Source organism: Streptomyces sp. NPDC002513 (genome assembly GCF_053595355.1).
In genome coordinates, this window is the sequence record NZ_JBSFXK010000005.1 from 1 (window position 1) to 195,663 (window position 195,663).

Here is a 195,663-nt window from a genome sequence, read left to right on the forward strand (position 1 = left end):
CACCAACTCCGGCGTAAAGGTCCGCGACAGCAGCCCCATCCGTGTCCGCTCGGGGTATGTCTCACCAGCTATGTGCCCACTCGCCACAAGATCAGAACCCTACCCGACCAAGATCACACTACGGAAGCGACGTTGGGCCCGCACCAGGCTCGGTCACCAAGGCCCGCGCGCGGCTCGGTATCTCTCAACGGCCGCATGAAAAGCGACGTTTGTGTTGTCTTCACGGCGCACGGAACACCCGGTGCGCTGTGAGGAATGACCCGGTGCACAGGTGGACCGTACAACGACGCGCACCAGGCTTAGCGTTACGGCGCAACGATGGGAAGATACTCATCCGAGGGGGTCGTGCAAACGTGTCTCCAATGGTTGTCGGCGAACTGGTTTTTCAGACCGGAGATGACGCCGCAGAGCTTGTCGTCCGTGGAGCGGAATTCATAGCCGCAGCCGCCACCGCCGGGCATGCCCACTCCGCCCAGGCGTGCGCATGACGACGACGCCCGCGTTCGCGCCCACCGCCCTCGTCGGCCGGGACGCCGTACTCGACACCGTCGACACCCTCGTGGGCGGACTCGACCATGGATCCTCGGACCTCGTCGTGGTCACCGGGCCCGTCGGCGTCGGACGCAGCGCGGTACTCGACTGGGCCGTCACCCGCGCCCGTGCCGCCGGTCTGACCGTCGGCGTCGCCCGCTGCAACCCCTGCGAGTCCCGCATCCCCCACGCCGCCGTCACCCAGTTGATGTCTTCCCTCGGGTCACCCGCCTGGATCTCCTCGTTCGCCGCCGGACTCGACCGCGGTACCCACCTCACCACCGCCGTCGCCGGGATGTGCGACGCCCTTCTCGCCGAGTCCTCCGACCGGCCCGTCCTGCTCGCCGTGGACGACGTCCACCTCGCCGACCCCGACTCGCTGCGCTGGCTCGTCGAACTCGGCAGGCGCATCCACCATGGCTCGATCCTCGCTCTCGTCACCTCGCCCGTACCCATCCGCCAGGTCTTGGCGCCCACCGGCGTCCTCGACCGCGCGCAACCCTGCCCGGCCCAGACGACGTTACGGCTCGAACCCCTCCCACCGGACGAGGCGCACCGCCTCCTGGAGCAGCGCGCGGGCCGCCCCCTCCCCCCGTCCGTGCGCGCCGTGTCCGCTCTCGCCGACGGAGCCCCGGCCGTCCTGTGCGCCGTCGCCGACCACATCGCGACGCTCGACAGGCCCCTGACCACGGACGCCATCCCACCACTCATCGCCACCGCCCGCGCGGCCTGGTCGCAGCACGCCCTCGCCACCACACAGGGCCTGTCCGACAACGCCGTCTGCCTGCTGCGCGCCCTGGCCGCCGTCGGCACCGTCCTCGACCCCGCCGGCATCGCCACCGTGACCGGACTGTCCGCCACCGACCACGCCGAGGCCCTGGACACGCTGCGCGGCTGCGGCCTGCTCGCCGACAGCGACCCGCCCCGGCTGCGCCACGCCTCCTTCGCCGACGACGTCCTCGCCGGCATGACCCGCACCGCACGCGATGTCCTCCAACTGAAGGCCGCCGCACTGCGCAGCGGCCACCGCGTTCGCATCGGCACCATCGCCGACATGCTCGGCGCCGTGATCGGCCTGGTCCGCCCCTGGGCAGCAGCCGCCGAGGCCAACCCCGCGGTCCGGCGCGACGGCACCGCGGCCGACCTCACCACCACCGCCCTGCGGCACGCCCTGCGCGAGCCGATGACCGTCGCCGAACGCGCCGGACTGCTCACCCGCCTCGCCACCATCGAGGCCGTCACCACCCCCCAGGCCAGCGACGGGCGGCTGCGCCAGGTCATGCTCCGATACGCCCGGCCGGAGACCTGGCCCGCCGTCCTGCACGCCGCCGACCTCCTGCTGTGCCGCGGCGACGCCGAGAGCACCCGTCTGACCATCGCCGACGTCCACCAAGGAGCACTGGCGACCATCCCCGACGCGCAACTTGACGCCCTGCGCGCCCTTGCCCGGCTCGCCGAGGACGAGAAGAGCGGCCCGCCCCTCGTCGCCCCACCCCCGGCCGGCACCGAACACCCCGGTCACCCCGCCCAGGCGGCCGTCCTCGCCTGGACCGCCGCCGTCCGGGCCGACCACCGCGACCACGCCCTCACCCTGGCCCGCGCCGCCCTCGAACGGCCCGCCGCGATCCCGCTGATGTGCCGCATCGCCGCTGCCCGCGCCCTGCTGTGTGCCGACGACATCAGTGGCGGCCGTGCCGCGCTCGCCGCCGTCATCACCGACGCCGGGCGTGTCGACGCCCGCGCCGCCGCTGCGCGGGCGCTGCTCAGCCGCGCCGAGGTCACCGTCCGGCAGGGCCGCCCCGGCGACGCCCTGGGCGACCTCGTCGCTGCCGCCGCCACTCTCCCGCCCGCCTCCTGGCACCCGCTGCTGCTGCCCCGGCTCACCGGCGCCCGGATTCTCGCCCTGATCCGGTGCGGACGCCTCGACGAGGCCCGGCGCGCCGCCGCCGACACCGAATACCACGGCGTCTCTTCCGCCTTCTTGCTCTACGCACAGGCCGAACTGGCCCTCGTCCACGGGGACGCCGCCCACGCGCTGCTGCTGCTGGAGGAGAGCGGCCGGCTGCTGGAGTCGAAGGGCTGGCGCAACCCGCTGCTCGTCCCCTGGCGCGGCACCGCCGCCGTCGCCCACCACCTCCTCGGCGCCTCCGTGACCGCCACCGCGCTGATCGCCGAGGAGGACCGGATCGCCGAAGCCTGGGGCACCCCCGCCACCTGCGCCGCCGTACGGGCGCGTACGCACGACACCTTCGCCCGCTACGGCGTCGGCCTGCCCGCCGTCCCCGCACCCCGCACCGCCGAACCCATGGGCACCGGCAGCGGCGAACAGGCCCTGACCGCCGCCGAACGCGACCTCGCCGACTTGGTGCTCGCGGGCCTCGCCAACCGGGACATCGCCGCCCGGCTCGGCCTGTCCACCCGGACCATCGAACTGCGCCTGACCGGGATCTACCGCAAGCTCGCCATCAAGGGCCGCGCCGCCCTCGCCGCGCGACTGCGCGCGGCACACGAGGTCGGCTGACACGTGTTACTGGAACGCGAACAGGAACTGACCACCCTCGCCGAAGCCGTCGCACGGGCCCGGTCCGGTGCCGGTGGCCTCGTCCTCATCGACGGCCGCGCCGGCACGGGCACCACCGCACTGCTGGGCCGGCTGGCCGACCTCGCCGCCGACTCCGGCGCACTCGTGCTGCGCGGCGCCGGAACACCCAGCGAGCGCTCCGTGCAGTTCGGCGTCGTACGACAGCTGTTCCTGCCGCTGATCGCCGACCGCGCCGACCGCACACCGCGCTTCGCCGCCGGCCTCACGGCCCGTCCCGAGGACGGCACCGCGGCGGACATCGCACCCGCCGCCCTCGCCGAGACACTGCACGGACTGCACATCCTGCTCGCCGAAGTCGGCGCCGAGCGCCCCGTGCTGCTCACCGTCGACGACGTCAGCTGGGCCGACCGGCTCTCCCTGCACGCCATCGCCCACCTCGCCGCCCGCCTGGACGGACTGCCGGTCCTGCTGGGCCTCGTCCGCAAGGACGGCCTCGCCGCACGCGACCCGGTCGTCAGCGGGATCGCCGCCATGGCCACCCACCGGGTCCGCGCCCGCAACCTGTCACGCCCCGCCACCGCCCGCATGGTCGCCGCCCGCCTCGGCCCGTACTGCCCCGAGGACTTCGCGCACACCTGCCACGACATCACCGGCGGACGGCCCAAGGACGTCAAAGTGCTGTGCGACCGCGCCCGCCTCAGGCGCCTGGGCGCACCCCTCTGGCACACCGCAGAACTGCGCGAACTCGGCGAGTCCCTGTTCCGCGAACGGCTGCTGTCACTGCTGCGCCGCGAACCCGACGTGGAGGCGTACGCACAGGCGACCGCCGTCCTCGGCGAGCGGGCCACCGACGAACTCGTGGTCCGGCTCGCCGGCCTCAGCGCCGACCGCTGCGAACATGTCCGCGACATCCTTGCCCACGTCCGGCCCGACGCGTACGACGGCGACCCCGCGACCCTCGTGCGCGCGAACGCGGTGCTCATCCTGGGCGCCCTGTCCGAAGAGGACAACTCCCGGCTGCACCGCGAGGCATCCGTGCTGCTCGACGAGTGCGGCGCCGGACCCGAGTACGTGGTCGCACCCCTGCTCCACGTCGACCGGCTCGATGCCTCCTGGGAGATCCACCAACTGCGCGCCGCCGCTGCCGCCGCCCGCGACCGCGGCGCCCCCCAGGATGCCGCGCGCTATCTCCGCCGGGCCCTCGCCGACGTACCGGCCGCCAGCCATGTCCGCGCCGAACTCCTCTACGAACTCGGCCTGACCGAATCCGAATCCGAGTCCGGCGCCGGCCCGGCCGGCCGCCACCTCATCCAGGCCGCCCACCTGATGCCGGGCCTCCGTCGCCGCGCTGAGATCATTTCCAGCGCCCCCCTGCACATCGTCGGCAGCGACCCCCAACTCGCCGACCTGGTCCGCGAGACGGCCGCCGGACTCGGCACCCCGCGCGAGGGAGACCAGCGTGGCCGGCACCTGGTGATGCTGCTGGAGGCCCGCGACCGCTACGCCGGACTCGGCGACCCCCGGCTGATCGCCTCGGCCCCCCGCCGCCTGCGCGAACTGGGCGAACCGCACGGCGAGCCCAGCGCCGCCGAGCAGGAATTGCGTACGGTCCTGGTGTACGCGGCGGCCATGGGCGGACAGCTCCCGCACCACGAGGTGCGGCGCATGGCCCGGCAGATTCTCGAACGCGAACCCGCGCACGCTGCGCTCCCCGGCCCCGCCCTGGACATGCTTCCCCAGGTCTTCTACACCGTTGACGCGCCCGAGGACGGGGAGCCCTGGCTCGACGCCGTACACCTGCTCGCCAAGCGCGAGGGAACCCCTGCCCTCCGGGCGCGGGCCGAGGCGCAGCGCGGACTGCTCCTGCTCGCCCGGGGCGAGATCGCCCGGGCTCGCGAGTGCGGCCTGCGCGCCGACGCCCTCGTCCCCCACGCCCCACCCGAGCAGCGGCTGCACCCCGGCCGCACTCTCGGCCTGGTCGCCCTGGAGACGGCCGACGCGGACCTCGCCGCGCAGGCCAACAGGACTCTGGGGGTCTTCACCGACCAGCGACTGGCCGCCCTGGGCCGGGCCATGCGCGCCGTACGCGCCGAATCACAGGGAGACCTGCGAGCGGCACTCACCCTCTACCTCGACTCCGGCGGAGCGCTGGAACGATCCGGCTGGCACAACCCCGCGATGGCCGACTGGCAACTGCGCGCCGCCCAGCTCCAGCAGCGTCTCGGCCGCACCGCCGAGGCGCTCACCCTGGTCGAACAGTGCCATGAACGCGCCCGGGCCTGGGGCGCGCCCACCATCCTGGCCCGGGTCCTGCGCCTGCTCGGCACCCTTACCGAGGGGCCCCGCGGCATCGCCCTTCTGCGCGAGGCCGCGGCAACGCTGGAAACGCGGGGCAATCGCTTTGAATACGCGCAGGCCCTCATTGCCCTGGGCCGACGCCTCCAGGAAACATCCCACCGCGACGGCGGCCGCGTCCTGAACCAGGGCAGACGTCTGGCCGCCGAATTACAGGACAGCTCCCTCTCCGGGAACTCCGGGAAAACCGAACGCCCTGCCAGGGCTGTCCTGGCCGGCCTCACACGATCCGAGAAGGACGTCGCGGAACGGGCCGCCGCGGGATTGACGAACCGTGAGATCGCCACCGAACTGGGCACCTCCGTGCGCTCCGTGGAAAAACATCTCACGGGTGCCTATCGAAAATTCGGGATCACCGGACGGGACGAGTTGATCCAGGTGCTGGGGATGGATTCCTCGGGCCTGTTGCCCCGCCCCTGAAGCAGGGCTTCACCCTGCTGTTGAACGACCCGGTCGTGACGGCTGGGTCGTTTTGTGGTTCCGTATTGTTTCCCAAGCGTTTCAGGGTCGGTGGCCGTGGCCCGCCGGGCCCGGTTCGCCGGTCGTTCCGCGTGTTGCCACAGCTCATGCCTGAGCTGCCCCTACGTGCAGTGCCTCCGCTCGGAGCGGGTTGTCGCCGGAGGCATATGACAGAAGGCTCTTGCCCCCTCGGAATTACCGGGGTTGCGGTCCCGCAAGGGTACCGAACCATCGACTGCGGGAACCACAGTCTTAGGTGCAAAGGTCGTGGTCGCAGCCTTCCCAGCCTTGACTGGACTTTCGGTGGATGACATTGTCGTTGACGAGATAACACTCCACTCGAACAAAATGCCGCTGCTTTTCATTTTCTCCGAAAGAGAGTGGCCCACCCCCCATGAACATCACCGGCCTCGACTCCGCAGCGAAGCTCCCCCACGTGATTCAGAGCTGGGACTCGGAATCATATCGAGAAAGCTACTGGGCGCTTTTTGAGCAGTCCTTCATGTGTATGGCAAATCTGGATCTGGAATTCAGAATACTGGAAGCCAACCAGCCATTCGCCCGGCGGTTCGGCTGGGCTCCACAGCCGGGCACGGGACAGAGTTTCTGCGAGTTCCTGCACCCCAGTGTGGAGGGAAAACTCAAGAATGAGTTGATCCGCCTGGCGGACGGCCAGAGCCCCCGGTTCGCCGACCACTTGGTCGCTCTGGACGCGGAGGACGCCGTCTTCATCGGTGAGGTGACCGGAATCGCCGTCCGCAGCGGCGCCGGCCGCGTCGACCGCATCCTCGTGCTCGTCGACCCGCAGGAGTCCGGGACCGGACCGCAGATCGTCAGCGCCCGCCGCAAGCTGTTCAGCCCCATGCACGCCCGGATCCTGGAGGGCGTGGCCGCCGGCGAGTCCACGGTCCAGCTCGCCGCCAAGCTCTTCCTCAGCCGAGGCGGCGTCGAGTACCACGTCTCCTCACTGCTGCGGAAGATGAAGGTCACCAACCGCCCCGCGCTGATATCGAAGAGCTACTCCATGGGAGTTTTCGGCGTGGGCCAGTGGCCGCCCAGGGTCCGCGCGGAGTTCGTGTCCGAGTGATGCTTCCGGTCGCGCCTGCCAGCGCGACCGGAAGCGCCCGGACCACCTCCGCAAGACAGGTCTGAGACCCGCCCGCAAGGCCGCGAAGAGCGCGATCCGCTCAGGACAGCGCCGCGCGGGCGGCGTCGAGTTCCTTCTGGATCTCGGCGTTGACGGCGCTCTGGTGATCCGCGAGGAAGAAGTGCCCGCCCGGAAAAGCCTGAAGGCGGAACGCCCCGGCAGTGTGTTTCTGCCACGCCGACGCCTCCTCCGGCGAGGTGCGCGGGTCGGCGTCACCCGTCAGGACCGTGATCGCACAGCGCACCCGGCGCCCCTCCTGGCACCGGTACGTCTCGATGGCCCGGTAGTCGCCCCGGATCGCGGGCAGCGCCATCCGCAGCAATTCGTCGTCGCCGAACACGGCGGAGTCAGTGCCGTTCAGCAGCCGCAACTCGGCGACCACACCCTCGTCGTCGCGACGGTGCACCTGCTCGTCACGGACACTGGACGGTGCCCGCCGACCGGAGGCGATCACGGTCCGCGGCGGGTTCGCGCCCAGCGCCTCCAGCCGCACCGCCACCTCGAAGGCCAGCACGGCACCCATGCTGTGCCCGAAGAACACCGTGGGCTTCTCGCTCAGCCCCTGAAGCTCCTCGCACAGCCGGTCGGCCAGCTCGCCGATGTCCTCGACGCACGGCTCCCTGCGCCGGTCCTGACGCCCCGGATACTGAAGCGCCACGACATCGGCGTCCGGCGTGAAACGTGTCGAGACCGGATGGAAGAAGCTGGCCGAACCCCCCGCGTGCGGAAAGCACACCAGCCGCACGTCGCTGTCGGCGGAGGGGTGATACCGGCGGATCCAGTCCGTGGTGGCGTCGTCGGCGATATGCGACATGACATCCCTTCCCTGAGCATGCGTCGGTCTGACGGCGGGGCGGCCAGCGTCACGTGCCACCCGCCGTCACGATCCCAGTGAAGACCACCCGGCACCCGCAAATCACTAAATTCTCCCGGCCTTTGGCTCTTTGGCCCTCCCGGAGACCCCCCACGGGATCAGCAGGGCTCTCCCGACACCCCCACGAGGACGGCCGGAATCCGCCGAAGCCCAGAGATCTGCGGGTCTCCCCAGCACCGCCGATCTACAGTGACGGGACCGGTACTGTCGGTTTCCGTCGAATCAGCTGACCTGTGAGGTACTTGCGAACCATGGCGACCGAAACGTTTGAGTTCCAGGTGGAGGCACGTCAGTTGCTCCACCTGATGATCCACTCCATCTACTCGAACAAGGATGTCTTCCTGCGGGAGCTGGTCTCCAACGCGTCGGACGCGCTGGACAAGCTGCGTCTGGCCGCCCTGCGGGACGACGCCGCGGGCGCCGATGTCTCCGACCTGCACATCGAGATCGACATCGACCAGGACGCCCGTACCCTCACCGTGCGGGACAACGGCATCGGGATGTCGTACGACGAGGTCGCCCAGCTCATCGGCACCATCGCCCACTCGGGCACCGCCGCGTTCCTGAAGAAACTGCGCGAGGCGCAGGACGGCGCCGGCGCCGACGGGCTCATCGGCCAGTTCGGCGTGGGCTTCTACTCGTCCTTCATGGTCGCCGACGAGGTCACCCTGCTCACCCGCCGCGCCGGTGAGACGACGGGCACCCGCTGGACGTCACGCGGCGAGGGCACGTACACCCTGGAGGCCGTCGACGAGGCTCCGCAGGGCACCTCCGTCACCCTTCACCTCAAACCGGCCGATCCCGAGGACCAGCTGCACGACTTCACCGCCCCCTGGAAGATCCGGGAAACCGTCAAGCGCTACTCGGACTTCATCACCTGGCCGATCCGCCTGGCCCCCGGGAAGCCCGAGGGCGGGGAAACCGCCGAGCCCGAGCCCGAGACACTGAACTCGATGAAGGCGCTGTGGGCCCGCCCCCGCGGCGAGGTGTCGGACGACGAGTACCACGAGCTGTACAAGCACATCAGCCACGACTGGCGCGACCCCCTGGAGACCGTCCGCCTCGTGGCCGAGGGCACCTTCGAGTACCAGGCACTCCTCTACATCCCCTCCCACGCCCCGCACGACCTGTTCACCCAGGGCCACCAGCGCGGCGTCCAGCTCTACGTCAAGCGCGTCTTCATCATGGACGACTGCGAGGAACTGCTCCCGCCCTACCTCCGCTTCGTCAAGGGCGTGGTGGACGCCCTGGACCTCTCCCTGAACGTCTCCCGGGAGATCCTTCAGCAGGACCGTCACATCCTGATGATGCAGCGCCGTCTGACGAAGAAGATCCTGTCCACGGTGAAGGACATGATGTCGTCGGCCCCCGACCGCTACGCCACGTTCTGGCGGGAGTTCGGCGCGGTCTTCAAGGAGGGCCTGATCACCGACTCCGCCAACCGCGACGCCATCCTGACCGCCGCTTCCTTCGCGACGTCCCGCGACGCCGATGAGCCGACGACCCTCAAGGCATACGCGGAGCGGATGAAGGAGGGCCAGAACGCCATCTTCTACATGACCGGCGACTCGCGCCCCGCCATCGAGAACTCCCCCCACATGGAGGCGTTCCGGGCCAAGGGCATCGAGGTGCTCCTGCTCACCGACCCGGTCGACGAGGTGTGGGTCGACATGGTGGGGGAGTACGACGGAAAGACGCTCCGCTCGGTCGCCAAGGGCGAGATCGACCTCGACGCGACCGAGGACGACGAGTCGGCCGACGCCGAGAAGGAGAAGCGGAGTGAGGAGTACGCCGCTCTGCTCGCCTGGATGTCACGGCAACTGGCCGAGGAGGTCAAGGACGTACGGCTCTCCTCCCGCCTCACCGTCTCCCCGGCCTGCGTGGTCTCCGACACGGACGGTCCGACCCCCGCCCTGGAGAACCTGTACAGGTCGATGGGCCAGGAGGTCCCGAAGACCAAGCGCATCCTCGAACTCAACCCCGGGCACCCGCTGGTGAGCTCCCTCAACGCGGCCCACGGCCGAGACGAGGACGCCTCAGCCCTGACCGAGGTCGCCGAACTCCTCTACAGCCTGGCCGTCCTGGCGGAAGGCGGCCAGCCGGCCGAGCCGTCCCGTTTCGTGAAACTGGTGGCGGACCGCCTCGAACGAACCCTGTAGCACCGCTCTCGAAGCCCGGCCCCACGGCCGGGCTTCGAGACCGTTCGCCTCCTCAGCCACGGGCCAACTGCGCTCCTATGGAGTCCGCAGCGCGTACGGCAAGGGCCACACTGAACAGCGTCGGATTGCTGGCGGTGGAGGTCGGGATCACGCCGTTGCCACCCACATAGAGGTTCTCAAAACCCCACACCCGGGAGTACGTGTCGCACACCGAGGTGCCGTCGTCCACCGGACCCATCCGAGTGGAGCCCTGGTAGTGCTTGGAACTGCCGGACGGGTACAGGGTCGGCTCGTTACCGGGCAGGAACGGACCCAGGGCGGCCGCGACGGACTCCTGATCCCGCACCGCCAGAGCGATCTGCTCGCGGTCACGGCTCGTCAGGGAGTGGTGAATGGTCATCTTCGGCATGCCGTAGGCGTCGACCTCGGTGTCGGAGAACTCGACCCGGTCGTCGGGCTGGATCTCCTTCGCGCAGTACCAGTTCATACCGGCGAACAGCGCGGGATCGAGCCCCTCGACCGACGAAGTGTCAACTGTCATGACCTGGCCGTGACGCGGCCGACCCGGATCGGTGAAGGGCACCCAAAACCGGCCGGTCTGCAGATCGCGGATTTCAGTGAACCGAGACGAGTCCCGTACCGCCCCGACGGTCGGCCCGTTCTCGGCCTGCACGGAGCTTACGATCTTGGGCTGGTCGTTGAGATACCGGCCGAGGGCGCGTGGGCGGATTCCGGAAGCCCACAGCAGTTGGGGGGTACGCAGCGCGTCCGCTGCCACTGCCACGGTCCTTGCCCGTACGGTGCGGACGATACCGGTAGGCAGGTGCTCCAATACTGCGCCGGTGGCCCGGCCCCGTTTGAACAGCACACGGCGGCAGATGGTCTCGGCTGCGATGCGGAAGCCGCCGTCTCCACCATCGCGCTGCGCTTCGGTGAAGTCAGCGAAAACAGAGTCGTCGGTGGGCAGCCCCCGAAGAATGATGTCTGTGCCGCCCCACAGCGGCACCTTTCCGGGCCGGGGGACGCAGGACAGGGGCATCGGCTCAACGGCACGACCCGCGGGGTATTCAGCGTCGAAGAGATCGCTCAAGGTCTGCTCCACGAATCGTCCCCCCTCCGTTGGATCGAATGCCTTCTGCGTCACGTTGAGAAGGTCCTCGGCGACCTCGAGTGAAGTCTCGAACTCCTCGTCAGCGAGGAACGGGACGCGCTCGCTGTCCAGTGGACGGGGGGTGGCGCACGCCCAGTGCACGCCCATGCCACCCACATTGCTGGACATCACTGCGGCCGGCATCCCCTCCTGCTCCGAGTCTTGGTCGCACCGCGGTCTGACCAGGTGCGTGCCGCGATCGGCGTACTTCTTCACCAGAGCCTGCTCTTCACACGGCCCTGTCTCGGGATCGCGTCCCTGGGATTCGGCCTGTGCGTCACGCCGCTTCTGCGGAGGGAGGTTGGTCACGTGCAGACCCACCTGCGGGGTCAGGCGCGGGCCCAGCTCCACCATGAGTACGCGGGCCGACGGCACCGTCTCGTAGACCTGGCGTGCGATCGCCGCCCCGACCGGGCCGCTGCCGACGACGAGCAGGTCGACGCTCTGCGGAAATTCGGATCGGTTCACGGTTTGTACTCCTCGTTCTTGGGTGAGGGAGCGGGACGGTGGACTCGCTCGCCGTGCCACCGAGTTCACCGAGCCCGCGGCCGCACCACGTCGCACCCTGTGCCTGTGCCGCGTCCTGGACGACCGCCGGCCCCCGCGGCTCGGCGAATGCGGTAATCGCGGGAATATCAGCGACATGGCCGTCGATGTGCACCAGGATGATCGCGTGAGCCCGCTCTGTGGGCCGCTACTGAATTCAGTTCGATACGGCTACCCGGGATCCATGGCCGTCCAGTCGGATTCGATTGAATAGAAATTTAGCCACACCGTCGCGATTTCCATAGTTGCTCCGTTCCATCGGTCGGTAATCGGATTGTGTGCGCTGTGTTGTATCGGCTCTGCGGCGTGAGAGCAGTGGCCGGCAACTCGGTAAGCCACCGGCGGATGGCACCTCGTCCGCCCACGGCCGGCAGCGGCGTGCCGTCGTGCTCGAAGGCGATCCAGGCGCGCCCGCCGGTGAGGTCGGCCGGCGGCCCCGGTCATGCGGTCGCCGCTCCCGGTCATGCGGTCGTGGGCCCGGGATCTTCGCGGATGCGGGCCCCGATCATTGCGGACGGATGAACTCTCCGGCCGCCCGGGAATAGCGGCCATGTGATCTTCCTTGGTCAGTAGTGACCTGCGCCGGTGGCTCCTGGACCGGCGGGTCCGGCGACAGCGGAGGAGAGTGAGGCAGGACATGCCCAAGGCGTACGCATACACGCGGTTCGGCGGCCCGGAGACCGAGGCCTTCGTCGACGTGGAGCGGCCGAGTCCCGGCCCCGGACAGATTCTCGTCGCGGTGCGCGCGGCGGGTGTGAATCCCGTCGACTGGAAGCTCCGAGCGGGCCTGCGGCGGCCCGGCGACACCGATGAGCCGAGCTTCCCCCGCGTCTTCGGCAGCGAGGTGGCCGGAGTCGTCGAGGAGGCCGGCGAGGGCGTGACCGGTTTCACGGCCGGGGACGCGGTCTTCGGCAGCACGGTGTCCGGCGGATACGCCGAATACGCCCTGCTGCCCGCCGAGGTGACCGCACACCTGCCCGAGGAACTGTCCTTCACGGACGCGGCGGTCCTGCCGGTCGCCGCGGCCACCGCGTACGACGGGATCCGCCAGCTTGACCTGCCCGCCGGTGCGACCCTGCTGGTCACCGGCGTGGGCGGGGGAGTCGGTGTCGCCGCCGCGCAGATCGCCCGCGCCTTCGGGCTGCGCGTGATCGGCACGGCGAGCGTGAGCAAGAAGGACTTCGTGGAGGACCTCGGCGCCGGGTACGTCGCGCCGGGCCCGGATCTGGCCGCGCGGGTGCGCGCCGCCGCCCCGGAGGGGGTGGACGGCGTCTACGACCTCGTCGGCGGTGACGCACTGGAGGAAGCCGCGACCCTGCTGACCGACCGGTCGAAGCTGATCTCCGCCGCGGCGCACCAGGAGGTCGAGCGGCTGGGCGGGGCGCCCGTGAAACGGGTCCGCACCGCCGCCGTGCTCGACGAGGTCGCGCGGCTGGCGGTACGCGGCGACCTGGTCCCCTGGGTCACCCGGACCTTCCCGCTGGAGCGCGCGGCGGAGGCCCTGCGCGCCGTCGAGGAAGGGCACGCCCGGGGCAAGGTCGTCATCGAGGTCGGCGCATGAGTGACAGCCGGCACGTCCTCGACAACCCCGCCCGCGCCTCGCTGACCGGCCCGCACGCCCACTTCGCCGAGCGCCGGGGCCGCGTCCTGCGCTACCCGACGGACGTCTCCCCGTGGGTGGGGCTGCCCGACGATCCCGACGCCGACGACTGGGCCGACCTTGCGGCGCTCGCGGGTCCGGGCGCCGAGGCTCCGCTGCCCGGCTTCCGGGGCGAGCTGCCGGAGGGCTGGGAGATCACCTTCAGCCTGGACGGCGTGCAGCTCGTCGACGACGGCATCCCCGCCGCCCCCGAGCCGGAGGCCGTACGGCTCACCCCGGCCGACGTGCCGGAGATGCTGGACCTGGTCGAGCGCACCCGGCCGGGCCCCTTCCTGCCGCGCACCATCGAACTGGGCACCTACCTGGGCATCCGCCGGGGCGGTGCTCTGATCGCCATGGCCGGTGAGCGGCTGCACCCACCGGGCTGGACCGAGATCAGCGCCGTGTGCACCGATCCCGCCTTCCGCGGCCAGGGACTGGCGACCCGGCTGGTCCTCGCGGTCGCGCACGGCATCCGTGAGCGCGGCGAGACACCGTTCCTGCACACAAGCGCGGGCAACACCAACGCCATCAGGCTCTACGAGTCCCTGGGGTTCAGACTCCGCCGCCGGACGAGGTTTCTCTCGGCGAGGGTGCCGGAGCCCTCGGCGGACGAGCAGACGGTGAGGGTCTGACGACGGTGGGGGATGGATCTGACGACGGTGGAGGTCTGTCACGGTGAAGGTCTGACGACGGGGAGAGTCTGACGGCGCCGTCGGGCGGCCCCGGTGGTGCGGGTCAGCGCCCGGCGGTCGGGGCGGCGTTGTACCGCAGCAGATACGCGGCGAAGCGGCGCAGGTCCTCTTCCGGCCAGCCCGCGAGCCGCTCCCGGAAGGCCTCCCGGCGGCTCTCGGTCACGCGGGCCAGGATCCGTGTGCCCGCCTCCGTCAGATGCAGTACCTGGACCCGGTGGTCGCCCGGATCGAGCCGGCGCTCGATCAGACCGGCTCGCTCCAGCGCGGCCACCTGGCGGCTGACGGTGGACTTGTCCAGCGCGTAGTGGTCGGCCAGATCGGTCGCGCGGCAGCCGCCGCTCTCCTCCAGGTGCCCGAGCAACGTGTAGGAGACCAGCGAGAGTTCCGGGTGCATCCGGCCGGCCGAGGCACGGGCGCGCCGGGCGAACACCGTCAGCTCGCGGTGAATCGTCTCGACGGCGGCGTCGCCCGGATGAGCCGCGTCGGCCGTGGCCGCGCCGGTGTCCCGCTCGGGGACGGCGGTTTCGTCGGACGCCTCGACTGCCTGCACGGGAGCCTCCCTCGGTCTTTCCCGTTGCAGAGTACAACCGGAATGCGGAGGCGGCCTTCGCCGCCCGCCGCGCACCACGGCGCGGGTGTCACCCTTCTGCTGCTAGGGTGACCGTCCTGGCCGCGGATCGTCCCGGCCGGAGGTGGCCGAGGAGGTGAGACCCATTTCTGCTGTGTCGGCTCGGGTGCTCTCCCTCCACGTCAGCGCGGATCACCGCCGCTAGGTGACCGCGAGAGCGCCCTTCGGTCAACCGAAAGGCTTCTCGGCTTCATGCTCTCCATGTCGCGTTCCCGCGCCATTACCGCTCTGCGCTCCGCCGGCTGTGTCTTCGCCGAGGACGAGGCGGAGTTGATCCTCGCAACCGCCCGCACGCCCGAGGAGGCCGCCGCCATGGTCGGCCGGCGGGTGGCGGGCCTGCCCCTCGAACAGGTCGTGGGCTGGGCGGAGTTCCACGGACTGCGCATCACCGTGGAACCGGGCGTCTTCGTGCCGCGCCGCCGCACCGAGTTCCTGGTCCGGCAGGCCCTCGCCGTCGGTCAGGACGCCCGTGTCGTCGTGGACCTGTGCTGTGGCTCCGGAGCGGTCGGCGCCGCGCTCGCCGCCGCGCTCGACGGAGCGGAACTGCATTCCGCCGATATCGAGCCGGCCGCGGTCCGCTGCGCCCGCGGCAATGTCGCCGCGTACGGCGGCCGGGTGCACGAGGGCGACCTGTTCGCCGCGCTCCCGGACGACCTGCGCGGCCGTATCGACATCCTGGCCGCGAACGTGCCCTATGTGCCCACGCACGAGGTGGCGCTGCTGCCGTCCGAGGCCCGGGACCACGAGCCCCTGGTCGCCCTCGACGGGGGCTCGGACGGCCTGGACGTCCTGCGCCGGGTCGCCGCGGAGGCGGGCCGCTGGCTGGCCCCCGGCGGCTCTCTGCTCGTGGAGACGAGCGAACACCAGGTCCCCCCGGCCGAGGAGGCGTTCACCCGCGGGGGGCTGCGGACCCGGCTCGAGGTCTGCGACGAGCTGTACGCCAACGTCTTGATCGGGACCAGAGTGTCCTGACCTGGACCAGAGCGTTCTGATCGGCGCCGGGCAGCGAACGGAACCGAACCGTTCACCGGTCCGAGGGCCGCGTACGGGCGGTCGGCGGCCCCATTGTGCAACTAGTTGCACAATGGGGCCGTTCTCGTCTACAACAGAGCCACGACACGCCGGACGGAGGGCCCGATGAGCCGCTACCCCCATCTGCTGACCCCGCTCGACCTGGGCTTCACCACCCTGCCCAACCGAGTGCTCATGGGCTCGATGCACGTGGGCCTGGAGGAGGCGGAACGCGGCTTCGAGCGGATGGCCGCCTTCTACGCCGCCCGGGCGCGCGGCGGGGCCGGGCTCATCGTCACCGGCGGCATCGCGCCCAACGACGCCGGACGCCCGTACGAGGGCGGTGCCAAGCTCACCACCGAGGCGGAGGCCGAGCAGCACCGCGTCATCACCGAGGCCGTGCATGAGGCGGGCGGGCGCATCGCCCTGCAGATCCTTCACTTCGGCCGGTACGCCTACCACCGCGACCTCGTCGCGCCCAGCGCGCTGCAGGCCCCGATCAGCCCGTTCGTCCCGCACGCGCTCACCGACGCCGAGGTCGAGCGGACCATCGACGACTACGCGCGTGCCGCCCGCCTGGCCCGCCGGGCCGGCTACGACGGTGTGGAGATCATGGGGTCCGAGGGCTACCTCATCAACGAGTTCGTCGCGGCACGGACCAACCGGCGCGAGGACCGCTGGGGCGGCTCGTACGAGAACCGGATGCGCTTCCCCGTGGAGATCGTGCGCCGTGTCCGCGAGGCCGCCGGCGAGGACTTCATCATCATCTACCGGCTGTCCATGCTCGACCTGGTCCCGGGCGGCTCCTCCCTCGACGAGGTCATCACGCTCGCGCAGGCGGTCGAGGCCGCCGGGGCGACCCTCATCAACACCGGTATCGGCTGGCACGAGGCCCGCATCCCGACCATCGCCACCTCCGTGCCGCGCGGCGCGTACGCGTGGGTGACGAAGAAGGTCATGGGCGCCGTCTCGGTCCCCCTCGTGACCACCAACCGCATCAACACCCCCGAAACCGCCGAGCAGTTGCTCGCCGAGGGATACGCCGACATGGTGTCCCTGGCCCGCCCGATGCTCGCCGACCCCGACTTCGTGGCCAAGGCCGCGCAGGGGCGCCCCGAGGCCATCAACACCTGCATCGGCTGCAACCAGGCCTGTCTCGACCACACCTTCAGCGGGCAGATCACCTCCTGCCTGGTCAACCCGCGCGCCTGCCACGAGACCGAGCTGGTCCTGTCCCCGACCCGGCTGCGCAAGAAGGTCGCCGTGGTCGGCGCCGGTCCCGCCGGCCTCGCCTGTGCCGTCTCGGCCGCCGAACGCGGCCACGACGTCACGCTCTACGACGCGGCGAGCGAGGTCGGCGGCCAGCTCAACGTCGCCCGCAAGGTCCCGGGCAAGCAGGAGTTCGACGAGACGCTGCGCTACTTCCGTACCCAGCTCGGCCTGCACGGCGTGGACGTCCGGCTGAACACCCGCGTCGCCGCCGCGGACCTCGCCGGGTTCGACGAGATCGTCGTCGCGACCGGCGTCACCCCGCGCACCCCCGAGATCCCCGGCATCGACCACCCGCGTGTCCTCGGCTACCTCGACGTCCTGCGGGACGGCGCGCCCGTCGGCGACCGCGTCGCCATCCTCGGCGCGGGCGGCATCGGCTTCGACGTCGCCGAATACCTCACCGACACCGGTGACAAGGCGAGCGAGGACCCGGCGACCTACTTCCGCCACTGGGGCGTGGACATGGACTACCGAGCCCCCGGCGGCCTCGCGGCGCCCGAGCGGCCCGCCGTGCCGCGCACCGTCCACCTCCTGCAGCGCAAGACCTCCAAGGTCGGCGCGGGACTCGGCAAGACCACGGGCTGGATCCACCGCACCGAGCTGAAGCACCGGGGCGTCACCATGGTGCCGGGCGTACGCTACGACCGGATCGACGACGAGGGGCTCCACATCACCGTGGACGGTGAGAGCCGGGTTCTGCAGGCGGACACGATCGTGCTGTGCACGGGCCAGGAGCCGCGCCGCGATCTGTACGAGGAACTGAGGGCCGCGGGCCGGACACCGCACCTGATCGGCGGCGCGGATGTGGCGGCCGAACTGGACGCCAAGCGGGCGATCCAGCAGGGAACGGAGCTGGCCGCGGCGCTTTAGAGCTCCGTGCGCCGCCTTCCTAGGATGGCCTCATGTCACTCCCGCACGCGATCCTGACCGCCCTGCTGGAGAAGCCGTCCTCAGGTCTCGAACTGACCCGTCGGTTCGACAGGTCGATCGGCTACTTCTGGTCGGCGACCCACCAGCAGATCTATCGCGAGCTGGGACGGCTCGAGCACGACGGCCTGATCCGTGCCCTCCCGGCCGAGCAGCCGGCCCGCGGGCAGAAGAAGTCCTACGAGGTTCTGGCCGCCGGCCGCGCCGAACTCGCCCGTTGGGCGGCCACGTCCCAGGACCCCAGGCCGATGCGCGATGTGCTGCTGCTGCGGTTGCGCGCCGCGGCCGTGGTGGGCACCGAGGGCATCGAGACCGACCTGCGTCACCACCTCACCCTGCACCAGCGGCAGTTGGCCGAGTACCAGGAGATCGAGAAGCGCGACTTCGGACGGGGCAGGGACTCGGCGCAGGACCGCATCCAGCACCTCGTGCTGCGGGCCGGCATCGATCTGGAGACCTTCTGGATCCAGTGGCTGACCCACGCCCTGGACGAGTTCGGGACGCTGCCCGCTCCGGAACGCGAGTAGCCGTCCCGGCGGACCCCGTCACGGGCCCGTCGTCACCGTCCGCTCGGGGGAGAAGCCGCCCCAGGTGCCGTCCGGCAGCTTCGCCCGGATCCGCACCCGGTGGGTGACCCCGGCCTCCCGGCCCACGTAGAAGCTGTAGGCCGCCGTCGAGCGCGGCACGGTGCCGCCCCAGACCAGCGACGTGGCCGGCTGCCCGTCCAGATCGATCCCGTACTCCGTGACCACGCCGTCGACCACCGGCGGCACCCAGGACAGATCCAGGTAGTACGCCCCCTCGGCGCGGTGCGTCGTGGCGCGGAACCGGGTCGGTGCGGTGCCCTCGTCGCCGTCCGAGCCGGGCGCGGTGGTGAGCTGGACCGTGTCACTGGGCGGTGAGAGGTTGTCCGCCGCGTCACGGGCCCGGACGGTGAACGAGTAGCGGACGCCCGGCCGCAGCCCGGTCACCACGGCCGCCGTCTGGGCACCGCCCACACTGTGGATCTTCGAGCCGCCTTGGTAGATGTTGTACGACACCACGCCCCGGTCGTCCGTCGACCGCCCCCAGGCCAGCTGGACCGCCCGGCTCCCCACCACCTTGCCGCTGGGCCGCCCCGGCCGGGAAGGTGCCCGTTCGTCGGCGGCGACGGCGGCCGGTGTGGTGGCACGGACCTCGCGGCTGGCCGGACCGAGGCCACCGTCGGTGCCACGGGCCCGTACGGTGAAAACGTATGCCGTCGACGGATCGAGCCGGGTGACGTCCACCATGTGCTCTCCGGCGGGCACCTGAGTCACCTTCCTGGTGCCGCGAAAGACCTCGTACCCGGCGATGCCCCTACCGTCCGGCACACGGTTCCACATGACGTGCACGCTGGTCGCGCTGCCCGCCACGGCGGTCACCCCCAGGGGGGCCGGCGGCAGGCGCCCGCCGCCGTCGGCCGGACGGCCCTGGGCGCAGGACGCCAGAAGCAGGAGTGAACCACAGATCACCGGTATGAGGGCGCGTCGCATGGGCCCCTCCCTCCACGGAGATTGGTCTGTACCTGTATGCCATGGCTGACGTGACGGCATCAAGAGGGGGAACGCTGTTCGCCGCAGTCCGGCCGGGATACGTATGCTGGACCCCGAAGCGGCGTGAACTCGCTTGCCGTCCAGGGCAGTTCGTGCCGACCGGCGCGGTCCGCTGTCGTCGCTGATCCCGCGTCGGCGAGCGCGGCCGGGCGGCCGGGTCCCCGTCCGGTCCCGGCGCTCGGCCGTACCACGAGCGTGTGCTCCATACGGCCCCCTCCGCCGGGCGCGCGCCGGAGAGCGGCACCACGGTGGGATGGTGATCGCCGTCCCCCAGGAGAGGGGCCCTCATCGTGCTCGTCCCGTCACTGAAGCTGGCCGCGGCCGGCGCCGCGCTGCTCATCCCCGCCACGCTTCCCCCCGCCCACCCCCACGAACCCCGGCAGGGCGCCGTCCGCGCCGCAGACCTGCTGGCGAAGACACGCGACTGCCTCCGGATATCCCACGGCCGCTACCGCAGCGACCAGGGAGCCCCGGCCGACATACCCGTCTGCGGCGCACGCGGCGCCGTGTTCTGGACGGCCGACATGGACATCGACTGCGACGGGCGTCCCGGCTACGTCTGCAACTCCCGCACCGACCCGTCCTTCACCCCCGCCACCAGCTACCGGCAGTCCGACGGGCGGTACCCGAGCGCCGAGACCCTGCCCTATCTCGTGGTGCCCGGCGCGAGCGCCATCTGGGACTACCGGGCCTACGGCATCGGCGGCGGTTCCGTCGCCGCCGTCATACACGGGGGCCGCATCGCGTACGCGGTCGTCGCCGACACGGGCCCCACCAGCATCATCGGCGAGGCCTCCTACGCCACCGCCCGGGTTCTCGGCATCAACCCCGACCCGCGCACCGGCGGAACGGACGGCCCGGTCACGTACATCGTCTTCCGCGGTTCCCGCGTGACCCCGCTCGAGAACCACCGGGCGGCCGTGGCCCAAGGGGAGTCACTGGCCCGGAAGTTCCTGGCCGCGAACTGAACCCCGCGGACCAGCGGAAGCGCTCGTGCGGGGCGACTGTGCGGGGGCGGTTGTGCGGGGCGGCTTTGCGGGAGCAGCCGTTCGAGGCGGCCGTGCGGGAGCCGCCGCCAGGGCGCTGCGGCGACGGCTCCCGGGCAATCCGGTCGCGTCACTCCTTCCGGTACGCGTACGCCTCCGTGGCCGCCGCCTCCACCGCCGCCAGATCCGCGCCCGCCGAGGCCGTGACGACCGCGGCGACCGCGCCCTCCACGAAGGGGGCGTCCACCAGCCGGGTGTTCTCCGGGAGTTCGTCGCCCTCCGCCAGCAGCGCCTTCACGGTGAGCACGGCGCTGCCCAGGTCCGCGAGCACGGCGACCCCGGCCCCCCGGTCCACGGCGGCGGCCGCCGCGGCGACCAGCTCGGAACTGGTACCGAGCCCGCCGTCGGCCGTGCCGCCGGCCGGCGCGACGGGCACCGCCGTGGAGCCGCCCGCCAGCCCCTTCGCCAGTTCCGCGACGGACTCGGCGACGGCGGCGCTGTGCGAGACGAGCACGATGCCGACCAGCTTGTCGGGGGTGTCACTCACCTGCGGCCTCCACGAGTGCGGCGATCAGCAGGGCCGAGGACGTGGCACCGGGGTCCTGGTGCCCGATGCTGCGCTCGCCCAGATAACTCGCCCGCCCCTTGCGGGCCAGCAACGGCGTCGTCGCGACAGCGCCCTCCTCGGCCGCGGCCGCGGCCGCCGCGAACGAGGTGGCCAGCGCGTCCACCGCGGGCACCAGGGCGTCGATCATGGTCTTGTCGCCGGGCGCGGCGCCGCCGAGCGCCATGACCCCGTCCACGCCCGCCCGCAGCGCCTGTGCGAACTGCTCCTCGGTGACCTCATCGGAGTCCCCGAGCGCCTTGCCGGCGCGGCGCAGCAGCGTGCCGTACAGCGGACCGGAGGCGCCGCCCACGGTCGAGATCAGCTGTTTGCCGGCGAGCTGGAGGACCTCGCCGGGGGTGCCCGGTGCCTCCTTTTCCAGGACGGCGGCGACCGCGCGGAAGCCGCGTTGCAGATTGCTGCCGTGGTCGGCGTCGCCGATCGGCGAGTCGAGCGCGGTCAGTCGCTCCGCCTCGCGGTCGACGGACACGGCGGTAGCCGTCATCCAACGGCGGAAGAAGTCGGCGTCGAGCACTGGATCTCCTTGCGTGGTACGGGCGTTGACCTCACTCACGGTTTTGCGGCAGCCGTGTGCCGGGGGCTCACCGGCCCCAGCGCAGGGCCGGCGTACTGACCGGCGCGTCCCACAGCCGCAGCAGTTCCTCGTCGATCTGGCACAGGGTGACCGACGCGCCGGCCATGTCGAGCGAGGTGACGTAGTTGCCGACAAGGGTGCGGGCCACGGCGACGCCGCGCTCGGACAGCGCCCGCTGCACCTCGGCGTTGTAGCCGTACAGCTCCAGCAGCGGGGTGGCGCCCATCCCGTTGACCAGGACCAGTACGGGATTGCGCGGCGGCATGTCGTCGAGGATGGCGTCCACGGAGACGTCGGCGATCTCGCGCGCGGTCATCATCGCGCGCCGCTCACGCCCCGGCTCACCGTGGATGCCGATGCCCAATTCCAGTTCGCCCGGCGGGAGATCGAAGGTCGGGCTCCCCTTCGCGGGCGTGGTGACGGCGCTGAGGGCGATACCGAAGCTGCGCGCGTTCTCGTTGACCTGCCGGGCGATGGACTGCACACGCTCCAGCGGCTGCCCCTCCTCCGCCGCCGCCCCCGCGATCTTCTCCACGAACAGGGTGGCACCGGTGCCGCGCCGGCCCGCCGTGAAGAGGCTGTCGGTCACGGCGACGTCATCGTTGACCAGCACCTTCGCGATCTGGACGCCCTCGTCCTCGGCCAGCTCGGCGGCCATGTCGAAGTTGAGCACGTCACCGGTGTAGTTCTTGATGATGAACAGCACGCCGGCGCCGCTGTCCACGGCCGCCGCGGCGCGCGTCATCTGATCGGGCACCGGGGAGGTGAACACCTCGCCGGGACACGCGGCCGAGAGCATGCCCGGGCCCACGAAACCGCCGTGCAGCGGCTCGTGCCCCGAGCCGCCGCCGGAGACCAGCGCGACCTTCCCCGCGACCGGGGCGTCCCGCCGTACGATCACCCGGTTCTCCACGTCGATGGTCAGTTCGGGATGCGCGGCCGCCATGCCCCGCAGCGCGTCCGAGACCACCGTCTCCGGAACGTTGATCAGCATCTTCATGGGAGCCTCCTGACGTGCCTGGCGGTCTTCGGCCTCGGTGGCCGTGAGCGCTGAGCGGTGAGCCACTGTCGGCAGTATCCGTGTTCGAGGGGCGCTGGTCACGTGCGTCGATATTCTCGGGCGTGTACGGGGGTTGGGGGCCGCACGGTGGCAGGCCGGACCCGCACACTCCGCGTCGCCTCGCGGCAAAGCCCGGTCGGGTCCGGACCGAGGGCGTCGACGGATCGGTGGCGGGCCGGGCCCGAGTTGCCTAGCGTTGCAGGCGTAGATGTCTCCAGCTGGAGGGACTTGTGATGACCGTGCCCCGGATTCTGATAGTCGGCGGCGGATTCGCCGGGATGGAGACCGCACGCAAACTGGAGCGCATCCTCAAACCCGCCGAGGCCACGCTCAGGCTTGTCACGCCCTACGACCACCAGCTCTATCTGCCGCTGCTCCCGCACGTCGCGGCCGGCATCCTCACCCCGCAGTCCGTCGCGGTCAGCCTGCGGCGGCTGCTGCGCCGCACCGTCATCGTCCCCGGCGGCGCCGTCGGCGTCGACCCGGCCGCCAAGGCCGTCGTGGTGCGGAAGATCAACGGTGAGACGACCGTCGAGCACTACGACTATCTGGTGCTGACACCGGGCAGCGTGACGCGGCAGTTCGACATCCCCGGAGTCGAGGAGCACGCGGTGGGCATGAAGACGCTCGCCGAGGCGGCCTGGCTCCGCGACCACGTCATCTCCCAGCTCGACCTGGCCGCCGCGAGCTCCGACCGGTCCGAGCGCGAGTCCCGGCTGCGGTTCGTGGTCGTGGGCGGCGGCTACGCCGGTACCGAGACCGCCGCGTATCTGCACCACCTCACCACCGCCGCCGTCCGGCGCTACCCGGGCCTCGACCCGGCGCTCATCAAGTGGCATCTCATCGACGTCGCGCCCAAGCTCATGCCGGAACTCGGCGACCGGCTGGGCGCACGGGCCCTCACCCTCCTCAAGCGGCGCGGCCTCGACATCTCCCTCGGGGTCTCCGTCGCCAAGGCCACGCGCGACACCGTCACCTTCACCGACGGCCGCACCCTGCCGTGCCGCACCCTGATCTGGACCGCGGGGGTGGCGGCCAGCCCGCTGATCGCCACAGTGGACACCGAGACCAACCGCGGCCGGCTGGTCGTCCGCCCCGACCTGAGCGTGCCGGGCCTGGACGGCGTCTTCGCCCTGGGGGACGCCGCCGCGGTGCCCGACCTGTACAAGGGGGCCGACGCGGTCTGCCCGCCGACCGCCCAGCACGCGATGCGCCAGGGCTGGGCCGCCGCGAAGAACGTGGCGGCGGCGCTGCACGGCACACCGCTCACCCCCTACCGCCACCGGGACATGGGTCTCGTCGTCGACCTCGGCGGCTTCCAGGCCGTCTCCAAGCCGCTCGGCGTGGAGCTGACCGGACCGCCCGCGGAGTTCGTCGCGCGCGGCTACCATCTCGCCGCCCTGCGCACGGTTCCGGCCCGCATGCGCACCATGACCAACTGGACGCTCAACGCGCTGACGGGTTACGACTTCGTCCGCACCGGTCTTCAGGCCGGCCGCCCCGCCACGCTCGCGGACTTCGAGCGCTCCGACGTCTACCTCGCGCCGGACGCGATCACTTCCCACACGGCGCCGGGGCCGACGGGCTGAGCACCGGGGCCGACCGCCGCCCGGTGGTCACTCCGTCAGGGGCGAATGCCCAGGCTGGCTCGGCTTCTTCGACGAGGCGGCGCAGGCGGGCGTTTTGTGGGCGGCACCGTTGCGGCGTACGGGGATCGGGCCGCGTTCGATCGTTGCGCGTCGACCGGCCGGTCGTTCTTGCCTTGCCTCCGGCCGGTCTCGCGGCTTGGCCGGAGTCAGGGCAGCCGGCTGAGGGCCTGCTGGAAGGCGGCTGCGTGCTTGGCCTCGTCGGCGGCGGTGTCGCGGAAGTAGCGGGCGGCGTCGGTGTCGCCGACGGCGGTGGCCCGCTCGGCGAACCCCGGGTACAGGTTGGTGGCCTCGTGGTGCTCCCCGGTGACGGCCTTGCGCAGGTTCTCCTTCGTGGTACCCACGTGCCCGGCCAGGACCGCTTCTCCGGCGAAGTGTTCCTGCAGCTCGACCCCGGCCGTGCCCTCGAACAGGCGGGCCAGGGCGGGGTTGCCGGACTGCCGGGCGCGGGCGGCGAAGAGCATGTAGTTGGCGTGGGCGAGCCCCTCACCGTGCATCGCGGTGTCGAGGTTGGCCTTGGTGCGGGCGGCCTTCACCTTCGGCAGCCCTGCGGACACCGGCACCAAGTCGGCCTTCGGCGGCGCCGGAATGGTGCCGTGGCCGGTGGTCACGACGCTCAGCGCGGTGCGGTAGGCGTCGCGATGGCGGCCCTCGTCCGCGGCGATCTCGGAGAACAGGTTGGCGGCCTCGAGGTCTCCGTCCGCGCGTGCCTGGTCGGCGAAGCGGCGGTACATGACCTGATGCTCGTAGGTTTCGCCGTCGATGGCCCGGCGCAGGTTGGCCGCGTCCGTTCCGACCACGCCGGCCAGGGCGGCCGCCTCGCGCAGGTGCTCGTTCATCTCGGTCTGCGCTGTGGTCCGGAAGAGCTTGCCCACGGCCGGGTGGCCCTCGCGGTCGGCCTGGGCGGCGTAGAGGTTGTAGGAGGCGTAGGCGAACCCCTCGCCCTTCATCGTGGCCGCGAGGTCTGAGAGCGTCTGCGGGACCGGAGTCCGGACGGCGGTGTACGCGGCCCGGTGCTGATCGGCCGGCCCTGCCAGGGCCACGGCCGTGGCAGCCTGCGAGGCTGCCGTCAGCGCGCACAGACCGACCAGGAGCCTACGTATCGAGTGGCGGGACATGACGTCCTCCTTCGGGGCACTTGGGGTGCGAGCTCCTTCGGGGCGCTGTGGGTGCGGGCGCCCTCTCCTCAGGGGACTCGCACACGTACACCCCCGCCCCTTCACGTAATCCTTTCGAGTGAATACACACAGTGATTGCCCGCCTCGTCGGTCGACGTGGTGGACGACCCGTGCACCCTCCTGGAAGGCCACGCGGCGCTACCCTGGCCCGGTGGACGCCCCAGACGCGGTCGATCCGGGGCTCTTCGGCCCCCGCTCGGTGACCTGGCAGATGCACGGCGACCCCATGATGTGGGTCGCCGGTGTCCGCGCGCTCTATCTCCAGGCGCTGTATCCGCGGGCCGTACGCGGGGTACTGCAGAACTCCGACTTCCGCAGCGACGCCTGGGGCCGGCTGCTGCGTACCGCCCGTTTCGTGGGCACGCGGACCTACGGCACCGCCGAGGCCGCCGAGCGGGCGGCCGCCCGCGTGCGCAGGATCCACCGCCTGCTCCGGGTGACGGATCCCGACACGGGCGAGCGCTACGGCGTGGACGAACCGGAGCTGCTGCTGTGGGTGCACTGTGCCGAGATCGACTCCTACCTCCAGGTCCTGCGGCGCTCGGGCTTCCGGCTCACCGACGCTCAGGCCGACCGGTACATCCGTGAGAACCGGGTCGCCGCGGCCCTCGTAGGGCTCGACCCGGACCACGTCCCGGGTGACCAGGCCGCACTGGCCGACTACTTCGCCAAGACGCGGTCCCGGCTCGCCGCCGGAACCGAGGCGCGCGAGGTGGACGACTTTCTGCGCCGGCCGCCGGTCCACCCGGCGCTTCTCCCGGCGCGCGCCCTGCTGTGGCGGCGCGTGGCGAACCTCGCGTATGCCGCCCTGCCCCCGTACGCCCACGCGTTGTACGGCCGGCCGGCTCCGGGACCCGCGGCGGTGACCCGGCGCCTGTGTGTCACCGGCACGGTGTTGCGCTGTGTCCCCGCCCGGCTGCGCTGGCAGCTGCCGCCCCAGCACATCCTCCGGGCGATGGCCAGACTCGGCCCCGGCGCGCGTCCCGCACCGTACAAAGTCGGCGGATGACGGGGCCGCCTCCGCGCGGCCCGGCTCTGGCCGGGCCGGATCATGGCGTGCTACCAAGAGACATGCCTGCACATGAGGGACACGAGGGACACGAGAGCTACGACGCCGTGATCGTCGGCGGGGGGCACAACGGGCTGGTCGCCGCCGCCTATCTCGCCCGGGCCGGGCGTTCCGTACTGGTGCTCGAACGGCTGGACCGCACAGGGGGCGCCGCCGTGTCCACCCGGCCGTTCGCCGGGGTCGACGCGCGGCTGTCGCGCTACTCGTACCTGGTCAGCCTGCTGCCGCGGAAGGTCGTCCGGGATCTGGGCCTGGACTTCCGGGTGCGCGGGCGCACCGTGTCCTCGTACACCCCCGTCGAACGCGGCGGGCGCCCCACCGGCCTCCTCGTCGGCGGCGGCGAGCGGCGCACCCGGCAGGCGTTCGCCCGGCTCACCGGATCCGACCGGGAGTACGAGGCCTGGCAGCGCTTCTACGGGATGACCGGGCACGTCGCCGAACGGGTGTTCCCCACGCTCACCGAGCCGCTGCCCACCCGGGACGAACTGCGCCGCCGCATCGACGACGAGGAGGCGTGGCAGGCGCTGTTCGAGGAGCCGATCGGCGTCGCCGTCGAGCGGACCTTCGCCGACGACCTGGTCCGCGGGGTCGTGCTGACCGACGCGCTCATCGGCACCTTCGCCGACGCCCACGATGTCTCGCTGCGGCAGAACCGCTGCTTCGTCTACCACGTGATCGGCGGCGGTACGGGCGCCTGGGATGTCCCGGTCGGCGGCATGGGCGCGCTGACCGACGCGCTGGCGGCGGCCGCGCGGGCCGCCGGCGCGGTGATCGCCACCGGGCACGAGGTGGTGGGCATCGAGAGCGACGGGCGCACCGCGGACGTCGCGTTCCGCACCGCGGACGGCGACGGCACCGTCTCCGCCCGGCACGTCCTGGTGAACGCCTCGCCGCAGGAGCTGGCCCGGCTCACCGGCGACACCCCGCCCGCCCCGGCGGAGGGCGCCCAGCTCAAGGTGAACATGCTGCTCAAGCGGCTGCCCGCGCTGCGCGACCCCGGGGTCGATCCGCGCGAGGCCTTCTCGGGGACCTTTCACATCGCCGAGGGATACGAGCAACTGGCCACCGCGCACACGCAGGCGGCCGCGGGCACGCTGCCCGCCGCGCCGCCCTCGGAGATCTACTGCCACTCGCTCACCGACCCGACGATCCTCGGCCCCGGCCTCGTCGAGCGGGGTTACCAGACCCTCACCCTCTTCGGCCTGCACACCCCCGCGCGGCTCTTCGAACGCGACAACGACGGCGTACGGGAGGAGTTGCTGAAGTCCACGCTGGCCCAACTGGACGCCCACCTCGCCGAGCCGCTGGAGGACTGTCTGGCCACGGACGCGGACGGGCGCCCCTGCATCGAGGCGAAGACGCCGCTCGACCTGGAACGGGATCTGCGGCTGCCCGGCGGCAACATCTTCCACCGGGAGCTGGCCTGGCCCTACGCACAGGAGGGCACGGGACGCTGGGGCGTGGAGACCCGTCATGCCAACGTCCTGCTGTGCGGCGCGGGCGCGGTGCGCGGTGGCGGGGTGAGCGGGGTGCCGGGGCACAACGCGGCCATGGCGGTTCTCGAAGACCCGGGGAACGCCGCACGGGGATAGGCGCGCCGCGCGGCGCAATCGCGCCGGGGCGGACGGTCACCTTATCTGACGGGGCATCAGGAATACTCTTCCTTCCTCCCGGTGGCTGCGGCATCCTGCGCCCATGCAGACGGAGCTGAGCAAGGGAGGGCCGCACCCGTCCGCTGTGAGGCCGGGGTCAGGCCTCGGGGTCCGCGACGATGCGCCAGTGACCGACCTCCTGGTAGTCCGAGTCGTGGACGGCCGCGCCGTCGCCGGGTTTCAGGGCGTAGTGGCCGAGGTTGCCGCCCCAGTACCGGAGGATGCGTCCCAGCTCGCGTGCGGCATCCTCCGTGGACCACCCGTCGGCCATGTCGACTTCGAGAAGAAACCTCACGCGCGTCGCCTTTCCCTCATGGATGTGTTCGGCCCGGGTCACCGGGCGCGACCTGCGGTATCAATTGTTTCATTCAAGTGCCCTTGGAGACTTTGACGTCCCTCACCGCTGGTCGCCCCTGCCGGATGCCGGAAAAGTCTCAACCGGGGACGAGGGCATAGGCTGAGTGCGTTCGGCGGCCGACGGCAGGGGAGCGGACGTGGGGGACCGGCTGCGGGTCAGCGATCTGGCGCGGACGGCGGGGATCTCGGTCCAGCAGGTCCGCACCTATCCGCGGCCCTGCACGCCTATCTGTGCTTTCTCGCAGTCACCCCCTGACCGCCCGCGACAGGATTGACCCGCCGCGTGTACCGCCAGGAGGATCGCGCCACAGGCAAGGGCGGACGAAGGGGTGGTTCATGACGGCGGGACGAAGCGTCACGGTCGACGGCACACTGCGGCGCAGCGCCCGGCGCACCCCGGAGCGGGTCGCGATCCGGTACGACGACCGGTCGTGGACCTACGCCGAACTCGACGACGCCGTCTCCCGTGCCGCCCGCCTCCTGCGCGAGAGCGGACCGGTCCCCGGCGACCGGGTCGGCGCCTACGGCCGCAACTCCGACGCGTATCTGATCGGCTTCCTGGCCTGTGCCCGCGCCGGACTGGTGCATGTGCCGGTCAACCACAACCTCACCGGCGACGACCTCGCCTACCTCGTCGAGCAGTCCGGCTGCGCACTCGTCCTCGCCGATCCGGACCTCGCCGGGAACCTTCCCGAGGGCGTACGCGTACGGCCGCTGCGGGGCGCGGACGACTCCCTGCTCGCCCGCCTCGCGGCGACCGAGCCGTGGGACGGCGCGGAACCGCGCGGCGAGGACCTGGTGCAACTGCTGTACACATCCGGTACGACCGCGCTGCCCAAGGGCGCGATGATGACGCACCGGGCGCTGGTGCACGAGTACCTCAGTGCGATCACCGCACTCGACCTCAGCGCGGGCGACCGGCCCGTGCACGCGCTGCCGCTCTACCACTCGGCGCAGATGCACGTCTTCCTGCTGCCGTATCTCGCCGTCGGCGCGACCAGCGTCATCCTGGACGCGCCCGACGGCGACCGGCTCTTCGATCTGATCGAGACGGGCGGCGCGGACAGTCTGTTCGCGCCGCCCACCGTGTGGATCGCCCTCGCGGGCCGCGCGGACTTCGCCACGCGCGACCTGAGCGGGCTGCGCAAGGCCTACTACGGCGCCTCGATCATGCCCGTGCCCGTCCTGGAGCGCCTCAAGGAGCGGCTGCCGAATCTCGCGTTCTACAACTGTTTCGGACAGAGCGAGATCGGCCCGCTGGCCATGGTCCTCGGGCCTCATGAGCACAAGGGGCGCCTGGACTCCTGCGGGCGCCCCGTGCTGTTCGTGGAGGCGAAGCTGGTCGACGAGTCCGGCACGGACGTGCCCGACGGGGAGCGGGGCGAGATCGTCTACCGGTCACCGCAGTTGTGCGAGGGGTACTGGGACAAGCCCGAGGAGAGTGCCGAGGCCTTCCGCGACGGCTGGTTCCACTCGGGCGATCTCGCCGTGCGGGACACGGACGGCTATTTCACGATCGTCGACCGGGTCAAGGACGTCATCAACTCCGGTGGCGTGCTGGTCGCCTCGCGGCAGGTCGAGGACGCGCTGTACACCCACGAGCGGGTCGCCGAGGTCGCGGTGATCGGCCTGCCCGACCAGCGGTGGATCGAGGCGGTCACCGCGGTCGTCGTGGCGCGCGGGGAGGTGACCGAGAGCGAACTCCTCGCGCACGCACGCGAGAAGCTCGCCCGCTTCAAGGTCCCCAAGCGGGTGCTGTTCGTGGACGAGCTGCCCCGCAACGCGAGCGGGAAGATCCTCAAGCGGGCGCTGCGGGACCGCTTCGCCCGGCCCTGAGGCGGATCAGCGCCGTCGCAGATCCACGATCCGCCGGATCTTGCCCATCGACCGCTCCAGCGACTCCGGTTCGACGATCTCCACACCGACGGAGACGCCGACCCCCTCCTTCACGGCCGCGGCGATGGTGAGCGCCGCCGCGCTGCGCTGGTCGGGAGTGGCGCCGGCCCGGGCCTCGACCCGCACCGTCAGCGCGTCGAGACGTCCCTCGCAAGTGAGCCGGAGCTGGAAGTGCGGTGCCACCCCGGGGGTGCGCAGCACGATCTCCTCGATCTGGGTGGGGAAGAGGTTGACCCCGCGCAGGATCACCAAGTCGTCGCTGCGGCCGGTGATCTTCTCGATCCGCCGGAAGGTCCGGGCGGTGCCCGGCAGCAGCCGGGTCAGGTCCCGGGTCCGGTAGCGGATGACGGGCATGGCCTCCTTGGTGAGGGAGGTGAACACCAGCTCGCCCTCCGCACCGTCGGGCAGCACCTCGCCGGTGAGGGGATCGACGATCTCGGGGTAGAAGTGGTCCTCCCACACATGCAGGCCGTCCTTGGTCTCGACGCACTCCTGTGCCACGCCCGGTCCGATCACCTCCGACAGCCCGTAGATGTCGACGGCGTCGATCGCGAACCGCTCCTCGATCTCGCGCCGCATCTCCTCGGTCCACGGCTCGGCGCCGAAGATCCCGACGCGCAGGGAGGTGGTGCGCGGGTCGACGCCCTGGCGCTCGAACTCGTCGAGGAGGGTCAGCATGTACGACGGGGTCACCATGATGACGTCCGGCCTGAGGTCCTGGATGAGCCGCACCTGCCGGGCCGTCATGCCGCCGGAGGCCGGGATCACCGTACAGCCGAGGCGTTCGGCGCCGTAGTGGGCGCCGAGGCCGCCGGTGAACAGGCCGTAGCCGTAGGCCACGTGCACGGTGTCGCCGGGGCGTCCGCCCGCCGCGCGGATCGACCGGGCCACCATGTCCGCCCACAGCGACAGGTCGTTGTCGGTGTACCCGACGACGGTGGGGTGCCCGGTGGTGCCGCTGGAGGCGTGGATCCGCCGGATCCGCTCGCGGGGCACGGCGAACATCCCGTACGGGTAGTTCTCCCGCAGATCGGCCTTCACGGTGAACGGGAACCGGGCGAGATCGGTGAGCGTCCGGCAGTCGTCCGGGTGGACCCCCGCCTTGTCGAAGGCGTCCCGGTAGAAGGGCACGTGCGCGTACGCGTGCCGCAGCGAGGCCCGCAACCGCTCCAGCTGCAGGTCCCGCAGTGCCTCCGGATCGAGCCGTTCCCCCGCGTCCAGCAGGTCCTGCGCGTTCGCCATGAGGGCGTCTCCCTCGTCAATCACACCATTCCGGGCGACCGATCATTCGGTCGGATCTTGTGGGGATCAGTAATCCAGCTCATCGGCCCGAAGGCAAGAGGCTGGTCCCCACTTTTCGGCGGCGCTTCCGTGTTCGGCCACGTGCGTGCTCCGGACATGACATTGCGCCCGGGCCCGCCCTGCCGCGAAGATCGGGACATGCCACACTTCGCCGCGTACGACGGGACCCGCCTCGCCTGCCACCTGCGAGGAGAGGGCGAGCCGCCCGTCGTGCTGCCGGGACGGGGGCAGTCGCCAGAGCACCCGAAGATCCCCCCCCCATGGCTCGGCTCGCCACCGGCGTACCGGACCACGTACACGCCGGTCCACCGCATGCGGCACTCGTCGGACGGCGTGTGACGGGTGCCGGGAGGGAATCAGGCGTTCTCGTGCGCGCCGCGGATCAGTTCCCCGAACCGGCCGGGCGTCGCCTCACCCGTGAACTCCTCGCGGGCCCCCGGCTCTTCGAGGGACGCGTATGCGTCGCCGGCCGGGAGCGGCGCGGTCTCGACCGCGGGCGGCCGTCAGGGGCCCGCCAGCGGTGCCAGGCGCGCGGCGGCCCGGGCGCGTGCCGCCTCCAGCACCGCGAGCAGGACCGCCTTGCTGGAGCCGCGGTCGCGTACGTCGCAGAGGATGACCGGCGTCGACGCGTCGAGGTCCAGCGCCGCCCGTACCTCCTCGGCGGTGCAGTCCCGCTGCCCGTCGAAGCAGTTCACCCCCACCGCGAACGGGATCTTCCGTGCCTCGAAGAAGTCGATCGAGGCGAACGAGGCGTCCAGGCGCCGTGTGTCCGCGAGGACGACGGCGGCCAGGGCGCCCGTCGCCAGGTCGTCCCACATGAACCAGAACCGGTCCTGACCGGGCGTACCGAACAGATAGAGCACCAGCTCGGGCGCGATGGTGATCCGGCCGAAGTCCATGGCGACCGTCGTGGACGTCTTGCCCTCCACACCGGACAGGTCGTCGATCCCGAGGCTCGCCTCGGTCATGCGCTCCTCGGTCTCCAGCGGGGGCACCTCGCTCACCGAGCCCACCATGGTCGTCTTGCCCACGCCGAAGCCACCCGCGATCAGGATCTTCAGCGCGGTCGGCATGACCGGCTCAGAGCTGACGGATACCATCCATCACCCTTTCGATGAGTTCCACACTGGGCAGATCGTCCTGACCGGGCGGTGCCTGGACGATGATGAGCGCGGCGTTGAGCAGATCCCCGCAGAGGATCTTCACCACGCTCACCGGAAGGTCCAGATGTGCGGCGATCTCGGCGAGCGCCACCGCGCGGTCCCGGCACAGTTCGAGGATCTCGGCCGACTCCGGCTCCAGATACTCGTCGTCGAACTCATGCGCGGATCGCGAGACGACCAGGGTGATCAGTGTGAAGGTGTGCTGGCTGTGGCGGGTGCGCCCGCCCGTGATGGCGTACGGCCGTAAGTGACGCCCGGCCTCCGCACCGTCGAGCCATCGCGGTTCACGCATCCTGAATATGACTGCCGGACGGGGTCTTGATGCGGGGGGCGGCACTGAGGTACTGGCCGACCTGCTTGACCAGTGTGCCCATCTCGAAGGCCATCATGCCGACATCCACTTCCTCCGTGGCGATCGCGGCCAGCCGGGCCCCGCGGCCCGCGGCGGTGACGAACAGGAACGCCCTCTCCATCTGAATGACCGTCTGCTGGACCTCACCGCCGTGGAAATGGCGCGCCGCACCCCGGGCCAGGCTGTGCATGCCCGATCCCACCGCGGACAGGTGTTCGGCGTCGTCCCGGCGCAGGTCCTTCGACTTGCCGATGAGGAGGCCGTCCCCGGAGAGCACGATGGCACAACGGATCTCCGGGATCCGGTCCACCAAGCCGTCGAGGAGCCAGTCCAGCTGGGGACCGGGTTGTACCTGCTCAGTCATTGCGTAACGTTCCCTCACAGTCGGTGGGCATCGGGATCCCTCGCATCCCCCGGCCGGCCGTCCGGACCGGCCGGCCTGTTCATCTCGGACATCCGGGCCCGCTTCAGCCCTTGCTGAATGGCGATCATCGCGCGCGCCGACGCGTCCGGTGAGATGACGCCGTTGTCCTCCTCGCCCTCGGGCCGGCCATGTGTCTGTGCCGCTTCCCGGCGCAGCTGTTGCGCGAGGCTGGCTCCCCGGGTCCGGTGCGGCAGGACCCGGGGGGTCGTCAGGGGGCGCCCCGCATCGGACACCGGCGCCTGCCCGGCGGCCCCTGCGCCGGGTTCACGGCCGGGCGGCGGTCCGGCCTGCCCGGTCGCCATCGCGGAAGGCCCGGGCGTCACCGTGGAAGGCTCGGACGCCGCTGCGGATGCTCCGGTCGCCATCGCGGAAGACCCGGGCTGCGAGCCGGAAGCCGCCGGATGGCCCGTGGTGTGCGCCCGCGGGCCCGGGGTGTCCCGGTTCGGCCCCCACGGGCCGGGCCCGGACGGCACAGGGTGGTCCGACACGGGTGGCAACAGACCCGCACCTCCGTATCCGGGGAAGCCGCTGTGGTCGGGAAGGCGTGTGTGCGTGAGTGTGTCCCCGCCGGCGTCCACCGCGGCGGCCGCGAACCCGGCGGCCCCCACCGGCGTGCCCGCCGGTGCCTGCTCCTCCGTGGCCGCGGGCACCCTGTCCTCGATGCCCCAGGCGGCCTGCGACCGCTCGGGCTCCAGCGCCTGGCTGGCCGCCGCGGCGGCCGACCTGAGCTGGTCCAGGACCGGCGAATCGAGCTCCTCCAGCAAGGCCGAGGGCAGCAGGACGACGACGAGCGTGCCCCCGTAGACGGAGTCGCGCAGCTCCACCTTGATCTTGTGCCGCTCGGCGAGCCGGGCCACCACGAAGTGACCGAGCCGCGGATCCTCCCCGAGGGACGTCATGTCCAGCTTGGGCGGATGGGCGAGCAACTCGTTGGCGTACGCCATCTTGTCGGGCGGCACACCGAGACCGTGGTCCTCGACATGGATGGCGAGGCCCTTGGCCACCTTCGTCGCGCTCACGGACACCTGGGTGTCCGGCGGGGAGAAGCTCGTGCCGTTCTCGATCAGCTCGGCCAGCAGATGCGTGACGTCCGCGACGGCCCGCCCCGCGAGGGCGACACGCCGGTCCGCGGGCAGGTTCTTCACCTTCACACGGGTGTACTGCTCGGTCTCGGCGACCGCGCTGCGCATCACATCCGTGAGGGACACCGGCGCGGTCATCCGGCGGCTGGGCGGGGAACCGCTGAGGATCACCAGGTTCTCCGCGTGGCGCCGCACACGGGTGGCGAGGTGGTCGACCTTGAAGATGTCCTTCAGCAGGTCGGAGTCCTCGTGCTTGCGCTCCAGGTCGTCCAGGAGCGAGATGAGGCGGTGGATCAGGATCTGGGTGCGCCGGATGAGCTGGGCGAAGACCTTCTCGGTGCCCTCGCGGCCCACGGACTGGCGCCTCGTGGTGTCCGCCGCGACCCGGCCCAGCCGGTCGATGGCGCCGGCCAGCCGCTCCAGCTCGTCCGTGCCGTGGGGGCCCTGCGGGGCGAGCACGGCCGGGTCGACCCGCTCGCCCCGTTCTATTCGGGTGAGCAGTTGGGGCAGCGTGCGGGTCAGCTCCTCGGTCCACGACTGCAGTTCGGAGACCCGGCTCAGCGTGGCGCCCCGGGCGCGCAGCGCCAGCACCGCGCCGCCGGCGAGTGCGGCCAGCGTGGCGGCGGTGCCCAGGAGCAGGCCGAGCAGCAGGTCGTCGGCCCGGCCCGAGGCGTCGTCGGCCAGCCCCTGAAGGGAGTCCGTGCCCAGTGACCCGAGATCACCGAGGACATCGTCGGCGGCGCCCCGCCACGACGAAGACGTCCGCGGCAGCCCGGTGTCCTTCGCCGTGGCCACGGAGTCGCCGACCGTACCCAGCGTGGCCCACCGCGGGCCATCGGTGATCCCGGCATACGCGGCCGCCCCGGCGGGCAGGTCCCGGGCGGTCAGGCCCGCGCCGAACTCCCGCTGAAGCGCCAGATACTCCGCGAACTGGGCGCGCGTCGCCTCGGACATGCGGCCGGAGGGCAGCGCGCCGGACAGCAGGGCGTCCTGACGCGAGAGCATCTCCGTGATCTGCACCACGGAAGCGGTGGCGGCACCCCCGTGCGCCAGCGAGGCGTCGTCGCTGCGTACGGCCGCCGTGACGAGGGAGACGCCCTCGGTGATGGTGCCGGTGAAGTACTGGAAGGCGTCGGCGGCGGAGAGGGTGCGCCCGTCGATCGCCTCGCGACGGTCGGGGAGCGACGCCAGCGCGTCGTCGAGCGCCTGCGCCCGGCGCCGCAGGGTCGCGGTGTCCGGGCTTCCCGCGGCCCGGTAGGCCGCGACAACGGCGTCGGTCTTCTTGCGGGCGATGTCGAGGTCCGTACGGGCGGCGCCGGTACGGCTCGCCTGCCAGCCGGCGGTGCGGCGACGCTCGTTCTGCAGGGCGGCCAGCACGTCCTGGGCCGGCCGGGCGACGGTCGCGTCCTGGTCCGCGTCGGCCTGCAACCGGATGTGCTCGTCGACGAGACCGGCCGCCGTGTAGCCCCACAGTCCGGTGAGACAGACGGCGGGCACGACGAAGGGCAGGACAAACGAGAATCGGAGAGATCTGCGCGGAGCGGACCTGTGGCGTGTCCGCCGGTCGCGGGTGCCTGGCATCTGATTCCTCGTACGGCAGCGAAACACTGGTTCGGTAGGGACGGTGCGAAGCGCCGGGTCTCGCCGGGGGCGGCGACGTGACTCACCGTCACCGAAGTCGGCGATCAGGCTGCACCGTATCAGGATCATGGCTCAGCGTCAGCAGTCCTCCATGTCAACTGTGGACCGAATGAGAGGAGTTGACGGGCGGTCGCGGGGGTGAATTGCCAGCGTTGTCCGGCGGGAGGGCAACCGGATCAGAGCAGAGCGAGAAGCTTGGGTGTATACAGGGCTCCCGCCGTCTCGATTCCGGCCACCATGTCGAAGTAGATGGCCGTCAGTTCGGGGTCCGTCTGCACCGCCCGCAGCAGGGACAGCCGCTGTTCGTGCGGTGTGAGGTGGGCAACGCCGAGCGTCGCTTCATAGCCGGGCATCAGAGCGGCGTCACGGTCCGCGGCGAACTCCGCGAGAGCCGCGTCGAGCTGGGCCGGATCGCCGCCGAGCCGCCCGTCCAGACGGCGTACGAGGGTCTCGGCCTGGAGGAACGCGTCGCTGATCCCCCGCGCGGTGATGGAGTCCTTGTGGTGCCCCGCGTCGCCCACCAGGACCCAGCCTGGCCCGGTCGCCTGGCGGAAGAAGTTCTGCTGGTCGCCGGTGCCGCGCAGCCGCTCCACCGGCTCCTTGTCGCGCAGCCGCTCGTACAGACGGGGGGCGGTGGTGCGGATCTGCTCGCGGTAGGCCCGGTGCGCGTCGGCGCGGACCTCCGCGAACCGGGACTGCGGGAAGTAGGCGAGGACGAGGGTGGCCGCGTCATGGGTCGCCACCGCCGCCACCCAGCTCCCGGGCCTCTCGTGCAGCTCCAGCACGGCCGGCACGTCCTGCCAGTACGTGTAGTAGGCACAGGTCAGCCGGGGATCCTCCACCGTGTACGGCGCCCGTACGAGATGGGCGACGGTGGACCGCATCCCGTCGGCCCCGATGACCAGGCGGGCGCGTTCGGCGAAGGCGCGGCCCCGGTGACGGCCCTCCACCCCGACGACGCGTCCGCTCTCGTCGCGCAGCAGTCCGGTCACCCGGCAGCGGTCGCGCACCTCGACCCCGGCCGCCCCCGCCGCCTCCACCAGGATGGCGTCCAGCACATGGCGCCGCGGCGCGTAGGAGGCCCGCTGCCCCTCCACCCCCCGGGCGCACCCCTCCAGATGGATGTCGGCGACCTCGTAGACCACGCTCTCCAGGGGCGGGCACCCGGACGCCCGCACGGTGTCCAGCAGTCCCCAGCGCGCCAGCGCGGCCACGCCGGGCTGGTGGATGAGGTGGGTGGAGAGCGTGTCGGTGCCGGACGGTGCCTTGTCGAGCAGGAGCACCCGGTACCCCGCTCTGGCGAGCAGCAGGGCGGTGGGCGCACCGGCGCACCGCGCGCCTACCACGATGGCGTCGAACATCTGGGTCGCCTCACAACTGACGTCGGGAAGTGGGGTGGTGTGGTGCCGGGGTCCGGACCCGCACGGGTCAGCGGGAGCGCCCGAGTTCCTCGCGCAGGAGCCGCCGGTCGACCTTGCCGTTGTCGTTCAGCGGGAGGTGGTCGAGGACGGTGATCCGGCGCGGCAGCATGTACGGCGGCAGGCGGTCGCTCAGGGCCGCGTAGAGTCCGTCGGGGTCGCAGCCGGTGGCGCTGACCGCCGCCTGGAGTTCCGGTTCGCCGTCGGGGGCGGGAAGGGCGAGGACGATCGCCTCCCGCACCTGTGGCAGCCGCCGCAACGCCGCCTCGATCTCCCCGAGTTCGATCCGGTGGCCGCGGATCTTCACCTGGTGGTCGGTCCGCCCGAGATGGACGAGGTGCCCGTCGCGCAGGGCGACCCGGTCCCCGGTGCGGTACCAGTGCAGATCGGTGGGCGGCTCGTCGCCCCCGGGGCGGCCGTCGGGGGCCAGGAAGCGGCCCGCGTCGTTCGCCGGGTCGAGGTATCCGGGGAAGCGCAGGGGCCCGCGGACGCACAGTTCGCCGCTGTCTGAGGGCCGTCCGTCCTCGTCGAGCAGGAGCAGGTCGAGCACCGGGTACGCGGTGCCGATGGGAGCGGTCCCGTTCGGGGTGTCGGGCCAGTCGGCCGGGTCGTCGGGAAACCGGTACGCGGTGCAGGAGACGGTGAGTTCGGTGGGACCGTAGAGCACCTCGAGGCGGCTGTCCGGGGCGGCGGCCCGCCACTGCCGGGCCATGTCCAGGGTGAGCGGCTCGCCGCCGAAGACGCTCCACCGCAGCGTGGGCATGCTGCCCGGCTTCAGGGTGCCGAGGCGGGAGGCGAAGGAGATCAGCGAGGGCACCGAGAACCAGTGGGTGAGCCGCAGATTGTTGATCGTCCTCACCGGCGACAGCAACTGGCTGCGCTGGGGCACCACGAGCGTGCCACCGCCGGCCCAGGCGACGAACAGGTCGTGCACGGAGCCGTCGAAGGTCAGTTCGAAGGACTGCGACAGCCGGCTGCCCGGTGCGACGCCGTACCGGGGGGCGACCTGTTCCAGGTAGGCGCAGAGGTTGCGGTGCGGGATCGGTACGCCCTTGGGGGCGCCGGTCGAGCCGGACGTGAAGATGATGTACGCGAGGTCGTCCGGACCGGGCTGCGGGTACGCGGCCTCGGGGGCCGGAGCGGCCGCGAGTGCGGCCAGTTCCGCGGGGCCCACGGTGAGGACGGGCACGCCCGGGTCGGCGTCCCCCGCGTCGGCGTCGGCGAGCACGACCTCCGCCTCGGCGGCCTTCACGATGTCCGCCGTGCGGGCGGAGGGATGCTCGGGGTTGAGGGGGACGACGGCGGCGCCGGTCCGCAGGGCGGCGAGGTAGCCGGCGTACGCGGTCACCGAGCGGCTCGCCAGCAGGCCCACCCGACGCGGGGGGACGCCGCCGGCCGCGTCGACCAGCCGGGCGGCGAGCCGTTCCGCGAGGTCGCGCAGGTCCGCGTAGGTGATCCGGTCCTCGCCCACCTCCAGTGCGACGGCCTTGTCGCCGTAGGCGTCCGCGGAGCGGGCGAACCAGTCGTAGGCGGTCTCCGGCCGGGTCATCGGGCGGCCCCCTCGAGGGCGCGTGTCCACTGGCGCAGTTCGCCCACGGTGCGCAGCCTGCCGAACTCCTCCGGGTCGACCTCCTGGCTGGACCGCTTGGTCAGCTCCACCACGATCCGCAGCCTCGCCAGGGAGTCGATGCCGATGTCGGTGAGGGTGGAGGCGTCGTCGAACCCGGTGCGGGCGTGCTCGCGCAGCACCCAGGCCGCCAGGTCGCCCCCGTCGTCGTGCTGTTCGCCGGGCCAGTACCGCTGGGTCTGCCAGGGGTAGGCGGGCAGCGGCACGAAGCGGCCGCCGTCCCCGAACACCCTGGCCCAGTCCACGTCCTCGCCCCGGCGGTAGCGGCCGGCGACGGCCGTCAGAGGCCTGCCGCCCACTCCGGGAGATCCGCCGAGTGCCGCGGCCAGCTCCTCGTGGCTCGCTCCTATGACCGCCAGCCGATGGGCGTGATGTGACCGGCGGGTGGCCGCGCTGAAGCAGATGTCGCGCACCGGGTACGCGGCACCCGCGCCGTCCGGGGAGAGGTAGTCGGCGTACGACCGGGCGAGCGCCTCCAGGGCGGCGGGGCTCCGCGCCGAGAGTGCGAGAACGTACGGAGTGCGGCGCTCCGGCTCGGCGGGTATGCCGGGTGCCTCGGCGGGGGCGGGCCGGCGGATCACCACGTGTGCGTTGAGCGCCGAGGAGCCCTGCCCGGAGATCCCGGCGACGGCGGGCCGGTCCGTGCGCGGCAGGTCGGTGAGCGCGTCGGGCACCACCAGCGGCAGCTCGTCCCAGGGCACCTGGGGGTTCGGGGTGGTCAGGTGCAGGGTGGCGGGAACCTGGCCGTGCTCCAGGCAGAGCACGGTCTTGACCAGCCCGGCCAGCCCGCCCGCGGCCTCCGCGTGCCCGATGTTCGTCTTGACCGAGCCGACGAGCAGCGGCCGGTCCGCCGGCCGCCCGTCGCCCAGCACCCGGCCCAGCGCGGTCAGTTCGAGGGGGTCGAGCGCGGGCGACCCGGAGCCGTGCGCCTCGACGAAGTCGACGTCCGAGGGGGCGATCCCGGCGTCCTCGTACGCCCAGCGGAGCACGTCGATCTGGCCCTGGAGGGAGGGGTTGAGCACCGAGTCGCTGGTGCGGCCGTCGTTGCCGACGGCGCTGCCCTGGATGACGGCGCGGATACGGTCCCCGTCGGCCAGCGCGTCCGTCAGGCGCTTGAGGACGACGACCGCCACCGCGTCGCCGGGGGCATGGCCGTCGGCGCTCGCGTCGCCGAACTTGCTGCGCCCGTCGGCGGCCATGCCGCCCGCCTGGCTCATCACCAGCTCCTCGTCCGGGCGCAGTTTGATGTTGACGCCCGCGGCCAGTGCCAGGGGACTTTCGCGGGCCCGCAGGCTCTGCACGGCCTGGTGGACGGCGACCAGCGAGGACGAGCATGCTGTGTCCACGACAATGCTGGGGCCGCGGAGGTCGAAGGCATGGGAGAGCCGGGCAGGCAGCAGTGAGCGGAAGTTGTTCAGCTGCGAGGCGGTGGCGCCCTCCGGGCCCCGGCGCAGGGCCAGCTCCAGATAGTCCGCACGGGCGTTGCCCACGAACACCCCGGCCCGGGTTCCGGCGAGCAGGTCGGGCCGCTGTCCCGCGTCCTCCAGGGCCTCCCAGGCCGTCATCAGCAGCAGCCGCTGCTGCGGGTCGAGTTCCACCGCCTCCGTGGCGGACATTCCGAAGAACTCGGCGTCGAACTCGGCGACCTGGTCCACATAGCCCGCGCGACGGCCCGCTATGCGGCCGGGGCCCGGGGTGGGGGAGTGGAGCGCGTCCACGTCGTAACGCTCAGGCGGTGTCTCGCTGGTGGCGTCGACGCCGTCGGTCAGCAGGTCCCACAGCTCGTCGGGCCCCGAGGCGCCGGGGAGCCGGCAGGCCATGCCGATCACCGCCACCGACCGGGCGTCCACGTCCGACCTGTTCATGACGTCACTCCTTCGATGCTTCGCCACTGTCCCTACGGGATGGCGCAGTTGACCTTTCCGCATGACCGTGCGGGGGCTGACGCGGCGTCACGGCATTGCTGGGCGGCGCCATGGGCACGGCCTCGCGTCCAGCACGCCGTCATACCGCCGGCCCCCGTTTCCGGGCGGAAGAGGGCGGTGAGGCCTTCAGCCCCGGATGTCGTCGTACCGGGTTCGCCCGTCAGTCGGGCGAGTCCCCGGGGAAGGACGGCGGGCCCTCGCCTCCGCGGGGGTGCCCGGCCGCCGAAAGCGGCGTGGATCTTGGCGTGAACTCATGCACGGCGCTCTGGCCGAAACGGCGCCGTCGTGCCCGCTTCCGACGGGCGGCCCGCAGTTCGAACCGTACTTGCCCCACCCTGCTGTGCCCTCTCTCGCAAGTGCATCGCACACACTCATCACACAGGGATCGCATCAGCACGACGCGCCCCACCCGCCCCGTTCACCGGGCGTTCGAACCAAAGTTCGATCATTCGATGGGGCGTTGGATCGGACGCCTCAGCGTCGAAATCCAGCCCACCGCATGATTGTCGTACGCAAAATCGTTTCCGCTCGATTGCCGTTCAAGGATTGGCGGGAAGTGATCGCCCGAGGTTGAAACCTGGAAATATTTGGACAGAATCTGAGATTGGGCCGCTCCGAGGAGCTGAAGAGGCGCCGCGGGTCAGGGCGGTTCGGGGAGCGACGAAGCCAAGTCCCTCGGCATCCAGGACCGTTGGGCGTGAGACAAGCGATACGGAAATTACCGGGAGGGGCGGTCCGCGGAGGCCGGGATTCTGATTTCATCTCCTCTCATGGATCCCCTCTCAACTGACCAGGCGCGGCTCGCGGGCGAGCAGCGTGCGCTGCGACTGCAGGTTCTCGGCCTCAACACCGTCGAGGCGGAGGCCACCTTCGACCGCGTCGCACGACTCGCGGCCAGCTTCACCCAGTCACCGCTGGCCATGGTCAACTTCATCAACGACGAGCGGCAGATGTTCCGCGGCATGTACGTGCCCACCGCCTCGCCCGACGACAAGGTCGACCCGGACGGCGGCGGGATCGCCTTCGACCTGAGCAACCTCTCCCGCGAGGCCCCCGGTGACTACGGTTTCTGCCCCCATGTGGTGGCCCAGGGATCCCAGCTCGCCCTGGACGACGTCTTCGACTACCCGCGGTTCAAGGGCAACGCGCTCGTCAACGACCTGGGCGTGCGCTCGTACCTCGGCACCCCGCTGCGCGACAACACCGGCATGATCCTCGGCACGGTGTGCGTCGCGGACGTCAAACCCCGCTCCTGGGACCGCGGGCTGCGGGAAGGCATGCAGGAGCTGACGGCGACCCTGCTGTCCGACTTCAAGCTGCGCGACAGTCTGCTGGCCCAGCAGCAGGAGCTGTTCGCGGTCTTCGACGGCGCGCCGTTCCCCATCATGCTCACCGAGGGCCCGAACCACCTGCTGCGCTACGCCAACGGCAAGCAGGGCGCGGCCTTCGGCAGGGTCCCGCAGTTCAGCCCGGGCCGCCACGTCCTGCCCGGACTGGAGTCGATCGGTGTCTTCCACGCGATGGACGACGCCTTCCGCACCGGGCGGCCCACCACCCTGTCCCGGGCGTCGGTCACCACGTACGACGATCCGCGTCCGCAGGACTTCGACTTCCTGTGCACACCGGTGCGCACCTCCCCCGGAGCGCCGATCAGCGGCGTCCTCACCGTCGCCATGAACGTCACCGGACAGGCCTATCCGGGCCCCGAGCAGCAGGCCTTCGCGGCCAACGTGCAGGAGCGGTTCGAACGACTGGGCGCGGGCGGTCTGCCGGGTCAGCGGATGGAGAACATCGGCTACCGGCCCTGAGCCCGTCCGCCTGCCGAGGGCCCGGGATTCCAAGTGGCCCCGATGTGGCTGGAGAACCTCGGTTTCGCCGAGGAGGGCGAGGGCCGGAAGCTCACCGGATCGGGGGTGACCGAACTCGACGGGGACCTGCCCGTCCACATGCCCGGTGGGGTCCTCTCCGCGCATCCCATCGGCGCCTCCGGCATGATCCGCTTCGCCGAGGCGGCCCGCCAGGTGCGCCGCCAGGCCGGAGAACACCAGGTGGAGGGCGCCGGCAGGGTGCTCGGACACGCCCTGGGCAGTGGGGTCCAGTTCTTCTCCATGCGGCTGGTCGGCGACCGGCCGCGCACCTGCTGAGGGCATCCGTCCACACGCCCTGTCGGCCGGGGGACACGATCGCTAGGCTGACCGCGGACGACGAACCGGGAGGAGCACGGACGTGGCCGAGAGCATCACCCAGCAGCAGCCGCTCGCGGGCTGGGACAAGCCGGAGCTGGACCTGACCGATGCCGACTGGCACTCCAGCAGCCGTGGGCGCGGAGATGTCCAGATCGCCTTCGTCGAAGGCTTCATCGCCATGCGCAACAGTGGCCGTCCCGAGAGCCCTTCCCTGATCTTCACCCCGGCGGAGTGGGGTGCGTTCGTGTCAGGGGCGCGGGAGGGAGAGTTCGACCTCACCTGAGTCCCGCCGCCGAGGGCAGCCCCGGCCCGGTCCGGAATGTGCGGACACGCGGCCGTGGAAACCGTCCCGGGGCCGCCGTCTGCGCCAGGCTGGCCCCGGAACGATCACAGCTGTGCGCGGGAGGCGAGATTCCATGAGTACCCTGCCGGTCGTCGCGGCCGTCGACGGGTCGGACGACAGCCTGCGCGCCCTGGACTGGGCGCTGACCGCGGCCCGGCTGCGCAAGGCGCCGTTGCGTGTGGTCCACGTACGGCAGTACGCGCCCTGGGCGCAGCCCGACGTGCTGGTGGCAGGCCCCCCGGAGCCGGCCGAGGACCCCGTGCTCGACCAGGCGCGGGCCCTCGTCGAAGGCCGGGCCGAGCGGCCGGTCGTGGAGTACGCGGCCCCCGAGGGCCCGTCGGCCGCGGTCCTGCCCGAACTGGGTTCCGGCGCCCAGTTGATGGTGCTCGGCTCACGTGGCCGCGGGGGCTTCGCCAGCCTGCTGCTCGGCTCCAACAGCCTCGCCACGGCCCGTGACGCCGTCTGCCCGGTGGTCGTCGTACCGCCCCCGGGACGCGAGGCGCACGAGAGCCCGCCCGTCGCACCGGGGCCCCGGGTCGTCGTGGGCCTGCACGTCGACAGTCCCGCGGAGGCCACCCTCGCCTTCGCCTTCGCGGAGGCGGACCGCCGGGACGCCCGGCTGCATGTGATCGCCGTGTACCCGTGGCCCCCGGTGCAGCTCTGGCCGGCGCCCGGTGAACTCATGCCTCCGGCCGTCGACGAGAACGCCGTCGAGGACGAGATCCGGACCCAGGCCGCGGGCTTCCTCTCCCTTCACCGCGAACGGCACCCGCACGTCCCCATCGAGCTGTCGACCCCGCCCGGGGACGCGGCGGGACATCTCGTCGCGGCCTCCAAGGGCGCGGAACTCGTCGCCGTGGGCCGCCACCGCCGCCGCCTCCTCGCGCCCGCCCGCATGATCGGCTCGGTGACCCAGGCGGTCCTGCTGCACGCGGCGAGCCCGGTCGCGGTGATCCCGCCGGCGGCGGACCCCGCCCGCACCGACGGCTGACCGCACGACCCGCTCACCGCACCCCGAGCCGCTGTCGATACATCGAACCACCGACGGCAACGACGGAGATCTTCCGTGAATGCCACGGTTTCTTCGGCATTCACGTCCATCGCCCTTGAATGCCGATGGCTGACCTCGCGATCCGAACGCCGAACGACAGGCGACCCCCTCACCGGTCGCGATGCGCCCCGCGTGAGTGGTCCGGCGGATGACCGGTTCTTCCGCGAGGGCGGACCCAGAGCGCGGCTTTCCGCTCACGTACCATGGCGGCATGTCCTTCCTCCGCCGCCGCAGCGCCACCCCTGCCGGGCCCGACTTCGACGTACTGGCCATGGATCCGGGGGACTGGCCGGGCAATCTCGGTGCCGGTCTGCTCCCTGCCCCCGACGGCAGTTGCCAGGGCGTCTTCCTGCGGTACGACCTGTTCGGCGGCCGTGGCACCGCGATGATCATCGGCAATCTGCCGGAGGGCTCCCCGGCCCGCGACATCGCCGAGGGCGAGGTCCCCTTCGAGGTGGCCCAGCTCCTGCTCGCGCTGGGCAACGACGAGGAGGTCACCGTCGTCGGGACCGAGGACATCCCGGTGATGCAGGGCGACAACCTCCTCATCGTGCGCCGCCTCAAGCTCTCCGAGAGCCGGATCTCCTGCGTCCAGTTCGACCGCAGCGACCACGTCCTCGTGACCATCGCGGCCTGGGACCGCCCGATCACCGACGACCTGTACGCGCTGCTGAAGCCACTTCCCGCGGAGCTGTTCCAGCAGGGCTGACCGACGCGACGCGCGAAGGGCCGGATCTCCAGGTGGCGGATCCGGCCCTTCGGCGTTCGACGGCCGTCGCCCGGCGGCTACGCTCCCGACCGTTCCACCGTCACGTCCGCCGCCCGGACGAACTCCACCCGGTGGCCGAACTGGATCTCGTAGTACAGGTCCTTGCCGACCACGACCCGGTGGGAGTCCGTGGTGAAGGTGACCGCGTAGAAGTACTCGCCCGGCACCCTGTCGCCGATCACATACCTCTGGCCCGCCGGCAGGCGATACGGCAGCGGTGACACCGACTGCGCGGGCACCCCCGCCGGGTACGCCTCCTTCTCCGGGTACGCCCGGCCGTACACCGGGATGTCCGTGAGCCCGGCCCGGGGCGTCACCACGAGACCGGACGCGTTCACCGCGGTCCGCTGCCCCTTCGGATCGCGGAACCAGGCCTTCTGGCCCAGGTACCAGATCGCCGTCCAGTCCCCGTCACGGCCGGCGACCGCGTACCGCTGGCCGGTGGAGACCCGTGAGCCGACGTCGTTCACGTCGACCGTCGAGTCGTTCCCCTCGGGGTACAGCCCGATGTCCCTGATCAGCGGCGACGTGGCGTCCGGCGCGCTGTACAGGCGCACTTCGCTGGAGCCGTGCGCCGCGCACGGCGCGCCCGGGGTGGTGCAGCCCGTGTACGCGGGCTGGTTCGCGGCGTAGTCCGGCAGGATCGTCACCAGGCCGCCCCGGGCACCGGCCGTGGGGTGGAACGGACTGCCGAGCAGCTCGAAGTAGTGCCGCCAGTCCCAGTACGGACCCGGGTCCGTGTGCATGCCCGGGATCGTCGAGGCCGTCGGGCCCGGAACGTTGTCGTGCCCGAGGATGTGCTGCCGGTCCAGCGGGATGCCGTACTTCCCGGCGAGATACCGCACCAGCCGGGCCGACGAACGGTACATCGCCTCCGTGTACCAGGCGTCCGGGGCGGCGAGAAAGCCCTCGTGCTCGATCCCGATCGACGTGGCGTTGACATACCAGTTGCCCGCGTGCCAGGCCACGTCCTTCGCCTTCACATGCTGGGCGATCAACCCGTCCGTGGACCGCACAGTGTAGTTCCAGGACACATACGTGGGGTCCTGGATCAGCTTCAGTACATCATCCCACTGGCTTTCGGTGTCATGGATGACGATGTACCTGATGCGCTGGGACGCCGGCCGGTCGCCCAGGTCGTGGTTGCCGTAGTCGCCGTCGCCGAACTGCTCGTACGGTGCCGGGATCCACCCGCAGGAGACGAGCTCCGGGCACTCGGTCCCGTCGGCACCCGCCGTCCGCAGCCCGGTCCGTCCCAGCTGCGCGGTGTCGGGCGCCAGGTCCGGCCGGGCGGCGAGCGTGAGGCTCTGCCCCGTGTCCGTGGTGCGCCGAGCGCCCGCGCGCAGCACGGAGAATACGTCGTCCGCGTACGCCGCCGCCGTGGCCCGGTCGTCCGCGGAGGAGAACTCGGCCACCGCCCCGTACCAGTCCGCCGGATCGCCGCTGAGCGGCTCGCCCAACCGCTTCTGCGCCGCGGCCAGCAGCGCGGCACCGCCCGCGATGTTCGCGGCCGGGTCCGTGCGCAGCCGGGCGGCCGGGATGCCGGTCAGCGTGGCCGCCCTGAGCAGGGTCGTGAACCGGGCCGGCAGCCCGGCGTCCGCGGGCACCTTCGTCGTCGGCAGCAGCGCGGCGCGGACCTGGTCACCGCGGGCGTCCTCCGCACCCTCACCGTGGTGCGCGGCCCGGGCGATCGCGCTGCGGGCGTCGGTCAGGTGCATCGGGCCGTAACCGCCCACGGCGCTGGGCGCGCCGCCGTGTGTGTCCCAGCGGGACTGCAGATACGAGACGCCGAGGAGCACGTTCTGCGGTACGTGGTAGTCGTCGGCCGCGGCGGCGAACGCACCCCGGAGTCCGGCCGGGGCGCCGGGCCCGGGTGCCGGCGCGGCGCCCAGCAGCGGCAGCAGCAGCGCCGCCGAGGCGGCGGCGCCCGCCGTCCTCAGGGTGCGTCTGTACCAGGCGGGGGAGGGACGGTCGGTGGCGGAACCTCGCAATGCAGCCTCCTGGGACGGTCGAGCGCTCTGGGGCGTGCGGGGGCCGGACGTGCGTCAGTGGTACTGGCTCTCCGACGATCCGTCAATCACCCCCGGACGACGGCGATTTTCCCGACCGGCGGCGGTGGCGAGGAGTTTCCTCACGGTGGTGACGCGGCCTGCGGGGCGTCAGTGGAGTGGACCGGTGCCCCGAAGGGAGCAGCAGACCCGCAAGGAGCGGGAAAGGGCCGGGAACGACGAAGGTCCGCGGTACGCCGCTGTCGCGCACGCACCGCGGACCGCCCTCCCCTTCAGCGAGTGCCGACCGCCGCTCGTACGGCCCGCCGGGCCAACTGGCAGTCGTCGTGCAGCCGCCGCAGCAGCAGCCGCTGCTCCTCGCCGGACGGCACGGCACCCGGGGGGGCCACTCCCGGTGCCGCCGGGGTCGCCTCGTGCATCGAACGCTGCACGGCCGTCTCGTAGGTACGGATCTCCCGGGTCAGGACGAGCATCAGGTTCACCAGGAAGGCATCGCGCGAGGCCGGACCCGCCGACTGAGCGATCTGGCTGATCTGACGCCGCGCCACGGGCGCGTCACCGAGGACCGCCCACAGCGTCGCCAGGTCGTACCCGGGCAGGTACCAGCCCGCGTGCTCCCAGTCCACCAGCACGGGGCCCGTCGGTGAGAGCAGTATGTTCGACAGCAGGGCGTCGCCGTGACAGAACTGGCCCATGCCCTGCCGGCCCGCCGCGTGGGCGATGTCGTGCAGCAGCTTCTGCAGGTCGCCCATGTCCCGGTCGGTGAGCAGTCCCAGCTCATGGAAGCGCGCGATGCGCTCCGGGTAGTCCAGCGGCGCGTCGAACGTACCGGCCGGAGGACGCCATGCGTTCAGCCGGCAGATCGCGCCGAGCGCGGTCCGGATGTCCGCGCGGGGCGGCGCCTCCACGGGATGCCGCTGCAACGCCGCCACCCGGCCCGGCATCCGCTCGATCACCAGGGTGCAGTTGTCCGGGTCCGCCGCGATCAGCCGGGGCACCCGTACGGGCGGCCGGTGCCGGACGAACGACCGGTATGACGCTATCTCGTGCCGGAGACGCTCGGACCAGATGGGTGAGTGGTCCAGTAAGCACTTGGCGACCGCCGTACTGCGCCCGGTCGTGCCGACGAGGAGCACGGACCGCCCGCTTCGGCGCAGCACCTGGACCGGAGCGAACTCCGGGCAGATGCGGTGCACCGAAGCGATCGCCGTGCGCAGCTGCGCGCCTTGGGGGCCGGACAGGTCGATTCTTCCGCTGAGCGGCGGGGCGGCGACGCCCGGAACGCGGCGCGTACGGCCGGCACCGAGCACCGGGGCCGCCGACCTCGCGGGTTCGAGATAGGGGCCGCCGCCCGGGCGGGGGCGCAGCGGCCGGGACGGGGCGGACACGGAGGATGATGCTGCGTACATGGGTGATACAGATCCCTTCGTGTGCCAGAGAATTCCGCCGCCCTGCCCGGCCGTCGCGGGTGCACCCTGGGGAATGTCCCTGCGGCGACCGGGTCGGGGTGGCGCGTTCCTACCTGACACCCGCCACCCCGTGGCACACCATCTGGCGCACCCTGGCGAACCCTGGCGAATAGTCCCCAAGCAACTGACAGCGGGCTACTGTCAACTCAGCCGAGAACCTGGGGGCTTGACGTGAGCGGACAACCCAACACCCGCCTCGCGGACCTGTTCGGCCTGGCCGGCTGGTCCAAGGGCGAACTCGCGAGGATGGTCAACCGGCAGGCGGCGGCCATGGGTCACCCCCAGCTGGCGACCGACACCTCACGGGTGCGGCGTTGGATCGACATGGGAGAGATCCCGCGCGATCCGGTGCCGCGGGTGCTGGAGGAGCTGTTCACCGAGCGACTCGGCCGTGTCGTGACCATCGAGGACCTCGGTCTGGTCAGGCAGGGGCGCGTGGGGAGACGGCGTGACGAGGGGCATGCGCAACACCCCGACGGAGTTCCGTGGGCGCCCGAGCGGACCGCTGCGGTCCTCACCGAATTCACGGGAATGGACCTCATGCTCAACCGACGCGGCTTGGTGAGCGCGGGCGCCGCGCTCACCGCAGGATCCGCACTCAGTAGTGCCATGCACGACTGGCTGCACACCGATCCGGCCCTCGCGGCCGACGCTCCCCGCTACGACGACCCTCTGCACGCCGATCCCGCTGGGTTCGACCGCTACGAGGCCGTCCCCATCGGATCGCAGGAGATCGAGGAACTGGAACGCTCGGTCGAGGTGTTCCGGGCCTGGGACGCGGCCCGCGGCGGCGGGCTGCAGCGCAAGGCTGTCGTGGGACAGCTCAACGAGGTGGGAGGCATGCTCGCCTACCGCCACCCCGACCATCTGCAGCGGCGCCTGTGGGGCGTCGCCGCCAACCTCGCCGTCCTCGCGGGCTGGATGTCGCACGACGTCGGCCTGGAACCCACGGCCCAGAAGTACTTCGTCATCGCCGCCCACGCGGCCCGTGAGGGCGGCGACCGGCCCCGCGCCGGCGAGGCGCTCTCCCGCGCCGCCCGCCAGATGGTGCACCTCGGCCGGCCCGACGACGCGCTCGACCTGATGCAGCTCGCCAAGTCCGGCTCCGGTGACGAGGTGCTGCCGCGCACCCGCGCCATGCTCTGCACCATCGAGGCCTGGGCACAGGCGTCCCTGGGCAAGGGGCAGGCCATGCGGCGCACCCTCGGCGAGGCGGAGGACCTGTTCGTCTCCGACAAGGGGGATGTACCCCCGCCGAGCTGGATGCAGATGTTCGACGAGGCGGATCTGCACGGCATGCAGGCCCTGGCCTACCGCACCCTCGCCGAACACGAGCCGGGCGCGGCCCGGATCGCCCAGCAGCACGCCAAGGAGGCGCTGCAGCTGCGGGAGACGGGCCGGGACCGGTCGAAGATCTTCGACCACATCTCGCTCGCGTCCGCCTGCTTCATCGCCGACGACCCGGAACAGGCCGACCGCTACGCACGCCTGGCCCTGACGTCGATGGGGTCGAACTCCTCCCTGCGTACCTGGGACCGGCTGCGCGAGATGTACCGGCTGACGGGGCAGTACTCCAGCTATCCGAAGATCCAGGACCTGCGCGAGGAGATCAAACAGGCGCTCCCGAAGGGGCTGTCGAGGCCCAGGGGCGGACCCAGCGCACCGGCATGAGGCGGCTTGTGCCGGAACTGACGGCCCGTACGGGTCCGCTGCCCTGGTACGTCGGGACCATGCCCGGGGAACCCGTTCGTCAGGGACCCGTTCGTGACCATCCCGCCCGTCAGGAGAGAACCCTGGCGACGAGCAGGCAGGCGTCGTCCGTGTGCTCGCTCGCGCCGAACTGCTCCACGACGGCTTGTACGCATTCCTCGGCCGTGCGGGCTCCACCGAGGCGCGGAGCCAGATCGAGCAGCGCCCGGACGGCCGCCGTGCCCCGGTGCCGAGGGACCAGCCCGTCGGTGTGCAGGAGCAGCAGGTCGCCTTCCCGAAGCGTCACTTCCGCCTGTCCGTAGGCGGCCGACGAGGGCACCCCGAGCGGCACGCCGTCCGGGCCTGCGAGCACGCGCCCCGTCCCGCCGCGGTAGAGCAGCGGGGCGGGGTGTCCTGCCTGTGCCCAGCTCAGGGTGCGGGTGGCGGGCCGGTAGCGGCAGCAGAGAGCGCTGCCGAGGGCCGGCTGGACGGAGGCGTCGAGCAACTGGTCGAGCCAGCCCAGCATGCGGCCGGGTTCGGTGCCCGCGACGGCCATGCCGCGCAGGGCACCGATCAGTGTCGCGGTGCCGGAGGCCACGGTCACCCCGGGTCCGGTGAGGCCGCCGACGCTGAGCAGGGTGTCCCCGTCGGGCAGTTCCAGCGCGTCGTACCAGTCGCCGCCGATCGGCCGACGCGTGGCGGACGGCAGAGGGCGGGCGGCCAGGTCCAGTGTGCCGGTGCCGGGGCCCTGGCCCGGGCGCCGAAGGGAACCCTGCCAGGGCGGCAGCACGGCCTGCGGCGGCTCGACCGTGAGCCGGTGCTCGGTGTGTGCGCGCCGCCGGTGGCGCTGCAGCGAGTCGCGGGTCTCGTGCACGGTGCGCTGACTGCGGCGCAGTGCGCTGACGTCCCGCAGCACGGCCCACATCGAGGCGGTGCTGCCGTCTGCGTCGAGCACGGGCTCGCCCATTATGTGCACGGTGCGGACCTCGCCGTCGGGGCGGACGATCCGGAACTCCCCGTCGATGGGCTTGCCGTCGATCAGGCAGTCCGTGACCATCGTCGTCAGCAGCGGCCGGTCCTCGTCGTGCACCAGTGAGGGCAACTCGTCGAGGGTCAGCGCGGGGGCCGCGGGGTCGCGGCCGAGGATCCGGTACAGCTCGCCGGACCAACTCGCCTCGTCGGTCAGGAGGTTCCACTCCGCGCTGCCGACCCGGCCGAGCAGCGAGCCCTCCGGGGCCGCGGGCGGGGCCGCCGGGCCGGTGCCTGCGGCGGGCGCGGCCGGGGGGCCGTCCCGTAGCTGCCCCAAGTGCTCGCCCAGATCCGTGAGTTGGTGCAGTGCGAGATCGCACAGGGCGCGCTTCCACCGGTCCTCGGGGTCCGAGCCGTCCTCGGGCGCCTCCTGCCGTACGGCGTCCACCTCTCCGCGCAGTCGCCGAGTCCGCGAGATGAGCGCATCCAGCGTGCCGCGCCGGGGTGGCACGGCGGCTGGGCGGTCCGCGGAGAGATGGGGTGGCATGACGCGCTCCGATGCGGGACGGTTCGACCAAGGGGTACGGAAGGACCGAGACGACTGTTGCACAGCCCGCGACGCTCTGTAAGGGGTTTGGCGACACACGATACGGTGGTGCTTCTGGCATATGCCAGCGGCCTGGTGGGGCGCCGGCGGCAGGCCGTCGGCAGCGGACGTCCTGGCTGTCCAAGTTGCTAGTAACGCAAGGGACTTGAGGGTCCGCTGGGGCGAGTGGGTCATCGTTCGGGTGTGCGTTCCGAGTGCATGGGTGCGACTACGGGGGAAGGCCGCCGCCCGCCCCCGTGCAACCCCGGAAGCGGAGCGAGGTCCACGCTCAGCCGCGATCGCCTCGCCCGGAGCGGCGCACGTCCGGGAGCTCGGGACGGGACGGGTTCAGTAGCGGAGCACGCCGGCGATGCCCCGGGCGTCGGCGAGGGTGCCGTCCGGAACGAAGCGGACCTCGGCGCCGGTGTCCAGGCAGCGCTCGACGATCTCGTCCACGATGTCCTCGCGGGCGTCCAGGTCCCCGCTCTCGGCCGGAACGAGGTGGTCACCGGCGTCGTCCCGGACCGTCACCCGGTAGTTCTCCTCGACGGCGAGCAGCCGGATACGGCCGTCCGACGCGTTCTGCCAGACCTCGTCCACACCGGCGGCGAACGCCTTGCGGCCGCGCGCCGACTCCAGCTCGCGGCTGACCGTCTCGACGTTCTTGCGGCTCTCGGCCTCGATCACCGGCCGTACCGCCTGCCACACGGCGTTGGGGGTGCCGTGCGCGAGGCCGCCGTGCGGAACATGGACCGCCTCCCTGGCGACGCCGCCGGCCTCGTCGAGCACGGACAGGGCCGCCTGCTCGCCGGTGATGTACAGCGGCCGCGGGTCCTGGCGCAGGAGCCGGGCCATGGCGGCGTCGGCCTCGCGCAGGAAATGGCGGGTGCCCTCGTCGCGGAAGGTGCTCGGGGTGTCACCGATCTGCTCCCGGCGCTCGGCGTCGAAGTTCTCCCGGCCCCTGATCAGCGGGAAGCTGCCGGTGCGGGCCTCGGTGACATGACCGGCGCCGCCACTCCACAGCGTCACCCGGTCCGGGGAGACCGCCAGTACCCAGAACGGCCGCTCCGCGACGTGCGCGGCCACCAGGTTGCGGGTGAGGAAGGTGTCGGAGAGCACCACCCGCTCGGGCACCGAACGGGACAGTGCCCACACCTGGTGCTCACCCGGTGCCGCGAAGATCACGAGGCCGTCCTCGGTGTAGGTCAGGTCGACCTCGCCGAGTGCCTGGTCGAGCTGGCTCTCGACGTCGATGCGACGCTCACGCGTGACCGCGGGATCGGACTCCAACTGCTTCTTCGCGTCGGCCAGCGCATTGCGCAGCCGCACACGGTCCTGGGCGTTGTCCGGCTCACGGCGGTGCGTCGGCGCGAGAACCGACACCGCGGGATAGGGCCGTGGCCGGCGCAGTTCCGCGAGGGTCAAGGGACTGAGCGCTTCCATATCAGCACCTTAGGACCGATTCGCGTGTCGGGCATGCGGGGCAATCGGACCACCGGCGTGACCGCCGTGGCATACGGCAGCTTGCGGCTCCGCATGGCTCGGCACGGCTCCTCGCGGCTCCGCGCGGTCTTCCCGGGCCGCTCGGCGGCCACCAGGGGACGGAGCCGCCGCCTCGGTGAGTCCGGCGCCCGGTCGGGTGAGGGGTTGGAAAACTCTTTGCCCATGGCCAGGACCCGATGGCTTCGGCCCGGTACGAAGCCGATCCGCGGGTACGCACGGCGCAAAACCCGGCCGGAACAGTCGGCTGACCGGGGCCCGTCGGGTTGTGGAGGAGTTGACCGTCCCCCGCGCGTGACCCACGCTCGACACATAGCTGCTCAATACATCTGGTTTGCCGGGAGCGGCCGGAGCCCTGAGGAAGTCGCAGGTGAACGGGTTGACCCCGGGAGACAGGACGCGGGAGGTCACATATGTGCGGCATCACCGGCTGGGTCTCCTACGATCGTGACCTGCGGACCGAGGGCACGACGTTGGATGCGATGACGGAGACGATGGCCTGCCGGGGCCCCGACGCCCGCGGCACCTGGACCGAAGGACCCGCGGCCCTCGGCCACCGCCGGCTCGCGATCATCGACCTGCCCGGCGGCCGCCAGCCGATGACCGCCGAGACCCCGGACGGCACGGTCGCGCTCGTCTACTCGGGGGAGGCCTACAACTTCACCGAGCTGCGCCGCGAACTGACCGCGCGGGGCCACCGCTTCACCACCGACTCCGACACCGAGGTGGTCCTGCGCGCCTACGTCGAGTGGGGCGACGCGGTCGCCGAACGCCTCAACGGCATGTACGCCTTCGCCGTATGGGACGGCCGCGTCGACCGCCTCGTGCTGATCCGCGACCGCATGGGCATCAAGCCGCTCTACTACTACCCGACCCCCGACGGCGTCCTCTTCGGCTCGGAACCGAAGGCGATCCTCGCCAACCCGCTGGCACCCGCCCGCGTCCGCCTCGACGGGCTGCGGGAACTGTTCACCATGGTCAAGACGCCCGGGCACGCCATCTGGGACGGCATGCGCGAGGTCGAGCCCGGCACGGTCGTCACCGTCGACCGGCACGGCCTGCGGCGGCGCGTGTACTGGCAGCTCGAGACCCGGCCGCACACCGACGACCGCGCCGCCTCCATCGCCACCGTCCGCTCGCTGCTCGAGGACATCGTGCGCCGCCAACTGGTCGCCGACGTGCCCCGGTGCACCCTGCTGTCGGGGGGGCTCGACTCCTCCGCGATGACCGCCCTGGCCGCACGGCAGTTGGCCGAGCACGGCGAGAAGGTGCGCAGCTTCGCGGTGGACTTCGTCGGGCAGACCGAGCACTTCGTCGCCGACGAACTGCGCCGCACGCCCGACGCGCCGTTCGTGCACGACGTCGCACGCGCCTGCGGCACCGACCACCAGGACATCGTCCTCGACGCGGACGCCCTCGCCGACCTGGACGTGCGCGCCGCGGTCATCCGCGCCCGGGACCTCCCGACGGGTTTCGGCGACATGGACACCTCGCTGCTGCTGCTGTTCCGGGCGATCCGCGAGCACTCCACGGTCGCGCTGTCGGGGGAGTCCGCGGACGAGGTCTTCGGCGGCTACCTCCAGTTCTTCGACGAGGAGGCCCGCGCCGCCGAGACGTTCCCCTGGCTCGTGCCCTCCTCCGTGCGCCTCGGCGGGGACGGGGACATCCTGCGCCCGGACGTGACGAAGGCCCTGAACCTCGACTCGTACATCGCGGACGCGTACCGCACGGCGGTCTCGGGCATCACGCGCCTCGACGGCGAGAGTGACTTCGAGTACCGGATGCGACGGATCTGCCACCTCCATCTGACCCGCTTCGTACGGATCCTGCTCGACCGCAAGGACCGCGCGAGCATGGCGGTCGGCCTGGAGGTGCGGGTGCCGTACTGCGACCACCGTCTCGTGGAGTACGTGTACAACACCCCCTGGTCGCTGAAGTCGTTCGACGGCAGGGAGAAGAGCCTGCTCCGGGAGGCCACCCGGGACCTGCTCCCGCAGACCGTCTACGAACGGACCAAGAGCCCCTACCCGTCCACCCAGGACCCCCGGTACGCGGTCGCCCTCCAGGAACACGCCAAGGCTCTCCTCACCCGCCCCGACCACCGGGTCTTCGACCTGGTCGACCGGGAACGGGTACGGCAGGCCGCCCACCGCGACACGCCGCAGATCACCCAGAACTCGCGCCGCGGCCTCGAACGCACCCTGGACCTCGCACTGTGGCTCGACCTGTACGCGCCCGAGGTGTCCTTGACCTGACGCGGGGCGCCCCGTGGACCGGGCGCGCGGTGAGTCCTGGGGTTCGACACCGGGCCACTCGTTGGGGTGAAAGGAAGATAAGCCATAACTCGGATTGGTTCCTCTGCGTTTTATCGGGTGCGGGCGAGTGCTCGCCACCGTGTCTGGAAGGCAGAGAACGTATGAAACGGGTTACCCGAAATGGTTTGATCGCCGCGGCCGCCGCCTCGGGGGCGCTGGCCGTGGCGCTGCCGGCGCACGCGGACTCCGCGGCGCACGGCACCGACGCGGGTTCGCCCGGACTGATCTCCGGCAACAGCGTTCAGCTGCCTGTGCACGTGCCGGTCAACGTGTGCGGCAACACCGTGAACGTTCTGGGGCTCCTCGACCCGGCCGCGGGCAACGTCTGCGTGAACCGGGACACGGCCCGGAGCGCCCCGCGCCACGGGACCGGGACGGCTCCCGTCGCGGCCTCCGCGTACGGCAGGGCGAAGGACTCGAGCGGCTTGCTCGCCGGCAACGAGGTGCAGGTGCCGGTCCACCTCCCGGTGAACATCAGCGGCAACACGGTGAACGTGGCCGGCCTCGGCAACAAGGCCACCGACACCACGTCCGTCAACTCCTCGCCCGGCCGGCCCCACCACCCCGCCCCGCGGCCGGCCGTGCCACCGCGGGGGCAGACGCCCGCACCGGTCGTGGCCCGCACGGTCCCGCGGCCGACGGCGATGCTCGCCCACACGGGCGCGCAAGCCCCCCTTCCCGCGCTCGCGGGAGGTGCGGTCCTGGTGCTCGGCGGGTCGATCCTCTACCGCCGGTTCCGCGCGGCAGCGACCCGCTGAGCCGACCTCCGCGGCGAGGAGGGCCCTGCCGAACGAGCGGCCCGGCGGGGGCAGATCGTTCTCGGCCACAGGGGGAGCCGACATGGCGTACGACCCCGGGATCGGGAAGGATGCTGCGGGTACGGTGCGGTCCATCCCCGCACCGACCGCCACCCCCTGACGGAACGGAGCGCAACGATGACCTCTGCGGGCCCCGAAGCCCTTGTCGTCACCCGGGCCACGCTCGACGACTGGCCGGTGATCAGCGGCTGGGCGGCGGACGAGGGGTGGAACCCGGGACTGTCCGACGGCCCGGCCTTCTTCGCCCAGGACCCCCGGGGTTTCTTCATCGGACGGCTCGGCGAGGAGCCCGTCTCGGCGGTCTCCGTCGTCACCTACGGCCCCGACTACGCCTTCCTGGGCTGCTACCTCGTACGCCCCGACCTGCGCGGCCGGGGCCTCGGCCTCGCCACCTGGAAGACGGGGCTCGCCCACGCGGGCGGGCGCACGATCGGACTGGACGGTGTCGTCGCCCAACAGGACAACTACCGCCGGTCCGGATTCGAGTTCGCCCACCGCACCATGCGGTTCACCGGGCCCGCCCCCGCCGGGGAGGCGGCGTCCGGAGTGCGCCCCGCCGAGAAGGCGGACCTCGACGCCGTCACCGCGTACGACAGCGACTGCTGCCCGGCCGCCCGGCCACGCTTCCTGGAGCACTGGCTCACCGCCCCCGGCCACCGGGTCCTCGTCCGCGGCGAAGGCGGCCGGCTGACCGGATACGCCGTGCTCCGCCCGGCCCGCGACGCCTTGCGCATCGGCCCCCTGTTCGCCGACACCGCCGAGGACGCCGACGCCCTGTTCGCCGCGCTGAGCGCCGAGGCCGCCGGCCAGGAGATCGCCATCGACGTCCCCGAACCCCACACCGCGGCCGTCGCACTGGCCGAACGCGCCGGCCTCACCCCGTCCTTCGAGACGGCCCGGATGTACACCGGCCCGGTCAGGCCGTTCGCGACCGAGCGCGTGTACGGGGTGACCACGCTGGAACTCGGCTGACCGCTCGGCCACCGGTCCGGCACCGCGGACGAGCCCGTTGCCACGGTGCTCGGGCCGGACGCCGGTGCCGTCGTGCGGGAGGGAGCCCGTAGAAGCCAACCGCCACGGCTCGTACCCCGCAACGGAATTCGGCGCGACGGGAGAGCGTCAGCGCCGCGCCCGTGCCCGGTCCGGGGCCGCGACGCCCAGTGCCGCCAGACCGATCTGGATGAGCCGCTCGATCCAGTCCACGCCCTTGGTGTCCGCCACACCGAACGCGACGGCTGTCCCGGAGCCGACGAAGGCCGCCACGACGCCGACGACGATCGTCCACAGGACGCCGATGTGCCGGCGCCCGGGGACGACGAGCCGTCCCAGGACGCCGATGACGAGCCCGATGACGAGTGCGCTGACAATCCCGAGATCTCCGTCTTCGCCCCTTATCGTGAACGTCTCTGCACTTCCTGCCATGTGCCCGCTGAGCGCGGCAACAGTCCGTTCCGTCTGAACCTCCGGCCAACGTTCAACCTCCGGTCAACGCCGGGTCAATCCTCGCCCCGCCGGAGCGGCATCCATCTGTCCCGCCCCCGAATTGCCATGTACCGTTCAATAGCCGGTCGCGCGGGCGGTGTAGGACAGGACTTCTGCGCGCGCAGAGCGCGGTGATGGTTCTACGCGCGAAGACACACGGCACCCGCACCCCGCTCCGTCCCGAACTTCCCCCGACTCTGCCCAACTCTCCCCCACGGAGGTCCGCCGGATGCTCGGACTCGCCAGGTACCGCCACAGACTCACCACGGCCCTCGCCGTGTTCGGCCTGCTCACCACGGGCGCCGCCGTTCAGGCGGCCACGGCCGCCACACCGGCCCACGCCGCCACGCCGCATCGCGTCCTGTTCGACAACGCGCACGCGGAGACGGCCGGGAACGCCGACTGGATCATCTCCACCAGCCAGCCCGACCCCCTCGGCCAGGACTCCTCCCCGTCCGTCGAGACGGACTGGACCGGCGCCCTCTCGTCCTGGGGCGTCGCCCTGCAGAAGACGGGCGGCTACAGCCTGAAGACGCTGCCCTCGGGCTCCAGCCTCAGCTACGGCGGCTCGTCCTCGACCGACCTGTCGAACTTCGACACGCTCGTCCTGCCCGAACCGAACACGTTGTTCACGACGGCCGAGAAGACCGCCATCATGAACTTCGTCAAGAACGGCGGAGGCCTGTTCATGATCTCCGACCACACCGGCGCCGACCGCAACAACGACGGCTACGACGCGGTCAAGATCCTGAACGACCTGATGACCAACAACAGCGTCGACTCCACCGACCCGTTCGGATTCTCCATCGACTCGCTGAACATCAGCTCCGGCTACCCGGCCGCCATCAGCGACAGCACCGACCCGGTCCTGCACGGTTCCTTCGGCACCGTCACCAAGAGCCTCATCGCCAACGGCACCACCGCCACGCTCAAGCCCTCCGACAACCCCTCCGTCAAGGGCCTGGTCTACCGCAGCGGTTACTCAGGCAACACCGGCGCCTTCTTCCTGACCAGCACCTTCGGCAGTGGCCGCGTCGCCTTCTGGGGCGACAGCTCGCCGATCGACGACGGGACGGGCCAGTCCGGCAACACGCTCTACGACGGCTGGAACGACTCCGGCGCCACCAATGCGGCTCTGGCCCTCAACGCCACGGCATGGCTCACCGGCGGGAGCGGCAGCAGTGGGGGCGGAGGCGGCACCGGCTCCTGCACCCCCGCCCAGCTCCTCGGCAACAACGGCTTCGAGTCCGGCGCCACCACCTGGAGCGCCGGCAGCGGCGTCATCACCAACTCCACCGGCGAGTCGCCGCGCACGGGCTCGTACTACGCCTGGCTGGACGGCTACGGCTCCGCGCACACCGACACCCTGTCCCAGTCGGTGACCATCCCCTCCGGCTGCACCTCCGCCACCCTCGGCTTCGCTCTGCACATCGACACGGCGGAGACCACTACGAGCACGGCGTACGACACCCTGAAGGTCCAGGTCCTCAACAGTTCCGGGACCGTGCTGGGCACCCTGGCGACGTACTCCAACCTCAATGCCGCCGGCGGCTACACCCAGCGCAGCCTCAGCCTCGCGAGCTACGCCGGGCAGACCGTCACCCTCAGGTTCACCGGCACCGAGGGCTCCAGCCTCCAGACGTCGTTCGTCATCGACGACACGGCGCTCAATGTGAGCTGACCTGCTGAAAGGGGTGGGCCCACAGGCCCACCCCCCCTCGGGACGGAGTGGGTGGGCGAGTTGGTCAGGTCGCCGTCGAGCGGCGCGTGAACACCACGTCCCGCGCCGTGCCCAGGGCGGTCGCCAGCGCCCCCAGCAGGACCGCGTCCTCACCCAGCCGGCTCGGCGCGACCTTCGGGCGGAGCGGGGTGAGGGCGCGCAGCGTCTCACGTACGGGGCGCAGCAGCAGATCGACGCTGTGGCCCACCCCGCCGCCGAGCACCACCAGATCGGGGTCGAGGACGGCCGCCGTGGCCGCCACCGTGTGCGCGATGCGCTCGCCCTCCAGCTCCACCGCCCGGGCCGCGGCGGGGTGGCCCTGCCGGGCCGCGTCGAACACCGTCTTCGCCGTGAGCTTTCCGGTCATCCCGAACGCCCGCGCCGACTCGACGACGGCCACGCCCGACACCGCGTCCTCCAGCGTCTTGGGCTTCTGCCGCCCCGGCCACGGCAGGAACCCGATCTCCCCGGCTCCGCCGTGCGCACCGGTGAACAGCCGCCCCTCGCAGACGACCCCCATGCCGAGGCCGGTCCCGATCAGGATGTACGCGAACAGCCGGCTGCCCGCGCCGACGCCGTAGGTGTACTCGCCGAGCGCGGCCAGGTTCGCGTCGTTGTGGACCTCCAGGGGGATGCCCAGTTCCTCGCGCATCCGGTCGAACAGTCCGGCCCGGCCCCAGCCCGGCAGATGGATCGCGTACCGCACCCGGCGCCGCTCCTCGTCGTACACGCCCGGCGTCCCCACCACGGCGTGCGCCACCTCCTCGGGCCGGGCTCCGGAGCCGGTGATCACCTGCCGGGCGGTGCCGACGACCAGGTCGGCCAGCGCGCCCGAGGTGCGGGCCCGGTTGCGCACGTCCGACCGGGCCACCACCTCGCCGGCGAGGTCGGCGACCGCGATCCGCAGCCAGCCGCGGCCGATGTCGATGCCGAGCGCGTACCCGGCGGCCGGGTCCGGCGCGTACAGCACGGCCATCCGGCCGCGCTCGGGCGTGTGCGTACCGGCCTCGCGGACCAGTCCCGCCTGCTCCAGGGCGGCGAGCGCGCTGGAGACCGTCGGCTTCGACAGGCCCGTCTCCCGGGCGAGCTGAGCGCGCGAGGCGGCGCCGGCAGTACGCAGCCGGTCCAGGAGCAACCGCTCGTTGGCGCTGCGCAGCCGTTGGCGGTTCCAGGGGTGTTCCGGCTGTTCCGGTGCGTCGCTGGCGGGCATCGCACCATTCTCACGCATGCGTGACGCCCCTTGACGTATCTAGTAAGACTCCTTAACTATATCGGCTGATCAGCCTCGCCGGGCGAGTCAAGGGGAGCCCAGCGCCGGCCGGATGTCAGACGCCCTTGATCCGCGGGCCGCCCCGCGGCGTCGGCCCGCAGTTCGTACATCCCTCTCCCCGCGTCCCGCTTCAGGAGGTCCCGTGTCCGGTAGTCCGCCACCAGACGGTGGTTTCGTCCGCCGTGTCGGCCTGTTCCAGGCGACCGCGATCAATATGAGCCAGATGTGCGGCATCGGGCCGTTCGTCACCATCCCGCTGATGGTCGCCGCCTTCGGCGGCCCACAGGCGATCATCGGCTTTGTGGCGGGCGCCGTGCTGGCGCTCGCCGACGGGCTGGTCTGGGCCGAGCTGGGCGCGGCGATGCCCGGTTCGGGCGGCAGCTACGTCTATCTGCGCCAGGCCTTCCAGTACCGCACGGGCCGGCTGATGCCGTTCCTGTTCGTGTGGACCGCGATGCTGTTCATCCCGCTGATCATGTCCACCGGTGTGGTGGGCTTCGTGCAGTACCTGGACTATCTGGCCCCGCACCTGAGCCGGACCGGCGGTGACCTGATCGGTCTCGGCGTCATCGCGCTCGTGATCCTGCTGCTGTGGCGGGGCATCGAGAACATCGCCCGCATCACGGCGGTGATGTGGGCCGTGATGATCACCTCCGTCCTCCTGGTGATCATCGCCGCGGCCTCGAACTTCAGCGCCCACCTGGCCTTCACCTACCCGGCGCACGCCTTCGAGCTGACGAGCGGTCACTTCTGGGTCGGCTTCGCGGCGGGCCTGACCATCGGCATCTACGACTACCTGGGGTACAACACCACCGCCTACATGGGCGCGGAGATCAAGGATCCGGGCCGTGTGCTGCCCCGCTCGATCATCTACTCCATCGTCGGCATCATGGCCATCTACCTGCTGCTGCAGATCGGCACGCTCGGCGTCGTCGACTGGCACCGCATGACCGACCCGAACGACATCGCCTCCACGTCGGTGGCGTCGGCGGTGCTGGAGAAGACCTGGGGCGAGGGCGCGGCGGACACGGTCACGGTGCTCATCCTGATCACGGCGTTCGCGTCCGTGTTCACGGGCCTGCTGGGCGGATCCCGGGTGCCGTACGACGCGGCCCGCGACCGGGTCTTCTTCCGCCCCTACGCCAAGCTGCACCCAAGGCACCGCTTCCCCATGCTGGGCCTGGCCACCATGGGCGTGATCACGGCGGTCGGCTTCCTGATCGGCCGTCACACCGACCTGGCCACGCTGATCCAGTTGCTGACCACGGTGATGGTGTTCGTCCAGGCGCTGGCCCAGATCGTCGCCCTGACGGTGCTGCGCAAGCGGCAGCCGGGGCTGCGCCGCCCGTACCGGATGTGGCTGTACCCCGTACCGAGCCTCGTCGCCCTCGTCGGCTGGCTGGTCATCTACGGCTACGCGGACAAGAACTCGCCGGGCCGCCACCCCATCGAATGGTCCCTGGCCTGGCTGGCACTCGGTTGTGTGGCGTTCGTGGTGTGGGCCCGGCTGGAGAAGGTCTGGCCGTTCGGGCCGAAGGAGATCGTGGAGGAGTACCTCGCGGCCCCGGATACGGAACACGCGAACGCTTAAGGCTCCGCGCGGCGGGATCCACGGGCCGGTTCGCTGTCGCGGACCGGCCCGCGGGTGTGTGCTGGGCGGATGTGCTCCCGTGTGTGTGGTGCTCGGTGCCGGGCTGGTACGGCTACGGGCGTGGAGTGCTCTTCGTCGCCATGCCCGCGCACAGCATGCCCAGTACCACGGCGAGGACGCCGATGACGATGCTGTTGACCACGACTCCGGTGTCCGGGGCCGTGCCGACGATCCATGGCGAGATGATCATCCATGTGCCCAGCGCGCACATGGCCCAGCTCATGCCGTACATGCGCTCCGGCAAGACGGTGAAGCCGAGAGCCAGCAGACCGATCGCGATCCCCATGATGAGGTTGTGCGTCACGAGCGGGGGCTGGCTCGTCGTGTAGTGGAGTATCCACGGGGACGCGGCGCAGTACAGACCGAGCAGGAACACCGGTCCGTCCATGAGCGCCACATCGCGGCCGCCCAGCACACGGGCGTAGCGGGCCCGCATCTCGTGGACGTCGGGGTGGGTCGTGATGTCCCCTCGGGTGTGCGAGACGTCAGCCATCACTTGCCTCCTTCGACTTCGCAGGCACGACCGCGTCTGATGCGGTATGCGGTGAAAGGCTGCGTACGCACAGTGTGCTCTTATTTTTTCTTTATGTGTAGATACGGGTGTATCAACTCTCCCGCTCGGCACGCGTGAGTTCGGCCGTGAACTGGGCTCCCGCGAGCAGTGACAGATGGGACATCCACAGCCACACGAGGAAGACGACCACGCCCGCCAGGGACCCGTAGAGCCTGCTGTAGGCGCCGAGCCCGTCGGCGTACGCCGTGAAGCACACGGAGGCGGCCAGCCACAGCCCCGCCGCGAGCACCCCGCCCGGCACCGCGTGACGCAAAATGCGGGCCTGGGGCGGGCCCGTCCGGAAGAGGACCAGCACCAGCAGCGCCACCAGGGCCACCAGGGCGGGCCAGCGCAGCAGGGCCCACACGGTCGCACCCGCATCGCCGAGCCCCGCCCACCGCCCCAGCGCCCGCACCAGCGGACCGCTCAGGACGAGCAGCAGCGCGCTGCCGAACAGCAGGGTCAGCAGCGTCACGGCCGTGAGCAGGATCCGGTGCGCCTTGCGCAGGGCGGGGCGGTTGTCCGCGACACCGTGCTGGTCGTGCAGCGCCCGCCGGAACACCGCCAGATAACTGGAGGCCGACCACAGCGCGCTCGCCCCGCCGCCGACGGCCACCGTCACCGCGGCGGACCGCTCCCCGGCCAGGCGGCGCAGCGTACTGTGCAGAGCCGTCCCGGCCTCGGCCGGCGCCCAGGCCGTGACCCGCATGATCAGTGCGTCCGTGAGATGCGGGCTGACCGCTCCGATCAAGGAGAACGTCATGAGGAACGTGGGCAGCAGGGCGAGGATGGCGTAGTACGTCAAGGCCGCGGCCCAGTCCGACACATCGTCCCGCCACATCGCCACCGGCGTGCGCCGCAAGGCCGTCCACAGCACCGGCCACGACCGGCCGGCCGGGGTGAGCGCGCGCGGGGGAACGGACGGCGCGTCCGGACTGGCCGGCGCGCCGACCCGCCGCAGCCATGGCCATCTCCTGGGGGATACCGAGGCCTGCCCTTCCACCACTGCCCTTCCCGTCCGAGCCGCGACGCGCGCGACCGTGCGTACCACCGCCGGGCCCGGCCGTGCGGCGGAGTCGTGTCTCACCCATTCCCTCACCCGCGAAGGAAAGGCCATGCTGTCACCCGGTCGTAGGAAGCCCGGCTCAGGGGGTCGGCGACTTTCTGCACGTGGGGCCCGCGGTCCGTCGGCTGCCATGGGGCGGCGGCCCACGCGTTCGTCGTGGTGGTCCCGGCGCGCGACGACGACTGACGCACGGTCACCGGGAGCGGGGCGGTCTCTCTCCCGGCGGCGCACCGCGGGGGAGCGTTCCGTTCACCTCCCGTGCCCGTGCCCGCGCCTGAATGCCTCGTACGAATCCTGCGCCGTCTGGGGACGGACGGGGTCGGCCCAGGCGAGTGCGAGGGCCTCGGGGTACCCGATGCCGTCCGAATCAGCGCACCGCCCCGTCCTGCGTGGCGGTGCGAGGCCGTTCTGGGTCTTCCTGTCACGCCGCGGCGAAATCCGCTGGTCCGCGATACGAGACCGCCCGGGATTCCCTTGACTGGCCGAGCCGGCGGCTGCCACGATCGACGGCATGAAGACGCGACTGGACCTCACGCGGCGGCGCCATGTCGACCTCGCGCGTGTCTCCAGCGCCTCCTGTCGCACCGCGGTCTGATCACCCTTCGGTCCAGTTCTCCCGGCGCACGTCCGCGCGTTGGCCCGGTACGTGACCCACGACGCCTCTGACGCCCGTACGGACGCGTGCTCGCTTTCCGCTCCCCGAATCCAGAGCGTCGCCTTCGCGCCGTGGCCGTACCGCAGTTGAGTCCCCGTGCGCTTTCCGCATTCGGCGTTCCGTGATTCCGCAACAGGAGTTCCGCATGTCCCGAGCGTCCGTGAAGTTCGCCTACGGGGTTCCGAACGTCAGCGGCGGGCTGGTCACCGGGGACGGAGAGCAGCGCACCGACCGGAGGTGCGTGCCGCCCCTCGTCGGGGAGCTGGAGGACCGGCTGCCCGTCAGCGACCGTGACCGCGGCGGCGACGGCGATTCCGGCACCGTCACCGGCACTGGAGCGCATCCGTCGCGGCGCACGCCTGACCGGTCCCTGACCCGCCCGCTCCCTCCCTTTTCCCTCCCTTTCCCTCCCTCTTCTTCCTTCCCGAAAGAGGACCGCATGGCCACCGTTCTGTCCGTCTCCGGCAGTCCGTCCGTCTCCTCGCGCACCAACCGCCTGCTGCGTCACCTCGACCAGCGGCTGATCGCACAGGGACACCGGGTGGTGCCGCTCGACGTCCGGACGATCCCCGCCGAGGCCCTGCTCGGCGCGGACTTCCGGCACCCGGCCATCGTCGAGGCGAGGGAACTGTTCGCCCGGGCGGACGGGGTCGTCGTCGGCACCCCCATCTACAAGGCCGCGTACTCCGGCGTCCTCAAGGCGCTGCTCGACCTGCTTCCCCAGTACGCCCTCACCGGCAAGACCGTGTTGCCGCTCGCCACCGGCGGCAGTACCGCGCATGTGCTGGCCATCGACTACGCCCTCCGTCCCGTCCTCAACTCCATGGGCGCGGCGCACATAGTGCAGGGCTGGTTCACCCTCGACAAGGACATCACCGTGCACGAGGACGGCTCCCTCACCGTCGCGCCGGGTGCGAGGGAGGCGCTGACCCAGGTGGTCGACCAGTTCTCGGCCGCCCTCGGACGCACCCCGCTGCTGGCCGCGACGGGCTGAGCGGCGTGCCGGCCCGTCCTACGGTTGACTGGTCTCAACCCTTGACTGGTGCATATCAACGCGGTTGAGTGTGCCTCCGCAACCCCCCACCGCGGCCGCCCCCGCGCCGTGACCGGCCAGACCGGCGCGTGCGCGCAAGGACCGCCCCGCTGCGCCCCTGCCCGGGGGCGGCCGTGTCCGGGTTCTCAGAGCTTCACCCGGCGGCAACCTTTCCTGTCGGCGTCCGACCGCCGGGTCTGCTGTCATGCACCTGACTTTGCGTCGTCGAACGAAGGGCTCTGCCATGCGAACCCCCCACGCCCTGCTCGCCGCGGCCACCGCGCTGGCCGCCGCGGTCGTGGCACCCCCGTCCCACGCGGCCGCCGCGATCCCCGCCGCCGGTGCCTACTACGTGCAGAGCGCCACCACCGGGCTGAACGCGGCCGACAACGGGGGAGGCGTCGAACAGCACAACCCCAAGGGCAACGAGGACCACCAGCAGTGGAACCTCAGAGCCGCCGGCTCCTCGTACGTCCTCGAAAGCACCGACACCACGGGCAGTTGCCTCGGCCGCTCCGGCGACCGGGCCCGCACGGTCGCCTGTACGAGCGCCGACGCGGCCTGGGAGATCACTCCGGCCGGCGGCGACCAGTACACGCTCAAGGCGCCGGGAACCGAGCGCTATCTGACGGTCGCCGCCAAGCCGTCCGGTGCCAACTACCCCGCCGCACTGGCCATCGGCTCCTCGGGCGGCCTCGCCTCCTGGTACCTCACGCCGGTCACGTCCCCCACCGGTCCCATGCCGTCGCCGGACCAGCGCACGCTCGACCAGGTCACCTTCCTCACCGCGCACAACGCGTACGCCAACGGCGTCGACGGCGGTTTCGCCCCGCCCTTCGTGAACCTGGTGCCCAACCAGACCCGCGGCATCGACCAGCAACTCGCCGACGGCGTGCGCGGGTTCATGCTGGACATCCACCAGACACCCGACGGGGCCATTCTCTGCCACGACAGCTGCACCCTGGTCAGCAAGCCGGTCGCCCTGTGGGTGGACCTCCAGCGCATCGTGGACTTCCTCAAGGCGCACCCCGACCAGTTCGTCACCGTCTTCCTGGAGGACTACGTCGACCCGGGCGTCCTGCGCGGCGAACTGGCCCGGGTGAACGGCCTGTCGGATGTGCTCTACCGGCCGGACCAGACCGGTGTGCGGCAGAACGGCTGGCCGAAGATGGCCGATCTGACCGCGGCGGGCCACCGGCTGCTGCTCTTCACCGACCACAGCCGCTCCTCCGACGAGGCCGCCGGACTCACCCGCGACAGCTTCGGCGTGATGTACCAGAAGGACTGGACGGTGGAGAACTACTGGTCCATGGGCTCGGGCATCGGATCCTCCGACTGGTCCTGCTACAGCCGCTGGTACGACGCCAACACCGCCATCCCCCTCACCCGCACCGAACCCGGCTTCCGCCCGCTGTTCGTCATGAACCACTTCCGTGACGCGACGATCGCCGGCACGGCCCAGACCGACAACACCAAGCTCGCCGACCGTGCCCAGCGGTTCTGCCGGCCCGCCGCCCGCAAGAAGCCCAACTACCTCGCGGTCGACCGCTACGACCTCGGGAACCCGGCGTCCGCCGTGAACACCCTGAACACCTACACGTACCCGTAGAGCACTCCTGCGCACATCCGTACAGCGCTTCGCGAAACGCTCCGTAAAAGCGCGTGCGCCGGGCCGGACGGTGTGCGCATGATCCGCGGATGACCTCACAGACGATCACCGCGGACGCCGCGGGTACCTGGAAACTGGGCGACCTGCCCGTCAACCGCATCGGTTTCGGTGCGATGCGGCTGACGGGCAGCGCAGCCTTCCACCTCGGGACGGCGAGCGACCGCGAGCGGTCGATCGCCGTGCTGCGCAAGGCGGTCGAACTCGGTGTCAACCACATCGACACGGCCGCCTTCTACTTCTCGTCGCTGCGCTCCGCGAACGAGCTGATCAACAGTGCGCTGGCGCCCTACGCCGACGACCTCGTCCTCGTCACCAAGGTGGGCCCCCACCGCGACTACTCGGGGGAGTGGGCCACCCCGGCGCGGCCGGACCAACTGCGCGGGCATGTGGAGGAGAACCTGCGCCAGCTCGGCCGCGACCATCTGGACGTGGTCAACCTTCGCCGGATGCGGAGCTGGGACTCGATCGCCGAACACTTCGGCGCGCTGGCCGAACTGCGCGACGCGGGGATGATCCGGTACCTCGGCATCTCGGGCGTCGAGCCCCGCCACCTCGCGGAGGCACAGCAGATCGCGCCGGTGGTGTGCGTACAGAACCAGTACGGGCTCCACGCACCGGACCCGGACGCGGATGAACTTCTGCGGCTCTGCGGTGCGCAGGGCATCGCGTTCGTGCCGTTCTACGCGGTCGCCGGGAACGGCGGCGCGCACGGACCGGCCCACGACGAGGACGACGAGGTCCGCGCCGTCGCGCGGGCGCACGGTGCCACGCCCGCCCAGGTCCGGCTGGCCTGGACGCTCCGCCAGGGCCCCCATGTCCTGGCCATCCCGGGCACCGGTGACCCGAACCACCTCGAGGAGAACGTGGCGGCAGGCGCACTGCGGCTGACGGACGACGACCTCACCCGCCTCGACGCGCTGCGCCGACGGGGGTGAGTGGGTGTGGCTCCCGGTGCCGGGAGCCACACCCACTCCGGAGCGCCACCGGACGGGGCGGACCCGTGGCCACCGCCGGGGACATCCGGATCAGGACGTCGAGGACGACGCCGGATCCGTTGTGCCGGCGAGGGGGTGCGGGGTGAGCCGGGCGGCGGCGTAGGCGGACAGGCTCAGCCAGCACACCGCGAACAGCCAGCCGCCCAGGACGTCGGAGAACCAGTGGACACCCAGGTACACCCGGGTGAGGCCGACGAGTACGCCCCACGTGAGGACGGTCGCCAGGAGTGCCGCTCTGGCCCGTGGGGCGCGGGCCAGAATCGCGAAGGCCAGCAGCCCCGCCGTGATCGCGGCCGTCGTCGTGTGCCCCGAGGGGAACGACCAGCCCGACGCCTGGGTGGCCCAGTCCCGCGTGGCCGGGCGAGGGCGCGCCACCAGTGCCATCACCCCGTACCGCACCGCCTGGCCCGCGGCCAGGCACAGGATCGCGGCGGCCAGGGCCACCAGCCGCCGGCGCCGGGTGCGTCCCGCCAGCAGGCCGGCCAGGGCGGCGAGCAGATACGGGACGACTCCCGTGCCCGTGAACGTCACGGCCCGCGCCACCGCGACCGCCGCATCCGGGCGGTGGCCCACCGACCACGCCAGCAGATCCGCGTCGCCGAACAGCGGGGAGCCATCCCGCCCGGTCACGGCCAGCGCCAGCAGCACGAACGCCGCGAGGGAGCCCACCGCCACCGAACCGGCGAGGTCCGCGGTGTCCGCCCGCTTCACGGCGCTGCCCGCAGGACATCGAGCGCGCGCGGCGGGGCGGTGCGCGATGCTGTACGCATGCTCATGGCCCCCTTTCATAATGGGTGTGCGGGACGGCCCCGGCACCGGACCCGCGAAGACTACAATTCTGTAGACGGTCTACAGAAATGTAGACGACTGCGGGGTGAGGAAGGTTCCATGTCCGAAGCGAGGGACGAGCGTCGCCCGGCGGGCGAACTGGAAGCCAGTGTCATGGCCGCCCTGTGGGCCGCGGACGCTCCCCGGACCCCCGGGGAGGTACAGGTGAGCCTGGGTACCGGTCTCGCCCGTACGACGGTGACGACGATCCTGTCCCGGCTGCATGAGAAGGGCGTCGTCGACCGCAGGCGCCAGGGCCGCGGCTACGCCTACTTCCCCGTCCAGGACGCCCACGGCCTGACCGCCCGGCGGATGCACACCGAACTGGACCGGGACAGCGACCGGCACACCGTGCTGGCCCGCTTCGTCGCCCAGCTCGGCGAGGACGACGAACGCATCCTGCGGGATCTGCTGGAATCCGGTGAGCCGTGACCTTCCTGCTGCTCCTCCCACTCGTGCTGCCGTTCGTGACGGGCCCGCTCGCCCGGCGTGCCCTCCAGCGGCTCGCGCCCGCGACCGCGCTGCGGCTGGTGACCGGCTCCGCGGTCGTCCTCGCGTGCTGCTCCCTGACCGCGCTGGGCGCCTTCGTCCTCACCGGCCTGCTCAAGCTGCCGCTGTTCGCCGTGTTCGGGGAACTGGTCCGCCCACTGCCCACCCCGTCGAACCTGCTCGTCGTGCCGGCGGCCGCGTTCTCCGTGGGCGCGCTCGCCGTGAGTCTGTGGACCGTGTGCCGCACCCTGGCGCGGCAGGCCCGGGCCTTCCGTGCCGCCACCACCGAGGCGGACCGCCGTTCCACCGCCGGCGACCTGTGCGTCATCGACTCCCCGCGCCCGGACGCGTACGCCCTGCCCGGACGTCCGCACCGCGTCGTCGTCACCACCGGGATGCTGCGCAGTCTCAGCGCGGACGAGCGGGAGGTGCTCTTCGCCCACGAGCGGGCCCACAACGCGGCCGGACACCACTACTTCCTCGCCGCCGCCGAACTCGCCGCGCTCTGTCATCCGGGGCTGCGGCCCATGGGCGCGGTCATCCGGCTCGCCGCCGAACGCGCGGCCGACGAGGCCGCCGCCGCGGTGGTCGGGAACCGGCGGCTGACCGCCCAGGCGATCGGCCGGGCCGCGCTCGCCGCCCGGGCCGCCCCCGGCGAGCGGCCGTCCTTCGCCCCCGCGGCGACCGCCGGGCCCGTGCCGCAGCGTGTCGCCGCGCTGCTGGCGGCCCCGCGGGCACCGCACCGGACCGCCCGCTGGATCGCCGCCCTCCTCATCGCCTGCGCCACCGTCTCCGCCTGCGCCTCGGCGGCCGGGATCGTCGGCTTCCATCACGAGGTCGAGGTCGCCCAGGGCGAAGAGCGCTGACCCGCCGGGGCGGGGAGCCTCCCGCCCCGGCGGGACGCGCCCGCCCTCTCCCGTGGCCCCCGGCCGCCGAGCGTTCCGGTCCCGCCGGGAGCGGGGCACCGGCATCGCGCCCCGCCGTCCCCCTTCGGTCCGAGGGCGCGGGTGCGACCGGTGATCGGCCCGTTGCCCGCGCCAAGCCACTTGACGGGATGCCGTACGCTACGTGTTACGTATAACGTCGCACCCCTCCGGAAGGCCCGATGAGACGCGTTGCCCTGGTCACCCTTGTCGTCGACGACTACGACGAGGCGATCCGTTTCTACACCGAGGCCCTGGGGTTCCACCTCGCGGCCGACGAGCCGCGGCCCGACGGCTCCCGGTGGGTCGTCGTCGAGCCCGGCGCCGCGGACCACGGCACCGGCCTGCTCCTCGCCCGGGCCAAGGACGACGCGCAGCGCGGCCGGGTCGGCGACCAGACCGGCGGGCGCGTGGGCTTCTTCCTGCACACGGACGACTTCGCCCGCGACCACGCCCGGATGACCGCCGCCGGCGTGACCTTCCTGGAGGAGCCGCGGCACGAACCGTATGGCGCGGTCGCCGTCTTCCAGGATCTGTACGGCAACCGCTGGGACCTGCTCCAGCCCGCCGAGTGACCCCCTGATTCCGCGAACAACCTGCCGAGGAACCACCGCACATGACCGCCCCGCGCATCGACGCCGCCACCCTTCGCCGCCTCCCCAAGGCCGTGCTGCACGACCACCTCGACGGCGGTCTGCGCCCGGCCACGCTCGTGGAACTCGCGGAGACGGTCGGCCACACCCTGCCCACCACCGACCCGGCGGCCCTCGCCGACTGGTACGTCGAGGCCGCCAACTCCGGTGACCTGGTGCGCTACATAGCCACCTTCGAGCACACCCTCGCCGTGATGCAGACCCGCGAGGGCCTGCTGCGCACCGCCGAGGAGTATGTGCTCGACCTCGCCGAGGACGGCGTCGTCTACGGCGAGGTGCGCTACGCCCCCGAGCTGATGCTCAAGGGCGGCCTCACCCTGTCCGAGGTCGTCGAGACCGTGCAGGAAGGGCTCGCCGTGGGCATGGCGAAAGCCGCGGCCGCGGGCACCCCGGTACGGGTCGGCACCCTGCTGTGCGGCATGCGCATGTTCGACCGCACCCGGGAGATCGCCGAGCTCGCGGTGGCCTTCCGTGACGCCGGAGTCGTCGGGTTCGACATCGCCGGTGCCGAGGACGGTTTCCCGCCCGCCGATCACCTGGCCGCGTTCGAGTATCTGCGCGGCGAGAGTGTCCCGTTCACCATCCACGCCGGTGAGGCGTACGGTCTGCCCAGCATCCACCAGGCCCTCCAGGTGTGCGGCGCCCAGCGCATCGGCCACGGCGTGCGCATCACCGAGGACATCGTCGACGGCAAGCTCGGCCGCCTCGCGAGCTGGGTGCGGGACCGCCGTGTCGCGCTGGAGATGTGCCCGACGTCCAATCTGCAGACCGGCGCCGCCACCTCGATCGCCGAGCACCCGATCACCGCTCTGAAGGACCTGGGCTTCCGGGTCACCCTCAACACCGACAACCGTCTGGTCTCGGGTACGTCGATGACCCGCGAGATGTCCCTGCTGGTCGAGGAGGCGGGCTGGGGCGTCGAGGACCTGCGCGCGGTCACGGTGAACGCCCTCAAGAGCGCGTTCATCCCGTTCGACGAGCGCAATGCCCTCATCCGGGATGTGGTCCTGCCCGGCTACGAGGCCGCGCTCTGAAGCAGCCCTGCCACGTAGGCGGCCTGTCCGACGTGCTGCAGATCGTCGGACAGGACGCTGACCAGCCGTACGCCCAGGCTGACCGGCGGATCCCAGCGCTCGTCCACGATGCGCTCCAGGTCCGTGGCGGCCAGTTGCCGCAGGGCCGTGCGGGTCTGCTCGTGCACGGCGTCGTAGTACCCGGTCAGCAGGTCGCTCGAGTCGACCCGGACCTTGGCGACCTTCGCCGGGCTGTGGCCGTATCCGGTGTCGCGGCGCGGCAGATCGAGCCCGAAGCGCTTCTCCCAGCCCTGTGACAGCCATACCTGGTCGAGGCCGAAGGCGTCGGCCACGTGGTCGTCCTGGACTCGGGTGAGGTGCCAGATCAGCCAGGCGATGGAGTTGGTCTCCGCCGTGGGCCGGGTGTTGAGGTCGTCCGGGCCCAGACCGTCGACGGCCGCATGGACCTCTTCCCGGATGCGGCCGTACGCGTCGATGAGGATGTCCTTCGCATGCATGGGTCCACTTTCGCGCATCCAGCCCGCGGGCGTGCGGCGAACCCGCACAGGGCGCCGGTCAGGCGGCCGGAGACGGTTCCGACGCGTCCGCCGCGAGCAGGCTCATCAGCGCCCGGGCCGCCGGGCTGCTGGCGTCGTGCGCGGGCAGCATCGCGACCGTCTCGTACAGGGCGGTGCCCCGGACAGGGAGCGAGACCAGGGTGGACGCCTCGCGCTTGTGCCCGAAGTGGCGCGGGACGACGGCGACGCCGAGCCCCTCGTGGACCAGCTCCAGCAGACTGTGCACGTCGTTGACCTCCAGCGTCACGGTCCGCTGGACCCCCGCCTCCGCGAACACCGCGTCCGTGGTGCGACGCGGTCCCCAGTCGGGATGGAAGTCGACGAACGCCTCGCCCCCCAGGTCCTTGGGGGTCACCGGGCCGCCCTCCGCCAGCGGATGCGAGGGATGGCACAGCACGGTCATCGGCTCACTGGTCAGCGGGACGGACCGCAGCTGATCGGTGTCCGCCTGGGTGCGCACCGCGAACGCCAGGTCCAGCCGGCCCGCCGCGACCTCCTCGGCCAGGGCGCCCGACCCCGCCTGCCGCAGCCGGATCTCCACATCGGGGTGGCGTCGCCGGAACGCGGCGAGCAGCCGGGCGACGTCCACTCCGGCGATGCACTGCTCGGTGCCCAGCGAGAGCGTGCCGCGCAGCACGCCCTGCACGGCCGCCACCGCCTCGCGGGCCGCGCGCACCTGCGTCAGGATCCGCTCCGCCTCGGCCAACAGGGCACGGCCCGCCTCCGTGAGGGTGACGCTGCGGGTGGTGCGCACGAACAGCGGGGCCTGCAACTCGCGCTCCAGGGCGCGGACCGAGGCCGACAGCCCCGACTGGGACACCATCAGCCGTTCCGCTGCCCGCGTGAAGTGCCGGTCCTCGGCGACCGCGACGAAGTGCTGGAGATGGCGCAATTCCATGATTGAGAAGCGTAGACGCTGAATGCCATCCGATTCCTCTGTTGGACCGCTGCCGGGTGGCCGGGCGAGAGTGGTCCGCGTCGTCAGTTAACGCCCCTCTGGAGTGCACGTTGTACACGGCAGATCCCTCCCGCTACGAGGCCATGCCCTACCGCCGCACCGGACGCAGCGGCCTGAAGCTGCCCGCGCTGTCCCTCGGCCTGTGGCACAACTTCGGCCCCGGCCGCCCGGTGGAGACCCAGCGGCAGATCCTGCGCCGGGCCTTCGACCTCGGCATCACGCACTTCGACCTGGCCAACAACTACGGACCCCCGCCCGGTGCCGCCGAGTCCGCTCTCGGCGACGCCCTGCGGGCGGACTTCGGCCCGTACCGCGACGAGCTGGTCATCTCCACCAAGGCCGGCTACCTCATGTGGCCGGGGCCGTACGGCGAATGGGGCTCGCGCAAGTACCTGCTGTCCTCGCTCGACCAGAGCCTCGAGCGGATGGGCCTGGACCACGTCGACATCTTCTACTCGCACCGCTTCGACCCCGAGACCCCGCTCGAGGAGACGATGGGCGCCCTGCACACGGCGGTGCGGCAGGGCAAGGCGCTCTACGTCGGCGTCTCCAACTACTCGCCGGAGCAGACCCGCGAGGCCGCCCGCATCCTGCGCGAACTGGGCACCCCGCTGCTGATCCACCAGCCGCGCTACTCGATGCTCGACCGCCGCCCCGAGGACGGGCTCCTGGACACCCTCGACGAACTCCAGGCCGGCTCCATCGCCTACTCGCCGCTGGAGCAGGGTCTGCTGACCGCCCGCTATCTCGACGGGATCCCGGAGGACTCCCGGGCCGCGAGCGACAGCCCGTTCCTCAAGGCCGACGAGGTCACCGAGGACCTGGTGCGGCGGCTGCGCGCGCTCGACGACATCGCCACGTCCCGCGGCCAGTCGCTGGCCCAGATGGCCCTGGCCTGGGTGCTGCGCGGCGGCCGGGTGACCTCGGCCCTGGTCGGTGCGAGCAGCCCGCGGCAACTGGAGGACAGCGTCGCGGCGATCCGCAACCTGGACTTCGACGCGGAGGAGCTGGCGCGGATCGACGAGGTGATCAAGCGATAAGGCGCTCGCTGACGTCCCAGAGCCGGGCGGCCGCCTGCGGGGCGACCGCGTAGGGGAGCACGCCGGGGAGCTCCCCTCGGCACGCCAGGCGGCCTCGTCCGCCTCGGTCACCAGCGGGCTGATGTCGCAGTTCTCGCAGGCGACCCCGCCCAGGCCGTCGAGCTGCGGGCCCGTCGGGCACCAGACGCTGGTGGCCGCCCCCTGCGCGAGGGGCTTGAGCTGCCGGGCGGGGTCCCGTACGGGGCGGCCCTCGTCGTTCGTGGCTCCGGCCGCCCGGATCACGTCGTCGGCGAGGTGCTCGGCGAGCCCGGTGTCGATGATGGCGCCGGGGTGCACGGCGAAGGTCCGCACCCCTCCGCCCGGCCGCGCCGGTCCGGCTCGACCGCGAACAGGGCGTTCGTGGTCCGCGACTGACCGTAGGCGGCGAAGGGCTCATGGGGCCGGTGCTCGAAGTGCAGGTCCTCGAAGGCGACGGGGGAGAGGCAGATGCCCCGGGAGGACACCGCGACCACCCGCGCCCCGTCGGCCGCGACCAGCACGGGTCCGTCGGCTACACCTCGCAGAGCGCCTCCAGCAACGCCTTCAGACGCACCGTGGGGGTGGCGCCCGAACGCTACCTGACCCGCGCGCCTGCGCGGTCAGCCGTTCCGGCAGCCGCACGGTCACCGTGTCGCCGGTCTCCTTCCCGAGGGCCGAATACCCCCGCACTCCCTCTCCAACCACCGCGGTGTGCCGGGCAGTCCTTCGGTTGTGGCGCGGCGTGACCTGGCCAAGACTGGGCGAGTAAGGGCAAATTCGACTACGGCGTGCGATACGACTGTGTCGCCGCCGGACGGGTGGTCAACCGTGACGATCTCACCCTTCGGGTCAGGCGACCCCTTCTCCGATCTTTTCAACCGCTTCTTCGGCACGAGCCCGTCGACCTCTCCGCCTGCCGTGCAACGCGTCCCCATCGGACGCCTCCTCAGCGAGTCCGCGCACGAGCTGCTGGCCGCCGCCGGCGGCCGGGCGGCGCAGGACAGGTCCGATCTCGACGCCGTCCATCTGCTGTGGGCCGCCACCCAGGTGCCGTCCGCACGTCAGGTCCTTCAGCAGGCGGGCGTGGATCCGGACCGGCTCGCCGCCGATCTCCAGGCGTCACTGCCCTCAGGGACCGGCAACGGGGAGCCCGCCCTCACTCCGGCGGCCAAGCGCGCCCTGCTCGCGGCCCACGCCCGGTCCCAGGCGACCGACGCCTCCTACATCGGCCCGGAGCACATCCTCGGCGCGCTCCTGGACGACCCGCGCTCCCCGCTCGCGCAGACCCTCAGGGCCGAGGGCGCCTCGCCGGGCGCGCTGAGCGGCGCCACCCGGGAAAGGCGCGCCGCGGGCGGCCACCCCGACACCCCGACGCTGGACGAGTACGGGCGTGACCTCACCGACGAGGCGCGCAGCGGCCGCCTCGACCCCGTGGTCGGCCGGGCCGTCGAGATCGAGCAGACGATCGAGGTCCTCTCCCGGCGCACCAAGAACAACCCCGTCCTCATCGGCGATCCGGGCGTCGGCAAGACGGCGATCGTCGAGGGGCTGGCCCAGCGCATCGTCGCCGGAGAGGTGCCGAAGGTGCTGAAGGACCGCCGGGTGGTGGCCCTCGACATGGCCGGTCTCGTCGCCGGCACCCAGTACCGGGGCCAGTTCGAGGAGCGGCTGAAGAAGGTCATCGACGAGGTCACCGGCGCCAAGAAGGGGATCATCCTCTTCATCGACGAACTGCACCAGGTCGTCGGCGCGGGCGCCACCGGCGAGGGCTCCATGGACGCGGGCAACATCCTCAAGCCGGCACTGGCGCGCGGCGATCTGAGCGTCGTCGGGGCCACGACCCTCGACGAGTACCGCAAGCGCATCGAGAAGGACGCGGCGCTCGAACGTCGCTTCCAGCCGGTGATGGTGCCCGAACCCACGGTCGAGGAGACGATCGAGATCCTGCGCGGGCTGCGCGACTCCTACGAGGCCCACCACCAAGTCCGCTACATGGACGAGGCGTTGGACGCCGCAGCCTCCCTCTCCGACCGCTACATCAGCGACCGGTTCCTGCCCGACAAGGCCATCGACCTCATGGACCAGGCCGGAGCCAGGGTCCAGCTGCGCTCCATGGGCGGCCCCACCGAGACCACCGAGCTGGAGGAGCGCCTCGGCCGGCTGCGGCGGGAGAAGGACGAGGCGGTCAGCACCGAGGACTTCGAACGCGCGAGTGAAGTCAAGCGCCGGATCGCCGAGTTGGAACAGCAGCTCTCGGAGGCCGGCGACGGCGGCGTGGCGACGACACCCCTCGTCACCGTCGACGACATCGCCGAGGTGCTCTCCGCACGCACCGGCATACCGGTCTCCCAGCTGACCGAGACGGAGCGCGAGCGGCTCATGAAGCTGGAGGAGCTGCTGCACGAGCGGGTCATCGGCCAGGACCAGGCGGTCACCGCCGTGGCCCAGGCCGTGCGGCGCGGCCGGGCCGGTATGGGCGACCCCGACCGGCCCACCGGCAGCTTCCTCTTCCTCGGTCCCACCGGCGTCGGCAAGACGGAGCTGGCCAAGGCGCTCGCGGAACTGCTCTTCGGCGACCCCGACCGGATGGTCCGCTTCGACATGAGCGAGTTCCAGGAGAAGCACACCGTCTCCCGGCTCGTCGGCTCCCCGCCCGGCTATGTCGGCTACGAGGAGGCCGGTCAGCTCACCGAGGCGGTGCGCCGCAAACCGTACAGCGTCGTGCTGTTCGACGAGGTGGAGAAGGCCCACCCGGACATCTTCAACCTGCTGCTGCAGGTCCTCGACGACGGACGGCTGACCGACGCCCAGGGGCGCACGGTCGACTTCCGCAACACCGTCGTCATCATGACCAGCAACATCGCCTCCAAGCACATCCTCGACCACCAGGGCGACGTCGAGGAGATCAGGGACGATCTGATGGCGGAGCTCAAGGCGCACTTCCGCCCGGAGTTCCTCAACCGGATCGACGAAGTGATCATTTTCCACGCGCTGGGCCGCGAGGACCTGGTGCAGATCGTCGACCTGCTTCTCGAAGGCACGCGGCGCCGGCTGCACGCGCAGGGCGTTCGACTGGAAGTCCGCGACGCGGCCAAGGAGTGGCTGGCTCACCGTGGCTACCAGCCGGAGTTCGGGGCCCGGCCCCTGCGCCGCACCCTCCAGACGGAACTCGACAACCGGCTGTCGAACATGCTGCTCGACGGCACGCTCAACCCGGGCGACACGGTCGTCGCCGATGTCGCGGAGGACGAACTGGTCCTGAGTCTCAAGGCGAAGGCCGGGGAGGCGAAGGCCACGCCGGCCGAGCCCGGCGGGGAGCCGCCGGCCGGCTCGGAGGGCGCCGGTGAGCAGCCTCCGAGCCGGCCCGGTCCGCTCTCCTAGGCCGCGCCCGCCGGGACGCGGTCGAGGAACCCGTGGACCGTGCGGATGCGTCCGTCGTCGGCCAGGGCGATCACGTCGAAGCCGGCGACGGGCGCCGAGCCGTCCGCGTCGCTCACCAGTTCCCAGGCGAAGCGGGCGATGTCGTGGTGCCCGTCGACCGTGCCGAGGAGCCGGAAGGAGAACCCCGGGAACTGCGCGTGCGCTCCAGCGATCGCGGCCGCGATCTGCTCGTGCCCGCTGACATCGGTCAGCGGATCGGCGTAGGTGCCGTCCGGGCCCCAGGCGGCGGCGACCGCCTTGGCCCGCGCCTGGGGGTCCCGGGCGTTCCACGCCTCGAGGTAGCGGGCGACGGCGGACTCGTGTCGGTGGGTGTCTGCGGACATGGCGGATCAGCCTCCATCGAGGTCGTCAGTGCTGGTCGGACGCCGGCCCCGGGGCGCCATGCCCCGTCGTGAAGCCGACACCACCACCATGCCGGGGTGCCCGGCCGGGGTCGATTACCTCTCGGGTAAGGGCGCCCTGGGCGCGGTTCGGCGACGCGGGTGCCTCTCCCCGGTGGGCCGAGGCGCATCCTTTCGGCCAACGGCAGCCGCGCATATGCCAGGAGACTGGCTGAAATGGCATGGTGACAGAGTGTCAGGAGTGGCGATACTCGAGTGACAGGGTGATGCGGTCCCCATCCCGGAGCGGAGGATGTGCCGCGGCCGCGTCATCCCCGTGCACAGCGCGCGCATGCAAGGCACCACGGGCCAGCCCGGCACCGAGCACCGCACTGGGGGACGATCGTGCACGACGAATTCCTGTGCCATGTCACGGCATACGGTATCTGCGGCGGCCGTCGGGTCGGTGTGCCCCTGGGAACCTATCGTGCGCCCACGCTCGCCCTCGCGCTGTGGTGGATGCGCGACCGGGCCTCCTGGATCGCCGAGCGGCTCGACCCGGATCCGGACAACCCCAGCTTCCCGCCGAACTCCATCGCACCCGTCGCCGACACGGTCCCCGACGTGCCGAGCGTCCTGCGCGCCTGGTGCGGCGACACCCGTCAGCAGGAGCGGGTCGCCGACGAGCTGGCCGCCGGACGGCTGGTCCGCGTCGCCATCAGCGACGACACCACCGAGTACGAACTGCTCGCCGAGTCCGTGGACGCCCTGCGGATGCAACGTCTCGTCCCCGCGCTCTCCACCCCGGCGGCCTGACGGCCCGGCACGGCCCGCCTCCGGTACGGCCCGGCGCCGATGGGTCGCCCCCCGGGGTGGACGGCCAAAGTCGCTCCCCGGTCTCAGTCGTCCCGAGGGCCGGCGGAGCCGCTGTCCGGCGGCGCACCCGCGCTCCGTCGCGGCACCGGCCCGGCTGCCTCCCCCCGCCGGCCGGCCCGCCGGCGCAGACGCCCGGCCGCCGGACCGGCGACGAAACCGGCGACGAAACCGGCGGCGAGACCCCACAGCGCGGCCAGGCCCAGGGCCGTCCACCACTGCGGTGTCAGGAACAGCACACCGGACAGGCCGCCGCCCAGATCGCCGACGCCGAGGAGCGACAGCCCGTAGTGGGCCCGGACCCGGCACACCAGGCAGATCATCAGCACCGCCGACACCAGCGCGACGGCCATGCGCACCGCGTGCCGCCACGGCGGTGTCCCCGCCGGTGAGCGCGCCGCCATCAGGCACGCGGCGGCGAGGATCAGCACGGCGTCCACGACCACGAGCCACCACACCCGGCCGTCGTGCTGGGCGAGCGTGCGCAGATTGAGCGTCGAGACGTCCGGCGTGCGCAACACCTCGTCGAGCAGGTGCGGCACGGGCAGCCCGAACGGTCCGTCCACCCGCCCGTGCCAGGTGGCGCCCAGTCCGATGGTGAGCACCGGCCACACCAGATTGGGCAGACCCAGCAGAAGCACCGCGAGCGTCTGCGCGGGGTGCCCGCGCGTCGCCGCCACCACCAGCGCGATGACGACGCCCAGGGCGACGTACGCGAGGAGCAGGGCCACCACGGCGTACGCGGCGGGACGTACCGACTCCTGACGGCGCAGCAACCGGGCCGGGAGCGGGACCCCGCGCGAGACCAGCAGGGCGATGGCCAACACCCCCGCCAGCCACAGGAGTCCGAACACCGCGGTCTGCGGCACGTCCGTCGTGTAACCGATCCGGGGAGAGACGCCGAACAACTGCCCGATGTCACCGATCGTCCCGCCGCCGAGCGGGACCGGGAAGGTCTGGCGGGCCGCCAGCGCCAGGCCGATCAGTGCCGGCAGCCACAGCGCCGCGATCCGGGCCGCCCAGCCCGCGAGTTCGGGCGCCCCGGCGACGGCCCGGTGCCGCAGCGGACGCAGAAAGCCCGCGGCGATCACCAGCGCCCCCGCGAGCGTCACCGACAGCGGCATCACCGTGAGCCCCGCCCGGGTGCCGGCGAGCGGGCCCGCGTCACCCGCCAGCCGCACGCTGCCGCCGACCGCGACGACGACCACGGCCACGACCGCCCGGGGGAAGCCGTTGTCGGGGATGCCGGTACCGCCCGCCGCCCACAACCCGAGGGCGGCGAGCCCACCCATGACGACGAGTCCGGCCAGCACCGTCCAGGCGGCCTGGAACCAGCCGTGGGGGGCGACCGGCGGGCCGTCGGTGCGGACGGCGGGCCGGTCGGACGAGGTCGGAGCGCTCACGCTGCCACGGTAGGCAGCGCCGGCCCGCTCCGCCTGCCGACCGGGGTCGGCCTCGCTAGTGCTGTGGCCGGAAAGGTTCGCCGGAAGCTCGCGGCGTCCGGTGCTGGGGGTGCCCCCACGCCTTTCAGGCAGTGGGGGAGCATCGCAAGGCGGAGCATCGCCCGCGTACTGGATGTACTCGGGTGATGCGACAACGCGGCGAGGTGCCGTGCCTGGGGGCACCTCCCAGCCGCCAGGCTGGGGGAGCGTCGCGAGCCGGTGAACCTTTCCGGTCGCAGCACTAAGGTCCGCCCGTACCGCGAGCGCGTGGTCCCCGAGCCGGGGGCTGACGGCGTTCCGTCGGTTGTCGGCGTACCGTCGCCACGACCGGTACGGTGTCGCGCCCGGCAGGGAGGCCGACCTCGCCGTGACGGGTCCCTGGTGAGGGTCCCGCCGTCACGGACCGCCCGCAGTCCGTCACCGTGCCTCGGACCCGTTCGCCGGGGGGACTGGAGAACGGATCGCTGGGTACCAGCACTGGTGCGGTGTTCCTCCGACAGGGACGCCGCGCCGTACGCATCAGGCTTTCCGAGAGAGAACCGCATGATGGAGCACCTGGACGGAGCGGTGATACCTCCTGACTTCGACATGCCCGTTGAGCCGCTGCGGCGGGCGGCGCACTACACCGGGGAGCCGCGGTCCATCGCCGAGGCCAGGGCCTTCGGAGAGCTGTTCGTCGACCAGCTCAGGTCCGAGTGGTGCGCCCCGGTCGACCGGCGCGCCGCCGGGGACGTGCTCCTGGTGGTCAGCGAGCTGGTCACCAACGCGCAGCGGCACAGTCGCGGCCCGTACATCCTGGAGCTGGAGGGCACCGACACCGCCGTCACGGTGGCCGTCTACGACAGCAGTGCGGCACTGCCCTACCGCTGGCCCAAGGACCCGGGGCGCGTCGGCGGGCACGGCCTGGAGATCGTCCATGCGCTGGCGGCCCAGGTCACGGCCGAGCGGGTGCCGGTGGGCAAGCGCGTACGGGCGGTCGTGCGGCTGACGCGCTGAGGCGCCGCGCACGCACCTGAACGAGCCTTCCGGGCGCAAAGGGCATTCCGGTTCTGATGGGGTGTCGGGACCGTCTCGGACGCCGAGCGGCCGCCGCTCAGACGGCGTCGACCCGGTTCACATCGTCCACCATGCCGCTGCGCAACTGCTCGATGATGCCCTTGATGAGGCGTGAGACATGCATCTGCGAGCAGCCGAGCCGCGCGCCGATGTCGGCCTGGGTCGCCTCCTCCACGAAGCGCAGATGGATGATCGTGCGGTCCCGTTCGCTGAGCTTCGCCACCAGGGGAGCGAGCGTGTGGAAGTCCTCGACGAGGCGCAGACCCTCGTCCTCCTCGCCGATGAAGTCGGCGAGCACCGTCTCCCCGTCCTGGTCGTTCCCGGTCAGCGTGGCGTCCAGGGACGACGAGGTGTAGCCGTTGGCCGCGATCCGTGCCTCCATGACCTCGTCCTCGGACAGGTTCATCAGCGCGGCCAGCTCGGTGACGGCCGGCTCCCGGTCCAGGCGGGTGGACAGCTCCTCGCGCGCCTTCGCCAGCTCCACCCGCAACTCCTGGAGACGGCGCGGCACATGGACGGCCCATGTGGTGTCGCGGAAGAACCGCTTGATCTCACCGACGATGTAGGGCACCGCGAAGGTGGTGAACTCCACCTCCCGCGCGATCTCGAACCGGTCGATGGCCTTGATGAGGCCGACCATGCCGACCTGGACGATGTCCTCCATGTCGTCGCCGCGGCCCCGGAACCGTCCGGCCGCGAACCGCACCAGTGACATGTTCATCTCGATGAGGGTGTTGCGCGTGTACTGGTACGCGTGTGTGCCCTCGTCCAGCGTGGTCAGGCGCTGGAAGAACTGCCGGGACAGCTCCCGCGCGTCACGGGGAGCCACGGCCTGCGGATTCGTGACGGTCGGCAAGGGCCCCTCACCAGTCCGCGTACGGACGCTGTCGTCGGTGACCGTCGACCAGCTCATGGCGGTGTCCATTACCTCTGCCTCTCCCGCGAAACTCACTCTTGCGCCCCTGCGACGTCGGCCTCTTGGGCGTTGTCCATGCGTGTGTGGGCGCGCCTACCCCGGAGTTGGCATCTCATGTGAGTGTTGTCGCCCTGATGACGTGACATCGGTCGCGCGGCGGCGCCCGTGGGAGACGCGACGGTCTTCCGCCCTTCGGCGGCCGGGGGTTCACCCAGAGCGGAACACCGCCCCCTTCCCGCCGCGCCCGGTGAACCTTTCCGGTCGCAGCACTAGGCTGAGCGGGTGAGCCCTCAGCCGCCGAACGATGCCCGCGTCATCCCGCTCCGCCCGCAGGACGCGCCGCCCCGCACGGGCACAGCGCCCGGCACGCGGTCTCGCACGGGCACAGCGCCCGGCACTCCTCGGCAGCCGGGGCCGGCGCCGCGGACGGCCGCGCCCAAGGAGCCCCTGTGGCGCGACCTCGTCGGGGAGATCCTGCGGCGCGAGCGACTCGCCCAGGAACGTACGCTCAAGGACGTCGCGGAGGCGGCCCGCATCTCGATGCCCTATCTGTCCGAGCTGGAGCGCGGCCGCAAGGAGGCGTCCTCCGAGGTCCTCGCGGCCGCGGCCCGGGCCCTCGGGCTCGGCCTGACCGATCTGCTCTCCCTCGCCCAGGACGAGTTGGCGCGGGGGGCCCGGAGCCGGCCGGGCCGGGGCCGTACGTCGCCGACGGCACGGTTCGGCGGTCGGTACGACGGGTTGTGCCTCGTCGCCTGACCGTCTCGCGGACGTCCGGCTCCCGGCCCGCCCGGGTCACCCGAACGCGCCCCGCCGGCTGAGCACTTCGTCGGCGAGCCCGTAGGCGACGGCCTCCTCCGCGGTGAAGACCTTGTCCCGGTCCATGTCGGCGCGCAGGGTCGCCACCTCGTGGTGCGTGTGCCGGGCGAGGACCTCCTCCACCTGGGAGCGGATGCGCACCATTTCCTTGGCCTTGAGGCTCAGGTCCGCGACCGTTCCCCGCTCTCCGCCGGTCGCGGGCTGGCCGAGCAGCACCCGGGCGTGCCGGAGCACGAACCGCCGGCCGGGGTCGCCGCCGGCCAGCAGCACCGCCGCCGTCGAGGCCGCCTGCCCGACGCAGAAGGTCGAGACGGGGGCCCGCACGAACGTCATCGTGTCGTAGATCGCCATCAGTGAGGTGAACGATCCGCCCGGTGAGTTGATGTAGACGGAGATCTCGTGCTCCGGGTTCGCGGACTCCAGATGGAGGAGCTGCGCGATGACGACGTTGGCGACGCCGTCGTCGATCTCGGTGCCGAGGAAGACGATCCGCTCCGCGAGCAGCCGGCTGAAGACGTCGTAGGACCGCTCGCCCTGCGCGGTCCGCTCCACGACGTAGGGAACCGTGTACGACCCCATGTCACAGCCCCATCCGTCGGCGGGTGGCGGAGGCCGGGCGGACGTCGGCGAGCGACTCCACGACCCGGTCCACCATCCCGTACTGCCGGGCCTGCTCGGCCGTGAACCAGCGGTCGCGGTCGCCGTCCCGCGCGATGGTCTGCTCGCTCTGCCCGGTGTGCTCGGCGGTGATCCGCTCGATGGCCTTCTTGGTGAACTCCAGGTTCTCCGCCTGGATCTCGATGTCCGCCGTGGTGCCGCCGATGCCCGCCGACGGCTGGTGCATCATGATCCGCGCGTTCGGCAGGGCATACCGCTTGCCGCGCGTCCCCACGGTGAGCAGGAACTGGCCCATGCTGGCCGCGAAGCCCATCGCCAGCGTCGACACGTCGTTGGGGATGAGCCGCATGGTGTCGTGGATGGCGAGCCCGGCGGTGACGGACCCGCCGGGGCTGTTGATGTACAGGCCGATGTCGGTGCGCGGGTCCTCCGCCGACAGCAGGAGCAACTGCGCGCACACCCGGTTGGCGGACACCTCGTCGACCTGTGTGCCCAGGAAGACGATGCGCTGGGCGAGCAGTTGTGCGGCGAGGTGGTCGTCGAACCGGCTGGGCGGGGTGTCGCCCTCCTCCGCCCGGGGGGAGAGCGTGGAAAGTGGAGTCATCGGGTCTCCTTGTCGTGGCACGGATGCCGTCGACTCCACTGTCGGCCCCCGGCGACGGACGGATACCGTTTCTCTGCCCGCGGCAGATTCGCCGCGGGCAGAGAAACGGGCTCAGCCCTGCTCGCGCAACTGCCGGAAGAAGGCCCGGACGTCGTCCACCAGCAGGTCCGGCTCCTCCATCGCCGCGAAGTGGCCGCCCCGGTCGAACTCCGTCCAGCGCACGATGTTCTCGGTCCGCTCCGCCCGGTGCCGCAGCGGGACCTGGTTCTCGGCCGGGAACACGGCGAGCCCGGTGGGCGCCTCCGACGGCTCGGCGGGGGCGGCCGCCCGGCCCGAGGCGTGGGCCCGCTCGTAGTAGATCCGGGCGGACGAACCGGCGGTCCCGGTCAGCCAGTACAGCATCACGTTGGTGAGCAGCAGGTCCCGGTCGACGGCCTCCTCCGGCAGTTCCTCGGAGTCCGTCCACTCGCGGAACTTCTCCACGATCCAGGCCAGTTGGCCGACCGGAGAGTCCGTGAGCGCGTAGGCGAGGGTCTCCGGGCGGGTCGACTGCAGGGCCGCGTACCCCGCGCCCTCGCGCTGCCACGCGTCCCAGCGTCGCCAGGAGGTGAGGGTGCGCTCCCGCTCCCCGGCGTCGAGCGCGGCGAGTTCCTCGTCGGTCGGCTCGGTGAGCTGCTGCGCTCCCGGCAGCAGATTGAGGTGGACGCCGATCACCCGGTCGGGGTGGGCGCGGCCCAGCTCACGGGAGATCACCGAGCCCCAGTCGCCGCCCTGCGCGCCGAACCGCTCGTATCCGAGCCGTCGCATCAGCTCGGCCCAGGCGTCGGCGACCCGGCCCGCCTCCCAGCCCTGGTCCCGGGCGGGCCCGGAGAGTCCGAATCCGGGAATGCTCGGTACCACGACGTGGAACGCGTCGGCCGGGTCGCCGCCGTGCGCGGCCGGGTCGGTCAGCGGTCCCACCACGTCGAGGAACTCGACGATGGATCCCGGCCATCCGTGGGTGATGACCAGCGGGGTGGCATCCGGCTCGGGGGAGCGGATGTGGGCGAAGTGAACGTTCGCCCGGTCGATCGTGGTGGTGAACTGCGGCCACTTGTTCAACCGCGCCTCGGCGGCACGCCAGTCGTAGTCGTGGCGCCAGTACCGTACGAGTTCGCGCAGATAGTCGCGGGGAACCCCGTACGCCCAGCCCACGTCCGGCAGTGCGTCGGGCCAGCGGGTGCGGTCGAGGCGGTCGTGCAGGTCGTCGAGGTCGCTCTGCGGGAAGTCGATGCGGAACGGCTTCAGGGACGCTGCGTTCTGGGAGACGGTCACAGCGGCGGATCGTAGCCCGGCCGCCGGGGGACCGCACCCCGATGAGGCGGCCGGGAAAGTGACCCGCTCGCCACCGATGAGTGGGAGGCCGAGGATCGGTCTACCGGGGTGAGGACATCCCATCCGAGGAGGTACCCATGCCCACCGACGGATTCACCACGTGTCTGTGGTTCGACGGCCAGGCCGAGGAAGCGGCCGAATTCTATGTGTCCGTCTTCAAGAACTCCCGGCTCGGCCGCGTAGGCCGCACCACCGACGCCGGCCCCGGTCCGGCCGGCTCCGTCATGGTCGTCGAGTTCGAGGCCAATGGCCAGAAGTTCGTCGCCCTGAACGGCGGCCCGCAGTTCACCTTCAGCGAGGCCGTGTCCTTCCAGATCCTCTGCGACGACCAGGAGGAGGTGGACCACTACTGGAGCCAGCTCACCGAGGGCGGCGGCGAGGCCGGCCCGTGCGGCTGGCTCAAGGACCGGTACGGCCTGTCCTGGCAGGTCGTACCGGCCCGGCTGATCGAGCTGATCAGCGACCCGGACGCGGCGAAGGCGGCCCGCACCACCCAGGTGATGATGACGATGTCCAAACTGGACATCGCGGCTCTGGAGAAGGTGTACGCGGGCGAGTAGCGTCCCGGGCGGAACGGCCCCGGAGTCCTAGCCCGGACACCAGGGAACAAGTAACCAGCCGGTAGTGCTTTCAGGGCCTCGTGACCGCGGTTTTCTTCGGCTGGCGAGGCACGGTCATGGCCTTGTCGAGGTGCCCGTACACCGTGGACCGCCGGACGCCGAACATGTCGGCGATCTGCTGGACGGTCTTCTCCCGCTCGTCGTAGAGCCGTTGGGCGAGCGTGGCCCGGTCCTCGGTGAGCTTGGGCCGGCTCCCGACGACCCGGCCGCGGGCCCGCGCGCAGGCGAGCCCGTCGTTGGTGTTCGCCACGATCAGCTCGCGCTGGAGCTCAGCGAGCACGCTGAGCATGCCGAACATGGCCCTCCCTCCATAGTGGACGTGTCGATGTAACGCGACGCGCGGGAGCGGGCCGAAGCTGCCCGGCGTGCCCAGGAAGCGGCGGAAGCGGAGCGGGAGGCGACGGGAGGTCGCCGGACTGCAGGAGTGGGCGGCGGCCGCGCTCGCGGACCCGTCCGTGGTCGTCCTCGACACGGCTATCCGGGCAGACGCCTGTCTCACCAGCGCAGATCGTTGCGATCGGTCAACCGGCGAACTCACTCGATCGAGCAACCTCACGAGCTTTGCCGATCGGTCTTAATCGAGTGCGGGAGTCCCGGTCCGGGTGATACAAGGTCTGCGTGACTGAGCATCTCTACTTCCCCACCCTGCTGCGGATGATTGACGAGCGGTCCGCTGCGTTCCGCGCCGCCGTCGCCGCGGCCCCCAGCCTCGACGCCGACGTCCCGTCCTGCCCGGGCTGGACGCTGTACGACCTGGCGAACCACCTCAGTGAGGGGGACCGCTTCTGGGGCTACATCGTGCTGAACACCGCGCCGGGCGACGAGCGGCCGAGCAAGGACGGGCTGGCGGCGCCCAGGGAGCGCGAGGCCCTCATAACCTGGCTGGCCGACTCGACGGAGCAGCTGCTTACTGCTCTGCGTGAGGCCGGCCCGGACCGGGGCTGCTGGGCCTGGTGGGAGCCGCTGGCCTCGCCGCACACGGTGGCCGCCGTGGCCCGCCGCCGCGTCCCGGAGTCGCTGATCCACACCTACGACGCCCAGCTGGCCTCCGGTACCCCGCAGGAGCTGCCGACGACCGAGGCGGTCGACGCCATCGAGGAGTTCCTCGCCACCGTCTGCACCGTCACGGTCCCGTGGCCGGGCGAGCCCGCCACCATGGACTACCACGCAGCCGAGGCTGGCTCCTGGCGCCAGACGGTGGACGCCGCCGGTTCCCGCTTCACCCGCCTCACCGCGGCGGAGGCCGCCGAGAGCAAGCCCACCGCCGCCATCTACGGCACGGCGAGCGAGATGGCCCTGCTCATGTACATGCGCATCCCGGCCGGCTCGCTGCGGATGGAGGGCGACGCCGACCTGCTCCAGCAGCTGCAGGACTGGGACTAAGGCTCACTGGAATGCTGACGCGCGATGGCGGTCACGACTCCGCTCCGTGAAAGTGTCTCGCGCAGGACATGGTTGTCGAGGGCCAGCGCCTGGACCTGCTGAGCAAGGATGTCCACCGACCGGCGAAGGCTCTGGATCTCCTCGTGGCGAGCCCGCTTGGCTTCGCGCAGTTCTCCCTGCAGCTCGCGGATCCGCTCGCGCAACGTTGCTGGGACATCCGGACCGCTGGTCCGCTCCTCGACCTTCTGCCGGAACCGTTCGACGACCTCGCCGGCCCGGTAGGCGGTTGCGCGGCTCACCCCCGGCTTCCCGGGCGAGGGATGCGACGGTGAGGCTGCCGTCGCTCCGGATCGGCTCGTCGGCCAGGAGCCGGTCCATCGCGGTCTCCAAGGCCGCGGCGGCGTCCTCGGTGACGCTCATCGCCCCTCCTCCTGCCCGGCTGGGGTACATCTTGATCGCCCGCGCCCGCCACGCGGCCACCAGCTTCTCCGAGCAGTCCGCCAACAGCCCCTCGGGCAGCCCGAGTCTGCGCACGTCGTTCAGCTTGTTGACCTCGGTCAGCAGGGAGTCCAGGCCGACCGCACCCGGGTCACGCTTGAGCAGCGCCAGCAGCCGGGCCACCCCGACCTCACTCAGACGCTCGATGGCCCGCGCGCAGAACGCCCGCTCCCACCGGTTGCGGGCCGCGACCAGCACCTTCTCAATCCGGGTCCGGCCCGGCGGCTCGATACTCCGCGCCCGGCACTCGACCAGCAGGGCCTCCCGCTGCCGGTCCACCACCAACTCGACCGGGCCCACCTCCATGGCCAGCCACGCGGTGAGCTGTTCCTCGTCCTCCAGCGTCGCCGGCCGGAACCCCAGGGCCTCGCGGATCTGCTTCCGGTGACGCTTCGCGCCCGCCAGGTCGTACTTCGTAAGCTCCGCAGCCGGCACCTTCACCAGACCGGCGACGTACTCCACGGCGGGCGGCGGGAACTCCTCGATGAACTCCGGGAACCGGGCCTCGATCTCGAAGAACTTCAGCATCAGGCAGAAGTCAAGCCTCGGCGACCACTGCTGTCGCACACCCGCCCCTTGTCGTCAGCCCTCCGGGCATTCACCCGGACAGCCCTACGAGGCGTCCTGTCACGGGAAACGGCGGAGAAACGAGCCCCGGAACCTACTGGCGGGTTACTTGTTCCCCAGTGTCCGGGCTGGGACTCCGGGGCCGGAACCGGGTGCTCGTCGCCCACCGGCCCGCCGTACCGGAAGGCGAGATCGTCCAGCAGGCACGGCTCGCCGCTGTCGTCGTCCGGTGCCGGGAATGGGGGGAGGGGCCGTCTCCCTGCGGGCGGCGGCCCCTCGGCTGCGGAGACCTGATCACATGTGGACGACGGGGGCACCCTCGGCGGCGGGCTGCCGGGTGCCGCGGCGATAGAGCAGGAACGCGATGACCGCGCCCACGGCGAAGAAGCCCGCCGACCAGCCGAAGGCGGTGGTGTAGCTCTCGATGGTCGCCTGCGCCTGGACCAACTTGCTGGTCGCGTCCTTGCCGGCCAGATAGTCGGTCGCGGCGCTCGCGGCCAGAGTGTTCAGCAGCGCCGTGCCGATGGAACCGCCCACCTGCTGCATCGCGTTGACCGTCGCGGAGGCGACCCCCGCGTCCCCCGCCGCGACCCCGCCGGTGGCGAGCTGCATGGCAGGCGGCATCACCAGGCCGAGACCCACGCCCATCACGACGAGCTGCGGCAGCACCGCGCTCAGGTAGTGCGAGCCGAGCCCGATGCCGGTGAGCCAGGCCATGCCGGCCGTGGCGACGGCGAAGCCGAGCGGGATCACGGTCCTCGGACCGATCCGCGGCAGCAGCACCGTGGTGCCGAGCTGCGCCGTCACCATCAGCGCCCCGACCATCGGCAGGAACGCCACACCGGTCTTCGTCGGGCTGAAACCGAGGTTCAGCTGGAGGTAGTAGGTGAGGAAGAGGAAGACGCCGAACATGCCCGCGCCGGAGATCAGCACCGCGAGATAGGAGGCCGCGCGGTCGCGGTCCAGCAGGACGCGCAGCGGCAGCAGCGGGTGCGCGGCCCGGGTCTGCCACCAGGAGAAGGCCGAGAGCAGCAGACCGCCCGCGACCAGGAAGCCCCAGGTCTGCGGCGAACCCCAGTGGTGGGTCTCGGCGTTCGAGAAGCCGTAGACGAGGGAGAAGAGACCGCCGGCGACCAGGACCGTGCCCGGCACGTCGAGCTTGGAGTTCGCCGCGTCCCGGTGGTTGCCGAGCAGGATCCAGCCGCCCGCGAAGGCGACGACGGCGATGGCCACGTTCACATAGAGCGTCCAGCGCCAGTCGAGCGCGTCGGTCAGCAGCCCGCCCAGCAGCAGGCCGACCGCGCCGCCCGCGCCCGCGATCGCGCCGTACACGCTGAAGGCCCGCGCCCGCTCCCGGGCATCGGTGAACGTGGTGTTGAGCAGCGACAGCGCGGCCGGTGCCAGCAGCGCGCCGAAGACGCCCTGCAGGGCGCGGGCGGTGACCAGCATGCCGAAGCCGGTGGCGGCGCCGCCGAGCGCGGAGGCCGCCGCGAAGCCGACGACCCCGACGAGGAACGCGGGCTTGCGGCCGAACAGGTCCGCGATCCGCCCGCCGAGCAGCAGCAGGGACGCGAACGCCAGCGCGTACGCGGTGACGATCCACTGCCGGTTGGCGTCGGAGAAGCCCAGGTCCGCCTGGGCGGACGGGAGGGCGATGTTCACGATGGTGGCGTCCAGCACCACCATCAGCTGCGCGGTCGCGACGACCGCGAGGATCCACCACCGCTTCGGCGCGGCCGTGGGCGGTGCCTCCACGGCGTCCGTCGGGATGCCGTTCTTCACCGTCTGGGACATGGCGGAACCACTCCAGGGAAAGTCGTTCGGAGGACAGCCTCATAAACGAAACTGTTTCGTACGCATCGCAACGCTAGACCGTTTCTCGCGAAACGGCAACGTTTCGATGGGGTCGGCGCGTCCAAGGTCCGCGTTCTTTCATTCCTTGACGGGAATATAACCATCAGGGCATATTGAGGCTGTGTCCGATGCCTCCTTGTGGTCCGCTCTCGGGGACCCCCACCGACGGGCCATCGTCGCGCTGCTCCTGGAGCGGCCGCGGCCCGTCGGTGAGATCGTCGAGGCGTGCGGTCTCAGCCAGCCGAGCACGTCGAAGCATCTGAAGGTGCTGCGCGACGCGGGCCTGGTGCGCGTACGACAGGACGCGCAGCGCCGGGTGTACGCGCTCGACCCGGCCCCGATCGCCGCACTCGACGCCTGGCTCGCCCCCTACCGCAGGCTGTGGAACAGCAGCCTCGACGCGCTGGGACGGCGCCTCGACGAGACCTCGGACGACCCCGACGAACCCCCCACGAAGGACTGATCAGCATGGCCGCCGATCTCACCGGCACCTACCTCACCCTCGACGACGGCCGCCCCGCCGTCCGCTTCAGCCGGGTCTACGACCACCCGGCCGACCATGTCTGGCGGCTGGTCACCGACCCTGACGAACTCGTCCGGTGGTTCCCCTCCCGCGCCGAGTTCGAGCTGCGCCCCGGCGGCACCGTCCACTTCAGCGGGGACCCCCATATGCCGGAGCCCACGGGCACGGTCCTGGCTGTCGACGCGCCCCGGCACCTCTCCTTCACCTGGGGTGGCGACGAACTGCGCTTCGAGCTGGAGGAGTTGGCGGGCGGACGGACCCGCTTCACCCTCACCAACGTCCTCGGGGAGCGGAACACCGCGGCCCGCAACGGCGCGGGCTGGGAGGTCTGCCTCGCGGCCCTGGACGCCCGGGCCCGCGGCGAGCGCTTCGAAGGCCCGCATGCCGGGCTCACCGCCCCCTGGAAGGAGTACTACGAGCGGTACGTCCAGGCCGGGATCCCCTCGGGCGCGCCCGTTCCCGGCACCGACGTCTGACCGCTCACGCCATCTGACGCCGCACCAGTTCGTGCAGCCGCCCGCCGGTGTCCGCGAGCAGCTCCGCCGGCGGGCCCTGCTGGGCTACCTTCCCGTCCTCCATCACGATGACCCGGTCCGCGTCGAGCACCGTGGACAGCCGGTGGGCGATCACGATCCGGGTGGCGTTCAGGGCACGGGTGGACTCGATGACCGTGCGCTGGGTCTCGTTGTCCAGCGCGCTCGTCGCCTCGTCGAAGAACAGGATGCGCGGGCGGCGGATCAGCGCCTGCGCGATCATCAGCCGCTGGCGCTGTCCGCCGGAGATCGCGCCGCTGCCCTGGACGATGGTGTGCAGGCCCATCGGCATCCGCTTGATGTCCTCGGCCAGCCCCGCCATCTCCGCCGCCGCCATCGCCTCCTCCGGCGTGTACGGCTCGGTGCCGCAGATGACGTCCAGGATCGAACCGGTGAACGGCTGGGCGTGCTGGAGCACCACCCCGCACTGCCGGCGCACCGCCGACTGGTCGAGCGCCGCGAGGTCCTGGCCGTCGTACAGGACGCTGCCCGAGACCGGCTTGTCGAAGCCGATCAGCAGGCGCAGCAGCGTCGACTTCCCGGAGCCGCTCGGGCCCACGATCGCCACGAACTCGCCCGGCTTCACCTCGAAGGACACATCGTCGAGGATCAGGGGGCCGTCGTCGCTGTAGCGGAACGACAGCCGGCGTGCCTCGATCGCGCCGGACAGCACGCCCGGCCGGGTGCTCGCCGTACGCACCTCCGGCATCGTGTCCAGGACCGGCCTGATCTCCTCGAACAGCGGCAGCGCCGCCACCGCCGAGACGAACGCGCCGGTGAGCTGGGTGACCGAGGTCAGCAGCATGGTCACCGAGGTGTTGAAGGTGAGGAAGTCGGCGGCCGACAGGGCGCCTCTGGCCGGGCCCGCGAGCAGGATGAACAGCAGCAGCGAGCACAGCGGCAGATACACCGAGCCCAGCACCGTGGTGAGGTTCTTGATCCGGCCCACCTTCTGCTGGAGTTCACGGCTGCGCGCGAACTCGCCGGCCCAGGCGGCATAGGCGTAGTTCTCGGCCGCCGCGACCCGCAGCTTGGGCAGCCCGCGCAGAGTCTGGAACGCCTGGTTGTTCAGCTTGTTGCCGAGCCGCACCAGCCGCCGCTGCCAGCGCACCTGCCACAGCCCGAGCCCCAGGAAGACGGCGGCGATGACGACGAGCATCGCGATCGCGGCCAGCGCCATGGGCACGCTGTACCACAGCAGCAGCCCCAGGTTCATCACACCGACCGTCACCGACTGGGCGACCACCGGACCGACTCCGGCGAGCAGCCGGCGAATGGCGCTGATGCCCATCGCCGCGCTCGCCAGCTCACCGGTGGAGCGCTCCGCGAAGAACTTCGTCGGCAGCCTCAGCAGGCGGTCCCAGATCGCCGGCTGGAGCGTCGCCTCGATCCGCCCCTCCAGGCGCAGGATGCTCAGGTTCTCCAGCAGCATGAACGCCGCCGCCACCACGCCGGTCACCATCAGGGCGAGGCAGACCTGGACGATCAGCCCCTCCTGTGCCTTCGGCACGAACTCGCCGAGCACCTTGCCGGTGGCGATGGGCACCAGCGCGCCGATGGCGACCGTCACCAGACCGCTGAGCAGCAGGCCCAGTAGATCGCCTCGGGTGCCGTGCACGCTGAAGCGCAACAGCCGCAGCGGGCCGAGCCGCTGCTCGGGCAGCGGACGGTAGAACATCACGGCTCGCTGCTCGAACTCCGCCGCGTTCGCCTTCTCGACGGGGGTCTCGCGGCCCGACGACGGCTGGACGGCGACGTAGCCGCCGCGCCGCCACAGCAGCGCGACCGGCGCTCCCGACAGCGCCCGGTGGCCCACCAGCGGCCCGACGTCGTCGCGCCACCAGCGACCGTCCAGTCGTACGGCCCGGGTGCGGACCCGGGAGGCGAGGGCGATGCGCTCGACCGGATCGAGGCGGTCGCTCTCGGTGCCGCTCCCCGCGGGGTCGGCCAGCGTGATCCCGGCCGCGCGCGCCACCAGCCTGCACGCCGCGTAGGTGGCGTCGGCGTCGGCCGCCGTCGTGCGTCGGGCCGACGGCCTGCCGATCGAGGCGAGCAGGGTGCGGTCGGCCTCGGCGCGGACGGCCTCGCCCGCCTTGATGCCGGCCGCGGTACGGCTCTCGTGGCCGCGCTCCACCTGCTCGATCCACCGGTCGAGGGCGGCGAGGAGCCGGTACTGCTGGTCGACCATCCCCTGCCAGACCGCGGGATCCATCAGCAGATCGGCCGCCGCCTCCGCCCCGTAGAGGGAGCCGTACTGGACGCTGCCCGGCGGCACCTGCATCCAGAACACGTCGTCGTCGGTGATCTCGGCGGCCCGTTCGCTCGCCATCGGCGCCTGGAAGAGGATCGACAGGCCCCGGCCGACGCCCAGGGCGAGCGCGTACTCCAGTGGGCTCGTCGTCGGCGGTACGTACTGCGGGTTGCCGTACGCGTCGTACGACCAGGTCTGGGTGTCGACCTGCTGGTACAGCTCGCGCAACTGGATCCGGCGCACCACGCAGTCCCGCACCGGGCGGGCGACCAGCGTGTGCTGGGGTCCCGCGACCGGGCCGAGCAGCAGCGAGCCCGCCTCGAGGCGGCCGAGGTGGTGCCAATGGCCCTGCGCGGCGGCGTCCACCGCGAACAGGTCCAGCGCGCCGGCCGCGACCAGCCACAGCACCTGAGGACCCTCCAGGTCGAGCCGGCTCAGGCCGGAGCAGTCGACCGGGGACCCCATCCCGCCCAGAGCCCCGAGAACGAGGTCGCCCTCGTGAACCGCCGTCATCTCATCGCTCCCTGACCAGCTCGGCATACGCCCCGCCGGCCGCCACCAGGGCGTCGTGCCGCCCGCGTTCCACGATCGTGCCGTGCTGGAGCACCACGATCTCGTCGCTGTCGCGCACGGTGCTGAGCCGGTGCGCGATCACCACGCAGGCGCAGCCCCGCTTGCGCAGGTTGTCGATCACGGTCTGCTCGGTCTCCGCGTCCAGGGCGCTGGTCACCTCGTCGAGGACCAGGATGCTGGGGTCGCGCACCAGCGCCCGGGCGATCTCCAGGCGTTGGCGCTGCCCCCCGGAGAAGTTCCGTCCGTCCTGCTCGACCCGGCTGCGGATGCCGCCCGGGCGGCGCATCACCACGTCGTACAGGGCCGCGTCCTTCAGCGCCGAGACCACCGCGTCGTCCGGGATCGAGGGATCCCACAGCGCCACGTTGTCGCGGACCGTGCCCTCGAAGAGGAAGACGTCCTGGTCGACGAAGGACACCGAGGCGGCGAGCGCGCCGCGCGGAATGTCCTCCAGGCGCCGCCCGTCGATGCGGATCTCGCCCTCCCACGGGGCGTACAGGCCCGAGATCAGCCGGGACACCGTCGACTTCCCGCTGCCCGAACCGCCGACCAGCGCCACCTGCTGACCCGGGCCGACGGTCAGGCTGAAGCCGTTCAGCAGCGGCTTGTCCAGGGGGCTGTAGCCGAACGTGATCTGCTCCAGTTCGACATGGCCGTGCAGCCGGCGGGTCGACTCGCCGTGACTGGCGCGGCCGTAGAGCGGGTCGGCCTGGAAGTTCTCCACGTCCTTCAGCCGGGCCACGTCCGCAGCGAAGTCCTGGATACGGCCCGCGACCCCGTTGAGCCGGGTGATCGGCGCGGTGAACCGGGTCACCAGGGCCTGGAAGGCGACCAGCAGACCGACCGAGATATGCCCCTCGACCGCCCGCAGTCCGCCGATCCACAGGATCAGCGCGCTGTTGAGCGTGGCGAGCGTCGGCGCGACCACACCCAGCCAGGCGCCCGGCACACCGAGCCGCTGCTGTTCCTCCAGCGTGGTGGCGTGCTGCCCCGCCCACTTGCGGAAGTAGCCGTCCTCGCCGCCGGTCGCCTTCATCGTCTCGATCAACTGCAGCCCGGTGTAGGCGGTGTTGGTGAGCCGGGCGCTGTCCGCCCGCAGTTTCGCGGTGCGCGTCGCCCGCAGCCGTACGACCACCCGCATCGCCACCACGTTGAGCAGCGCCACACCGATGCCGACGAACGTCAGCTGCGGGTCGTACGTGTACAGCAGCACCGCGTAGAGCACGACGACGACCGCGTCCACGCCCGCCGCCGCGAGGTCGCGGGCCAGGGTCTCGGCGACCGCGTCGTTGGACTGCAGGCGCTGCACCAGGTCGGCCGGGCTGCGCTGGGCGAAGAACGTCACCGGCAGGCGCAGCAGATGGCGCAGGAAGCGGGCGCTGGAGAGCGTGGAGGAGATGATCCGGCCGCGCAGCAGGTTCGCCTGCTGCAACCAGGTCAGCACGATCGTGAGCAGCACGCACGCGGCCATCGACGTGAACAGCACGCCCAGCAGCGAGGTCTGCCCGCCGATGAGGAACAGGTCGATGTAGGTCCGGCTGAGCGCGGGCATCGCGGCGCCCACCGCCACCAGGAGCAGGCTCGCGAGGATCGCGGCGGGCATCGTGCCCGAGGTGCCGCGCAGCCGGGCGGGCATGGCGCCCAGGATGCCCGGCCTGCGGCCGCCCCGGGTGAAATCCTCGCCCGGCTCCATCACCAGCGCGACCCCGGTGAAGCTGGTGTCGAAGTCCTCCATCGGCACGAAACGGCGGCCCTTGCCGGGGTCGTTGACGTACACGCCCCGGCGGCCGAAGCGGCGCCCCATGCCGTCGTAGACGACGTAGTGGTTGAACTCCCAGAACAGGATGGCCGGCGCCCGCACCTCGGCGAGCGCGGCCGTGTCCATCTGCATGCCCTTGGCCGTCAGGCCGTAACTGCGGGCCGCCTTCAGGAGGTTGCTGGCGCGCGAGCCGTCGCGGGAGACACCGCAGGCGATGCGCAGCTCCTCCAGCGGGATGTGCCGGCCGTAGTGCCCGAGCACCATGGCCAGGGAGGCGGCGCCGCACTCCACGGCCTCCATCTGCAGCACGGTGGGCGTGCGGACGGACTTCGTCCGGCCTTTGGGCGCGGGGCGCTTGGGCGGCACGGAGCGGCGTCTGCCCCGTACCGGGGGCAGGGTGTCCGAGGGAGCGGTCACGGCAGGAGCCAATCGACGGGACGCTGATCGGCCAGGCGGATCGAACCGGAGGCCAGGGTCATGGAGGTGAGGGCGAACGGGGGGCCGTCCACGGACGACCACCGGTAACCGCTCTTCGTGCCGGAGGACGTGTCGAGCCGCACCAGGACGGCCACCGGGCGGCCCTTCTTGGTGAACTGCTCACCGAGCTGGCTGTCGCCGAGGAACGCGGCGATCTGCTGCGCCGACTGGGGCATGCGGTCCACGGACTTCACATGACCGCGCAGCACTCCGTACTGCTGGGTCGGCACGGACTGGACGGTGAGGTCGACGGAGGCGTTCGCGGGAACGGCGGCGGCGTTCTCGGCGGGCACGTACACCGTCGCGTACAGCGGGTCGGAGGCGTGCGCGACCTTCTCCACCGCGGCGACGTTCGTCCCGGTCTGGATGATCTGGCCGATGGTGGCGCCCAGCGCGGTGACGCGACCCGCGGCGACCGTACGGACCACGGAGTCGCCCTGGCTCGTCCGCACCTTCACCACGGGCGCGTCCGCGGGGAGCTGTTCGCCCTCCTTGGCGAGAACCGCTATGACCTGTCCGGCGACGGGGCTCTGCAGCAGATAACTGCCCTCCCCGTGCGTGAGGATGGCCGACGCGCTGACCGTGGAGGCCACCGAGCCGGTGACGGCCCACACCGACGCGGCGGCCATGGCGACCACCGTCACGCCGAGCACGAGCCAGCCCTGGGGGCGGGCGAAGCGGACCGGAAGGTCCAGCTCCTCCGGCGACTGCAGCTTGGCGAGGGCCTGTTGGCGGAACTGCACGGAACTTTCCCTCACCTGTTCGGAGCGATTTACGGCATCCGAGAGTCCCGGAACCGGGAGACGGTTCCGGGACTCAACGGCACAAGCTGCGATCAGAGGCCGGCGACCAGGCCGGTGACCGGGGCGACGTTCAGGCCGGTGACACCCTCGACGGTGCCGATGGCCGTGCCGACCAGGCCGGAAACCGGGGCAACGCTGTCGACCACGCCGGTGACGGTGCCAACGGCGTTGATCTGCAGGCCACCCGAAACGGCGTCCAGCTCGGCGTCCGAGATCTCGGCGGTCTCAACCTGGGGGGTGGAGTTCATGATGGAACTTCCCTTCATATGGATATTCACAAGGGGAGAGCGGCCCCCCTCTGGGGACAGATGGTCGGCCGCGTCCGCAGGTGCCGGGATCCGTCGCCGGGCCCCATGGGGGCGGCCCCCGCGGTGCAACGGATCAAAGCACGTCGGAGCGCGGCTCTTCCAATCAACCAGCGCCCTCACCAGGGCACTTGGTGTCCCGGCGCGGTGATCCGTGCAGGCGCGCGCACGGTGCGTCGGCGACTTCTTCACATGCCGCGCCGCATCGGAACGCTCGGTCTCTTGCCGCCCGGAAGCCGAATGGGACACTCCTGGTCCAATGGCGCGAGCCCCGGCGCGCACGTGTGCAGATCCGTCGTGCACGGTGGCTCGGTTGCGCAATCGATGTGCAGATTCCCTGAAGCCGGGATTCGGCTCCCCGTGTTGAACCGAACGTCACCAAGCGGCAACGGAACGTGTGTGTACGGAACTTGGTGCGGCCGGTTGCTTGCGGAACCTGCCGTCGGTGCAGGAGCGGCTGAACGCCCCACATGACACGTACGTATCAACAGGCATCCAGGCGCCCCAGTCAGCTGCCGGACGGCGGCAACGCACCCCCGTCCCCAGGAGGTCGAGAGTTGAGTCACAAACGCATACCCAAGCGCAAGGCCGTGATCGCGGCGGGAAGCGTGGCGGCGCTCGGAGCAGCGGCCCTCCTTCTGCCCAACGCCAACGCGTCCCAGACGGATTCGTCAAACGCCGCTCCGAAGACGTTCAAGGCGAACGACGCCTCGGACCTCGCCTCGCAGATCGCCGCTCAGCTCGGCGGTGCCTTCGCGGGCTCGTACTACGACGCCGGCAAGCAGCAGATCGTCATCAACGTGGTCGGCGACAACAGCAACGTCGTCAACACCATCAGAAAGGCCGGCGCGATCCCCAACCAGGTGCACAACAGCACCGTCGCGCTCCAGGCCGCCGCCAAGACGCTCAAGGCGAAGGCCACGATCCCCGGCACCGCGTGGACCGTGGACCCCAGGACCAACAAGATCCGGGTCACCGCCGACAGCACGGTCACCGGCGCCCGGTGGGACACGCTGGAGTCGACGGTCAAGAGCCTCGGCACGGGCACGGCGACCCTCAAGAAGTCCGGCGGCACGTTCAAGACGCTGCTGTCGGGCGGTGACGCCATCTTCGCCCAGGCCAACGGCGGCGGCGTCCGCTGTTCCCTCGGCTTCAACGTCACCACGAGTGACGGCAGCCCGGCCTTCCTGACGGCCGGTCACTGCGGAGTCGCGGCCAAGCAGTGGTCCGACTCCCAGAACGGCCGGCCGATCGCCACCGTCGACCAGGCCACCTTCCCCGGCAACGGCGACTTCTCGCTCGTCACGTACGACGATCCCAACACCCAGGCCCCGAGCGAGGTCAACGCCGGCAACGGGCAGACGGTCCAGATCACCCAGGCCGCGGACGCGGTGGTGGGCCAGCGGGTCTTCCGGATGGGCAGCACCACCGGTCTGCACGACGGAACCGTCACCGGACTCGACGCCACCGTCAACTTCCAGAGCGAGACCGACCCGGCCGGCGTCGACACCGTCACCGGCCTCATCCAGACCGACGTCTGCGCCGAGACCGGTGACAGCGGCGGCTCCCTGTTCACCCAGGACGGCAGCGCGGTCGGCCTCACCTCGGGCGGCAGCGGCGACTGCACCGCGGGCGGCGAGACCTTCTTCCAGCCGGTGACCGCGGCGCTCAAGGCGACCGGCGCCACGCTCGCCGCGGGCGGCGCGGCGGGCTCGGGCGACCAGAGCGGGTCCGGTCAGCAGAGCGCGAGCCCCGGCGACCAGAGCGGGTCCGGTCAGCAGGCGGGCGGCGCGGCCGACGGATCCTCGCTGACGAGCCACTGAGTCACTGAGCCGCAGAGCAACGGAGCTGTAAAGCAACGGAGTTACTGGGTCGCAGATTCGGTAGTTCAGTATGTCTGTGTGCCGGTCCGGCCCTCCGGGGGGAGGGCCGGACCGCTCGGCATCGGCCGAGCACGCCCCCGGACGTTCGAGGCCGCGAAGTCCCCCCGGCCGGGGCGGTGTCCGGACCGGTCACCCCTCGTCGGCGCCCCGCCTCCCGCCGCCCTGTGATAACGACACGCACAAGGAGCTGCGCCGACACACGCAAGGGGGCTGCGCCAAAGTCGCGGAAGCGCTGTAATTGCAGTGTGGGCAGTGAGAGCGCTGCGGGACGCAGAACGAGAACGCGGCGTGCGGAACTTGCCCTCAAGACGCTCACCGCGGACCTCGAACCGCGCGAGCGGCTGCGCCGGGTCCTCGAACAGGCCCTCGCCTTCACGGGGGCGACCCTCGCCGCCGTCTACGCCCCGCACGAGGACGGTGAGGGGCTGCGGCTGACCGAGTCGGTCGGTGTGCCGAGGGCCCTGTACGGGCTGCGCGACGTCCACCCTCTTCCCGCGGGGTCTCCCCTGGCGGACGCCCACCGCTGCGGTGAGCCCCGGTGGCTCGCCCCCGAGGACCTCGGCCGCTGCGCCGACGCGGGCCATCTGCCGGACCCGGACTTCTGGATGGGGGTGCTGCCCCTGCGCGACGGTGGCTGCCTGGCCGCCGTCACCGATCATCCGGACGGCTTCGACGCCGAGGACCGCGAGTGCCTCCAACTCGTCGCCGAGGCCGTCGCGGGCCCCGGGCCGGCCCCCGCCGGTCCGGGCAGACGGGTCGGCAGCTCGTTCAGCCTCGCCTTGGACAGCGGCCGGGTCGAGGTCGACGGCCAGATGCTGGACCTCTTCGGCATCGATCCGGACGAGTTCGACGGCAGGGTCGATACCCTGCTCGCCCGGACCGTGCCGGAGGACGTGCCGGGCCTGATGTCCGTCGTCGAACCCGACCGTCTGTCCGTCGGCGACCGGGAACTGGAGTTCCGGATCCTCCAGCCCTCCGGCGAGCCGAAATGGCTGCGGCTGCGCGGGCGGCTGCTGCCCGGGGAGGGGGACCGGCCGACCCGGCTCGTCGGTGCGGTGGCCGAGGCCTCGAAGCTGCGCCCGGCCGTCAGCGACGTCACCCGCATCCAACGGCTCGCCGCGGCCCTCGCCACGGCCGGTACCGTCCGCGACGTCAGCGCAGCCGTGGTCGCCGCCCTGCGCACACCCCTGGGGGCGGACCGTATCGCCCTGGCCGAGCTGGAGTCCGACCGGCTCGTCGTCACCGTCCTCGACCCGCCCGCACCGGAGGCCTGGCCCGAACTGTGGCGTACCGAATGGCGCACCGAGTGGCCCGACGCTCCCGTACGCGCCATGCCGACCCTCGCCGCCGCGCTGCGGGAGGGCCGGGCGGCGATCTGGCCCGCCGGCACGGACCTGGAGCCCGCGCTCGCCGACGTGGGGCCCGGCGGCCTGGTCGTGCTGCCGCTGCCCGCGGGCGGACAGACGGCCGGCGCCTGCCTCATCGGCTGGGACAGCCCGCACGACTTCACCCCCGACGAACGCGCCCTGCTCACCGCCGCCGCCGGCCTCGCCGGACAGGCGCTCGTGCGCGCCCACGCCTTCGACGCCGAACACGAACTCATCGGCATGCTCCAGCGGGCCCTGCTTCCGCGTCGCCTGCCCCGGCTGCCCGGCGCCGACGCCGTGGCCCGCTATCTGCCCCCCACCGCGGGCCTGGAACTCGGCGGCGACTGGTACGACGTGATCCCGCTGCCCGACAACCACGCCGCCCTCGTCATCGGCGACGTACAGGGCCACAACGCCTCAGCCGCCGCCCTGATGGGCCAGATGCGCACGGCCCTGCGCGCGTACGCCGCCGAGGGCCACCCCCCTGACGTCGTCGTCTCGCACGCCAACCGGCTTCTCCTGGATATGGAGTCCGACCTCTTCGCCACCTGCTGCTACATCGACGTCGACATGGAGGAGGGCACCGCCTGGTGCGTCCGCGCCGGACACATCCCGCCGGTGCTGCGCCATCCGGACGGCAGAACGGAGATCATCGAGGTGGAGGGCGGACCGCCGCTCGGCGTCGTCAGCCAGGCGGACTTCCCGATGACCCCGCTACGGCTGCAGCCCGGCGCGGTCGTCGCCCTCACCACGGACGGGCTGGTGGAGACCGCCGAGACCAGCCTCGAGAACGGCCTCACCCGGCTGGCCCGGGAACTGTCCGCCGCCGATCCCGGGCACCTCGGGCTCGTCGCGGACGCGCTGCTCGCCGAGGCCAACCGCAGCGATGACGTCGCCCTCCTCCTCATCCGCTACGACGGGATGGCGGTGCGCCCGCTGCGCGAGACCTGGTCGGTGTGGCGCGTGCCCGAGGCGGTCCGGCACGCCCGCCGCTTCACCAGGCGCGCCCTGCGTACCTGGGGCGTGGCGCAGGAGGACCTCGACACCGTGCTTCTCGTCACCTCCGAACTGGTCACCAACGCCCTCGTGCACACCGACGGCCCGGTCCGCCTCGACCTCACCCTGCTCAACCGCCGGCTGCGCGTCGCGGTCGCGGACGCCTCGCCGCGTACGCCGGTCAAGCCGACGAGCATCGGCTGGGAGGCCACGGGTGGCCGCGGCATCCTGCTCGTCGAGGCCCTGGCGGGGGCGTGGGGGACGCTCCCGGTGAGCGGTGGCAAGCAGGTGTGGGCGGACCTCTTCCTGGAGCACACGCCGACAGGTTGACGCACAGCGCCGGGCCCTGATCCGGGGTGGCGGCGCGCTCGGCGGATCCGCCGCGGGGCCGGCCGGTGCGGGCCGCCCTCCCGTCCTCGTCGGCCCGCGGTTCCCCGGAGCAGCGAGCGGGCGGGCGGCTTGCGCTGACCGCCTCCGGCACCGCGGCCGTGGAGTACGCGCTGGTCACGAGCGGTGCGACGGCTCCGTCCGCGTCCGTGCTGAGCGCGGGGCGGACGGAGCCGTCGGCGTGGGCGGCGTAGGCGATCAGCGAGCGGAGGGACTCGTCCAGTCCGCCGGGACATGGGCCAGGCGCACCCGCTGCGGGTGGTCGCCGACCGGGACCGAGGCGACCTTCTCGCCGGTCGAGAAGTCGATCGCGGTGACCTGGTCGGCGCCGCTCTCGGAGATGACGCAGTCCTTGCCGTCCCCGCTCACGGTCGCCCAGTAGGGTTTGGCGGCGGTGACGAGCGGGCCCTCCTGGAGGGTCGCGCGGTCGACGACGGTCGCGTAGTCGTCCATCGTGCCCGCGACGCACAGCTTGGTGCCGGACGGGTTCATCGAAATGCCGTGGTGGCGTGAGTCGTTGACCCACGTGGTGCGGTCCTGCTGGTCGCCGGGTTCTTCGGCAGGGTCTTCACCCGGGTGATCTTGTCGGCGGCCACGTCGTACTCCAGGAAGCCGTTGAAGAACGACACCTGGAAGTAGAGCTTGGACTCGTCGGGAGTGAAGACGGCGGGACGTACGGCGTCGGAGAAGTCCTTGAGGCCGATGGCGTCCAGCCGGCTGCGCATGTCGATGACCTTGACCTGCTTGAAGGTGCCGGCGTCCACGACCGTGAGGTGACGGTCGCCCTTGGTCAGTCCCACGCCGGGTCGTCGAGCGAGGTGTTGACGTCGCCGATGGCCATGTTCCAGAGGTACTTGCCGTCCTTGGTGAAGATGTTCTCGTGCGGCTTGTCGCCGGTGGCGAACTCACCCAGTTCCCTGCCCGTTTCGATGTCGAGGACCTGCACCTTGTTGGCGGTGGAGGCGGAGACCGCGACCCGGGTGCCGTCGGGGGAGACCGCCATGTGGTCAGCGCGGTAACCGGCCACCGGAAAGCGCCAGTTGATCCTTCCGGTGGTCAGGTCGATGGACACGACGTCAGCGAAGCTCGGCCGGGAGACGACCATCGACCGGCCGTCCGGCGTGGAGTACATGTCGTCGACGAACTGGTCGTGCCCCTCGCCGACGCTGTTGCGGATGGCCATGAAATAGATCCACTTGATGGGATCGGCGTTGATCTCCGCCAGTCGCTCGGCCTTGTCGGGGATCACGTTGACACGGCCGATCCTCGCGAAGTCGCCGCTCGACCGGATGACGTCGGCGGTGCCGTCCCAGTTGTTGCCCACGAACATCACCTCGCGCAGCGCGGCCGAGGAGTCCTGAGCGGAGGCCGCCGTCGCCGTCCCGCCGGCGGTCAGGGCGAGGGCGGCGGACAGGGCGAGCAGGTACCGGGGTCTGAAGGCAGGCATGGTGGGGGTCCTGTCGTCGATGGGGTGCGGTGAAGGCCGTGAATCCTGGTGCGGGCATGACAATGTGGCGGCGGTGCGGTGCCCGGCGGGGCCGGGCGGTGCGACTCGGCGATGGTGAATACGGCTGCGCGGAGGATGACTTACTGGAAAGTAAGGAGGGGTGGCCCTCTTCACAAGACTCCGTGCGCGACAAATTCGAACGAGAGGCGAATGGACGGGCAAGTGAGGCGAAGGAGTGCGTGACGGGCCGGCTCGGACGGCCCACGGAGCGGTACGAGCCCCGCCTGTGTCCGTTTCCCCCGGGCCGTGCGGCAACGGAGTTCGCCCCTGGCTCGATTTCGCCGGTGCCGAGACGGTCCGAAGGAGAGGCGCACGTGTAGCGCTTGACATTCCGGGAGGTCGGCCGGAGCATCGCGAGTGAGATCGGTGAATGAGTTTTCACTGGGCGAACAAATCGTGGCCGCAGTGGACTTCTCATGCCGTGGTCCACAGACGTACTGCCGTAGCTACGTACCGAAGGAAGCCGCCCATGCCCGTCACCCGTGAACTCGTCATCGGCGGCAAGGACGTGCCCGCCGCGTCCGGCCGTACCACCGCCGACGTCAACCCCTACACCGGCGAGACCTACGCGACCGTCGCCGCTGCGGGGCCGGAAGACGTCACGCGGGCGGTGGACGCCGCGGACGCGGCCTTCGCCGAGTGGGCAGCACTCGCGCCCTTCGCCCGCCGCGCCATCTTCCTCAAGGCGGCCGACCTGCTTCAGTCCCGCGGCGAGCAGGTGGCCGAGATCATGGCGCACGAGGCGGGCGCCACCCGGCCGTGGGCATTGTTCAATGTCTCCCTCGCCGCGAACATCCTGCGCGAGGCGGCGGCCGCGGTCACCGCGCCGCGTGGTGAGGTGCTCAGCGCCCAGGAGGAGGGCGCGCTCGGTCTCGCGGTCCGTGAACCGCTGGGCGTCGTGGCCGCGTTCGCCCCCTGGAACGCGCCGGTGATCCTCGGCGTACGGGCGGTCGCGGCGCCCCTCGCGGCGGGCAACACGGTCGTCGTCAAGCCGAGCGAGGACGCGCCGATCGCCTGCGGGCTGCTGATCGCGGACGTACTGCGCGAGGCCGGGCTGCCGGACGGCGTGCTGAACGTGGTCACCAACGCGCGGGAGGAGGCCGCCGGGGTCGCCGAGGCGCTGATCGCCGACCCGCGGGTCAGGGCGGTGAACTTCACCGGCTCGACCAACGTGGGGCGGATCATCGGCGAGCACGCGGCCCGTCATATCAAGCCCGCGGTCCTGGAGTTGGGCGGCAAGAACGCGGTGATCGTGCTGGACGACGCCGACGTGGACTACGCCGTCGACGCGGCCTGCTTCAGCGTGTTCATGAACGCCGGGCAGATCTGCATGTCCGGTGACCGGATCCTCGTCCACGAGTCGCTCGCGGAAGAGTTCACCCGGAAGTTCGCCGAGAAGGCCGCCTCGCTGCGGGCGGGTGACCCGACGCATCCCGGGACCGTGGTGGGGCCGCTGGTCAACATGGCGGCCGCGCAGCGGGTGGCCGGGCTGGTGAAGGACGCGGTGGCCAAGGGAGCCCAGCTTCTCATCGGCGGCGAGCCCGAGGGCGCGATGTACCCGGCCACCGTGCTCACCGACGTGCCCAAGGACGCCGACCTGTACTACGGCGAGGCCTTCGGCCCGGTCTGTGTGATCGACACCTTCCCCGACGACGACACCGCGGTGTCCCTCGCCAACGACACCGACAACGGCCTGACCTGTGGGATCATCACCGAGAACGCCACCCACGGCCTGGCCGTCGCCCGCCGGGTGCGTACCGGCATCGTGCACATCAACGACCAGTCGGTGGCCGACGAACCGCACGCGCCCTTCGGCGGGGTGAAGGCATCCGGCTACGGCCGCTTCGGCGGCCGGTGGGGCATCGAGGCCTTCTCCAACACTCGCTGGGTCACCCTCGCGGGCCGGCACGCGCACTACCCCTTCTGAGTGGAGGGGGCTTCCGGCGGCGAGGACCGGGCCGCCCGCGCGGAGACCGCGGCGCGGGCGGGGGTGGGCACGCCCCGGGCAGCCGCCCGCGCCCGTGCCGACCGGCGGATCGTCGGGGTGCCGCCGTTGCGTAGGCTTCCGCCCGTGGACCTCGCCACCCCGGCCGAGGACCTCCGGCCGCTCGCGGGACCGGCCGCCGGAGGGCGATTCCACCGCCGACCAGGCCCGTACTGGTGCGTGGCGCGGTGGCCGTCCTACTCGTCGTGCCGCTCGTGCCCTCCGCACAGGTGGTCGAGGCGGCAGACGCCGTGATGCTCCGGGGTGGAGCCGCTCCGTGGGGTGGCGGGTGTCCTCGCGTGCGCCGCGCACTCGGCGCGCTGCGCGCTCTTCACCATCTGCTCGCTGTCGGACGCGGCGTTGGCCAGGCTGGTGCAGCACAGGGCCAGCAGCAGGGCGCCCGCGACGAACGGCAGGGTCCGCCTGGGCGGCGGGGGAGCGAGCAGCGCACGTACGCGCTGCGGCACCGCTCCGCCGGTCGCGGCCAGTGCCATGGGGCGGGACGCGTCGGCGGCGGTTGCGAGGGCGGCTCGTCCGACCGCGCGGGCCACGACCGTACGGCTGCCGATCCGCGCAGCGGCCTCCTCGTCGGCCCAGCGCTCCAGGACGAAGGCGCCCGTCGTCACAAGGGGCCGTAGGAGCGGATTCACGGCTGCCGCGAGCCGCCAGACGGCCTGGAACACGGAGTGCCTGCCCCGCAGATGGGCTCGCTCGTGCGCCAGCAGGGCCTCGCGCTCGCCGTCGCTGAGGCAGCGCAGCATGCCCCGGGACACCACGATCCGCCCCGGCACGCCCGGCAGCGCGAACGCCCGTGGCGCGTCGTCGTCGAGCACGGCCAGTTCCGTGTCGCCGGGCAGCCGGGCGCACTCCCGGCGGGCCCACGCGACATGCCGGGCCTGGCGCACGGCGGCGACGGCCAGTCCCCCGCAGGACGCCGCCAGGGTGAGGGTCGCCGCCAGTGCGGCCGCCGGATACACCGGGTCGGCGGCGCGCAGGGCGGACACCGACCAGCCGCCCTCCTCGGCGACCTCCGGTATCTGGGCGAACCCCGTGAACGCCAGCAGGGCGAGCGAGCCCGTCCAGCCGGCCGCCGTCACCAGCGCCGCGCAGGCCAGGGCCCATGCGGCGGGGCGCGGGGCCAGCCTCCGGACCGGCCGGGGGGCGAGCACCGTGAGGACGGCGGTGACCAGGAACGGTATGTAGACGCTGATCAGCACCGGCTCAGCGCCTCTCGTCGAGGTGTCCGCCGCCCTCGCGCCCGTCGTGCCCCGACAGCAGCCGCTGCAGCAACTGCTCGTCCTCCTGCGACAGTTCGGAGACGAACCGGGTCAGCACCGCCTCACGGTCGGAGCCGTGCTCCAGCAGTGTGTGCATCCGCTCGGCGGTGTGGGACGCCTCGTCGCGGGTCGGCTCGTACGCGTAGCCGCGGCCCTCGCGGTGCCGGACCAGCAGGCCCTTGTCGTGCAGCCGGGTGAGGATCGTCAGGACGGTGGTGTACGCCAGGTCCCCCGGCAGTCGCCCCCGGACCTGCCGCGCGGTGAGCGGTCCGTCGGCCGCCCAGAGGGCGGCGAGCACCCCGCTCTCCAGTTCGCCGCGGGCCCGCCTGCCGGATGCCCCGCCGGCCTCGTCGTTCCTCCGGTCGTGCACCGTTCACCGCACCCTTCGCCGCTCGGCTCCTCAGACTACCCGGCGGTACTACTACTGCATGTAGGAAGTATGCTTCGGGCTTCGAAACGCGAACTACTACATGTTGTAGAGTTCTGCCGCTCCCTTCTGTGCGGAGGACAACCCCATGCCCCAGTCTGCGCTGTTCGGCCCTGCCCGACGAACGGCCCCGATGCCCGCGCTCGCGGGCGCCGCCGGGCGCTCCCGAGCCGTGACGACGCCCCCGGGGCGGGTCACCATCGTCTCCGCGAGCGTCGGAGCCGGTCACGACGGCGCCGCCGCCGAACTGGCCCGCCGCCTGGGGGCGGCCGGATTCGACGTCGACCGGTACGACCTGCTGGACCTGCTGCCCGCCCGGCTCGGCCGGGCCGTGAAGGACGGCTATCACCGGATGCTCGTCCGCGCCCCCTGGGCCTACCAGCGGATCTACGCCAGCACCGAGCGCGCCGGGGGCGGCGGCCCGATGGCGCGCGCCCTCCTGCGTGCCGCCGAGGAGCGGGTGCTGCGCGCCCTGCCTCAGGGCACCGGCGCGGTCGTCTCCACGTATCCGGGCGCCAGCCGGGTGCTGGGCAAGCTGCGTCTCGACGGCCGGCTGACCGCGCCCGTGCTCACGTACCTGACCGACTTCTCGGTGCACCCGCTGTGGGTGGCGGACGGCGTGGACATCCATCTCGCGGCCCATGCGGTGCCCGCCGCGCAGGCCCGGGCCGCCGGCGCCTCGGACGTCCGGGTGTGCGGGCCGGTGGCCGATCCGCGGTTCCGGCCCGGTGGCGTGGGGGAGCGCAGCCGGGCGCGCGAGCGGTTCGGACTGCCGGCGCGCGCGCCCCTGGCGCTGCTGGTCGCCGGTTCCTGGGGCGTCGGCCCCGTCCGGCAGGTGGCCCTGGAACTGCGCGACTGCGGAGCGGCCGTACCGGTCGTCGTCTGCGGCCGCAACGAGGCCCTGGCCGGGCGACTGCGCGCGGACGGCATTCACGCCTACGGCTGGGTCGACGACATGCCCGGGCTGATGCACGCCGCCGATGTCCTCGTCCAGAACGCCGGGGGCCTGACCTCCCTGGAGGCGTTCGCCACGGGCCTGCCCGTCGCGAGCTATCGCTGCATACCCGGCCATGGGCTGACCAACGCCGCGGCCCTGGACGCGGCGGGCGTCGCCGTCTGGATCCGCGACCCGGCCGAACTCAAGCCCGTGCTCACCGATCTGATCGACGGACCGCTCGGGCCGCGCCAGCGTGCGGCGGGCCTCGCGCTCTTCGCCGCCGACCCGGATGGCGGCCCCGCCGCCGAGATTACGCGGGTCCACCGCCCAGGGCTGTCATCCTGGGGTCCGGTCCGCGCGGGCCGGCGGACGCGCCACGGCATCCGCCGGCTCGCCGTCACCACCGCCGCGGCGTGTGCCGTAGGGGCCTGCGCCGTCGGCACGGGCGTCATGACGACGTACGGCGGCCCCGGCCTCAGGTACGCCATCGGACACGGCCTGGACCTGGACGACCTCGCACCGGGCCACGACCCCCGTCCGGGGGGACACCACTCGTGACCGCCGCACGACTCCGACCGGAGGGACTCGACTCGTGACCGCCGCACAGCCCCGACCGGAGGGACTCGACCGGTGACCGCCGCACGCCTGATGCGCGTGGCCGCCCGCGCCGCGCTGCCCGCCCTCGCCGCCGCCCATGTCGCGCCCGTCGTCTCCACCTTCGGACCCCTGCGCAACCGCGTCATGCCCCGGCTGTCCGGCCGTGGCCGGGCCGGCCATGTCGCCCTCACCTTCGACGACGGCCCCGATCCCGTCTCCACCCCGCTGTTCCTGAGGCTGCTCGCCGACCGCGGTGTGTACGCCACCTTCTTCCTGCTCGGCAACCAGGCGCACCGCTCACCCGGCCTGGTCCGCGACATCGCCGCGGCGGGCCACGAGATCGGCATCCACGGCTGGCTGCACCGTCCGCTGCTGCTGCGCGGCCCACGCGCCACCTACGACGACTTCGCCCGCGCCCGGGACACCGTCGGCGCCATCACGGGCCGGCAGCCGCGGCTCTTCCGGCCTCCCTACGGCGTCATGTCGGCCGCCGCGCATCTGGCCGCCCGCCGCCTCGACCTCACCCCGGTGCTGTGGACCTGCTGGGGCGAGGACTGGACCGCCCGCGCCACACCGCGATCCGTGCACCGCACGGTGACGGCCGACCTCGACGGCGGCGGGACCATCCTGCTGCACGACTCCGACTGCACCTCCGCGCCCGGCGCCTGGCGGTCGGCACTGGGCGCGCTGCCGCTGGTCCTCGACACCTGCGAGCAGCGCGGATACGAGGTCGGGCGGTTGGCCGATCATGGATGGCCCCGCCTGCCGGTGGCTTCTACGGCGTAGGACGGCGGCGTAGCGCGGCGGCGTGGGGAGGCGGCGTGGGGAGGCGCCCAATTTACTTGAGTTAGGCAACGATATGGTAAACTCCCGGATATGCCCACCTCACAGCCGCGTTCCGCCCCCGCCTCACCGGAAGTGATCGATATCGAGCGAGCGCTCAGTCGCATCACTTACCTGAGCACGCGCGCCCGGCAGCACGACCGTCTGATGGCGCTGGCGGGTGTGCCGCTGGACCGTGCCGCCGTCGCCCTGCTGCGGCAGATCGCCGACTCCGAGCCGCTGCGCCCGGGCGAGCTGGCCAACCGGCTCGGAGTCGAGGCCTCGCACGTCACCCGGCAGGTGCAGCAGTTGGAGAAGTCGGGCCATGTCAGTCGGGTGCCGGACCCGGACGACCGCCGCGCCCAGCGCATCGAGCTCACCGCCCTGGGGCGGGAGGCCATCGACCGCATCCGCGAGACCGGCGTCCGTGGCATGCAGGCGGCCCTCTCCGCGTGGTCGCCCGAGGAACTTCGGCAGCTCGCCACCCTCTTCCACCGCATGGTCGACGATTTCCTCGCGCACTCCGCCGATGACGAGCCCGCTCAGGAGATCCGCACCACCGCACGCCCCGCATCCTGACCCCGCCCCCCGAGCCCCGCCCCGCGCGTGCGCCGGTCGGCCGTGCACGGTGCGCGCGGACCCCGCGTCGAGCCGATCCCGTATCCCTCGCGCGGAATACGTGCACAAGGGGTTCCCACCACGCAATGATCATGGGTGTGGGCCGCCGTGGCCCGCTCCGGGCGCATCGCGCCCGCACCACCGACGGAAGGCAGCAGCACCATGGCGCAGGAAGTACGCGGCGTGATCGCCCCTGGCAAGAACGAGCCGGTGCGGGTCGAGATGATCGTCGTGCCGGATCCGGGTCCCGGTGAGGCGGTGGTGCGCATCCAGGCGTGCGGTGTCTGCCACACCGACCTGCACTACAAACAGGGCGGCATCAGCGACGACTTCCCGTTCCTGCTCGGCCACGAGGCGGCCGGCGTCGTCGAGTCGGTCGGCGAGGGCGTCACCGACGTCGCCCCCGGCGACTTCGTGATCCTCAACTGGCGGGCGGTGTGCGGCGTGTGCCGTGCCTGTCGGCGCGGCCGCCCCTGGTACTGCTTCGACACGCACAACGCCACGCAGAAGATGACCCTCGCCGCCACCGGCCAGGAACTCTCCCCGGCCCTCGGTATCGGCGCCTTCGCGGAGAAGACGCTGGTCGCGGCCGGACAGTGCACCAAGGTCGACCCGTCCGTCTCCCCGGCCGTGGCGGGCCTGCTGGGCTGCGGTGTGATGGCCGGCATCGGCGCCGCCATCAACACCGGGAACGTCGGACGCGGCGACTCCGTGGCCGTCATCGGCTGCGGCGGCGTGGGCGACGCGGCCATCGCCGGGTCGTATCTCGCGGGCGCGGCGAAGATCATCGCGGTGGACATCGACGACCGCAAGCTCACCACCGCGCGGGAACTGGGCGCGACCCACACCGTCAACTCGCGGCAGACCGACCCCGTCGCGGCGATCCGCGAGCTGACCGGCGGCTTCGGCGCCGACGTCGTCATCGAGGCGGTCGGCCGCCCGGAGACCTACGAGCAGGCCTTCTACGCCCGTGACCTCGCCGGCATCCTCGTCCTCGTAGGCGTTCCCACCCCGGAGATGAAGCTGGAACTGCCGCTCCTCGACGTCTTCGGACGCGGCGGGGCGCTCAAGTCGTCCTGGTACGGGGACTGCCTGCCCTCCCGCGACTTCCCCATGCTGATCGACCTGCACCTGCAAGGGCGCCTCCCGCTCGACAAGTTCGTGACCGAGACCATCGCCCTCGACGAGGTCGAGAAGGCCTTCGAGCGGATGCACCGCGGTGACGTGCTGCGCTCGGTGGTGGTGCTGTGATGACCACCCGCATCGACCACCTGGTCACCTCCGGCGCCTTCTCCCTCGACGGCGGGACGTGGGAGGTCGACAACAACGTCTGGATCGTCGGTGACGACCACGAGGCCATCGTCGTCGACGCCGCCCACGACGCCGACGCCATCGCCGAGGCCGTCGGCGACCGGCGGTTGCGCGCCATCGTGTGCACACACGCCCACAACGACCACATCGACGCCGCCCCCGCCCTCGCCGAGCGCACCGGCGCGATGATCTGGCTCCACCCGGACGATCTGCCGCTGTGGAGGATGACCCACCCGGACCGCCTCCCCGACCGTTGGCTGGACGACGGCCAGGTGATCGAGACGGCCGGCACCGATCTGACCGTGCTGCACACCCCGGGGCACGCCCCCGGCGCGGTCTGCCTCTACGACCCGGGCCTCGGCACGGTCTTCACCGGCGACACCCTCTTCCAGGGCGGCCCCGGGGCCACCGGACGCTCGTTCTCCCACTTCCCGACGATCATCGCGTCGATCCGCGACCGCCTGCTGACCCTCCCGCCCGACACGGTGGTCCGCACAGGACACGGCGAGTCGACGACCATCGGCGCCGAGGCACCCCACCTCGACGAGTGGATCGCGCGCGGCCACTGACCCGACGTCGCGCCGGAACACGGGCGCGAAAAGGCGACAGAAGATGTCCGGCTTCCGCGAAACGATCGACGCACACCACTTCACGACGCGGAGGTCGGACATGGCAAGGCCACTCGAAGGCAAGGTCGCACTGGTCGCAGGAGCGACGCGGGGCGCGGGGCGGGGAATCGCCGTGGAGCTGGGCGCGGCCGGCGCCACGGTCTACGCCACCGGCCGCAGCACCCGCGCGCGACGCTCCGCGTACGACCGGCCCGAAACCATCGAGGACACCGCCGAGCTGGTGACGGCGGCGGGTGGGCACGGCATCGCCGTACCCACCGACCATCTGGTCCCCGCCGAGGTGCGCGCCCTCGTGGAGCGCATCGCGGACGAGCAGGGGCGCCTGGACATCCTCGTGAACGACATCTGGGGCGCCGAGAAACTCTTCGAGTGGGACAGCCCCGTCTGGCAGCACGACCTCGACAAGGGACTGCATCTACTGCGGCTCGCCATCGACACGCACGCCATCACCAGCCATTACGCGCTGCCCTTGATGCTGCGTCACCCCGGCGGCCTGGTCGTCGAGATGACCGACGGAACCGCCGAGTACAACCGCGACACCTACCGGGTCTCGTTCTTCTACGACATCGCCAAGGCGGCGGTGCTGCGCATGGCGTTCGCCCTCGCCCACGAGCTGGGGCCCCGCGGCGCCACCGCGGTCGCCCTCACCCCGGGCTGGCTGCGCTCGGAAATCATGCTCGACGGGTACGGGGTGACGGAGGAGAACTGGCGCGACGCCCTGGAGCGCGAGCCGCACTTCGGTATCTCCGAGAGCCCCTCCTACGTCGGCCGGGCGGTCGCCGCGCTGGCCGCCGACCCCGGGGTGACCCGCTGGAACGGCGCCTCCCTCTCCAGCGGGCAGCTCGCCGGGGTGTACGGCTTCACGGACCGCGACGGCAGCCGCCCGGACGCCTGGCGCTACATCGTCGAGGTCCAGGACGCGGGCAAGCCGGCGGACCCGACGGGATACCGCTGACCGGGCCTCACACGGTGCCGGACAGCCAGGGCCTGACCTGTCTGCGCGCCTCGTGCAGACGGGACTTCAGCGTGCCCAGCGGGACCCCGAGCCGTTCGGCGACCTCCGCGTACTCCAACTGGCAGATGTCCCGGTAGACCAGCGGCGCCACCAGTTGCGGATGCTCGCGCTCCAGCCGCTCCAGGGCCTCCAGCAGGTCGATGCGGGACCCGGCGATCACGCTGGTGCTCCGCGGATCCACGTGCTGGGTCGCGTCGATGGCGCCGGGCTGCTCGACGGCCCGGCGCTTGAGCTCCCGGTACTTCTGCCGCGAGCAGTTGGCGACCACCGTGTACAGCCACGTGCTGAAGCGACTGCGGCCCTGGAACGTGGTGATCTTCCGCGCCACCTGCAACAGCACGTCCTGGGCCGCCTCCTCGGCATCCTCCCGGCACGGCAGGAACCGCCCGCAGCGTCGCAGCACCTCCGGCCGGATCTCGTGGAGCAGCGTGTCCAGGGCCACTCCGTCACCCGCCGCCGCGCGCTGAGCGAGCTCCTCGGAGTCCGCGGCATCCCCCACTGGGAGCTCCCCTCGAAGTTGATGTCCGACCAGGCATGATAGTCCTATGCACTCCCTGGAGCGGATCGACCGCTACCGCCTCGAACGCCGCCTGGGCGGCGGCGCCTTCGGCACCGTCTGGCTCGCCCACGACGACGACCTCGACGCGCTCGTCGCGGTCAAGGTCCTCGCCGAGAACTGGGCCCACCGGCTGGATGTCCGGGAGCGCTTCCTCTCCGAGGCACGCCTGCTGCGCCGAGCCGGCTCCAGCCGGGTCGTCCAGGTGTACGACATTGGTGAACTCCCCGATGGCAGACCCTATTTCGTCATGGAGTACGCCGACGGCGGAACGCTCGCCGACCGCCTCACCGACGGTCCGCTCCCCGTCGCCGAGGCCCTGCGCCTGACCGCCTCCGCCGCCCGCGCCGCGGCCGCCCTGCACAACGCCGGCATCGTGCACCGGGACATCAAGCCGTCCAACATCCTGCTGCGGACGGCGCCCGACGGCTCCACCCGGCTGCTGCTCGCGGACCTCGGCCTGGCCAAGAGCCTGGCGCAGGCCTCCGGACTGACCATGGCCGCGGGTTCCGCCGGGTACGCGCCGCCCGAGCAGACCGAACCCGGTATGGGCATCGACGCCCGCGCCGATGTCTACAGCCTCGGCGCCCTCGGCTACCACCTCACAACCGGTACGGTCCCCGCACCGCCCGGCCGGGTCCAGCCCCCGGACCGGCTCCGCCCCGATCTGCCGCCCGAGGCCCGGCGGGCGTTGCTGCGGGCCATGGAACCCGACCGGGAGCGGCGCTGGCCGACCGCGGAGGCCTTCGCCGACGCCCTCGACCGGCTCGCCGACGACGTCGGGCAGCCCACCCGCGCGCCCTCGGCCCCCGCCGCCAAAGGGCCCCGCCGTCGCCGGGGGACCCTGCTCCTCGCGCTGGCCGCGGTGGCTGTCGCCGGCGGCGCCGCGCTCACCACCACGCTGCTGCTCGACCGGACCGCGCCGGCGGACATCACGGTCAAGGACGCCACCGGACGGATCCAGGCCACCGTGCCCGCGGCCTGGGGCCGCCAGCTGCGGGACGCCGGCTGGAACCCGAGGACGCTGGGCCTGCCGGCCGGACAGGAGCCCGCCCTCGCCGTCGCCGACGACCTCTCCGACTGGCAGGTCCTCGGCAGCCATACCGACGGCGCGTTCATCGGCCTGAGCGCGCACGGGGACCTCGCCGCCAAGGTGCGCGCACTCGTCCACACCGGCTGTCACTACGAGGGCAGCCGTGACTACCACGGCACGGCCTGGCAGGGGCGTATACGCACCTGGACCGACTGCGGCGGCGGCCAGGGCCTCATCGCGGAGACGGCGCTCGCCCCGGCCGACGGCACCGGCGGAACCCAGGTGTACGTACAGGTGCGCGAGGACGGCGGCAGCGACCGCACCGACCGGATCCTGGACTCGCTGCGGGTCACCGGCTGACCGCCCGCGAGGCAGGGCCGCCGGCCACGACACACCACGGGCCGGCCGTCACACACACGACACAGCACGCGACAGGCCATCGTGCGGCAGAGCACACACAGCACCCGCGAACCTTTCCCCGCGAGCGCGCATCGGACAGAAGATGACGGGGCACGCGGCACCGTCGCCACCCGCCCCTCCCGGGCGGCGAGTTTCGAGGAGCATGGACATGGTGACCTTCCGGCGTGACACGACGGGCCCGGACCACGACAGCACAGCCCCCTTCCTGACGGCGCGACACGTGGTGTCGGCGCTGGGCGCGGTCGCCGCGCTGAGCCTGCTCACCGCCTGCGGAGGCCAGCACGGCACGTCCACCACCCCGGAAAAGCTCCCCGGGCAAGCCCAGCCGGCCTCCGGCGACCAGTCGGCCGGCAACACCGCGCCGACGGGCACGAGCGGCGGCACCACCGCCGCCGCCTCCACCGGATCGAGCAGCTCAGGTTCCACGGCCTCGGCGGCCTCCACCGGCAGCGGCACCACGAGCAGCGGCACCACGAGCAGCCGCTGCCACACCTCCGAACTGCGCGCGTCCGTCGGCGCCAACAACCCGGGGGCCGGGCAGGAGAACTTCCCACTCGTCCTGACCAACCGCTCCGGGCGGACCTGCACGGTCGACGGCTACCCGGGTGCCGCTTTCCTCGGCGCCTCGGGCAAGCAGCTCGGCCCCGATCCCCAGCGCAGCGCGGGCGGCCCCGCGCGGATCACACTCGCGCCGGGCCGGAGCGCCTGGGCGGGCCTGTCGTTCTCCAACCCCCAGGTGAGCGGAGCCGCGTCGGCCACGCCCACGGCGATCCTGATCACCCCGCCGGACGAGCGGGACTCCCTGAAGGTGGCGTGGCAGGGCGGCCCGGTACCCGTGTCCGGCAACTCCTCCACCGTGTTCCTGACGGTCTTCCAGGCCGGCACCGGCGCCTGACCCCGCCCTCCGCCCGCCGGCGGCGGGGTCCGCCAGGGGGCCGTCGCGTTTGACACGGACCGGCGACACGCGTCGGACACACGGCCCCCGCGGGGTCCGCGTCGACCTGGTCGTCCCGGGCACGGTCGGGACCACCGCGGGGGAGGGCCGCGAAGCCGACCTCGCCGCCCTCGGCGAGCTGTACCCGCCGGGCCGGGCCGGCGAGCCGGAGGACATCGCGGCGGCCGTCGCCTCCCGGCCTCCCCCCGACGCCGCGTGGATCACGGGCACGACGCTGTGCGTCGACGGCGGTCCGCTCGCCGTGAACACAGGATTCCGGCAGGCGGTACGACCGCGCCCGTGAGCCACGCCCAAGCGGTCACCTCTGTCGCGGTGACGGCCGGGCGTCGCAGCGGTAGAGCAGCGGGAGATGGGCGCCCGAGCCGTACACCGACGACGGCACCTTCACGCAGTGCCTGGTGACCCAGTGCGCGACGGCGGCGGCGTCGGCTGAGAGGGGGGTCTGGTGCCGGCCGGCCTTCTGCGGGTGGCGCAGGGCTACGTAGCGCAGTTCGCCGGAGCCGATCAGCCGCTGCAGCGCCTGCGGGGTGGGGTAGGGCACCTGCCCGCTGAACCCGCCCATCGGCAGCATGGAGGCGTTCGCCGCGAGTATGTAGGCCGAGGCGTCGCTCCAGTCGGGCACCGCCGCAAGGTACTTCGCGCCGTTCCGGTGCGCCTCGAGGTAGGCCAGGAACCGTTCCCGGGCCGGCGTCAGCCGCGACGGACCGCCGCCCCCGGGGCGGCTGGCGGGGCCGACCCGGGCCATGCCGCCGGGCTGGTTGTAGTGCGGGGACAGCGCCGAGGCCGACCACACGGCCGGTATGAGCAGAACCGCGGCGAGCCCGGTGGCGAGCCCGGCCACGGCGATCCGCCGGTGGCCGAGGTGCCTCCTGCCGAGGCCGAGCAGCCCGAGGGACACCACGCCGACGGCGACGGCGGCGGGGCCCTGCCAGCCGATGAAGTGCCGGTAGCACAGCGTCAGGACCGCACACCACAGCACGTTCACGGCGGTCACCACGGGCAGTACCCAGGCACGTCGGCGGCCCTCCTGCCAGGCCCGCCAGGCCCGGACCAGCCCGGCGCCGCTCAGCGCCGACAGGGCCACGGCGACGACGCCCATGTAGTAGGTGTGACCGGTGACGCTGCCGAAACTGAACGCGGCGAAGAAGGTGGCCAGCCACACTCCCCACAGCAGATAGCCGGTCACCGCCCGGTCGGTGCGGGCGGGACGGCGGCGCCACACCACCGCGAGCCCCCACACGAGGCCGAGCGCGGCCAGCGGGTACAGCCACCCCGTCTGCGTCGCCAGTCCCGGACTGAACATCTTCAGCACGCTGTTGCCCATGCCGGGGCCCGTACCGGCCTGGTGCGCGGTCTGGGCGGTGTCGACACTGCCCAGACCGGCCGCGTCGACCCCGACCGAGTGGAACCGGCTCAGGAAGTTGTAGCCCACGACCATGCTGTAGGCGGAGTTGTCCGTCGTCCCGTCTATGTAGGGGCGGAACTGCGCGGGCACGACCGTCGCGACGGCCATCCAGGACAGCGACACGGCCACGGTCACCACGCCGGCCAGGGCGATATGTCCGACCCTGCGCCGCCAGGTCGTGGGCGCCGCCACCAGATAGGTGACGGCCAGGGCCGGCAGCACCGCCCAGGCCTCCAGCATCTTGCACTGGAACGCCACCCCCACCCAGACCCCGGCGAGCAGCAGGGTGCGCAGCCGCGCCCGCTCGACGGCCCGCCAGGTGGCCTCGGCGGCCAGGAGCAGCAGCAGGACGAACGGCGCGTCCTCCACTATCGACCGGCCGAGCCCCACCGTCACCGGCGTGAGCGTCAGGAACGCCGCGGCCAGCAGCCCCGCCGTCACACCGGCCCAGCGGCGTACCAGCAGATGGAGCAGCAGTACGCAGGCCACGCCCTCGATCGCCTGGGGCAGTACCAGCGCCCACGGGTGGAAGCCGAAGACCATCGCCGACGCGGCCTGGGGCCACAGGAACCCGGGCAGCTTGTCGAGGGTGATGGAGTTGCCCGGGTCGAACGAGCCGAAGAAGAAGGCGGTCGGGCTGTCGGTCATGCTGCGCACGGCGCTGGCGTAGAACACGTGGTACACGCTGCGGTTGATGCCCCAGGTGTCGAGCACGGCAGCGAGCGCCAGGAGGGACAACAGGACCGGGACTTCGTACCGTGGCCGGGGCGTTCTCGACCTGCACCGGGGAGGCCGCGCCCCGTCGTGGGTGCGGGTCTCGGCGGTCGTGGCCGCCGTGCCCGGGGTGGGGGGCTCGGTTCCGGGCATGGTCGGCTCGGAATGGGGGCTGAGCATGGATGGGCCTTCCAGGACTCCCGCGGATCTCTTCACCGTCGCGCCGGTCCGGTCCCTACCGCGTGTGAGCGGACCGGCGACCACGAAGAGGGAGTCATGCGCGCTTCCCGTTGCCCGAGGTGTACAGGACCTCGGTAAGAACCCACTCACCAGGGTCCTACCCGGACGGCGCGCAGGCCGGGCGTGCCCGCTCCGTGGAGGGCACGCCCGGTGGCCCGACCGCCGCCCGGCTCAGGAACCGGTGTCGAACAGCGCCGCGAACACGGCGCGGGGCTCGTCGGCGTCGCGGGTGCGCCAGCCCGCCGTGACATGCCCCGCCGCGCCGGCCGGGCAGGCGCCGCCCGGCTCCAGGACGCGTATGACCCGGATGGCCCGCTGCCGGGTGGACGGGGACCCGGTGGTCTCCACGCTCAGACGGGTGTCGTGGGGACCGCTGGTCACCGTCGTGGAGGCGACTGCCGTGGCGAGGGCGGCACCGTCGAAGCGGACGGTGACGGACGGGTCGGGCGTGTGGCTCACGCTCTGCGCCTGGGGTTGGGCACGCCCCTGGAGCAGCGCCAGCAACTCGCCCACCAGCACCGGGTCATGGGTCCCGTCGTAGATCCACCGCCGCCCCAGCACGCCGTGCTCGGACGTCCCGATGAGCCCCTGGTCGGCACCCTCCAGGGGCGCGGCCCGGTAACTGAGCGGCACATGGTACGAGACGGGACGGTCGCCGGACTCGTCGGTGGCCACCATGAACTCGATCCCGACCTCGCCCTCAGGGTCGTCCAGCCGGAACCCGCCGGTCCTGGACAGCACCGGCTCGCCGCCCGAGCCGCGATACCAGGGCTGGTCGGGCAGCCAGGGCGTCAGGAGTTCCAGCTTGGTGGGCACCATGGTGGTGTGGTGGATGATCGCCATGCCCGATGAACGCCCACGGTCCGGCGGTCGGTTCCCGCTCCGGCCACCAGACGCCGGTTCACCAGAGAAACCGCCCGAACGGGTGCCCTGTCGGCATCGGCCGCACCGGGGCACGGCCTCCGTGACCGGACCTCGGGCACGGGAGCCGGCCCGCCCGGGACCGGGCGGACACAGGACCATGCCGGGCGTGCCGCGTCCGCCACACGCCCGGCGGACGGTGGTCGCGGGCCTCACGGCGGGCCGTCACGTAGCGTGGGGAGGGCGCAGGGGGCACCGGCCCCCGCCGCCATCAGTCGAGCGCCGCGGCCCTGCGACTCGCAAGGCCGCGGACCCGGTGCCGGACCGGGCCCACCCTGTCCGCGGGACGACTCCGCGGGCGCCGCCGAGCCGCGGCGGCGACGGGTCGGCCGCCCGGAGAGCCGCGATCCGAGACGAGAGGTGGCCGTGTCGATCGATACACCCGAGTCGGGCGGGGTGGACCCGGACATCAGCGTCGTCGTCATCGTCTACAACGACGCCCCGCGCCTGACGACCGCCGTACGCTCCGTGCTCGGCCAGACGCTGCGCAAGGTGGAAGTGGTCATCGCCGACGACTGCTCCACCGACGGGTCCTACGAGGTGGCGCGGTCGCTGGCCGCCGCCCACCCCGGGCGGGTACGGGCACTGCGGCTGTCGGAGAACAGCGGCGGCTGCGGAGCGCCCCGCAACCAGGGCCTGGCCGTGGCCCGCGGCCGTTATGTCATGTTCCTGGACAGCGACGACACCCTCGAACCCAACGCCTGCCGCAATCTGCTGGAAGCGGCCGAGCGCACCGGCGCCGATTTGGTCTCGGGACTCTGCGTCCGGGTGTACACCGACAGCAGACACGGCAAGCGGGTGCCGTGGTACCCCTGGCTGTACCGGTCCACGCGCACCGTCGAGTCCATCGCCGAACTGCCCGACCTCTTCGTCTTCGACACCCTGTCGACCAACAAGTGCTACCGGCGGGACTTCCTCGTCGAGAACGGGCTCGCGTTTCCGCAGGGCATCCACTACGAGGATCTGCTGTTCACGGCGCAGGCCTACCTCGCGGCCGGGCGGATCACCCTGATCCCCCACACGGTCTACTACTGGAGCGTGACGCAGAAGTCCACGGCCAAGTCGATCAGCAACCGGCGCCACGAGATCAACAACTTCGCCGACCGGCTGGAGATCCACCGCCGGATCGACGCCGTGCTGCGCCGGCGCGGCCTCGACGGGCTGAAACTGCACAAGGACATCAAGTTCCTCAAGCACGACCTCGTCCTCTACCTGCGCGAGCTGCCCTTTCTCGACGACGACTACCGGCACCGCTTCGCCGAACTGGCCCGCGGCTACCTCCAGGACTTCCCGGAGGCGGCGTACGCCCGGCTGGACCCGGTGCACGCCATCTGCGCCTATCTGCTGACGCGGGAGGACTGGGACCATCTGATGCCGGCCGTCGACACCCTGATCAACCCGGGCAAGATCTCCGAGCCGCTCGCCGAGCGTGACGGCCGCGTCTACTGGTGCGACCGGTACCTCGACGACCCCAGGGCCCGCGAGATCATGGACGTCACCGGCCTCGGCCACCACGGCAGACCCCTGGAGCGGATGTTCCTGCGCAACCTGCTGACCGGATACACGGTCCGCGGTGACCTGGTGCTCCTCGACGGCGCGGTGGTCAACCCGCTCCACACCGTCCCCCCGGACGCCCGTCTCACCGCCGAGCTGGAGTTCCGCGCCCGCCGCCGCAGTCTGCAGACGTTCCGCTTCCCGGTGCGGACGGTCCGCCACGAGGGCGACACCCTCGTCTGGCAGGCGTCCGTCCCGCTGTCCGGCCGCTTCCGGCCGCTGGGCGTCATCGACGAGGTGTGGGACGTCCGGCTGCATCTGCGGGCGGACGGCAGACGCACCACGAGCCGGATCACCGCCGGCCGCATCGATCTGGAGAGCGCCGCCCCCATCCCCGTACGCCCCCGCCTCACCCGGCTCCTGGCCGACCGGCTCGAACCACAGGTCTCCGCCCGGGGGCATCTGGCCTTCCGGCTCGTCCAGCACGGCGCGGCGGCCCGGCGCGGCCGCGCCCTGGTGGACCGCCATCTGCACGGCTCCGCCGCGAGGACCCTCAAGGGCGGCTACCGCACGCTCCGGGCCGCCCGGCGGGACCTGGCCTCCGGTGCGCGCAAGGTCCAGATCTACCACCAGATGCTGCGCATGCTTCCGGTCCGCCGGGGCACCGTCGTCTTCGAGAGCCACCTCGGCAAGCAGTACAGCGACAGCCCGCGGGCCCTCTACGAAGAGCTGCGCCGCCGCCGGCTGCCCGTCACCGCCATCTGGTCCTACGCGGGGGAGCGGCCGGTGGGGTTCCCCGAGGACGCCGAACTCGTCCGCCGGTGGTCCTGGCGCTACCTCAGGGCGCTGGCCCAGGCCGAGTTCTGGATCGACAACCAGGGGTTCCCCCTCAGGCTGGCCAAACGCCCGGAGACCACCTACATCCAGACATGGCACGGCTCGGCCCTGAAGAAGATGGGCTTCGACGAGCCCCATCACCGGGTGATGTCCGAGCAGGAACAGCGCGTCTACCAGGAAGCGCTGGACCGCTTCGACCACTTCGTCATCCGCAGCGAGCACGATGTGCGCACCCTCGCCCGGGCCTACCGCATCCCCGAGGCGAAGCTGCTGCGCACCGGCTATCCGCGCAATGACGCCCTGGTACGGGCCGCCCGCGACCCCCGATCGCCCGTCCCCGCAGCCCGCCGGCTCGCCGAACGGCTCGGCATCCCCCGGGAGCGCCGCGTGGTGCTGTACGCGCCCACCTTCCGGCCCCGTCCCGGCGGCGGCGTACGGGACTTCGGACTCCCCTTCGACGCGGAGCGCTTCGCCGAGCGCTTCGGGGACCGGTACACGCTCCTGGTCCGCTCCCACTACCTGAACCGGGTCACCCTTCCCCCGCCGGTCGCGGGCCGCGTGCTCGACGTGTCGGACGAGCCGGACATCACCCCGCTCCTGCTGCTGGCCGACGCCCTCATCACCGACTACTCCTCCGTGATGTTCGACTACGCCCTGCTGCGCCGGCCGCTCGTCTTCTACGCCTACGACTGGCAGGAGTACTCCCGAAACACGCGCGGCACCTATTTCGACCTGCTCGAGGAGGCCCCGGGCCCGGTCGCCCGCACGGAGGACGAACTCCTCGCCGCGGTGGCCGACCTGCCGGCCGTGGGCGCCCAGTACGAGGCCCGGCTGAAGGAGTTCGTGGACAAGTACGGCGAGTACGACCGCGGGGACGCGGCGGCTCGCATCGTGGACCGTTTCTTCGGACCCGCGGGAGAGGCCCGATGACACAGCGTGAGATCTTCTTCGTCGCCAACGAGGTCAACGAGCTCGGGGGCGTGGGCCGCTGGCAGGCCCAGATGGCCCGGCTGTTCGCGGAGCGCGGCCACCGCGTCCGGATCATCGGTATCGCCCCGCCCGAGGTGCCGATGGACCTCGGCACGCATCCGCCGTTCGAGACCATGACCCTGTACGACCGCCGCCCGCCGGTCCGCCGCGGGCCGCGGATTCCGCTCGGCCGCATCGCCCCGGCCGTCCGAGCGGGCGGGGCGGCCAGGCGGGCCGCAGCCCAGCGCCTGTCGCGCGCGTTCCGCGCCGCGGGGCCCGGTGCCATGATCATCGTGACCCAGGTGTGGGCGATGGAGTGGGTGACGCTCGCGGACACCGCCGGGCATCCGGTCATCGGCATGAGTCATGAGTCCTTCGAGGCGTCCCGGCGCTCCTCGCGCTTCGCGCGCGTACGGCGGTACTACAGGGACGTGGACCGGCTGCTGGTCCTCACCCAGGAGGACGCCGACCTGTGGGTGGGGCAGGGCCTCAACAACGTCGGGTTCCTGCCGAACCCGCTGCCGGTGCTGCCGGCCGCCCCCTCGCCGCGCACGGAGAAGGCGGTGGTGAGCATCGGGCGGCTCAGCCATGCCAAGGGCGTTGACCTGCTGCTCGACGTCTGGGCCGAGGCGGCGCCCCGGCAACCCGGCTGGATCCTGCGCATTTACGGCGCGGGCGACCACGAGCCCGCCCTGCGACGGCAGTGCACGGAACTCGGCCTGGACGACTCGGTGGAGTGGGCGGGACAGACCGACGATGTGACGGGGGCGCTCGGCCGGTCGTCCGTGCTCGTGCAGTCCTCCCGGGGCGAGGGCTTTCCGCTGGTCCTCCTGGAAGCGATGGCCTGCGGTGTGCCGTGTGCCGCGTTCGACTCCTCCCCAGGGGTGCGCGAGATCATCCGGGACGGTGAGGACGGCCTGCTGGCCCGGCACGGCAACACCTCCGAACTCGCCCGCCACCTGGTACGGCTGATGGCCGACGAGAACCTGCGCGACACGATGGGAGAGCGGGCACGGCGGAACGTGCGGCGCTTCGCCCCGGAGGCGGTCGTCCGCCGGTGGGAGCAGCTCTTCGACCTCCTGGAGCGGTGAGCGTCACCCCGGCGGCGTCCGGGGTCCGGCGGGGCCGAGGCAGCCCGGGACGTGCGGCCGCCGGACGGCGCGGGACGGCTCCGTGCCGGGGAGTCGGCGGGAATCAGGTGGCAGGGGCGGCTCCCCGAGTTCAGGAAGTGAACGCTGTGGGGTGCGGAGAGCGCTCTCTCGCCGGTGAATGCTTCATTTTTCTGATCCGATGCATCAAGAGTTGCGATCGATGTGCCGCAGTGGCGCCGAAACCCTTGACGCATCCCTCTCTTGAGGTTTAACTCACGTCCTAAATTAAGCCATGAGAGACGTCGGGAGCCGCACGGGCGCTGCCGAAGCCCTCCCCGGCGTTCTCGACTCCCGGAAAGGGACACCAGGAGCCATGCGCAGCATCCGAGCCGCGGCCGTAGGCGCCGTCACCATGTCACTCGCCCTTGCCGCCTCGGCCTGCGGAGGCGGTTCGACGTCGGGCGGCGGGTCGAACGACTCGCCGAAGACGCTCACGTACTGGGCATCGAACCAGGGCGCCAGCATCGAGGTCGACAAGCAGGTCCTCCAGCCGGAGCTCGACAAGTTCGAGAAGCAGACCGGCATCAAGGTGAAACTGGAGGTCGTCCCCTGGTCGGACCTGCTGAACCGGATCCTCACCGCGACCACGTCCGGCCAGGGCCCCGACGTGCTGAACATAGGCAACACCTGGAGCGCCTCCCTGCAGGCCACCGGTGCGCTGCTGCCGTGGGACGCCAAGAACTTCGACAAGATCGGGGGCAAGGCCCGCTTCGTCGACTCCGCGCTCGGCTCCACCGGTGCCCAGGGCAAGGACCCGGCCGCCGTGCCGCTCTACTCGATGGCCTACGCGCTCTACTACAACAAGAAGATCTTCGCTGACGCCGGTATCGCCCAGCCGCCCGCCACCTGGGACGAGTTGGTCGCCGACGGCAAGAAGATCCAGCAGAAGGGCGGGCAGGGCCTCGGCGCCGAGGGCGCCAACGGGGCGGAGAACATCCACCACGTCTTCGTCTTCGGCAAGCAGCACGGCGCCGACTTCTTCACCGCCGACGGCAAGCCCGACTTCACCAACGACGGTGTGGTCGCCGGGGTCAAGCAGTACGTCGACCTGATGGCCAAGGACAAGGTCATCCCGGCCGGCAACGCCGAGTACGCGCAGAACCAGTCCGTGAGCGACTTCGCCAAGGGCAAGACGGCGATGCTGCTGTGGCAGTCCGCGCCCGCCAACCTGAAGGCGCAGGGCATGAGCGAGGACCAGTACGGCATCGCGCCGGTGCCCGTGCAGTCCGGCACCCCCGGAACGGGCGCCCAGGTCGACTCCATGGTGGCCGGCATCAACCTGGCCGTCTTCAAGAACACCCACAACCTGGACGGCGCCACGAAGTTCGTGAAGTTCATGACCAGCGACGAGGAGCAGAAGATCCTCAACAAGGAGTACTCCACCATCCCGCCGGTCGGCTCCGCCCAGACGGACCCCGCCTTCAACACCCCGGCGAACGCCGTCCTGAAGGACACCCTCGCCAAGAGCGCCGTCGCGCTGCCGCAGGTCGCGGACGAGTCCCAGTTCGAGACCACGGTCGGCACCGCCGTCAAGGAGTTGTTCGCCGACGCCGCGGCCGGACGCGCGGTCACCACCGAGTCGGTGAAGGCGAAGCTGCAGAAGGCCCAGCAGCAGATGCCGACGAAGTGAGCACGGACCCCGTCATGACGACCACTGCCACCGCAGCGGCCGACGGACGGACCGTGCCCAAGAACTCCCCCGGTGCGGCGCGGACTTCGCGCCGCACCGGGCGGATCCGGCGCATCGGACTGCCCTACCTGCTGCTTCTGCCCGCCCTGCTCCTCGAACTCCTGGTCCATCTGGTGCCGATGGTGATCGGCATCGTGATGAGCTTCAAGGAGCTCACCCAGTTCTACATCCGCGACTGGGGCACCGCCCCCTGGTCCGGCCTCGACAACTACCGCGTCTCGGTGGACTTCAGCGCCCCCGTCGGGAACGCGCTGCTCCACTCCTTCCTCGTCACCGTCGGCTTCACCCTGCTGTCGGTCGGGCTGTGCTGGCTCATCGGCACGGCGGCCGCCGTCTTCATGCAGGACACCTTCCGCGGCCGGGGCCTGCTGCGCGCGCTGTTCCTGGTGCCGTACGCGCTGCCCGTCTACGCGGCCGTCATCACCTGGGTGTTCATGTTCCAGCACGACAACGGCCTGGTGAACCACGTCCTGCACGACCAGCTCCACCTCACCGACAAGCCCTCCTTCTGGCTGATCGGCGACAACAGCTTCGTCGCCCTGCTCACCGTGTCCGTGTGGAAGGGCTGGCCGTTCGCCTTCCTCATCGTCATGGCCGGACTGCAGAACATCCCCCGCGAGCTGTACGAGGCGGCCGCGCTCGACGGCGCCGGCCTGTGGCAGCAGATCCGGCGGATCACCCTGCCGTCGCTGCGGCCCGTCAACCAGGTGCTGATCCTGGTGCTGTTCCTGTGGACGTTCAACGACTTCAACACGCCGTACGTGCTGTTCGGCAAGGCGGCCCCGCAGGCCGCGGACCTCATCTCGGTCCACATCTACCAGGCGTCCTTCGTCACCTGGAACTTCGGCACCGGTTCCGCCATGTCCGTGCTGCTGCTGCTCTTCCTGCTGGTCGTGACGGGCGTCTACCTCGCCGTCACCTCGCGCGGACGGAGGGCCGCCGATGTCTAGCTCCCCGATGGCCCCGCCGCGCTCCTTCCTGTGGTCCCGGCGCATCTTCCTGACCCTGCTCACCGGCTTCGTCCTGGTGCCGGTCTACGTCATGGTCTCCAGCTCCCTGAAGCCGCTCGCGGATGTCTCGGGGCAGTTCCGCTGGCTGCCCAGCGGTCTGACGATCCGCCCCTACATCGACATCTGGTCGACGATCCCGCTCGCGCAGTACTTCGTCAACTCGCTCGTCGTGGCGGGCGCGGCGACGGTCTGCTCGGTGGTGATCGCGATCTTCGCGGCCTACGCGGTGAGCCGCTACGACTTCCGCGGCAAGCGTGTGTTCACGGTCACCGTGCTGTCCACGCAGATGTTCCCCGGCATCCTCTTCCTGCTCCCCCTGTTCCTCCTCTACGTCAACATCGGCAACGCCACCGGCATCGCCCTGTTCGGGTCCCGCGGCGGGCTGATCCTGACGTACCTCACCTTCTCGCTGCCGTTCTCCATCTGGATGCTCATCGGCTACTTCGACTCGGTGCCGCGGGACCTCGACGAGGCGGCGCTGGTGGACGGCTGCGGCCCGCTCGGCGCGCTGCTCAGGATCGTGGTGCCCGCGGCCGTCCCCGGCATCGTCGCCGTCGCCGTCTACGCCTTCATGACCGCGTGGGGCGAGGTGCTCTTCGCCTCCGTGATGACCAACGACACCACCCGTACCCTCGCCGTCGGGCTCCAGGGCTACTCCACGCTCAACAACGTGTACTGGAACCAGATCATGGCCGCCTCGCTGGTCGTCAGCGTTCCCGTCGTCGCGGGCTTCCTGCTGCTCCAGCGCTATCTCGTCACCGGGCTCACCGCCGGAGCCGTGAAGTGACCAACCCCCCCATTCCTGAAAGGACTTCTGTGTCCGAACGTATCGACCTCGCCGCGCTCCCGCACGACTTCCTGTGGGGTACGGCCACATCGGCGTACCAGATCGAGGGAGCCGTCGACGAGGACGGCCGCTCACCGTCGATCTGGGACACCTTCTCCCACACCCCCGGAAAGATCGACAACAACGACAACGGCGATGTCGCCTGCGACCACTACCACCGCTGGCGCGAGGACATCGGGTTGATGAAGCAGCTCGGCACCAACGCCTACCGGCTGTCCATCGCCTGGCCCCGGGTGATCCCGGGCGGTGACGGGCCGGTGAACCCCAAGGGCCTCGCGTTCTACGACGCGCTGGTCGACGGGCTGCTGGAGGCGGGCATCACCCCGTCGGTCACCCTCTACCACTGGGACCTTCCGCAGGTGCTCCAGGACCGCGGCGGCTGGCCCGAACGGGACACGGCCGAGCACTTCGCCGCGTACGCGTCGGCCGTCGCCGAACGCCTCGGTGACCGCGTCACCCACTGGACCACGCTCAACGAACCCCTGTGCTCGGCCTGGATCGGCCATCTCGAGGGGAAGATGGCTCCCGGTGCCACCGATCTGACCGCCGCGGTCCGCGCCTCCTACCACCTGCTCCTCGGTCACGGCCGCGCCGTCCAGGCGATCCGCGCCGCGGCACCGCGTGCCGAGATCGGCATCGTCAACAACCTCTCCACCGTCTTCGCCGCGAGCGAGCGCCCCGAGGACGTGGCCGCGGCCCGCCGCCACGACGGCCACGTCAACCGCTGGTGGCTGGACCCGATCCACGGCCGGGGCTTCCCTGCCGACATGCGCGAGGTCTACGGAGTGGAACTCCCCGAGCACCCCGGCGACCTGGAGACGATCGCCGCGCCGTTGGACTGGCTCGGGCTGAACTACTACTTCCCGGCCACCGTCGCCGACGACCCGGTCGGCCCCGCCCCCCGCGCCCGTGCCGTACGCCGCCTGGGCGTCCCGCGCACCGGAATGGACTGGGAGATCGACGCGAGCGGCATCGAGACGCTGCTGCTGCGCCTCACCCACGACTACGGCGCCCGCCGGCTGTACGTCACCGAGAACGGCTCCGCCTTCCCTGACGTCGTACACCCCGACGGCACCGTGGACGACCCCGAGCGCCAGGACTACCTGGTGCGGCACCTCGCCGCCTGCGCCTCGGCCGCCCGCAAGGGCGCCCCGCTCGCCGGCTACTTCGCCTGGTCGCTGCTCGACAACTTCGAGTGGGCCTACGGCTACGACAAGCGCTTCGGGCTCGTCCACGTGGACTACCGCAGCCAGGCCCGCACCATCAAGGGCACCGGACACCGGTACGCGGAGATCGTGCGCGCCCATCGGGGACGCGCGCGCAGGGCCGCCTGACACACATGGCCTGCGGTGGGCGCGGGTGCCCGTACCCGCCGCAGGTCCCATGAATGGCGCGAACACGATAAAAACCGGACCGGGACGTCGCTGCCGGTCCGGCCCGCCCCGAGGCGGCCCCGCACCGTGTCGCCGGGCGCTCGACGCGCAGCCGCGGCCCTGCCTTCGTAGGGTGGAGACGAGGTCGGCGATGCGAGTGCTGGTGATCGAGGACGAACGAGGGCTCGCCACGGCGATCGCCCACGGGCTCGCCGAGGAGGGCTTCGTCGCCGATGCCGTGTACGACGGCGTGGACGGGCTCTGGCGGGCCGTGCACGAGCCGTATGACGCGATCGTGCTCGACCTCATGCTGCCCGGCCTGTCCGGCTACGAGGTCCTCAAGCGTGTGCGCGCGGCCCGGGTGTGGACGCCCGTGCTCATCCTCACCGCGAAGGACGGCGAGTACGACGAGGCCGATGCCCTCGACCTCGGCGCGGACGACTACCTGAGCAAGCCGTTCTCCTACGTGGTGCTGGTCGCCCATCTGCGGGCGCTGCTGCGCCGCGGCGCCCCCGCCCGGCCCGCGGTCCTCACGGCCGGCGACCTGGCCCTGGACCCCGCGCGGCGGCGCTGCCATCGCGCGGGCCGGGAGATCACGCTCACGGCGCGTGAGTTCACCCTCCTGGAATTCCTGCTCCGGCACCCCGACGAGGTGGTCAGCAAGACCGACATCCTCGACCACGTGTGGGAGGAGAACTTCGACGGCGACACCAATGTCGTCGAGGTCTACATCGGCTATCTGCGCCGCAAGATGGACGCCCCGTTCGGCCGTCGGTCGATCGAGACCGTCCGCGGGGCGGGCTACCGGCTGCACGGCACCGGGAGATGAACCCGTGCGCGTCCCTGTCCCCCAGTGGTGGGCCCGCCGCTCCCTGCGTCTCAAGCTGACCGCCGCGGCGGCCCTGATGATCGCGGCGGCCCTCGTCGGTGCGGCATCCCTGCTGGTCGTCTGGCTGCGCACGAGCCTGATCAGCGGACTCGACCAGACCGCGGTCCAGCAGGCCCAGGTGATCGCCGCGAACCAGGAGGACGGCAGCCTGCCCCGGACGCTGCCGCCGTTGTCCGGCAACGGCGACACCGCCGTCCAGGTCGTCGACGACGCGGGCGGCGTCCGGTCCAGCTCGAGGAATCTGGCGGGCGATCCGCCGCTGTTCCACTTCGCCCCGACCACCTCCGAGACCCCCCACATCCACATCGTGCACCACCTGCCCCTCAGGGGGGCCGAGACCTGGCACGCGGTGGCCCTCCCCGCCGGCACCGACAGCGATCCGCTGACCGTGTACGTCGCCGTCCCGACCGCGGCCGTGGACCACAACCTGGCCACCCTCACCGCCGGGCTGGCCATCGGTGTGCCGCCGGCCGTCGCCCTGCTCACCGGCGTCGTCTGGCTGCTGACCGGTCGGGCGCTGCGGCCCGTGGACTCCCTGCGCGGCCAGACCGCCGATATCACCGCCTGCGACCTCGGCCGCCGCCTGGACGTGCCGCCGGCCGACGACGCCCTCGGCCGGCTGGCCCGCACCCTCAACGACCTGCTGGCCCGGCTCGACGTCGCCACCCGGCACCAGCGGCAGTTCGTCACGGACGCCGCGCACGAACTGCGCAGCCCCCTCAGCAGCCTGCACACACAACTGGAAGTGGCGGTGCGGCACCCCGGCTCGGCCGCCTGGGAGACCCGCGGCCCCGCCCTGATCGAGGAGAGCGAGCGGCTGTCCCGGCTCGTCGACGACCTGCTGCGGCTGGCGCGCCTCGACGCCCAGCCCCAGCTGCGCAAACGCCCCGTCGACCTGGACGAGATCGTCTTCCAGGAGGTCCGGCACGCCCGGCTGCACACCCACCTTTTCATCGACCGGCACGCCGTCGGCGCGGCCCGGGTGTACGGCGACGGGGACGCCCTCGCCCGCGTCGTGCGCAATCTTCTGGACAACGCCATCCGGTACGCCGTCGACCGGATCGACGTGAGCCTGCGCGTCCGTGACGACATCGCCTGCCTGGTCGTCGCCGACGACGGACCGGGTATCCCGGAGGCCGACCGCAGCCGCGTCTTCGACCGCTTCACCCGCCTGGACGGGGCCCGTGCCCGGGGCACCGGGGGCAGCGGGCTCGGCCTGGCGATCGTGCACGACATCGTCGCCGCCCACCACGGCCGCGTCGACATCGAGGACAACGCCCCCGGCGCCCGCATCGTCGTACGGGTGCCGGCCACCGGTCTGTGAGAAGGAGATGACCGGCGATGCCCTCGCCGGTCCGACGCGCCCGCGGCAGCGCGACGACCGGCCGCCCCTGGGACGGACGGTGGGCGGCGCGGCGCCCGCCATGGCGTGGACGCCGCTCGCGGCCATCACGGAGGCCGATGACGCCTACCGGATGGAGATCGGACTGCCCGGTGTCACGAGCGAGGGCGGCGGCTGAGGCCGCCGGCCGCCGCGGTCGGGGCGGCACCGCCCCCCGCCCCCCGACCCCCGGCCTCTGGCCGGGGGCCGCCGGTCGCCTACCATGGGCGGTCGGCGTGCGGCAACGACCGCCGGGGCCGACCGGGCAAGTTCACCGTTTCGTCACAGAGTGACCATTCCCACAACCGACACCCCCGCCCGCCGGTCTAGTTGACGAAGGCCGCAGGACACGCGAAAGGGGAGGCCGGTCATGAGGGAGATACGCAGAAGGGGAGCCGTGGTGCTCGGCATCACGGGACTGGTGGCGCCGCTCACGCTCGCGCTCGGCACGGCGCCCGCGCAGGCGGCGAGCTGCACCACACAGGCAGGGCCGTACCAGAAGCAGGTCGAGAAGTTCCTCGGACGGCCGGTCGACGGCAGGCAGTCGACCGCCGACTGCAAGGCGATCCAGGCCTTCCAGAACAAGCACGGCATCACTCCCGCCGTCGGCTACGCGGGCCCGGTGACCTGGGGCGCGATGGATCTCATGAACAAGCAGAAGGCCGTCGGGAACAAGCCCAACAAGGACGGGAAGTGCCCTGTCGACAAGGGCCGCATCGCCTGCGTCAACCTCTCGCTCCAGCTCAGCTGGATCCAGGACGGCGACCGTCTCGTCTACGGCCCGGTGCCGGTCCGCACGGGCCGCAACGGCTACGAGACCCGCACCGGTCTGAAGAAGATCTACTGGCGCGACATCAACCACGTGTCGAGCGTCTACCACGTGCCCATGCCCTACAGCCAGTTCTTCGACGGCGGGCAGGCCTTCCACTCGGTGGGCCTCTCCATGTGGAACCCGCCGGGATCGCACGGCTGCGTCAACATGACCACGACCGACGCCAAGAAGTACTGGTCGCTGCTGAAGAACGGCGACGACGTGTTCGTCTACGGCCGCAAGCCGGGCACCTGAGGCACCCGGCCGGCGGCAGGGCCATCACGCCTCGGGCGCGTCGCCGAAGTCGGGGATCTCCAGTCGGACACCGTCCCTGAGCGCCGACGCGTGCGCGATGATCCCGGGCAGGGTGTAGCGGGCCGCCACCCAGGCGTTCACGGACGGCAGGGTGCGGGTGTTGACCGCGGTCACGAAGTCGTCGACCAGGAAGTGGTGGCTTCCTTCGTGACCGTTGTGCAGCTGGTCGAACGCCCGGGGCAGCCGCGACCGGTCGTGCACCGGGGCGGAACCGGAGGTGAAGGCGGCCCGTAGCTCCGGCGCGATGTGCTGGAGTGACGGGTCGTCAGGAGCCATGGTCGGCTTGGGCTCCAGCAGATCCGTGATGTCCTCGACTCCGGTCTTGTCCTGCCACAGGGCCACCGTGGCGAGCTGCTCCATGCTCGCCTCGGTGCCGAAGAACCGGAAGCGCGACTCCCGGATGTGCGAGGGATAGCCGACCCGGCGGAACTCATTCGTCCGGAAGGAGCCGCCGCCCGCCACCTCGAACAGCGCCGTCGCGTTGGAGAAGTCGTTGTCGAACTGGCTGATCCGCTTGTCGAAGACCCCGTCCCCGCGCTCGTCGCGCACGCCGATCGCGGACACGCTCACCGCGTGGGTGCCCCAGGCGCCGAGCACACCGCCCACCGAATGGGTCGGGTAGAGCAGCGGGGGGTAGCTGGCGGTCGCCTTCCACATCTCGCCGCCGCTGTACCGGTAGGCGTCGTAGAACCCCAGGTCCATGTCGTGGAGGTAGTCGCCCTCGGCGTAGAAGAGCCGTCCGAAGGCACCCTCGGCGATCTGGTTGCGCGCGTGCACCGTCGCCGGGTTGTACTGGCTGGTCTCGCCCATTATGTAGGTCAGCCCGGTCGCCTTCACCGCGTCGATGACGGCCGCGATCTCCTCCTCGGTGATCGCCATGGGGACGGCGGAGTACACGTGCTTGCCGGCGTCCAGTCCCTGGAGCACCAGTGGCCCGTGCGTCCAGCGCTGGGTGAAGATCGCCACGGCGTCGATCGCCTTCGACTCCAGCATGGCCTCGTACGACGGGAAAGTGCCGGCCAGCCCCTGCGCGGCGGCGAGCCGCTCGGCCCGTTCGGGCAGCAGGTCGGTGACGTAGACGTCGCCGACGCCGGGGTGGGCCTGGAACAGGGCGGCGAACTGGCCGGAGAACTGGCCGGCGCCGACGATACCGAGCGAGAACGTCATGAAACGGGTGCCCTTCCCTGGGGGTGTCCTGCCTGGCGGAGCATCAGTCGGTAACTTACTTTCGCCGTGAAACAATCTCTCGTCAAGACGCGTGCCCACATCCCCATCTCCGCCTTGATCTCACCGTAGAGTGCACCTGTTGATTCCATGACGAAAAGAAACCGGCGGGAGTAGTCCATGACCACACATGCCGCCAGCTGGCTGCCGCTGAGTCCCGGCGAGCGCGCCGTGGCGATCGAGGTGCTGGTCCACGGCCCGCTCTCGCGCACGGAACTCGCGCGCCGGCTGCATCTGTCGGCCGGCAGCCTCACCCGGCTCACCAAGCCGCTGATCGAGTCGGGACTGCTGGTGGAGGTCCCTGACGCGGGCGGCGCGACGCAGTCGCGTCAGGGACGCCCCTCCCAGCCCCTCGACGTCGTCGCCGAGTCCCGTGCCTTCGCCGGCTTCAAGGTCACCGAGGAGCGGGTCTACGGCGTCGTCACCACGCTCAGAAGCGAGGTCACGGCCAGGCTCGACCGGCCGCTCACCAGCCGTGATCCCGATGACGTCGCGGACCTCCTGGCCGAGATGACCACGGCGCTCGCCACCGTCGCCCCCAGGCTCGCGGGCATCGGGATCGGAGTGGGCGGCCGGGTCCAGGACCGGGCGGTGGTCGGGGAGTCGCCCTTCCTGCTGTGGCGCGACGTCCCGCTCGCGACCCTGGTGGAGCGGCGCACCGGGCTGCCCGTGGTCGTCGAGAACGACGTCGCGGCCCTCGTCGAGGCCGAGACCTGGTTCGGAGCCGGTCGTGGTCTCGACCGTTTCGCCGTCCTCACCATCGGCGCGGGCATCGGTTACGGACTGGTCCTCGGTGGCAAGCGGGTGCCGTACGCCGAGGAGGACCGCGGGTTCGGGCGCCACTGGATCATCGACCCCTGCGGCCCGCTCACCCCGACCGGGGAACGCGGCAGCGCGGTCTCACTGCTGGCCATCCCCAGCATCCGCTACCAGATCCGGGCCGCCACCGGCCGCGACCTGGCCTACGAGGAGATCCTCGGCCTCGCCGTCGCGGGCGAGCCCCTGTGCTCCCGGGTCATCGACGAGGCGGCGCGTGCCCTCGGCACGCTGGTCGCGCAGATCGCCAACTTCGCGATGCCCCAGAAGATCCTGCTGGCCGGGGAGGGCGTAGGTCTGATGGACGTGGCCGGGAGGACGGCCTGGGAGGCCATCCGCGCCCACCGCCATCCGCTGGCCGCCCCGGTCGGCCTGGAGACCAAGGTCTCCGATTTTCACGACTGGGCCCGTGGCGCGGCGGTCCTGGCGATTCAGGTGCTGGTGCTCGGAACCGCCGAGGGTGACGGCGGGACCGGCGGGAAGTGATCAGCTTCACGGTCCGGAATGCCGGAAGGCGCCTGATTGCTCACAACGTCTTCACGTCCGGCCTCGTATGCTTCACGACATGTCCACCACTCCCGAAACCACAGCGGAACGTTCCGCCGACGAGGTCAACGAGGAGATCCGGGCCCTGTGGTTCCGGAGCGGGGGGACGCTGACGATGGAGGAGCGGCAGGTGTACCAACTGCTCGTCCTGGAATGGGCGGCGGCTTCCTCCCCGCACTCCACGAGAGCGGCGTGACCGCCCGGCCGGCCCGCGGGGCAGGCCGTCCGGCGCCGGCCTTCCGGATCTCCACCGCCGCCTCCTCTTCCCCTGGCCCGGCCGGCCGCCCCCGGTTCCGTCAGCCCCAGGTTCCGGAGTAGGCCCGGCGATAGGCGTTGCGCTCCTGCTCGGTGCGGATGTACCGCGTGGCGACCAGGGCGACCAGGCTGCCCGCGATGACGAGCAGGCCGGGCCCGATGTTCCGCGGGTCGGTCAGCCGGGAGAGCAGGCCGTCGGCGCTGTCGGTGGCCCCCGTCCGCTGAACCGCGCCGGGTGCCGCGGACCCGGGTGCCGCCGACCCGGGCGCGATGGCCGCGCCCTGGGGGGCCGAGGCGGACGGAGCGGGCGCGGCGGACGTACCCGCCTGCGCCTGCCCGGTGAGCCGGACCCCGAGCGTCGTCATCGCGTTCGTCAGCGGCTGGAAGAACGTCGTACCGCCCCTCTGGCAGTCGCCGCTGCCGCCCGACGTCACCCCGAGTGCGATGCCCTCGGAGAACAGCGGGCCGCCGCTGTCGCCCGGTTCCGCGCAGACCGTGGTCTGGATCAGGCCGGTGACCGTGCCCTCCGGGTAGTTCACCGTCGCGCCCAGCGCGGTGACCTCGCCGTCGTGCAGACCACTGGTGCTGCCGCTGCGGAAGACCCTCTCCCCGACGACCGGGTCCCCGGCCGCCGTGATGCGCACCCCGCGCCCGCCACCGATCGCCACGATGTTGTCACCGGGGGTCTGCTGTCCGTCCTCGTACCGGATGAGCGAGAAGTCGCCGTTGCCGGGGAACTCCGACGCCACCGTCCGGCCCAGCAGTGTCCGGCCCGTGTTGTCCGAGAACCAGAGCGTGCCGCCGGGCCCGCAGTGGCCGGCGGTGAGGAGGAACTCGGTCTGGCCGTTCGTCACGTTGTAGCCCGCCGAACAGCGGCCGGCGGTGGAGAAGAGAGGCTGGGCGCCGTTCACCCGGGTGGTGAACCTCCCCTGCGTGCGCTGCATGCGGACGAAGTCCCCGATGCCGTCGGCCAGTCGCGTCATCCGCGACCAGTCCGAGGCGGAGACGCTGCTGTCGGCCTCCACCACCACCTCGTTGGTGCGGTAGTCCAGGGCCCAGGCCGTGCCCGCCACTTTCGGGGCCGAACTCAGGGAGCCTGTAGCCGACTTGAGTTGGTCCATGCTGTGACGCACCATCTTGGGCCGCGCCCCGGCCGCCGTCACCTCGACAGCCGCCGCGCTGTCCGTCACGGCGACGACGGAGGTGCCGTCGTCGGCGATCCAGGTGCCCGCGGTGCGCGCGGTGCCGAGCCGTGCCACGAGCGCGGCACCCGCCCGGGGAGCGCTCTGCGTGGACGCGCCGCCGGGAGCCTGCGCGCCGGACGGTTCGCTCGCCAGGGCCTGGGTGACCATCAGGCCTCCCAGGAGCAGCCCGCCGAGGGCCGCCGCGCGTGCCCCCCGCCGGACGATCCGTCGTCGTGCATGCCTCATCCATGGCTCCGAACCCCGAACGGCACGGCGTCACCACCGCGGGCACTGTCGTCGTCGAGCGCCCTCCCTCCATACGTGCGTCCGGGGCGCCGCGTTCACCAACACGCGCCCAGCGTCCTGCCGTTGGCGCGGTCGAGGGACTTCGCGGCAGCACGCCGGTGCGTGCGTCGCCCCCACGGGGGCCGGTGCGTGCGTCGCCCCCACGGGGAGTCTCCGCTCGCGGACGGACCGAGACCTACTCGCGAGTAACTGTCTACCGGCAGGTAACTTTTCGGTCGCCTCTCGTCCACCCTTGGACGTGAACATGTCGAACGCGGCGACGGTCGGGGAATCGTCGCCGCATTGACGTGCAGGGACACGAAGGAAGGGACGGGCATGACAGGACGTGGTGTGGGGCATCGGATCGGCGCGGTCTCGGCGGTTGTGGCGCTGGGCATCGGCGGCACGGTCACCGCGGCGCAGACCGCGGTCGCCGCTCCGGCCGGGACCACCGTCAGCGTGGCCGCCGTACAGGCCTCGGGGGTCGACTACGCCACCTGGCAGGCGGATGTGAAGGCGGTCATCGACCGGGCGCTGCCGTGTGTCCGGCAGCGCACCGCGAACGCGGCCGGGCAGAAGCTCGCGATCGTCTTCGACATCGACAACACCACGCTGGAGACCGACTTCCACCCCTGGTACCAGCTGCCCACCCCGGCCCTCCAGCCCTCCCTGCAACTGGCCCGGTACGCGAAGTCCCGTGGTGTGTCCGTCTTCTTCGTCACCGCGCGCCCCGGCATCATCGAGGCCGAGACCAAGTGGAACCTGAAGACCGTGGGCTACCCGGTCGACGGTCTGTACGTGCGGGACCTGCCGGACCTCTTCGACGAGGTCGGCGCCTACAAGACCAGCAAGCGCGCGGAGATCGAGGCCCAGGGCTACACGATCGTCGCGAACGTCGGCAACAACACCTCCGACCTGGTCGGCGGCCACGCCGAGCGCACCTTCAAGCTGCCCGACTACAACGGCCAGTTGTCCTGACGCTCCTCCCGCGCGACCGGGCGCCGGTACGGGCTCACGTCCCGGCCGGCGCCCCGTGCGTCGACGCCTAGACTGCGCCCATGGACCCCACTTCGCTGGACCGGCTCGGCACGGGCAAGTACCTGTTGATCACCAGCTACCGCAAGAACGGCACCGCGGTCGCCACTCCGGTGTGGGTGGTGCGGGACGGCGACGCGCTGGGTGTCTGGACGACCGCCGACTCCTGGAAGGTGAAGCGGATCCGGGCCCGCTCCGATGTCCTGGTCGGCCCCTGCGACCTGCGCGGCAACCCGACCGGCGCCCAGGTCCCCGCCACCGCCGAGATCTGCGACCGGGCCACCACCGCCCGGTACCGGGAACTCATCGCCCGCAAGTACGGAATCGTCGGCCGTCTCACCCTCCTGGGCAGCCGGCTGCGCCGGGGCGAGGAGGGGACGGTCGGCATCCGGGTGACGCCACAGGCCGGCGGTGGCCTTGCGTAGTCGAAGTGCGGTCGCGAGGGAGTCCACTTCTGTCCTCACACACCGGCGTCGGACTGCCTCGTCTCATGCGTGCAGACGATCTGCTGAAGAAATCGATCCTTTATGCGGTCCTGCGCCTGCGGGCCAGTTCCCTGTCCTCCTCGGGCAGCGCGTCAGCGGCCAGCAGCCGCGGGAGTAGGTCCGGCTCGAGTGTCATCGCGCGGAAGACGAGTGCGACCGTCACATCGTGGTCGGGCCGGTACGCGATCTCGACGGGGTCGGAAACCCGGATGTCTCCCGGCTCGATCACGCGCAGATAGGCGCCCGGCACCGCTGCCTGGGTAAACCGTTTGATCCAGCCCTCTCGCTCCAGCCATCCCTGGAACGTCGCGCAGGGAATCCTCGCGCACGACACCTCCAGCACCACATCCGGTCCGATGCGCCAACGCTCGCCGATCAGGGCGCCGTTGACATCGAGGCCGAGTGTCGTGAGGTTCTCCCCGAAGACGCCGTTGGCAAGCGGCCTGCCCAGCTCGGCCTCCCACCCGTCGAGATCCTCGCGGCCATAGGCGTAGACGGCCTGATCGGAACCGCCATGGTGCTTGACGTCGTAGACGCGGTCGCCTGCAAGACCGACCTCGCCGGTGCCCTTGGGACCGGGTGCGATGACGGTGACCGGACCGTCAACAGGCCGCTTGTCGATGCCTGTCGCGCTGAGGCCCTTCCAAGGGTTGGGGCGAGGCTTGCCGACATTGACGGAGAGTAGCTTCATGCGCGCGACGGTACGGACCTCTGCATGCCCTGGCGACTCATTTCCCTGTCGACCCTCGGAATCAATCATTTCCAGGCCGTCATCAGGCCGATCGCTATCATGTGAACGGAGTGGCGGTTCCGATCGCAACGGGGGTTTCGTGATCGAGATAGGTGTCCTGCTCGGACTCATGCTGACGTTGGCGATCGCTTTGATCGTCAAGCTCGTGCGGCGCAGCACCACGGAGAACGTCGAAGGACTTCTTATAGAGCAAGCGCGGCGGGTGCAGGCACACAACGATCGGGTGTCCTACAACGCCTACACAATGCACGGCTCCGCGCCTACCATGAGCGACCACTATCGCCCTTAGAGCTCCGAACAAAATGGGCGCCCGGCTCGCGGCGTCTGGCACGCACTCCCCCAAGCTCTTCGAGCAGGGGGGACCCCCAGCCGCGTTGCCGAAAGGCCCAAGTAGCTCCGCTACGAGGACCTTCCGGCGCCTTGCGATCGCACGCACCAGACGCCGCGAGCTGATCGGACTCCCATTTTGTTCGGAACTCTTAGCCACACGCACCATGGGGGCGCCGAAAAGTCGAGGGAACGCCATCCGTGCCCTCTTCGTGCCCGCTCGGGGTGAACGACGGGGAATGGTGCGAAAACTCGGCAAGCCACCTCTCGGCCCGGAACGACCGTCGCTGCATGCTCAGCGCAACGCCCGTTCCAAGGTGTCCCGATGGTCGGAGACCCACTGATACGCCCGCTGCACCTCTGTGATCGTCCCGGCGTCGCGGAGCCGCCCCATCGCAACGTCCCCCTCATCAGCCTTGCTCTCGATGCCACGCCAGCACCGATCCTGCCACCACAGAATCGTGGGGAGGAGACCTTGCCTGTCCCGCAGTGCGTAGTTGTCGGCGATCAACCTCATACGTCGGGCTGCCTCTGCGGCGTCGGCCACCGCAGGACCGAGACCGAGGTACTGCCAGCAGACGTGGGCGACGTCGTGGATCCGCGCGCCCGGTGCCGCCAGATCCCAGTCGATGAAGGCTACCGGCCGCAGCGCGCCGCCGACCGGCCGATAGACGGTGTTCTTGGGCGACAGGTCGTTGTGGCACACAACTTCCTGATCTCCAGCCAGCGCAGTGCCGGCCGTCAGATCATGGAACTCACGCACAAGCCGGGCAACCGCTCCCAGACTTTCGTCCGACGAGACAGCAGCAGTCTGTCGTGGCTGCCAGGCCGCATGCCCGTCGAGGTAACTGAGGACCTCACGGCCCTTCTCGTCCCTACCGAGATACCGCGGGGCTCCGTCCCAGCCACCCGCTTCGAGCAACCTCAGCAGATCGCCCACGAACCTCGTTCGGGCGGATGCGGGACGGCGCACGGTGTCCCCGACACGAACGACGGCATTGACGAAACCCCCAGGCAAGGGCGACTCAGGCATCCCTCCACTCTGCCCGATGGTCACCTCGAATTCTCAATAACGTGCCCGTACGCGGCTGTATGTCGCGGGCTGCCGGCGTTGGTCAGTGCTGGCCCTCGTGCGCCCCGGTGTGCCCGGCATGCTCGGTGCGGTCGGGGGCGCCGCCCATCATCCGCAGCATCGCGAGGCCGCCGGTGCGCAGGAACCGTACGAGCAGTGCGGCGGCCAGCAGCAGGAACGCGATATTGAGCCAAGTCGTGTAGTTCCAGCTGACACCCTCCTCGGGGATCCTGGCGTCGGCCTGGTCGGGGACCAGTCCGAGTCCGCCGAAGATGAACTCGACCACGTACCCGGCGACCACCATCGCCACGTAGAAGGTGCCGAGGAGGAACACGGCCGCGCGTGCCCCGTAGTACTTCCGGTAGATGTTCAGGATGGGCAGGATCAGCAGGTCCGCATAGATGAAGGCGATCACTCCGCCGAAGCTGATGCCGCCCTTCCAGAGCACCACCGCGAGGGGGACGTTGCCGATCGAGCACACGAAGCTCGCGATCGCCACGAGCGGTCCGACGAGCGGTCCGATCAGTCTGGCCGTGAGCGGATGGCCGGTCAGGAAGAACGAGCGCCAGAAGTCGTCCGGCACCCACGCGGCGATCGCGCCGGCGATCAGCAGGCCGGCCACCAGGTCCCGCAGGATCGCCGCCCACTCCATGACGAAGATGTGCGACACGGAGGTGAAGCCCTCGCGGGAGAGCAGCCGGCGCAGAAAGCCGCCCTCGCCGCCCACCGACATGTCCATCGCCGCGTGCCCCTCCATCGACCCCGCCAGTCCCCGGTCGGCCTGCTCGCGGGCCTGCCGCAACAGCCGCTCGCGCAGCAGGACGCGGAAGAGCACGGCGAGGACGACGATCATCACCGGTCCGCCGACGAACTCCGCGACCGTGAACTGCCAGCCCATCAACAGGGCCAGGATGACGCCCAGTTCGACCACGAGATTGGTGGAGGCGATCTCGAAGGCCATCGCCGCCGTGAAGTCGGCGCCCTTGCGGAACAGGGACCGTGCCAGGGCCACCGCCGCGTACGAGCACGAGGACGAGGCCGCGCCGAGCCCCGCGGCGAGGGTCAGCGTACGGGGCCGGTCGTCACCCAGCAGTCGTACGACCGTCGAGCGGCGCACCACCGCCTGCACCACGGCGGACAGGGTGAAGCCGAGGATCAGTGCCCAGGTGATCTCCCAGGTCATCGACCCGGCGATGGACAGCGCGTGTTTGATCGCGTCCCACATGCGACGCCCTCTCCCTGGCCGACCGGAATGCCCGGCACTATACCCCTAGGGGGTATCGGGCGCGAGGGGGCGCGCCACTGCCGGACCCGTGGTTGCCGTCCGTAACCGTGCTTTCCCGGTGAACCGGTCCGCATGCCGCCACGTATCACTCCCCGGGGATGGGCCCAAGGCCGCGGGGACGGAAGGAGAGCAGTGTGTCGACACCGCCCGAGCAGGTCCAGCCGGTGCGGCGCCCGGTGCGGGAACCCACGTATGTGACGCGCCGCCGCCGTACGGAGGCGCTGGCCGAACTCGTCAGGCAGCTCCGTGACGGCGACGCCCGCCCACCGGAGCCCGCCTACGAGCCGATCGTCGTCCACGTCGAGCCGACGCCCGCCGAGGACGCGACGGAAGAACTGCCCCCGGTTCGGGCCGTCCCCCGCCACCGTCCCCCGGACACCCGGGACCGGCGCGCACGGCCCGTCGACGACGGGCTCACCCCGCGGGGCGCGGCCCTCACGGTCGGGGTGACCGCGACCGTCCTGATCGGCTTCGGCGCCGCGCTCCTGCTGCCCGGTGCGGGGGACGACGGCACCTCGGGCCGGGCGGCCGTCCCGCCGGCCCGGCCGCCCGTCACCGGCGCCCCCGCCCCGCAGCGGAGCACCGACCCCGACGGCCCCGGCACCCTGCGCGAGGGCGACAACGGGCCCGAGGTGACCGAACTGCAGAAGCGCCTGCTGCGTATCCCCGACATCTACAAGAACGGCTCCACCGACGGCCGTTACGACGCCACGCTCGCCGCGGCCGTCGCCCGTTTCCAGCTCTGGTACGGCGTTCACGGCGACGAGACGGGCGTCTACGGCGATGACACCCGCCGCGACCTCGAGTCCCGCACCCCGCTCTAGCGGGTGCGGCGGCGGGCACGGTCAGGCGTACGGCGGCCGCTCACTCTGAGCCGTACGCCTTCCGTGTCCGCTCACGCGGTACGGGCGTGTCGTGCGCCCCCCTCGCGCGACACGCCCGGACTGTGGACCGCCCCGCGGCCTGCCGTCCGGGGGGCCGCCGGCAGCGCGGCCGCGGGTACCACCAGGTCCGCGCGGTGGCGGGTCGTGGCCACCAGGTCCGCGTTGCGCTGGTCCGTGCCGCCCACCCACGCCACCGCCCTCGCGTGGTCCTTGCCGAACTCCTCGTGCCGGGCCACCAGCCGCCGGATGCGTTCGGGCTCGGCGATCTCGCAGAACCACACCTCGTCCAGAAGGGGCCGGACCCGCGCCCAGGCGCCCGTCTCCAGCAGCAGGTAGTTGCCCTCCGTCACGACGAGACGCGCCGACGGCGGCACCGGAATCGCCCCCGCGACCGGCTGCTCCAGCACCCGCTCGAACCCCGGCGCGTACACGATCTCGCCGTCCGTCTCCTCGCGCAGCCGCCGCAGCAGCGCCGCGTACCCGGCCGCGTCGAACGTGTCCGGCGCCCCCTTGCGGTCGCGGCGGCCCAGGCGGTCCAGCTCGACGTCCGCCAGATGGAAGCCGTCCATCGGGACGTGCGCCACCCACGGCGGCCCGTCCCCGTTCAGCTCCCGGACCAGGCGCTCGGCGAGCGTCGTCTTGCCCGCGCCCGGGCTCCCGGTGATACCGAGGATCGCACGGTGGCCGGGGCGCCCGAGGGACGCGGCCCGCTTGAGGAGGTCGTCGAAGGTCATAGGTGTCCGCGCTCGCCGCCGGGTCGTGGAGCCCGCTCGTGCGGCGGGCCGGATCAGGCCATTGGACCACCAGGGCGCACGGGAACGCGAGAGTGGTGGACCGGCCGGCCGCGGGCGCCCGGGGCGCGAACGCCGCCGCGGCCCTCGTCCGCGCCGCGAGGACACCCGCTTTCCGTGTCCCGGACGTCACCCGGCCGCCGCAGTCGGGCAGATGCCCGCGGAAGGCGTCCTCCAAGGGCCCGCCCGTGACGGGCGCGGGCTCCCGATGCCGCCGAACGCGGGTGCAGGCACGGCGGAATGTGGCCTTCACCACTCCCCGCGCGGCGTACATAGGGGAAGGTGGCTCCTATGACAGAGCTCGGTCTTCCGGACGGCATCCAGGCCTGCCTTTTCGATCTCGACGGAGTCATCACCAAGACCGCCGTCGTCCACGCGGCCGCGTGGAAACAGACGTTCGACGACTTTCTCCGCCGACGGGACGGGGAGTCCTACCGCCCCTTCGACGAGGCCTCCGACTACGACGAGTACGTCGACGGGCGGCCCCGCGCCGACGGTGTGCGCACCTTCCTCGCCTCCCGCGACATCCGGCTGCCCGAGGGCGCCGCCGACGACCCGCCCGACCGGGACACCGTCCACGGCCTCGGCAACCGCAAGAACGAACTGCTGCTGGAACTGATCCGCACCCGCGGTGTCGAGGCGTACGACGGCACGATCCGCTACGTCGAGGCCGTGCGCGCCGCCGGGCTGCGCACGGCCGTCGTCTCCTCCAGCGCCAACTGCCGCGAGGTACTGCGCTCGATCGACGCCGAGGACCTCTTCGACGTCCGCATCGACGGGATCGTGGCCGTCGTGCGGCACCTGCCGGGCAAACCGCATCCCGACACCTTCCTCGCCGCCGCCCAGGACCTCGGCGTCGAGGCCAAGGCCGCCGCCGTCTTCGAGGACGCGCTGGCGGGCATGGACGCCGGGCGCTCGGGCCACTTCGGGTACGTCGTGGGAGTGGACCGGGTCGGCCAGGCGGACGCGCTGCGGGCGCACGGCGCCGATGTCGTCGTACGGGACCTCGCGGAACTGAGGGCGCGTTCGTGATCACGCAGAGCTCGTACGCCGTCGAACCCTGGGTGCTGCGCGAGCGGGGGCTCCATCTGGACCTCCTGCCGCAGAGCGAGTCGGTGTTCGCACTGTCCAACGGGCATGTCGGCTGGCGCGGCAACCTCGACGAGGGGGAGCCGCACGGACTGCCGGGCTCCTATCTCAACGGCGTCCACGAGCGGCATCCGCTGCCGTACGCGGAGGCGGGGTACGGCTACCCGGAGTCCGGGCAGACCATCATCAACGTCACCAACGGAAAGATCATCCGGCTGCTGGTGGACGACGAGCCCTTCGACCTGCGCTACGGCCGGCTGCGCTCCCACGAGCGCGTCCTCGATCTGCGGGCCGGTACGCTCACCCGGACCTGCGAGTGGACCTCACCGGTCGGCACGACGGTCCGGGTGCGCTCCACCCGGCTCGTCTCCTTCACCCAGCGCGCCATCGCCGCCGTCGCCTACGAGGTCGAGGCCGTCGACGCACGGGTCCGGATCGTGGTGCAGTCGGAGCTGGTCGCCAACGAGCAACTGCCGGGCCACGACGACGATCCACGGGCCGCGGTGGTCCTTCAGTCGCCGCTGGAGGCGGAGGAGTACTTCGCGAAGAGCGGCCGGCTGCGGCTGGTGCACCGCACCCGCAAGAGCGGCCTCAGGGTCGGGGCCGCCGCCGACCACGTCGTCAGCGGCCCCGACCCGACCACCACCGACAGCGAGGCGACCGACGACCTCGCCCGCCTCACCGTCGCCACCGTGCTGGACCCGGGCGAGCGGCTGCGCGTGGAGAAGTTCGTCTCCTACGGCTGGTCGGGCACCCGCTCGCTGCCCGCGATCAGCGACCAGGTGGACGCGGCGCTGGCCGCCGCCACCAGCAGGGGCTGGTCCGGCCTCCTGGCCGAGCAGCGCACCTACCTGGACGAGTTCTGGGCGCGCTCCGACGTCGAGATCGACGGCGACGAACAGATCCAGCAGGCCGTCCGCTTCGCCCTGTTCCATGTGCTGCAGGCCGGGGCCCGTGCCGAACAGCGGGCGATCCCGGCCAAGGGACTGACCGGCTCCGGCTACGACGGTCACGCCTTCTGGGACACCGAGATGTTCGTGCTGCCCCTGCTCACCTACACCTCGCCGGGCGCGGTCGCCGAGGCGCTGCGGTGGCGGCAGAACACGCTGCCCGCGGCCCGGGAGCGGGCGGTGCAACTGGGCCTGCGGGGCGCGGCGTTCCCCTGGCGGACCATCGAGGGCTCGGAGGGTTCGGCGTACTGGCCGGCGGGCACCGCCGCGTTCCATGTGAACGCCGACATCGCCGACGCGGTCGTCCGGTACACCTCGGCCACCGGCGACGAGCAGTTCGACCGCGACACCGGGGTGGAACTCCTGGTGGAGACGGCCCGGTTGTGGCGCTCGCTCGGTCACCACGACCACCACGGCATGTTCCACATCGACGGGGTGACCGGCCCGGACGAGTACAGCGCGATCGCCGACGACAACACGTACACCAACCTGATGGCCCGCGCGAACCTGCTGGCCGCGGCCGACGCCGTCGAGCGCTATCCGCGCCAGGCCGCGGAGCTGGGCGTCGACGAGGAGGAGAGCGCCGCCTGGCGGGGTTCCGCGAAGACGATGCACATCCCCTACGACGACGAACTGGGCGTGCATGAGCAGCACACCGGGTTCACCCGCCACCAGCGCTGGGACTTCGACGCGACACGCGCGGACCAGTACCCGCTGCTGCTGCACTTCCCGTACTTCGACCTGTACCGCAAGCAGGTCGTCAAGCAGGCCGACCTGGTCCTGGCGATGTACACGTGCAGCCCCTTCTTCGACACGGAGCACAAGGCGCGCAACTTCGCCTACTACGAACCCCTCACCGTGCGCGACTCGTCCCTGTCCGCCTGCTGCCAGGCGGTCATCGCGGCCGAGACGGGCCATCTGCGACTCGCCTACGACTATCTGCACGAGGCCGCACTGATGGACCTGCAGGACCTGGAGAACAACACCCGCGACGGCCTGCACATCGCGTCCCTGGCCGGTACCTGGATGGCGCTCGTCGCGGGCTTCGGCGGTCTGCGCCACAACGGGGACAGGGTCGCCTTCGCGCCGCGCCTGCCGGAGCAGTTCGGCCGGCTCGCCTTCACCCTCGAACTGCGGGGCTGCCGGCTGCGGGTGGAGATCGGCCGCGCCACGGCCACCTACACCCTGATGCGCGGTGGCCCGCTGACGATCCATCACCACGGAGAAGAGGTCACCGTCGACGCGGACAAGCCGCAGACCCGCGACATCCCGCTCATCAAGCCCCGCCCGGCTCCCGACCAGCCGTTGCACCGGCGGCCGAACCACCAGACCGGCGAGGAGGGATGACGGCACCCGCCGGCCGCGGGTGACGGCCGGTACGTGCCCGCCATCCGGTCCGTCCGCCCGCATCGCGGACGGACGGACCGGAGCCCGTCACCCGTCAGTCGGACAACGCGCCGTCGTCGCGCCCGAGTTCACGCACCGGTACGGCGGCCCGCATCGACTTCAGGGCCAGCAGCAGGGCGGCGATGTCGTCGAGGTAGACGGGATCGGGGAGCAGATCGGCCGGCAGCACCAGATACAGCACCGCGCCCCAGAACACCCAGCGGGGCCCTGTCGGCAGTCCGGCACGGCGCAGGTCGCGGCGCGTGCGGACCAGCCGCAGCAGCAGCGCGAGCGCCACGCCGAGCAGCGTTGCCGCGAGGGCCGCGAGGGCCGCGACGACGGCGATCACGGTCCAGCTCATGGAGTCCATGTACAGCTCCGGGCATGCGTAGGAGTCGTCCTCTCCTACACATGCCCGGCTGCGCGGCGGACCGTGCCTGCGCCGCGCCGAATGCCCTGGACGGTCGGGTGAGGAGCGGGCGTGCGGGGCGCGGTCAGTGGCCGCGCGCGGCGCTGCCGTCCACCAGGGCCTGGTGGACGGCGCGCACGCTGCGCGCGATGTGCTGGAGCTGCGTGAGTTCGGCGGCGTAGAGCCGGATCGTGTGTTCGATGACCGACTCGGGCAGGCCGAGCCCGGGCAGGTCCGTCCGCGCCGTCTGCAGTGCGGTGCGGGCGACCCGCACCTCGTGCTGCACCTGGATCTGCGCATGCCGGGCGAGCAGGACCGGGTGGCGGATCAGGGCCGGGTAGCCGGCGTAGCGGGCGGGGACGAGTTCGCGCAGCCATTTGGCGGCCGATCGCTCCCAGTCGTAGCTGCCGGGTGTTTTGACCTGGCACGGCCAGTCCGAGCTGATCGGCGAGTACGTCGTCAAGGCCATGGTCTTCGCTTCCGGGTCACGTCGGCTCAGGATGTACGGCATCTTGTGAGCGGCTCCGGTCAGGGGAGGGCCGGAGCCGCCGCCGTGGACGCCCGCGCAGGCGGGTCCCGGCCGGACACCGGGCGCCCGTGGGTAGGAGCGGACGGCCCCGGTGGTCCGGACGGCGTGGCCGGGAGGGGAAGCCCGGGTCACGATCCGCGAGCAGTATTTATATATACCGGCCAATGTGCAAGGACATGAAAAAATTCACCTGTGGTTCGGTGCGATGGATCCCGCCTCACGGGCGCCGCCCCGTCAGTCCTTGAGGAAGAACTGATGCTGGTCGGCGATCTGCTCGTACTCCTCGAGACGGGCCTGCGTCCGCCCCGGATCGGCGTCGGTCATGGCCTGCAGCAGGGCGGCGGCCATCAGCCCGGGGGCGGCGTACGAGTCGAAGACCAGGCGCGAGCCGGTGCCGGTGGCGAAGACGACGTCGGCCTCGTCGGCCAGCGGCCCCAGTCCCAGATCGGTGATCAGGGCGACCTTGAGCCCCGCACTGCGCGCCACCCGCACCGCGGTCAGGCTCTCCTGGGCGTGCCGGGGCATCCCGAACGCCAGCACCCAGGTGCCGCCTGCCTCCCGTGACTGGAGCAGCGCGTCGTAGGCGACGGTGCCGCCGCGGGTCACCAGCCGTACATCGGGGTGGACCCGTCGGGCCCCGTACGCGAAGTACTCGGCGAGCGAACCGGAGATCCTCAGGCCCATCACGGTCAGCGGCGTCGACTCCGACAGCGCCCGCCCCACGCGGATCACCTGGTCCGGGTCGGCGAAGTCCCGGCGCAGATTCTCCAGGTTCTCGATCTCCGCGTCCACGGCCGCCTGGAGCTCGTTGCTGCGCTGTTCCGCCGGGGGGCTCGGAGCGCTGAGCGCGCTCAGGGCGATGGCCTGCAACTTCTCCCGCAACGCCGGGTACCCGCTGAAGCCGACGGCCGCCGCGAAACGCGTCACCGAGGGCTGGCTCACACCCGCCCGCTCGGCCAGGTCCGTGATCGACAGGAACGCCGCCTCGGTGATGTGCTCGATCAGGTACTGGGCGATCCGGCGATGCCCCGGGGACAGCCGCGGACCGTCGAACAGCTCCCTGAGCTGGGACATCGGGCTGGCTCCCGCTTCCGGGGCCGTCTTGCCCGCGGTGATCGCAGACGCCTGCGCGCGTGTCTGCTGCGGCGATGGCACCGGGCCGCCTCCTTCGTGTGCCTGGGAATTTCAACATAGCTCACCGACAGCGCTGACCAGGGGCCTTACGGCTCATATCACAGCGTGCTCCCCGACAGGCGCACCGGTCACTTCGGCCGTAGCGTCGTGCAGGGGGACCGGGGGAGGGGAGGGGTATCCGCGTCCGCCCACCGAGGACGCGACGGTCACGAAGGAGAGGAGCGGCCGTGAACTCGCCCCCAGCCCACGTACCACAGGTCGAGGTGGTGGTCAGCGACTGCTCGGCGACGGACGCCGGGAGCCTGTTCGCCGAACTGTGCCGGCGTTTCGGCTCCGACCGCTGCGCCGAGGACACACCGCACGAGACTCCCGGATCCCGGCCCACGATGTGGACCGGCACGTTCGACATGTCGACGTCCCCCGGCGAGTCCCCGGGGACGGCGTCAGCACCGCCCCTGTCCGGTTCCGTGAAGGCCGAACTGCAAGGCGAACCGCGGGCGGTGGAGCGTCTGCGCCAGGCCCTGGACGAGACGTTCGTCGTCCATCAGCTGGGCGTGGTGGCCGGCGACCAGGAGGTCGATGTCGAGCTGCGGCTGGAGAGCCGCCGGCCGGCCTGAGTCCACTGCCTCACCGGCAATCCGGAGAGAGGGCGCGGCCGTCCGCGCCCTCTCGTGCGGGCGCGACCGCGGCAGGCCGCGGACGCGCCGGCTCACCCGTGGGGTGTCGGCCCCAGGTAACGGTGGAGCGAGGCCGTGAGCGCGGTGACGAAGGCGTCACGGATGCGGCCGGGTACCAGGCCGAGGGACAGATAGGGGTTGAGGTCCTCCAGCTCGACCAGCAGGAGGTCCCCGTCCCGGGTGCGGCAGGCGTCCACGCGCTGGATCCCGTGGTCGAGCGTGTTCCAGTCGATGAAGCGCCGGGCGAAGGCCAGATCGGCGTCCGTGGGATCGTACGGTTCGAGGACCCAGCGCCGCTCGGGGTCGGGGGCGTGCAGCGCGTACTGGAAGGCGTCGTCGACGTAGTAGAAGGACACCTCGTAGCGGAAGTCGATGCGCGGCTGGACCAGGATGTCGCCCCAGGTCAGCTCCGCCAGCCGGGGACGGGGCACGAAGTCCAGGCCGATGGAGTCCGCCCCGGCCTTCGGCTTGACCGCGTACCGGGCCGCCTCGGGCAGCCGGCCGAGGTCCTCGGGGCGGTCCACGGTGGGAATGACCGGGAAGCCGGCTTCGGTCAGGTCCAGCAGGTACCGCTTGCCGGCCATGTCGGCCCGCCCGGTCAGCGGGTTGTACACCCGGGTGCCGTGCGCGGCGGCCAACGCACGGAAGGCGTCGTAGGCCTCCTGGTAGTGCAGCACCGGTCCGCTGTTGCGGACGACGACGGCGTCGAAGCCGTCCATCAGCGCCGCGGCGTCCAGCGGGTGGCACAGGGCGATGTCGAAGTCCGCACGCAGCCGGGACGAGAGGCCGATGTCCTCGTCGCAGTAGCGCCGCCCGCGGGCCTGGTAGCCCAGGTCGGTCACGTACAGCAGGCGGCGGCGGGCGGGCATGGGCGTCTCCTCGTTCGGTACGCCTCAATCTAGCCCGCCCGCCGGTGCCCGCTTCGGAGGGGCGTCGGTCATCCGTGCGAGCGGGCGTGTGCGTCGTCCGTGGGGTGTGGGCGTGCGCGGCGCGCAGGACGGGCGTCCCGTGCGCGGGCGGGCCCGGATGACACACTGGCCGCATGGAAGAACGAGAATTCCGCAGGTCGGGGCAGCACGCGTCGGTCATCGGCCTCGGCACCTGGCAACTGGGCGCGGACTGGGGCGATGTCGACGACAGGGCCGCCCACGAGGTGCTGGAGGCGGCGGCCGAGTCCGGCGTGACGTTCTTCGACACCGCCGATGTGTACGGCGACGGGCGCAGCGAGCAGACCATCGCCGCCTTCCTGCTCGGCAGGCCCGATGTGCATGTGCTGGTGGCGACCAAGATGGGGCGCCGCGTCGACCAGATCCCGCAGAACTATGTGCTGGACAACTTCCGCGCCTGGAACGACCGTTCCCGGCGCAACCTCGGCGTCGACCGGATCGACCTGGTGCAGCTCCACTGCCCGCCGACGCCCGTCTACTCCTCCGACGAGGTGTACGACGCCCTCGACACGCTGGTCGAGGAGGGCCGTGTCGCCGCGTACGGCGTGAGTGTCGAGACGTGCGCCGAGGCGCTGACCGCGATCGCCCGCCCGAACGTGGCGAGCGTGCAGATCATCCTCAACCCGTTCCGGATGAAGCCGCTGCGCGAAGTCCTCCCGGCCGCACGGCAGGCGGGCGTGGGCATCATCGCCCGAGTGCCGCTCGCCTCCGGCCTGTTGTCGGGGAAGTACACCCGGGACACGGTCTTCGCCGTCAACGACCACCGCTCGTTCAACCGGCACGGCGAGGCCTTCGACCAGGGCGAGACCTTCTCCGGTGTGGATTACGCGACGGGCGTGGACGCGGCGGCGGAGTTCGCCGCGCTCGCCCCGGAGGGCTTCACCCCGGCCCAGCTCGCGCTCGCCTGGATCATCCAACAGCCCGGTGTGACCACGGTGATCCCCGGCGCGCGTTCGGGGGAGCAGGCCCGCGCCAATGCGGCGGTCGCGAAGCTCCCCCCGCTGCCGCGGGAGACGCTCGACGCGATCGGGAACCTGTACGACCGGCGGATCAAGGAGCAGGTCGAGGACCGCTGGTAGGCACCGCGGTTCAGGGTGTCCTGCGTCATGCCATCAGGGCGGAGCGGCCGGTGCGGGTCGGGCTCCGTCCGGCGGCGGCCCGCACCCGGTAGGTGGTCTTGGCCCGGTCCACCACGGGATCCCCGAGTACGATCCGCCCGGCCACGAGCAGCGCGTCGCACTCGTCGGTGGGCAGTGCCGCATGACGGCCGCCGGACTGCCAACAGCCGTACCGTCGGCGGCCGTTGGCATGCACGGTGAGGAAGACCGGTAGGCGCTGGTCCATGATGAGGCGCAGCACTTCGGCAGCATGGGCACTGAGCCGAGGGCGCGTCATGGTCGGTCAGCCTTTCGGGGGCAGGGGCGGGCGGTCGTCCCACCCCGGGTCGAGATGATCTTTACCCCGCATTGTCGCCGAGCGCACTGACAGCGCGCATCCCGCGTGCCGAAGAGTTCCCGGGAGGTCAATGCGCGAGCCACGACCATGTGATGACCTTCCGCTTCGACCACCTGCGGGAAGCGTCCCGCAACGACGTACTCACTCATATCAAGACACCGCACGGCCGTCAGCGACACGACCAACTCGTCACCTGGGGCTCGCTGTTGACCCGGGCCGAGCGGAACGGGCCGATCTTCCGCAACTGATGACCAGGACAGCGGGAGTGGGGGCTTCCCTTATCGGGTGGCACGTGCTCTGCCGTACTGCGAGCATCTGCGGATGCTTACTCTTGCCGACGATCTCGGCCACCTTTCCTATGACGTCGCCGGCGACGGACCTCCCGTCGTACTCGTGCACGCCGGCGTCGCCGATCACCGTATGTGGGATGCCGTCACGCCCGACCTGGCGGAACGGCACACTGTCATCCGCTACGACCTGCGCGGCTTCGGTGAGTCGGCGCCCCCGACCGGCCCGTTCAGCGAGACGGACGATCTGCGCCGTCTTCTGGACCACCTGGGCCACGAACGTGTCCGGCTCGTCGGCGCCTCCTGGGGCGGCCGCGTGGCCCTGGACTTCACTCTCGCCCACCCGAGCCGGGTGCACTCCCTGGCGATGCTCGCCCCGCCATGGCCGGGATACCACTGGTCTGCGGACATGGTCGCGTACGACGAGGCGGAAACGGCGGCCCTGGCCTCGGGCGACCTGGACGCCGCCGTCCGTATCAACCTGGACATGTGGCTGCGCGGGCCGGCTCGGACATGGGAGGACGTCGCTGCCGGACTGGCCGACCTGCTCCGCGGCCCGATGCGAACGTCGCTGGTGAACCAGGGCGTCCTGGCGGACCGTTCCCAGGGCCCCGCGACTGGCGACATCTCCGCCGTCTCCGTCCCCACACTGGTGGGGATCGGCAGGCTCGACGTCGCCGACTTTCAGGACATCGGCCGGCGGTACGCCGCTGAGATCCCCGATGCGCTCCTGGTGGAGTTCCCCACGGCCGCTCACCTCATCGCGCTGGACGCGCCCGCCGAGCTCATCTCGGTACTGGGCCCGTTCCTCGACCGTTCCGAGATGGCGCGCGATTGATGCCCCGGCGGGACGGGGCAGGCCGGACCGAGCTGCCCGTGTGACTGTTCAGAGCAGCGGGCCGGGATACTCCGGCATCTCGGTGGTTCGATCGAGGAGTTGGCGGACCCGTGCCTGGCGCGGTGCGCGCCGGCACCGCGTGGGCGGCGAGGTGCTGTGTGGCGGCCGAGCACGTTGAGGCTGCCGGGTCCGCTCGTGGGGCCGCCGTGCCCGTCGTCACCTGGCCGTCACCCGGAAGGTGCGCAGGACCACGTCCAGGGCCCGCTGGTCGGTGGTGCTGTCCGCGTCGGCGGCGGGGGCCGTCCAGCGCAGGGAGAAGCCGCGGCCGCCTCCGGTGAGGAAGCCGCGGCCGAAGGTGCGCACGCGGACGCCGTCGACGGTGGACAGCCACACCATGTCGGCGCCTTGGTAACCCTGGTACGTCACGGCGCGGATGGTGCCGAGCCGCACGAAGTCGGCGTCCGTGCTCCGCAGGGACGACTCCAGGTTCCGCCAGACCGTGACCGGGTCCTGGCCGAGGCGCACGCCGGCGGTGACCGTCAGCGTGCGCGGGACGTTGCTCGCGCCGAACGTCACCCGGTAGGTGTCCTCGGCGGCCTGGGTGGTGCTGAGGCGTTTCCACCCCTGTGGCAGGTCGACGGAGAAGCCCTCGGGGGCGACGAGACGTTCGACGTCCGCATGCGGATCACCGGGGGCGCCCGGCGGCCGGGAGGCGGGCGGGGACGCGCTCGCCGGTCTGCTCGCCTCGGTGGGGAGCGTCCGGCCGGCGCCGTCGCCGGACGGGGCCGCCGAGACGGCGGGCGCGCCGGGACGGGACCGCTCCGCGCCGGCCGAAGGGGTGCCGCCGGGACGGCCCGCCGTGGCCAGTACGGCGACCGACGAGGCCACGAGGACCAGGCCCGCCCCCGCCAGCACCGACCGGCGCACGGCCGGTCTGCCCCAGGCCCGTCCCGCCCGGTGCGCGACCAGCCGCGCACTTTCGTGGCCGGTGGTCGGCGCATCCCGGCCGGAGGCCTCCGGGCCCCCGTTCAGGATGCGCACCAGGGAGGCGCGCACCACCGGCTCCGGCACCCGCTCCAGGGCGCTTTGGCGCAGCAGCCCCGTGACGGCCGGGGTGAGGGGGCCGGAGTTCACCGGGGCGCGCAGCGGCAGCCGGTCCACCGCGCGCAGGGTCGCCTCGACCACACCCCGGTCCTCGACCGGCGGACGGCCCTCCGTCATCGCGTACAGGAGCGCGCCCAGCGCCCACTGGTCGGCCGCCGGACCGGCGCTCGACCCGCGCGCCTGTTCGGGGGCGGCGTACGAGGGCGCGGTGACCCGCTGGGTGACGGACGCGCCGATGAGCCCGAACCCGGTCACCACGACACCGCCGTCCTCCCGCACGAACACCTGGCCGGGGCTCAGGTCGCCGTGGGTCATGCCCCTGCGGTGTGCGGTCTCCAGCACATCGAGGATGCCGAGGCCGATCCGGGCCGCCCGGACGTAGTTGAGGGGCCCTCGGTCCAGGATCGAGCCCAGCGGCGTGCCCTCGATGTGTTCGGTCACGGTCCACAGGACACCGTTGTCATCGATCACGTCGAGGACGGCGGCGACGCCCTCGGGGCACAGCAGTTGCATCGCCTCCGAGTCGCGCAGGATCCGGGCGGTCATGCGGCGCGCGCCGGTCTCGGGGGCCGACGGAGCGAGCCGCGACCCGACGAGGGTGACCGGCCGGCCGAACTCCACGTCCTCGCCGAGCCCGACGGTCCGCCCCTCCTCCTGATGGACGACCTCGAGCGTCCGGTACCGGCCGGCGATCAACTCCCTGGTGGAGACCTGCCCGTGGTCCATCGTCACCCCTCGCTGCGCACCGGACTCTCCGGTTTCCCGGATGTACGGCGGGCGTGACGGTGGGTGTTCAAAGAAAGGGGATTTCTTCGCGCCGGATTTCTTCCGGCCCGGGTGTGCGGCTCGTACACCCACTCACATGTGCGAAAACGGCCCCTCTGGCTACTGGCCAGTGGGTTACTGTGGGTTACCGGAGGCGGCCGAGCCGATGTACGACTCCGCGAACGCGGCCGCCGCGGCGGGCGAGTGGAACAGCCGCCGCAGCCGGGCCGCCGCCGTGCCCGCGCGGAACGGATCGCCGGACGACGGGCCGTGCAGCAGCTCGGCGAACCACTCCGAGAATTCCTGGTACTCCCACACCAGGCGCAGACAGGCCGCCGAGTAGCCGCGCAGCCCACCGGTCTCGCCCGTACGGTGGTACGCGATCAGCGCGTCGGCGAGCAGCAGCGCGTCGTGCAGCGCGAGGTTCATGCCCTTCGCGGCGATCGGGGCGACGAGGTGGGCGGCGTCACCCGCGAGGAACAGCCTTCCGTACGCCATCGGCTCCACCACGTAGTTGTGCATGTCGAGGACCCGCTTCTCGATCAGCCGGCCCTCCGTCAGCGGCGCGGCCCCCGCCGCCTCCAGCCGCGTGTGCAGCTCGGACCAGACACGTTCGTGCGGCCAGTTTTCCGGGTCGTCGCCGGGCGGGCACTGCAGGTAGTAGCGGGTGACCTGCGGGCTGCGGGCCATATGGGCGGCGAAACCGTGCGGATGGACCCCGAAGACGACGCAGTCCGACGACGGCGGCGCCTGTGCGAGCAGCGCCAGCCAGCCGACCCCGTAGTCGAACCGCGCGACGTGCGCGCGCTCCGCCGGCAGTGCGGCCCGGGACACCCCGCGCGCCCCGTCGCACCCGGCGACGAAGTCGCAGGTGATCCGGTGGCGCGTCCCCGAGTCCGGATCGGTGTACGACACCGACGGCCGCTCGGTGCCGATGTCGTGCAGCTCCACGTCGCGCACCCGGAAGCGGATGTCCCCGCCCTTGACGTCCGCGTACTCCCGCACCAGGTCGGTCACGAGCAGCGGCTGGGGGTAGACGACGTGGTGGTGGCCGGAGATCTCCGCATAGGGGAAGCGGTGCCGTTCGCCGTCGATGCGGAACTCGAAGCTGCTGTGCGTCTGCGCCCGCTCCAGCAGCCCCGCGGCGAGCCCGTGCCGCTCCAGGGCTCGCACCGCCCACTGCTCCAGGAACCCCGCCCGCGGCCGCTGCTCGATGAACTCCCGGCTCTCGGCCTCCAGGACGACACAGTCGACGGAGGCGTCCCGCAGGATGTTGGCAAGGGTCAGCCCGGCCGGTCCCGCACCGACGATGACGACGGGCACGCGCGGTGCGGACGGGGGCGGAGGGGTGGGGGAGGAGTCGATCATCCGCTCATTATGGTGGCGTACTGTCAACGCCGCTCCGGCGCACCCGAGTTACTGGACTCGGCGCGGCGCCTGACGAATCCGGGTGCGGAAGCCCGGAGCCGACCCTCCAGCCGCCGCTGCTCCGCGACCGGGCGTCCCTCAGCTCCCGGGAGGGGCGGGCACCACGCGGATGACCGCGGCGGTGACATTGTCCTCGCCGCCCGCGTCCAGGGCCCGGTTCACCAGCGTCCGCGCGTCGGCCAGTACGGTCCGGCCCCGCAGCCCGAGCACCGTCAGCAGCCCGGCGGCGTCCGGCAGATGCCGCCACAGACCGTCCGTGCACAGCAGCGGTCGGCCGGGCACCCGGGGCCGGTGGCCGCGCACCCGCGCGGTCACCGGCCCGGCGTCGGCACCCAGCCAGGCGGTGAGGGCGTCGTGTTCGCCGGTGTCGTCCTCGGACATGAGCAGGCCCGGCCCCTCGCCGGGCAGCCAGTAGGCCCGGCTGTCGCCGACCCAGGCGCTCCAGATCCCCTCCGGGCCGGCGACGCCCGCGACGAACGTGCAGGCGGGCGCGCCGTCCCGCACGGCGGCCAGAGCGCTCACCGCCCGGCCCGCGCGTTCGGTGGCCTCGGCGAGCGCCCCCTCCGGCACCTGCCCCTCCCGCAGGCCGGCGATCAGGGTCGCCGCTCCGGTCTCGGCGGCGACCCGGGCCGCACGCTCCGGCCGCGGAGACAGGGAAACCCCGTCACAGACCACCCCGACCGTCCACACCCCGGTGGCGGCCAGCGTCAGGGAGTCCGCGTTGACCTCCCGCCGGTGGCCCCGGTCGCTGACCCCGGCCGCGTCGGTGCCCACCGTGATCTCCACGTGCGCACGGAACGCCGGCTGCGCCACGCCGCAGTGCCAGCAGACACCGTCGGGCGCCACCGTGCCGCCGCATCGGACACATTCCATGGTCTCGGCCATCAGCCGGGGAACGCCTCGCCCCGGCCCGCCGCAGTCCGGACCCGCGACTGCCGACGGGCCGTCAGGCCCGCGCCTAGCGGAGCGCGTCCGCCCAGTTCGCCGGGACCCGGCCGGCCGGTCCGGGCACCGGCTGGTCGAGGGGACGGCTGACCGGCGGAGCCAGCTCGGGTCCGGATTCGTAGAACTCGTTGGTGGTGTAGTCCCAGAACCAGTCCTCGCCCGGCTCGAAACTGCGGATCACCGGGTGCCCGGTGGAGTGGTAGTGGGCGGTCGCGTGCTGGGCGGGGGAGTCGTCGCAACAGCCGATGTGCCCGCACTGCGCGCAGCGCCGCAGATGCAACCACCAACCGCCCGCCGCGTCGCACTCCACGCAGCCCGTGCCGCTGGGCGGGACGCCGGGATCGATGCCGCTGGCTGTGGTCATGATGCCTCCACTGGTGTCTCGGAACCGGGCTGCGTGCCCGAGTCCTGCTCCGGGACGTCGTGCTCCCCGGCTGTGAGCGGCAGCCGCACCTGGAAACGCGTGTCCCCGGGCTTCGAGTGGACCTCGAGGCTGCCATGGTGCTTGTTGACGATGATGCGCCAGGAGATGTCCAGGCCGAGCCCGGTGCCCTGGCCGACCGGCTTCGTGGTGAAGAACGGATCGAAGACACGATTGCGGATCTCCGGCGGCACCCCGGGACCCGTGTCGCGGAACTCCACCAGCAACCGGTCCCCGTCGAGCGCCGTCCGCACGGTCAGCGTCCCCTCCCCGCCCGCGTCGTTCATGGCCGACACCGCGTTGTCGATGAGGTTGGTCCACACCTGGTTCAGCTCGCCGGGGTAGGCGGGGATGCTCGGCAGGGTGCGGTCGTAGTCCTTGACCACGGTGATCCGGTCTCCGACCTTGGCGGAGAGCATCAGCACGGTGCTGTCGAGGAGTTCGTGCACATCGGCGACCTGGTACGGGGCCCGGTCGAGCTGCGAGTACTGCCGCGCCGCGTTCACGAGGGTGGAGACCCGGGTCGTGGAGTCCTCGATCTCGTTCATCAGCAGCTCGGTCTCGACCGTGTAGTTGAGCCAGCGGATCGCGCCCTCCAGGGTCCGCTCGTCGACGGCCGCGGCGACCTGGTCCAGCCAGTCGGTGCCGAGGCCCGCCTGGACAAAGGTCGGCGCGAGCCGCCAGGCGTCCTCGATGCCGTGGTCGTCCAGCCAGTCGCCGAGCGCGTCCTCGCGGTCGGATGCCTCCAGGGGACTGAGCGGGGCGGCCTTCGCGACCTGCTCCGCCGTCCGCTCCTGGATGTCCACCAGCGTCAGCAGCGTCTCCGGCTCGTACCGCCCGGCCGCGATCGCCCCGAGCTTGTGCCGCATCCCGGCCACCCGCTCGCGCAGCGCCGACGTGGCACGCACGGCTGCGGCCGCCGGGTTGTTGAGCTCGTGGGTGAGACCCGCGGACAGGGAGCCCAGTGCCAGCAGCCGTTCCCGCTGGTTGATGACCTGCTGGGTGTTCTGGGTGCCGAAGAACAGCCCCTCCAGCAGATGCACGGCCATCGGGAACCAGTCCCGCATGACGGCCGCGAACGTCTCGGCGGGCAGGATGAAGAACCGCGAGGGTTCGGTGACCCGCAGCGACCCGTTGTAATGGGCCGCCCGCTCCCGGTCGCTCAGATACGCCTGGAAGGCGCCCGCGTACACGCCGCGCCGCGAGGTCCGGTTGACCTCCACGTCATCGGTGCCGACCCGGCGCGACTGCACCACCGTGCCCTGCAGGAGAACGAAGAAACAGGTGGCGGGCTCACCTTCGGCGTACACCGGGCCGGGCTCGAACTGCTCCACCCGGCCCTCCCGGCACAGCCGCTCCAACTGGTCGTCGCTCAGCTTCTCGAACAGGAAGAGCGTCTTCAGCTCCGACTTCTCGCACGTCATCGGCCGACCGCTCATCTCCGCTCCCTGGACTGTGGGTTCATGACTGCTCCAGATACCGGTGCACGAGCATCACCGCCATCGCCCCCTCGCCCACCGCGGAGGCGACCCGCTTGGCCGACTCGGCGCGCGCGTCACCCGCCACGAACACACCGGGGACATTGGTCTCCAGGTGGTACGGGGGCCGGTCCAGTTCCCAGCCCGGCGGGGGATGCCCGTCGCTCGTCATGTCGGGACCGGTCAGGATGAACCCGTGGTCGTCGCGCAGCACGGTCCCCTCCAGCCAGTCCGTCAGCGGAGCCGCCCCGATGAACACGAACAGCCAGGGCGTGTCGACGAGTTCGGTCTCTCCCGTCACCACGTCCCGCAGCGTGAGCTGCTCCAGATGCTCGGAGCCGTGCGCCGCCTCCACCACGGTGCCGGTGCGCACGATGATGTTCGGCGTCTCGGCGATCTGCTGGACCAGATAGTGCGACATCGACGCCGACAGCGATTCGCCGCGTACGAGCAGGGTGACCGACTTGCAGTTCCGGGACAGGTACATCGCCGCCTGGCCCGCGGAGTTGGCGCCGCCGACGATGTACACGTTCTGACCGGTGCAGGACGGTGCCTCCGTCAACGCCGCGCCGTAGAAGACCCCGCATCCCGTCAGCTCCCGCAGGCCCGGGGCCGCCAGCTGCCGGTACGACACACCGGTCGCCAGGATCACACTGTGCGCGGCGATGGCGGGCCCGTCCGAGAACCGCACGATCCGCGCCGCCCCGTTGACCTCCAGGGCGGAGACCTCCCGCGCGGTGAGGATCTCCGCGCCGAACTTCTTGGCCTGCCGTCGTGCCCGGTCGGTCAGCTGCGCACCCGACACGCCGTCGGGGAAGCCGAGATAGTTCTCGATCCGGGAGCTCTGCCCGGCCTGTCCGCCGGTCGCGGACCGCTCCACGAGAAGCGTGCGCAGCCCCTCCGACGCCCCGTACACCGCGGCCCCGAGCCCGGCGGGTCCGCCGCCGATCACCACGAGGTCGTAGAACTCGGCGGTCGGGTTGGTCGCCAGCCCCACATGCTCCGCGAGCTGCGGGTCCTCCGGCTCCACCAGCGCTGTGCCGTCCGGGGTGACGACGAGCGGCAGCCGCTCCCCGTCCTGCCCGGCCGCCGCCAGCAGCCGCCCGCCCTCCGGGGTGTCCACGGAGTACCAGCGGTAGGGCACCTGGTTGCGGGCGAGGAACTCCCGGACCCGCGAGGACCGCGCCGACCACCGGTGTCCCACCACCTTGGTGGCGGGAACCGGCCGGTAGTCGGAGGTCCGCCAGGCCTCCAGCAGATCGTCCAGGACCGGGTACAGCTTCTCCTCCGGCGGATCCCACGGCTTGAGGAGGTAGTGGTCGAGGTCGATGACATTGATCGCGTCGATGGCCGCGTTGGTGTCCGCGTACGCGGTCAGCAGCACTCGCCGGGCACCCGGGTAGACATCCAGGGCCAGTTCCAGGAACTCGATGCCGTTCATCTCCGGCATGCGGTAATCGGCCATGATCACGGCCACCAGGTCGCCGCGCAGCTTCAGCTCCCGCAGCGCCTCCAGCGCGCTCTCTCCGGACTCGGCCCGGACGATGCGGTACGACTCGCCGTAGCGGCGCCGTAGATCGCGGGCCACGGCACGCGATACCCCGGGGTCGTCGTCCACAGTCAGGATGACGGTCCGTGCAGCCGCGCTGGCAGCCTGTGTCATAAAGTCTCCCACCCCAAGCTCATCGCGTCCCGGCCATCGTATGTTCAATCGTCTGCTTTCGCTTCGGAAGCCGGGGAGCATCGAAGCCGGTAGCGTGTGCTCGTCGGAGCGCGAACAAGGAGGCCGCCGTATGACCCGCCCCATCACCGTGGGAGTGGACGGATCACCCGAAAGTGTCGCCGCGGCGGCCTGGGCGGGCCGGGAGGCCGAACGCCGGGGCCTGCCGCTGCGGATCGTGCACGTCTGGCGGTGGCAGTCGTACGACCTCGTCCCGCTCGACCGGGAGACCCAGGCCGAGTGGGCGCGGCAGATCGTGGAGGAAGCACGGGGCACAGTCGCCGAGGGGCGACCGGAGCTCACCGTGACCGCCGAGGCGGTGGAGGGCGGGGCCGCGGAGACGCTGGTCGCGGAGACGGCCGCGGCGGAGCTGCTCGTGCTGGGCTCGCGCGGGTACGGCGCGCTCAGGGGCTTCCTGGTGGGCTCGGTGGGCCGGCAGCTGATCGCCGAATCGGCCACGCCGGTGGTGCTCGTGCGCTCGGACGACCAGGCCGCGGACGAGGCCACGGGCCGGGAGATCCTCGTCGGCCAGCACGGGGATCCGGCGGAGAGCGCGGTCGCGCTCGGGTTCGCCTTCGCGACCGCCGCGGCCCGGGGAGCGGCCCTGCGCGTCGTACGGGCCTGGAGCCTGCCCCCCGTGTTCGCCTACAGCCCCGGCTCCCTGAAACTGCTCGACGAGGCCGGCGGTCTGGAGCCCTACGAGCGGAAGGCGCTCCAGGAGGCGCTGCGGCCCTGGCGGGAACGGTTCCCGGACGTGCCGGTGACCGAGCATGTGGAGATGGGCAGCGCGGGCCAGGTCCTCCTGGACGCGGCTGCCGGCGCCCAGCTCGTGGTGGTGGGACGGCACGCGGGCCGGACGGTGGGACCGCGCATCGGCTCGGTGGCGCACGCCCTGCTGCACCACGCGCCCTGCCCGGTGGCGGTCGTACCCCCCGCCTGATCCGGTCGGCCTCGCCTCGGCGGTCCGGGCGATCCGCACACGGGCGACCGCCCCGGCGCGGCTCGAAGAGCCCCGCCGGGGCGGTCGCCTCACCCCGTCGCGTGGACCGTGCCTACAGGGCGCGGCCCAGGAGCGCCAGCAGTTCCGTCCAATGGCGTTCCGCCGCCTCGGCGTTGTAGAAGGAGGTGTCGGCCTGGGTGAAGCCGTGCGGGGCGCCGGGGTAGACCTCGGCCCGGTGGCGCACCCCCGCCTCCGTCAGCGCCTTCTCGAGCCGCTCGATCTGCACCGGCGGCAGCGACGGGTCCTGGTCCGCGTGCCCGAAGTAGACCTCCGCGGTGACGCGGTCGGCCACCAGGTGCGGGCTGTCGGGGAACTCGGTGGCGAGCTGACCGCCGTGGAAGCCGGCCATGGCGGCGACCCGCTCCGGGTGGGTGCCGGCGGTGCGCAGGGCCAGCCGGGCCCCCATGCAGTAGCCGGTGACGCCGACCGGTCCCTCGGCGGCCTGCGGGCAGTCGGCGAGCCAGCGCAGATAGGCGTCGGCATCGCGCTCGGCGGCCTCGGGCGTCAGCGACTGGATGAGCGGCATGATGTGCTGGAAGAGGTCCGGCCGCTCGGACGTGTCGATGAAGTCGGGCAGCTCCACGACGGGCGCGCGTCCGTGCCGGTAGAAGACATTGGGGACGAGCACGGTGTAGCCGTTCTCGGCCAGGCGGTCGGCCATCGCCTTCAGATGCGGCCGCAGTCCGAAGGCGTCCATGTAGAGCAGGACCGCGGGATGGGGGCTGTTGTCGTCCGGGTGGGCCAGGTAGGCGTCGGCCGTACCGTCCTGGGTGGGGATGTCCACCGACGTTCCGCGAACGGCGGTCATAGGGGGTTCTCCTGCCTCTCGACGTCAGGCCGGCGGCGAACGGGCCGGGCCTGCGGACAACATCATCTCAACAGGCGCCCGGATCACGGACCGGACCCCGCACCGCACTTGGCGGCGTTCGCGCTACCCGGCACCGAGGCCGTCGGCGGTCTCGGTCCCGTAGGCGTCGTCGATGCCCTCCGTGCCGGGCAGACGGGTGGCGAGGAGGAGCGCGATGTCGTCCGGCCGGTCCGCCGTGTGCCGGGCCCGCTCGGTGAGCCGGTCCGCGATGCCGGTCAGGGACAGACCTCCCCGGCGGTGGGTTTCGTATGTCGTGCGGGACAGCCGGGCGCGCAGCGCCTCGATCCCCTCGTCGATGTCGTTGCCCGGCCGCTCCACCAGGCCGTCGCTGTACAGCGCGAGCACGGCACCGGGTTCCAGCCGCAGATGGGTCACCGGGTAGCGGGCCTCGGGATCCACTCCGAGCACCAGTCCCCCGGGCAGGTCGAGGATGTCGGTACGGCCGTCCGGATGGCGCAGCAGGGGCTGCGGATGTCCGGCCCGTGCGGCCCGGGCGTGCCCCGTGACCGGGTCCAGCCTGACATAGCAACAGCTCGCGAACTGGCCCGGGTCGAGGTCGATCAGCAACCGGTTGGTGCCGCTCATCACCTGGTGCGGGGCGTGGTCGCCGAACGCGAACGCCCGGACGGCGCTGCGCAGTTGCCCCATGGTGGCCGCGGCCTGCACCCCGTGCCCCTGGACGTCGCCGATGACCAGGGCCAGCCCGTCACCGGCCTCGATGACGTCGTACCAGTCGCCGCCCACGTCCATGCCCTGGGTGCCCGGCAGATAGCAGCCCGCCGTCTCCACCTGCGGGTGGGCGGACAGCCGGTGCGGCAGCAGGGCCTCCTGAAGGCCGCGCGCGAGGGCGGCCTCGGAGTCGTAGCGCCGTGCCCGCTCCAGGGCCTGCGCGATCAGCCCGGCCAGTGCGGTGAGCACCGTGCGCTCCTCGTCGCTGAAGGCGCGGGAAGCGTCGAAGCCGAGGACGCAGGAGCCGACCGGCCGCCCGGAGGCGATCAGCGGCAGGAAGGCCCGGGAGCCCTGCGGGGCGTCCACCGGCATGCCCGGATACGCGGCCGCGAGCTGCTGCATCGACTCGAAGAACAGGGGGCGGCCCGTGGTGAGCGCGTCCACCCCCGGCAGTTCGACGTCCAGTCCCACCCCGTCGAACTGCGACAGGAACCCGGCCTGGAAGCCCCTCTCCCAGGCGAGGTGCAGATGCCGTTCCTGCAACAGGTAGATGGCCAGCCGGTGGCCGCCGAACGCGGGCAGCAGCTCTCGCATCACCACTTCGGACACCTGACGCGCGGTCACGGCCTCGGACAGCGCGATCGCGAGGATGACGGGGCGGTACACCGGTGCCAGCGCGTCCCATGTGCTCGGCTCACCCGCCGTCCCCGTCGGCCTCCTGCCCAGCGAGGGTGCCTCCGCGGTGTGACCGAACGGCATCACCCGGCAGGTCAGGACATCCGTCCCCGGATAGACCGAAAGGCTGAGCCAGTCGCCGCCCCCCTCCCCGTCGGCGCCCTTCGTGGGACGGCGGACCTGGAAGTACACCGGCTCCGGGGCCAGCAGCGCCGCCCGCAGGTGGTCCTCGTACGCGGGCCGGTCCAGCCACGGCAGGGCGTACCAGAGGTGCCGGCCGACCAGCTCCTGCTTCGGGCGGCCGAGCAGCTCGGCGGCGCTCGGGTTGACGTAGGTGATCAGCCCCATCCGGTCGAAGGCGAACACGCCGTCGGGCAGCAGGTCCGTGGCTCCCTGTGCGGCGGGGCCGGGCCCGGGATCGACCACGAGACCGCCGACCCGGCGCGGCCCTCCCGGAACCGGGTTCTCCGCCCAGAACTCCAGCAGACGCTGTCCGCCGTCCGTGGCCCGCACCCGCAGGGGGCGGGTCGGCGGGCAGCCCCCCGCGGTCTCGCGCAGCGCCGACAGCACCAGGAGCGCGTCGTCCGGTGACACTGCCTCGGCGAGCGCCTCGGGCGACCCGGCGAGGTCCTTCACGGCGCCCCCGGACAACTCCTGGAAGGTGTCGTCCCCGGTCACCGTCGCCTCGGCCGGATCCCAGACGAAGTGGCCGATACGGCCCCGGAGCCGGGCCGTGGCCGGGGGCCGCACGCTCAGCGGCGGGCCGTCCCAGACCACCGGGCTCCCGGCCTTCTCGAACGCACCGAGGGCCTCGGCGAGGCGATCCGCGGTCGCCATCATCCGGTCCAGGTCGGGCAGTGCCTCGATGGCGTTCTGTTCCGAGGGGCGCAGCACCATCAGGACGCCGTACGTCGTCGTGCCGTCCATCACGGGCACGTACACCGAGCCGAAGCGGAACGGCAGCCCGGCCGCCAGTTGGGGGTAGCGCCGCATCGTCTCCGTGGCGTCGTTCAGCACCACCGGGACCCTGAGCCGGAAGACGTCCGCGACGGGGAACGGCCGGTCCGTGTGCAGCCGTGACCAGGGCCGGAAAAGGCTCGCGGGCAGCCCGGCGAGCACGGCCAGGCGCAGCACGTCCGGCGTGCTCGAACGCAGGTACACGCCGCCCACCTGGCCGCCGGCGGCGTGGATCGCGTCTGCCACGGCGCCGGTCAGCACGGCGGTGGGCGTCCAGGGCGCGCTGTCCGCGCTCTCGGCGCTCCCTTGCATCGGTCTGCCCTCGTCCCGGGCCGTCGGGTCGGTAACACAGCAAGAATGCGCCGTACCGCCCCGCACGCGCATCCGGACGACCTGTACGGGGTGGCGCACCGCACGGGCCGTGCACCGGATCAGGGCGGCGGGGCCGGATGGGCCGTGCGTCGCCGTCGGTGGCCGGACGGAATGCCCCACCGGCATCCGCTCGGGCGGAGAAGCGCCAGGGCGTGCCGTCGGCGGGGCGAGGGGCCCGGCTCGCGGCGAGCGCGCTCCGGCCGCGGCCCCCGGTCGGCGCATGCCGCGCGGCCTGTGCGGAGGCGGCGCGCGGGGAACGTGACGCCCGCCTACCGCGCCCGGCGGAACACGTCGTCGGCGTCGTCCCAGGCCGTCAGCTCCTCCGTCCGCCGCTCCCGGGGAACGCGCGAGGAGGACCGGTACATGGCGTCGATCTCGACCGCGTACCGGCGTGCGACCGCGTCGCGGCGCAGCTTCATCGACGGCGTCAGCAGTCCGCTCGCGACATCGAAGGGCTCGGGCAGGACCCGGAAGACCCGGATCGATTCCGACCGGGACACCGTGGTGTTCGCCGCGGCCACCGCCCGCGCGATCTCCTGCCGCAGGGCGTTCTCCTCCCGTGCCGCCCGCCCCGCCGGGTCGCCCTGGACGAACAGCGCGCCGCGCCAGTGCGCCACGAACTCGGGATCCAGGGTGATCAGGGCGCCGACACAGGGCCGGTTGTCGCCCACGACCACCGCCTGGTGAATGAGCGGATGCGCGCGCAGCCGCTCCTCGAGGGCCGCCGGCGCCACGCTCTTGCTGCCGCTCGTGACGATGATCTCCTTCTTGCGGCCCGTGACGGACAGATATCCGTCGGGGTCGAGTTGCCCGAGGTCGCCCGTGGCCAGCCAGCCGCCGCGCAGCGCCGCACGGGTACCGGCGGCGTCGTTGACGTACCCCTGGAACACCGACGGTCCGCGCACCAGGATCTCCCCGTCCTCGGCCAGCCGGATGTCGACCCCCGGCAGGGGAAGCCCCACGGTGCCGGACTTCTCCCGCCCGACGGGCTGCGCGGTGACGCCCCCGCCCGTCTCGGTCAGCCCGTACCCGTCGTGGACGAAGATCCCGATACCCGCGTAGAACAGGGCGAGTTCACGGTTCAGCGGCGATCCGCCGGAGACAGCGCCGCACACCCGGCCGCCCAGCGCGGCGCGCAGTTTCCGGTACACCGCCTTGTCGTACAGGGCGTGTTGAAGCTTCAGATCGATGCCGGGGCCGGGCCCGGTTCCCATCCGCTGCCGCTCCATGGCCAGGGCGTAGTCCTGTGCCGTGCGCGCGGAGCGCTCGAACAGGGCGCCGCGGCCCGCCTGCTGGGCGGTGCGCAGAAACTTCTTGTACAGCTTCTCGAAAACGAACGGGATCGCGTACAGATAGGTGGGGCGGAAGGACCGGAACGCCGCTGCCAGAGCGTCCGCACCGAGGTCGGGCTCATGGCCCATGAGCAGTCCGCCGCGCAGGCACAGCCCCTGGATCATCAGCCCGTACACATGGGAGAACGGCAGGAAGGCGAGAACGGCGGGCTGTTCGCCGGGCGGTGCCGCGGTGTGTCCCCAGCCGGCCAGCAGCGTGTCGCAGGGGCTCGCCAGATTGCGGTGGCTGAGGGCGCAGCCGCGGGGGTGGCCGGTCGTGCCCGAGGTGTACGCGATGACCGCGGTGGAGTCCGGCAGCACGATCCGGCGGAGCGAGTCGATGGTGGTGGCCGGCACCGGACGGCCCCGCCGCACCAGGTCCTCCAGTGCGCCGGAGTCCAGTTGCCACACGTGCCGCAGCTGGGGCAGGGAGGCGCAGACCGACCCGACGGTCATGACGCCCTGCTCGTCCTCGACGACCACCGCGACGCAGTGCGCGTCCCTGAGGATCCATTCGACCTGTTCGTGCGAGGACGTCGGGTAGATCGGTACGACCTCGGCCCCGATCGCCCAGAGCGCGCAGCTGAACAGGGTCCACTCGTAGCGGGTGCGCGCCATGACGGCCACGCGGTTGCCGGGGCGGATGCCCGAGGCGACGAGTCCCCGGGCCAGGGCGACCACCTCGTCGCGGAGTTCGTCCGCCGTCACCTGGGTCCAGGGCGCGTCGGCGGGACCGCTGCGGCGGGCGATCAGCGGCAGGCCGGGGTCCCAGCTCGCCGTGTCGAAGACGCTGTCCGCAAGTCCCCCCGACCTGACCGGTCTTGATGCCGTCGCCGGGGCGACCGGCCGGGCGTTCCCGAAATCGCGCATGCGCCGTTCCCGAGCCCTTCCTGGGACGCCGCCGACGGGTAGGGCACCGGCGGGGCTCGAATCTAGCCCAGGTTGCCGCCCGGAGTGGGGGAAACCGTCAAGGAACCCCCGGGTTACGGGGGTGCGGGCCGTGCGGGGGCCGGGGGCCGCGCCCAGGTACAGGAGAGCCCTGTCGAGGAGCCCCCGCGGAGGAGCGCCCCCATCGAGGGCCGCCCCTGTCGAGAGCCGCCGCCAAGGGCCGCCCGCTCACCAGCGGCCGGGCTCCGTGCCGGTGATCGGTTCCGAGGGCCGGCCGTCCGGCCCCACCGGGACCTCGCCCGCGAGCATCACCCGGTGCATGATCCGGGGGTGCTCCGGGGTGACGAGATCGCCGGGGGCGAGATGGACGGTGGCCCGGTTGTCCCAGAAGGCGATGCTGCCGGGCTCCCAGCGGAACCGGACCGTGTACTCGGGGCGGGTGGCCTGTTCCAGCAGCATCTGCAGCACATGCCCGCTCTCGGCGCGCGAGAGCCCGCGGATCTGCTCGACGTAGTAGCCGTTGACGAACAGCGACCGTTCGCCGGTCTCGGGATGGATGCGGACGAGAGGGTGCGCGGAGGCCACCTGGTGGTCCAGCAGATGACGCAGATACGCGTCGTCGCCGGGCCGCGCCTGGTAGCCGACGCCGAGCCGGTGCTCGGCACGCAGACCGTCCACGAAGCGCCGTACGGGCTCCGAGAGGCCCGCGTAGGCGGCCGCCAGATTCGACCACTGGGTGTCCCCGCCGTACGGTGGCACGGTCTCGGCCCGCAGGATCGTCGCCGCGGGCGGATCGATCCGGGCGCCGTGGTCGCAGTGCCAGCCCCGCAGCAGGGAGTGGCGCCTGCGCCGGAGCCACTCGTCGTGCTCCATGCCGTAGCGGCCGCCCAGCTCCAGGCGGTCGGCCGTCGTCTCGACCTCTGGGAAGCCGGCGGGCGAGGCGCTGCCGCGCCGGCCCGGGACGACGGGGTCGCCGAACCGCCGCGCGAACGCGAGATGCGCGGCATGGTCCAGTTTCTGGTCCCGGAAGAAGACCACCTTCCAGCGCAGTACGGCCGACCGGATCGCGGCCACCGCCGCGTCGTCCAGGTCGCCGGCCAGATCGACCCCGGTGATCTCGGCGCCGATACGGCCCGCGACGGGCCTCACCGAGACCCCCGATGCCCCGGTTCCGCTCTCCGTCGTCATACGGCCTCCGTTGGTCGTGCGGGCGGATGTCACCGGCCCAGCATCGCCCCGGCCGGGGTCCGTGCGAAAGATCGCCCGGACCCCCCGCACCCTGCCTCGCGCGGGTCCTTTTACTATCCCATTGCCATTTCATGGGTGATTGAGGACAAACCCATGGTCATGATGGTTCGGCACAAGTAAGGCATGCCTTCGCTAACCTGCACGATCATCGGCGGGGGGCGTGCCGGGGAGGGTCGCATGTGGGATGACGCGTTTCCGAGCTTTCTCATCGGACTGAGGGAAGGGCTCGAAGGCGGACTCATCGTCTCCATCCTGATCGCGACCCTCGTCCGGGCGGGTGCCAAGTCCCGGCTGCCCCAGGTGTGGACGGGTGTCCTGGCCGCGATCGCGCTCGCCATGAGCTTCGGCGCGGTCCTGACGTTCACCGCCGCGTCTTTGTCGGCCACCGCCCAGGAGGCGTTCGGGGGCACCCTCAGCGTCATCTCCGTCGCGTTCGTCACCGCGATGGTGTTCTGGATGCGCCGCTCGGCCCGCAGTCTCTCCGGCGAGATCAAGGAGAAGGTCACCGAGGCGCTCGCGATGGGCGCGGGCATGCTGATCGTCACCTCGTTCCTCGCGGTGGGCCGCGAGGGGCTGGAGACGGCCCTGTTCCTGTGGACGACCGCCCGTGCGGCGGGCGAGTCCGCCGGTCCGCTGACGGGCGCCGGTATCGGCCTGGTCCTTGCGGCGGGCCTGTGCTGGGGCCTGTACCGCCGGGTACTGAAGATCAACCTGACCAGGTTCTTCACCGCGACCGGCGCGGTCCTCGTCGTGATCGCCGCGGGGGTGCTCGGCTACGGTCTGCGCGATCTGCAGGAGGGCGGGGTGCTGCCCGGCAAGAACGCGTACGCCGTCGATCTGAGCGGCAGCGTCGACGCCGGCTCCTGGTACAGCACCCTCGTCCAGGGGGTGTTCAACCTGACGCCGACGATGACGTGGTTGCAGGTCGCGGCCTATGTCGTCTACCTCGCCACGGTGATGACGCTGTTCGTGCGCGGCGTACGGACCCCGTCCGCCCGTCCCGTGCCCGCGACGAAGACACCCGAGGCGTCCGAGCCCGCCGCGCGGGCGCCCAAACCCGTCGCCGCCGCGCGTCGCCGTCCCGGCTGGGTGGTGCCCGCCGCGGTCGTCGCGGTGCCCTCCGTGCTCGCCGGGCTCACCGTCGCCCTCAGCGGCTCCAAGCCCGCGGGCGCCCAGACCGTCGCCGTCTCGGAGACCGACTGCGGCAAGGGATTCAGCACCCCCAAGCCCGGCCGGCAGACCTTCCAGATGCACAACACCGGGAACAAGACCTCCGAGGTGTATCTCGTCGACCCCGCCACCAACGCGGTCTACGGCGAGATCGAGGGACTGGCCCCCGGTACCACCCGTGACCTCGTCGCCACGGTCGCCGGGGGCAGCTACGCCTGGCGCTGCGTGCCCACCGGCGGCCAGGCCGTCACCTCCCGAGCGGTCCGCGTCACCGGCGGCGGCGGCGCCAAAGCCGTCGTACCCGTCTCCGAGGACGACCTCGCCGCGCCCCTGAAGGCGTACAAGGGGTACGTCGGCCAGGGCCTGGCCACCCTCGTCACCCAGACCCGGAAGCTGAGCGACGACATCGCCGGCGGTCATCTCGACACCGCGCGTACCGACTGGCTGACCGCCCACCGCACCTACGCCTCGCTCGGCGCCGCCTACGGCACCTTCGAGGACTTCGACCAGAAGATCAACGGGCGGGCCGACGGGCTCCCCGGCGGGGTGAACGACCCGGGCTTCACCGGCTTCCACCGCATCGAGTACGGCCTGTGGCACGGCCAGTCCGCCGAGCGGCTGAAGGCCCCCGCTCAGCAACTCGCCGACGCGGTCGCGGGGTTGCAGAAAGCGTTCCCCACCCAGGCCTTCGACCCGGGCGACCTGCCCCTGCGCGCCCACGAGATCCTGGAGAACACCCTTCAGTTCGAGCTGACCGGCGACGCCGACCAGGGCAGCGGCACCGAACTGGCCACCGCGGACGCCAACCTCTCCGGCACCCGTGAACTCCTCACCGTGCTCAGGCCCCTGCTCACCCGTCGCGCCCCGCAGCTGCTCCCGACCGTCGACGCGGACATCGCCCGGGTGCAGAAGCTGCTCGACGCCGCCCACCGGGGGGACTCCTGGACCCCCGTGGACCGCCTCGACGCGACCACCCGCGCCCGTCTGAACGGGGCCACCGGACAGCTCCTCGAAGACCTCGCCCCCATCCCGGACCTGCTGGAGATCCGGAAGTCCGCCTGATGACCGACCCACGCGCCGACCACGTGACCACCGAAGGGAACCTTCGTATGCCGTCCGCCGAAACGCCCGCCCACCCGGGCGGCTGTCCCGCCGGTGCCGGCCGTCGCTCCTTCGTGAAGACGGCCCTGGGCGCAGGGGCCGCCGGCGCCGCCCTGGCCGGCGGCGGCTTCGCCCTCAGCCAGACCGGCACCACCGAGGCCCACGCCGCGGACGGCGCCGACGCCGGCGCCGCGAAGGTCCCCTTCCACGGCACCCACCAGGCGGGCATCATCACCCCCGCCCCGGCCGCGGCCACGTTCGTCTCCCTCGACGTCATCGCCGACAGCCGCCGGGAACTCGCCGACCTGCTCAAGACCATCACCGAGCGGGCCCGCTTCCTCACCGCCGGCGGCGCCCCCGAGGACCTGGGCGTCGGTGCCCCGCCCTCCGACAACGGCATCCTCGGGCCGGAGGTCCCCGCCGACGGACTCACCGTCACCGTCGGCGTCGGCGCCTCCCTCTTCGACGACCGCTACGGCCTCGCCAAGGCCAGGCCCCGCCGGCTCACCCCGATGCGCACGTTCCCCAACGACAACCTCCGGCCGGCCGAGTGCCACGGCGATCTGTCCCTGCAGATCTGCGCCGCCCGCCAGGACACCGTGCTGCACGCGCTGCGCGACATCGCCCGGCACACCCGGGGCGCCATGCAGATCAAGTGGCGCATCGACGGCTTCCAGAACACCGCCCGCCCCACCGGCGCCCAGCGCAATCTGCTGGGTTTCAAGGACGGCATCGCCAACCCCGACGTCGGCTCCGCCCGGGAGACGAACCGCCTCATCTGGGTGGGCGAGGGACAGGGCGAACCCGCGTGGGCCACCGACGGCAGCTACCAGGTCATCCGGATCATCCGCACGCTGGTGGAGTTCTGGGACCGGGTCTCGCTGACCGAGCAGGAGAAGATGTTCGGCCGCCGCAAGGACACCGGCGCGCCACTGGACGGTGCCAAGGAGACCGACACCCCCAACTACGCCAAGGACCCGCACGGCACGGCCATTCCGCTGGACGCCCACATACGCCTCGCCAACCCCCGTACCGCGCAGACGGACAGCTCCCGCATCCTGCGGCGGGGCTACAACTACGACCGGGGGGTCGACAACGTCGGCAACCTCGACATGGGACTGGTCTTCTGCTGCTACCAGCAGGATGTGCAGCGCCAGTTCGAGGCCACCCAGACACGGCTGATCGACGAGCCCCTCGTCGACTACATCTCGCCGACCGGGGGCGGCTACTTCTTCGCCCTCCCCGGCGTGAGGAACGCCTCGGACTGGCTGGGACGCGGGCTGCTGGCGGCGTGACGGCCGTCCCCGTCCCGGGCCGTCCGCCGCCGGCAGGGCCTCAGCCGGCCGGCCGCCAGCCGAGTGCCGGGCCCAGCCGGGTCGCGATGTCGGTGAGGATCTGCACATAGTCCTCGTGCTCGAAGGTGAACGGCAGCGCGAACGCCACCTCGGTCACCTCCCGGAACGCGGCATGCGCGAACAGTTGTTCGGCGATCTGCTCGGACGGCCCGACGAGGTCCGGCGCGAACATCATCCGTGCCGGACCCTGCGGGGCCGCCGTGCGCGGCATCCGCTGCGCCGCGTACGCCTCGTACTTGGCACGCTGTCCGGGCGAGGCGCTGTCGGTGGGGATGACGACCAGGCCCTGCGAGACGCGGGCGCGGTCGCCGTCAGGGTGCTGGGCGCGGAACGCGCGGATGTGCGAGAGCTGCACCTCGGCGAAGTCCTCCGACTCCTCCGCCTTGACGACGCTGCTGGTCAGCAGGTTCATCCCGTGCTCGCCCGCCCACCGGGCGGAGCGCAGGCTCCCCCCGCCGTACCACATGCGCCCGCCGAGGCCCGGGGACACGGGCTGCACCCGGTTCGAGTACACCTCGATGCCCTCCACACCGCTGAAGTCGGTGGCGGGCTTTCCGCGGACGAAGTCCAGCAGCCGCTGCACGCGCTCGTATCCGAAGTCCTCCGCCTCCGCGGTGCGCGGGTAGAGCGCCTGCCGCACATGCTCGAAGTGCATCGGCGGACCCACGCTGATCCCGGGGTTGAGCCGGCCCCCGGAGAGGATGTCGACGGTCGCCAGATCCTCGGCCAGCCGCAGCGGGTTCTCCCAGCCCAGGGGGATGACCGCCGTGCCCAGCTCGATCCGGCTCGTACGCTGGGAGGCCGCCGCGAGCACGGCGACGGGCGAGGAGATCCCGTACTGCAGATGACGGTGGCGCACCCAGGCGCTGTCGAAGCCGAGCCGCTCGCCCAGCTCGATGATCTCCAGCGTCGACTCGTGCCCGCGGCGGGGATCGGCCTCGTCGAACAGACCGATGGTCAGGAAGCCCAGCTTCTCCAGCGGTGTCGTCGTCGGTGGCACAGGGCTCCTCCAGAGGTCGGTGGCGACTCCGGCGTACGCCGGCACCTCGTTCGATTCTCGCAGGTGATCATTGCGAGGGCGTGACGGAGCCATGTGCCCTACGGGCCGGTGCGGCTTACCGGTGGGGGACGACGGAATCAGGCGTCCCGTCGTCGCAGCGCCACCCCCGCCCCGGCCAGCGTCAGCAGCGCGTACAGGCAGAACACCGCGAACCCCGTCCAGGGGGCCAGGGTGTGGGGTTGCTGGTGCACATGGACGAGGCCCTGGCCGGCCGTGCTCGGCAGATACGGGTTGATCGCGTCGAACCACGACGACGGGAGCGCCTGGACAAGCAAGGGAAGCACCAGCAGCACACCGAACAGGGTGGCGATGCCCCCCGCCGTGTTGCGGATCAGCGCGCCGAGGGCCACTCCGATCAGGCCCACGACCGTCAGGTAGAGACCCGCGCCGAGGACCGCGCGCAGCACGCCGGGGGCGCTCAGGGACGTTCCCAGGTGCGCACCGGACAGCGCGAACTGCCCCAGCAGGAACGCCGCCAGCGAGGCCGTCGTCATCGACACCCAGGCGACCGCCCCGTACACCAGGGCCTTGGCCCACAGCACGGGAAGGCGGCGCGGGACCGCGGTCAGCGAGGCCCGGATCATCCCGGTGGCGTACTCGCCGCTGATCACCAGCACGCCCAGGACACCCACGGCCAACTGGGCCAGGAAGAAGCCGCGCAGACTGACCAGCGTCGGATCGAAGGCGAGTTTCTCCTCGGGCGGCATACGGTCCCAGCGCACGGTGGTGAAGTAGCTGAACAGAAAGCCCAGCCCCGTCATCGCGACGACGGCCGCGAGCAGCGTGAACAGCGTGGAACGCAGCGAGCGCAGCTTGATCCACTCGGAGCGGACCACCCGCAGCTGGGTGACCTCGCCCCGCTCCGCCTCGGGAATCACCGTGGCCGTCGTCATCCCGCACGCCCTTCCCCGGCCGCGCCGACGAGCTGCGCCGCCGGTGCCTGGTACTCCACGGCGTCCCGGGTCAGCTCCATGAACGCCTCCTCCAACGACGCCCGCTGCGGCGTCAGTTCGGCCAGCGCGACGCCGTTGTCGGCCGCGATCCGCCCGATCCGCTCGCCGGCGAGGCCCGTCACCTCCAGCACCCCTGGCTCCTTCGAGGTGACGGACACATCCGGGCCGGCCAGCAGGCCGCGCAGCCGCTCCGCCTCATCGGTACGCACCCGCACCACGTCGCCGGCGGCCCGCGCGATGAACTCCGCGACCGATGTGTCCGCGATCAGCCGTCCCCGCCCGATCACGATCAAGTGCTCGGCCGTCAGCGCCATCTCCGCCATCAGATGCGACGACACCAGGACCGTGCGCCCCTCGGCGGCCAGCTTCTTCAGCAGAGTGCGGATCCAGACGATGCCCTCGGGGTCGAGTCCGTTGACCGGCTCGTCGAGCAGCACCGTCGCCGGGTCGCCGAGCAGCGCGCCGGCGATGCCCAGCCGCTGCCCCATGCCCAGGGAGAAGCCACCGACCCGCTTGTTCGCCACCGCGCGCAGCCCGACCAGGTCGATCACCTCGTTCACCCGGCGCCGGGAGATTCCGGTGGTCGCGGCGAGCGCGAGCAGATGGTGGTACGCGCTGCGCCCGGTGTGGACGGAGCGCGCCTCCAGCATCGCCCCCACCTCGTGCAGCGGAGCCCGGTGTTCGGCGTAGCGCCTGCCGCCCACGAGGGCCCGGCCCGCGGTGGGGGCGTCCAGCCCGAGCAGCATCCGCATGGTGGTGGACTTGCCGGCCCCGTTCGGCCCGAGGAACCCGGTCACGACGCCGGGGTGCACGGTGAAACTCAAGGCTTCGACGGCGGTTCGCTCTCCGTACCGCTTGGTGAGGGAGTGGGCCTCGATCATGAAGTGTCCTCGGTCATGACCTCCACCCTCGTACGCGCCCCGCCGCCTGTCGCGCGGGACTGCTCCGCCCGGAGTCGCCACGCCCCGTGGCCGCCGCGCCCGGCATCCGCTCGGTCGCCCTCTCGCCGGCCGGGCCGCCGATGGCTGCCGCGCCGCAAGGGCGCCGGTTGTTCTGAGCGTGTCGATCGCACGGTGGGGGGACGGCGGCTTCGCCGCTCACCCGGCGAAGGCCGAGCCGTCCGGGATCGCGTCCGACCGGGGTGCCTGACGGCTCCGGTCGGCGCCCGTGGCCGAGGGGCCCCGGCCGGCGTTCGCGCGGCTCAAGTATTGGTCCGTACCAACCTCTTGACACTCCCTTAGTTCACTTCTTAAATCGCGACTTGAAGCAACTCTCACCTCACCCCCCACGTGAAGAAAGGGAGAGTCATGCGTCCCCCTCACGCCGTTCGCGCGGCCTTGGCGCTGTCCCTGCTGGCACTGTCCGCCGCCGCGCTGTCCGCATCCCCCGCCGCCGCCGGCACCAACACCGCCGCGCCGATGGCCGTGGCCCCGTACCTCTACAACGGCTGGGGAAGCCCGCCGAGCCCGACCACGATCACCAACGCCACGGGCGTCAAGTGGTTCACGCTGGCCTTCGTGCTCAGCAACGGCTCCTGCAATCCCCAGTGGGACGGCAGCCGCCCGCTGACCGGCGGTGTCGACCAGCAGACGGTCGCCACGGTCCGGGCGAACGGCGGCGACGTGATCCCCTCCTTCGGCGGCTACAGCGGCAACAAGCTGGAGAGTTCCTGCTCCAGCGCGGGCAAACTCGCCGCGGCCTACCAGAAAGTGATCAACACCTACCGGCTGAAGGCGATCGACATCGACATCGAGGCCGACGCCTACAGCAACGCGACCGTCCAGCAGCGCACGGTCGACGCCCTGAAGACCGTGAAGGCCAGCAACCCGGGCCTGAAGGTGTACGTCACCATCGGCACCGGCCAGAGCGGCCCGGACACGAGCCTGATCAACCGGGCCGCGGGCTCCGGCCTCGCGGTGGACAGCTGGACCATCATGCCGTTCGACTTCGGCGGCGCCGGCCAGAACATGGGCACGCTCACCCTGCGCGCGGCCGAGGGTCTCAAGTCGGCGCTGAAGAACGCCTACGGCTACAGCGACGACCAGGCCTATCGCGACATGGGCATCTCCTCGATGAACGGCGTCACCGACATGAACGAGACCGTCACCGTCGCCGACTTCCGTACCATCCTCGGCTACGCCCAGCAGCACCACCTGGCGCGGCTCACCTTCTGGTCCGCCAACCGCGACCGCCCGTGCACCGGCGGCCCGGCCGACAGCTGCTCGGGCGTGAGCCAGCAGGCCTGGGACTACACGCGCGTCTTCGCCTCCTACACCGGCTGACCGAAGCCGGTCCTGCCTCCCACCCCCCGTCACGGTCGGCCACCGGTCGGTCCAGGAGGAACCGTGCTCCGATCCCTGACCCATCCCACAGGGGGCCGCCGCCGGCGCGCCCGCCACCGTACGGCCGCCGCCCTGGTGCTGGCCACGGCCGCCTCGGCGCTGACCCTCGGCTCCACGGCCGCACCCGTCTTTGCCGCCTCCGCGGCCGTCCTGCCCGACGGTTATGCGACGGTCGCGAACAGCGGCAGCGGCAAGTGCCTCGACGCCCGCGCCGCGGGCACCGCCAACGGCACCGTCGTCCAGCAGTACACCTGCAACAACTCCGCCGCCCAGCAGTGGAGTTTCACCGCCACCAGCGACGGCTACGTCCGCATCAACAACCGCAACGCCCCCGCGCAGGTCGTGGACGTGACCGGTGTGTCCACCGCCGACAGCGCGCCCCTCCAGCTCTGGACCTACGGCGGCGGCGACAACCAGCAGTGGCTGCCGGTCGACGAGGGCGGCGGTGCCTACCACTTCGTCAACCGGCACAGCGGCAAGTGCCTCGACGTCCCGGGCGCCTCGACCGCGGACAGCGTCCAACTGGCCCAGTACACCTGCAACGGCACCGCCGCCCAGCGCTTCCAGGTGACATCCGTGTCCACCACGCCCGCGGACGTGGACCTCGGCCCGAACGTGGTCGTCTTCGACCCGTCCATGCCCTCGTCCACGATCCAGAGCCGGCTCGACTCCATCTTCCAGCAGCAGCAGACCAACCAGTTCGGCTCCCAGCGCTACGCCGTGATGTTCAAGCCCGGCACCTACAGCAACGACGTCAACGTCGGCTTCTACACCCAGGTCCTCGGACTCGGCCTGTCACCCGACGCGGTCACCGTCAACGGCGCCGTGCACGCGGAGGCCGACTGGTTCCAGGGCAACGCCACCCAGAACTTCTGGCGCGGCGCCGAGAACCTCTCCGTCAACCCGACCGGCGGCACCGACCGCTGGGCCGTCTCCCAGGCCGCCCCGTACCGGCGGATGCATCTGCGCGGCAACCTGGCGCTGGACGACGGCGGCTGGTCGAGCGGGGGCTATCTGGCGGACAGCAAGATCGACGGGCAGGTGCGGTCCGGCACCCAGCAGCAGTGGCTGACCCGCAACTCCCAGCTCGGCAGTTGGACCGGCTCCAACTGGAACATGGTCTTCGTCGGCAGCCAGGGAGTGCCGGCGACGAGCTTCCCCAACCCGCCGTACACCACGGTCGACCGCAGCCCGGTCACCCGGGAGAAGCCGTTCCTCTACGTCGACGGGGCGGGCGCCTACCAGGTGTTCGTACCCTCCGTGCGCACCGACTCGACGGCCACGAGCTGGGCCTCCGGGACTCCCGCGGGCGCCTCGCTGCCTCTGGACCAGTTCTACGTCGTCAAACCCGGCGCGACCGCGGCACAGATGAACGCGGCCCTGGCCGCGGGCAAGAACCTCCTGGTCACCCCCGGTGTCTACCATCTGGACCAGACGCTGAAGGTCACCCGTCCCGACACCGTGGTGCTCGGTCTGGGTCTTGCCACCCTCGTCCCCGACAACGGCATCACCGCCATGACGGTCGCGGACGTGGACGGTGTCAGCGTCGCGGGCCTGCTGTTCGACGCCGGAACCACCAACTCGCCGACCCTGATGGAGGTCGGGCCGTCGGGTTCCTCGGCCTCCCACGCGACCGACCCGACGTCCCTGCACGATGTCTACTTCCGCGTCGGCGGCGCCGGAGTCGGCAAGGCCACCACGAGCCTGGTGGTCAACAGCCGCAACGTCATCGGCGACCATATGTGGATCTGGCGCGCCGACCACGGCAGCGGGGTGGGCTGGACGTCGAACACGGCGGACACGGGCCTGATCGTCAATGGCGACGACGTGACGATGTACGGCCTGTTCGTGGAGCACTTCCAGAAGTACCAGACGGTCTGGAACGGCAACCGCGGCCGCACGTACTTCTTCCAGAACGAGATGCCGTACGACCCGCCGAACCAGGCGGCCTGGATGAACGGCTCCACGCAGGGCTACGCGGCCTACAAGGTGGCCGACTCGGTCACCAGCCACCAGGCGTACGGTCTCGGCAGCTACTGCTACTTCAACGCCAACCCGAGCGTCACGGCGGAGCACGCCTTCGAGGTGCCGAACACCTCGGGTGTCCAGTTCCATGACATGGTGACCGTCTCGCTCGGCGGCACCGGAACGATCCGCCACGTCATCAACGACCGGGGCGGACCGTCCAACGCGTCGACGAACGTGGCGAACCTGGTCGCCTACCCCTGACCAGGCCGCACCGGGACCGTCGGCCGGGAGATCCCGGCCGACGGCCTGGCCGCCCCGCCCCGGCGGGGCGGCGTCGTGTGCTCAGGCGCCGCTCTCGCGGAGCATGTCCTCCCGCTCGACGAGCTTCACGCGCTCACGGCCCTGCGGCGCGCCCAGGGCCTTCTCCGCGGCGTCGAGGCGGTACCAGCCCTCCCAGGTGGTGAAGCGGATGTTCCGCTCGGTCAGGAACGCCTCCACCGCCTCGGGCGCGGGGGAGGCGGGCGTGTGCAACCGCCCGCCGGCATGGTCGTCCAGCAGGTTGGCGACCGTCTCGTTGGCGTCGCCCTTGGTGTGACCGATCAGGCCCACCGGACCGCGCCGGATCCAGCCGGTGACATAGGTGGACCGCAGGTGCTCGCCGTTCTCCTCCACGACCCGCCCGCCCTGGTCCGGCACGGTTCCCGACTCGAGATCCCAGGGCAGCTTGGGCAGCGGGTCCGACAGATAGCCCACGGCTCGGTAGACCGCGGTCACGTCCCAGTCCCGGAACGTCCCCGTGCCCTTGACGTTGCCGGTGCCGTCGAGGGCGGTGCGCTCGGTGCGCAGACCGACGACCCTGCCGTCCTCGCCGAGGATCTCGGTGGGCGACTCGAAGAGGTGCAGGAACAGCTTGTGCGGCCGGTCGCCGACGTCCCGGATCGCCCAGTTCTCCAGTGTCTTGGCGACCATGTCGGCCTGCTTGTTGCCGCGCCGCGTCGCGATCGAGCCCTCGTCGTAGTCGATGTCCTCGGGGTCGACGATGACCTCGATGCTGGGGGAGTGGTCCAGCTCCCGCAGCTCCATCGGGCTGAACTTCGCCTGCGCCGGGCCGCGGCGTCCGAAGACATGGATCTCCCGGGCCTTGTTGGCCTCGAGTCCGTCGTGGACGTTCGGCGGGATCTCGGTGGGCAGCAGCTCGTCCGCGGTCTTGGCCAGGACGCGGGCCACGTCGAGCGCGACGTTGCCCACGCCGAGGACGGCGACCTTCTCGGCCGTGAGGGGCCAGGTCCGCGGCACGTCCGGATGTCCGTCGTACCAGGAGACGAAGTCCGCCGCGCCGTAGGAGCCGTCGAGGTCGATGCCGGGTATGTCGAGGTCCCGGTCGGCCGTGGCGCCCGTGGAGAAGATCACGGCGTCGTAGAACGTCCGCAGGTCGTCCAGGCTGATGTCGGAGGGGTAGTCGACGTTGCCGAACAGACGGATCTGCGGCTTGTCGAGCACCTGGTGCAGGGCCGTGATGATGCCCTTGATCCGCGGGTGGTCGGGGGCGACGCCGTAGCGTATGAGGCCGAACGGGGCCGGCATCCGCTCGAAGATGTCGATGGACACACCGGACTCGGCGGCCACCTCGGACTTGAGCAGGGCGTCGGCAGCGTAGATCCCGGCGGGGCCGGCTCCGACGATGGCTACCCGCAGGGGGCGCGGCATGATCAGGTTCCCTTCGAGCGGTGACAGACGGCTCGTCGGAAACCCTAAACTAAGGCAAGCCTTACTTGGTACGAGGGTCCCCTCTATGACGTCATAGGACTACCTTATGGGTCATCGCCGGGTTTGTGGTGACAGACCGCCTGGCTGGCGAGCGGGCCGGCCGCCGGGCCCGGAGGACCGTCACGGCCACCCCGGCACCGGAACGGCGCCGTGGCTCACCTACTCGCCCCGGTGCTCCGGGGTGAGAAGGAGCATCGTGGCGTCGTCGCGGACCGTGTCGCAGAAGCGTACGAGATCTTCCCACACCCGCTCGGGCGTCTCTGCGGGATCGTCGTCCGCGAACCGGGGAAGCCGGTCGACGAGGGGATAGAACATGCCGGTCGCGTCGCGTGCCTCCCAGATGCCGTCCGAGGCCAGGAACAGATGGTCGCCGCGCTCCAGCGGCCGGGTGACCTCGTCGTAGGTGCCGCCCTCGCTCAGCCCGATCCCGAGGGGAGTACCCGACGACACGTCCAGCTCGGTGGCCTTGCCGTCGTGGAGCAGCACGGGCGGCGGACTGCCGCAGGCGATGATCCGTACCGTCCCGGCATCGGGGGTGAACTCCAGCAGCACCGCCGTCGCGAACAGCTCCCCGAGCTGGGAGTTTCCCGAGTCCGCCAGCAGCCTGCGGTCGAGGCGGGAGGCGACCGAGGGCAGATCGGGCTGGTCGAGCACCGCTTCCCGGAAGGCCCCGAGCAGCGCGGCGACGGTCGAGACCGCCGACAGCCCGTGTCCCTGCACATCGCCCATGACCACGCGTACCCCGGTGGGGCCCTCGCGCACGTCGAAGAAGTCGCCGCCTATGAGCGTCCCGCGCTGGGCAGCCCGGTACAGACCCGTGCAGTGGACCTGTCCCACCCGCTCCGGCAGCGGGGGGACCAGTGCGTTCTGAGCCGCCTCGGCGACCGTGCGCTCGACGTTCAGCTGGGCGTCGCGATGGCTGCGCACATACGACACGAACACGCTCAGCAGGGCGACGAAGATGATGGTGAGCAGATCCGCGTTGCCCGGCCGGTCCAGGTGGAAGGCGCGGGTGTGCTGCACTCCGATGACGAGGACGCCGAGCAGCGCAGTGGCTGAGGGTCCGTAGGACAGGACGGCCAGGGGCGGGATGGCTCCCAGGAGGAATCCGATGTCCAGCGGCGAGGGCGCGGTCAGGCTGACGACGGCCACGATCATCAGCAGGACCACGGGCAGCACCTTCACCCACCAAGGGGGCGGCGCGCCGCGCAACCAGCCGCGCTGGTCCCCCTTCCGGTGAGTCCGTGTGACACCCAGGCTTTTCACATCCCCTACGCTCCTCCGCGAAGCCGTCTGCCGCAACGCCCACGATGGCCGCGTGAGCTGTCCGAACGCGCAGGTGAGACGGTGCGGACGAGCCGCCGAGGCGTTGCTTCGAGCACTCTCCGTCACCGGTGATCGACGAACGGCCGGCCGAGGGCCGAGGACCGGGGGAGAACGTGAGCAGTGCCGCGCACACGGGTGGGTCACGCGGGCCGCGTCACGCTGTGGATCGCCGCCTCACCGGCGTAGCGGACCGCCTCCTCGCGGATGAAGGCGCCCGGGCCCGGTGCGTGGATCATCATGCCGTTTCCGGTGCAGAGGCCGACATGGCCGGCGTCCGGGTTGAAGAACACGAGATCGCCGGGCCGGAGGTCGGTGAGCGGGATCGCCGGGCCGACCGCTGACTGATCGCGGGCCGCACGCGGGAGGGTCACCCCGGCCGCCTTCCAGGCGGCCTGTGTGAGACCGGCGGCGTCGTACGAGTCGGGTCCGGCCGCGCCCCAGAGGCACGGCCTGCCGATCTGCGCGCGGGCGAAGGCGACCGCCTTCGCGGACTTGGTGTCGTACCCCGGCTCCTGTGTCCCGCCGATGCCGAGGGGGAGCCCGGTGCCGGGAACGGTCTCGGCGCCGTGGAACGGTTCGGTCGTGGTGAGCGGTTGAAGGTCCGTCAGCGGTTCCGTGGCGAGGGGGGCCGCGGCGGAGGGGCCCGCGCCGGCCGAGGCGGCCGGGATGCCGCTGCCGGGGGCAGGGGGCTGCTGCCACGGCCAGGTCCCCTCTACCGCGCGGCCGGCCTGCTCCTCCGCCGTGCGCCACGCGTCCGTCGCCGGCCGGGACCCGATCGCCAGGGGCGGCGTACCGCGCCGTGCGGTGTGCCGGGCCAGCAGGTCACGGGCCGCGGCGAGCTTGTGCCGGTTGCGCTCCTTGGCGGTCCTCGGGGTGGCCGGACCGGGCATGGTGACCGTCGAGGGCAGGTCCCGGGAAGTCTCCGGCCTCTTCTCCGGGGCCGCCGGCAGCGCGGCCACGGGACCGGCGGTCAGCTCCGCCGCGGGACGCGCGGCCGGCCCGGCGGTGAGTTCGCGGACGGGCCGGCCGGCCGTGTCCGGCTCGCGGAGGACGAGGTCGCTCCCCGGACGACTCGCCGGGCCCGAGGGCCGGGCCGCGTCCGGACGGTCCGGCATCCTGTCGGGCGGCAGTGCGGCCGGAACGGTCGGCCCCAGCCTCAGACGCGCCGCCTCGAACCACTGCCGGGTCACGTCGTCGAGGACGGGATCGGCGCCCCGGCGCTCCGTGCCGAGCACCGGGGTGGCACGCCTCTGTGCCCCCGTCGCTGCCGCGCGCGTCGCGTTGAAGGTCCCGCTGTCGGTCTCCGCCCGGTCGTACAGGCTCTGGATCCGCTGCCGGACCTCGTCGTGGCTCGGCCCGTCGTCCTCGGTGAACCTGCGCATGCCGGGGAGGCCGAAGTCTCCGGGGCCCGGGGTTCGCTCCGGCGCCATGGGGCGTACTCCTTCCGTGCTCCGCCTACCGGGTGAGTTGTCGGGTTCGGGCGGACGGATCCGGAAGGTGTGCCCTACGGCCCCTGCCCTGTCGGGCAGTCGGGCCGATTCACCCCGTGGTCGGTCGGGTCCCCGGTTCCGGTCGTGGTCAAGGCGAACCGGATGAGGCGGAGGCCGTGCAACCCGGCGATGTTCGCCGGAGGGAGTTGCGTAGCCTGTTCGTCAACCTAGCCAACTTGTGTGCCTGGTGTGAAGGTTGAAGCGCTGAATGTCCGGTACCTCTGTGTGATGTTCGTCCGGGCGTTCCCGTAGGGCTTGCCTCGCGCGCTCTCGCCTCGCGTGTCTGATATTCCGTTCTTCAGGTGTTTCGGCATGATGAGTCCGATGCTTCGGCAGGATGAGGTGGAGCGCTCAGGAAGGTCATCCCCCATGCGACGCAGGTCCAAGGCGGACGACTCCGTCGCCCGGGCGCGTGTCGCCGAGCGCCGGGCGCGTGCCGACTACACCGGCGGTGTCTACGGCTCCCTGCTCGCCGCCTCGGTGGTGGTCGGCGCCGGCGCCCACGGCCCGTTGCCGCGGACGGAACTGGTACTGCTGCTGTTGGGCACCGGCGTGGTGTTCTGGATCGCGCATGTGCACGCCCAGCTGTTCGGCGCCCACCTGGCACAGCCGGGCCTGGACCGCCGGACCGTGCTGCATGTGTGCCGTGACGAGTGGCCGATCGTCAAGGCCGCCGTCCCGCCGGCCGCCGCGGTCGCCGTCAGCCCGCTGCTGGGCCTGGACGTGCGGGGCGGGATCTGGCTGTCGCTCGCCGTCGCCGTGGCCGGGCAGATGGGCTGGTCGGCCGCCGCCGCACGCCACGCCGGCGCCTCCTGGCGCCTTGTGGTGGCCTTCGCCGCGATCAACCTGGTGATCGGTCTGCTGATCATCGTGTTCAAGATCGCACTGAAGGACTGACGGCCAGAGCCGTTCCGAAGGGCTGACGGTCAAGACCGTTCCGAGGGGCCGACGGCGCGGAGCCGACCCGTCCCGGCCCCGCGGGGCGGGACCGGTGCGGCAGCGGGCCATGCCCCGGGACGGTTCACCTGTCCCAGGTGAGGCGCGGGCACGCGCCGGGGCGGACGATCACGGGAAGCGGCGCACTTCGCGCCCCAGGCCATCTGCGAGAGAGCAGCTCATGCGCTACGAGATCCGCGTCGACGGGCAGCTGTCGGACACGCTGGCCCAGGCCTTCCCGGAGCTGGACCACGTGACGATGTCCGGCCAGACCGTCCTGTTCGGCCCCGTCCTCGACGAGGCACACGTGTACGAGCTGCTGGCCCGCTTCCAGTCGCTCGGACTGCACGTCCTGGAAATGCGCCGACTGCCGGAGTGACGGTGACCGCGCCCGCTCACCCGTCCCGGGTGAGGCAGGCCGCCGGATGCCGTGGGCACGCTGAAGGCGGCACGGGGCCGCTGTCGGGGCGCACGCCCGGAACGGAGGAGGAGAAATGGTCACGCAGACGTACCTCGCGTACGACTACCCACTGCTGAGCGCCTTCTGGACACTGCTGTGGTTCTTCCTGTGGGTCATGTGGTTCGTCCTGCTCTTCCGGGTCGTCCTCGACATCTTCCGCGACGACTCCCTGGGCGGCTGGGCCAAGACCGGCTGGCTGGTCTTCTGCATCGTGCTGCCCTTCCTCGGCGTCTTCGTGTACGTCATCGCCCGTGGCAAGGAGATGGGCCGCCGGGAGATGTCCCAGGTCCGGGCGCAGCAACGGGCCCTCGACGACTACATCCGCGAGACGGCAGGCCGCCAGGGGCCTGCCAGCAGCGTCGACCAGCTCGCCAAGCTCTCCGAGATCCGCGCCCGCGGCGACATCACGGACGACGAGTTCCGCAGGGCGAAGGAGCTGGTCCTGGCGGGCCACGCCCCCGGGACTCCCCCGCCGCCCACCCCTCCGGGCAGCTCCACCCCCTCGGGCACCTGAGGGCGCGACGGACCGCCCTGCGGCAGGCGGAGAAGGCCGTGGGTGCGGCAGATTCCCTTCCGTCGGCAGGAATCGTGGATCACCTGTCCTGCGGCTGGTTCTGGGGCCGGTGACGGAAGCCGTCGGCGTGAATGATCCGCGGGTGCGGACGGCCGTGGTGGACGGTCGGGGTCCGGTGGAGGGCGATGAGCGCGGCGTCGTCGCCGAGGTGCCCGCCGGTGTGGGCGAGCAGGTCACGCCGGATGCGGTGCAGCAGCGCCTCGGGACTCTCCTCGGTCCACTGGGCCACGCGGTCCGCGAGCGGATAGAAACGGCCGGCGGCGTCCCGCGCCTCGATGACGCCGTCGGTGTAGAGCAGGAGGGTGTCTCCGGGCTCGAAGGAGAACACGTCCAGGTGGTAGTCCGCCGCGTGTGCCGAACCGATCCCCATCGGGGGCGCGGGGTGCACGCTCGGGACGGTGACCACGTGACCGGGGCTCAGCAGGAGCGGCGGCGGATGCCCGCAACTGGTCATGCGGGTGATCGGGTCCCCGTCGGGGATCTCCATCAGCAGGGCGGTCGCGAAGCGTTCGCCCGCTTCCTCGGGCGGCTCGAAGTCGGCCAGATAGCGGGTGACGCTCTGCTCCAGCGTGGCGGCCAGATCCCGTAGGGACGTCTGCCGGTGGCCCGCCTCGCGGAAGGCGCCGAGCAGCAGGGCGGCCTCGCCGATGGCCGAGAGGCCCTTGCCGCGTACGTCGCCGATCATGACGCGCACCCTGCTGTCGGCCCGGGTGGCGGCGTACAGGTCGCCGCCGATCTGCGCCTCGTCCTCGGCCGCAAGGTACAGACAGGCCACCTTCAGGGGGCCGATGTTTTCCGGCAGCGGCCACAGCAGGACGTGTTGTGCGGCCTCGGCCACCGACCGGACCTGGGCCAGCTGGCGACGGTGCCGGTCGCGGACGGCGCAGTAGACCACGATCATCACCGACAGCAGGAACAGGGTGAGGATCTGCACGATGTGGTTGGTGGTGCTCAGCCCGCCGTGCAGCACGGCGATGACGACCTGCGTGGTCACCGCCAGCGCCCCGACGAGGCCGGTCAGCCGGGGGCCGGCGAAGGAGGGCGTGAGTGCGGGCGCGATCACGAGCGCGGGTCCCAGGTGGATGGAATCGGGAGAGTGGATGTCCACCACCGCGATCACGATGATCAGCGCGATGGGAAACAGCAGCAGGGCATGACTCGACTGCCACGAGTCGCGCAGCCCGGCGGTGCCCCCTTGCCGGTAACCCATGCCTACACCCTGCCTCGCCGTCGGCCACGTGGCCACCGGGTGGAGGCCGTGATCCGCCGCCGGCCGCGGGCATCACAGCCGTGGGCGACTCCTTCGCGGCGTCCCGCCCTCTCCGGGCGGCCGGGGCGCCGCGGTGTGCCGGGGTCAGACCGCCGAAGCCGAGGGGACGCCGCGGTGCGGTCCGGGCCGGGACCGGCCGTTCGTTCAAGGGCGCAGACCGTCGAAGCTGATCCGCAGATGGCGCGGGCCGCGCAGCACCGCGTTCTTCCGATACGGGGGAGGGTCTTCCACCAGGCGAGGGCCCTCCAGACGGCGGGCCAGTGCGGACAGGGCGATCTGCGCCTCCAGCCGCGCCAGCGGCGCGCCGAAACAGCTGTGGATGCCGCTGCCGAAGCCCAGGTGCTGGATGTCCTCGCGGTCGGGGTCGAACCGGTCGGGGTCCGCGAAGCGTTCGGGGTCCCGGTTGCCCGCGGCCAGCATCAGCCAGATCCTCGATCCCTTCGGGATGGTGGTCCCGTGTACCTCGATGTCCGCGATGCAGGTCCGCTGCGGCACGAACTGCACCGGTGGCTCGTAGCGCAGCAGTTCCTCCACGATGGTGACGGCCGGCTCGGGGCCGTCGCGGAGCCTGTCGAGGTACTCCGGGTGGCGCAGCAGGGTGAGCATCCCGTTGGTGATCAGGTTGACGGTCGTCTCGTGTCCCGCGATCAACAGCAGCACCGCGGTGCTGAGCACCTCCATCGTCGTCATGGGGCCGTCCGGGCCGTGGCTCGTGACCAGCTCGGACAGCATGTCCCCGGTGGGTTCCTTGCTCCGCTGCTCGACCAGCTCGGCGAGGTACATGCCCAGGTGCATCCGTGCTTCCTGCGCCGCGCGCCCGCGCTCGGCATCGTCCCTGCCGGTGTCCGGGTCGAGGCTCGCGACGATCGGGTCGATCCAGGTGCGGAAGCGCGGTTCGTCCTCGCGCGGCACGCCGAGCAGCCGGCAGATCACGGTCACCGGGAAGGGATACGCGAACTGGTCGACCAGATCGATCTGCCGTGCCTCTCCGAAGCCGTCGATCAGATCGGAGACGGTCCCGGCGAGTTCGCCGCGCATCGACTCGATCCTGTGGGGGCTGTGCGGGGGGCCGAAAGGGCGGTTGGCGATCCGGCGCAGCCGGTCGTGTTCCGGAGGGTCCTGCCGGATGAAGCTCGGGGGCAGCCCCGTCACCGGCATCCCGCCCATGTCGTCGGTGCCCGCGGCGGCGAGGTGGGCGGCGTCGGAGCTGATCCTCGGGTCGTGGAGCAGGCCGAGGATGTCCCAGTAGGAGCTGACGAGGTACGGGCCGCCGTCCTCCTCCTGCAGCACCGGGGTCTTGCGGAGTTCCGTGTACAGCGGATACGGGTTGGCACGATGGGCGTAGTCGGTGATCTGGCGCAGGAGCGAGTGGTGCGTCATGGGGGTCCTCGGGGCGTGACGTCAGGCCGGCTGTGGGTCAGTGGTGGGCCGGGGTGAAGACCAGCCGCCGGTCGGACGGTGAGTAACCGCTCAGGGTCACCGTCGGGCCGTGGCTCGGCAGGGACGGGTCGGGGAAGTCGGACGGGACCGGCCGCTGACCCTCGGGACGGCGGTCCACCGTCGGGAACTCCACCGGGAAGGGCGAGGCCGTCTCGATCTGCCGCTGGTAGAACTCCAGCCACCGTGTGTTGTCGAAGCTCACGGCGGCGATGACCCGCCCCTGGTAGCCGTACGCCCCGACGAAGCGGCGCTCGGCCAGCGACCCCTGCGTGATCATGATCTCGTCGCCCATGGAGGGGACGCCGACCGACTTGATGTTCACGCCGAACTGCGACGACCAGAAGGCGGGCACCCAGATGTGCGGGCGCCGGTCGGCGCCGGCGCTGATCATGTTGTGCGCGGCGACCTCGGACTGGCTGACCGCGTTGCCCCAGTGTTCGAGGGACAGGAACTGGTAGCCGAACAACGGGTGCGGAGACCGTGCGACGTCGCCCGCGACGTAGATGTCGTCGGTGACGATGCCCCGGAAATCGAAGGCCCGGCAGCCCGCGTCGCAGGCGATGCCCCGGGGGCCGGCACCCAGCCCCGATCCGGACAGCCACTCGGTGTTGCGGGTCGCGCCGAGCGACACCACCACCACGTCCGTTTCGACGACACCGCCGTCGGAGAGATGAGCGGCCCGGACCCGGCCCGCCGGGTCGCCCTCCAGGGCGGTGACCATGATGCCGGTGCGCAGGTCCACGCCGTTCTCGCGGTGCAGTTCCGCGGCCACCGCGCCGATCACTCCGCCGAGCGCCCCCACCAGGGGAGCGTTCGCGCGCTCCGCCACCGTGACCGCGATGCCCTGATCCCGGCAGGCGGAGGCGATCTCCGACCCGGTGAAACCGGCGCCGATGACGAGCACACGGCGTGGCGAGGCCCTCAGCCGCCGCTCCAGCCCCACCGCGTCGTCGCGGGTCCGCAGCACGAAGACGCCGTCGAGCTGGGCTTCCGCCTCATTGGGCCAGGGCCGGGCGCGTACACCGGTCGCGATCAGCAGCCGGTCGTACCTCACCTCGTCGCCGTCCGCCAGCCGCACCCGCTTGGCCGACAGGTCGAGGCCGGTCGCCGCGACCCCGAGGCGCCACGTGGCGTCGATGCTGCGGCGCCGGGGAAGCCCGGTGTGCTGGGGGGAGGCCTTGCCCAGCAGGACCGCCTTCGACAGCGGCGGACGGTCGTACGGCTCGTACGGCTCGTCGCCGATCATGGTCAGCGAGCCGGTGAAGCCCTCGCCGCGCAGTGTCTCGGCCGCCCGCAGGCCCGCCAGGGAGGCCCCCACGATCACGATCCGGCCCTCGCGTCGGAGCCATGCCAGATGGTCGTCACCAGTCATGGAGCGCCTCCTGACCGGCCCGGACCGGCGGATCGACCGCGTCGTCCAGCCCCTCGGCCATGATCGCCTGCACGGGACAGGCGGCCACGGCACGCGCTACCTTCGCCCGCTGCTCCTCCTCGGCCCGTGGGTTGTAGACCAGGGCCTCCTCCCCGTGCAGGGCGAAGACGTCCGGCGCCAGGAACGCACACTGCGCGTAGCCCTGGCACCGGTTGAGATCGACGACAAGCCTCATCACCACACCGCCCCTTCCGGCGGCCAGGTCCGCTGGGCGCCTCACGCTGCCGAGGGCAGCCCCCGGACGGCGGTCATCTCCCCACGCCAGCATCGGAGACCCGTCGGGGCCCGCGCGCGCGGGGCGGGCCGAAGGAGTGAGCGGGGCGGCGCTCGCGGGGCAGGCCGAAGGACCGGGCGTCCCCGGCCTCGCGCCCGTCTCAGGCCGCCGCCGGGGTGCCGGGCAGGGAGCGGCCCCACGCCGTGAGGATGTGGACGCTGACCAGCAGCGCCCAGGCCGGGAACACCAGCTCGGACCAGGGAACGGCGGTCGAGACGAAGAGCAGCGTCAGGACGGTCAGGAAACCCAGCAGGGCGAGCCACCGCGGAAGCGCCCCGGTGCGGTACGCGATCGCCGACAGGGAGCAGGTGCAGACCGCCGCCATCCGCATCGCGTAGTCGATCAGCAAGGTGTACGCGAAGTGGCGGCCGTAGGCCCACGTGGGCCCTCCCGGGGCGCCACGGGACGGGGACGTGGTGTCCAGCACGGCCGAGGCCGCCGCGGCGGCCTCGAACAGCGTGGCCACGAAGACCAGAGCGCTGCCGAGAAACACGGTGGCGAGGAACTTGTCCTCGGCCTGCCCGATATGGGTCCGTACGACGCCGATGAACCACAGGAAGAAGATCCCGGCGAACGGGACGAGCGCGAGCGCCGCCCGTACCGCGCTGCTCCGTACGGAGTCGGCCGACGCCGCGGGCGCGGGCGCGTCGGCCCCCTCGGGGATGCCCAGCCGGATCAGCACGATGACCGCCGCGAGCAGGAGCGCGAAGACGACCCCCGCCAGTCCGGCGGCCCGCGGGGTCTGCAGTACCTGCTGCCGAGGCTCCGTTGTCTCCATGGGGGCTCACTTCCTCTGCGCCGAACCTTGGCACCAGCAAGCGGCCGGCCGGGGGGAGACGCCACCGGAAGACGGCCGAACGGCAGACCGCGAGCGGCTCCGCACAGCGGACGGGCGCCGCGCGTCGGTCCGGGCCGTGAACGCGTCCCGGACCGACGCGCGACACGCGCATCCCGGTGGGCGCCACGACCCGGGGAACTCCTCGGTCGAGAATCCGACTGACGGGTCGTCGGGAATCAATCTCCCTCAGTCATAAGGGAATTGACGGCAGCGCAGATGCTTGGAGCGCGGTGGGACGAGCCTGGACCGCCGGGCTCGACACGCCGGCGATGGCACCCCGAACCGCCGAAATGACGCGGCATCAGCGGTGCCGCTACGCCAATCGAATTCATCCTCATATTGTCGGTATGTCCTGTATGACATTGATCAGCCGGATCTGTACTTTCAATCACGCATCGGTTCACAGCCGACGTGTCTGAGAACAGGAGAAGTGACATGGCAACGCGTTCCATCGCTGTTACCGCGGCCGTCGCGGCCGGCGCGGCCCTGGTGGCCACCGGCATCACGTACGCCTCCGCCGCCTCCGAGCCGGCCCAGGCCGCCGCGATCGCCGCCCCTGCCGCCCTCCAGGGGAGTAGCGGAAACAACAACAACAATAACAACAACAACGACAACAACTCCAAGGGCCACGAGGGCCGCGAGCACGAGGAGCACGAGGAGCACCACCACCGTCGCCACGAGGGTCGTATCTTCGTCAACGAGCGGGAGTACTCCCCCCACGAGAGCAGCTGCATCACGGTCGTGAGCGGCCTCGGTGCGAACAGCCTCAACGTCCGCAACGACAGCTGGAAGTTCGTCGAGGTCTTCAACGGCGCGACGTGCGACAACGGCGCCCCCCTCGCCACGGTCGGCCCGCACAGCTCCAGCAACGGCCTCTTCCCCCGCCGCATCCGCGGCGGTGTGAAGGTCAAGCACGGTGTCGTGGCGAGCATCCGGATCGTGCACCGTTACGACGACTTCGACCACGGCCGCGGCGAGAACGACAACGACAACGACAACGACCACGACAACTACGACAACGACAACGGCAACGACAACGGCAAGTGACACGACGCTCGCGTCGTACCGCAGAACGAGAACCCCGGCCCGCCGGAATCGGGCCGGGGTTCCGGTCTGCGCGGCCGTTGACCGGCGCGTTACACCCTAGGGGGTCGGGAGCCCCCCGCACGGACGTATGACTCCTCTCTCGGCAAAGAGTGCGAAAGTCGCGTAAACCCCCCGAATGGGGGAATCTTGTACAGGGCAGAGAGCATTACAGCACTCGTGGAGAGGACGGCAGCGATGTCGTATCCGCATCACTCCAGTGAGATGGGCACACACCCCGAGATAGCCGAAATGCGGGAGCGGCTCGAGCGTGCGGCTTCCGGCAAGGCGGTCGTCATCGAGGGCCTGATCCTGCTGGCGGGCGTCTACGCCGCCATATCGCCCTGGGTCGTGCATTTTTCGACGGCTGAGCCCAACCTCACGGTCAACAACCTGATTGTCGGCCTCACCATCGGCCTGATCGGAGTCGGTCTGGCCATGATCCCGGAACGGATGCTCCGCCTGGCGTGGCTGGCCGTTCCGCTCGGGATCTGGCTGCTGATCTCGCCCTGGGTGGTCACCGCCGCCCACGGCGCACGGGCCGGCATCCTCTGGAACAACTGTGTGGTCGGCGCGGTGACGCTCCTGCTGGGGCTGGCCGCGGCGGGCCTGACGATCGGCGTCGCCAACCGCACGCGCCGGTGAGCCGGCGGGATCGACGGGGCGGCCCCGACCGGGGCACCGGTCGTGCCGCTCCGCACGCCGCCCACGGCGCGTAACGCGCCACCGCTGCTTCGAGTGCACCGGCCATCCGGTCACGGCGTGCCGTACCTGCCGCACGACCTGGGCAGGCCCGGTACGGCGCCGGTGCGCTCAAGCGGCGTCCGCACCGCAGAGTGCGAGCACCCGGGTGAGGACGTCGTCGCGGAACAGCGTGCGCCCCTGGGCGATCCTGCGTTCCCGCTCGGGGCCGGCTGCCGTGAGCCGGCCGAGCGAGCCCAGCAGCGCGGTGCCGTCCACCGCGAGTTCCGAGAGGCCGAGCGCGGCCATCCGTCGTACGCCGTCCGCGCCGTGCCCCGGCAACGGGCGGTAGCCCACCACCGGCAGTCCCGTGGCGAGCGCCTGGACGGCCGTCTGCCCGGCGGCGTTGTCCACCAGGGCGCGGGCCGCACCCAGCAGACCCGGCATGTCGGACACCCAGCCCAGTGCGACGGTGCCCGGCACCCTGGCCAGCCCGCTGTGGAGCTTGTCGTTCCGGCCGCACAGCACCACCGGCAGAAAGCCGCGTCCGGCCAGCAGCGTGGCGGTCGCGGCAAGGTGCGAGCCGACTCCCCAGGCGCCCGCGGAGAGCAGGACGGGCGGGCGCCCCGGGGCGTGCCGGGCGAACCACGCGGACCACCGGGCCGCCCCGGGGGCCGGGGAGAGGAACTCGGGTGCGACGACCGCGCCGGGCGCCTCGGCGGGTACGGCGATGTCCTCGCGCACCTCCTGCGCGGCCTCGTCCGTCAGGCAGAAGTACGTGTCGTTCCCCGGATGGAGCCATTGCCGGTGAACGGCGAAGTCGATCACCACGACGGCGCTGGGCACCGCGAGCAGTCCCCGGGACCGGAGATGGCCGGTGAGCTGCGCGGCGAGATGGAACACGGAGACCACCCCGTCCGCCCCGGTGCGGTCCGCCAGGTCCCGCAGGTGGTCCCCGGCCAGACGGGCCAACGGCACACCGCTGGGGCGGCGGCCGGTCCCACGGCGCAGCAGCGTGCCGTACAGGGCGGAGTACGCCCAGGGACAGTGCCGTAGCGACGACCGGTAGCAGCTCCGCAACCCGGGGCCCAGGCGGTGCGGCAGCAGGCTCAGGACGTCCACGACCTGGGCCTGGTGGCCGTACTGCGCGGCGCGGCGCGCGAGTTCCGCGGCCACCGTGTCGTGCCCGGACCCCATGCTCGCGCTGACGATCAGCAGCCGTCTGGGCGCGCTCATGGACCGCGCCGCTCGCCGGCCACCGGGGGAGCGGCGGCGACCGTTCGCGTCGCCTGCCGTCGCCGAGCAGGGAAAAATACAGGCATCGGTACCGATTGTCCCTTTCCATGGTCATCCCTACACGTCCATGTGTTCCGAGCTTCGGGGTGAGGCGGGCTGACGCACGCCACGAACAAGGACCGCCCGGACACCGCCGCCGCGGTGGGGCAGTTGTACCGCTCCAGGGCCACATCGCCGGT

164 protein-coding genes, 5 pseudogenes and 1 riboswitch are annotated in these 195,663 nt (G+C 71.7%); of the genes and pseudogenes, 87 read left to right on the top strand and 82 right to left on the bottom strand.

The window, feature by feature from the left end; translation table 11 throughout:
* Positions 1 to 484 precede the first annotated feature (484 nt).
* The 3 genes from ACWD5Q_RS05260 (at position 485) to ACWD5Q_RS05270 (ending at position 6,974) form a co-directional block, all read left to right on the top strand.
* Positions 485 to 3,052 (top strand): AAA family ATPase, encoded by a 2,568-nt coding sequence (locus ACWD5Q_RS05260; protein ID WP_451425658.1) that lies wholly within the window; start codon positions 485 to 487, stop codon positions 3,050 to 3,052.
* Positions 3,053 to 3,055: 3 nt separating this feature from the next.
* Entirely contained in the window at positions 3,056 to 5,848 is a 2,793-nt protein-coding gene (locus ACWD5Q_RS05265) for an AAA family ATPase (RefSeq protein ID WP_451425659.1), read from the top strand.
* A gap of 433 nt (positions 5,849 to 6,281) precedes the next feature.
* Positions 6,282 to 6,974, top strand: coding sequence for a LuxR C-terminal-related transcriptional regulator (locus ACWD5Q_RS05270; protein WP_451425660.1), 693 nt, complete (start codon positions 6,282 to 6,284; stop codon positions 6,972 to 6,974).
* A 100-nt stretch (positions 6,975 to 7,074) separates the two neighbouring features.
* On the opposite strand, the gene ACWD5Q_RS05275 is transcribed toward ACWD5Q_RS05270, so the two are convergent.
* Complete coding sequence (locus tag ACWD5Q_RS05275; RefSeq protein WP_451425661.1) at positions 7,075 to 7,848, bottom strand: thioesterase II family protein; 774 nt, start codon at positions 7,846 to 7,848, stop codon at positions 7,075 to 7,077.
* Positions 7,849 to 8,159: 311 nt separating this feature from the next.
* Here ACWD5Q_RS05275 and htpG point away from each other — a divergent pair, with 311 nt between their 5' ends.
* Positions 8,160 to 10,067 carry a molecular chaperone HtpG gene (htpG, locus tag ACWD5Q_RS05280; protein ID WP_451425662.1) on the top strand — a complete coding sequence of 636 codons (1,908 nt, stop codon included), beginning with the start codon at positions 8,160 to 8,162 and terminating at the stop codon, positions 10,065 to 10,067.
* A gap of 52 nt (positions 10,068 to 10,119) precedes the next feature.
* Here the strand turns inward: htpG and ACWD5Q_RS05285 are convergent, their stop codons facing one another.
* Positions 10,120 to 11,754: a GMC oxidoreductase gene (locus tag ACWD5Q_RS05285; RefSeq protein WP_451425663.1), complete on the bottom strand. Its 1,635-nt coding sequence runs from the start codon at positions 11,752 to 11,754 to the stop codon at positions 10,120 to 10,122.
* 31 nt (positions 11,755 to 11,785) lie between these two features.
* Positions 11,786 to 11,878, bottom strand: a pseudogene (locus ACWD5Q_RS05290) (hypothetical protein); the annotation flags it as partial.
* Positions 11,879 to 12,400: 522 nt separating this feature from the next.
* Here ACWD5Q_RS05290 and ACWD5Q_RS05295 point away from each other — a divergent pair.
* Together ACWD5Q_RS05295 and ACWD5Q_RS05300 are read left to right on the top strand one after the other, a co-directional pair.
* Positions 12,401 to 13,324 carry an NADP-dependent oxidoreductase gene (locus tag ACWD5Q_RS05295; protein ID WP_451425664.1) on the top strand — a complete coding sequence of 308 codons (924 nt, stop codon included), beginning with the start codon at positions 12,401 to 12,403 and terminating at the stop codon, positions 13,322 to 13,324.
* The gene (locus ACWD5Q_RS05300; protein WP_451425665.1) at positions 13,321 to 14,037 is read left to right on the top strand and encodes a GNAT family N-acetyltransferase; all 717 of its coding nucleotides are present in this window, start codon (positions 13,321 to 13,323) and stop codon (positions 14,035 to 14,037) included. The genes ACWD5Q_RS05295 and ACWD5Q_RS05300 overlap by 4 nt, the downstream gene beginning before the upstream one ends.
* A gap of 103 nt (positions 14,038 to 14,140) precedes the next feature.
* Here ACWD5Q_RS05300 and ACWD5Q_RS05305 read toward each other — a convergent pair whose 3' ends face one another.
* Complete coding sequence (locus ACWD5Q_RS05305) at positions 14,141 to 14,647, bottom strand: MarR family winged helix-turn-helix transcriptional regulator (protein WP_451425666.1); 507 nt, start codon at positions 14,645 to 14,647, stop codon at positions 14,141 to 14,143.
* Positions 14,648 to 14,926: 279 nt separating this feature from the next.
* On the opposite strand from ACWD5Q_RS05305, the gene ACWD5Q_RS05310 reads away from it, so the two are divergent.
* The 3 genes from ACWD5Q_RS05310 to ACWD5Q_RS05320 all read left to right on the top strand — a co-directional run bounded on the left by ACWD5Q_RS05310 (position 14,927) and on the right by ACWD5Q_RS05320 (position 18,462).
* The gene (locus tag ACWD5Q_RS05310; RefSeq protein ID WP_451425667.1) at positions 14,927 to 15,697 is read left to right on the top strand and encodes a putative protein N(5)-glutamine methyltransferase; all 771 of its coding nucleotides are present in this window, start codon (positions 14,927 to 14,929) and stop codon (positions 15,695 to 15,697) included.
* A gap of 165 nt (positions 15,698 to 15,862) precedes the next feature.
* Positions 15,863 to 17,878, top strand: a complete 2,016-nt coding sequence (locus ACWD5Q_RS05315) for an FAD-dependent oxidoreductase (protein WP_451425668.1) — start codon at positions 15,863 to 15,865, stop codon at positions 17,876 to 17,878.
* 32 nt (positions 17,879 to 17,910) lie between these two features.
* Positions 17,911 to 18,462 carry a PadR family transcriptional regulator gene (locus ACWD5Q_RS05320; RefSeq protein ID WP_451425669.1) on the top strand — a complete coding sequence of 184 codons (552 nt, stop codon included), beginning with the start codon at positions 17,911 to 17,913 and terminating at the stop codon, positions 18,460 to 18,462.
* A gap of 18 nt (positions 18,463 to 18,480) precedes the next feature.
* Here the strand turns inward: ACWD5Q_RS05320 and ACWD5Q_RS05325 are convergent, their stop codons facing one another.
* A complete protein-coding gene (locus tag ACWD5Q_RS05325; RefSeq protein WP_451425670.1) occupies positions 18,481 to 19,449 on the bottom strand; it encodes a fibronectin type III domain-containing protein in 969 nt (322 codons plus the stop codon).
* A gap of 350 nt (positions 19,450 to 19,799) precedes the next feature.
* On the opposite strand from ACWD5Q_RS05325, the gene ACWD5Q_RS05330 reads away from it, so the two are divergent.
* A complete protein-coding gene (locus ACWD5Q_RS05330; RefSeq protein WP_451425671.1) occupies positions 19,800 to 20,477 on the top strand; it encodes a glycoside hydrolase family 75 protein in 678 nt (225 codons plus the stop codon).
* 148 nt (positions 20,478 to 20,625) lie between these two features.
* On the opposite strand, the gene ACWD5Q_RS05335 is transcribed toward ACWD5Q_RS05330, so the two are convergent.
* The 3 genes from ACWD5Q_RS05335 to dhaK form a co-directional block, all read right to left on the bottom strand.
* Complete coding sequence (locus tag ACWD5Q_RS05335; protein WP_451425672.1) at positions 20,626 to 21,042, bottom strand: PTS-dependent dihydroxyacetone kinase phosphotransferase subunit DhaM; 417 nt, start codon at positions 21,040 to 21,042, stop codon at positions 20,626 to 20,628.
* Positions 21,035 to 21,634: a dihydroxyacetone kinase subunit DhaL gene (dhaL, locus tag ACWD5Q_RS05340; RefSeq protein ID WP_451425673.1), complete on the bottom strand. Its 600-nt coding sequence runs from the start codon at positions 21,632 to 21,634 to the stop codon at positions 21,035 to 21,037. Before dhaL ends, ACWD5Q_RS05335 begins: the two co-directional genes overlap by 8 nt.
* A 67-nt stretch (positions 21,635 to 21,701) precedes the next feature.
* Positions 21,702 to 22,694 (bottom strand): dihydroxyacetone kinase subunit DhaK, encoded by a 993-nt coding sequence (gene dhaK / locus ACWD5Q_RS05345; protein ID WP_451425674.1) that lies wholly within the window; start codon positions 22,692 to 22,694, stop codon positions 21,702 to 21,704.
* Positions 22,695 to 22,987: 293 nt separating this feature from the next.
* Here dhaK and ACWD5Q_RS05350 point away from each other — a divergent pair, with 293 nt between their 5' ends.
* Positions 22,988 to 24,343, top strand: a complete 1,356-nt coding sequence (locus ACWD5Q_RS05350; protein ID WP_451425675.1) for an NAD(P)/FAD-dependent oxidoreductase — start codon at positions 22,988 to 22,990, stop codon at positions 24,341 to 24,343.
* A 206-nt stretch (positions 24,344 to 24,549) separates the two neighbouring features.
* Here ACWD5Q_RS05350 and ACWD5Q_RS05355 read toward each other — a convergent pair whose 3' ends face one another.
* Positions 24,550 to 25,518, bottom strand: a complete 969-nt coding sequence (locus ACWD5Q_RS05355) for a ferritin family protein (RefSeq protein WP_451425676.1) — start codon at positions 25,516 to 25,518, stop codon at positions 24,550 to 24,552.
* Positions 25,519 to 25,789: 271 nt separating this feature from the next.
* On the opposite strand from ACWD5Q_RS05355, the gene ACWD5Q_RS05360 reads away from it, so the two are divergent.
* Together ACWD5Q_RS05360 and ACWD5Q_RS05365 are read left to right on the top strand one after the other, a co-directional pair.
* Positions 25,790 to 26,587 carry an oxygenase MpaB family protein gene (locus tag ACWD5Q_RS05360; RefSeq protein WP_451425816.1) on the top strand — a complete coding sequence of 266 codons (798 nt, stop codon included), beginning with the start codon at positions 25,790 to 25,792 and terminating at the stop codon, positions 26,585 to 26,587.
* A gap of 62 nt (positions 26,588 to 26,649) precedes the next feature.
* Positions 26,650 to 28,239, top strand: coding sequence for a phytoene desaturase family protein (locus tag ACWD5Q_RS05365; protein WP_451425677.1), 1,590 nt, complete (start codon positions 26,650 to 26,652; stop codon positions 28,237 to 28,239).
* Positions 28,240 to 28,396: 157 nt separating this feature from the next.
* On the opposite strand, the gene ACWD5Q_RS05370 is transcribed toward ACWD5Q_RS05365, so the two are convergent.
* On the bottom strand, positions 28,397 to 28,594 hold the full coding sequence (locus ACWD5Q_RS05370) for a hypothetical protein (RefSeq protein ID WP_451425678.1): 198 nt from the start codon (positions 28,592 to 28,594) through the stop codon (positions 28,397 to 28,399).
* A 398-nt stretch (positions 28,595 to 28,992) separates the two neighbouring features.
* On the opposite strand from ACWD5Q_RS05370, the gene ACWD5Q_RS05375 reads away from it, so the two are divergent.
* Positions 28,993 to 30,492, top strand: a complete 1,500-nt coding sequence (locus ACWD5Q_RS05375; protein WP_451425679.1) for an acyl-CoA synthetase — start codon at positions 28,993 to 28,995, stop codon at positions 30,490 to 30,492.
* 6 nt (positions 30,493 to 30,498) lie between these two features.
* On the opposite strand, the gene paaK is transcribed toward ACWD5Q_RS05375, so the two are convergent.
* The 8 genes from paaK to ACWD5Q_RS05415 form a co-directional block, all read right to left on the bottom strand.
* The gene (gene paaK, locus ACWD5Q_RS05380; protein ID WP_451425680.1) at positions 30,499 to 31,794 is read right to left on the bottom strand and encodes a phenylacetate--CoA ligase PaaK; all 1,296 of its coding nucleotides are present in this window, start codon (positions 31,792 to 31,794) and stop codon (positions 30,499 to 30,501) included.
* Positions 31,795 to 32,357: 563 nt separating this feature from the next.
* Positions 32,358 to 32,954, bottom strand: a complete 597-nt coding sequence (locus ACWD5Q_RS05385; protein WP_451425681.1) for a GTP-binding protein — start codon at positions 32,952 to 32,954, stop codon at positions 32,358 to 32,360.
* Positions 32,935 to 33,309, bottom strand: coding sequence for a DUF742 domain-containing protein (locus ACWD5Q_RS05390; RefSeq protein ID WP_451425682.1), 375 nt, complete (start codon positions 33,307 to 33,309; stop codon positions 32,935 to 32,937). The genes ACWD5Q_RS05385 and ACWD5Q_RS05390 overlap by 20 nt, the downstream gene beginning before the upstream one ends.
* Positions 33,302 to 33,733, bottom strand: coding sequence for a roadblock/LC7 domain-containing protein (locus tag ACWD5Q_RS05395; protein WP_451425683.1), 432 nt, complete (start codon positions 33,731 to 33,733; stop codon positions 33,302 to 33,304). Before ACWD5Q_RS05395 ends, ACWD5Q_RS05390 begins: the two co-directional genes overlap by 8 nt.
* Positions 33,734 to 33,747: 14 nt before the next feature.
* On the bottom strand, positions 33,748 to 36,372 hold the full coding sequence (locus ACWD5Q_RS05400; RefSeq protein WP_451425684.1) for a nitrate- and nitrite sensing domain-containing protein: 2,625 nt from the start codon (positions 36,370 to 36,372) through the stop codon (positions 33,748 to 33,750).
* A 320-nt stretch (positions 36,373 to 36,692) separates the two neighbouring features.
* On the bottom strand, positions 36,693 to 37,877 hold the full coding sequence (locus ACWD5Q_RS05405; RefSeq protein WP_451425685.1) for an NAD(P)/FAD-dependent oxidoreductase: 1,185 nt from the start codon (positions 37,875 to 37,877) through the stop codon (positions 36,693 to 36,695).
* Positions 37,878 to 37,944: 67 nt separating this feature from the next.
* Positions 37,945 to 39,483, bottom strand: a complete 1,539-nt coding sequence (locus ACWD5Q_RS05410) for an amino acid adenylation domain-containing protein (RefSeq protein ID WP_451425686.1) — start codon at positions 39,481 to 39,483, stop codon at positions 37,945 to 37,947.
* A complete protein-coding gene (locus tag ACWD5Q_RS05415) occupies positions 39,480 to 41,426 on the bottom strand; it encodes a beta-ketoacyl synthase N-terminal-like domain-containing protein (protein WP_451425687.1) in 1,947 nt (648 codons plus the stop codon). The genes ACWD5Q_RS05410 and ACWD5Q_RS05415 overlap by 4 nt, the downstream gene beginning before the upstream one ends.
* Before the next feature lie 830 nt (positions 41,427 to 42,256).
* On the opposite strand from ACWD5Q_RS05415, the gene ACWD5Q_RS05420 reads away from it, so the two are divergent.
* From ACWD5Q_RS05420 to ACWD5Q_RS05440, 5 genes and pseudogenes are all read left to right on the top strand, one after another.
* A complete protein-coding gene (locus ACWD5Q_RS05420; RefSeq protein WP_451425688.1) occupies positions 42,257 to 43,294 on the top strand; it encodes a GAF domain-containing protein in 1,038 nt (345 codons plus the stop codon).
* Between the two features lie 39 nt (positions 43,295 to 43,333).
* A pseudogene (locus ACWD5Q_RS05425) lies at positions 43,334 to 43,630 on the top strand (thiolase C-terminal domain-containing protein); the annotation flags it as partial.
* An 82-nt stretch (positions 43,631 to 43,712) separates the two neighbouring features.
* On the top strand, positions 43,713 to 43,955 hold the full coding sequence (locus ACWD5Q_RS05430) for a DUF397 domain-containing protein (RefSeq protein ID WP_451425689.1): 243 nt from the start codon (positions 43,713 to 43,715) through the stop codon (positions 43,953 to 43,955).
* Positions 43,956 to 44,088: 133 nt separating this feature from the next.
* On the top strand, positions 44,089 to 45,006 hold the full coding sequence (locus ACWD5Q_RS05435; RefSeq protein WP_451425690.1) for a universal stress protein: 918 nt from the start codon (positions 44,089 to 44,091) through the stop codon (positions 45,004 to 45,006).
* A 271-nt stretch (positions 45,007 to 45,277) separates the two neighbouring features.
* On the top strand, positions 45,278 to 45,775 hold the full coding sequence (locus ACWD5Q_RS05440) for a hypothetical protein (protein ID WP_451425691.1): 498 nt from the start codon (positions 45,278 to 45,280) through the stop codon (positions 45,773 to 45,775).
* A 77-nt stretch (positions 45,776 to 45,852) separates the two neighbouring features.
* Here ACWD5Q_RS05440 and ACWD5Q_RS05445 read toward each other — a convergent pair whose 3' ends face one another.
* Both ACWD5Q_RS05445 and ACWD5Q_RS05450 read right to left on the bottom strand, forming a co-directional pair.
* Complete coding sequence (locus ACWD5Q_RS05445) at positions 45,853 to 47,826, bottom strand: N-acetylmuramoyl-L-alanine amidase (RefSeq protein WP_451425692.1); 1,974 nt, start codon at positions 47,824 to 47,826, stop codon at positions 45,853 to 45,855.
* A 290-nt stretch (positions 47,827 to 48,116) separates the two neighbouring features.
* Positions 48,117 to 49,253: an aminoglycoside phosphotransferase family protein gene (locus ACWD5Q_RS05450; RefSeq protein WP_451425693.1), complete on the bottom strand. Its 1,137-nt coding sequence runs from the start codon at positions 49,251 to 49,253 to the stop codon at positions 48,117 to 48,119.
* A 231-nt stretch (positions 49,254 to 49,484) separates the two neighbouring features.
* Between ACWD5Q_RS05450 and ACWD5Q_RS05455 the strand changes: the two genes are divergently transcribed.
* Positions 49,485 to 50,984, top strand: a complete 1,500-nt coding sequence (locus ACWD5Q_RS05455) for a DNA-binding protein NsdB (RefSeq protein WP_451425694.1) — start codon at positions 49,485 to 49,487, stop codon at positions 50,982 to 50,984.
* 109 nt (positions 50,985 to 51,093) lie between these two features.
* Here the strand turns inward: ACWD5Q_RS05455 and ACWD5Q_RS05460 are convergent, their stop codons facing one another.
* Together ACWD5Q_RS05460 and ACWD5Q_RS05465 are read right to left on the bottom strand one after the other, a co-directional pair.
* On the bottom strand, positions 51,094 to 52,518 hold the full coding sequence (locus ACWD5Q_RS05460; protein WP_451425695.1) for a PP2C family protein-serine/threonine phosphatase: 1,425 nt from the start codon (positions 52,516 to 52,518) through the stop codon (positions 51,094 to 51,096).
* Positions 52,519 to 52,905: 387 nt separating this feature from the next.
* Positions 52,906 to 54,000, bottom strand: coding sequence for a baeRF3 domain-containing protein (locus tag ACWD5Q_RS05465; RefSeq protein ID WP_451425696.1), 1,095 nt, complete (start codon positions 53,998 to 54,000; stop codon positions 52,906 to 52,908).
* A 470-nt stretch (positions 54,001 to 54,470) separates the two neighbouring features.
* Here ACWD5Q_RS05465 and asnB point away from each other — a divergent pair, with 470 nt between their 5' ends.
* From asnB to ACWD5Q_RS05480, 3 genes are all read left to right on the top strand, one after another.
* On the top strand, positions 54,471 to 56,312 hold the full coding sequence (asnB, locus tag ACWD5Q_RS05470; protein WP_451425697.1) for an asparagine synthase (glutamine-hydrolyzing): 1,842 nt from the start codon (positions 54,471 to 54,473) through the stop codon (positions 56,310 to 56,312).
* Positions 56,313 to 56,497: 185 nt separating this feature from the next.
* The gene (locus ACWD5Q_RS05475) at positions 56,498 to 57,130 is read left to right on the top strand and encodes a chaplin (RefSeq protein WP_451425698.1); all 633 of its coding nucleotides are present in this window, start codon (positions 56,498 to 56,500) and stop codon (positions 57,128 to 57,130) included.
* Between the two features lie 177 nt (positions 57,131 to 57,307).
* Positions 57,308 to 58,162, top strand: a complete 855-nt coding sequence (locus ACWD5Q_RS05480) for a GNAT family N-acetyltransferase (RefSeq protein WP_451425699.1) — start codon at positions 57,308 to 57,310, stop codon at positions 58,160 to 58,162.
* Positions 58,163 to 58,309: 147 nt separating this feature from the next.
* Here ACWD5Q_RS05480 and ACWD5Q_RS05485 read toward each other — a convergent pair whose 3' ends face one another.
* Positions 58,310 to 58,612, bottom strand: coding sequence for a GlsB/YeaQ/YmgE family stress response membrane protein (locus tag ACWD5Q_RS05485; RefSeq protein ID WP_451425700.1), 303 nt, complete (start codon positions 58,610 to 58,612; stop codon positions 58,310 to 58,312).
* Between the two features lie 289 nt (positions 58,613 to 58,901).
* Between ACWD5Q_RS05485 and ACWD5Q_RS05490 the strand changes: the two genes are divergently transcribed.
* On the top strand, positions 58,902 to 60,353 hold the full coding sequence (locus ACWD5Q_RS05490) for a hydrolase (RefSeq protein WP_451425701.1): 1,452 nt from the start codon (positions 58,902 to 58,904) through the stop codon (positions 60,351 to 60,353).
* 64 nt (positions 60,354 to 60,417) lie between these two features.
* Here the strand turns inward: ACWD5Q_RS05490 and ACWD5Q_RS05495 are convergent, their stop codons facing one another.
* Positions 60,418 to 61,602: an ROK family protein gene (locus ACWD5Q_RS05495; protein ID WP_451425817.1), complete on the bottom strand. Its 1,185-nt coding sequence runs from the start codon at positions 61,600 to 61,602 to the stop codon at positions 60,418 to 60,420.
* A 202-nt stretch (positions 61,603 to 61,804) separates the two neighbouring features.
* Here ACWD5Q_RS05495 and ACWD5Q_RS05500 point away from each other — a divergent pair, with 202 nt between their 5' ends.
* A complete protein-coding gene (locus tag ACWD5Q_RS05500) occupies positions 61,805 to 63,253 on the top strand; it encodes an APC family permease (protein ID WP_451425702.1) in 1,449 nt (482 codons plus the stop codon).
* Positions 63,254 to 63,365: 112 nt separating this feature from the next.
* Here ACWD5Q_RS05500 and ACWD5Q_RS05505 read toward each other — a convergent pair whose 3' ends face one another.
* Together ACWD5Q_RS05505 and ACWD5Q_RS05510 are read right to left on the bottom strand one after the other, a co-directional pair.
* Complete coding sequence (locus ACWD5Q_RS05505) at positions 63,366 to 63,806, bottom strand: SPW repeat protein (RefSeq protein WP_451425703.1); 441 nt, start codon at positions 63,804 to 63,806, stop codon at positions 63,366 to 63,368.
* 112 nt (positions 63,807 to 63,918) lie between these two features.
* Positions 63,919 to 64,872, bottom strand: a complete 954-nt coding sequence (locus ACWD5Q_RS05510; protein ID WP_451425704.1) for a YihY/virulence factor BrkB family protein — start codon at positions 64,870 to 64,872, stop codon at positions 63,919 to 63,921.
* A gap of 571 nt (positions 64,873 to 65,443) precedes the next feature.
* On the opposite strand from ACWD5Q_RS05510, the gene ACWD5Q_RS05515 reads away from it, so the two are divergent.
* The 4 genes from ACWD5Q_RS05515 (at position 65,444) to ACWD5Q_RS05530 (ending at position 69,224) form a co-directional block, all read left to right on the top strand.
* Complete coding sequence (locus ACWD5Q_RS05515; protein WP_451425818.1) at positions 65,444 to 65,527, top strand: putative leader peptide; 84 nt, start codon at positions 65,444 to 65,446, stop codon at positions 65,525 to 65,527.
* A 499-nt stretch (positions 65,528 to 66,026) separates the two neighbouring features.
* Positions 66,027 to 66,581, top strand: a complete 555-nt coding sequence (gene ssuE, locus ACWD5Q_RS05520) for an NADPH-dependent FMN reductase (RefSeq protein WP_451425819.1) — start codon at positions 66,027 to 66,029, stop codon at positions 66,579 to 66,581.
* A gap of 283 nt (positions 66,582 to 66,864) precedes the next feature.
* Positions 66,865 to 68,229, top strand: a complete 1,365-nt coding sequence (locus ACWD5Q_RS05525) for an RICIN domain-containing protein (protein ID WP_451425705.1) — start codon at positions 66,865 to 66,867, stop codon at positions 68,227 to 68,229.
* Between the two features lie 89 nt (positions 68,230 to 68,318).
* Positions 68,319 to 69,224, top strand: a complete 906-nt coding sequence (locus ACWD5Q_RS05530; RefSeq protein WP_451425706.1) for an oxidoreductase — start codon at positions 68,319 to 68,321, stop codon at positions 69,222 to 69,224.
* 90 nt (positions 69,225 to 69,314) lie between these two features.
* Here ACWD5Q_RS05530 and ACWD5Q_RS05535 read toward each other — a convergent pair whose 3' ends face one another.
* A complete protein-coding gene (locus tag ACWD5Q_RS05535) occupies positions 69,315 to 69,995 on the bottom strand; it encodes a phosphatase PAP2 family protein (RefSeq protein ID WP_451425707.1) in 681 nt (226 codons plus the stop codon).
* A gap of 177 nt (positions 69,996 to 70,172) precedes the next feature.
* On the opposite strand from ACWD5Q_RS05535, the gene ACWD5Q_RS05540 reads away from it, so the two are divergent.
* The 4 genes from ACWD5Q_RS05540 to ACWD5Q_RS05555 all read left to right on the top strand — a co-directional run bounded on the left by ACWD5Q_RS05540 (position 70,173) and on the right by ACWD5Q_RS05555 (position 73,211).
* Positions 70,173 to 70,544 carry a BlaI/MecI/CopY family transcriptional regulator gene (locus ACWD5Q_RS05540; RefSeq protein ID WP_451425708.1) on the top strand — a complete coding sequence of 124 codons (372 nt, stop codon included), beginning with the start codon at positions 70,173 to 70,175 and terminating at the stop codon, positions 70,542 to 70,544.
* Positions 70,541 to 71,467 carry a M48 family metalloprotease gene (locus ACWD5Q_RS05545; protein ID WP_451425709.1) on the top strand — a complete coding sequence of 309 codons (927 nt, stop codon included), beginning with the start codon at positions 70,541 to 70,543 and terminating at the stop codon, positions 71,465 to 71,467. The genes ACWD5Q_RS05540 and ACWD5Q_RS05545 overlap by 4 nt, the downstream gene beginning before the upstream one ends.
* A gap of 239 nt (positions 71,468 to 71,706) precedes the next feature.
* The gene (locus tag ACWD5Q_RS05550; RefSeq protein WP_451425710.1) at positions 71,707 to 72,099 is read left to right on the top strand and encodes a VOC family protein; all 393 of its coding nucleotides are present in this window, start codon (positions 71,707 to 71,709) and stop codon (positions 72,097 to 72,099) included.
* A 41-nt stretch (positions 72,100 to 72,140) separates the two neighbouring features.
* Entirely contained in the window at positions 72,141 to 73,211 is a 1,071-nt protein-coding gene (locus ACWD5Q_RS05555; RefSeq protein ID WP_451425711.1) for an adenosine deaminase, read from the top strand.
* Here the strand turns inward: ACWD5Q_RS05555 and ACWD5Q_RS05560 are convergent.
* Entirely contained in the window at positions 73,193 to 73,708 is a 516-nt protein-coding gene (locus ACWD5Q_RS05560; protein ID WP_451425712.1) for a mycothiol transferase, read from the bottom strand. The two genes, ACWD5Q_RS05555 and ACWD5Q_RS05560, sit on opposite strands and share 19 nt — an antisense overlap.
* Positions 73,709 to 73,766: 58 nt before the next feature.
* Entirely contained in the window at positions 73,767 to 74,666 is a 900-nt protein-coding gene (locus ACWD5Q_RS05565; RefSeq protein ID WP_451425713.1) for a LysR family transcriptional regulator, read from the bottom strand.
* Between the two features lie 110 nt (positions 74,667 to 74,776).
* Between ACWD5Q_RS05565 and mgrA the strand changes: the two genes are divergently transcribed.
* Positions 74,777 to 75,766: an L-glyceraldehyde 3-phosphate reductase gene (gene mgrA, locus ACWD5Q_RS05570; RefSeq protein ID WP_451425714.1), complete on the top strand. Its 990-nt coding sequence runs from the start codon at positions 74,777 to 74,779 to the stop codon at positions 75,764 to 75,766.
* A 278-nt stretch (positions 75,767 to 76,044) separates the two neighbouring features.
* On the opposite strand, the gene ACWD5Q_RS05575 is transcribed toward mgrA, so the two are convergent.
* The gene (locus tag ACWD5Q_RS05575) at positions 76,045 to 76,305 is read right to left on the bottom strand and encodes a hypothetical protein (protein WP_451425715.1); all 261 of its coding nucleotides are present in this window, start codon (positions 76,303 to 76,305) and stop codon (positions 76,045 to 76,047) included.
* A 307-nt stretch (positions 76,306 to 76,612) separates the two neighbouring features.
* Between ACWD5Q_RS05575 and ACWD5Q_RS05580 the strand changes: the two genes are divergently transcribed.
* The gene (locus tag ACWD5Q_RS05580) at positions 76,613 to 79,165 is read left to right on the top strand and encodes an ATP-dependent Clp protease ATP-binding subunit (RefSeq protein ID WP_451425716.1); all 2,553 of its coding nucleotides are present in this window, start codon (positions 76,613 to 76,615) and stop codon (positions 79,163 to 79,165) included.
* Here the strand turns inward: ACWD5Q_RS05580 and ACWD5Q_RS05585 are convergent.
* Positions 79,162 to 79,548, bottom strand: a complete 387-nt coding sequence (locus ACWD5Q_RS05585; protein WP_451425717.1) for a nuclear transport factor 2 family protein — start codon at positions 79,546 to 79,548, stop codon at positions 79,162 to 79,164. The genes ACWD5Q_RS05580 and ACWD5Q_RS05585 overlap by 4 nt on opposite strands.
* Positions 79,549 to 79,950: 402 nt before the next feature.
* Between ACWD5Q_RS05585 and ACWD5Q_RS05590 the strand changes: the two genes are divergently transcribed.
* Complete coding sequence (locus ACWD5Q_RS05590; protein ID WP_451425718.1) at positions 79,951 to 80,361, top strand: hypothetical protein; 411 nt, start codon at positions 79,951 to 79,953, stop codon at positions 80,359 to 80,361.
* Positions 80,362 to 80,444: 83 nt separating this feature from the next.
* Here the strand turns inward: ACWD5Q_RS05590 and ACWD5Q_RS05595 are convergent, their stop codons facing one another.
* Positions 80,445 to 81,821 carry a streptophobe family protein gene (locus ACWD5Q_RS05595; RefSeq protein WP_451425719.1) on the bottom strand — a complete coding sequence of 459 codons (1,377 nt, stop codon included), beginning with the start codon at positions 81,819 to 81,821 and terminating at the stop codon, positions 80,445 to 80,447.
* A gap of 582 nt (positions 81,822 to 82,403) precedes the next feature.
* On the opposite strand from ACWD5Q_RS05595, the gene ACWD5Q_RS05600 reads away from it, so the two are divergent.
* Positions 82,404 to 82,856: an ATP-binding protein gene (locus ACWD5Q_RS05600; protein ID WP_451425720.1), complete on the top strand. Its 453-nt coding sequence runs from the start codon at positions 82,404 to 82,406 to the stop codon at positions 82,854 to 82,856.
* A gap of 97 nt (positions 82,857 to 82,953) precedes the next feature.
* Here ACWD5Q_RS05600 and ACWD5Q_RS05605 read toward each other — a convergent pair whose 3' ends face one another.
* Positions 82,954 to 83,841 (bottom strand): RNA polymerase sigma factor SigF, encoded by an 888-nt coding sequence (locus ACWD5Q_RS05605; RefSeq protein WP_451425721.1) that lies wholly within the window; start codon positions 83,839 to 83,841, stop codon positions 82,954 to 82,956.
* Positions 83,842 to 84,114: 273 nt separating this feature from the next.
* On the opposite strand from ACWD5Q_RS05605, the gene ACWD5Q_RS05610 reads away from it, so the two are divergent.
* The gene (locus tag ACWD5Q_RS05610) at positions 84,115 to 84,588 is read left to right on the top strand and encodes a helix-turn-helix domain-containing protein (RefSeq protein WP_451425722.1); all 474 of its coding nucleotides are present in this window, start codon (positions 84,115 to 84,117) and stop codon (positions 84,586 to 84,588) included.
* 36 nt (positions 84,589 to 84,624) lie between these two features.
* On the opposite strand, the gene ACWD5Q_RS05615 is transcribed toward ACWD5Q_RS05610, so the two are convergent.
* The 3 genes from ACWD5Q_RS05615 to ACWD5Q_RS05625 all read right to left on the bottom strand — a co-directional run bounded on the left by ACWD5Q_RS05615 (position 84,625) and on the right by ACWD5Q_RS05625 (position 87,184).
* Complete coding sequence (locus tag ACWD5Q_RS05615; protein ID WP_451425723.1) at positions 84,625 to 85,227, bottom strand: ClpP family protease; 603 nt, start codon at positions 85,225 to 85,227, stop codon at positions 84,625 to 84,627.
* A 1-nt stretch (position 85,228) separates the two neighbouring features.
* Positions 85,229 to 85,870, bottom strand: a complete 642-nt coding sequence (locus tag ACWD5Q_RS05620) for an ATP-dependent Clp protease proteolytic subunit (RefSeq protein WP_451425724.1) — start codon at positions 85,868 to 85,870, stop codon at positions 85,229 to 85,231.
* Positions 85,871 to 85,981: 111 nt separating this feature from the next.
* Positions 85,982 to 87,184, bottom strand: coding sequence for an epoxide hydrolase family protein (locus ACWD5Q_RS05625; protein WP_451425725.1), 1,203 nt, complete (start codon positions 87,182 to 87,184; stop codon positions 85,982 to 85,984).
* A gap of 137 nt (positions 87,185 to 87,321) precedes the next feature.
* On the opposite strand from ACWD5Q_RS05625, the gene ACWD5Q_RS05630 reads away from it, so the two are divergent.
* Positions 87,322 to 87,804, top strand: a complete 483-nt coding sequence (locus ACWD5Q_RS05630; RefSeq protein ID WP_451425726.1) for a VOC family protein — start codon at positions 87,322 to 87,324, stop codon at positions 87,802 to 87,804.
* Between the two features lie 70 nt (positions 87,805 to 87,874).
* Here ACWD5Q_RS05630 and ACWD5Q_RS05635 read toward each other — a convergent pair whose 3' ends face one another.
* Entirely contained in the window at positions 87,875 to 88,162 is a 288-nt protein-coding gene (locus tag ACWD5Q_RS05635; protein WP_451425727.1) for a helix-turn-helix domain-containing protein, read from the bottom strand.
* A gap of 320 nt (positions 88,163 to 88,482) precedes the next feature.
* Between ACWD5Q_RS05635 and ACWD5Q_RS05640 the strand changes: the two genes are divergently transcribed.
* Positions 88,483 to 89,247, top strand: a complete 765-nt coding sequence (locus ACWD5Q_RS05640) for a maleylpyruvate isomerase family mycothiol-dependent enzyme (protein WP_451425728.1) — start codon at positions 88,483 to 88,485, stop codon at positions 89,245 to 89,247.
* 3 nt (positions 89,248 to 89,250) lie between these two features.
* Here ACWD5Q_RS05640 and ACWD5Q_RS05645 read toward each other — a convergent pair whose 3' ends face one another.
* Positions 89,251 to 90,312 carry a DUF4158 domain-containing protein gene (locus tag ACWD5Q_RS05645; protein ID WP_451425729.1) on the bottom strand — a complete coding sequence of 354 codons (1,062 nt, stop codon included), beginning with the start codon at positions 90,310 to 90,312 and terminating at the stop codon, positions 89,251 to 89,253.
* 294 nt (positions 90,313 to 90,606) lie between these two features.
* Positions 90,607 to 92,106: an MFS transporter gene (locus ACWD5Q_RS05650; protein WP_451425730.1), complete on the bottom strand. Its 1,500-nt coding sequence runs from the start codon at positions 92,104 to 92,106 to the stop codon at positions 90,607 to 90,609.
* Positions 92,107 to 92,287: 181 nt separating this feature from the next.
* Here ACWD5Q_RS05650 and ACWD5Q_RS05655 point away from each other — a divergent pair, with 181 nt between their 5' ends.
* Positions 92,288 to 92,629, top strand: coding sequence for an ArsR/SmtB family transcription factor (locus ACWD5Q_RS05655; RefSeq protein WP_451425731.1), 342 nt, complete (start codon positions 92,288 to 92,290; stop codon positions 92,627 to 92,629).
* 5 nt (positions 92,630 to 92,634) lie between these two features.
* Positions 92,635 to 93,165, top strand: a complete 531-nt coding sequence (locus ACWD5Q_RS05660) for an SRPBCC family protein (RefSeq protein WP_451425732.1) — start codon at positions 92,635 to 92,637, stop codon at positions 93,163 to 93,165.
* A gap of 4 nt (positions 93,166 to 93,169) precedes the next feature.
* Here the strand turns inward: ACWD5Q_RS05660 and ACWD5Q_RS05665 are convergent, their stop codons facing one another.
* From ACWD5Q_RS05665 to ACWD5Q_RS05680, 4 genes are all read right to left on the bottom strand, one after another.
* Positions 93,170 to 95,986, bottom strand: a complete 2,817-nt coding sequence (locus ACWD5Q_RS05665; RefSeq protein WP_451425733.1) for an NHLP bacteriocin export ABC transporter permease/ATPase subunit — start codon at positions 95,984 to 95,986, stop codon at positions 93,170 to 93,172.
* A 1-nt stretch (position 95,987) separates the two neighbouring features.
* Positions 95,988 to 98,222 carry an NHLP family bacteriocin export ABC transporter peptidase/permease/ATPase subunit gene (locus ACWD5Q_RS05670; protein ID WP_451425734.1) on the bottom strand — a complete coding sequence of 745 codons (2,235 nt, stop codon included), beginning with the start codon at positions 98,220 to 98,222 and terminating at the stop codon, positions 95,988 to 95,990.
* Positions 98,219 to 99,025: an HlyD family efflux transporter periplasmic adaptor subunit gene (locus ACWD5Q_RS05675; RefSeq protein ID WP_451425735.1), complete on the bottom strand. Its 807-nt coding sequence runs from the start codon at positions 99,023 to 99,025 to the stop codon at positions 98,219 to 98,221. Before ACWD5Q_RS05675 ends, ACWD5Q_RS05670 begins: the two co-directional genes overlap by 4 nt.
* A 92-nt stretch (positions 99,026 to 99,117) precedes the next feature.
* Positions 99,118 to 99,333 carry a type A2 lantipeptide gene (locus ACWD5Q_RS05680; RefSeq protein WP_451425736.1) on the bottom strand — a complete coding sequence of 72 codons (216 nt, stop codon included), beginning with the start codon at positions 99,331 to 99,333 and terminating at the stop codon, positions 99,118 to 99,120.
* Between the two features lie 614 nt (positions 99,334 to 99,947).
* On the opposite strand from ACWD5Q_RS05680, the gene ACWD5Q_RS05685 reads away from it, so the two are divergent.
* From ACWD5Q_RS05685 to ACWD5Q_RS05695, 3 genes are all read left to right on the top strand, one after another.
* Positions 99,948 to 101,213: a S1 family peptidase gene (locus tag ACWD5Q_RS05685; RefSeq protein ID WP_451425737.1), complete on the top strand. Its 1,266-nt coding sequence runs from the start codon at positions 99,948 to 99,950 to the stop codon at positions 101,211 to 101,213.
* Between the two features lie 305 nt (positions 101,214 to 101,518).
* Complete coding sequence (locus ACWD5Q_RS05690) at positions 101,519 to 103,966, top strand: SpoIIE family protein phosphatase (protein ID WP_451425738.1); 2,448 nt, start codon at positions 101,519 to 101,521, stop codon at positions 103,964 to 103,966.
* Between the two features lie 65 nt (positions 103,967 to 104,031).
* A complete protein-coding gene (locus ACWD5Q_RS05695) occupies positions 104,032 to 104,217 on the top strand; it encodes a hypothetical protein (RefSeq protein ID WP_451425739.1) in 186 nt (61 codons plus the stop codon).
* Between the two features lie 4 nt (positions 104,218 to 104,221).
* Here ACWD5Q_RS05695 and ACWD5Q_RS05700 read toward each other — a convergent pair.
* Positions 104,222 to 105,470, bottom strand: a pseudogene (locus ACWD5Q_RS05700) (YncE family protein).
* Positions 105,471 to 105,999: 529 nt separating this feature from the next.
* Between ACWD5Q_RS05700 and ACWD5Q_RS05705 the strand changes: the two are divergent.
* Complete coding sequence (locus ACWD5Q_RS05705; RefSeq protein WP_451425740.1) at positions 106,000 to 107,457, top strand: aldehyde dehydrogenase family protein; 1,458 nt, start codon at positions 106,000 to 106,002, stop codon at positions 107,455 to 107,457.
* A 254-nt stretch (positions 107,458 to 107,711) separates the two neighbouring features.
* Here ACWD5Q_RS05705 and ACWD5Q_RS05710 read toward each other — a convergent pair whose 3' ends face one another.
* Positions 107,712 to 108,731: a M56 family metallopeptidase gene (locus tag ACWD5Q_RS05710; protein WP_451425741.1), complete on the bottom strand. Its 1,020-nt coding sequence runs from the start codon at positions 108,729 to 108,731 to the stop codon at positions 107,712 to 107,714.
* Positions 108,732 to 108,735: 4 nt separating this feature from the next.
* Positions 108,736 to 109,161, bottom strand: a complete 426-nt coding sequence (locus ACWD5Q_RS05715) for a BlaI/MecI/CopY family transcriptional regulator (protein ID WP_451425742.1) — start codon at positions 109,159 to 109,161, stop codon at positions 108,736 to 108,738.
* Positions 109,162 to 109,351: 190 nt separating this feature from the next.
* On the opposite strand from ACWD5Q_RS05715, the gene ACWD5Q_RS05720 reads away from it, so the two are divergent.
* The 6 genes from ACWD5Q_RS05720 to ACWD5Q_RS05745 all read left to right on the top strand — a co-directional run bounded on the left by ACWD5Q_RS05720 (position 109,352) and on the right by ACWD5Q_RS05745 (position 115,087).
* The gene (locus ACWD5Q_RS05720; RefSeq protein ID WP_451425820.1) at positions 109,352 to 110,713 is read left to right on the top strand and encodes a glycosyltransferase; all 1,362 of its coding nucleotides are present in this window, start codon (positions 109,352 to 109,354) and stop codon (positions 110,711 to 110,713) included.
* A gap of 72 nt (positions 110,714 to 110,785) precedes the next feature.
* A complete protein-coding gene (locus tag ACWD5Q_RS05725; protein WP_451425743.1) occupies positions 110,786 to 111,538 on the top strand; it encodes a polysaccharide deacetylase family protein in 753 nt (250 codons plus the stop codon).
* Between the two features lie 90 nt (positions 111,539 to 111,628).
* Entirely contained in the window at positions 111,629 to 112,153 is a 525-nt protein-coding gene (locus ACWD5Q_RS05730; RefSeq protein ID WP_451425744.1) for a MarR family winged helix-turn-helix transcriptional regulator, read from the top strand.
* Positions 112,154 to 112,354: 201 nt separating this feature from the next.
* Positions 112,355 to 113,443 carry an S-(hydroxymethyl)mycothiol dehydrogenase gene (locus tag ACWD5Q_RS05735; protein WP_451425745.1) on the top strand — a complete coding sequence of 363 codons (1,089 nt, stop codon included), beginning with the start codon at positions 112,355 to 112,357 and terminating at the stop codon, positions 113,441 to 113,443.
* Positions 113,443 to 114,072 carry an MBL fold metallo-hydrolase gene (locus ACWD5Q_RS05740; protein ID WP_451425746.1) on the top strand — a complete coding sequence of 210 codons (630 nt, stop codon included), beginning with the start codon at positions 113,443 to 113,445 and terminating at the stop codon, positions 114,070 to 114,072. The genes ACWD5Q_RS05735 and ACWD5Q_RS05740 overlap by 1 nt, the downstream gene beginning before the upstream one ends.
* Before the next feature lie 100 nt (positions 114,073 to 114,172).
* The gene (locus tag ACWD5Q_RS05745) at positions 114,173 to 115,087 is read left to right on the top strand and encodes an SDR family oxidoreductase (protein WP_451425747.1); all 915 of its coding nucleotides are present in this window, start codon (positions 114,173 to 114,175) and stop codon (positions 115,085 to 115,087) included.
* Between the two features lie 7 nt (positions 115,088 to 115,094).
* Here the strand turns inward: ACWD5Q_RS05745 and ACWD5Q_RS05750 are convergent, their stop codons facing one another.
* The gene (locus ACWD5Q_RS05750) at positions 115,095 to 115,646 is read right to left on the bottom strand and encodes an RNA polymerase sigma factor (RefSeq protein WP_451425748.1); all 552 of its coding nucleotides are present in this window, start codon (positions 115,644 to 115,646) and stop codon (positions 115,095 to 115,097) included.
* A 46-nt stretch (positions 115,647 to 115,692) separates the two neighbouring features.
* Between ACWD5Q_RS05750 and ACWD5Q_RS05755 the strand changes: the two genes are divergently transcribed.
* The 3 genes and pseudogenes from ACWD5Q_RS05755 to ACWD5Q_RS05765 form a co-directional block, all read left to right on the top strand.
* Positions 115,693 to 117,096, top strand: coding sequence for a serine/threonine-protein kinase (locus tag ACWD5Q_RS05755; protein WP_451425749.1), 1,404 nt, complete (start codon positions 115,693 to 115,695; stop codon positions 117,094 to 117,096).
* 208 nt (positions 117,097 to 117,304) lie between these two features.
* Complete coding sequence (locus ACWD5Q_RS05760; protein WP_451425750.1) at positions 117,305 to 118,051, top strand: DUF4232 domain-containing protein; 747 nt, start codon at positions 117,305 to 117,307, stop codon at positions 118,049 to 118,051.
* A 37-nt stretch (positions 118,052 to 118,088) separates the two neighbouring features.
* Positions 118,089 to 118,394: pseudogene (locus ACWD5Q_RS05765) on the top strand (SDR family oxidoreductase); the annotation flags it as partial.
* Between the two features lie 15 nt (positions 118,395 to 118,409).
* On the opposite strand, the gene ACWD5Q_RS05770 reads toward ACWD5Q_RS05765, so the two are convergent.
* Both ACWD5Q_RS05770 and ACWD5Q_RS05775 read right to left on the bottom strand, forming a co-directional pair.
* The gene (locus ACWD5Q_RS05770) at positions 118,410 to 120,254 is read right to left on the bottom strand and encodes a glycosyltransferase family 39 protein (RefSeq protein WP_451425751.1); all 1,845 of its coding nucleotides are present in this window, start codon (positions 120,252 to 120,254) and stop codon (positions 118,410 to 118,412) included.
* Positions 120,255 to 120,641: 387 nt separating this feature from the next.
* Positions 120,642 to 121,313, bottom strand: coding sequence for a maltokinase N-terminal cap-like domain-containing protein (locus tag ACWD5Q_RS05775; RefSeq protein WP_451425752.1), 672 nt, complete (start codon positions 121,311 to 121,313; stop codon positions 120,642 to 120,644).
* Between the two features lie 438 nt (positions 121,314 to 121,751).
* Here ACWD5Q_RS05775 and ACWD5Q_RS05780 point away from each other — a divergent pair, with 438 nt between their 5' ends.
* The 10 genes from ACWD5Q_RS05780 (at position 121,752) to ACWD5Q_RS05825 (ending at position 134,098) form a co-directional block, all read left to right on the top strand.
* On the top strand, positions 121,752 to 124,652 hold the full coding sequence (locus ACWD5Q_RS05780) for a bifunctional glycosyltransferase/CDP-glycerol:glycerophosphate glycerophosphotransferase (protein WP_451425753.1): 2,901 nt from the start codon (positions 121,752 to 121,754) through the stop codon (positions 124,650 to 124,652).
* A complete protein-coding gene (locus tag ACWD5Q_RS05785; RefSeq protein WP_451425754.1) occupies positions 124,649 to 125,782 on the top strand; it encodes a glycosyltransferase in 1,134 nt (377 codons plus the stop codon). Before ACWD5Q_RS05780 ends, ACWD5Q_RS05785 begins: the two co-directional genes overlap by 4 nt.
* Positions 125,783 to 126,155: 373 nt before the next feature.
* Positions 126,156 to 127,472, top strand: a complete 1,317-nt coding sequence (locus ACWD5Q_RS05790; RefSeq protein ID WP_451425755.1) for an ABC transporter substrate-binding protein — start codon at positions 126,156 to 126,158, stop codon at positions 127,470 to 127,472.
* 14 nt (positions 127,473 to 127,486) lie between these two features.
* Positions 127,487 to 128,482 (top strand): carbohydrate ABC transporter permease, encoded by a 996-nt coding sequence (locus ACWD5Q_RS05795; protein WP_451425756.1) that lies wholly within the window; start codon positions 127,487 to 127,489, stop codon positions 128,480 to 128,482.
* A 7-nt stretch (positions 128,483 to 128,489) separates the two neighbouring features.
* Positions 128,490 to 129,329 carry a carbohydrate ABC transporter permease gene (locus tag ACWD5Q_RS05800; protein WP_451425821.1) on the top strand — a complete coding sequence of 280 codons (840 nt, stop codon included), beginning with the start codon at positions 128,490 to 128,492 and terminating at the stop codon, positions 129,327 to 129,329.
* 29 nt (positions 129,330 to 129,358) lie between these two features.
* Positions 129,359 to 130,723: a GH1 family beta-glucosidase gene (locus ACWD5Q_RS05805; RefSeq protein ID WP_451425757.1), complete on the top strand. Its 1,365-nt coding sequence runs from the start codon at positions 129,359 to 129,361 to the stop codon at positions 130,721 to 130,723.
* A 190-nt stretch (positions 130,724 to 130,913) separates the two neighbouring features.
* Entirely contained in the window at positions 130,914 to 131,591 is a 678-nt protein-coding gene (locus ACWD5Q_RS05810; RefSeq protein ID WP_451425758.1) for a response regulator transcription factor, read from the top strand.
* A 4-nt stretch (positions 131,592 to 131,595) separates the two neighbouring features.
* Entirely contained in the window at positions 131,596 to 132,975 is a 1,380-nt protein-coding gene (locus ACWD5Q_RS05815; protein ID WP_451425759.1) for a sensor histidine kinase, read from the top strand.
* 7 nt (positions 132,976 to 132,982) lie between these two features.
* Complete coding sequence (locus ACWD5Q_RS05820) at positions 132,983 to 133,171, top strand: hypothetical protein (RefSeq protein ID WP_451425760.1); 189 nt, start codon at positions 132,983 to 132,985, stop codon at positions 133,169 to 133,171.
* Positions 133,172 to 133,402: 231 nt separating this feature from the next.
* Positions 133,403 to 134,098, top strand: a complete 696-nt coding sequence (locus tag ACWD5Q_RS05825) for a L,D-transpeptidase family protein (protein ID WP_451425761.1) — start codon at positions 133,403 to 133,405, stop codon at positions 134,096 to 134,098.
* Positions 134,099 to 134,122: 24 nt separating this feature from the next.
* Here the strand turns inward: ACWD5Q_RS05825 and ACWD5Q_RS05830 are convergent, their stop codons facing one another.
* Positions 134,123 to 135,325 carry a Gfo/Idh/MocA family protein gene (locus ACWD5Q_RS05830; RefSeq protein ID WP_451425762.1) on the bottom strand — a complete coding sequence of 401 codons (1,203 nt, stop codon included), beginning with the start codon at positions 135,323 to 135,325 and terminating at the stop codon, positions 134,123 to 134,125.
* Between the two features lie 177 nt (positions 135,326 to 135,502).
* On the opposite strand from ACWD5Q_RS05830, the gene ACWD5Q_RS05835 reads away from it, so the two are divergent.
* Entirely contained in the window at positions 135,503 to 136,684 is a 1,182-nt protein-coding gene (locus ACWD5Q_RS05835; protein WP_451425763.1) for an ROK family transcriptional regulator, read from the top strand.
* 67 nt (positions 136,685 to 136,751) lie between these two features.
* Positions 136,752 to 136,940: a hypothetical protein gene (locus ACWD5Q_RS05840; RefSeq protein WP_451425764.1), complete on the top strand. Its 189-nt coding sequence runs from the start codon at positions 136,752 to 136,754 to the stop codon at positions 136,938 to 136,940.
* A gap of 100 nt (positions 136,941 to 137,040) precedes the next feature.
* Here ACWD5Q_RS05840 and ACWD5Q_RS05845 read toward each other — a convergent pair whose 3' ends face one another.
* Entirely contained in the window at positions 137,041 to 138,429 is a 1,389-nt protein-coding gene (locus tag ACWD5Q_RS05845) for a S1 family peptidase (RefSeq protein WP_451425765.1), read from the bottom strand.
* A 375-nt stretch (positions 138,430 to 138,804) separates the two neighbouring features.
* On the opposite strand from ACWD5Q_RS05845, the gene ACWD5Q_RS05850 reads away from it, so the two are divergent.
* Together ACWD5Q_RS05850 and ACWD5Q_RS05855 are read left to right on the top strand one after the other, a co-directional pair.
* Entirely contained in the window at positions 138,805 to 139,446 is a 642-nt protein-coding gene (locus tag ACWD5Q_RS05850) for an HAD family acid phosphatase (RefSeq protein ID WP_451425766.1), read from the top strand.
* A gap of 80 nt (positions 139,447 to 139,526) precedes the next feature.
* Positions 139,527 to 139,928, top strand: coding sequence for a PPOX class F420-dependent oxidoreductase (locus ACWD5Q_RS05855; protein ID WP_451425767.1), 402 nt, complete (start codon positions 139,527 to 139,529; stop codon positions 139,926 to 139,928).
* Between the two features lie 100 nt (positions 139,929 to 140,028).
* Here the strand turns inward: ACWD5Q_RS05855 and ACWD5Q_RS05860 are convergent, their stop codons facing one another.
* Entirely contained in the window at positions 140,029 to 140,679 is a 651-nt protein-coding gene (locus ACWD5Q_RS05860) for an MOSC domain-containing protein (protein ID WP_451425768.1), read from the bottom strand.
* Positions 140,680 to 140,818: 139 nt separating this feature from the next.
* On the opposite strand from ACWD5Q_RS05860, the gene ACWD5Q_RS05865 reads away from it, so the two are divergent.
* Positions 140,819 to 141,028: a hypothetical protein gene (locus tag ACWD5Q_RS05865; protein WP_451425769.1), complete on the top strand. Its 210-nt coding sequence runs from the start codon at positions 140,819 to 140,821 to the stop codon at positions 141,026 to 141,028.
* A 333-nt stretch (positions 141,029 to 141,361) separates the two neighbouring features.
* Here the strand turns inward: ACWD5Q_RS05865 and ACWD5Q_RS05870 are convergent, their stop codons facing one another.
* Both ACWD5Q_RS05870 and ACWD5Q_RS05875 read right to left on the bottom strand, forming a co-directional pair.
* Complete coding sequence (locus ACWD5Q_RS05870) at positions 141,362 to 142,006, bottom strand: phosphotransferase (protein WP_451425770.1); 645 nt, start codon at positions 142,004 to 142,006, stop codon at positions 141,362 to 141,364.
* Positions 142,007 to 142,181: 175 nt separating this feature from the next.
* The gene (locus ACWD5Q_RS05875) at positions 142,182 to 143,363 is read right to left on the bottom strand and encodes a permease (RefSeq protein ID WP_451425771.1); all 1,182 of its coding nucleotides are present in this window, start codon (positions 143,361 to 143,363) and stop codon (positions 142,182 to 142,184) included.
* A gap of 194 nt (positions 143,364 to 143,557) precedes the next feature.
* Between ACWD5Q_RS05875 and ACWD5Q_RS05880 the strand changes: the two genes are divergently transcribed.
* Complete coding sequence (locus ACWD5Q_RS05880) at positions 143,558 to 144,247, top strand: peptidoglycan-binding protein (protein ID WP_451425772.1); 690 nt, start codon at positions 143,558 to 143,560, stop codon at positions 144,245 to 144,247.
* A gap of 71 nt (positions 144,248 to 144,318) precedes the next feature.
* On the opposite strand, the gene ACWD5Q_RS05885 is transcribed toward ACWD5Q_RS05880, so the two are convergent.
* Entirely contained in the window at positions 144,319 to 145,041 is a 723-nt protein-coding gene (locus ACWD5Q_RS05885; protein ID WP_451425773.1) for a nucleoside/nucleotide kinase family protein, read from the bottom strand.
* Between the two features lie 348 nt (positions 145,042 to 145,389).
* Between ACWD5Q_RS05885 and ACWD5Q_RS05890 the strand changes: the two genes are divergently transcribed.
* Together ACWD5Q_RS05890 and ACWD5Q_RS05895 are read left to right on the top strand one after the other, a co-directional pair.
* Positions 145,390 to 146,130: a beta-phosphoglucomutase family hydrolase gene (locus ACWD5Q_RS05890; protein WP_451425774.1), complete on the top strand. Its 741-nt coding sequence runs from the start codon at positions 145,390 to 145,392 to the stop codon at positions 146,128 to 146,130.
* On the top strand, positions 146,127 to 148,484 hold the full coding sequence (locus tag ACWD5Q_RS05895) for a glycoside hydrolase family 65 protein (protein WP_451425775.1): 2,358 nt from the start codon (positions 146,127 to 146,129) through the stop codon (positions 148,482 to 148,484). Before ACWD5Q_RS05890 ends, ACWD5Q_RS05895 begins: the two co-directional genes overlap by 4 nt.
* A gap of 94 nt (positions 148,485 to 148,578) precedes the next feature.
* On the opposite strand, the gene ACWD5Q_RS05900 is transcribed toward ACWD5Q_RS05895, so the two are convergent.
* The 3 genes from ACWD5Q_RS05900 to ACWD5Q_RS05910 form a co-directional block, all read right to left on the bottom strand.
* Positions 148,579 to 148,893, bottom strand: coding sequence for a hypothetical protein (locus tag ACWD5Q_RS05900; protein ID WP_451425776.1), 315 nt, complete (start codon positions 148,891 to 148,893; stop codon positions 148,579 to 148,581).
* A gap of 124 nt (positions 148,894 to 149,017) precedes the next feature.
* Complete coding sequence (locus ACWD5Q_RS05905) at positions 149,018 to 149,401, bottom strand: hypothetical protein (protein WP_451425777.1); 384 nt, start codon at positions 149,399 to 149,401, stop codon at positions 149,018 to 149,020.
* Positions 149,402 to 149,695: 294 nt separating this feature from the next.
* Positions 149,696 to 150,616 (bottom strand): MurR/RpiR family transcriptional regulator, encoded by a 921-nt coding sequence (locus tag ACWD5Q_RS05910; RefSeq protein ID WP_451425778.1) that lies wholly within the window; start codon positions 150,614 to 150,616, stop codon positions 149,696 to 149,698.
* A 206-nt stretch (positions 150,617 to 150,822) separates the two neighbouring features.
* Between ACWD5Q_RS05910 and ACWD5Q_RS05915 the strand changes: the two genes are divergently transcribed.
* Positions 150,823 to 151,212, top strand: a complete 390-nt coding sequence (locus ACWD5Q_RS05915; protein WP_451425779.1) for a hypothetical protein — start codon at positions 150,823 to 150,825, stop codon at positions 151,210 to 151,212.
* 92 nt (positions 151,213 to 151,304) lie between these two features.
* Here ACWD5Q_RS05915 and ACWD5Q_RS05920 read toward each other — a convergent pair whose 3' ends face one another.
* Positions 151,305 to 152,141: a hypothetical protein gene (locus tag ACWD5Q_RS05920; protein ID WP_451425780.1), complete on the bottom strand. Its 837-nt coding sequence runs from the start codon at positions 152,139 to 152,141 to the stop codon at positions 151,305 to 151,307.
* A gap of 173 nt (positions 152,142 to 152,314) precedes the next feature.
* Between ACWD5Q_RS05920 and ACWD5Q_RS05925 the strand changes: the two genes are divergently transcribed.
* The gene (locus ACWD5Q_RS05925) at positions 152,315 to 153,298 is read left to right on the top strand and encodes an aldo/keto reductase (protein WP_451425781.1); all 984 of its coding nucleotides are present in this window, start codon (positions 152,315 to 152,317) and stop codon (positions 153,296 to 153,298) included.
* 25 nt (positions 153,299 to 153,323) lie between these two features.
* On the opposite strand, the gene ACWD5Q_RS05930 is transcribed toward ACWD5Q_RS05925, so the two are convergent.
* Positions 153,324 to 153,578, bottom strand: a complete 255-nt coding sequence (locus ACWD5Q_RS05930) for a hypothetical protein (protein WP_451425782.1) — start codon at positions 153,576 to 153,578, stop codon at positions 153,324 to 153,326.
* A 188-nt stretch (positions 153,579 to 153,766) separates the two neighbouring features.
* On the opposite strand from ACWD5Q_RS05930, the gene ACWD5Q_RS05935 reads away from it, so the two are divergent.
* Complete coding sequence (locus ACWD5Q_RS05935; RefSeq protein WP_451425783.1) at positions 153,767 to 153,922, top strand: hypothetical protein; 156 nt, start codon at positions 153,767 to 153,769, stop codon at positions 153,920 to 153,922.
* A 37-nt stretch (positions 153,923 to 153,959) separates the two neighbouring features.
* A complete protein-coding gene (locus ACWD5Q_RS05940; RefSeq protein ID WP_451425784.1) occupies positions 153,960 to 154,799 on the top strand; it encodes an alpha/beta fold hydrolase in 840 nt (279 codons plus the stop codon).
* Positions 154,800 to 155,015: 216 nt separating this feature from the next.
* Here ACWD5Q_RS05940 and ACWD5Q_RS05945 read toward each other — a convergent pair whose 3' ends face one another.
* The 6 genes from ACWD5Q_RS05945 to ACWD5Q_RS05970 all read right to left on the bottom strand — a co-directional run bounded on the left by ACWD5Q_RS05945 (position 155,016) and on the right by ACWD5Q_RS05970 (position 162,603).
* On the bottom strand, positions 155,016 to 156,629 hold the full coding sequence (locus tag ACWD5Q_RS05945; protein WP_451425785.1) for a serine/threonine protein kinase: 1,614 nt from the start codon (positions 156,627 to 156,629) through the stop codon (positions 155,016 to 155,018).
* 174 nt (positions 156,630 to 156,803) lie between these two features.
* The gene (locus ACWD5Q_RS05950) at positions 156,804 to 158,036 is read right to left on the bottom strand and encodes a 4-hydroxybenzoate 3-monooxygenase (protein ID WP_451425786.1); all 1,233 of its coding nucleotides are present in this window, start codon (positions 158,034 to 158,036) and stop codon (positions 156,804 to 156,806) included.
* Between the two features lie 138 nt (positions 158,037 to 158,174).
* Positions 158,175 to 158,969, bottom strand: coding sequence for a PP2C family protein-serine/threonine phosphatase (locus tag ACWD5Q_RS05955; protein WP_451425787.1), 795 nt, complete (start codon positions 158,967 to 158,969; stop codon positions 158,175 to 158,177).
* 85 nt (positions 158,970 to 159,054) lie between these two features.
* On the bottom strand, positions 159,055 to 159,405 hold the full coding sequence (locus ACWD5Q_RS05960; protein WP_451425788.1) for a UBP-type zinc finger domain-containing protein: 351 nt from the start codon (positions 159,403 to 159,405) through the stop codon (positions 159,055 to 159,057).
* Positions 159,402 to 160,901 carry an ATP-binding protein gene (locus ACWD5Q_RS05965; protein WP_451425789.1) on the bottom strand — a complete coding sequence of 500 codons (1,500 nt, stop codon included), beginning with the start codon at positions 160,899 to 160,901 and terminating at the stop codon, positions 159,402 to 159,404. The genes ACWD5Q_RS05960 and ACWD5Q_RS05965 overlap by 4 nt, the downstream gene beginning before the upstream one ends.
* A 22-nt stretch (positions 160,902 to 160,923) precedes the next feature.
* Positions 160,924 to 162,603, bottom strand: coding sequence for an FAD-dependent oxidoreductase (locus tag ACWD5Q_RS05970; RefSeq protein ID WP_451425790.1), 1,680 nt, complete (start codon positions 162,601 to 162,603; stop codon positions 160,924 to 160,926).
* A gap of 130 nt (positions 162,604 to 162,733) precedes the next feature.
* Here ACWD5Q_RS05970 and ACWD5Q_RS05975 point away from each other — a divergent pair, with 130 nt between their 5' ends.
* The gene (locus ACWD5Q_RS05975; RefSeq protein ID WP_451425791.1) at positions 162,734 to 163,600 is read left to right on the top strand and encodes a universal stress protein; all 867 of its coding nucleotides are present in this window, start codon (positions 162,734 to 162,736) and stop codon (positions 163,598 to 163,600) included.
* A 112-nt stretch (positions 163,601 to 163,712) separates the two neighbouring features.
* Here ACWD5Q_RS05975 and ACWD5Q_RS05980 read toward each other — a convergent pair whose 3' ends face one another.
* The 4 genes from ACWD5Q_RS05980 to ACWD5Q_RS05995 form a co-directional block, all read right to left on the bottom strand.
* A complete protein-coding gene (locus ACWD5Q_RS05980; RefSeq protein WP_451425792.1) occupies positions 163,713 to 164,468 on the bottom strand; it encodes a dienelactone hydrolase family protein in 756 nt (251 codons plus the stop codon).
* A gap of 123 nt (positions 164,469 to 164,591) precedes the next feature.
* Positions 164,592 to 167,141 carry a SpoIIE family protein phosphatase gene (locus ACWD5Q_RS05985; protein ID WP_451425793.1) on the bottom strand — a complete coding sequence of 850 codons (2,550 nt, stop codon included), beginning with the start codon at positions 167,139 to 167,141 and terminating at the stop codon, positions 164,592 to 164,594.
* A 329-nt stretch (positions 167,142 to 167,470) separates the two neighbouring features.
* The gene (locus tag ACWD5Q_RS05990; RefSeq protein WP_451425794.1) at positions 167,471 to 169,402 is read right to left on the bottom strand and encodes an AMP-dependent synthetase/ligase; all 1,932 of its coding nucleotides are present in this window, start codon (positions 169,400 to 169,402) and stop codon (positions 167,471 to 167,473) included.
* Positions 169,403 to 169,648: 246 nt separating this feature from the next.
* Positions 169,649 to 170,608, bottom strand: coding sequence for a TauD/TfdA dioxygenase family protein (locus ACWD5Q_RS05995; protein WP_451425795.1), 960 nt, complete (start codon positions 170,606 to 170,608; stop codon positions 169,649 to 169,651).
* A 237-nt stretch (positions 170,609 to 170,845) separates the two neighbouring features.
* Here ACWD5Q_RS05995 and efeU point away from each other — a divergent pair, with 237 nt between their 5' ends.
* Entirely contained in the window at positions 170,846 to 172,900 is a 2,055-nt protein-coding gene (efeU, locus tag ACWD5Q_RS06000) for an iron uptake transporter permease EfeU (protein ID WP_451425796.1), read from the top strand.
* A 47-nt stretch (positions 172,901 to 172,947) separates the two neighbouring features.
* Entirely contained in the window at positions 172,948 to 174,234 is a 1,287-nt protein-coding gene (efeB, locus tag ACWD5Q_RS06005; RefSeq protein WP_451425797.1) for an iron uptake transporter deferrochelatase/peroxidase subunit, read from the top strand.
* A gap of 40 nt (positions 174,235 to 174,274) precedes the next feature.
* Here efeB and ACWD5Q_RS06010 read toward each other — a convergent pair whose 3' ends face one another.
* The 3 genes from ACWD5Q_RS06010 to ACWD5Q_RS06020 form a co-directional block, all read right to left on the bottom strand.
* Complete coding sequence (locus ACWD5Q_RS06010) at positions 174,275 to 175,294, bottom strand: LLM class flavin-dependent oxidoreductase (protein ID WP_451425798.1); 1,020 nt, start codon at positions 175,292 to 175,294, stop codon at positions 174,275 to 174,277.
* Between the two features lie 137 nt (positions 175,295 to 175,431).
* Positions 175,432 to 176,247, bottom strand: a complete 816-nt coding sequence (locus ACWD5Q_RS06015; protein ID WP_451425799.1) for an ABC transporter permease subunit — start codon at positions 176,245 to 176,247, stop codon at positions 175,432 to 175,434.
* Complete coding sequence (locus tag ACWD5Q_RS06020) at positions 176,244 to 177,188, bottom strand: ABC transporter ATP-binding protein (RefSeq protein WP_451425800.1); 945 nt, start codon at positions 177,186 to 177,188, stop codon at positions 176,244 to 176,246. The genes ACWD5Q_RS06015 and ACWD5Q_RS06020 overlap by 4 nt, the downstream gene beginning before the upstream one ends.
* A gap of 522 nt (positions 177,189 to 177,710) precedes the next feature.
* Between ACWD5Q_RS06020 and ACWD5Q_RS06025 the strand changes: the two are divergent.
* Positions 177,711 to 178,589, top strand: a pseudogene (locus tag ACWD5Q_RS06025) (chitinase); the annotation flags it as partial.
* 63 nt (positions 178,590 to 178,652) lie between these two features.
* Positions 178,653 to 180,878: an RICIN domain-containing protein gene (locus tag ACWD5Q_RS06030; protein WP_451425801.1), complete on the top strand. Its 2,226-nt coding sequence runs from the start codon at positions 178,653 to 178,655 to the stop codon at positions 180,876 to 180,878.
* An 81-nt stretch (positions 180,879 to 180,959) separates the two neighbouring features.
* Here the strand turns inward: ACWD5Q_RS06030 and ACWD5Q_RS06035 are convergent, their stop codons facing one another.
* From ACWD5Q_RS06035 to ACWD5Q_RS06045, 3 genes are all read right to left on the bottom strand, one after another.
* Positions 180,960 to 182,324, bottom strand: a complete 1,365-nt coding sequence (locus tag ACWD5Q_RS06035) for an FAD-dependent oxidoreductase (protein WP_451425802.1) — start codon at positions 182,322 to 182,324, stop codon at positions 180,960 to 180,962.
* A gap of 219 nt (positions 182,325 to 182,543) precedes the next feature.
* Entirely contained in the window at positions 182,544 to 183,569 is a 1,026-nt protein-coding gene (locus tag ACWD5Q_RS06040; protein ID WP_451425803.1) for a PP2C family protein-serine/threonine phosphatase, read from the bottom strand.
* A 281-nt stretch (positions 183,570 to 183,850) separates the two neighbouring features.
* The gene (locus tag ACWD5Q_RS06045; protein ID WP_451425804.1) at positions 183,851 to 185,140 is read right to left on the bottom strand and encodes an NlpC/P60 family protein; all 1,290 of its coding nucleotides are present in this window, start codon (positions 185,138 to 185,140) and stop codon (positions 183,851 to 183,853) included.
* Between the two features lie 6 nt (positions 185,141 to 185,146).
* Positions 185,147 to 185,306: riboswitch (cyclic di-AMP (ydaO/yuaA leader) on the bottom strand.
* Between the two features lie 263 nt (positions 185,307 to 185,569).
* Here ACWD5Q_RS06045 and ACWD5Q_RS06050 point away from each other — a divergent pair.
* The 3 genes from ACWD5Q_RS06050 to ACWD5Q_RS06060 all read left to right on the top strand — a co-directional run bounded on the left by ACWD5Q_RS06050 (position 185,570) and on the right by ACWD5Q_RS06060 (position 187,110).
* Positions 185,570 to 186,097, top strand: coding sequence for a hypothetical protein (locus ACWD5Q_RS06050; RefSeq protein WP_451425805.1), 528 nt, complete (start codon positions 185,570 to 185,572; stop codon positions 186,095 to 186,097).
* Positions 186,098 to 186,317: 220 nt separating this feature from the next.
* On the top strand, positions 186,318 to 186,515 hold the full coding sequence (locus ACWD5Q_RS06055; protein WP_451425806.1) for a hypothetical protein: 198 nt from the start codon (positions 186,318 to 186,320) through the stop codon (positions 186,513 to 186,515).
* 115 nt (positions 186,516 to 186,630) lie between these two features.
* Positions 186,631 to 187,110: an SHOCT domain-containing protein gene (locus ACWD5Q_RS06060; protein ID WP_451425807.1), complete on the top strand. Its 480-nt coding sequence runs from the start codon at positions 186,631 to 186,633 to the stop codon at positions 187,108 to 187,110.
* Between the two features lie 79 nt (positions 187,111 to 187,189).
* On the opposite strand, the gene ACWD5Q_RS06065 is transcribed toward ACWD5Q_RS06060, so the two are convergent.
* From ACWD5Q_RS06065 to ACWD5Q_RS06085, 5 genes are all read right to left on the bottom strand, one after another.
* The gene (locus ACWD5Q_RS06065; RefSeq protein ID WP_451425808.1) at positions 187,190 to 188,380 is read right to left on the bottom strand and encodes a PP2C family protein-serine/threonine phosphatase; all 1,191 of its coding nucleotides are present in this window, start codon (positions 188,378 to 188,380) and stop codon (positions 187,190 to 187,192) included.
* 204 nt (positions 188,381 to 188,584) lie between these two features.
* Positions 188,585 to 189,820 (bottom strand): cytochrome P450, encoded by a 1,236-nt coding sequence (locus ACWD5Q_RS06070; RefSeq protein WP_451425809.1) that lies wholly within the window; start codon positions 189,818 to 189,820, stop codon positions 188,585 to 188,587.
* Positions 189,821 to 189,857: 37 nt separating this feature from the next.
* Complete coding sequence (locus ACWD5Q_RS06075) at positions 189,858 to 191,252, bottom strand: NAD(P)/FAD-dependent oxidoreductase (RefSeq protein ID WP_451425810.1); 1,395 nt, start codon at positions 191,250 to 191,252, stop codon at positions 189,858 to 189,860.
* Positions 191,242 to 191,487 carry a ferredoxin gene (locus ACWD5Q_RS06080; RefSeq protein WP_451425811.1) on the bottom strand — a complete coding sequence of 82 codons (246 nt, stop codon included), beginning with the start codon at positions 191,485 to 191,487 and terminating at the stop codon, positions 191,242 to 191,244. Before ACWD5Q_RS06080 ends, ACWD5Q_RS06075 begins: the two co-directional genes overlap by 11 nt.
* Positions 191,488 to 191,686: 199 nt before the next feature.
* A complete protein-coding gene (locus ACWD5Q_RS06085; protein ID WP_451425812.1) occupies positions 191,687 to 192,364 on the bottom strand; it encodes a hypothetical protein in 678 nt (225 codons plus the stop codon).
* A gap of 495 nt (positions 192,365 to 192,859) precedes the next feature.
* Here ACWD5Q_RS06085 and ACWD5Q_RS06090 point away from each other — a divergent pair, with 495 nt between their 5' ends.
* Positions 192,860 to 193,471: a hypothetical protein gene (locus ACWD5Q_RS06090; protein ID WP_451425813.1), complete on the top strand. Its 612-nt coding sequence runs from the start codon at positions 192,860 to 192,862 to the stop codon at positions 193,469 to 193,471.
* Between the two features lie 234 nt (positions 193,472 to 193,705).
* The gene (locus ACWD5Q_RS06095; protein WP_451425814.1) at positions 193,706 to 194,152 is read left to right on the top strand and encodes an SPW repeat protein; all 447 of its coding nucleotides are present in this window, start codon (positions 193,706 to 193,708) and stop codon (positions 194,150 to 194,152) included.
* A 168-nt stretch (positions 194,153 to 194,320) separates the two neighbouring features.
* On the opposite strand, the gene ACWD5Q_RS06100 is transcribed toward ACWD5Q_RS06095, so the two are convergent.
* Complete coding sequence (locus tag ACWD5Q_RS06100) at positions 194,321 to 195,424, bottom strand: MGDG synthase family glycosyltransferase (RefSeq protein ID WP_451425815.1); 1,104 nt, start codon at positions 195,422 to 195,424, stop codon at positions 194,321 to 194,323.
* Between the last annotated feature and the right edge of the window lie 239 nt (positions 195,425 to 195,663).

Bases quoted from the DNA above. Each gene is read 5' to 3' on its own strand.
- ACWD5Q_RS05260 (WP_451425658.1), top strand. From the start codon at position 485: ATGACGACGACGCCCGCGTTCGCGCCCACCGCCCTCGTCGGCCGGGAC.
- ACWD5Q_RS05270 (WP_451425660.1), top strand. From the start codon at position 6,282: ATGAACATCACCGGCCTCGACTCCGCAGCGAAGCTCCCCCACGTGATT.
- ACWD5Q_RS05275 (WP_451425661.1), bottom strand. From the start codon at position 7,848: ATGTCGCATATCGCCGACGACGCCACCACGGACTGGATCCGCCGGTAT.
- htpG (WP_451425662.1), top strand. From the start codon at position 8,160: ATGGCGACCGAAACGTTTGAGTTCCAGGTGGAGGCACGTCAGTTGCTC.
- ACWD5Q_RS05295 (WP_451425664.1), top strand. From the start codon at position 12,401: ATGCCCAAGGCGTACGCATACACGCGGTTCGGCGGCCCGGAGACCGAG.
- ACWD5Q_RS05300 (WP_451425665.1), top strand. From the start codon at position 13,321: ATGAGTGACAGCCGGCACGTCCTCGACAACCCCGCCCGCGCCTCGCTG.
- ACWD5Q_RS05310 (WP_451425667.1), top strand. From the start codon at position 14,927: ATGTCGCGTTCCCGCGCCATTACCGCTCTGCGCTCCGCCGGCTGTGTC.
- ACWD5Q_RS05315 (WP_451425668.1), top strand. From the start codon at position 15,863: ATGAGCCGCTACCCCCATCTGCTGACCCCGCTCGACCTGGGCTTCACC.
- ACWD5Q_RS05320 (WP_451425669.1), top strand. From the start codon at position 17,911: ATGTCACTCCCGCACGCGATCCTGACCGCCCTGCTGGAGAAGCCGTCC.
- ACWD5Q_RS05325 (WP_451425670.1), bottom strand. From the start codon at position 19,449: ATGCGACGCGCCCTCATACCGGTGATCTGTGGTTCACTCCTGCTTCTG.
- dhaK (WP_451425674.1), bottom strand. From the start codon at position 22,694: ATGAAGATGCTGATCAACGTTCCGGAGACGGTGGTCTCGGACGCGCTG.
- ACWD5Q_RS05350 (WP_451425675.1), top strand. From the start codon at position 22,988: ATGACCGTGCCCCGGATTCTGATAGTCGGCGGCGGATTCGCCGGGATG.
- ACWD5Q_RS05355 (WP_451425676.1), bottom strand. From the start codon at position 25,518: ATGTCCCGCCACTCGATACGTAGGCTCCTGGTCGGTCTGTGCGCGCTG.
- ACWD5Q_RS05360 (WP_451425816.1), top strand. From the start codon at position 25,790: ATGCACGGCGACCCCATGATGTGGGTCGCCGGTGTCCGCGCGCTCTAT.
- ACWD5Q_RS05365 (WP_451425677.1), top strand. From the start codon at position 26,650: ATGCCTGCACATGAGGGACACGAGGGACACGAGAGCTACGACGCCGTG.
- ACWD5Q_RS05375 (WP_451425679.1), top strand. From the start codon at position 28,993: ATGACGGCGGGACGAAGCGTCACGGTCGACGGCACACTGCGGCGCAGC.
- paaK (WP_451425680.1), bottom strand. From the start codon at position 31,794: ATGGCGAACGCGCAGGACCTGCTGGACGCGGGGGAACGGCTCGATCCG.
- ACWD5Q_RS05385 (WP_451425681.1), bottom strand. From the start codon at position 32,954: ATGGTATCCGTCAGCTCTGAGCCGGTCATGCCGACCGCGCTGAAGATC.
- ACWD5Q_RS05390 (WP_451425682.1), bottom strand. From the start codon at position 33,309: ATGCGTGAACCGCGATGGCTCGACGGTGCGGAGGCCGGGCGTCACTTA.
- ACWD5Q_RS05395 (WP_451425683.1), bottom strand. From the start codon at position 33,733: ATGACTGAGCAGGTACAACCCGGTCCCCAGCTGGACTGGCTCCTCGAC.
- ACWD5Q_RS05405 (WP_451425685.1), bottom strand. From the start codon at position 37,877: ATGTTCGACGCCATCGTGGTAGGCGCGCGGTGCGCCGGTGCGCCCACC.
- ACWD5Q_RS05410 (WP_451425686.1), bottom strand. From the start codon at position 39,483: ATGACCCGGCCGGAGACCGCCTACGACTGGTTCGCCCGCTCCGCGGAC.
- ACWD5Q_RS05415 (WP_451425687.1), bottom strand. From the start codon at position 41,426: ATGAACAGGTCGGACGTGGACGCCCGGTCGGTGGCGGTGATCGGCATG.
- ACWD5Q_RS05420 (WP_451425688.1), top strand. From the start codon at position 42,257: ATGGATCCCCTCTCAACTGACCAGGCGCGGCTCGCGGGCGAGCAGCGT.
- ACWD5Q_RS05435 (WP_451425690.1), top strand. From the start codon at position 44,089: ATGAGTACCCTGCCGGTCGTCGCGGCCGTCGACGGGTCGGACGACAGC.
- ACWD5Q_RS05440 (WP_451425691.1), top strand. From the start codon at position 45,278: ATGTCCTTCCTCCGCCGCCGCAGCGCCACCCCTGCCGGGCCCGACTTC.
- ACWD5Q_RS05450 (WP_451425693.1), bottom strand. From the start codon at position 49,253: ATGTACGCAGCATCATCCTCCGTGTCCGCCCCGTCCCGGCCGCTGCGC.
- ACWD5Q_RS05460 (WP_451425695.1), bottom strand. From the start codon at position 52,518: ATGCCACCCCATCTCTCCGCGGACCGCCCAGCCGCCGTGCCACCCCGG.
- ACWD5Q_RS05465 (WP_451425696.1), bottom strand. From the start codon at position 54,000: ATGGAAGCGCTCAGTCCCTTGACCCTCGCGGAACTGCGCCGGCCACGG.
- asnB (WP_451425697.1), top strand. From the start codon at position 54,471: ATGTGCGGCATCACCGGCTGGGTCTCCTACGATCGTGACCTGCGGACC.
- ACWD5Q_RS05480 (WP_451425699.1), top strand. From the start codon at position 57,308: ATGACCTCTGCGGGCCCCGAAGCCCTTGTCGTCACCCGGGCCACGCTC.
- ACWD5Q_RS05485 (WP_451425700.1), bottom strand. From the start codon at position 58,612: ATGGCAGGAAGTGCAGAGACGTTCACGATAAGGGGCGAAGACGGAGAT.
- ACWD5Q_RS05490 (WP_451425701.1), top strand. From the start codon at position 58,902: ATGCTCGGACTCGCCAGGTACCGCCACAGACTCACCACGGCCCTCGCC.
- ACWD5Q_RS05495 (WP_451425817.1), bottom strand. From the start codon at position 61,602: ATGCCCGCCAGCGACGCACCGGAACAGCCGGAACACCCCTGGAACCGC.
- ACWD5Q_RS05505 (WP_451425703.1), bottom strand. From the start codon at position 63,806: ATGGCTGACGTCTCGCACACCCGAGGGGACATCACGACCCACCCCGAC.
- ACWD5Q_RS05515 (WP_451425818.1), top strand. From the start codon at position 65,444: ATGAAGACGCGACTGGACCTCACGCGGCGGCGCCATGTCGACCTCGCG.
- ssuE (WP_451425819.1), top strand. From the start codon at position 66,027: ATGGCCACCGTTCTGTCCGTCTCCGGCAGTCCGTCCGTCTCCTCGCGC.
- ACWD5Q_RS05525 (WP_451425705.1), top strand. From the start codon at position 66,865: ATGCGAACCCCCCACGCCCTGCTCGCCGCGGCCACCGCGCTGGCCGCC.
- ACWD5Q_RS05530 (WP_451425706.1), top strand. From the start codon at position 68,319: ATGACCTCACAGACGATCACCGCGGACGCCGCGGGTACCTGGAAACTG.
- ACWD5Q_RS05540 (WP_451425708.1), top strand. From the start codon at position 70,173: ATGTCCGAAGCGAGGGACGAGCGTCGCCCGGCGGGCGAACTGGAAGCC.
- ACWD5Q_RS05550 (WP_451425710.1), top strand. From the start codon at position 71,707: ATGAGACGCGTTGCCCTGGTCACCCTTGTCGTCGACGACTACGACGAG.
- ACWD5Q_RS05555 (WP_451425711.1), top strand. From the start codon at position 72,141: ATGACCGCCCCGCGCATCGACGCCGCCACCCTTCGCCGCCTCCCCAAG.
- ACWD5Q_RS05560 (WP_451425712.1), bottom strand. From the start codon at position 73,708: ATGCATGCGAAGGACATCCTCATCGACGCGTACGGCCGCATCCGGGAA.
- ACWD5Q_RS05565 (WP_451425713.1), bottom strand. From the start codon at position 74,666: ATGGAATTGCGCCATCTCCAGCACTTCGTCGCGGTCGCCGAGGACCGG.
- ACWD5Q_RS05585 (WP_451425717.1), bottom strand. From the start codon at position 79,548: ATGTCCGCAGACACCCACCGACACGAGTCCGCCGTCGCCCGCTACCTC.
- ACWD5Q_RS05600 (WP_451425720.1), top strand. From the start codon at position 82,404: ATGATGGAGCACCTGGACGGAGCGGTGATACCTCCTGACTTCGACATG.
- ACWD5Q_RS05605 (WP_451425721.1), bottom strand. From the start codon at position 83,841: ATGGACACCGCCATGAGCTGGTCGACGGTCACCGACGACAGCGTCCGT.
- ACWD5Q_RS05615 (WP_451425723.1), bottom strand. From the start codon at position 85,227: ATGGGGTCGTACACGGTTCCCTACGTCGTGGAGCGGACCGCGCAGGGC.
- ACWD5Q_RS05620 (WP_451425724.1), bottom strand. From the start codon at position 85,870: ATGACTCCACTTTCCACGCTCTCCCCCCGGGCGGAGGAGGGCGACACC.
- ACWD5Q_RS05630 (WP_451425726.1), top strand. From the start codon at position 87,322: ATGCCCACCGACGGATTCACCACGTGTCTGTGGTTCGACGGCCAGGCC.
- ACWD5Q_RS05635 (WP_451425727.1), bottom strand. From the start codon at position 88,162: ATGTTCGGCATGCTCAGCGTGCTCGCTGAGCTCCAGCGCGAGCTGATC.
- ACWD5Q_RS05650 (WP_451425730.1), bottom strand. From the start codon at position 92,106: ATGTCCCAGACGGTGAAGAACGGCATCCCGACGGACGCCGTGGAGGCA.
- ACWD5Q_RS05660 (WP_451425732.1), top strand. From the start codon at position 92,635: ATGGCCGCCGATCTCACCGGCACCTACCTCACCCTCGACGACGGCCGC.
- ACWD5Q_RS05665 (WP_451425733.1), bottom strand. From the start codon at position 95,986: ATGACGGCGGTTCACGAGGGCGACCTCGTTCTCGGGGCTCTGGGCGGG.
- ACWD5Q_RS05680 (WP_451425736.1), bottom strand. From the start codon at position 99,333: ATGAACTCCACCCCCCAGGTTGAGACCGCCGAGATCTCGGACGCCGAG.
- ACWD5Q_RS05705 (WP_451425740.1), top strand. From the start codon at position 106,000: ATGCCCGTCACCCGTGAACTCGTCATCGGCGGCAAGGACGTGCCCGCC.
- ACWD5Q_RS05720 (WP_451425820.1), top strand. From the start codon at position 109,352: ATGCCCGCGCTCGCGGGCGCCGCCGGGCGCTCCCGAGCCGTGACGACG.
- ACWD5Q_RS05730 (WP_451425744.1), top strand. From the start codon at position 111,629: ATGCCCACCTCACAGCCGCGTTCCGCCCCCGCCTCACCGGAAGTGATC.
- ACWD5Q_RS05735 (WP_451425745.1), top strand. From the start codon at position 112,355: ATGGCGCAGGAAGTACGCGGCGTGATCGCCCCTGGCAAGAACGAGCCG.
- ACWD5Q_RS05740 (WP_451425746.1), top strand. From the start codon at position 113,443: ATGACCACCCGCATCGACCACCTGGTCACCTCCGGCGCCTTCTCCCTC.
- ACWD5Q_RS05745 (WP_451425747.1), top strand. From the start codon at position 114,173: ATGGCAAGGCCACTCGAAGGCAAGGTCGCACTGGTCGCAGGAGCGACG.
- ACWD5Q_RS05755 (WP_451425749.1), top strand. From the start codon at position 115,693: ATGCACTCCCTGGAGCGGATCGACCGCTACCGCCTCGAACGCCGCCTG.
- ACWD5Q_RS05760 (WP_451425750.1), top strand. From the start codon at position 117,305: ATGGTGACCTTCCGGCGTGACACGACGGGCCCGGACCACGACAGCACA.
- ACWD5Q_RS05775 (WP_451425752.1), bottom strand. From the start codon at position 121,313: ATGGCGATCATCCACCACACCACCATGGTGCCCACCAAGCTGGAACTC.
- ACWD5Q_RS05785 (WP_451425754.1), top strand. From the start codon at position 124,649: ATGACACAGCGTGAGATCTTCTTCGTCGCCAACGAGGTCAACGAGCTC.
- ACWD5Q_RS05790 (WP_451425755.1), top strand. From the start codon at position 126,156: ATGCGCAGCATCCGAGCCGCGGCCGTAGGCGCCGTCACCATGTCACTC.
- ACWD5Q_RS05795 (WP_451425756.1), top strand. From the start codon at position 127,487: ATGACGACCACTGCCACCGCAGCGGCCGACGGACGGACCGTGCCCAAG.
- ACWD5Q_RS05800 (WP_451425821.1), top strand. From the start codon at position 128,490: ATGGCCCCGCCGCGCTCCTTCCTGTGGTCCCGGCGCATCTTCCTGACC.
- ACWD5Q_RS05810 (WP_451425758.1), top strand. From the start codon at position 130,914: ATGCGAGTGCTGGTGATCGAGGACGAACGAGGGCTCGCCACGGCGATC.
- ACWD5Q_RS05820 (WP_451425760.1), top strand. From the start codon at position 132,983: ATGACCGGCGATGCCCTCGCCGGTCCGACGCGCCCGCGGCAGCGCGAC.
- ACWD5Q_RS05825 (WP_451425761.1), top strand. From the start codon at position 133,403: ATGAGGGAGATACGCAGAAGGGGAGCCGTGGTGCTCGGCATCACGGGA.
- ACWD5Q_RS05830 (WP_451425762.1), bottom strand. From the start codon at position 135,325: ATGACGTTCTCGCTCGGTATCGTCGGCGCCGGCCAGTTCTCCGGCCAG.
- ACWD5Q_RS05835 (WP_451425763.1), top strand. From the start codon at position 135,503: ATGACCACACATGCCGCCAGCTGGCTGCCGCTGAGTCCCGGCGAGCGC.
- ACWD5Q_RS05840 (WP_451425764.1), top strand. From the start codon at position 136,752: ATGCTTCACGACATGTCCACCACTCCCGAAACCACAGCGGAACGTTCC.
- ACWD5Q_RS05845 (WP_451425765.1), bottom strand. From the start codon at position 138,429: ATGAGGCATGCACGACGACGGATCGTCCGGCGGGGGGCACGCGCGGCG.
- ACWD5Q_RS05850 (WP_451425766.1), top strand. From the start codon at position 138,805: ATGACAGGACGTGGTGTGGGGCATCGGATCGGCGCGGTCTCGGCGGTT.
- ACWD5Q_RS05855 (WP_451425767.1), top strand. From the start codon at position 139,527: ATGGACCCCACTTCGCTGGACCGGCTCGGCACGGGCAAGTACCTGTTG.
- ACWD5Q_RS05860 (WP_451425768.1), bottom strand. From the start codon at position 140,679: ATGAAGCTACTCTCCGTCAATGTCGGCAAGCCTCGCCCCAACCCTTGG.
- ACWD5Q_RS05875 (WP_451425771.1), bottom strand. From the start codon at position 143,363: ATGTGGGACGCGATCAAACACGCGCTGTCCATCGCCGGGTCGATGACC.
- ACWD5Q_RS05885 (WP_451425773.1), bottom strand. From the start codon at position 145,041: ATGACCTTCGACGACCTCCTCAAGCGGGCCGCGTCCCTCGGGCGCCCC.
- ACWD5Q_RS05890 (WP_451425774.1), top strand. From the start codon at position 145,390: ATGACAGAGCTCGGTCTTCCGGACGGCATCCAGGCCTGCCTTTTCGAT.
- ACWD5Q_RS05900 (WP_451425776.1), bottom strand. From the start codon at position 148,893: ATGGACTCCATGAGCTGGACCGTGATCGCCGTCGTCGCGGCCCTCGCG.
- ACWD5Q_RS05905 (WP_451425777.1), bottom strand. From the start codon at position 149,401: ATGGCCTTGACGACGTACTCGCCGATCAGCTCGGACTGGCCGTGCCAG.
- ACWD5Q_RS05920 (WP_451425780.1), bottom strand. From the start codon at position 152,141: ATGCCCGCCCGCCGCCGCCTGCTGTACGTGACCGACCTGGGCTACCAG.
- ACWD5Q_RS05925 (WP_451425781.1), top strand. From the start codon at position 152,315: ATGGAAGAACGAGAATTCCGCAGGTCGGGGCAGCACGCGTCGGTCATC.
- ACWD5Q_RS05935 (WP_451425783.1), top strand. From the start codon at position 153,767: ATGACCTTCCGCTTCGACCACCTGCGGGAAGCGTCCCGCAACGACGTA.
- ACWD5Q_RS05945 (WP_451425785.1), bottom strand. From the start codon at position 156,629: ATGGACCACGGGCAGGTCTCCACCAGGGAGTTGATCGCCGGCCGGTAC.
- ACWD5Q_RS05950 (WP_451425786.1), bottom strand. From the start codon at position 158,036: ATGATCGACTCCTCCCCCACCCCTCCGCCCCCGTCCGCACCGCGCGTG.
- ACWD5Q_RS05955 (WP_451425787.1), bottom strand. From the start codon at position 158,969: ATGGAATGTGTCCGATGCGGCGGCACGGTGGCGCCCGACGGTGTCTGC.
- ACWD5Q_RS05960 (WP_451425788.1), bottom strand. From the start codon at position 159,405: ATGACCACAGCCAGCGGCATCGATCCCGGCGTCCCGCCCAGCGGCACG.
- ACWD5Q_RS05965 (WP_451425789.1), bottom strand. From the start codon at position 160,901: ATGAGCGGTCGGCCGATGACGTGCGAGAAGTCGGAGCTGAAGACGCTC.
- ACWD5Q_RS05970 (WP_451425790.1), bottom strand. From the start codon at position 162,603: ATGACACAGGCTGCCAGCGCGGCTGCACGGACCGTCATCCTGACTGTG.
- ACWD5Q_RS05975 (WP_451425791.1), top strand. From the start codon at position 162,734: ATGACCCGCCCCATCACCGTGGGAGTGGACGGATCACCCGAAAGTGTC.
- ACWD5Q_RS05980 (WP_451425792.1), bottom strand. From the start codon at position 164,468: ATGACCGCCGTTCGCGGAACGTCGGTGGACATCCCCACCCAGGACGGT.
- ACWD5Q_RS05985 (WP_451425793.1), bottom strand. From the start codon at position 167,141: ATGCAAGGGAGCGCCGAGAGCGCGGACAGCGCGCCCTGGACGCCCACC.
- ACWD5Q_RS05990 (WP_451425794.1), bottom strand. From the start codon at position 169,402: ATGCGCGATTTCGGGAACGCCCGGCCGGTCGCCCCGGCGACGGCATCA.
- ACWD5Q_RS05995 (WP_451425795.1), bottom strand. From the start codon at position 170,608: ATGACGACGGAGAGCGGAACCGGGGCATCGGGGGTCTCGGTGAGGCCC.
- efeU (WP_451425796.1), top strand. From the start codon at position 170,846: ATGTGGGATGACGCGTTTCCGAGCTTTCTCATCGGACTGAGGGAAGGG.
- efeB (WP_451425797.1), top strand. From the start codon at position 172,948: ATGCCGTCCGCCGAAACGCCCGCCCACCCGGGCGGCTGTCCCGCCGGT.
- ACWD5Q_RS06015 (WP_451425799.1), bottom strand. From the start codon at position 176,247: ATGACGACGGCCACGGTGATTCCCGAGGCGGAGCGGGGCGAGGTCACC.
- ACWD5Q_RS06020 (WP_451425800.1), bottom strand. From the start codon at position 177,188: ATGATCGAGGCCCACTCCCTCACCAAGCGGTACGGAGAGCGAACCGCC.
- ACWD5Q_RS06035 (WP_451425802.1), bottom strand. From the start codon at position 182,324: ATGCCGCGCCCCCTGCGGGTAGCCATCGTCGGAGCCGGCCCCGCCGGG.
- ACWD5Q_RS06045 (WP_451425804.1), bottom strand. From the start codon at position 185,140: ATGGCGCCGGAGCGAACCCCGGGCCCCGGAGACTTCGGCCTCCCCGGC.
- ACWD5Q_RS06050 (WP_451425805.1), top strand. From the start codon at position 185,570: ATGCGACGCAGGTCCAAGGCGGACGACTCCGTCGCCCGGGCGCGTGTC.
- ACWD5Q_RS06055 (WP_451425806.1), top strand. From the start codon at position 186,318: ATGCGCTACGAGATCCGCGTCGACGGGCAGCTGTCGGACACGCTGGCC.
- ACWD5Q_RS06060 (WP_451425807.1), top strand. From the start codon at position 186,631: ATGGTCACGCAGACGTACCTCGCGTACGACTACCCACTGCTGAGCGCC.
- ACWD5Q_RS06065 (WP_451425808.1), bottom strand. From the start codon at position 188,380: ATGGGTTACCGGCAAGGGGGCACCGCCGGGCTGCGCGACTCGTGGCAG.
- ACWD5Q_RS06070 (WP_451425809.1), bottom strand. From the start codon at position 189,820: ATGACGCACCACTCGCTCCTGCGCCAGATCACCGACTACGCCCATCGT.
- ACWD5Q_RS06075 (WP_451425810.1), bottom strand. From the start codon at position 191,252: ATGACTGGTGACGACCATCTGGCATGGCTCCGACGCGAGGGCCGGATC.
- ACWD5Q_RS06080 (WP_451425811.1), bottom strand. From the start codon at position 191,487: ATGAGGCTTGTCGTCGATCTCAACCGGTGCCAGGGCTACGCGCAGTGT.
- ACWD5Q_RS06085 (WP_451425812.1), bottom strand. From the start codon at position 192,364: ATGGAGACAACGGAGCCTCGGCAGCAGGTACTGCAGACCCCGCGGGCC.
- ACWD5Q_RS06090 (WP_451425813.1), top strand. From the start codon at position 192,860: ATGGCAACGCGTTCCATCGCTGTTACCGCGGCCGTCGCGGCCGGCGCG.
- ACWD5Q_RS06095 (WP_451425814.1), top strand. From the start codon at position 193,706: ATGTCGTATCCGCATCACTCCAGTGAGATGGGCACACACCCCGAGATA.
- ACWD5Q_RS06100 (WP_451425815.1), bottom strand. From the start codon at position 195,424: ATGAGCGCGCCCAGACGGCTGCTGATCGTCAGCGCGAGCATGGGGTCC.